224 protein-coding genes, 2 tRNA genes and 2 pseudogenes (2 of these 228 cut by a window edge) are annotated in these 225,543 nt (G+C 67.8%); 115 read left to right on the top strand and 113 right to left on the bottom strand.

Features of this window, described 5'->3' with window-relative positions; all coding sequences use genetic code 11:
* A protein-coding gene (locus ABZV58_RS19435) for a hypothetical protein (RefSeq protein WP_355001716.1) crosses the window boundary here: on the top strand, positions 1-520 show its 3' portion. The gene continues 17 nt to the left of window position 1, outside the view; only the last 520 of its 537 coding nucleotides appear in the window; its start codon lies off the left edge, out of view; the stop codon is at positions 518-520.
* Here the strand turns inward: ABZV58_RS19435 and ABZV58_RS19430 are convergent.
* Together ABZV58_RS19430 and ABZV58_RS19425 are read right to left on the bottom strand one after the other, a co-directional pair.
* Positions 510-794, bottom strand: coding sequence for an SHOCT domain-containing protein (locus ABZV58_RS19430; RefSeq protein WP_355001517.1), 285 nt, complete (start codon positions 792-794; stop codon positions 510-512). The two genes, ABZV58_RS19435 and ABZV58_RS19430, sit on opposite strands and share 11 nt — an antisense overlap.
* Positions 795-804: 10 nt before the next feature.
* Positions 805-1,257, bottom strand: coding sequence for a DUF6325 family protein (locus ABZV58_RS19425; RefSeq protein WP_355001516.1), 453 nt, complete (start codon positions 1,255-1,257; stop codon positions 805-807).
* Positions 1,258-1,592: 335 nt separating this feature from the next.
* Here ABZV58_RS19425 and ABZV58_RS19420 point away from each other — a divergent pair, with 335 nt between their 5' ends.
* The gene (locus ABZV58_RS19420; RefSeq protein WP_355001515.1) at positions 1,593-2,948 is read left to right on the top strand and encodes a hypothetical protein; all 1,356 of its coding nucleotides are present in this window, start codon (positions 1,593-1,595) and stop codon (positions 2,946-2,948) included.
* A gap of 1,099 nt (positions 2,949-4,047) precedes the next feature.
* Positions 4,048-4,788 carry a class I SAM-dependent methyltransferase gene (locus tag ABZV58_RS19415; RefSeq protein WP_355001514.1) on the top strand — a complete coding sequence of 247 codons (741 nt, stop codon included), beginning with the start codon at positions 4,048-4,050 and terminating at the stop codon, positions 4,786-4,788.
* 46 nt (positions 4,789-4,834) lie between these two features.
* On the opposite strand, the gene ABZV58_RS19410 is transcribed toward ABZV58_RS19415, so the two are convergent.
* The 4 genes from ABZV58_RS19410 to ABZV58_RS19395 all read right to left on the bottom strand — a co-directional run bounded on the left by ABZV58_RS19410 (position 4,835) and on the right by ABZV58_RS19395 (position 8,096).
* A complete protein-coding gene (locus ABZV58_RS19410; RefSeq protein WP_355001513.1) occupies positions 4,835-5,842 on the bottom strand; it encodes a hypothetical protein in 1,008 nt (335 codons plus the stop codon).
* On the bottom strand, positions 5,839-7,173 hold the full coding sequence (locus ABZV58_RS19405) for a peroxidase (protein WP_355001512.1): 1,335 nt from the start codon (positions 7,171-7,173) through the stop codon (positions 5,839-5,841). The genes ABZV58_RS19410 and ABZV58_RS19405 overlap by 4 nt, the downstream gene beginning before the upstream one ends.
* 17 nt (positions 7,174-7,190) lie before the next feature.
* Positions 7,191-7,751, bottom strand: a complete 561-nt coding sequence (locus tag ABZV58_RS19400) for a hypothetical protein (protein WP_355001511.1) — start codon at positions 7,749-7,751, stop codon at positions 7,191-7,193.
* Positions 7,752-7,862: 111 nt separating this feature from the next.
* Positions 7,863-8,096, bottom strand: a complete 234-nt coding sequence (locus tag ABZV58_RS19395) for a hypothetical protein (protein ID WP_355001510.1) — start codon at positions 8,094-8,096, stop codon at positions 7,863-7,865.
* Between the two features lie 17 nt (positions 8,097-8,113).
* Between ABZV58_RS19395 and ABZV58_RS19390 the strand changes: the two genes are divergently transcribed.
* Positions 8,114-8,527, top strand: coding sequence for an SHOCT domain-containing protein (locus ABZV58_RS19390; RefSeq protein WP_355001509.1), 414 nt, complete (start codon positions 8,114-8,116; stop codon positions 8,525-8,527).
* 101 nt (positions 8,528-8,628) lie between these two features.
* On the opposite strand, the gene ABZV58_RS19385 is transcribed toward ABZV58_RS19390, so the two are convergent.
* The 3 genes from ABZV58_RS19385 to ABZV58_RS19375 form a co-directional block, all read right to left on the bottom strand.
* Entirely contained in the window at positions 8,629-8,868 is a 240-nt protein-coding gene (locus tag ABZV58_RS19385; protein ID WP_355001508.1) for a hypothetical protein, read from the bottom strand.
* 804 nt (positions 8,869-9,672) lie between these two features.
* Positions 9,673-9,757 (bottom strand) — tRNA-Leu (locus ABZV58_RS19380).
* 87 nt (positions 9,758-9,844) lie between these two features.
* Complete coding sequence (locus tag ABZV58_RS19375; protein ID WP_355001507.1) at positions 9,845-10,201, bottom strand: helix-turn-helix domain-containing protein; 357 nt, start codon at positions 10,199-10,201, stop codon at positions 9,845-9,847.
* Between the two features lie 141 nt (positions 10,202-10,342).
* Between ABZV58_RS19375 and ABZV58_RS19370 the strand changes: the two genes are divergently transcribed.
* The 3 genes from ABZV58_RS19370 to ABZV58_RS19360 all read left to right on the top strand — a co-directional run bounded on the left by ABZV58_RS19370 (position 10,343) and on the right by ABZV58_RS19360 (position 11,939).
* Positions 10,343-11,212 (top strand): NAD(P)-binding domain-containing protein, encoded by an 870-nt coding sequence (locus tag ABZV58_RS19370; RefSeq protein ID WP_355001506.1) that lies wholly within the window; start codon positions 10,343-10,345, stop codon positions 11,210-11,212.
* 98 nt (positions 11,213-11,310) lie between these two features.
* Positions 11,311-11,395: transfer RNA gene (locus ABZV58_RS19365), tRNA-Leu, on the top strand.
* A 58-nt stretch (positions 11,396-11,453) separates the two neighbouring features.
* Positions 11,454-11,939: a hypothetical protein gene (locus ABZV58_RS19360; protein ID WP_355001505.1), complete on the top strand. Its 486-nt coding sequence runs from the start codon at positions 11,454-11,456 to the stop codon at positions 11,937-11,939.
* Positions 11,940-12,058: 119 nt separating this feature from the next.
* On the opposite strand, the gene ABZV58_RS19355 is transcribed toward ABZV58_RS19360, so the two are convergent.
* Both ABZV58_RS19355 and ABZV58_RS19350 read right to left on the bottom strand, forming a co-directional pair.
* Positions 12,059-13,750, bottom strand: coding sequence for a hypothetical protein (locus tag ABZV58_RS19355; protein WP_355001504.1), 1,692 nt, complete (start codon positions 13,748-13,750; stop codon positions 12,059-12,061).
* Positions 13,751-14,427: 677 nt separating this feature from the next.
* Positions 14,428-15,207 carry an alpha/beta hydrolase gene (locus tag ABZV58_RS19350; protein WP_355001503.1) on the bottom strand — a complete coding sequence of 260 codons (780 nt, stop codon included), beginning with the start codon at positions 15,205-15,207 and terminating at the stop codon, positions 14,428-14,430.
* 59 nt (positions 15,208-15,266) lie between these two features.
* On the opposite strand from ABZV58_RS19350, the gene ABZV58_RS19345 reads away from it, so the two are divergent.
* Complete coding sequence (locus ABZV58_RS19345) at positions 15,267-17,033, top strand: GNAT family N-acetyltransferase (protein WP_355001502.1); 1,767 nt, start codon at positions 15,267-15,269, stop codon at positions 17,031-17,033.
* A gap of 3 nt (positions 17,034-17,036) precedes the next feature.
* Here ABZV58_RS19345 and ABZV58_RS19340 read toward each other — a convergent pair.
* From ABZV58_RS19340 to ABZV58_RS19330, 3 genes and pseudogenes are all read right to left on the bottom strand, one after another.
* Positions 17,037-17,321: pseudogene (locus tag ABZV58_RS19340) on the bottom strand (integrase core domain-containing protein); the annotation flags it as partial.
* 455 nt (positions 17,322-17,776) lie between these two features.
* Positions 17,777-17,920, bottom strand: a pseudogene (locus tag ABZV58_RS19335) (phosphotriesterase-related protein); the annotation flags it as partial.
* Positions 17,921-17,934: 14 nt separating this feature from the next.
* Positions 17,935-19,446 carry an AMP-binding protein gene (locus tag ABZV58_RS19330; RefSeq protein WP_355001501.1) on the bottom strand — a complete coding sequence of 504 codons (1,512 nt, stop codon included), beginning with the start codon at positions 19,444-19,446 and terminating at the stop codon, positions 17,935-17,937.
* Between the two features lie 380 nt (positions 19,447-19,826).
* On the opposite strand from ABZV58_RS19330, the gene ABZV58_RS19325 reads away from it, so the two are divergent.
* From ABZV58_RS19325 to ABZV58_RS19280, 10 genes are all read left to right on the top strand, one after another.
* Positions 19,827-20,549: an MspA family porin gene (locus ABZV58_RS19325; RefSeq protein WP_355001500.1), complete on the top strand. Its 723-nt coding sequence runs from the start codon at positions 19,827-19,829 to the stop codon at positions 20,547-20,549.
* 58 nt (positions 20,550-20,607) lie between these two features.
* Positions 20,608-21,273, top strand: coding sequence for an MspA family porin (locus tag ABZV58_RS19320; RefSeq protein ID WP_355001499.1), 666 nt, complete (start codon positions 20,608-20,610; stop codon positions 21,271-21,273).
* Positions 21,274-21,355: 82 nt separating this feature from the next.
* Positions 21,356-22,315: an ABC transporter ATP-binding protein gene (locus tag ABZV58_RS19315; RefSeq protein ID WP_355001498.1), complete on the top strand. Its 960-nt coding sequence runs from the start codon at positions 21,356-21,358 to the stop codon at positions 22,313-22,315.
* Positions 22,315-23,304, top strand: a complete 990-nt coding sequence (locus ABZV58_RS19310; protein WP_355001715.1) for an ABC transporter ATP-binding protein — start codon at positions 22,315-22,317, stop codon at positions 23,302-23,304. Before ABZV58_RS19315 ends, ABZV58_RS19310 begins: the two co-directional genes overlap by 1 nt.
* On the top strand, positions 23,301-24,833 hold the full coding sequence (locus tag ABZV58_RS19305; RefSeq protein WP_355001497.1) for an ABC transporter substrate-binding protein: 1,533 nt from the start codon (positions 23,301-23,303) through the stop codon (positions 24,831-24,833). Before ABZV58_RS19310 ends, ABZV58_RS19305 begins: the two co-directional genes overlap by 4 nt.
* Positions 24,830-25,807 carry an ABC transporter permease gene (locus tag ABZV58_RS19300; RefSeq protein WP_355001496.1) on the top strand — a complete coding sequence of 326 codons (978 nt, stop codon included), beginning with the start codon at positions 24,830-24,832 and terminating at the stop codon, positions 25,805-25,807. Before ABZV58_RS19305 ends, ABZV58_RS19300 begins: the two co-directional genes overlap by 4 nt.
* Complete coding sequence (locus ABZV58_RS19295) at positions 25,804-26,697, top strand: ABC transporter permease (protein WP_355001495.1); 894 nt, start codon at positions 25,804-25,806, stop codon at positions 26,695-26,697. Before ABZV58_RS19300 ends, ABZV58_RS19295 begins: the two co-directional genes overlap by 4 nt.
* A 114-nt stretch (positions 26,698-26,811) precedes the next feature.
* Positions 26,812-27,450, top strand: a complete 639-nt coding sequence (locus ABZV58_RS19290; protein WP_355001494.1) for a TetR/AcrR family transcriptional regulator — start codon at positions 26,812-26,814, stop codon at positions 27,448-27,450.
* A 181-nt stretch (positions 27,451-27,631) separates the two neighbouring features.
* Positions 27,632-28,450, top strand: coding sequence for an SDR family oxidoreductase (locus ABZV58_RS19285; protein ID WP_355001493.1), 819 nt, complete (start codon positions 27,632-27,634; stop codon positions 28,448-28,450).
* Positions 28,450-29,130 (top strand): TetR/AcrR family transcriptional regulator, encoded by a 681-nt coding sequence (locus ABZV58_RS19280; protein WP_355001492.1) that lies wholly within the window; start codon positions 28,450-28,452, stop codon positions 29,128-29,130. The genes ABZV58_RS19285 and ABZV58_RS19280 overlap by 1 nt, the downstream gene beginning before the upstream one ends.
* Before the next feature lie 7 nt (positions 29,131-29,137).
* On the opposite strand, the gene ABZV58_RS19275 is transcribed toward ABZV58_RS19280, so the two are convergent.
* The gene (locus tag ABZV58_RS19275) at positions 29,138-29,899 is read right to left on the bottom strand and encodes a crotonase/enoyl-CoA hydratase family protein (protein WP_355001491.1); all 762 of its coding nucleotides are present in this window, start codon (positions 29,897-29,899) and stop codon (positions 29,138-29,140) included.
* A 280-nt stretch (positions 29,900-30,179) separates the two neighbouring features.
* On the opposite strand from ABZV58_RS19275, the gene ABZV58_RS19270 reads away from it, so the two are divergent.
* The 12 genes from ABZV58_RS19270 (at position 30,180) to ABZV58_RS19215 (ending at position 40,713) form a co-directional block, all read left to right on the top strand.
* Positions 30,180-31,397, top strand: coding sequence for an acetyl-CoA C-acetyltransferase (locus tag ABZV58_RS19270; protein ID WP_355001490.1), 1,218 nt, complete (start codon positions 30,180-30,182; stop codon positions 31,395-31,397).
* 29 nt (positions 31,398-31,426) lie between these two features.
* Entirely contained in the window at positions 31,427-32,179 is a 753-nt protein-coding gene (locus tag ABZV58_RS19265; protein ID WP_355001489.1) for an SDR family oxidoreductase, read from the top strand.
* A 10-nt stretch (positions 32,180-32,189) separates the two neighbouring features.
* Positions 32,190-33,173, top strand: a complete 984-nt coding sequence (locus ABZV58_RS19260) for an NADPH:quinone oxidoreductase family protein (RefSeq protein ID WP_355001714.1) — start codon at positions 32,190-32,192, stop codon at positions 33,171-33,173.
* Between the two features lie 28 nt (positions 33,174-33,201).
* Positions 33,202-33,963: a 3-oxoacyl-ACP reductase FabG gene (fabG, locus tag ABZV58_RS19255; protein WP_355001488.1), complete on the top strand. Its 762-nt coding sequence runs from the start codon at positions 33,202-33,204 to the stop codon at positions 33,961-33,963.
* A gap of 19 nt (positions 33,964-33,982) precedes the next feature.
* Positions 33,983-34,435 carry a MaoC family dehydratase gene (locus ABZV58_RS19250; RefSeq protein ID WP_355001487.1) on the top strand — a complete coding sequence of 151 codons (453 nt, stop codon included), beginning with the start codon at positions 33,983-33,985 and terminating at the stop codon, positions 34,433-34,435.
* Positions 34,435-35,472 carry a phosphotransferase family protein gene (locus tag ABZV58_RS19245; RefSeq protein ID WP_355001486.1) on the top strand — a complete coding sequence of 346 codons (1,038 nt, stop codon included), beginning with the start codon at positions 34,435-34,437 and terminating at the stop codon, positions 35,470-35,472. Before ABZV58_RS19250 ends, ABZV58_RS19245 begins: the two co-directional genes overlap by 1 nt.
* On the top strand, positions 35,469-36,656 hold the full coding sequence (locus ABZV58_RS19240; RefSeq protein ID WP_355001485.1) for an acyl-CoA dehydrogenase family protein: 1,188 nt from the start codon (positions 35,469-35,471) through the stop codon (positions 36,654-36,656). Before ABZV58_RS19245 ends, ABZV58_RS19240 begins: the two co-directional genes overlap by 4 nt.
* Positions 36,653-37,762, top strand: a complete 1,110-nt coding sequence (locus ABZV58_RS19235) for an acyl-CoA dehydrogenase family protein (protein WP_355001484.1) — start codon at positions 36,653-36,655, stop codon at positions 37,760-37,762. Before ABZV58_RS19240 ends, ABZV58_RS19235 begins: the two co-directional genes overlap by 4 nt.
* A gap of 4 nt (positions 37,763-37,766) precedes the next feature.
* Entirely contained in the window at positions 37,767-38,783 is a 1,017-nt protein-coding gene (locus ABZV58_RS19230; protein ID WP_355001483.1) for an NADP-dependent oxidoreductase, read from the top strand.
* Between the two features lie 157 nt (positions 38,784-38,940).
* Positions 38,941-40,164 carry an acyl-CoA dehydrogenase family protein gene (locus tag ABZV58_RS19225; protein WP_355001482.1) on the top strand — a complete coding sequence of 408 codons (1,224 nt, stop codon included), beginning with the start codon at positions 38,941-38,943 and terminating at the stop codon, positions 40,162-40,164.
* Positions 40,165-40,208: 44 nt separating this feature from the next.
* On the top strand, positions 40,209-40,532 hold the full coding sequence (locus ABZV58_RS19220; RefSeq protein ID WP_068053700.1) for a putative quinol monooxygenase: 324 nt from the start codon (positions 40,209-40,211) through the stop codon (positions 40,530-40,532).
* Between the two features lie 58 nt (positions 40,533-40,590).
* Positions 40,591-40,713: a hypothetical protein gene (locus ABZV58_RS19215; protein WP_355001730.1), complete on the top strand. Its 123-nt coding sequence runs from the start codon at positions 40,591-40,593 to the stop codon at positions 40,711-40,713.
* A gap of 364 nt (positions 40,714-41,077) precedes the next feature.
* Here the strand turns inward: ABZV58_RS19215 and ABZV58_RS19210 are convergent, their stop codons facing one another.
* Positions 41,078-41,731: an HAD family phosphatase gene (locus tag ABZV58_RS19210; protein ID WP_355001481.1), complete on the bottom strand. Its 654-nt coding sequence runs from the start codon at positions 41,729-41,731 to the stop codon at positions 41,078-41,080.
* Between the two features lie 254 nt (positions 41,732-41,985).
* Here ABZV58_RS19210 and ABZV58_RS19205 point away from each other — a divergent pair, with 254 nt between their 5' ends.
* From ABZV58_RS19205 to ABZV58_RS19195, 3 genes are all read left to right on the top strand, one after another.
* Positions 41,986-42,594, top strand: coding sequence for a TetR/AcrR family transcriptional regulator (locus ABZV58_RS19205; RefSeq protein ID WP_355001480.1), 609 nt, complete (start codon positions 41,986-41,988; stop codon positions 42,592-42,594).
* A gap of 109 nt (positions 42,595-42,703) precedes the next feature.
* On the top strand, positions 42,704-43,600 hold the full coding sequence (locus ABZV58_RS19200) for a hypothetical protein (RefSeq protein ID WP_355001479.1): 897 nt from the start codon (positions 42,704-42,706) through the stop codon (positions 43,598-43,600).
* Between the two features lie 11 nt (positions 43,601-43,611).
* Positions 43,612-44,121: a thioesterase family protein gene (locus ABZV58_RS19195; RefSeq protein ID WP_355001478.1), complete on the top strand. Its 510-nt coding sequence runs from the start codon at positions 43,612-43,614 to the stop codon at positions 44,119-44,121.
* Between the two features lie 92 nt (positions 44,122-44,213).
* Here the strand turns inward: ABZV58_RS19195 and ABZV58_RS19190 are convergent, their stop codons facing one another.
* The 4 genes from ABZV58_RS19190 to ABZV58_RS19175 all read right to left on the bottom strand — a co-directional run bounded on the left by ABZV58_RS19190 (position 44,214) and on the right by ABZV58_RS19175 (position 47,851).
* Positions 44,214-45,137: an alpha/beta hydrolase gene (locus tag ABZV58_RS19190; RefSeq protein ID WP_355001713.1), complete on the bottom strand. Its 924-nt coding sequence runs from the start codon at positions 45,135-45,137 to the stop codon at positions 44,214-44,216.
* A gap of 66 nt (positions 45,138-45,203) precedes the next feature.
* Positions 45,204-45,362 (bottom strand): hypothetical protein, encoded by a 159-nt coding sequence (locus ABZV58_RS19185; protein ID WP_355001477.1) that lies wholly within the window; start codon positions 45,360-45,362, stop codon positions 45,204-45,206.
* 116 nt (positions 45,363-45,478) lie between these two features.
* Positions 45,479-46,999: a glycerol kinase GlpK gene (gene glpK / locus ABZV58_RS19180; protein WP_355001476.1), complete on the bottom strand. Its 1,521-nt coding sequence runs from the start codon at positions 46,997-46,999 to the stop codon at positions 45,479-45,481.
* A 36-nt stretch (positions 47,000-47,035) separates the two neighbouring features.
* Positions 47,036-47,851 carry an MIP/aquaporin family protein gene (locus tag ABZV58_RS19175; protein WP_355001475.1) on the bottom strand — a complete coding sequence of 272 codons (816 nt, stop codon included), beginning with the start codon at positions 47,849-47,851 and terminating at the stop codon, positions 47,036-47,038.
* A gap of 259 nt (positions 47,852-48,110) precedes the next feature.
* On the opposite strand from ABZV58_RS19175, the gene ABZV58_RS19170 reads away from it, so the two are divergent.
* Both ABZV58_RS19170 and glpK (ABZV58_RS19165) read left to right on the top strand, forming a co-directional pair.
* Positions 48,111-48,875: an IclR family transcriptional regulator gene (locus ABZV58_RS19170; RefSeq protein ID WP_355001474.1), complete on the top strand. Its 765-nt coding sequence runs from the start codon at positions 48,111-48,113 to the stop codon at positions 48,873-48,875.
* A 48-nt stretch (positions 48,876-48,923) separates the two neighbouring features.
* The gene (glpK, locus tag ABZV58_RS19165) at positions 48,924-50,438 is read left to right on the top strand and encodes a glycerol kinase GlpK (protein ID WP_355001473.1); all 1,515 of its coding nucleotides are present in this window, start codon (positions 48,924-48,926) and stop codon (positions 50,436-50,438) included.
* Between the two features lie 72 nt (positions 50,439-50,510).
* On the opposite strand, the gene ABZV58_RS19160 is transcribed toward glpK (ABZV58_RS19165), so the two are convergent.
* The 6 genes from ABZV58_RS19160 to ABZV58_RS19135 form a co-directional block, all read right to left on the bottom strand.
* Positions 50,511-51,224 carry a cutinase family protein gene (locus ABZV58_RS19160; protein WP_355001472.1) on the bottom strand — a complete coding sequence of 238 codons (714 nt, stop codon included), beginning with the start codon at positions 51,222-51,224 and terminating at the stop codon, positions 50,511-50,513.
* Positions 51,225-51,355: 131 nt separating this feature from the next.
* Positions 51,356-52,279, bottom strand: coding sequence for an aldo/keto reductase (locus tag ABZV58_RS19155; protein WP_355001471.1), 924 nt, complete (start codon positions 52,277-52,279; stop codon positions 51,356-51,358).
* A gap of 609 nt (positions 52,280-52,888) precedes the next feature.
* Entirely contained in the window at positions 52,889-53,188 is a 300-nt protein-coding gene (locus tag ABZV58_RS19150) for a hypothetical protein (RefSeq protein ID WP_355001470.1), read from the bottom strand.
* A gap of 418 nt (positions 53,189-53,606) precedes the next feature.
* Positions 53,607-54,581 carry a hypothetical protein gene (locus tag ABZV58_RS19145; protein WP_355001469.1) on the bottom strand — a complete coding sequence of 325 codons (975 nt, stop codon included), beginning with the start codon at positions 54,579-54,581 and terminating at the stop codon, positions 53,607-53,609.
* A gap of 193 nt (positions 54,582-54,774) precedes the next feature.
* Positions 54,775-55,365: a hypothetical protein gene (locus ABZV58_RS19140; protein WP_355001468.1), complete on the bottom strand. Its 591-nt coding sequence runs from the start codon at positions 55,363-55,365 to the stop codon at positions 54,775-54,777.
* A gap of 421 nt (positions 55,366-55,786) precedes the next feature.
* Positions 55,787-56,404 carry a TetR family transcriptional regulator gene (locus ABZV58_RS19135; RefSeq protein ID WP_355001467.1) on the bottom strand — a complete coding sequence of 206 codons (618 nt, stop codon included), beginning with the start codon at positions 56,402-56,404 and terminating at the stop codon, positions 55,787-55,789.
* Between the two features lie 137 nt (positions 56,405-56,541).
* On the opposite strand from ABZV58_RS19135, the gene ABZV58_RS19130 reads away from it, so the two are divergent.
* The 4 genes from ABZV58_RS19130 (at position 56,542) to ABZV58_RS19115 (ending at position 59,988) form a co-directional block, all read left to right on the top strand.
* On the top strand, positions 56,542-57,462 hold the full coding sequence (locus ABZV58_RS19130) for an SDR family oxidoreductase (protein ID WP_355001712.1): 921 nt from the start codon (positions 56,542-56,544) through the stop codon (positions 57,460-57,462).
* A 450-nt stretch (positions 57,463-57,912) separates the two neighbouring features.
* Positions 57,913-58,035 carry a hypothetical protein gene (locus ABZV58_RS19125; RefSeq protein ID WP_355001466.1) on the top strand — a complete coding sequence of 41 codons (123 nt, stop codon included), beginning with the start codon at positions 57,913-57,915 and terminating at the stop codon, positions 58,033-58,035.
* Between the two features lie 92 nt (positions 58,036-58,127).
* A complete protein-coding gene (locus ABZV58_RS19120) occupies positions 58,128-58,607 on the top strand; it encodes a DoxX family protein (RefSeq protein WP_355001465.1) in 480 nt (159 codons plus the stop codon).
* Between the two features lie 70 nt (positions 58,608-58,677).
* The gene (locus ABZV58_RS19115; protein ID WP_355001464.1) at positions 58,678-59,988 is read left to right on the top strand and encodes an FAD-binding oxidoreductase; all 1,311 of its coding nucleotides are present in this window, start codon (positions 58,678-58,680) and stop codon (positions 59,986-59,988) included.
* A gap of 505 nt (positions 59,989-60,493) precedes the next feature.
* Here the strand turns inward: ABZV58_RS19115 and ABZV58_RS19110 are convergent.
* The 5 genes from ABZV58_RS19110 to ABZV58_RS19090 all read right to left on the bottom strand — a co-directional run bounded on the left by ABZV58_RS19110 (position 60,494) and on the right by ABZV58_RS19090 (position 64,582).
* Positions 60,494-61,168, bottom strand: coding sequence for a hypothetical protein (locus ABZV58_RS19110; RefSeq protein WP_355001463.1), 675 nt, complete (start codon positions 61,166-61,168; stop codon positions 60,494-60,496).
* Between the two features lie 259 nt (positions 61,169-61,427).
* Positions 61,428-61,751, bottom strand: coding sequence for a hypothetical protein (locus ABZV58_RS19105; protein ID WP_355001462.1), 324 nt, complete (start codon positions 61,749-61,751; stop codon positions 61,428-61,430).
* Between the two features lie 18 nt (positions 61,752-61,769).
* Positions 61,770-61,997, bottom strand: a complete 228-nt coding sequence (locus ABZV58_RS19100) for a hypothetical protein (RefSeq protein ID WP_355001461.1) — start codon at positions 61,995-61,997, stop codon at positions 61,770-61,772.
* A gap of 486 nt (positions 61,998-62,483) precedes the next feature.
* Positions 62,484-63,485: an SEFIR domain-containing protein gene (locus tag ABZV58_RS19095; RefSeq protein ID WP_355001460.1), complete on the bottom strand. Its 1,002-nt coding sequence runs from the start codon at positions 63,483-63,485 to the stop codon at positions 62,484-62,486.
* A 275-nt stretch (positions 63,486-63,760) separates the two neighbouring features.
* Positions 63,761-64,582, bottom strand: coding sequence for a Mov34/MPN/PAD-1 family protein (locus tag ABZV58_RS19090; RefSeq protein ID WP_355001711.1), 822 nt, complete (start codon positions 64,580-64,582; stop codon positions 63,761-63,763).
* A 422-nt stretch (positions 64,583-65,004) separates the two neighbouring features.
* Here ABZV58_RS19090 and ABZV58_RS19085 point away from each other — a divergent pair, with 422 nt between their 5' ends.
* The 5 genes from ABZV58_RS19085 to ABZV58_RS19065 all read left to right on the top strand — a co-directional run bounded on the left by ABZV58_RS19085 (position 65,005) and on the right by ABZV58_RS19065 (position 71,119).
* On the top strand, positions 65,005-67,371 hold the full coding sequence (locus tag ABZV58_RS19085; RefSeq protein WP_355001459.1) for an NB-ARC domain-containing protein: 2,367 nt from the start codon (positions 65,005-65,007) through the stop codon (positions 67,369-67,371).
* A 273-nt stretch (positions 67,372-67,644) separates the two neighbouring features.
* Positions 67,645-68,184 carry a hypothetical protein gene (locus tag ABZV58_RS19080; RefSeq protein WP_355001458.1) on the top strand — a complete coding sequence of 180 codons (540 nt, stop codon included), beginning with the start codon at positions 67,645-67,647 and terminating at the stop codon, positions 68,182-68,184.
* Between the two features lie 255 nt (positions 68,185-68,439).
* Entirely contained in the window at positions 68,440-69,180 is a 741-nt protein-coding gene (locus ABZV58_RS19075) for an NPCBM/NEW2 domain-containing protein (RefSeq protein WP_355001457.1), read from the top strand.
* A gap of 247 nt (positions 69,181-69,427) precedes the next feature.
* Complete coding sequence (locus ABZV58_RS19070; RefSeq protein ID WP_355001456.1) at positions 69,428-70,282, top strand: DUF1707 domain-containing protein; 855 nt, start codon at positions 69,428-69,430, stop codon at positions 70,280-70,282.
* 111 nt (positions 70,283-70,393) lie between these two features.
* Positions 70,394-71,119, top strand: a complete 726-nt coding sequence (locus ABZV58_RS19065; RefSeq protein WP_355001710.1) for an alpha/beta hydrolase — start codon at positions 70,394-70,396, stop codon at positions 71,117-71,119.
* Positions 71,120-71,611: 492 nt separating this feature from the next.
* Here the strand turns inward: ABZV58_RS19065 and ABZV58_RS19060 are convergent, their stop codons facing one another.
* From ABZV58_RS19060 to ABZV58_RS19045, 4 genes are read right to left on the bottom strand one after another with little or no spacing between them, the layout of a single operon-like run.
* On the bottom strand, positions 71,612-71,947 hold the full coding sequence (locus ABZV58_RS19060; RefSeq protein ID WP_355001455.1) for a YnfA family protein: 336 nt from the start codon (positions 71,945-71,947) through the stop codon (positions 71,612-71,614).
* Positions 71,948-71,970: 23 nt separating this feature from the next.
* Complete coding sequence (locus tag ABZV58_RS19055) at positions 71,971-72,255, bottom strand: hypothetical protein (RefSeq protein WP_355001454.1); 285 nt, start codon at positions 72,253-72,255, stop codon at positions 71,971-71,973.
* Positions 72,245-72,697, bottom strand: coding sequence for a MerR family transcriptional regulator (locus ABZV58_RS19050; RefSeq protein WP_355001453.1), 453 nt, complete (start codon positions 72,695-72,697; stop codon positions 72,245-72,247). The genes ABZV58_RS19055 and ABZV58_RS19050 overlap by 11 nt, the downstream gene beginning before the upstream one ends.
* A complete protein-coding gene (locus tag ABZV58_RS19045; protein ID WP_355001452.1) occupies positions 72,694-73,038 on the bottom strand; it encodes a hypothetical protein in 345 nt (114 codons plus the stop codon). Before ABZV58_RS19045 ends, ABZV58_RS19050 begins: the two co-directional genes overlap by 4 nt.
* A gap of 93 nt (positions 73,039-73,131) precedes the next feature.
* On the opposite strand from ABZV58_RS19045, the gene ABZV58_RS19040 reads away from it, so the two are divergent.
* On the top strand, positions 73,132-73,467 hold the full coding sequence (locus ABZV58_RS19040; protein WP_355001451.1) for a metalloregulator ArsR/SmtB family transcription factor: 336 nt from the start codon (positions 73,132-73,134) through the stop codon (positions 73,465-73,467).
* Positions 73,467-74,192: a cation transporter gene (locus ABZV58_RS19035; RefSeq protein WP_355001450.1), complete on the top strand. Its 726-nt coding sequence runs from the start codon at positions 73,467-73,469 to the stop codon at positions 74,190-74,192. The genes ABZV58_RS19040 and ABZV58_RS19035 overlap by 1 nt, the downstream gene beginning before the upstream one ends.
* Positions 74,193-74,285: 93 nt before the next feature.
* Here ABZV58_RS19035 and ABZV58_RS19030 read toward each other — a convergent pair whose 3' ends face one another.
* From ABZV58_RS19030 to ABZV58_RS19010, 5 genes are all read right to left on the bottom strand, one after another.
* Positions 74,286-75,659 carry a glucose-6-phosphate dehydrogenase gene (locus tag ABZV58_RS19030; protein WP_355001449.1) on the bottom strand — a complete coding sequence of 458 codons (1,374 nt, stop codon included), beginning with the start codon at positions 75,657-75,659 and terminating at the stop codon, positions 74,286-74,288.
* Complete coding sequence (locus tag ABZV58_RS19025) at positions 75,656-77,482, bottom strand: glycoside hydrolase family 15 protein (RefSeq protein ID WP_355001448.1); 1,827 nt, start codon at positions 77,480-77,482, stop codon at positions 75,656-75,658. Before ABZV58_RS19025 ends, ABZV58_RS19030 begins: the two co-directional genes overlap by 4 nt.
* Positions 77,483-77,526: 44 nt before the next feature.
* The gene (locus ABZV58_RS19020; protein ID WP_355001447.1) at positions 77,527-78,564 is read right to left on the bottom strand and encodes an NAD(P)-dependent alcohol dehydrogenase; all 1,038 of its coding nucleotides are present in this window, start codon (positions 78,562-78,564) and stop codon (positions 77,527-77,529) included.
* A 256-nt stretch (positions 78,565-78,820) separates the two neighbouring features.
* Positions 78,821-80,446: a polyketide antibiotic transporter gene (locus ABZV58_RS19015; protein WP_355001446.1), complete on the bottom strand. Its 1,626-nt coding sequence runs from the start codon at positions 80,444-80,446 to the stop codon at positions 78,821-78,823.
* Positions 80,443-81,363, bottom strand: coding sequence for an ABC transporter ATP-binding protein (locus ABZV58_RS19010; RefSeq protein WP_355001445.1), 921 nt, complete (start codon positions 81,361-81,363; stop codon positions 80,443-80,445). Before ABZV58_RS19010 ends, ABZV58_RS19015 begins: the two co-directional genes overlap by 4 nt.
* Before the next feature lie 424 nt (positions 81,364-81,787).
* Here ABZV58_RS19010 and ABZV58_RS19005 point away from each other — a divergent pair, with 424 nt between their 5' ends.
* From ABZV58_RS19005 to ABZV58_RS18995, 3 genes are all read left to right on the top strand, one after another.
* The gene (locus tag ABZV58_RS19005) at positions 81,788-82,249 is read left to right on the top strand and encodes a hypothetical protein (protein ID WP_355001444.1); all 462 of its coding nucleotides are present in this window, start codon (positions 81,788-81,790) and stop codon (positions 82,247-82,249) included.
* Positions 82,250-82,355: 106 nt separating this feature from the next.
* Positions 82,356-83,000 carry a hypothetical protein gene (locus ABZV58_RS19000; RefSeq protein ID WP_355001443.1) on the top strand — a complete coding sequence of 215 codons (645 nt, stop codon included), beginning with the start codon at positions 82,356-82,358 and terminating at the stop codon, positions 82,998-83,000.
* Positions 83,001-83,068: 68 nt separating this feature from the next.
* Entirely contained in the window at positions 83,069-83,848 is a 780-nt protein-coding gene (locus ABZV58_RS18995) for an enoyl-CoA hydratase-related protein (RefSeq protein ID WP_355001442.1), read from the top strand.
* 24 nt (positions 83,849-83,872) lie between these two features.
* Here ABZV58_RS18995 and ABZV58_RS18990 read toward each other — a convergent pair whose 3' ends face one another.
* A complete protein-coding gene (locus tag ABZV58_RS18990) occupies positions 83,873-84,250 on the bottom strand; it encodes an SgcJ/EcaC family oxidoreductase (RefSeq protein ID WP_355001441.1) in 378 nt (125 codons plus the stop codon).
* Positions 84,251-84,447: 197 nt separating this feature from the next.
* Between ABZV58_RS18990 and ABZV58_RS18985 the strand changes: the two genes are divergently transcribed.
* Positions 84,448-85,569, top strand: a complete 1,122-nt coding sequence (locus tag ABZV58_RS18985) for a helix-turn-helix domain-containing protein (RefSeq protein ID WP_355001709.1) — start codon at positions 84,448-84,450, stop codon at positions 85,567-85,569.
* 22 nt (positions 85,570-85,591) lie between these two features.
* Here the strand turns inward: ABZV58_RS18985 and ABZV58_RS18980 are convergent, their stop codons facing one another.
* Positions 85,592-94,057, bottom strand: a complete 8,466-nt coding sequence (locus ABZV58_RS18980; protein WP_355001440.1) for an amino acid adenylation domain-containing protein — start codon at positions 94,055-94,057, stop codon at positions 85,592-85,594.
* 248 nt (positions 94,058-94,305) lie between these two features.
* Here ABZV58_RS18980 and ABZV58_RS18975 point away from each other — a divergent pair, with 248 nt between their 5' ends.
* Positions 94,306-96,759 carry an FHA domain-containing protein gene (locus ABZV58_RS18975; protein ID WP_355001439.1) on the top strand — a complete coding sequence of 818 codons (2,454 nt, stop codon included), beginning with the start codon at positions 94,306-94,308 and terminating at the stop codon, positions 96,757-96,759.
* Between the two features lie 31 nt (positions 96,760-96,790).
* Here ABZV58_RS18975 and ABZV58_RS18970 read toward each other — a convergent pair whose 3' ends face one another.
* Positions 96,791-97,474, bottom strand: coding sequence for a TetR/AcrR family transcriptional regulator (locus ABZV58_RS18970; RefSeq protein ID WP_355001438.1), 684 nt, complete (start codon positions 97,472-97,474; stop codon positions 96,791-96,793).
* A gap of 145 nt (positions 97,475-97,619) precedes the next feature.
* On the opposite strand from ABZV58_RS18970, the gene ABZV58_RS18965 reads away from it, so the two are divergent.
* Positions 97,620-97,994 (top strand): nitroreductase family deazaflavin-dependent oxidoreductase, encoded by a 375-nt coding sequence (locus ABZV58_RS18965; RefSeq protein ID WP_355001437.1) that lies wholly within the window; start codon positions 97,620-97,622, stop codon positions 97,992-97,994.
* A 7-nt stretch (positions 97,995-98,001) separates the two neighbouring features.
* Here the strand turns inward: ABZV58_RS18965 and ABZV58_RS18960 are convergent, their stop codons facing one another.
* Genes ABZV58_RS18960 through ABZV58_RS18920 form a run of 9 tightly spaced genes read right to left on the bottom strand, consistent with a single transcriptional unit; the run spans position 98,002 to position 107,270 of the window.
* Positions 98,002-99,201 carry a VWA domain-containing protein gene (locus ABZV58_RS18960; RefSeq protein WP_355001436.1) on the bottom strand — a complete coding sequence of 400 codons (1,200 nt, stop codon included), beginning with the start codon at positions 99,199-99,201 and terminating at the stop codon, positions 98,002-98,004.
* Positions 99,198-99,848, bottom strand: a complete 651-nt coding sequence (locus ABZV58_RS18955) for an SRPBCC family protein (protein WP_355001435.1) — start codon at positions 99,846-99,848, stop codon at positions 99,198-99,200. The genes ABZV58_RS18960 and ABZV58_RS18955 overlap by 4 nt, the downstream gene beginning before the upstream one ends.
* A gap of 13 nt (positions 99,849-99,861) precedes the next feature.
* Positions 99,862-100,749: a MoxR family ATPase gene (locus ABZV58_RS18950; protein ID WP_355001434.1), complete on the bottom strand. Its 888-nt coding sequence runs from the start codon at positions 100,747-100,749 to the stop codon at positions 99,862-99,864.
* Positions 100,746-101,339 (bottom strand): NTP transferase domain-containing protein, encoded by a 594-nt coding sequence (locus tag ABZV58_RS18945; protein ID WP_355001433.1) that lies wholly within the window; start codon positions 101,337-101,339, stop codon positions 100,746-100,748. The genes ABZV58_RS18950 and ABZV58_RS18945 overlap by 4 nt, the downstream gene beginning before the upstream one ends.
* Positions 101,336-102,229: an XdhC family protein gene (locus tag ABZV58_RS18940; protein WP_355001708.1), complete on the bottom strand. Its 894-nt coding sequence runs from the start codon at positions 102,227-102,229 to the stop codon at positions 101,336-101,338. The genes ABZV58_RS18945 and ABZV58_RS18940 overlap by 4 nt, the downstream gene beginning before the upstream one ends.
* Before the next feature lie 25 nt (positions 102,230-102,254).
* Positions 102,255-104,645 (bottom strand): aerobic carbon-monoxide dehydrogenase large subunit, encoded by a 2,391-nt coding sequence (locus tag ABZV58_RS18935; protein WP_355001432.1) that lies wholly within the window; start codon positions 104,643-104,645, stop codon positions 102,255-102,257.
* A complete protein-coding gene (locus tag ABZV58_RS18930; RefSeq protein ID WP_355001431.1) occupies positions 104,642-105,160 on the bottom strand; it encodes a (2Fe-2S)-binding protein in 519 nt (172 codons plus the stop codon). The genes ABZV58_RS18935 and ABZV58_RS18930 overlap by 4 nt, the downstream gene beginning before the upstream one ends.
* Positions 105,161-105,162: 2 nt before the next feature.
* Positions 105,163-106,053, bottom strand: coding sequence for a xanthine dehydrogenase family protein subunit M (locus tag ABZV58_RS18925; RefSeq protein ID WP_355001430.1), 891 nt, complete (start codon positions 106,051-106,053; stop codon positions 105,163-105,165).
* Positions 106,054-106,109: 56 nt separating this feature from the next.
* A complete protein-coding gene (locus ABZV58_RS18920; protein ID WP_355001429.1) occupies positions 106,110-107,270 on the bottom strand; it encodes an XdhC/CoxI family protein in 1,161 nt (386 codons plus the stop codon).
* A 64-nt stretch (positions 107,271-107,334) separates the two neighbouring features.
* On the opposite strand from ABZV58_RS18920, the gene ABZV58_RS18915 reads away from it, so the two are divergent.
* A complete protein-coding gene (locus tag ABZV58_RS18915; protein ID WP_355001428.1) occupies positions 107,335-108,291 on the top strand; it encodes a LysR family transcriptional regulator in 957 nt (318 codons plus the stop codon).
* Here ABZV58_RS18915 and ABZV58_RS18910 read toward each other — a convergent pair.
* The 13 genes from ABZV58_RS18910 to ABZV58_RS18850 all read right to left on the bottom strand — a co-directional run bounded on the left by ABZV58_RS18910 (position 108,248) and on the right by ABZV58_RS18850 (position 123,705).
* Positions 108,248-109,486, bottom strand: a complete 1,239-nt coding sequence (locus ABZV58_RS18910; RefSeq protein ID WP_355001427.1) for a glycosyltransferase — start codon at positions 109,484-109,486, stop codon at positions 108,248-108,250. The genes ABZV58_RS18915 and ABZV58_RS18910 overlap by 44 nt on opposite strands.
* A gap of 186 nt (positions 109,487-109,672) precedes the next feature.
* Positions 109,673-111,196, bottom strand: coding sequence for an NAD(P)/FAD-dependent oxidoreductase (locus ABZV58_RS18905; protein WP_355001426.1), 1,524 nt, complete (start codon positions 111,194-111,196; stop codon positions 109,673-109,675).
* Positions 111,197-111,204: 8 nt separating this feature from the next.
* Complete coding sequence (locus tag ABZV58_RS18900) at positions 111,205-112,377, bottom strand: hydroxymethylglutaryl-CoA synthase (protein WP_355001425.1); 1,173 nt, start codon at positions 112,375-112,377, stop codon at positions 111,205-111,207.
* Complete coding sequence (locus tag ABZV58_RS18895; RefSeq protein ID WP_355001424.1) at positions 112,374-113,447, bottom strand: hydroxymethylglutaryl-CoA reductase; 1,074 nt, start codon at positions 113,445-113,447, stop codon at positions 112,374-112,376. The genes ABZV58_RS18900 and ABZV58_RS18895 overlap by 4 nt, the downstream gene beginning before the upstream one ends.
* Complete coding sequence (fni, locus tag ABZV58_RS18890; RefSeq protein ID WP_355001423.1) at positions 113,444-114,529, bottom strand: type 2 isopentenyl-diphosphate Delta-isomerase; 1,086 nt, start codon at positions 114,527-114,529, stop codon at positions 113,444-113,446. Before fni ends, ABZV58_RS18895 begins: the two co-directional genes overlap by 4 nt.
* Positions 114,526-115,608, bottom strand: a complete 1,083-nt coding sequence (locus tag ABZV58_RS18885; protein ID WP_355001422.1) for a phosphomevalonate kinase — start codon at positions 115,606-115,608, stop codon at positions 114,526-114,528. The genes fni and ABZV58_RS18885 overlap by 4 nt, the downstream gene beginning before the upstream one ends.
* A complete protein-coding gene (gene mvaD, locus ABZV58_RS18880) occupies positions 115,605-116,666 on the bottom strand; it encodes a diphosphomevalonate decarboxylase (RefSeq protein ID WP_355001421.1) in 1,062 nt (353 codons plus the stop codon). Before mvaD ends, ABZV58_RS18885 begins: the two co-directional genes overlap by 4 nt.
* A gap of 43 nt (positions 116,667-116,709) precedes the next feature.
* The gene (gene mvk / locus ABZV58_RS18875) at positions 116,710-117,765 is read right to left on the bottom strand and encodes a mevalonate kinase (RefSeq protein ID WP_355001420.1); all 1,056 of its coding nucleotides are present in this window, start codon (positions 117,763-117,765) and stop codon (positions 116,710-116,712) included.
* A 165-nt stretch (positions 117,766-117,930) separates the two neighbouring features.
* A complete protein-coding gene (locus ABZV58_RS18870) occupies positions 117,931-118,767 on the bottom strand; it encodes an isoprenylcysteine carboxylmethyltransferase family protein (protein ID WP_355001419.1) in 837 nt (278 codons plus the stop codon).
* Positions 118,758-119,774, bottom strand: a complete 1,017-nt coding sequence (locus ABZV58_RS18865; protein WP_355001418.1) for a fatty acid desaturase — start codon at positions 119,772-119,774, stop codon at positions 118,758-118,760. Before ABZV58_RS18865 ends, ABZV58_RS18870 begins: the two co-directional genes overlap by 10 nt.
* Before the next feature lie 61 nt (positions 119,775-119,835).
* Positions 119,836-121,104: a hypothetical protein gene (locus tag ABZV58_RS18860; protein WP_355001417.1), complete on the bottom strand. Its 1,269-nt coding sequence runs from the start codon at positions 121,102-121,104 to the stop codon at positions 119,836-119,838.
* Positions 121,101-122,219, bottom strand: coding sequence for a polyprenyl synthetase family protein (locus ABZV58_RS18855; protein WP_355001416.1), 1,119 nt, complete (start codon positions 122,217-122,219; stop codon positions 121,101-121,103). Before ABZV58_RS18855 ends, ABZV58_RS18860 begins: the two co-directional genes overlap by 4 nt.
* Before the next feature lie 1,090 nt (positions 122,220-123,309).
* Positions 123,310-123,705, bottom strand: coding sequence for a hypothetical protein (locus ABZV58_RS18850; RefSeq protein WP_355001415.1), 396 nt, complete (start codon positions 123,703-123,705; stop codon positions 123,310-123,312).
* 301 nt (positions 123,706-124,006) lie between these two features.
* Here ABZV58_RS18850 and ABZV58_RS18845 point away from each other — a divergent pair, with 301 nt between their 5' ends.
* Complete coding sequence (locus tag ABZV58_RS18845) at positions 124,007-124,294, top strand: hypothetical protein (protein ID WP_355001414.1); 288 nt, start codon at positions 124,007-124,009, stop codon at positions 124,292-124,294.
* Positions 124,295-124,415: 121 nt separating this feature from the next.
* Here the strand turns inward: ABZV58_RS18845 and ABZV58_RS18840 are convergent, their stop codons facing one another.
* Positions 124,416-125,594 carry a helix-turn-helix transcriptional regulator gene (locus ABZV58_RS18840; protein ID WP_355001413.1) on the bottom strand — a complete coding sequence of 393 codons (1,179 nt, stop codon included), beginning with the start codon at positions 125,592-125,594 and terminating at the stop codon, positions 124,416-124,418.
* 222 nt (positions 125,595-125,816) lie between these two features.
* On the opposite strand from ABZV58_RS18840, the gene ABZV58_RS18835 reads away from it, so the two are divergent.
* The gene (locus ABZV58_RS18835) at positions 125,817-126,317 is read left to right on the top strand and encodes a DNA-directed RNA polymerase subunit beta (protein ID WP_355001412.1); all 501 of its coding nucleotides are present in this window, start codon (positions 125,817-125,819) and stop codon (positions 126,315-126,317) included.
* Positions 126,314-126,526, top strand: a complete 213-nt coding sequence (locus ABZV58_RS18830; protein ID WP_355001411.1) for a hypothetical protein — start codon at positions 126,314-126,316, stop codon at positions 126,524-126,526. The genes ABZV58_RS18835 and ABZV58_RS18830 overlap by 4 nt, the downstream gene beginning before the upstream one ends.
* A 51-nt stretch (positions 126,527-126,577) precedes the next feature.
* On the opposite strand, the gene ABZV58_RS18825 is transcribed toward ABZV58_RS18830, so the two are convergent.
* Entirely contained in the window at positions 126,578-127,486 is a 909-nt protein-coding gene (locus ABZV58_RS18825; protein ID WP_355001410.1) for a phosphatidylinositol mannoside acyltransferase, read from the bottom strand.
* Between the two features lie 272 nt (positions 127,487-127,758).
* Here ABZV58_RS18825 and ABZV58_RS18820 point away from each other — a divergent pair, with 272 nt between their 5' ends.
* Both ABZV58_RS18820 and ABZV58_RS18815 read left to right on the top strand, forming a co-directional pair.
* The gene (locus ABZV58_RS18820) at positions 127,759-128,232 is read left to right on the top strand and encodes a pentapeptide repeat-containing protein (protein WP_355001409.1); all 474 of its coding nucleotides are present in this window, start codon (positions 127,759-127,761) and stop codon (positions 128,230-128,232) included.
* A gap of 136 nt (positions 128,233-128,368) precedes the next feature.
* Positions 128,369-129,262: an SGNH/GDSL hydrolase family protein gene (locus ABZV58_RS18815; protein WP_355001408.1), complete on the top strand. Its 894-nt coding sequence runs from the start codon at positions 128,369-128,371 to the stop codon at positions 129,260-129,262.
* Between the two features lie 18 nt (positions 129,263-129,280).
* Here ABZV58_RS18815 and ABZV58_RS18810 read toward each other — a convergent pair whose 3' ends face one another.
* Positions 129,281-130,126 carry an alpha/beta fold hydrolase gene (locus tag ABZV58_RS18810; RefSeq protein WP_355001407.1) on the bottom strand — a complete coding sequence of 282 codons (846 nt, stop codon included), beginning with the start codon at positions 130,124-130,126 and terminating at the stop codon, positions 129,281-129,283.
* Between the two features lie 115 nt (positions 130,127-130,241).
* Here ABZV58_RS18810 and ABZV58_RS18805 point away from each other — a divergent pair, with 115 nt between their 5' ends.
* The 3 genes from ABZV58_RS18805 (at position 130,242) to ABZV58_RS18795 (ending at position 132,933) form a co-directional block, all read left to right on the top strand.
* A complete protein-coding gene (locus ABZV58_RS18805) occupies positions 130,242-130,826 on the top strand; it encodes a TetR/AcrR family transcriptional regulator (RefSeq protein ID WP_355001406.1) in 585 nt (194 codons plus the stop codon).
* A 102-nt stretch (positions 130,827-130,928) separates the two neighbouring features.
* The gene (locus ABZV58_RS18800; protein WP_355001405.1) at positions 130,929-132,143 is read left to right on the top strand and encodes an acyl-CoA dehydrogenase family protein; all 1,215 of its coding nucleotides are present in this window, start codon (positions 130,929-130,931) and stop codon (positions 132,141-132,143) included.
* A 37-nt stretch (positions 132,144-132,180) separates the two neighbouring features.
* Positions 132,181-132,933 (top strand): SDR family oxidoreductase, encoded by a 753-nt coding sequence (locus tag ABZV58_RS18795; RefSeq protein WP_355001404.1) that lies wholly within the window; start codon positions 132,181-132,183, stop codon positions 132,931-132,933.
* A gap of 263 nt (positions 132,934-133,196) precedes the next feature.
* On the opposite strand, the gene ABZV58_RS18790 is transcribed toward ABZV58_RS18795, so the two are convergent.
* Positions 133,197-133,649, bottom strand: a complete 453-nt coding sequence (locus ABZV58_RS18790) for a hypothetical protein (protein WP_355001403.1) — start codon at positions 133,647-133,649, stop codon at positions 133,197-133,199.
* A gap of 196 nt (positions 133,650-133,845) precedes the next feature.
* Positions 133,846-134,451 (bottom strand): TetR/AcrR family transcriptional regulator, encoded by a 606-nt coding sequence (locus ABZV58_RS18785; RefSeq protein ID WP_355001402.1) that lies wholly within the window; start codon positions 134,449-134,451, stop codon positions 133,846-133,848.
* A gap of 93 nt (positions 134,452-134,544) precedes the next feature.
* Here ABZV58_RS18785 and ABZV58_RS18780 point away from each other — a divergent pair, with 93 nt between their 5' ends.
* Complete coding sequence (locus ABZV58_RS18780) at positions 134,545-135,036, top strand: hypothetical protein (protein ID WP_355001401.1); 492 nt, start codon at positions 134,545-134,547, stop codon at positions 135,034-135,036.
* Between the two features lie 46 nt (positions 135,037-135,082).
* Here the strand turns inward: ABZV58_RS18780 and ABZV58_RS18775 are convergent, their stop codons facing one another.
* Positions 135,083-135,643, bottom strand: a complete 561-nt coding sequence (locus tag ABZV58_RS18775) for a helix-turn-helix domain-containing protein (RefSeq protein ID WP_355001400.1) — start codon at positions 135,641-135,643, stop codon at positions 135,083-135,085.
* 120 nt (positions 135,644-135,763) lie between these two features.
* On the opposite strand from ABZV58_RS18775, the gene ABZV58_RS18770 reads away from it, so the two are divergent.
* The 5 genes from ABZV58_RS18770 to ABZV58_RS18750 all read left to right on the top strand — a co-directional run bounded on the left by ABZV58_RS18770 (position 135,764) and on the right by ABZV58_RS18750 (position 139,640).
* Positions 135,764-136,276, top strand: a complete 513-nt coding sequence (locus tag ABZV58_RS18770) for an SRPBCC family protein (protein WP_355001399.1) — start codon at positions 135,764-135,766, stop codon at positions 136,274-136,276.
* Positions 136,276-137,325, top strand: a complete 1,050-nt coding sequence (locus ABZV58_RS18765; RefSeq protein ID WP_355001398.1) for an LLM class flavin-dependent oxidoreductase — start codon at positions 136,276-136,278, stop codon at positions 137,323-137,325. The genes ABZV58_RS18770 and ABZV58_RS18765 overlap by 1 nt, the downstream gene beginning before the upstream one ends.
* A 24-nt stretch (positions 137,326-137,349) precedes the next feature.
* A complete protein-coding gene (locus ABZV58_RS18760; protein WP_355001397.1) occupies positions 137,350-138,024 on the top strand; it encodes a phytanoyl-CoA dioxygenase family protein in 675 nt (224 codons plus the stop codon).
* 81 nt (positions 138,025-138,105) lie between these two features.
* Entirely contained in the window at positions 138,106-138,558 is a 453-nt protein-coding gene (locus tag ABZV58_RS18755) for a VOC family protein (RefSeq protein WP_355001396.1), read from the top strand.
* Between the two features lie 128 nt (positions 138,559-138,686).
* Entirely contained in the window at positions 138,687-139,640 is a 954-nt protein-coding gene (locus ABZV58_RS18750) for an alpha/beta hydrolase (RefSeq protein ID WP_355001395.1), read from the top strand.
* Between the two features lie 13 nt (positions 139,641-139,653).
* Here ABZV58_RS18750 and ABZV58_RS18745 read toward each other — a convergent pair whose 3' ends face one another.
* The 10 genes from ABZV58_RS18745 to ABZV58_RS18700 are packed head-to-tail and all read right to left on the bottom strand — an operon-like array spanning position 139,654 to position 144,972.
* Complete coding sequence (locus ABZV58_RS18745; protein ID WP_355001394.1) at positions 139,654-139,947, bottom strand: gas vesicle protein K; 294 nt, start codon at positions 139,945-139,947, stop codon at positions 139,654-139,656.
* Complete coding sequence (locus ABZV58_RS18740; protein WP_355001393.1) at positions 139,940-140,161, bottom strand: gas vesicle protein; 222 nt, start codon at positions 140,159-140,161, stop codon at positions 139,940-139,942. The genes ABZV58_RS18745 and ABZV58_RS18740 overlap by 8 nt, the downstream gene beginning before the upstream one ends.
* Positions 140,158-140,943, bottom strand: coding sequence for a GvpL/GvpF family gas vesicle protein (locus ABZV58_RS18735; RefSeq protein WP_355001392.1), 786 nt, complete (start codon positions 140,941-140,943; stop codon positions 140,158-140,160). The genes ABZV58_RS18740 and ABZV58_RS18735 overlap by 4 nt, the downstream gene beginning before the upstream one ends.
* The gene (gene gvpJ, locus ABZV58_RS18730) at positions 140,936-141,331 is read right to left on the bottom strand and encodes a gas vesicle protein GvpJ (RefSeq protein WP_355001391.1); all 396 of its coding nucleotides are present in this window, start codon (positions 141,329-141,331) and stop codon (positions 140,936-140,938) included. The genes ABZV58_RS18735 and gvpJ (ABZV58_RS18730) overlap by 8 nt, the downstream gene beginning before the upstream one ends.
* Complete coding sequence (gene gvpO / locus ABZV58_RS18725; protein WP_355001390.1) at positions 141,328-141,660, bottom strand: gas vesicle protein GvpO; 333 nt, start codon at positions 141,658-141,660, stop codon at positions 141,328-141,330. The genes gvpJ (ABZV58_RS18730) and gvpO overlap by 4 nt, the downstream gene beginning before the upstream one ends.
* A gap of 18 nt (positions 141,661-141,678) precedes the next feature.
* On the bottom strand, positions 141,679-141,915 hold the full coding sequence (locus ABZV58_RS18720) for a gas vesicle protein GvpG (protein ID WP_355001389.1): 237 nt from the start codon (positions 141,913-141,915) through the stop codon (positions 141,679-141,681).
* A 3-nt stretch (positions 141,916-141,918) separates the two neighbouring features.
* Positions 141,919-142,710 carry a GvpL/GvpF family gas vesicle protein gene (locus tag ABZV58_RS18715; RefSeq protein WP_355001388.1) on the bottom strand — a complete coding sequence of 264 codons (792 nt, stop codon included), beginning with the start codon at positions 142,708-142,710 and terminating at the stop codon, positions 141,919-141,921.
* A complete protein-coding gene (gene gvpJ, locus ABZV58_RS18710) occupies positions 142,710-143,108 on the bottom strand; it encodes a gas vesicle protein GvpJ (RefSeq protein WP_097244002.1) in 399 nt (132 codons plus the stop codon). Before gvpJ (ABZV58_RS18710) ends, ABZV58_RS18715 begins: the two co-directional genes overlap by 1 nt.
* Positions 143,105-144,358, bottom strand: coding sequence for an SRPBCC family protein (locus tag ABZV58_RS18705; RefSeq protein WP_355001387.1), 1,254 nt, complete (start codon positions 144,356-144,358; stop codon positions 143,105-143,107). The genes gvpJ (ABZV58_RS18710) and ABZV58_RS18705 overlap by 4 nt, the downstream gene beginning before the upstream one ends.
* 5 nt (positions 144,359-144,363) lie before the next feature.
* Complete coding sequence (locus ABZV58_RS18700; RefSeq protein WP_355001386.1) at positions 144,364-144,972, bottom strand: hypothetical protein; 609 nt, start codon at positions 144,970-144,972, stop codon at positions 144,364-144,366.
* A 433-nt stretch (positions 144,973-145,405) separates the two neighbouring features.
* Here ABZV58_RS18700 and ABZV58_RS18695 point away from each other — a divergent pair, with 433 nt between their 5' ends.
* The 3 genes from ABZV58_RS18695 (at position 145,406) to ABZV58_RS18685 (ending at position 147,678) form a co-directional block, all read left to right on the top strand.
* Positions 145,406-146,200 carry a DJ-1/PfpI family protein gene (locus tag ABZV58_RS18695; protein WP_355001385.1) on the top strand — a complete coding sequence of 265 codons (795 nt, stop codon included), beginning with the start codon at positions 145,406-145,408 and terminating at the stop codon, positions 146,198-146,200.
* A gap of 625 nt (positions 146,201-146,825) precedes the next feature.
* The gene (locus ABZV58_RS18690) at positions 146,826-147,260 is read left to right on the top strand and encodes a T6SS immunity protein Tdi1 domain-containing protein (RefSeq protein WP_355001384.1); all 435 of its coding nucleotides are present in this window, start codon (positions 146,826-146,828) and stop codon (positions 147,258-147,260) included.
* A 46-nt stretch (positions 147,261-147,306) separates the two neighbouring features.
* The gene (locus ABZV58_RS18685) at positions 147,307-147,678 is read left to right on the top strand and encodes a hypothetical protein (RefSeq protein ID WP_355001383.1); all 372 of its coding nucleotides are present in this window, start codon (positions 147,307-147,309) and stop codon (positions 147,676-147,678) included.
* Positions 147,679-147,825: 147 nt separating this feature from the next.
* On the opposite strand, the gene ABZV58_RS18680 is transcribed toward ABZV58_RS18685, so the two are convergent.
* Genes ABZV58_RS18680 through ABZV58_RS18670 form a run of 3 tightly spaced genes read right to left on the bottom strand, consistent with a single transcriptional unit; the run spans position 147,826 to position 156,312 of the window.
* Complete coding sequence (locus ABZV58_RS18680) at positions 147,826-149,238, bottom strand: aminotransferase class I/II-fold pyridoxal phosphate-dependent enzyme (RefSeq protein WP_355001382.1); 1,413 nt, start codon at positions 149,236-149,238, stop codon at positions 147,826-147,828.
* A complete protein-coding gene (locus ABZV58_RS18675; RefSeq protein ID WP_355001381.1) occupies positions 149,235-155,669 on the bottom strand; it encodes an SDR family NAD(P)-dependent oxidoreductase in 6,435 nt (2,144 codons plus the stop codon). Before ABZV58_RS18675 ends, ABZV58_RS18680 begins: the two co-directional genes overlap by 4 nt.
* Positions 155,670-155,682: 13 nt before the next feature.
* A complete protein-coding gene (locus ABZV58_RS18670; protein ID WP_355001380.1) occupies positions 155,683-156,312 on the bottom strand; it encodes a GNAT family N-acetyltransferase in 630 nt (209 codons plus the stop codon).
* A 264-nt stretch (positions 156,313-156,576) separates the two neighbouring features.
* On the opposite strand from ABZV58_RS18670, the gene ABZV58_RS18665 reads away from it, so the two are divergent.
* Complete coding sequence (locus ABZV58_RS18665; protein ID WP_355001379.1) at positions 156,577-158,103, top strand: cytochrome P450; 1,527 nt, start codon at positions 156,577-156,579, stop codon at positions 158,101-158,103.
* A gap of 2 nt (positions 158,104-158,105) precedes the next feature.
* On the opposite strand, the gene ABZV58_RS18660 is transcribed toward ABZV58_RS18665, so the two are convergent.
* Both ABZV58_RS18660 and ABZV58_RS18655 read right to left on the bottom strand, forming a co-directional pair.
* Positions 158,106-158,528, bottom strand: a complete 423-nt coding sequence (locus tag ABZV58_RS18660) for a DUF2752 domain-containing protein (protein WP_355001378.1) — start codon at positions 158,526-158,528, stop codon at positions 158,106-158,108.
* Entirely contained in the window at positions 158,525-159,031 is a 507-nt protein-coding gene (locus ABZV58_RS18655) for a CD225/dispanin family protein (protein WP_141810689.1), read from the bottom strand. The genes ABZV58_RS18660 and ABZV58_RS18655 overlap by 4 nt, the downstream gene beginning before the upstream one ends.
* A 316-nt stretch (positions 159,032-159,347) precedes the next feature.
* On the opposite strand from ABZV58_RS18655, the gene ABZV58_RS18650 reads away from it, so the two are divergent.
* On the top strand, positions 159,348-160,709 hold the full coding sequence (locus ABZV58_RS18650) for a M20/M25/M40 family metallo-hydrolase (protein ID WP_355001377.1): 1,362 nt from the start codon (positions 159,348-159,350) through the stop codon (positions 160,707-160,709).
* A gap of 30 nt (positions 160,710-160,739) precedes the next feature.
* Positions 160,740-161,264, top strand: coding sequence for a YbhB/YbcL family Raf kinase inhibitor-like protein (locus ABZV58_RS18645; RefSeq protein WP_355001376.1), 525 nt, complete (start codon positions 160,740-160,742; stop codon positions 161,262-161,264).
* Positions 161,265-161,328: 64 nt separating this feature from the next.
* On the opposite strand, the gene ABZV58_RS18640 is transcribed toward ABZV58_RS18645, so the two are convergent.
* From ABZV58_RS18640 to ABZV58_RS18625, 4 genes are all read right to left on the bottom strand, one after another.
* Positions 161,329-163,161 carry a long-chain fatty acid--CoA ligase gene (locus ABZV58_RS18640; RefSeq protein ID WP_355001375.1) on the bottom strand — a complete coding sequence of 611 codons (1,833 nt, stop codon included), beginning with the start codon at positions 163,159-163,161 and terminating at the stop codon, positions 161,329-161,331.
* A gap of 162 nt (positions 163,162-163,323) precedes the next feature.
* Positions 163,324-163,950 carry a GTP cyclohydrolase gene (locus tag ABZV58_RS18635; RefSeq protein WP_355001374.1) on the bottom strand — a complete coding sequence of 209 codons (627 nt, stop codon included), beginning with the start codon at positions 163,948-163,950 and terminating at the stop codon, positions 163,324-163,326.
* 97 nt (positions 163,951-164,047) lie between these two features.
* A complete protein-coding gene (locus ABZV58_RS18630; protein ID WP_355001373.1) occupies positions 164,048-164,668 on the bottom strand; it encodes a GTP cyclohydrolase II in 621 nt (206 codons plus the stop codon).
* Positions 164,669-164,873: 205 nt separating this feature from the next.
* A complete protein-coding gene (locus ABZV58_RS18625) occupies positions 164,874-166,358 on the bottom strand; it encodes a PfkB family carbohydrate kinase (protein WP_355001372.1) in 1,485 nt (494 codons plus the stop codon).
* 389 nt (positions 166,359-166,747) lie between these two features.
* Between ABZV58_RS18625 and ABZV58_RS18620 the strand changes: the two genes are divergently transcribed.
* Positions 166,748-166,870, top strand: coding sequence for a hypothetical protein (locus ABZV58_RS18620; RefSeq protein WP_355001371.1), 123 nt, complete (start codon positions 166,748-166,750; stop codon positions 166,868-166,870).
* Positions 166,871-166,885: 15 nt separating this feature from the next.
* Positions 166,886-167,281, top strand: coding sequence for a hypothetical protein (locus tag ABZV58_RS18615; RefSeq protein WP_355001370.1), 396 nt, complete (start codon positions 166,886-166,888; stop codon positions 167,279-167,281).
* Between the two features lie 26 nt (positions 167,282-167,307).
* Here the strand turns inward: ABZV58_RS18615 and ABZV58_RS18610 are convergent, their stop codons facing one another.
* From ABZV58_RS18610 to ABZV58_RS18600, 3 genes are read right to left on the bottom strand one after another with little or no spacing between them, the layout of a single operon-like run.
* Positions 167,308-168,384: a quinone-dependent dihydroorotate dehydrogenase gene (locus tag ABZV58_RS18610; RefSeq protein WP_355001369.1), complete on the bottom strand. Its 1,077-nt coding sequence runs from the start codon at positions 168,382-168,384 to the stop codon at positions 167,308-167,310.
* A 5-nt stretch (positions 168,385-168,389) separates the two neighbouring features.
* Positions 168,390-168,638 (bottom strand): DUF5703 family protein, encoded by a 249-nt coding sequence (locus ABZV58_RS18605; RefSeq protein WP_067783446.1) that lies wholly within the window; start codon positions 168,636-168,638, stop codon positions 168,390-168,392.
* Positions 168,638-169,666, bottom strand: coding sequence for a hypothetical protein (locus ABZV58_RS18600; protein ID WP_355001368.1), 1,029 nt, complete (start codon positions 169,664-169,666; stop codon positions 168,638-168,640). The genes ABZV58_RS18605 and ABZV58_RS18600 overlap by 1 nt, the downstream gene beginning before the upstream one ends.
* 148 nt (positions 169,667-169,814) lie before the next feature.
* On the opposite strand from ABZV58_RS18600, the gene ABZV58_RS18595 reads away from it, so the two are divergent.
* Genes ABZV58_RS18595 through ABZV58_RS18580 form a run of 4 tightly spaced genes read left to right on the top strand, consistent with a single transcriptional unit; the run spans position 169,815 to position 173,197 of the window.
* Positions 169,815-170,171: a hypothetical protein gene (locus tag ABZV58_RS18595; protein WP_355001367.1), complete on the top strand. Its 357-nt coding sequence runs from the start codon at positions 169,815-169,817 to the stop codon at positions 170,169-170,171.
* Between the two features lie 6 nt (positions 170,172-170,177).
* Positions 170,178-170,714: a hypothetical protein gene (locus ABZV58_RS18590; protein WP_355001366.1), complete on the top strand. Its 537-nt coding sequence runs from the start codon at positions 170,178-170,180 to the stop codon at positions 170,712-170,714.
* 15 nt (positions 170,715-170,729) lie between these two features.
* Positions 170,730-172,823 carry an MMPL family transporter gene (locus tag ABZV58_RS18585; RefSeq protein ID WP_355001365.1) on the top strand — a complete coding sequence of 698 codons (2,094 nt, stop codon included), beginning with the start codon at positions 170,730-170,732 and terminating at the stop codon, positions 172,821-172,823.
* A 5-nt stretch (positions 172,824-172,828) separates the two neighbouring features.
* On the top strand, positions 172,829-173,197 hold the full coding sequence (locus tag ABZV58_RS18580; RefSeq protein ID WP_355001364.1) for a YrdB family protein: 369 nt from the start codon (positions 172,829-172,831) through the stop codon (positions 173,195-173,197).
* An 81-nt stretch (positions 173,198-173,278) separates the two neighbouring features.
* Here the strand turns inward: ABZV58_RS18580 and ABZV58_RS18575 are convergent, their stop codons facing one another.
* The 4 genes from ABZV58_RS18575 to ABZV58_RS18560 all read right to left on the bottom strand — a co-directional run bounded on the left by ABZV58_RS18575 (position 173,279) and on the right by ABZV58_RS18560 (position 177,668).
* Complete coding sequence (locus tag ABZV58_RS18575; protein ID WP_355001707.1) at positions 173,279-174,133, bottom strand: heme ABC transporter ATP-binding protein; 855 nt, start codon at positions 174,131-174,133, stop codon at positions 173,279-173,281.
* A 283-nt stretch (positions 174,134-174,416) separates the two neighbouring features.
* A complete protein-coding gene (locus ABZV58_RS18570; RefSeq protein ID WP_355001363.1) occupies positions 174,417-175,643 on the bottom strand; it encodes an iron ABC transporter permease in 1,227 nt (408 codons plus the stop codon).
* Positions 175,640-176,680: an ABC transporter substrate-binding protein gene (locus ABZV58_RS18565; protein ID WP_355001362.1), complete on the bottom strand. Its 1,041-nt coding sequence runs from the start codon at positions 176,678-176,680 to the stop codon at positions 175,640-175,642. The genes ABZV58_RS18570 and ABZV58_RS18565 overlap by 4 nt, the downstream gene beginning before the upstream one ends.
* Before the next feature lie 22 nt (positions 176,681-176,702).
* Positions 176,703-177,668 (bottom strand): aldo/keto reductase, encoded by a 966-nt coding sequence (locus ABZV58_RS18560; RefSeq protein WP_355001361.1) that lies wholly within the window; start codon positions 177,666-177,668, stop codon positions 176,703-176,705.
* 231 nt (positions 177,669-177,899) lie between these two features.
* Here ABZV58_RS18560 and ABZV58_RS18555 point away from each other — a divergent pair, with 231 nt between their 5' ends.
* From ABZV58_RS18555 to ABZV58_RS18540, 4 genes are all read left to right on the top strand, one after another.
* Positions 177,900-178,832 (top strand): undecaprenyl-diphosphate phosphatase, encoded by a 933-nt coding sequence (locus ABZV58_RS18555; protein ID WP_355001706.1) that lies wholly within the window; start codon positions 177,900-177,902, stop codon positions 178,830-178,832.
* An 85-nt stretch (positions 178,833-178,917) separates the two neighbouring features.
* The gene (locus tag ABZV58_RS18550; RefSeq protein WP_355001360.1) at positions 178,918-179,658 is read left to right on the top strand and encodes a histidine phosphatase family protein; all 741 of its coding nucleotides are present in this window, start codon (positions 178,918-178,920) and stop codon (positions 179,656-179,658) included.
* An 89-nt stretch (positions 179,659-179,747) separates the two neighbouring features.
* Complete coding sequence (locus tag ABZV58_RS18545) at positions 179,748-180,332, top strand: DUF3090 domain-containing protein (RefSeq protein WP_355001359.1); 585 nt, start codon at positions 179,748-179,750, stop codon at positions 180,330-180,332.
* 1 nt (position 180,333) lies between these two features.
* Complete coding sequence (locus tag ABZV58_RS18540) at positions 180,334-181,143, top strand: SCO1664 family protein (RefSeq protein ID WP_355001358.1); 810 nt, start codon at positions 180,334-180,336, stop codon at positions 181,141-181,143.
* Between the two features lie 24 nt (positions 181,144-181,167).
* Here ABZV58_RS18540 and ABZV58_RS18535 read toward each other — a convergent pair whose 3' ends face one another.
* A complete protein-coding gene (locus ABZV58_RS18535) occupies positions 181,168-182,034 on the bottom strand; it encodes an LLM class flavin-dependent oxidoreductase (RefSeq protein WP_355001357.1) in 867 nt (288 codons plus the stop codon).
* A 100-nt stretch (positions 182,035-182,134) separates the two neighbouring features.
* Here ABZV58_RS18535 and ABZV58_RS18530 point away from each other — a divergent pair, with 100 nt between their 5' ends.
* The 3 genes from ABZV58_RS18530 (at position 182,135) to ABZV58_RS18520 (ending at position 185,931) form a co-directional block, all read left to right on the top strand.
* Positions 182,135-183,124 carry an aldo/keto reductase gene (locus tag ABZV58_RS18530; RefSeq protein ID WP_355001356.1) on the top strand — a complete coding sequence of 330 codons (990 nt, stop codon included), beginning with the start codon at positions 182,135-182,137 and terminating at the stop codon, positions 183,122-183,124.
* 250 nt (positions 183,125-183,374) lie between these two features.
* A complete protein-coding gene (mshC, locus tag ABZV58_RS18525) occupies positions 183,375-184,613 on the top strand; it encodes a cysteine--1-D-myo-inosityl 2-amino-2-deoxy-alpha-D-glucopyranoside ligase (RefSeq protein ID WP_355001355.1) in 1,239 nt (412 codons plus the stop codon).
* A gap of 301 nt (positions 184,614-184,914) precedes the next feature.
* Positions 184,915-185,931 carry an MBL fold metallo-hydrolase gene (locus ABZV58_RS18520; protein WP_355001354.1) on the top strand — a complete coding sequence of 339 codons (1,017 nt, stop codon included), beginning with the start codon at positions 184,915-184,917 and terminating at the stop codon, positions 185,929-185,931.
* Positions 185,932-186,034: 103 nt separating this feature from the next.
* On the opposite strand, the gene ABZV58_RS18515 is transcribed toward ABZV58_RS18520, so the two are convergent.
* The 3 genes from ABZV58_RS18515 to fadD11 form a co-directional block, all read right to left on the bottom strand.
* Positions 186,035-187,276, bottom strand: a complete 1,242-nt coding sequence (locus tag ABZV58_RS18515; RefSeq protein WP_355001353.1) for a ZIP family metal transporter — start codon at positions 187,274-187,276, stop codon at positions 186,035-186,037.
* Positions 187,276-188,322, bottom strand: coding sequence for a multicopper oxidase domain-containing protein (locus tag ABZV58_RS18510; protein WP_355001352.1), 1,047 nt, complete (start codon positions 188,320-188,322; stop codon positions 187,276-187,278). Before ABZV58_RS18510 ends, ABZV58_RS18515 begins: the two co-directional genes overlap by 1 nt.
* Before the next feature lie 118 nt (positions 188,323-188,440).
* Positions 188,441-190,258 (bottom strand): fatty acid--CoA ligase FadD11, encoded by a 1,818-nt coding sequence (gene fadD11 / locus ABZV58_RS18505; protein WP_355001705.1) that lies wholly within the window; start codon positions 190,256-190,258, stop codon positions 188,441-188,443.
* Between the two features lie 157 nt (positions 190,259-190,415).
* Between fadD11 and ABZV58_RS18500 the strand changes: the two genes are divergently transcribed.
* The 6 genes from ABZV58_RS18500 (at position 190,416) to ABZV58_RS18475 (ending at position 193,716) form a co-directional block, all read left to right on the top strand.
* Entirely contained in the window at positions 190,416-191,003 is a 588-nt protein-coding gene (locus ABZV58_RS18500; RefSeq protein WP_355001351.1) for a DUF1992 domain-containing protein, read from the top strand.
* A gap of 299 nt (positions 191,004-191,302) precedes the next feature.
* Entirely contained in the window at positions 191,303-191,668 is a 366-nt protein-coding gene (locus ABZV58_RS18495) for a hypothetical protein (protein WP_355001350.1), read from the top strand.
* Positions 191,665-192,387, top strand: a complete 723-nt coding sequence (gene atpB, locus ABZV58_RS18490; protein ID WP_355001349.1) for a F0F1 ATP synthase subunit A — start codon at positions 191,665-191,667, stop codon at positions 192,385-192,387. The genes ABZV58_RS18495 and atpB overlap by 4 nt, the downstream gene beginning before the upstream one ends.
* Positions 192,388-192,450: 63 nt before the next feature.
* Positions 192,451-192,711 carry an ATP synthase F0 subunit C gene (gene atpE / locus ABZV58_RS18485; protein ID WP_067783390.1) on the top strand — a complete coding sequence of 87 codons (261 nt, stop codon included), beginning with the start codon at positions 192,451-192,453 and terminating at the stop codon, positions 192,709-192,711.
* A gap of 4 nt (positions 192,712-192,715) precedes the next feature.
* Entirely contained in the window at positions 192,716-193,174 is a 459-nt protein-coding gene (locus tag ABZV58_RS18480) for a F0F1 ATP synthase subunit B (protein ID WP_355001348.1), read from the top strand.
* Entirely contained in the window at positions 193,171-193,716 is a 546-nt protein-coding gene (locus ABZV58_RS18475) for a hypothetical protein (RefSeq protein WP_355001347.1), read from the top strand. The genes ABZV58_RS18480 and ABZV58_RS18475 overlap by 4 nt, the downstream gene beginning before the upstream one ends.
* Before the next feature lie 297 nt (positions 193,717-194,013).
* Here the strand turns inward: ABZV58_RS18475 and ligD are convergent, their stop codons facing one another.
* On the bottom strand, positions 194,014-194,976 hold the full coding sequence (gene ligD, locus ABZV58_RS18470) for a non-homologous end-joining DNA ligase (RefSeq protein WP_355001346.1): 963 nt from the start codon (positions 194,974-194,976) through the stop codon (positions 194,014-194,016).
* A gap of 74 nt (positions 194,977-195,050) precedes the next feature.
* Entirely contained in the window at positions 195,051-196,001 is a 951-nt protein-coding gene (locus tag ABZV58_RS18465; RefSeq protein ID WP_355001345.1) for an aminoglycoside phosphotransferase family protein, read from the bottom strand.
* Between the two features lie 230 nt (positions 196,002-196,231).
* On the opposite strand from ABZV58_RS18465, the gene ABZV58_RS18460 reads away from it, so the two are divergent.
* Positions 196,232-196,870: a histidine phosphatase family protein gene (locus ABZV58_RS18460; protein ID WP_355001344.1), complete on the top strand. Its 639-nt coding sequence runs from the start codon at positions 196,232-196,234 to the stop codon at positions 196,868-196,870.
* Between the two features lie 179 nt (positions 196,871-197,049).
* On the top strand, positions 197,050-197,778 hold the full coding sequence (locus tag ABZV58_RS18455) for a dienelactone hydrolase family protein (protein WP_355001343.1): 729 nt from the start codon (positions 197,050-197,052) through the stop codon (positions 197,776-197,778).
* A gap of 26 nt (positions 197,779-197,804) precedes the next feature.
* Here ABZV58_RS18455 and ABZV58_RS18450 read toward each other — a convergent pair whose 3' ends face one another.
* Positions 197,805-198,458, bottom strand: a complete 654-nt coding sequence (locus ABZV58_RS18450; protein WP_355001342.1) for an enoyl-CoA hydratase-related protein — start codon at positions 198,456-198,458, stop codon at positions 197,805-197,807.
* Positions 198,459-198,496: 38 nt separating this feature from the next.
* A complete protein-coding gene (locus ABZV58_RS18445) occupies positions 198,497-199,168 on the bottom strand; it encodes a helix-turn-helix domain-containing protein (protein ID WP_355001341.1) in 672 nt (223 codons plus the stop codon).
* A 192-nt stretch (positions 199,169-199,360) separates the two neighbouring features.
* On the opposite strand from ABZV58_RS18445, the gene ABZV58_RS18440 reads away from it, so the two are divergent.
* Positions 199,361-199,948, top strand: a complete 588-nt coding sequence (locus ABZV58_RS18440) for a TetR/AcrR family transcriptional regulator (RefSeq protein WP_355001340.1) — start codon at positions 199,361-199,363, stop codon at positions 199,946-199,948.
* On the opposite strand, the gene ABZV58_RS18435 is transcribed toward ABZV58_RS18440, so the two are convergent.
* Complete coding sequence (locus ABZV58_RS18435) at positions 199,924-201,777, bottom strand: Na+/H+ antiporter (RefSeq protein WP_355001339.1); 1,854 nt, start codon at positions 201,775-201,777, stop codon at positions 199,924-199,926. The two genes, ABZV58_RS18440 and ABZV58_RS18435, sit on opposite strands and share 25 nt — an antisense overlap.
* Positions 201,778-201,894: 117 nt before the next feature.
* Between ABZV58_RS18435 and ABZV58_RS18430 the strand changes: the two genes are divergently transcribed.
* The 3 genes from ABZV58_RS18430 (at position 201,895) to ABZV58_RS18420 (ending at position 204,367) form a co-directional block, all read left to right on the top strand.
* Positions 201,895-202,785: an alpha/beta hydrolase gene (locus ABZV58_RS18430; protein ID WP_355001338.1), complete on the top strand. Its 891-nt coding sequence runs from the start codon at positions 201,895-201,897 to the stop codon at positions 202,783-202,785.
* Between the two features lie 41 nt (positions 202,786-202,826).
* Positions 202,827-203,435: a TetR/AcrR family transcriptional regulator gene (locus tag ABZV58_RS18425; RefSeq protein ID WP_355001337.1), complete on the top strand. Its 609-nt coding sequence runs from the start codon at positions 202,827-202,829 to the stop codon at positions 203,433-203,435.
* Positions 203,436-203,575: 140 nt separating this feature from the next.
* Positions 203,576-204,367 (top strand): SDR family NAD(P)-dependent oxidoreductase, encoded by a 792-nt coding sequence (locus tag ABZV58_RS18420; RefSeq protein ID WP_355001336.1) that lies wholly within the window; start codon positions 203,576-203,578, stop codon positions 204,365-204,367.
* Positions 204,368-204,537: 170 nt separating this feature from the next.
* On the opposite strand, the gene ABZV58_RS18415 is transcribed toward ABZV58_RS18420, so the two are convergent.
* Together ABZV58_RS18415 and ABZV58_RS18410 are read right to left on the bottom strand one after the other, a co-directional pair.
* Positions 204,538-205,041, bottom strand: a complete 504-nt coding sequence (locus ABZV58_RS18415; protein WP_355001335.1) for a GNAT family N-acetyltransferase — start codon at positions 205,039-205,041, stop codon at positions 204,538-204,540.
* Positions 205,042-205,215: 174 nt separating this feature from the next.
* A complete protein-coding gene (locus ABZV58_RS18410; protein WP_355001334.1) occupies positions 205,216-205,443 on the bottom strand; it encodes a hypothetical protein in 228 nt (75 codons plus the stop codon).
* 453 nt (positions 205,444-205,896) lie between these two features.
* Here ABZV58_RS18410 and ABZV58_RS18405 point away from each other — a divergent pair, with 453 nt between their 5' ends.
* The 3 genes from ABZV58_RS18405 to ABZV58_RS18395 all read left to right on the top strand — a co-directional run bounded on the left by ABZV58_RS18405 (position 205,897) and on the right by ABZV58_RS18395 (position 210,143).
* A complete protein-coding gene (locus ABZV58_RS18405) occupies positions 205,897-206,868 on the top strand; it encodes an enoyl-CoA hydratase/isomerase family protein (RefSeq protein ID WP_355001333.1) in 972 nt (323 codons plus the stop codon).
* On the top strand, positions 206,865-209,102 hold the full coding sequence (locus tag ABZV58_RS18400) for a molybdopterin-dependent oxidoreductase (RefSeq protein WP_355001332.1): 2,238 nt from the start codon (positions 206,865-206,867) through the stop codon (positions 209,100-209,102). The genes ABZV58_RS18405 and ABZV58_RS18400 overlap by 4 nt, the downstream gene beginning before the upstream one ends.
* 306 nt (positions 209,103-209,408) lie before the next feature.
* Positions 209,409-210,143 carry an alpha/beta hydrolase gene (locus tag ABZV58_RS18395; protein ID WP_355001331.1) on the top strand — a complete coding sequence of 245 codons (735 nt, stop codon included), beginning with the start codon at positions 209,409-209,411 and terminating at the stop codon, positions 210,141-210,143.
* 182 nt (positions 210,144-210,325) lie between these two features.
* Here the strand turns inward: ABZV58_RS18395 and ABZV58_RS18390 are convergent, their stop codons facing one another.
* The 5 genes from ABZV58_RS18390 to ABZV58_RS18370 form a co-directional block, all read right to left on the bottom strand.
* On the bottom strand, positions 210,326-210,553 hold the full coding sequence (locus tag ABZV58_RS18390) for a helix-turn-helix transcriptional regulator (RefSeq protein WP_355001330.1): 228 nt from the start codon (positions 210,551-210,553) through the stop codon (positions 210,326-210,328).
* Entirely contained in the window at positions 210,553-210,855 is a 303-nt protein-coding gene (locus ABZV58_RS18385; protein ID WP_355001704.1) for a DUF2975 domain-containing protein, read from the bottom strand. The genes ABZV58_RS18390 and ABZV58_RS18385 overlap by 1 nt, the downstream gene beginning before the upstream one ends.
* 213 nt (positions 210,856-211,068) lie before the next feature.
* Positions 211,069-211,950 carry a molybdopterin dinucleotide binding domain-containing protein gene (locus ABZV58_RS18380; RefSeq protein ID WP_355001329.1) on the bottom strand — a complete coding sequence of 294 codons (882 nt, stop codon included), beginning with the start codon at positions 211,948-211,950 and terminating at the stop codon, positions 211,069-211,071.
* Positions 211,951-212,785: 835 nt separating this feature from the next.
* Entirely contained in the window at positions 212,786-213,646 is an 861-nt protein-coding gene (locus ABZV58_RS18375; RefSeq protein ID WP_355001328.1) for a site-specific integrase, read from the bottom strand.
* 91 nt (positions 213,647-213,737) lie between these two features.
* Positions 213,738-214,304, bottom strand: coding sequence for a hypothetical protein (locus tag ABZV58_RS18370; RefSeq protein WP_355001327.1), 567 nt, complete (start codon positions 214,302-214,304; stop codon positions 213,738-213,740).
* Between the two features lie 573 nt (positions 214,305-214,877).
* Here ABZV58_RS18370 and ABZV58_RS18365 point away from each other — a divergent pair.
* The 14 genes from ABZV58_RS18365 to ABZV58_RS18300 all read left to right on the top strand — a co-directional run.
* Positions 214,878-215,609 (top strand): hypothetical protein, encoded by a 732-nt coding sequence (locus tag ABZV58_RS18365; protein ID WP_355001326.1) that lies wholly within the window; start codon positions 214,878-214,880, stop codon positions 215,607-215,609.
* A gap of 473 nt (positions 215,610-216,082) precedes the next feature.
* Complete coding sequence (locus ABZV58_RS18360; protein WP_355001325.1) at positions 216,083-216,994, top strand: hypothetical protein; 912 nt, start codon at positions 216,083-216,085, stop codon at positions 216,992-216,994.
* Between the two features lie 69 nt (positions 216,995-217,063).
* Positions 217,064-217,324 carry a tyrosine-type recombinase/integrase gene (locus ABZV58_RS18355; protein ID WP_355001324.1) on the top strand — a complete coding sequence of 87 codons (261 nt, stop codon included), beginning with the start codon at positions 217,064-217,066 and terminating at the stop codon, positions 217,322-217,324.
* Between the two features lie 74 nt (positions 217,325-217,398).
* Positions 217,399-217,746: a hypothetical protein gene (locus tag ABZV58_RS18350; RefSeq protein ID WP_355001323.1), complete on the top strand. Its 348-nt coding sequence runs from the start codon at positions 217,399-217,401 to the stop codon at positions 217,744-217,746.
* The gene (locus tag ABZV58_RS18345; RefSeq protein WP_355001322.1) at positions 217,736-218,833 is read left to right on the top strand and encodes a hypothetical protein; all 1,098 of its coding nucleotides are present in this window, start codon (positions 217,736-217,738) and stop codon (positions 218,831-218,833) included. Before ABZV58_RS18350 ends, ABZV58_RS18345 begins: the two co-directional genes overlap by 11 nt.
* Before the next feature lie 73 nt (positions 218,834-218,906).
* Positions 218,907-219,149: a hypothetical protein gene (locus ABZV58_RS18340; RefSeq protein WP_355001321.1), complete on the top strand. Its 243-nt coding sequence runs from the start codon at positions 218,907-218,909 to the stop codon at positions 219,147-219,149.
* A 634-nt stretch (positions 219,150-219,783) separates the two neighbouring features.
* Entirely contained in the window at positions 219,784-220,203 is a 420-nt protein-coding gene (locus ABZV58_RS18335; RefSeq protein ID WP_355001320.1) for a hypothetical protein, read from the top strand.
* Positions 220,204-220,352: 149 nt separating this feature from the next.
* The gene (locus tag ABZV58_RS18330; protein WP_355001319.1) at positions 220,353-220,835 is read left to right on the top strand and encodes a hypothetical protein; all 483 of its coding nucleotides are present in this window, start codon (positions 220,353-220,355) and stop codon (positions 220,833-220,835) included.
* Positions 220,836-221,629: 794 nt separating this feature from the next.
* A complete protein-coding gene (locus ABZV58_RS18325; RefSeq protein ID WP_355001318.1) occupies positions 221,630-222,073 on the top strand; it encodes a hypothetical protein in 444 nt (147 codons plus the stop codon).
* Between the two features lie 274 nt (positions 222,074-222,347).
* Positions 222,348-222,977, top strand: a complete 630-nt coding sequence (locus tag ABZV58_RS18320; RefSeq protein ID WP_355001317.1) for a hypothetical protein — start codon at positions 222,348-222,350, stop codon at positions 222,975-222,977.
* 356 nt (positions 222,978-223,333) lie between these two features.
* Positions 223,334-223,762, top strand: coding sequence for a hypothetical protein (locus ABZV58_RS18315; RefSeq protein ID WP_355001316.1), 429 nt, complete (start codon positions 223,334-223,336; stop codon positions 223,760-223,762).
* 187 nt (positions 223,763-223,949) lie between these two features.
* A complete protein-coding gene (locus tag ABZV58_RS18310; RefSeq protein ID WP_355001315.1) occupies positions 223,950-224,570 on the top strand; it encodes a hypothetical protein in 621 nt (206 codons plus the stop codon).
* A complete protein-coding gene (locus ABZV58_RS18305) occupies positions 224,567-224,821 on the top strand; it encodes a hypothetical protein (protein WP_355001314.1) in 255 nt (84 codons plus the stop codon). The genes ABZV58_RS18310 and ABZV58_RS18305 overlap by 4 nt, the downstream gene beginning before the upstream one ends.
* A 690-nt stretch (positions 224,822-225,511) precedes the next feature.
* Positions 225,512-225,543: the 5' end (the start) of a hypothetical protein gene (locus ABZV58_RS18300; RefSeq protein WP_355001313.1), read on the top strand. The gene runs 712 nt beyond the window's last position; the window shows 32 of its 744 coding nt (coding positions 1-32); its start codon is at positions 225,512-225,514; its stop codon lies beyond the right edge, outside the window.

The following is a 225,543-nucleotide window of genomic DNA, read 5'->3' as shown; positions in this document are numbered from 1 at the left end:
CGCGCTGCTGCACGGCCCGCTGTTCTCGCGCACCAGGCCGCTGGATCGCGACAACGCGGCGAGCCGCATCAGCGCCTACATCTACGGCAATGTCCTGGTTCTTGCAGCGCTGGTTCCGGTAACCACGGGCGAGAAGTACGTCGGAATCCTTGTGGTCCTCGGGACGGCGTTGTCCACGTGCGTCGCGCACGTCTTCGCCGAAGCGGTCGGACACAGCGTGCGTCATCGAAGTCCATCGACGCGAGTCGAGACACTGCGCGAATTGCGCAACTCCGTCCCGATTCTCAGTTCGGCGGTACTGCCGTGCGTCGTTCTGGCGATTGGCTGGATCGGATGGGTCGAGCCGAGAACCGCCCAAGTCGCCGCGGAACTCGCTGTGCTGGTCCGCATCGGCGGCATCGTGTTCGTCATCGGTCGGCTCAAAGGCGAGCGCCCGACTCGGGCATCCGTGCTGGCCGCGGTCTTGCTGACGGTGGTCGCCGCGACCGTCGTGATCGTCAAGATCCTGCTCACCCACTGAGGATTCGCGCCTTCTCCGCTTCGAACTCCGCTTCGGTGAGCACCCCTTGCGCTTTGAGTTGGGCGAGTTCTTTCAGCGCCGTGATTCGGTCCATGTCGGTGCCGCCGCTCGGTGGCGGTGTGGGCGGTGGCGCGTATCGGTCATAGGGGTCGGGCTGCGCCTGCTCCTGCGCCGCCCACCGCTCGCCCTGGCGCCGGGAGACCCGGTTCGATACGGCGGTCGCGGTTCCGGAGATCACTGCGGTGCGGGCTACGCCGCGAAGCAATCCTGGCATGACACCCTCCCTATCGACTTTCCGTCTCGAGCAGTTCGAGCGACGACAGCAGGCTTTGCACCGGAATCCGCCCGGAAGCGACGAGCTGGGCGCCCTTGCGGCGCAGTGCGGACGCGAAGGGCGCTGCCCACCTGTTCTCGTAGACCAAGATCGCCGCCGAGCATCCCGGCTGGAGCACCCCGGCTGCTTCGCTGCGGTCGGCCTCGTCCAGGAGGCCTGATCCCGCCTCGGCGAACAGGGTGATGTCCAGGTCCCCTTCGAGGCCCACGTCGGTGATGTCGATTCCGGCGAGGGAACCGTCGGCATCCTTTCGGACGAACGCCAGATCCAGCACTCGAATGATGCCGCGCTCGACGAGGTCGCGCAGCAGGGGAAGCGCCGAACCGTCCGGAGGTCGATCGGCGGGAAATTCGATCACGAGATAATCGACCGGGCCTAACGCGTCGATATCGTTTTCGGTCACGACAACCTCTTTCCATCACGAGAAAGAGCCGTATCAACCTGGCTCGCTTACGGATTGCTCTCGATGCGGCAGCGGTTTCGGTTGGTTGTGCGAGGTGAAGATCGTTCTCGAACGCACCGTATAGGCGGTGCTACTCTCAGGCATAGCGTACGCCGCTGATCAGCCCAGGTCACTGCACCGCAGCTGCGAACTGGACCGTCCAGGGCGCGCCCTCATTTCCACATGGGTGAAACAGGACAGGCTTTCTGTAGACGAGCCCTCCGGACAATTGTGGCGGTTGCCGACCGCGATGCTGCCGAATTTGCCCGAGTCCGTTCCAGGAGTTGGGGATACCGATGAATGCCGACGCGCCCGACGAACGGCTGAACTCCGATGAACGCGCCGAACTCGACCGGCTGCGCGCGGAGGTGGCCGCGTTGCGAGCGGAGCGTCACCGCGGCGCACGGCCGCGGCGGCACGCATGGCGGTGGACGGCCGTAGCGGTCTTGGTGGTGCTGGTCGCCGTGCTGGCGATCACGACGGTGCTGGCCCGGTACGTGCGGAGTCAGATCCTCGACACGGACCGGTACGTGACCACGATGGCGCCCTTGGCCTCCGACCCGGCCCTGCAGAACGAAGTCGCGAACACCACCACCGACGAGATCTTCGCCCGCGTCGACATCGAAGGCATGACCGCGGACGCGCTGGCCGCCCTGACCGAGGCCGTTCCGGCGGTCGAGAACCGGCCGCGCGTCGATCGCGCGGTCGAAGGGCTCGCGCCGGTGATCGCCCAGCAGACACGCGACTTCGTCCACGAGACGGTGCTGTCGTACGTGCGCAGCGACGAGTTCGAGGATCTGTGGCTACAAGCCAACCGCGCGGCTCACACCAAGCTGGTGGCGGTGGCGACCGGTCATGTCGCCGGCCCCGAGTCGGTGACCGTCGACGAGAACGGCACGGTGAGTATTTCGCTGGGGACGGTGATCGAGAACGTGAAGGCACGGCTGCTCGATCGCGGCTTCACCTTCGCCGAGAAAATCCCCGCGGTCGACAAACAGCTCGTGTTGTTCCGATCCCCGGAGCTGGTCCGGGCACAGCGCGCGGTCGACAATCTCGACAAGGCTTCGGTGGTACTGCCGTGGGTGACGATCGCGGTCGCCGTGGCCGCGATCGCCGCGGCGCCCGCGGGCGGCCGCAGGCGCGCCGTGGTCTTCGTCGGGCTCGCGCTCGCGGTGGGCATGCTGATCCTCGCCATCGCGCTGATCGTCGCCCGCGCACTGTATCTGGAGGACATGCCCGCCGACGTGCTGTCACCGGCCGCGGCCACCGCGATCATCGACACCGTGCTCGTGCCGCTGCGGACCGCGCTGCGCGGAGTCGCCGTGCTCGGCCTGGCGATCGCGCTCGGCGCCTACCTCACCGGAGATTCGGCCACCGCGATGCGCCGTCGGTTCGGGCGCGGCATGGACGCAGTGAGGCGATCGCGGCCGCCGAACGCGTTGGAGCGGTGGGCTTTTCGAGCTCGCACGGCGCTACGCTGGACGGTCATCGGCATCGCTGCCCTCGTGCTGGTGTTCTGGGACTATCCCACCGGGCTCGTGGTCGTGTGGATCGTCCTCGGCGCGCTGCTGGCGTTGCTCGCGCTGGAACTGCTGATCCGTCCCGCTGTCGCCCGGCAGCATGCCGAGGTCGCGGAGCGAGCCGACACCTGACCCGCGCGCCTCGTCCTCGGCGATGGCCGGGACTCGCCGGATGGCGGGGGAAACGGTCGGCTGCGGCTCCTGCCGATCGCCGGTGGCCGGTCCGCGAAGATACCGACCGAGCGGGGACTCGTCGAGGGCGAGCGCCTTGGTGATCGTCGCGGCGCCGACCACCACCGCCGACAGCACGAACAGCCAGCTGATCGACGTGAACACCGGCCCGAGCAGTCCGAACCTCGTGTACGCGGTATCGGTGATCCTCGGCAGCACGAGCCTTCCCGCGGCTCGGACGACCGTCAGGCCGGACGCTGTGAGCGCCCCGGTCATCCACAAGACACGGCCGGACAGCTTTCCCATCGTGAGCAGGTACGGACTGATAGTCCAGACGAGCATCCAGACCGCCAGCTCACCCGCGATGGCGAGCGGCACACCGACGTAGCGCAGCCCGGTCAGTTCCCTGATCGCGCCGAGGAGCACGGCCGAGAAGGCAACGAGGAGAAGGACGACGAGCCATCGCCACGCGTTGCGCACCCGGATCGACGGCACGTTCCAGATCTTCGCGTAGATTCGCGCCAGCGCTTTGGCGAACGAGGTGCCGCTGATGAGGACCATCAGCAATCCGACGACTCCGAACGCCGCGAAGGTGGGATCGGTGACCGTGAAGGTGCCCACACCGGACACGAGAATCTCCGTGTCGAAGCCGAGCTGGTCGTTGATCGCCCGACCCGCCAGATCCCAGTAGGGCAGGAAAGACCCGGCGATCAGCACGGGCAATACCGAAGTGAAGATTTGGGCCGCGAGGGTCATCGATCGGTCGACTATCTCGATCTCGACGAACCCGTCGACGATTCGCCGGAGGGTGCGAGGCCAGCCGCTGGCCGATTCCATCCGCGCGGCGAGATCCTTCGCCAGCTTGCCGAACAACCTCGTCGACCGCATATCTCGACTCAACAGCACCCCCGGTGTGTTGTCATCACTTCACGGCGGTGGATTTGTGTAACGTTTGCAGCCGAGAATCAATTCTCTCCCGTATTCGGCCGGTAGTGATCCGGCGTTCGTGCGCACCACTGTTCGGCAGCCATTTCTAGTTGTTTCTGGATACGGAGGCGTTGTGGACTGGGAGTCGTGGCAGCAAAGCTGGGATACGCAGCAGGAGTTCTATCTGCCCGAACGCGAGGAACGATTCCGGGTGATGCTGGATGTGGTGGCCGCCGCGGCGGGGCCGACTCCGCGAGTGCTGGACCTCGCCTGCGGACCCGGCAGCATCAGCCGACGGTTGTTCGCGCGATTCCCGGAAGCGAGATCCGTCGCCGTCGACATCGATCCGACGATGCTCGCGATAGCCCGGGGATCGTTCGACAGGGATTCACGGATCACCTTCGTGACGGCCGACGTGGCCGAACCCGGTTGGATCGATTCCCTGCCGGACGAGTCGTTCGATGCTGTGCTCACCGCGACGTCCTTGCATTGGATGAAAACCGATCCGCTGACCCGCTTGTACACCGACCTCGCGAAATTGGTTCGACCGGGCGGAGTCTTCCTCAATGCCGATCACATGCCCGACCCCGATACTCCACTGCTCAACGCGCTCGACGAAACCATCCAGAAGTCCCATCAGGAACGCGCCCGCATCACCGGCGCACTCGACTTCGAGCAGTGGTGGGCCCAGGTAGGACGCGACCCGGCTCTGGCCGAGGAATACGAGGGTAGCCGCGCGATCTTCGATCAGCACAGCGGGGGAGACGAACATCCGATCGCGTGGCACTGCGCGCGGTTGAAGGAGGCCGGGTTCCTGGAGGCGGGTGTGGCGTGGCGGTCCATCAACGACGCGTTGGTCGTCGCGATCAGGTAGTGATGCCGAGGGGTCGGTGTGCGCGACGGCCGTTTTCGATGCGGCATCACTTCATGAGTGCGAGGTTGCGCCAGAGGTTCGTGAGGCTTTCGGTTCCGCCGAACAAGGTGGTGAAGTTGGTGGAGTCGATCATGACGATGTCGCCTGCGCGGTGGTCGGTGGGCGGCAACCAGATCAGGGTGTTGAACTCGGTGTTGCCTTCGGCGGTGAAGGGGTGCGGTCGGTCGAGGTCGATGGGTTGGCGCGCGAGCAGTCGCACGGATTCGCTCGCGGGCGCGGTGAGGTGGTAGTGCGGGAGGTGGGGGTGGAAGTTGAAAGTGGTGACGTCGTCGAGCAGGTGCAAGGCGTCGCGGTCACGGAAAGTGACAAGTGGCGCAATGGATTTCGTGTCTTCGACGACGGCGGGGCGAAGTCCGTACATATTGCGCACCGGAACGTCGAGGGCTTCCATGAGCGAGCGGGTGTAGGCGCTGAACCGTTGTTGGCGTGGCACCAGCGGGTCGCCGTGGTGTTCGTATTCGACTTGGCGTTGCCGGAGGTCGTCGGTGCAGCCGACGTCGTGGTGCGGCGCGAGGAGCAGGCAGGCGCCTTCGCGTCGCAACCACTCCTCGATCATCGCGATCTCCTCGGGCTTGGCCGCCGCCTGACCCAGGACGTGGTCGAGGCCGAAGACCATGAGGGTGTCCGTGTCGGCGAGGACGCGTTCATCGATGGGTAGTTCGAACCCGGCTTGATCAATGCGCTGGAAGACCGCGACGGGATGGCCGGTGGCTTCTTCGGCGACCTCCTGGAAGCGGAGCGTGGAGCGGTGGAACAGCTCCAACGTTCCGGCGATGCCTTGCAGGAAGTGGGCGGCGTCGTACTCGGGCGTCTCGTAGGCAGGCCAAGTCGCCTGGCGCACTTCGGTCATGGTGGAGAAGCGGTTGTCCAGCGCGGCGGGGTCGCGCTGGGCTTCCCACGGATAGCTCCAGGTCCAATAGATGCTCAATCGGCGTCTGCCTGGCGTGTAGGGGCGTGGCAGCTGGGATTGGTTGTACGTGCGCGCCGCGGTCATAGTGCTACCTCGCTGTCGGCTCGGGTGCAGAGGTAACGCAGGGCGCGAAGACCGGGCATGAAGAAATACGCGCCACCCCTGAGAGTTGTGAATGCCGGTAATCCCTTGATGGTTCGACGAATAGGGCGTTTGGGGATCTTGTATTCCAGGGTGCCGTCTTGATTGCCGATGATCGGATCGCGCTCGTTGCCGAGCTCGTGGAACGTCTTGTCGTTGACCCACACGTTCTGGGCGAACTCGAATTGGCGCACCAGGCTCGCGCACAGCACGAAGGCCGCGATTCCGCGCTCGGCTCCGTCGTCGGGAACGTTTTCGGGAAGGTGTGGTCCGTAGGTGGCGCCGCGGCGGATCAGGCGCCGACGTTGCATGTTCACCGCGGTGTCGCGGGGATTCAGCCTGCGGATGTGCGAACCCAGTGGCGCGGCATAGCCATAGGGGTCCATGTGTTTGTAGCCGAAGTCGTTGTTGCGCTGCATATCGGCCCCGAGTTCGGGATCGTCCTGCTCGGGGGCGAGCACCAAGGGGGCGCCGCTACGCCAGCGGCCCATCAGTTTCGCGGCCAGCAATTCTTGTTCCTCGGGGGAGTCGGCGTGCTCGGCGAGGAAGTCGCGGAATCGCCCGACGTGTTCCTCCAGGCGCCGGTAGGCCAGGTAGGTGCCGTTGCGCGACAACACCTCCGGTTGTGGCAGTTCCACCGGGGGACCGTCCTCGTCGGGGTATCCCAGGATGAATTCCCCTGCTTTGATCGGGGCGCCCGTGCCCGGCGTCGGCTGTTCGCCGGAGCCCTCGATCACCGGCTGCGACAACCGGTCGCGGTAGCCGAAATGGTCGTGCGCGTAATCCAACGGCGGGACCGCCCCGACGTCCAGCGACGACAGCACCGTCACTCCGGCGCGGTCGGCGACCAGTCGATCGTGCGCATCAACCCAGCGTGCGCGCTCGGCGTCGTCACCGGCGAAGAGGATCGCGATCGCGTGCAGATCGTCATCCGCCAACCCGCCGACCCAGTGGTCGGGGTGCGCGAGTCCGGTGTCACCGAGCATGCTCGCCCGCGCTGCCATGCCCTGCCGGAACTCCTCGGGAAACGTCGCCAGCGATTGCTCGGGCACGCCGAGCGCGCGCAGCCCGGTCCAGGTGAACGCGAGTGTCACCCAGCGACGATCGGTGTGCACGGAGCGCTGTACGTCGGCCGCCGAGGCCACCTGGTCGACCATGCCCGACAGCCACGCCCGTCCACCGTCGCCACTGGCGAACGACAGGAACTCGTAGCGTCCGGCCAGCGCGGGCACCCGGGTGAGCACAAGGTGCTGGATATCGTCGAGTTCGAGCATCAACGAACCTCGTGGTTCTACTGCATCTGGTCGAGCATGCCGGAGAACGCCGCCTTGACGCGCAGTGCCTTCTTGATCTCGTCCGCCGTCACATACGGGTACTCGCCGTACTCCAGGAAGCTCGGGAATTGATGCTCACGGAAGAATCTCACGACCGCCTCGGTATTGGTCCTCCAGTCCTCCGGGAACCCTTCGAGGTTCACGAACACGGTCGTGATGCCCGTCGACAAGAACAGGGCGATGGCGTCCTCGACGTACTTGTCGAAGTCGGTGTCGAAGATCCCCTGGTACTGGAAACACAAGCCGTCGCCGAGGTCGAACAGCACCCACCGCAAGTAGTGCAGCCGCAGCGGCGCCAGAACGGTGGGATCTTCCGCGACCGCGGCCTCGATCTGCTTGCCGTACTCCCGGATCGCCGCCTCACGACCGGGTTTGACCTTCGCGATGATCGAGAAGCCGTAATTGGCTGGTGTGCGGGGAAATACCGGCCCGTACCGCCCCTGCTCGAGCGCGAAATAGCCTTCCTTCGGGATGGCCATCGCCTCGGGCTTGGACCAGTCCCCGTCACCTGTGGTCATATCCGCCTCCGTCTCCAGCGGTGTTGGCGGGAACAAGCAGACCGCTCTCCGATGGAGAGTTGTGAAGAAGTGGTCCGCACAACGGCCGATCAGACCGCCTCTTGGCGGTGTTCACACGGCGATTTTAGCAGTCACGATCATCCATACCATTTGCTCGGCAATTTCGCCGAACCCTAGCGCCGACATCGTCGTGCGCCTATTTTCGAACCACACCTTTGCGCTGTCGCCGAAGCGTGGACGAACCACAAAGAAGACAAGAGTTTGTTTTCGATCGAAAGGCCGACCGGCAGTCCGGTTACTCCGCGGCCGGGATCCACGGCTGGCAACGACGCGGAAAAGATCCATCCGAGGAGGTTCACAGCATGGATTCGTTCTGGGATTACGTGTGGTACACGATCCTCGTGTTCGCCTTCGTGGCGTACCTGATCGTGCTGTTCCAGATTCTCATCGATCTGTTCCGCGACCACACCGTCTCCGGCATCGCCAAGGCCCTGTGGGTGATCGCGCTGGTGGTGCTGCCGTACCTGACGGCGTTCGTGTACCTGATCGTGCGCGGGCGGGGCATGGCCCTGCGCGCCCAACAGGCGCAGGCCGAGGCGAAGCAGGCCACCGATCAGTACATCCGGCAAGTCGCGGGCAAGTCTCCCGCCGAGAGCATCGCCGACGCCAAGGCCCTCCGCGACTCCGGTGTCATCACCGACGCGGAATTCGAACAGCTGAAAGCTCAGGCCCTGGGTGGTCCCGTTTCGACACCCAACGCGCCGACCGGCCAGTGACCGCTCATCGAAGACGCTGCGCCGCGTTCTCCACGTCGGAGGCGAGCACGTCGTCGCGCTCAGCGACGCTCAGCCCGCAACCGGTGTAGAAGTCGCATGGCTCAAAGCAGAGCGTATTCGGACTTCACCCTTGCCGGCGTCTGGTCGATGCTTTCGCACCATTGGTCGTGCAGGGTTCGCCAGACTTCGGTGGCGGTGCGGGTCCACTTCGATTCCAGCTCTGCCGCGGCCAAAGCGGGCTTCTCCCTTTCGACTTCGTTGTCCGCGTGTGCGGCGCGGTCGACCAGCTCGCTCCAGCGCTTGAAATCCTGATGTAGTGCGTCTTCGATCGTATCGGGCATTGCAGCTCCTTCGCGTGTGGTAGTGATCTTGTGAATCGGATTCTCGGAAACAGAAGAACGGGTTCCGGCAACGTGGTCGGGTAGCGCGGACCCGAGAAACATGAGCCGCTGAGGCTCGCCGATGCAGCAGTTCTGAAGTTGTGGAAACGCTCGACTGTTCGGCACGCCACGCAATCGTGGGGACCGTCTCGTTATCGCTCTGCCCGCCGCGGTGTCGCGGGGGTCGATCTTCACTATGAAGACGAGAGGGGAGGACTGGGATCGCGAGTGAGTCGATTGCGGACTTCTGCTCGCCGACCTCATGGCAGCTGCGGGGCGTGCGGTCGTGGAGACCTAGCGTCTGCGCGGCTGCCGAACCTTCCCGGCCGCCTCTTTGATATCAGCTTGGTCACAGTTTACGCACAGTCGGTTAACTGTGCATAGAGGAAATGCGGAAGTTGCCCTAGAAAACCGCAGGTGCCGCGCTGCGCCGCCGCACACCCAGCAGGTTTGCCAGCTGCATGTGATACACGTCATGCCAATTCGGGTTGACATGGATGCGGCTTGCCCGCGGCCGGGCGCGGCAGCGAGCACGATGCCGGTGATCGATTCGCCATCCGCGCAGGCTGGCTCCGGCGATCTGTTCGCCTGGTCCAAAGTCGGCCGTCGGCGTTTCGCGGAGATGCGCCAGCCGGACCGTTGCCATACCGAGCCGACAGCCGGGAACGCGAGAGCTCGAACGGACACGCTTTGGAGGTGTGGCACGTCGCCGCGCAAACCAAAACACGGTTTCGTGGCACATCTGCCGCGAAACCGTGCATCGAGTGTCCGAAGGGGGACTTGAACCCCCACGCCCGATAAAGGGCACTAGCACCTCAAGCTAGCGCGTCTGCCATTCCGCCACCCGGACCGGTGTTTTCTGTGCCCGTGACGACTTGGCGTCGCCAGCGGATCATGATCATAAACGGGTGGCCGGGGTGATCACCAAATCGCCAGGTCAGACGGGGACATGCACCCGGTCGGCGCCGATGCGCTCGATCCGGTCGCGGCCCCACGCGCCCAGTGGTTCGAGGGCGCGATTGAGGGCCGAACCGAGTTCGGTGAGCTCATACTCCACGCGCGGCGGGATTTCCGGGAAGACCTCGCGAGTGACGATGCCGTCCTCCTCGAGCTCGCGCAGCTGCTGGATGAGCATCTTCTCGGAGACGCCGGGCAGGCCGCGGCGCAGCTCACCGAAACGGCGCACACCGTACTCCTCGAGTTCCCACAGAATCAGCGCCTTCCACTTGCCGCCGATCACGTCCATGGCCGCGTCGATGCCGCAGAAATATGGTCCTGATCTCTTCGCGCCCACTGCCGCACCTCGCTAGCTGCTCACACACATGTTGGTAAGTACCCGACCGAATAGTAGGTACTTGTCGACCCAACGTCCCTCGCGCACTGTTGATTCCAGCGCGCTGACCACAACGTTTCCCACCCAAGGAGTTGACCCGCGATGGCGGAGAACCAGCAGAACCCGGTGACGGTCCTCGGACTCGGCGCGATGGGCCAGGCCCTCGCGGCGGCCTTCCTGAAGACCGGACGACCCACCACCGTCTGGAACCGGACCCCTGGCAAGGACGCCGACCTGGTCGCGGCCGGAGCGGTCGGCGTCGCCACCGTGGACGAGGCAGTGCGCGCGGGCGAGGTGATCGTGGTCGTGCTGCTCGACCACGCCTCGGTGCACGCCGCGCTCGACCCGGTCGCCGACCGACTGTCTGGCAAGCAGGTGATCAACCTGACCAGCACCGCGCCCGAGGAAGCCCGCGAACTCGGCCGATGGGCCGAACAGCACGGCATCGACTACCTCGACGGCGGCATCATGGCGGTGCCGCCGATGATCGGGCAGCCCGGCGCGTCCATCCTGTACAGCGGGTCGCGCAAGGTCTTCGACGACAACCGCGAGACGCTCGAATCCGCCGCCGCCGCAGACTATTTCGGCGAAGACGCAGGCCTCGCCGCGACCTGGGACTTCGCCCTGCTCTCGAACATGTACTCGATGTTCGCCGGCTTCCTCCACGGCGCGGCGCTGGTGCGCTCCACCGGGGCCTCCGCAAGCGCGTTCGCCGAACGCGCGACCGCGTGGGTGACGGCGATGGCCCAGCTCATTCCGGAGTACGGCCGGATCATCGACGGCGGCGACTACACCACCGACGTCCAGCACCTGAACTTCCACAAGGCCGCGATGGACGCCATCGTGCGCGCCAGCCGCGACGCCGGCGTCGCGCTCGATGTGATCGGCCCGATCAAGTCCCTCATCGACCGCCAGGTCGCCGACGGCCACGGCGCCCTCGCCTTCGAGCGCACCTTCGAAGAGCTGCGCTGACCCGCCTCCCATCCACCCCCGGACCACCCGGTGACCAGCGACTCGTACCGCGATTTGGCCCCAGCCGCCACATCCGATAACCTTGCTGAGCACCACCGGTCCGGGTGGCGGAATGGCAGACGCGCTAGCTTGAGGTGCTAGTGCCCTTTATCGGGCGTGGGGGTTCAAGTCCCCCTCCGGACACAGACAGTACGCCAACCTGCGGTTGCGGGTTGGCGTACGCCGTGACTTCCTCGGTTTCGTGGTTGTAGTTCAGTTTGAGTCCGAGTTCCCGATATACCTCGAGTTTGTCGCCGGGGTCGGCGGCGCGCAGGATCGCCAACAGTCCGCCCAGGGCGTCGACCAGTTGACGGATTTCATCGCGGCTCATGCGTTGGGGTGGGCGGGTGTTATGTGTGGTTGCGGTGAGTTGAGCGAGCAAGGCCGCTCGTTCACGGTAGATATCGCTGCTCCACGCGGCAACCATCGCGGGGTCTGCCCCGGCTTCCAGGGCGGCGCGGTGTTTGGCGAGTTTGCGGTCGCATTCGGTGATCGATTGTTGCAGCAGGTTCGGCGTCGCCATCGCGTCGGGTTGGGCGGCTTCGAGTTGGGTGAGTGTGTGTTCGACTCGTTCGGGTTCGAATATCTCCGCGTGCCAGGTGTCGACGGGGTCGGTGAGTATGTCTTCCTTCAGGAAGATGTTGAGGGGGTGTTCGAGGTGGTTGTCGAGGGCGTATTCGCGGGATAGCGGCATCGATAGACGGCTGCGCCGTGAAACCAGTCGCCTTGCGTCTTCCGTCCGCACGTGTCGTGGGTGATGGGGCCCTTGTATGCGTAGGGGTGGGTGCGACGTACTGCCGCGTCGTGCTAGTCCTCGTCGGGAAGTTCGGGTACCGCCGATCTCGGTTGTGACAGTACGGTTTCTACCGCAACGGCGACGAAACCGCCGCCGATGGCGACTATTCGGTTGGTCGATCGGCTCCAGTAAAGGGCCGAGTAACTGGATTTGTCGCCGAACATTTCTGGGGGGAGGGGGATGTGGGTACGGTCGTTCGGGAAGTAGAGGGCGCCGACGTTGCCTTCGTCGTTGCTGCCGAATTTGAGGAGGAGGCTGTCGTCCGGTCCCGGGCGGACGTCCATGACGTTGGCCCAGGCTTCGGCGTGCCGGATTGGTGTGCCGCCTCGATGGATCTCGTGCAGGTCGCGGCCGGACTGGTAGAAAAATCCGTCGGTGCCCGCGGGCGCCGAGGTGAAGCCGACGAAGGAGCGTTGTGCGGCCATCTCGAAGGTGCGCACGCAGCCGGTGCCTGCGGGGTCGAGTTCGTAGCCGTTGCCGTCCCAGATCAGGACGGTGCTACCGTCAGCCAGTCGCGCGGCCCCGGTGACCGGGCGGGCGGCGTCGCCGAGTGAACTCTTCACCACGGTGCCCGGTGTGATGCCCGGAATCTGTTCCCAGGCACCGGATTCCGTGAGCCACAGCGGGCCGGGCAGCGGGTCGCCGAGTTGCATGCCGCCGAATCTCAGCAGGTGACTCTTCACCTCGTGCAACACCACGGGGCGCGTGCCGAGGAAGTAGCACTCGTGGGAGTAGAGGTCGGCCCCGTCCGGTCCCTTGGCCGGTAGCACCCGCGGTGCATCCGTGTCACCGTCCACCAGGATCGGCGCGAACACGCGCGGGCGTGCCTTGGTGTCGACGGTGGAGTACGCCAGCCATCCGCCCTCGGAGGCCCGTGCGGCCGCGACCCAGAATTCGTTGCGCTGCAACGCCAATCGCGGCGGCCACGACTCGAGGTCCCACAGTTCCACCTGTGGTGACTTGCCGTCGCTGTGCGACATCAGGAAGCCGTCGACAATGTCGTCGAGCACACTCGCGATGCGCGATGCCGGTGCTGTCTCCACCGCTGCGACAGCCGTGCCGTCGTTGCCGAGGTACTGCGCCCACATCAGTTCCGGATCGCCGGGGAACTCACCCGCCGCGGGCACCGCGAGATCCGTTGCCTCCCAGTATCCGAGCTTGCGATCCACCGCCGCGCGCAGCGTCGCCACGATCCCTCGGTAGTTCCGCTGGGCACCCTTGGGCAACGGCGCGAGCTGCTCCTGCACCCAGGCCAGCACCTCGGCGACATATTCGGCGGGCACATAGAGCCCCGTCGTATAGTTCCCGCCGAACCAGCCCGAGGAGAACCATCCCCGTACCTGCGGATGCGCCGCGACCACATCGGCGAACAGCGCGTCCGGCGCGTACTCGACTTTCGGCTCGAACACCGCGTCCGGAAACACCCGTCCCGCTTCGAATGCCAGGCTCAGCGCCAGCCCCCGCTCGTAGCGGTACGGCAGCATCGAGGCGCTGAACATGACCGCTGCCACCGACACGGCCTCCGCTGCCGCGTGCCCATCCGTCCCGAGCAGCAGCTCGCGTACCTGCCGCCACACGTCCGCCGCTTTCGGATGCACTCGATCCAATGCGGTCGGCTCGGTCGAACTCCCGAGCAAGCGGGGCACGAACTGCTCCCTGATCGCGTCCTCGTCCACCAGGTGCAACGTGCAGTCGTATCCCATACGCCCTCCATCTCGTCCGCCGCGCCCCCACATGCAACCACGCCGGTACCCGAGCACCCAGAATTGGTGGCAGTAGCGGGCTCAAAGCGGACTGTTGACACAGTTCACCATGACCGTCGTGAGGACGACATTGAACGAGAAGATCACCGAGCCTCTGGGCTTCGAGAGGGGCTAGGCCCCGACCGAACGGGAATGGGCAATGCGGGTAACGGCAGCCCTTCGAAGACGGTGTTGACCGAGGCGACCGGGCAGGTGCAGATCGAGGTGCCCCGGGGGCGTTCGCGGACGAGTCGTGCCGGGTCAGCCGTCAATCGAGCGGATCCACAGTTGCCATCAGGCCGCTGACCGCCCAGCTTCTGCTTTGCTGGCCAGCCTGAGTCGGGTGGTCAATCCCGCGAGAAGGGTCTCCGCGTCACCGTGTATCGGGGGCGCAGCCGCGACCACTTCTCCTCCCATTCGTCGAGCTGTGAGGTCGAGAACATTTCATCGAAGTGCGAAGGCATAACGTAGACGCGATTTCGGTGCGCTGGCCGACGCCAGTCGAAGTACCGGAAGCTGAGCCGGCCGCCGCTGAGGACGTGGTGCAGAACCAGTGCGTTGTGGACCTCATCCTTCTTGTGACGACGAATCCCTGGGTCGGGCGGTTGGCCCCAGAACGAATCGCTAGGGCGTCGTGTCTACCCGTGTCGTGCTACGTCCTCGCACAGGATGCTCGGCCAGCGTGCGAGATCGGCCGGTGTGCGCGCCACCTCCAGTGTGGCCGTCGGCAGCAGGTCCACCAGCGCCTCGGCAATCGACACCGGATGGGCGGGGTCGTCGATCCAGGCCAACACCGTGGTCGGCACCTCGATCGCGGCGATTGCCTCGGGGGCGGGCAGGTCGCTCATCGCTGCCCCGCGGAACAGTGAGGGCAGTAGGTGCTCGGCGACATCCGGTACGGTTTCCGGCGTTCCGACGGTGGCCGGCGGGCGAGGCACGGTGAGTTCGGCACCGAGGAAGGCGTCGAGTCCCTGTTCCTCGATCAACCGAGCATTCTTCCGGTAGATCTCGGCCTTCGCGGCGCGGGTGCGCCATGCGGTCGCGGGCACAAGCAGGGTGAGACCGGCGAATCGGGCAGGATCGCGTACAGCGGCATGCAGCAATGTCCCGGTGCCCATCGAAGGACCGACACCGTGCACCTGTTCACCGGGGAACCAGTGGTCGAGCAGTTTCAACAGGTCATCGGCCAGGACCGGCCACCGATAGTCCTCGGGGACGGTACGGCCCGTCGAGTGGCCGTGGCCGCGCGCGTCGTACCGCAGCAAGCGGGTTCCGCTGAGTCCGCGGCCGAGATCGAGGTCCATCAGACGGTCGCGGTGGCGACTGGAGGTGAGGCCGTGGAGTTGGACGACGGGGTGGCCGCCCTCATCGCTCAGTTCCACGGCGAGGTCGGCGCCGGGAACATGGAAGGTCGGCACGGCGGCTCCAGGGTGCTGGTGAGACGGCGATCGCTCGGGAAGGAGCTTAGGATACCGTCATGCGGCTGACCAACGTCGCGCACTTGCGCCTGCCGTTCGGCCGCCTGCTGGGCTTCGACGTCATTGCGGGTCGGGTGGGCCGGTCACTTCCCGTGTCCTTCGACCAGCGGCGCCACGTCGGTGCCGGCGACCGAGCGGGATCCTGGATGGCGTTGTCCTTCAGGCTCTCCGCGCCGGTACCGCCCGACGAACTCGCGACCTGCTGGCTGGCGGTGATCGAGCGGCACGGCACGCTGCGGTCGGTCTTCGTGCCGGGCGAGGACGGCGAGCCTCGGCTGCACGAGGTCGATATCCGCCCCGGCGGCTGGGTCGAGCATGTGATCGCTCCGGGGCAGGCGGTCAACGATGCGCTCCGCGACGTGCTCGACCGTGCTTGTTCACCGTACGGTCGTCCGTCGTACCGGCTCTGCGTGCTCGAGACCGCGGTAGGGCCGACCGTGGTGGTCGCCGCCGACCATGCGCACGTCGACATGTGGTCGATGCTGGTGATCGCGCGCGACCTGCTCACCGCGCTGGCCGCGGTGCAGAAGGGTCGTGCACCGTCGTTGCCGCCAGCACCCGCCTTCGCGGAGCACACCCGCGCACTGCGGGACCTCCCGCCGGCACCCGACGAGGTGCACCGCCGCTGGGCGGAGGTGCTGGCGGGCAGCGGCGATGTGATGCCACGGTTCCCGCTGCCGCTGGGCGAGGCGACGTTGCAGGAGGAGCGCGTGGAGGTGCGCGATGTCCTCGACGTCGACGACAGCGCCGCGTTCTCGGCGCAGGCCCGCGACGACGGCGTCTCGACCTTGGCGCTGGTGGTGGGGGCGATGACCGAGGTGACTCACGAGTTGGCCGGCACCGCACTGCGGGCCGTGTTTCCGGTGCACAGTCGGTACGACACCACCTGGCACGACTCGGTGGGGTGGTTCATCACCAACTCGGTGCTCGAGTCGGCCGACCCCGATCCCCGTGCCAGCGCGGAGGCCGTGAAGGAGGCCGTCCGGATGGGGTCCTGGCCCCTGGAGGAAATCCTGCGTCCGTGGGGCGGGATGCCCGAGGCGCCGGGGATGTTCGCGATTTCGTGGCTGGACCTGCGTCGGCTGCCGGTGCGAATCGACGCGACCGGATTGGAGGCGCAGTACGTCGGCGCGACGATTCGGACCGACGGCGTGATGCTCTGGTTCATCCTCGACGAGGCGGGTCTGCACCTGCGCTGCCGGTATCCGGACACTCCCGAAGCCCGGCGGCACGTCGGCGCCTGGCTGGACACGCTGATCGCCCGACTGCAGTCACGGGCACGGGCTTCGGTCGGTGGTCGGCTCCGACTCGGCGACCGGATCTATCGTGTGCAGCGGGCGGGGCGTGCCGACGTGCCAGCGTTGGTCGCGCTGCTCTCCGACGACGAGATCGGCCGTACCCGCGAAGGTTTCGAAATTGCCCGCTACGAGGAGGCATACGACGCCGTCACCAGGGACCAGTCGCACTATCTGGCCGTGGTCCGGGACGAGGGCGACCGGATCGTCGGCACAATGCAGCTCACCATCATCCCGGGGCTGTCCCGCGGCGGAGCCACCCGCCTCCAGATCGAGGGAGTCCGGGTCGCTGCCTCGGAACGCTCTCACGGCATCGGAACCGCGATGCTCGAGTGGGCACACGACCACGGCAGGCACCGAGGTGCGACGCTCGCGCAGGTCACCACAGACCGTGTCCGCGAGCGGGCTCACGCCTTTTATGCGCGGCTCGGGTACGACAACAGTCACGTCGGGCTGAAGCGGGCGCTCTGACCGATAGTAGGTGGCTTCCATCTCGGCGGGTGGCATGTCGCCGCAGTGCTGGTATAGCCAGCGGTGGTCGAACCAGTCGACCCATTCGGCGGTGGCCAGCTCGACCTGGTCGACAGTGCGCCACGGCGCCCGACGCTTGATCAGTTCGGTCTCGAACAGGCCGTTGATCATCTCGGCGAGGGCGTTGTCGTAGGACGAGCCGACCGCCCCGACCGAGGAGTGGATCCCGGCTTCGGCAAGGCGTTCGGTGAAGGCGATGGACATTCCGCCCGCCGCAGGACCTCGTTCTCTTACTGGCCGCGCCCTCGGCCGTGTCTCCGGCCGCCTCGTCGTCATCGCTATAGAGGCAGCCCAGGAAGAGATCGCGGCCCATCACCTGTCCTCGAAGCACTACCGGCCGGGCCGGTAGCGCTCGCGAACGCCATCGCGGCGCGCGGAAGATCCGTTGGACCACCGGCGCGGTGGCCACGTCCAGGGACAGGATTTTGCAGTCGGGATCCGTCGGAGGCCCGGTTCGGGTTCGGATGTGGCCGGTCTCGAGGCTAGTGGGACACAGACGCTGCGGCGTCAAGGTTCGGGTCGGTCGGTATCGGGTCGATCGTCCTCCGCGTGGCCGGTGCTGCGTGGACAGGGTGGTGGTTCCGCCGCACCGGGTGCGGTGGTTCGCGCGGCCGCGGCGGTACGAAGGCCGACGTATCCGGCTGCGCCGTGGCGCGCCGACCACCCGGAGCAGGCCGCGCCGCTCATTTCTCGAAGTAACGATGCGGATTGCGGACCAGGATCGCGTCGATGTCGTCGTCGGTGAGCCCCTTCGCCAGCAGCGCGGGGATGACGTCCTCGCTGATGTGGCGATAGTTCCACTTGGGCGCCATCTGGGTTTTCGCGTCGTGCGGGACGAGTGTCATCGGGAGGCTTTCTCCGGCGCGGCGGTGAACACGCTGACATCGAGCGCGCGCTTGAGAATCTTGCCGGTGGCGCCCTTGGGCAGCTGGTCGACGAAGGCGAAGCAGTGCGGGACCTTGTAGGCGGACAGGCGTTCCTTCGCCCAGGTTCGCAGCTCCTCCGGATCGAGTCGCGTTCCCGCGGCGGCGGCGACAACAGCACCGACCTCCTCGCCGTAGTGGTCGTCCGGGATGCCGATGACCGCGACTTCCACGATCTCGGGGTGCTCGTAGAGCACCTCCTCGACCTCGCGCGGATAGACGTTGTATCCGCCGCGAATGATCAGATCCTTGGCGCGGTCGACGATATAGACGTAACCGTCGGCGTCGACGCGCCCCAGGTCGCCGGTCTTCAACCACCCACCGGACAGTTCGGCGGCGGTGGCATCGGGGCGGTTCCAATACCCCTTCATGACACTGGGCCCGCGCAGGAAGAGCTCACCGACGGTGTCCGCGGGCAGCACGTTGCCTTCCGGATCGCGCACTTCGATCGAGGTCCCCGGCAGCGCGGTTCCCACCGATCCGACCCGCTGCTCACGATCGAGCGCGTTGTAGGTCGCGGCGCCACTGGATTCGGTGAGTCCGTAGCCCTCCAGAATGGCGCAGCCGAACCGATTCGAGAAGGCGCGGATGACCTCGGCGGGCAGCGACGCCCCACCGGAGGCGGCCAGGCGCAGGCTGGCGAAGTCGTCCCGTCCGTAGTCACCGTCGGTGTGCAGCATGGCGTTCCACATCGTCGGCACGCCGGACACCACGGTGAGTCGGTGGTCTCTGATCATCTCGATCATCGCCTGCGGATGGAAGGGTGACACCATCGAGAACGAGCATCCCGCGTGCAGCGCCGTGATCAGGCACACCGCTTGGCCGTAGACGTGGAACAGAGGCAACCCGGTGCCGAACCGTTCGTCCGGTGTGAGTCGCAGCTGGTCGATGAAGATTCGCGCGGTCTCGATCAGGTTGGAGACGGTGAGCTCGACGCCCTTCGGCTTGCCCGTGGTGCCCGAGGTGTACAGCAGGATCGCGGTGTCGTCGGGGTCGCGCCGGACCGGTTCGGCGACCACCCGCGTCGGCTCGGTGAACGCGCCGGGTTCGAGCACGAGCAAGGGAATGTCGCGCTCGGCCGCCGCCTGCCGTGCCGCGGCCTGCGCTCCGTGCCAGGCGATGGCGAGCCGGGCGCCGGAATCGTCCAGCACATAGCCGATTTCGGGCGCGGTGGCCATGGTGTTCACCGGAATGGCGACGGCCCCGACGAGGTGGGCCCCGAGGTAGGCGACGACGAACTCCGGGACGGTCGGCGCAACGAGCAGCATGCGGTCGCCGGCTGCCACGCCGGAATCGGTGAGAAGGCCACCGAAGGCGGCGCTGCGATGGGCGAGGTCGAGATAGGTGATGCGCTGGTCCCCGATGCGCAGCGCGATGGCGTCGGGGCGCTCGGAGGCGTGCTGCCAGAAACGGTCGGCGACATTGGTCATGGCACATCCAGACAGGTAGAGACCGGCTATGGGAAGGCATGTGACGGGGGTCACGTCCGAAGGAGCCTATCTGAATTTGGTGTCAACTTCAATCATGGGAAGCGAGGGGAGTGCGGGCGATGGCGCCGGAAACATGCGGCGAAACTCATTGAACTTGACGCCAAATTCAATTAGAGTCCGGCCAGCCGATGTGTTGGCCGTCACACACTGCACCCTCCGGCGGGGCAGGTAGGCGACCATCGCTCGTGGTGTACGACGCGGGCGATGCGATGCGAGATTCGCGATGACATCGGTGACGTGGTGTGCGGCGTACGTCGCGCCGCGCGAGGGGCATCTCGATGCCCACCACCGCATTTCGACCGAGATGAGGGTCAATTCTGATGAAGTTCACCTCCTTGCGCGCCGTTCCCGGCGCGCCCGGAATCCCAGCCGACGCATCGGGCCGGTACGGCCGCGTGATCACGCGCGTCGCGGGCGTCGGATTCGCCGCCGCGACGGCGGTGGGACTGTTCTCGACCGGCGCCGCGCACGCGGACGTGTTCGTGCCGCTCCCCGACGGCACCGAGCACGGACCGGGTGTGCGGATCGACCGCACGGCCGAACGGGCCGTCGTGTCGCCATCGATGGCAGCCAACGGCGCGGGCCGCGTGGTGTGGGTATCGGGAACGATCACCGCCGACGTCAGCGTCGCCCCGGTCATCGAGAAGCCTGGCCCGTACAGCACGCCGGAGAACTGGCCGGGCACCAACAATTCCTCGACCCACGGCGCGTCCCAGGTCAACGCGGGATACATCATCGGTTGCCAGGTGAGCATCGGCGACAAAGCCATCTCGGCGGGTCTGTCCGGCAACATCACCACCAACGGCTTCAGCCTCAGCGGATCCGGCGGAATCCAGTTGGGGCCGGGCGAAATCAAACTCGTGCAAGTCGGGTTCAAGGACGTTCTGGCGCCCGGCGTCTACACGCTCGGCTATCGCGACGTCGAGATGGAGATCCAGGGCTGCGGCGGCTACGCGCAGGCCCGGTCGTACGCGGTCGTCGAGATCGTCGGCGATCACTACTCGAAGACCATCTTGTACGGTGCTCCGTTCAGCATCGGCTGACGCGGTCGAAATCCCTGGAAACACTTGTCGCTGAGACGAACTCGAAGAGGAAGTAGCTATGTTCGACCGTAAGAAAGCCGTGCGCGCCGTTGTTCTGTGCGCGGCGGCCTTCACCGCCGCGGGACTGCTGTCCACCGGCCAGGCCGAGGCCGACACTTTCGTTCCCCTGCCCGGCGGCAGCATCACCGAGACGCTGCCCGACGGCACCGCCGTCACCGTCCGCATGGTGGACGAGTCCGCACTCATCAGTCCGCCGATGGCCGCGACTCCGCTGCACCGCAACGCGTGGGTTTCGGCCAGTGCCCAGGTCGAGGTGGCGGGCAACGCTGTCGGCGGGAAGATCCGGCCCGGCTACGTCGTCGGCTGCCAGGTGAACATCGGTGGCGGCGGCGTCAACGGCAACGGCACCTACAGCTCCGACTGGGAAGGCCAGCGGCCCTCCGGCGGGGTCGGGGCGGGCGGGACGCTGAGTCTCGGCCCTGGACAGGCGAAGACGTTCTACCTGCTCGACATCGAGGGGCCGGATCTGTTCGGCGACGAGGTGCACGTGCCCTACATCCAGTTCCGCGGCCCGAGCGGCAGCGTGACCTGGAAGAACTCGACCATCGCACTGAGCGGATGCGCGGGCTACGCGCAGGCTCGCTCGTTCGTCCGGGTGGAGGTCGACACACCGCGCGCCAGGGAGATCGTCGTCTTCTGGGGACAGCCCTTCAGTCTCGGCTGATCCCGCGCCGCGGGCCCGGTGGCGATCGGCAGGTCGATCGCCACCGGAACATCCTGGCCGACAGGAAGATTGAGAGAAGAATATGGCCGCCTTGCTGAGGGTGGAAAAACTGTCGCTGTCGTTGCCCGCGGTGGGCGGCCTGCTCCGCGACGTCGGGTTCGAAGTGGCCCCCGGCGAAGTCGTCGGGCTAGTGGGGGAGAGCGGCAGCGGGAAGACACTGACGGGGCTCGGCGTCCTCGGGCTCCACCCTCCGGGTGCCCTGGTGACGGGCCGCATCGATTTCTGCGGCGAGGATCTCCTGACGGCGACGCCCGACAGGTTGCGTGCCCTTCGCGGACGCGAAGTCGGCATGATATTCCAGGAGCCGCGGTCGTCGCTCAATCCGGTCATGACTGTCGGGCGCCAGATCGCGAATGTGTCTCGGGCGCACGAGAAGATGTCATCCTCCCAGATCGGCGCACGGACCGCGGAGTTGCTCGAAAAGGTCGGTCTGGCCGATTCGGGGCGCCTGATTCGCTCCTATCCCCACGAGCTGTCGGGTGGCATGTGCCAGCGGGTCATGATCGCGATGGCATTGGCGTGCAGGCCCAAACTGCTGATCGCCGATGAACCGACGACCGCGCTCGACGTCACCATCCAGGCACAGATCCTCGAGCTGCTCAGGGGGCTCACCGCTGACGAGGATCTGGCCGTGCTGCTGATCAGCCACGACATCGGTGTGATCACCGAACTTTGCGATCGCGTCGTCACCATGTACTCGGGAGAAGTCGTCGATATCGCCGCCCGCGATGAGTTGCTGCGCCGTCCGGCCCACCCTTACGCGCAGGCGTTGCTCCAGGCGTCGAGTCGCGCGACGACACCGACGGTCGTGCGGTCGGCGCGAGAGTCCCCGGCCGACGGGAACGGGTGCGTTTACCGAACCCGGTGCCAGTACGCCATAGATGCCTGCCGGACGACACATCCGGATCTGATCGGCGACGCTCGCTCGGCGACGCGCTGCCTGCGCGCCGGCGACCTCGAACTGGCCGGGTTGGTGGCCTGATGACCGAGATCCTGATGAACGTCCGCGATCTGGTCGTCGACTACGGCGGCGGCGCCGACCGGTTGCGCGCGGTCGACTCTGTGAGCTTTTCTCTGTACCGCGGCGAAACGTTCGCCGTGATCGGCGAATCCGGATCGGGAAAGACCTCGCTGGCGCACGCTCTCGCCGGAATCGTCAAGCCGGCCGCGGGATCGATCGACCGCGTCCCGGGCGCGAACGGCCGCACCGCGGGGAGATCCCACGTGATCTTTCAAGACCCGCGGTCGGCGCTCGACCCTCGGCTGGCGGTCTGGCAGTGCGTCGCCGAGCCGATGGCGCCGCGCCGGTTGCGGATACCGCGATCGACGCGCCCGGCAGCGGTCGAGCTGCTGCGCCGGGTCGGCCTCGGCGAGGAACTGGCCGACCGCAAGCCCGCGCAGCTGTCCGGCGGTCAACGGCAGCGCGTGACCATCGCCCGGGCGGTGGCGTCGCGCGCGGAGCTGATCCTGTGCGACGAACCGGTTGCCTCGCTTGACGTCTCCCTGCAGTCCGAAGTGCTCGCGCTGCTGGCCGAACTGCGCGACGGGCACGGGCTGACCTACGTTTTCATCTCGCACGACCTGGGTTCGGTGGCGCGCATCGCCGATCGAGTCGGCGTCATGTACATGGGCAGGCTGGTGGAGCTGGGACCGACCGCGTCGGTGCTCGAATCGCCACGGCATCCCTACACCCAGGCCCTGCTCGCGGCCGTGCCCCGGCCGACTCGGGTGCGCCGGGAAAGGCGCGGGCTGCTGCTGCGGGGCGAGATTCCCGATCGACGTAACCCCCCGTCGGGCTGCCGATTCCGCACGCGGTGCCATCTGGCCACCGATCGCTGCGCGACGACCGCCCCCGCACTGACCGACGACACCGAAAGCCATTCGGCAGCATGCCATTTTCGCCAGGAAGCCATCGAGGCGTGGCAATCCGCGCTTGGTCCCGCCGCGGACCGGAAAGAAGAATCGCGATGAACCGAAAACTGATCGCCGCTGGGGCGGCGGCCGCACTCGCTCTCGCGCTCGGCGCTTGCAGCGGCGACCCGTCCACGTCCGCGCCTGATCCGAACGCGAGCATCAAGGTCGCCACGCGGCAGACGCCCAGTTCGCTCGACCCCTGCCGGGGCAATTCGGGTTACGACCTGACCTATCTCAAGTTGCTCTACGCCCCGCTCATCGACACCGACCCGCAAACTCTCGCACCCCAACCGGGAATCGCCACCTCGTGGGAGTTCGCCGGAGCCGACAAACTCACCTTCACGATGAAACTCCGATCTGGCCTGACTTTCCACGACGGCACACCCGTGGACGCGGAGGCGGTGAAGGCCAGCATGCAGCATTGTCTCGGCACCGGTCTGGTGTCCGTTCCGTCGATCAAGAGCATCGACGTCCAGGGCGCGGACACAGTATCGATCAAGTTGAGCAGCCCGACTTCTGGCCTACCCGGCTACCTGAGCACCCGTCTGGGTTTCGTCGTCTCGCCGGCCGCGCTGCGACAGTACGGTGACGAATTCGGTAACCATCCCGTCGGCGCCGGGCCCTACCAGTTCGCGCGCGCGGTGCCCAACAGCGAATACTCCTTCACGAGGTTCGGGGGTTACCAGCCCATGAGCGACCCCGCACCGCGAGCGGCGGGCATCGATATCGCGATCATCACCAGTGACACGGCACTGACGAACGCCTTGACCTCCGGGACAGCGGATTTCGCTTTCGGGATCGGCGAATCCGCAGCGCCCGCGCTCGAGCGCCTGCCGGGCATCACCGTTGACCGGCATCAGCAACTCGGCTTCACCGCGGTGGTGATCAACACCAAGAACCGCCCGGTCGACAACCCGAAGGTACGGTTGGCGATGGAGTACGCGTTGGACCGCAAGGCGATCGCCACGGCCGCGCTGAACAGCGACGCGGGCACCCCCGCCTGGTCGGTCTACCCGCCGGGGGCGACCTTCCACGATTCCGCCACCGACAACGCCTGGCCCTACGATCCGGACAAGGCGCGGCGGTTGCTCGCCGAGGCCGGCTACCCGAACGGCGTGCAGGTGCGAGGCATCTCCGCCGCCGCGCCGCCGTTCTCCACCAACGCACTACTGGTCGCCGAGCAGTGGAAAGCTGTCGGGATCAACGTCGAATTCACCAATGTTCCCGGTCCGCAGGCTATTTCACAGTTCGTAGCGCACAACGGCGCGGACGTTTTCAGTGTCGGATGGCCTTCGCAGGCGTCGGCGCCGCTCAACTACAGCGCCCTGCTCGGTCCGACCTCCTACTACCGGCAGAATGCCGCGCCGAATCCGCAACTCGACGAGCTCATCGCGCAGCTCAACAACACCTACACCGACGGCGAACAGCTCGAGGTCGCGAAGAAGATCAACCGGATCATCGTCGAACAAGCCGAATTCATCCCGCTCTATCACGGTCCCGCAGTGGTCGCCTACACGCAGCGCGTGCAGGGAGTAGTTCCCTCGCTCAGCGGATCGCCCGAACTCGCGTACCTGGCCGTGTCATGAAGTGGATCCGTCACCGACGGCCGGTCGCCCCGGTACTGGGGCGATCGGTGTCGATCCTGATCACCGCGTTTCTGACGACGGTGATGACCTTCGGTCTGATCCATCTCGTGCCGGGCGGGCCCGCCGAGGCGCTGATCGGAGTGAGCAGCACCGATGTCGATCCCGCGGTCATCGAGCAGCGGCTCGGTCTCGACAAACCGCTGTACGAACAGTACTTCCGGTGGTTGAGCGGCGTGGTCCACGGCGACCTCGGGACCTCCTTGGTCAACAACGCGCCCGTCGCCGATCAGGTGCTGCACCGCTTGCCGGTCAGCGCGGAACTGGTCGGGCTAGCGTTGGCGCTGTCGGCCGTGGTCGCGGTGCCGCTCGGTGTCTGGACCGCTTATCGGGCGGGCGGCCGGTCCGACGGGGTCGTGCGCGCGGCGTCCGGAATCGGCCTCGCGGTCCCGGAATTCTTCTTGGCCATCGTCCTGATCGACGTGTTCGCCGTCGGCCTCGGGTTGTTTCCCGCCTTGGGTTATGTGCCTTTCGGCAAGGATCCGGTGGCGAATCTGCGCCACCTTGCCCTCCCCGCGGCGGCATTGGCGGCGGGCGCGAGCGCGATCGTGGTGCGTCAGGTACGTGCCGCGATGATCGACGCGCTGTCGAGCGAATATGTGCGCGCCGCGCGGGCCATGGGATTGCGCGAGCGCACGATCGTGTGGCGTTACGCGCTGCGCAACGTGTCGACGACCGTCGTGACGGTCTACGGGCTGCTCGCGATCGGCTTGCTCGGCGCCACCGTGGTGCTCGAGCAGATCTTCGTGCTGCCAGGCATGAGCGGCGCACTGGTCACCGCCATCGAGACCCGCGATTATCCAATGCTGCAAGGCATCGTGCTGACCTACGTCGTGATCGTGCTCGGGATAAACCTGGTGGTCGACGCGGCCACCGGATTCCTGGATCCCCGGCTCCGGGCGGAGGCGAACGCATGAGCACCGTGACACTGACCGCCGGAACTCGCTCGACCGGTGACACCCGGCGGCGGTCCCGCGCCGGGTTCTGGGTCGCTCTCGCGATTCTCGGCACCCTGATCGTGCTCGCGGCGCTGGCGCCGCTGGTGACGCCGTACAGCCCGACGGACCAGGATCTGACGAACAGGTTCGCCGGGCCGGGCGGTGCGCATCTGCTCGGGACCGACAGCTACGGCCGGGACGTGCTGAGCAGGCTGATCTGGGGCGGACGGTCCTCCTTCGTCGCGGTGACCATCGCGGTCGGCGTCGGGCTCACGGTCGGGCTGCCGTGGGGACTCGGCGCCGGATATGGTCCGGCGTGGTTGCGAATGTTGTTGCTGCGCGCGGCGGATGCGTTCCTGGCGTTCCCGGCGCTGGTACTGGCGGTTGCCATCACCGGTGTGCTCGGACCGGATCTGGTGACGGCCATGTGCGCGGTCGGCATCGTGTTCGCTCCCGTCATCGCACGGCTGACCGCAGGGGGAGTGGCGCAGGTCAGGCGTTCGGAGTACGTGCTCGGTGCACAGCTGGCCGGCTGCCCGACGCACGTCACGCTGCTACGGCACGTTCTGCCCAACGCGGTGGGACCGGTGATAGTGCAGGCCACGCTGTTCTCCGGACTCGCCTTCGTCATCGAAGCCGCGTTGTCGTTCATCGGCCTTGGCATCCAGCCGCCGACGCCGAGCTGGGGTGGCGATTTGAACAACGCCTACCAGCACATACTCAGCGCCCCGAATCAGGTACTCGCACCGGGTGTACTGATCGCGATCGTGGTGATGGCCACTTATCGAATCGGCGACGAAGTTCGAGATCGCTTGTCCGGGCTGGGCTCGGCCCCGGCGGCGGAACGGTCCGGGCGGGAATCCGAATAGCGCTGGTACGGGCCTACTTCGCGCGCATTCCGCAGGTGCGTCCCACGCTGCCGGGGCGGTGCTAACGTGAACACGTCAACCGTCCCTTCGACCGACAGTGAGTGGCCAGCGTTGGTGTCCGAGCCCGTTGCGAGTGAGACCGAGCCTCGGAAAGGCGTACCGCGCACCAAGCGCGGCGAGCGCACGCGCACCGCGTTGATCGCCGCGGCGCGCGAGGTATTCGAGCGCGACGGGTATCTCGACGCCAAGATCTCCGACATCTCCAAGGCCGCCGGGACGGCATCGGGGTCGTTCTACACCTACTTCGACAGCAAGGAAGAGATCTTCGCCGCTGTGGTCGAACAGGTGCAGGAAGAGATGCTGCACCCGCACGTCCGCGAGCGCACGGGCGTCACCGACCCGCGCGACCTCATCGAGGCGGCCAACCGGGAGTATCTCCGCTCGTACAAGCGCAATGCGCGCCTGATGGCGGTGTTCGAGGAAGTCGCCCTGATCAACGAGGACTTCCGCAGGCTGCGCATCGAACGCGGCAAGGCCTTCGCGCAGCGCAACGCGAAGATGATCAGCGAGCTACAGGAATCCGGCCGGGCCAGCGCGGACCTCGACCCGATGATCACCGCGCACGCCTTGTCGGTGATGGTCAGCCGGATGGCCTACATGGCCTTCGTCCAGAATCAGCGCATCCCGTTCGAGAAGCTCGTCACCACTCTCACGCAGCTGTGGGTCAACGCGCTGCGGCTCGACGCGGACTGATCCGCGCTCTGCGAACCCCGCTTTGCCGGGTGATGCCCGGGCCGTGTGCCAGCTCCTTTCTGTCGTCGGCCACCCTTGCCCAAACTTGAATTTGACGTAGGATTCAAGTTTATTGGATGCTCGGCCCGGCGTGGCCGACGGGTGATCGCGCGCGCCAGGGGAATCCCGGAAGGAGATGTTCGTGAAGGTCGCTGGAAGAACGGCAATTGTCACCGGTGGCGGCGGCGGGATCGGCGGCGCGATCGCGCGGCTGTTGGTGCGCGAGGGTGCGCGGGTCGTGGTCGCCGATCTGGACGCCGGCGCGGCCGAGTCCCTCGTTCGGTCCATCACGCAAGACGCCCCCGGCTCCGCGGTGGCGGTCGGGGCGGATGTGTCCGATCCGGCGCAGATCAGCGGGTTGATCGCCCGCGCGGAGGACGAGTTCGGGCCGGTCGACCTGTACTTCGCGAACGCGGGAGTCGTCGGACCGGTCGGACTGGGCGACGACGCGGGCTGGGACACCGCGATCGATGTGAACGTCAACGCGCACGTGCGGGCCGCCCAGCTGCTGGTCCCCGGCTGGCTCGAACGCGGTGAAGGGTATTTCGTGAGCACCGCCTCGGCGGCGGGCCTGCTGACCCAGATCGGCTCGGCCGCGTACGCGGTGACCAAGCACGCGGCCGTCGGGTTCGCCGAGTGGCTATCGGTCACCTACGGCGACAACGGAATTCGGGTCAGCTGCTTGTGCCCGATGGGTGTCGAGACGAAGCTGCTGCGCGCGGGCGCCGAGTCCGGAGACGCGCTCGGTGCGGCGGCGACCAGGGCGGTCACCACCGCGGGTGCGGTGCTGAGCCCGGACGAGGTCGCGACGGTGGTGCTGGAGGCCGTGGACGCCGAGCGCTTCCTGATCCTGCCGCACCCCGAGGTGCTCGAGATGTACCGCGGCAAAGGGGCGGATTACGACAGGTGGCTGGGCGGCATGCGCCGCTACCAGGCCGCCCTCTTGCAGACGGCGGAGTGATGACCAGAACGACCCCGGACGACGTCGCGGCGGAGGGCATCCCCTCGCTCGCCGACACCTCGGTCCTGCGCGACCCGCCGAGCACGGCGCGCGGTGCGCGAACGCGCGCGGCGCTGGTCGCCGCGGCTCGCACGGTGTTCGAACGCGACGGTTATCTCGAGGCCCGGCTGTCCGACATCGCCGCGGAAGCGAAGTGCTCGACCGGGTCCTTCTACACCTATTTCGCGGGCAAGGAGGAGATCCTGCAAGCGGTGCTCGACCTCGCCCAGGACGAGATGCTGCACCCCGGCCTGCCCCGGCTGGAGCCGGACGAAGCCTCACCCGCCGCGGTCATCGAGGCGAGCAACCGGGCCTACTTCGAGACGTACAAACGCAACGCGAAGCTGATGGCCATCCTCGATCAGGTGGCGGCCATCGATCCGAAGTTCCGCGCGGTTCGCCGGCGGCGCAGCCGCGCCTTCTGGGAGCGCAACGCCCGCTCGATCGCGCAGCTGCAGGAGCGCGGGCTGGCCGATCCCGAGCTCGATCCGCACCAAGCGGCGCGAGCGCTGTCGGGCATGGTGGGCCGGATGGCGTACTACGCGTTCGTCCTGGGGGAGGAGGCGAGCATCGACGAGCTGGTACGCACCGCTACCCGGTTGTGGGTGAACGCGGCGCGCATCGGAGCGGCGGCCGGCTGAGCGCGGATCAGGCGCCGCGCCAGACAGGCGGGCGCTTGTCGGCGAACGCGCGCGCTCCTTCGAGCGCGTCCGCCGAGGTGTTGACGGTGCGGACGATATCCAGCTGGGCTCGGAACGCGTCCGCGTCGGTGTATCGAATGGCTTGGGAGAGAACTTGTTTCGTCCCGCGAATGGCGAGCGGTCCGTTCTCGGCGATGCGGGCGGCCAGCGCCTCGGCCGTCCGGATGGCCTGTCCGGGTTCGGTGATCGCGTTGACGAGGCCGAACTGGTGCGCGCGGACCGCGCCGAGGGTGTCACCGGTCAGGGCGATCTCCATCGCCAGCTGATAGGGGAGCGTCTTCGGCAGCCTCAGGACGCCGCCGCCTGCCGCGATCAGGCCTCGTTTCACCTCGGGAAGACCGAACTTGGCGTCGGTGGCCGCGACGATTAGGTCGCACGCGAGCGCGAGCTCGAAGCCGCCCGCCAGTGCCCAGCCCTCCACGGCGGCGATGAGCGGTTTCGCCGGCGGTCGCTCGGTGAGGCCGCCGAATCCGCGTCCCGGCAAGACCGGATGCTCGCCGTCGGCGAAGGCTTTGAGGTCCATCCCGGCGCTGAACGTGCCGCCTGCGCCGGTGAGGATGCCGACCGCGACGTCGGGCCGGGCTTCGAATTCGTCGATCGCGTCTGCCAGTGCCTGGGCGACCGCGCGGTTCACCGCGTTGCGCGCCTCGGGGCGGTTGATCGTGATGGTGGCAATGCCGTCGGCGAATTCGGTCAGTACGACGCTCACCGCTGACTCCTCTCGGGGGTCTTTCGTGGCCGCCGCCGCGCGGCTCGGCCGGGTGAGGCCCACCGCCCGCGTGGTCGGCCATGTCGCGGTGACGGTAGCGAAATCTGAATTCGAGTTCAACATCGGGTCCATTTATGCGATATGACCTGGCCTTTCGCATTTTTCGTGAGGCAAGTCACAGGCGGTTTCCGGGGTGATCGGTATTGACGCGGCGGCAGCCGTCCCGCAAGGTGGCGGTGGAAAGTAAGCGCTTAGTAAGTTCCCCCAGGAAGGTTGGGCCATGCCCGAAGCCGTCATCGTTTCCATCGCCCGGTCGCCGATCGGGCGGGCCGCCAAGGGCTCGCTGAAGGACATCAGGCCCGACGACCTGGCCGCGCAGATCGTGCGGGCGGCGCTGGCGAAGGTCCCCGAGCTGGATCCGTCCGCGATCGACGACCTGATGCTCGGCTGCGGCCAGCCCGCGGGCGAGTCCGGCTTCAACCTGGGCCGGATCGTCGCGGTGCTCGCCGGCCTCGACGGGGTGCCTGGCACCACGGTCAACCGCTACTGCTCGTCGAGCCTGCAGACGACCCGAATGGCGCTGCACGCGATTCGCGCGGGCGAGGGCGACGTGTTCGTCTCGGCCGGTGTCGAGACCGTCAGCCGCTACGGGAAGGGAAGCGCGGACGGCCTGCCCGGCACCCAGAACCCGCTGTTCGACGACGCTGTCGAGCGAACCGCGAAACTCGCTGCGGGAGGCCAGGAGTGGGCCGATCCCCGGCTCGACGGCCTGCTGCCGGACGTCTACATCGCGATGGGACAGACCGCCGAGAACGTGGCGCAGTCCGAGGGCGTCACCCGCGAGGAGCAGGACGCCTTCGGCGTGCGCAGCCAGAACCTGGCCGAGATCGCCCTCGTCAAGGGCTTCTGGCAGCGCGACATCACGCCGATCACCCTGCCGGATGGCACCGTCGTTTCCGCCGACGACGGCCCGCGCGCCGGAGTCACGCTCGACAAGGTCGCCGCGCTGCAACCGGTGTTCCGGCCCGACGGGACGGTCACCGCGGGCAATTGCTGCCCGCTCAACGACGGCGCCGCGGCCATCGTCATCATGTCGGACACGAAGGCCGCCGAACTCGGGCTGACGCCGCTGGCGCGGATCGTCTCGACCGGCGTCAGCGCGCTGTCGCCGGAGATCATGGGACTCGGCCCGGTCGCGGCGTCCGAACAGGCGCTGGCCCGCGCCGGGATGACGATCGGCGACGTCGACCTGGTCGAGATCAACGAAGCCTTTGCGGCACAGGTCATTCCGTCCGCCAGAAGGCTCGGCGTCGACCTCGACAAGCTCAACATCAACGGCGGCGCGATCGCGGTGGGCCATCCCTTCGGGATGACCGGCGCGCGAATCACCAGCACGCTGATCAACTCGCTGCAATTCCACGACAAGCAGATCGGCCTGGAAACGATGTGCGTCGGCGGTGGCCAGGGCATGGCCATGGTGCTCGAACGACTGTCGTGACCGCGGACAACACTGGAAAGGACCGACCCTTGAACAGGTTCGAAGGAAAGACCGCCATCGTCACCGGCGCCAGCCGTGGCATCGGCCTCGGCATCGCCCAGCGTCTGGTCGACGAGGGCGCGAAGGTCGTCATCACCGCCCGCAACGAGAAGGCGCTCGACGAGGCCGTCGAGGCGCTGGGCGGTCCGGAGCGGGCTCTGGCCGTCGCCGGTCGCTCCGACGATGTCGCCCACCAGGCCGAAACCGTCGAGCGGGCGATCGAGGCCTTCGGCAGCGCGGATCTGCTCGTCAACAACACCGGAATCAACCCGGTCTTCGGTCCGATGGTGGAGCTGCCGCTCGAGGCCGCCCGCAAGATCGTCGAGGTCAACTGCTTGGCCGCTCTCTCGTGGGTGCAGCAGGCGTACCAGGCGTGGATGAAGGAGCACGGCGGCGCGATCGTGAACGTCTCCTCGGTCGCCGGATTGAAGCCGGCGCCCGGCATCGGCTTCTACGGCTCCAGCAAGGCGATGCTGACCCACATCACCCAGGAACTCGCCGTCGAACTCGGCCCGAACCTGCGCGTCAACGCGGTCGCGCCGGCCGTCGTGAAGACGAAGTTCGCCACCGCCCTGTACGAGGGCCGCGAGGACGAGGTCGCCGCGGCCTATCCGCTCAAGCGGCTCGGTGTGCCCGAGGACATCGGCAGCGTGGTCGCCTTCCTGCTCTCCGAGGACGCCGCCTGGCTCACCGGTCAGCTGCTCGTCGTCGACGGCGGCATCACCCTCACCGGCGGTGTCTGACGTGACGACGATGCAGGCGTGGCGCGTTCACGAACTCGGCGAGCCGGGCGCGGTGCTGCGGCTCGACACGGTGGAGCGACCCGATCCCGGTCCGAGCCAGGTGCTCGTCCGCGTCACCGGCGCCGCGGCGAACTTCCCCGACGTGCTGATGTGTCGCGGCCTCTACCAGGTTCGTCCGCCGCTGCCGTTCACGCCAGGTGTCGAGGTGTGCGGTGAAGTGGTCGCCGTGGGATCCGACGTCTCGGGGATCGAGGTCGGCGATCGTGTGATCGGCGGAACCGCGCTGCCGCACGGCGGCTTCGCGGAATTCGCTCTGATGGACGCCGCGCAGACCTTCCCCGCGCCGCCCGCGCTGGACGACGCCGAAGCGGCCGCGCTGTACATCGGATACCAGACCGGATGGTTCGGACTGCATCGCCGCGCCGGCCTGAAAGCGGGGGAGACCCTGCTCGTGCACGCGGCGGCCGGTGGCGTCGGCAGCGCCGCCATCCAGCTCGGAAAGGCCGCGGGCGCCAGGGTGATCGGCGTCGTCGGCGGTCCGGAGAAGGCGGCATACGCCGCGAAGCTCGGCGCGGACGTGGTGATCGATCGCCGGACGCAGGATTTCGTCGAGGTCGTCAAAGAGGTGACGAACAACCGGGGCGCCGACGTCGTCTACGACCCGGTCGGCGGCGACGTCTACGCGCGGTCGACGAAGTGTGTCGCCTTCGAAGGCCGGATCCTGGTGGTCGGCTTCGCCGGTGGCGAAATCCAAACGGCCGCACTGAATCACGCGCTGGTCAAGAACTATTCCATCGTCGGCCTGCACTGGGGCCTGTACAACGCCTACGAACCGGCGGCGGTCGCCGAATGCCATCGGACGCTGACCCGGCTCGCCGCGGAGGGCGCGATCAGGCCGCTGGTCAGCGAACGGCTGACGCTGGACGGCATCGCCGAGGGCGTACAGCGCCTCGCCGACGGCGAGACCGTGGGCCGCGTCGTCTACGCGCCCTGATCGAACACGCATGACAGAGGAGAACATCATGAGCAACCAGACTCCGCGGACCGCCGTCGTCACCGGCGCGGCGCGCGGTATCGGCGCGGCCGTCGCGCGACGGCTCGCCGCGGACGGCATGGCCGTCGCGGTCCTCGATCTGGACGAGGCCGCGGCCAAGCCCGTGGCCGACGAGATCGTGGCCGCGGGTGGCCGCGCGCTCGCCGTCGGCGCGGACGTGGCCGACGAAGCCGCGGTGACGGCAGCCGTCGATCGCGTCGTCGCCGAACTCGGCGCCCCGACGGTGCTCGTCAACAACGCGGGCATCCTCCGCGACAACCTGCTGTTCAAGATGACCGTCGACGATTGGGACGCCGTCATGGGCGTGCACCTGCGCGGCGCGTTCCTGTGCAGCCGCGCGGTGCAGCGCCACATGATCGAGCAGGGGTGGGGCCGGATCGTCAGCCTCTCCAGCACGTCGGCGCTCGGCAACCGCGGCCAGGCCAACTACGCCGCTGCCAAGGCCGGTCTCCAGGGCTTCACCAAGACTCTCGCACTCGAACTCGGCAAGTTCGGTGTCACCGCCAACGCTGTTGCGCCAGGATTCATCGAGACGGACATGACCGCGGCCACGGCCGAACGCATGGGCGTGTCCTTCGAGGATTTCAAGAAGGTGGTTATCGCGCAGATCCCGGTCGCTCGCGCTGGAACGCCCGACGACATCGCCCATACCGTGTCGTTCCTGGCCAGCGAGGGCGCGGGATTCGTGTCCGGCCAGGTCGTGTACGTGGCCGGCGGACCTCGGTGCTAGGACGGAAGGACAGCGACCGATGAAGGTATTCCAGGGCTTGGCCGACATGGAGAAGGCCATCGGAACTCACCTCGGATACAGCGACTGGCACACGGTGACCCAGGAGCAGATCGACCGCTTCGCCGATGCGACGGGCGATCACCAGTGGATCCACGTGGACCCGGTGAAAGCGGCGGCGGGACCGTTCGGTACGACCGTCGCCCACGGGTTCCTCACGCTGTCGCTGATTCCGATGCTGGCTCAGCAGATCTACACCGTCGAGGGACTGTCGATGGGCGTCAACTACGGCGCCAACAAGGTCAGATTTCCCGCGCCCGTTCCCGTGGGGTCGCGGCTGCGCGCGGGCGCCGAGCTGATCTCGCTCGTGCCGGGGACACTGGGATACCAGGCCGTCACCCGCGTCACCGTCGAGATCGATGGGGCCGCCAAGCCCGCGTGCGTCGCCGAGACCGTAGCGGTGCTGGTGCCTTGATGACCGACCACAACGGCACGGATCTGCCCGGCCTCGATGTCGATCGCCTGACGGCCTGGCTGGCCGAGGTGGAGCCGGGTCTGCTCACCGGGCCGCTCACGGGTCGCCTGATCGCCGGTGGCAGATCCAATCTGACCTACGAGATCAGTGACGGCAAATCCGCGTGGATCGTGCGGCGGCCGCCGCTCGGTCACGTGCTGGCGACCGCGCACGACATGTCCAGGGAATACCGGGTCATGACCGCGCTGGCCGACACCGACGTTCCCGTTCCCGCCACTTACGCGCTCTGCGAGGATCCCGATGTCCTCGGCGCGCCGTTCTATTTGATGGAGCGGGTGATCGGCACGCCCTACCGCTTGGCGGCCGAGCTCACGACGATCGGCGCGGACCGGACGCGAACCATCTCGACCGGAATGGTCGACGCACTGGCCGATCTGCACACCGTCGATCCGGCCGAAGTCGGGCTCGCGGATTTCGGACGCCCGAGCGGCTTCCTCGCACGGCAGGTACACCGCTGGAAGAAGCAATTGGACGCCTCCTACTCCCGGGACCTGCCCGACGCGGACGAACTGTACGGCAAGCTCGCGGCCGAGCAGCCCCCGCAGTCTCCGGACGGCATCGTCCACGGCGACTACCGGCTCGACAACGTCCTGGTGGACTCCGAGGACCGGGTTGTCGCCGTAATCGATTGGGAGATGGCCACTTTGGGTGATCCGCTCACCGATGTGGCGCTCCTGCTGCTGTACCAGCGCCTCGGCGAGCTCGGTGTCCCCGGCGTCAGCGACGTGGCGTTCGCGCCCGGCTTCCTCACCGAGGCCGAAGTGCTCGACCGGTACGCCGAACGCAGCGGCCGCGACCTCGCGCACTTCGGCTTCTATCTCGGGCTGGCTGCCTTCAAACTGGCGGCGATCCTCGAAGGGATCCACTACCGCCATCTGCACGGGCAAACCGTCGGATCCGGCTTCGAGATCGTCGGATCCGGGGTCGAAACGCTGCTGCGCACCGGAATCGAAGCCCTCGAGGGGAACAACCGATGACCGACATTGTTCTAGACGACCTGCGTCAGCGCGTGCACGCGGTCCTCGCCGACAACGATCCGTCGACCACGGACGCGGTGACCTTCCATCGCGCCCGGTTCGACGCTGGACTGGCCTGGGTGTACTTCCCGGTCGGGCTGGGCGGACTCGGCCTCGACCGGGAAATGCAGCCCTTTGTGGACGGTCTGTTCGAGCAAGCGGGCGCCCCGGGCAACAACGCCGAACTCAACGGCATCGGCCTCGGCATGGCGGCTCCGACGATCCTCGCCTACGGCACACCGGAGCAGCAGCGGCGCTTCCTGCGTCCGCTGTGGGCGGGCGAAGAGATCTGGTGTCAGCTGTTCAGCGAGCCGGGCGCCGGTTCCGATCTGGCGGCGGTCGGTACAAGGGCGGTCCGGGACGGTGCGGACTGGATCGTCAACGGGCAGAAGGTGTGGACGTCGGTCGCGCACAAGGCGCAGCTGGCGATCCTGCTCGCTCGCACCGATCCGAGCCGCCCCAAGCATTCCGGCTTGACCTACTTCATCTGCGACATGACCGATCCGGGGGTCGAGGTGCGGCCGCTGCGTCAGATCACCGGTGAAGCGGAGTTCAACGAGGTTTTCCTCACCGACGTGCGGATCCCCGACACCCAGCGGCTCGGCAAGGAGGGCGAGGGCTGGCGCGTCGCCACCACGACCCTCAACAACGAACGGGTCTCCATCGGCGGGCGCGCCATGCCACGGGAAAGCGGTGTACTCGGCGTCGTCGCGCGCAGCTGGCGGGACAACCCCGGCAAGCACACCCCCGAACTGCACGACCGCCTGCTGCGACTCTGGGTCGAGGCCGAAGCAGCGCGCTTGGCCGCGACGAAGCTGCGCCAGCGAGTCGCCGGAGGACAGCCGGGCCCGGAAAGCTCCGCCCTCAAGCTCTCCTTCGCCCGATCCAACCAACAGCTGTCCGGTTTCGAATTGGAACTGCTCGGCGAGGACGGTCTCCGCTACGACGACTGGACTATGGTGCGGCCGGACCGGGTCGATTTCACCGGGCGCAGCGCCGGTTACCGGTTCCTTCGGGCCAAAGGCAATTCGATCGAAGGCGGAACCTCGGAGATCCTGCGCAACATCGTCGCCGAGCGGGTCTTGGGTCTGCCGGTCGAACCGCGCGCGGACAAGGACATCGCCTGGAAGGACCTCAGCCGATGAGCGACGACATCCTGCTGCTCGACACCGACACCGAGGCTTCGCTGCGGGACGCGGTGCGCGACCTGCTCGCCACTCACTGCGATCCGGCCGCGGTGGCCAGGGCCTACGAAGGCGACCGTGCGTTGACGCCCGGCCTGTGGAAGTCGCTCTCTCGCGATCTCGGACTCGCCGGGCTACTCGTCCCCGAGGGCCGCGGCGGCGTGGGCGGTTCCGCCCGTGACGCGGCCGTCGTTCTCGAAGAGCTCGGCCGGTTCGTCGCGCCCGTCCCGTTCCTCACCAACAGCGTGATCGCCGCGACCATCCTGCTCGCCGGTGATTCCGATCTGATCGGGCAGCTGGCGGAGGGCGAGCGCACGGTGGCGCTGCTCGCGCCGTTCACCGCCGCCTCGGCGACGGATGTGCCCACTTTCGCCAAGGACCCGGACGGACGGTTGACCGGACGCGTCACGAGCGTCGCGGGCGTGCTCGACGCCGATGTGCTGCTGGCCGCGGTGCAGACCGGCGCGGGCACCGAGATTCACGCGATTCCGATGACAGCGGCGGCGGTCGCGCCGGTCGTCTCGCTCGACATGACGCGCCAGCTCGCCGACGTCACCCTCGAGTCCGTACCAGGGCGGGTCGTCGTCGACGCCGAGTCCGGAATCGCCGCGCTGCGGACCGGTCTGGACGCGGGCGCGGCACTGCTGGCGTCGGAACAGGTCGGCGTCGCGTCCTGGTGCCTGGAAACCACGGTGGACTACCTCCAGGTGCGTCGGCAGTTCGGGCGCGTGGTCGGCGGATTCCAGGCGCTCAAGCACCGGCTCGCCGACCTCTACGTCGACATCGAGACCGCAAGCGCCGCGGCACGTTACGCCGCGGGCGCCCTCGCGGCCGGTGACCCCGACGCTGCTGTCGCTACCGCCGTCGCGGCCGCTTACTGCGCGGATATCGCGGTCCTGGCCGCCGAGGAAGCCGTCCAGCTGCACGGCGGTATCGGCATGACGTGGGAGTATCCGGCGCACCTCTACCTCAAGCGGGCGAAAGCCGACCAGATCGGGCTGGGCAGCCCAGGCCGTCACCGGTCGGTGCTCGCCGAACTCATCGATCTACGACTGGGAGAGGACTGAATCCATGAAATCGACCCAGATCCGACTCGCCGCCCGGCCCGAAGGCGAGCCCAAAGACAGCGACTTCGACTTCGTCACCGTCGATCTACCGGAACTCGACACCGGTCAGGTGCTGCTGCGTGTGCTGTACCTGTCGCTGGATCCGTACATGCGGGGCAGGATGAGCTCGGCCAAGTCCTACGCCGCTCCCGTGGAATTGGGCGACGTGATGGTCGGCGCCACCGTCTGCGAGGTGATCGACTCCCGGGCGGATTCGCTCGCGCCGGGGGACGTGGTGCTGTCGTACTCGGGCTGGCAGTCCCATGCCGTCGCCTCCGCCCGCCACGTACGGAGGCTCGATCCGGAGTCCGCGCCGATCTCGACCGCGCTCGGCGTTCTCGGCATGCCCGGGTTCACCGCGTACGGCGGCCTGCTCGAAATCGGTCGCCCGCAGCCCGGCGAGACCGTCGTCGTCGCGGCGGCCACCGGGCCGGTCGGTTCGGCGGTCGGGCAGATCGCCCGGATCAAGGGCGCGCGTGCCGTCGGCATCGCGGGCGGACCCGACAAGTGCCGCGCTCTGCTCGATGAATTCGGATTCGACGCAGCGGTCGATCACCGTGCGCCGGACTTCGCGGAGCGGCTCGCCGAGGCCGTGCCGGATGGTATCGACGTCTATTTCGAGAACGTCGGCGGGAAGGTGGCCGAGGCCGTCACGCCGCTGCTCAATCGCTTCGCGCGGATACCGGTGTGCGGCCTGGTGGCGCAATACAACGCCACCGAATTGCCCGAGGGCCCCGACCGATTGCCCGGATTCATGCGGCAGATCTTGACCCTGAGCCTGACGGTGCGCGGCTTCATCCAGGACGAGTTCATCCCCACTCGGCAGGCGGACTTCCTCCGCGACATGTCGGGCTGGATCCGCGGCGGCTCGGTCCGCTACCGGGAAGACGTCGTGGCCGGGCTGGAGAACGCCCCCGAGGCGTTCCGCGCCATGCTGGCGGGCCGCAATTTCGGCAAGGCGCTCATCCGGGTCGGTGATTGAGCCGCAGCCGGCGAACTATCCATCGAACGGTGCCGTGACATGACATGTCACGGCACCGTTCGTGTCTGTACCCGGAAGCCGCACGACCTAAAGTTGAATCCGATGTCAAATTCAAGTACGGTGCGAAGGAAGCCAACAGTCAGAACGAGGAGTTGCCATGTTCGAGTTCTCGGAGCGAGCGCGCCGATACCAGGAGGACTTGCTCGCCTTCATGGACGAGCACGTCTATCCCGCGGAGTCGATCTACCACGCGCAAATGACGGAATCCGGTGATCCGCATTTCCATCCGCCGATTCTCGAGGAACTCAAGACCGAAGCGCGCAAGCGCGGTCTGTGGAATCTGTTCCACCCGCACCCGGAGTGGGGGCCCGGTCTGACCAACCTGGAATACGCGCCGCTCGCCGAGATCATGGGCCGCAGCGCGCATCTGGCGCCGGAGGCGACCAACTGCAACGCGCCGGACACCGGGAACATGGAAGTGCTGACGCTGTTCGGCACTCCCGAGCACAAGGAGACGTGGCTGCGGCCGCTGCTGGACGGCGAGATCGCCTCGGCGTTCGCGATGACCGAGCCCGCGGTCGCCAGCTCCGATGCCACCAACATCGAGCTGCGCATGCAGGCCGACGGCGACGAGTACGTGCTCAACGGCCGGAAGTGGTGGACCTCCAACGCCTTGCACAAGAACTGCAAGGTCCTCATCGTGATGGGCAAGACGGATCCGGACGGGCCCGTGCACCGCCAGCAGAGCATGATGGTCGTCCCGATCGACACCCCCGGCGTGACCGTCCTGCGCAACCTACCCGTCTTCGGATATCAAGACCGCGAAGGCCACGCGGAAGTGGTGTTCGAGAACGTCCGGGTGCCGCGCACCGCGCTGCTGGCCGGCGAGGGCGACGGGTTCATGATCAGCCAGGCCCGGCTCGGGCCCGGACGCATCCACCACTGCATGCGCGCGATCGGCATGGCCGAACGGGCGCTGGACCTGATGATCGATCGGGCACAATCGCGCACGACGTTCGGTGCGCCGGTGGCCGACCGCGCCAACATCCAGGACTGGATCGCCGAGTCACGCATCGAGATCGAGATGGCGCGACTGCTGACGCTCGAGGCCGCCTATCTGATGGACACCGTCGGCAACCGCAACGCGCGTGTCGAGATCGCCGCGATCAAGGTGGCCGCGCCCGAGGTCGCGCTGAAGGTGGTCGACCGGGCGATCCAGGTCCACGGCGGTGGCGGCGTCTCCGAAGACTTCCCCCTCGCGAGCATGTACGCACACTTGCGGACGCTGCGTCTGGCGGACGGGCCGGACGAGGTGCACAAGCGCACCATCGCCCAGATGGAGCTGCGTCGCCGCGACCCCTCGTGGGGCAAGCGGAAGTAGCCGCACGGAAGTACCGAAACAACCCACTCCAAGAGGAGGAAACGATGGCCGAACCCTGCGTGGTGGTGGCGACCATGTTCGCGAAGCCTGGCCAGGAAGAGCTGGTGGAGAAGACGTTGCGGGCGGCAGCGCCCGCCGTGCACGCCGAGCCTGGCTGTCTGCTGTACGCACTGCACCGACGGATCGGCGAACCAGGTCGATTCGTGATGATCGAGAAGTGGGCGTCGAAGGAAGCGCTGCGCACCCACGGCCAGAGCGCCGCGCTGCGTGAGGTCGGTGCGGCATTGGGTGACGCGCTCACCGGTCCGGCCGAGGTGCTGGTCTTCGACGCGTTGCCTGCGGGCGATCCCGAATTGGGAGCGCTCTGAGATCAGAACTCGCCTGTCGGGCGGGTCGCTCGACAGGCGTTGGAGGTCGTGCCGCGCGGTGACTCGCGGCGTCCAGAAGATCGACGTGGCCGTCGCGCCAGGGCCCACGTGGCTCGGCACGCTCGGAATGCACGGCATGACGGCCTATTTCGGCCTGCTCGAGGTCGGGGAGCTGCGCTAGCACTCTGAATTCGGCGTATCCGGAGCCCCGCGCGACACCGCGCGGGGCCTCGTCCGCACGGTCACCAGAGCTTTCACCTGTCCGGCGGATCGTCCAGTTCAGGTCGTGGCCGGACAATGCGCCGCGAAAGCCGACGGGATCGAATGCTTGTGCTGCGGTGAGCACTCCGGCGGCGGTGTCGCCCGCGGCCAACCGCCGCGTGACTGCCTCGGCGGCGATGACCGCAGTGGTCCCGTAGGTGTCTCGCCCCTGAATCGTGCCGCGGGTATGGCGGCCGTGGCGGTCGACGGCGTCGATCAAGTAGGTGAACCGCTGCCCGGCCCGATCGCAATCGGCGGGACCTTCGGGAAGGCTTTCGATCAGCTCACGGCCGGTCCAGAGCGGCCCAGAGCCGCCGAGCGGTGTCCGCCGCGTCGCGGTGCAGCACGGCGGTGAGCCCTGCGCGCTCGGCCGCGACGACGTTCTGCGGCAGGTCGTCCACCATGACGGCCGCTCCGGGCTGAACATCCAAACGGGCGCAGGCGATGTCGTACGCGCGCCGGGACGGCTTGCGCACGCCGACCTCGCCGGAGATGGTGACGGCGTCGAACATCGCGGCGAGATCGAAACCGGCATAGCAGTCGTCGCCGAGCGAGTTCGACAGCAGCCCCACGCGGAATCCGGCGTCCCTGACTTCGGCCACCAGCTCGATCATGGCGTCGTCGGCGCGCAGGCCGGACTGAATGCGGCGCACGAGCCCGGTTCCGTCCACCTCGATGCCGTGTGCGCGCAGCCGCGCGGCGAAGCCTTGTTCGAACTCGCGCTCACGCATGCGTCCCTCTTCGTGCTCGACCAGCAGCGCTTTCGCCTCCGCGTCGTCGCTGAACAGGCGCAGCGGCAAGCGGGGATCGCAGCCGAGCGACTCGCCGAATGACTGGAACGCGTCGAAGACGCTGGACGTCAGCACACCCCCGAAGTCGAACAGCACGGCGGTCGCCCGGACGTGCTGCTCGGTGGGTGCGGTTGTCGGACTGGTCATGGGGGATTCCCTTTCGCTCCGTGTCGCCGGGCGCGGCCGGACGAGGCGTCACGTGCAGCTGTCGGCGGCACGGCCGAGCGCTGAATGCACGTATCCGGCAGGTCGAGTACTGCTGCTCGCAGCCGAGCGTAGTTGAATTCGAGCTCATATTCAATACTCGTCGCGGCCCGTGAGCGGGCGTTTTGCTCGGCGGTACAGCCCTGCGGACCATACCGGTCCGCCGGTTTCGAGCGGGCGGATGCGAGACTGGGCCGGTGACCGGATCAGAAGACCGCTCGCGCGCCGACGAGACGCGAGCACGGCTGTTGGAGGCCGCTGTCGCCGCGTTTGCCGAGCGTGGCTTCCACGGCTCGACGACCCGCGACATCACATCGATCGCCGGCCTCAGCACCGCGGCGATCTACGTGCACCACCGTTCCAAGGAGGAGCTGCTCTATCAGGTCTCACTGGCGGGCCATCGGGACACCCTGGCCACGATCCAGGCCGCGATCGCCTCGGCGGACGACCCAGTAGACCAGCTGATCGCAGTGATGCGCGACTTCTCGATCCACCATGCCCGCGCGCACACCGTGGCCAGGGTCATCAATTACGAGCTCACCGCGCTCAGCCCGGAACACCAGCAGGAGATCAGAGCGGTCCGGCGCGTCATCGACAGCGAGGTGCGTGGCCTCATCGAGCGCGGCGTCACGGCGGGCGTCTTCGACAACCCGAATCCGCGTATGGCGGCGATCGCGCTGCTCTCGCTCGGCATCGACCTCGCGCGGTGGTACCGGGACGACGGCCGGTGGTCGCCAGAGGAGATCGGCGACTACTACGTCGACCTCGGCCTGCGCATCGTCGGCGCGCGGAAGCGGGACGGCTGACCTTTCGGCGTGGCACTGTTTCCACAGCTCCGCACTCTTGAACTTGACATCGGATTCGGGTAACTATCGAAGGCGAGTTTCCAGCACGATCAGATATCGGAGCAGTCTCTTGACTACGGTCTCCCCGCACAGTGCTCGCCTGACCTTCCGCGCCCTCGAGCCGATCCACGGCATGATCTACTTCACCCCGCACGGCCCCGGCGCGTATCGCGACCTGGGCATCACGGATCTTCGGATGATGTACTTCGCCTCCAGGTCCGCTGCCTTCGGCCCGGTGGCGGCCGATGTCACCGTCGCCGCGTTCTTCAACTTCAATCCGGTCGCGGTGCATGCCGTCCTCCCCGCCGCGTGGGGAATCGCCTCTCCCGCAGCTATTCTGCGCGCCCGGTTTGCTGCCGCCGATCGGTCGCTCCGGCAGGTATGGGGCGATCACGTCACCGGCGCCGAGGTGCGCGAGGCCGCCGATCTCGCCCGGCGCGCCGCCGAACGCGCCTGCGAGCGGCCCCAGGGACGTCCGCTGTTCGCGGCCCACGCGGCGCTGCCTTGGCCCGACGAGCCGCACCTGGTGCTCTGGCACGCGCAGACATTGCTGCGGGAGTACCGAGGTGATGCCCATGTGGCCCTGCTCGCCACGGAGGGGCTCGACGGCATCGAGGCGTTGATCACGCACAGCGCGACCGGGGAGATCGCAGCGGAAGTGCTGCGGGCGAGCCGATCCTGGAGCGAGCAGGACTGGGCTTCCGGCGTGGACCGGCTCCGTGCCAGGGGCTGGGTTACGAAAGAGGATCTGGCGCTGACCGAGCACGGCACCGCGCGGCGCAAGTGGATCGAGGATCGGACCGACGAACTGGCGGTCCATCCGTACGAGGCGATCGGCGAAGACGGGTGCGCACGCCTGCGCGCGCTGGTCTCGCCGCTGGCGATCCGGGTCATCGAAGGCGGCCTGGGATTTCCGCCGGTGCTGTCGGAGCGCTACCGGCAGGCCATCCAGACCGGATTTCGGTGAGGCGGGTGAACATGGCGGCGGTGCGACCGGAGATCGCCCAGGTACTCGCGGTTCCCGCCGCGTTCACCAAGCAGATCCCGCCGGATTTCGAAGACAGCAACGGGCACATGAATGTGGCGCACTACTTCCGGCTGCACGGCGAAGCGATGTGGCAGCAGCACCGTGCGCTCGGCTACGGCGAGTCGGGCAGGTTCGGGATGTTCGCGATGGAGCAGCACGTCGCCTACTACCGGGAAGTGCTGGTGGGTCACGAGGTTTCGGTGCACGTCTGCGATGTGGGACGCACCGACAAGGTGATGCGCGGCATCTCGTACCTGGTCAATCGCACCCTCGGTGAGGTCGCGAGCTCGTTCGAGTTTCTGACGATGAACGTCGATCGGGTGTCTCGGCGCCCGGCGGAGTTCGAGGCCGTCGTCGCCGCGGCCTTGGACGAATCGATTGCGCGCGCTCGGTCGCTGGGATTCGGACCCGAGTACGGCGTGCTGGAATTGCGTCCGAGGACGGCCCGCGTGCGGAACTGAGCGGCTTCCTGGCGGCGGCGTAGCGATTTCGCGACGCCGCCACCCGAGCGGACCGGCCCGCCGAAAGCTGTTGCCGTTCCGGTTGATTCGATTCAGCCGAGGCTGTGGACGAAGTCGATCAGGGCGGCGTTCACTTCGGCCGCCCGTTCCTGTTGGATCCAGTGCCCCGCACCGTCGAGGATGATCGACCCGCGCAGGTCGGACAGCACCGCGGTCATCTTGGCGGTCGGGGTGAATCGGATGACCGGATCCTCCGATCCGGCGATGAACAGGGCGGGCTTGTCGATCTCGGCGTCGGCCAAGTCTGCCGTGAGCTCCCAGTTCCGGTCCAGGTTGCGGTAGTAGTTGAGCCCGCCGGTGAAGCCGGTGGCGGTGAAAGCCTCGATGTAATAGCCCAATTCGGCTTCGCTCGTCCAGTCCGGGACCGCGGGCTCGGCGCCGATGAGATCGCGAGCGCTGATGACGTCGTCCTGGAGCAGCGTGCGCCGGACGTCCGCCGCCAGCGCGGCGTCGGCTACGCCCGGCTCCTGGAACCAGCACATGTAGAAGTCGTCGCCGAGCCGGGACCGCAGGATCGCCATCGGCGGCGCCGAGGAGCGCGGCGTGACCGGAACGCTCAGGCCCGCCACCGCCCGCACCCGGCTCGGATGCCGAAGAGCGAATTGCCATACCACCGACGCGCCCCAGTCATGGCCGACGAAGATCGCGTCATCGAGACCCGACTCGTCGAGGAGGCCGGCCAGATCGGCGCACAGGGCGGTGATGTCGTAGTCCTCGATCCGGTCCGGGCGAGAGCTGCCGCCATACCCGCGCATATCGGGGGTCAGCGTACGGAAACCCGCCTCGGCGAACGCGAAGACCTGGTGGCGCCAAGAGAATCCGAGCTCGGGGAATCCATGGCAGAAGACCACCGCGGGGCCTTCGCCGTGGTCGACGACGCGCAGCTCGATCCCATTCGTCGCAACTCGGCGACTGCCGAGACGCAGCCATCGGTCCAGCAGATCGTGTGTTTCCATCCCGTGGCCCACCTCGTGTTCGGATGCCGTTTCGATCACCGACCGTATTCAATTCTGACGTCGGATTCAACTATTTGCGTCGCCGATCAGGGACATCTGATCCCACAGCGGCTGGACTTGGAACCAGCCCGCGCGGTGGGTGCCGACCTGTTCCCGGGTGATCAGCGCGGTCTCCCGACCGAACAGTTCGGGGCGTCCCACGGCCATCGCCAGGAGCTGAACCACCACACAGCAGCGAAGCCAGCAGGTCGATGACCTGCTGGCTTCGCCAGCGGGTGGAGCTGAGGGGACTCGAACCCCTGACTCCACTCAGGAGTTCTCGGATAAGCCGACGTCGCCCCTCATTCGTCGACGTCGATCCAATCGAGGGTGCGGGAGACGGCCTTCTTCCAGCGCGCGTAGCCGCGCTCGCGCTGCTCTTCCGACCAGGTGGGAGTCCAGCGCTTGGCCTCGTTCCAATTCTGTTCGAGCTCGTCGGTGTCGTTCCAGAAGCCGACGGCGAGCCCCGCCGCGTAAGCGGCGCCCAGCGCGGTGGTCTCGGCGACTACCGGCCGCGACACCGGCACACCGAGGAAGTCGGCCTGCAACTGCATGCACAGCTCGTTGGCGGTGACGCCGCCGTCCACACGCAGCACGTCGAGCTTCACCCCGGAGTCGGCCTGCATGGCCTCGACGACGTCGCGGGACTGGTAGCAGATCGATTCCAGCGTCGCCCGCGCCAGGTGAGCGTTGGTGCTGTAGCGCGACAGGCCGACGATGGCTCCGCGCGCGTCCGAACGCCAGTACGGCGCGAACAGTCCCGAGAACGCTGGGACGAAGTACACCCCGCCGTTGTCCTCGGCCTGTCGGGCCAGCGATTCGCTCTGCGCCGCACCGGAGATGATGCCCAGCTGATCGCGCAGCCACTGCACTGCCGAGCCGGTCACCGCGATCGAACCCTCCAACGCGTACACCGGCTTGTCCGAGCCGAGCTGGTAGGCGACCGTGGTGAGCAGTCCGTGCTGCGACCGCACGATCTCGGTTCCGGTGTTCAGCAGCAGGAAGTTGCCGGTGCCGTAGGTGTTCTTGGCTTCGCCAGGACGGAAGCAGACCTGCCCCACCGTGGCCGCCTGCTGGTCGCCGAGCACACCCGACAGCGGCACCGCACCGCCGAACGGACCGTCGGCGCGGGTGGTCCCGAACAGCTCCGGGTTGGACGAGGGCGCGATGGCGGGCAGCATCGCGCGCGGGATGCCGAAGATCGACAGCAGCTCGTCGTCCCAGTCCAGCGTCTCCAAACTCATCAGCATGGTGCGGCTGGCATTGGTCGGATCGGTGACGTGTACCCCGCCGTCCACGCCGCCGGTGAGCTGCCACAGCAACCAGGTGTCGGTGGTGCCGAAGAGCGCGTCGCCACGCTCGGCGTCCTCGGCCACACCCGGGACGTTGTCCAGGATCCAGCGCAGCTTCCCGCCGGAGAAGTAGGTGGCCGGCGGCAGGCCCGACTTGCGCCGGATGGTGTCACCGTGCCCGGCCTTCTCGAGGTCGGAGGCGATGCGATCGGTGCGGGTGTCCTGCCACACGATGGCGTTGCAGTACGGCCGCCCGGTCTTGCGGTTCCACACCACCGTGGTCTCGCGCTGGTTGGTGACGCCGACCGCGGCCAGATCGCTCGCCACCAGATCGGCCTTGGTGAGGGTGCTCTGGATGACCGCACGGGTGCGCTCCCAGATCTCGGTCGGGTTGTGCTCCACCCACCCCGGGCGCGGCAGGATCTGCTCGTGCTCGAGCTGGTGGCGGGCAACCTCGTTGCCGCTGTGGTCGAACACCATGAAGCGGGTGCTCGTGGTGCCTTGGTCGATGGCGCCGACGAACTTGGTCATCGCGGTCCTTTCGAGAAACTGCTGTCGGAAATGGATTCAGAACAGGAACTGCGCAGCGAGACCGGCGAGCGCGCCGCCGACCAGCGGGCCGAGCACCGGCACCCAGGCATAACCCCAGTCGGAGTTCTTGCGGGTCGGTTCGGCGCTGACGTCGGGCGACTCGACCGACGAGCGGGCGCCGACACCCACCGGAACCCGGGCCGCATCGGCCGGCACGGGCTGGCTGACCGGCAGGAGTGCGTGCGCGATGCGCGGACCGAGGTCGCGAGCCGGGTTGATGGCGTATCCGGTCGGGCCGCCGAGCGATGCGCCGATGCCGACGACGAGGAACGCCGCCGCGACCGGGCCGAGTCCACTGGGGGTGTGTCCCAACGCGAGGATCACCAGGACCAGGGTGAACGTGCCGATCACCTCGGTGGCGAAGTTCCAGCGGAAGGCGCGGATCGCGGGGCCGGTGGCGAACACCGCGAGCTTCTTCTCCTCGTCGGTCTCCTCGTCGAAGTGGCGCTTGTAGGCCAGGTAGGCAACGGTCGCGCCGAGGAACGCGCCGGCCAGCTGACCGCTCAGATAGGCGAGCGTCGTGGCGCCCGAGATGGCGATACCGGAGGCGTACTCGTCGGCACCGCTGAACAAGATGCCGATGGTGACCGCAGGATTGAGGTGGCCGCCGGTCTTGTAGGCGACATAAACGCCGGCCAGCACCGCGAACCCCCATCCAAAGTTGATCAGTAGCCAGCCGCCGTCCTGTCCTTTGGACTTGGCCAGCAATACGTTCGCGACCACACCGACCCCGAGCAGCAGCAGCACTCCCGTACCGAGTGCTTCGCTGAGGAAGATTGAGCCGAAGTTCATCGTTGAGCCTCCGTTTCGCCCCGCAGGTCGCGGCCGCGACCGTGCGTGAACGGAAATTACGGCGGGATTACCGAGTCGGACATAGCTCGTATTCGACAATGCCGAATGGCTCGGCTGGTTGCCAGACCTCGGCGCCACTACCGTCCGACTCGCTAGGAGGATGTATGGCGCAGCTCACACTGGGTTTCAATGATGTGACCCAGGTATTACCGAAGATTCGACATTGTCGAATCGTCACTTGCCGGAGAGGTTTCCCGACATGCCAGGTCCGATCCAATCAATCGAGCGAGCAGCGGCCGTGCTGCGGTTGCTGGCCCGTGGATCCGGTCGTCTCGGCATCGGCGACATCGCGGGTGCGCTCGATCTCGCCAAGCCGACCGCGCACGGCATTCTGCGCACGTTGCAGGGCGTCGGTTTCGTCGAGCAGGACTCGGCAACCGGCAAATACCAGCTCGGCGCCGCGCTGCTGCATCTGGGCACCAGCTATCTCGACGCTAACGAGCTGCGCTCCCGGGCGATCAACTGGGCCGACGCCCTCGCGGCGCGCACCGGAGAGTCGGTGCGGATCGGCGCCCCGATCGGCGGCGCGGTGGTGGTGGTCCACCATGTGTTCCGGCCGGACTACACCGAGCAGGCGCTCGAGCTCGGCGAACTCTTGCCCCCGCACGCCACTGCTCTGGGCAAGGTCCTGCTGGCCTACGACACCGACCTGGCCGCCACGGTACGCGGACGCGAACTGGCTCCGCTCACACACCGCACTCTCGTCGACCGAGCCGCGCTGGCCAGGGCGCTGGCCGTGGTGCGGCAGGCCGGATGGGCAGGCGACACCGAGGAATTCCGGTCGGGCGAGGCGGGTATCGCCGCGCCGATCCGGGCGCCCGGCGGTCTCGTGGTCGGCGCCATCGGCATCACCGGCCGGGTGGATCGACTGTGCGACGCACAGTTGCGGCACCGGCCGGCGCTGGTCGGTTATGTCCTCGACGCCGCACGGGCGGTCTCGAGGGATCTCGGTGCGCCGCACTGAGTTCCGGCAGGCCGGTGACTGGCGGGCTTCGACTGAAGGCGGCCGCCGATGACGCAACGTTACGTGCTGTCCATCGATCAGGGCACCACCTCGACCCGCTGCATCCTGTTCGACCAGCGCGCCCGCTTGGTCGGCGTCGCGCAGCGCCCGCATCAGCAGCACTATCCGCGCCCGGGATGGGCCGAGCAGGACGCGCTGGAGATCTGGCGCAACGTCGAGCGGATCGTGCCGCAGGCGATGCGGGATTCCGGCGTTGCCGCCAACCAGATCGTCGCGCTCGGCATCGCCAATCAGCGTGAGACCACCGTGGTGTGGGACCGCCGCACCGGGATGCCGATCGGGCGCGCCATCGTCTGGCAGGACGTGCGGACCGAGGAGTTGGTCAGCGAGCTGCGCGAACGGCCGGGTGCGGACCGGATCCGCGAGCTGTGCGGCCTGCCGCTGGCCACCTACTTCGCGGCGCCGCGGCTGCGGTGGATGCTGGACGCCGTCCCGGGTCTGCGCGACCGCGCCGAGCGCGGCGAGGTGCTGTTCGGCACCATGGAGACCTGGCTGATCTGGAATCTCACCGGCGGGGTCGACGGCGGGCTGCACCTCACCGATGTCACCAACGCCAGCCGCACCTTGCTGATGAACCTCAGCACCCTCACCTGGGACGACGAACTGCTGGCGTTCTTCGGCATTCCCGCGGCGATGCTGCCGCACATCCAGCGCTCCACCGCGTCCTACGGCGTGACCCGCCGGGTGGTGCCTGGCATACCGATCGCCGCCGCGCTGGGCGACCAGCACGCCGCGCTGTTCGGCCAAACCTGTTTCGCGCGTGGGGAAACCAAGTGCACTTATGGCACCGGTGGGTTCCTCATGATGAACACCGGACGCGATCTGGTGCGGTCCGAGCACGGCCTGCTCACCACGATCGGCTACCAGATCGGCCCCGAGCCGGTATACGCGTTGGAGGGACCGATCGCGGTCACCGGCTCGCTCGTGCAGTGGGTGCGGGACAACATCGGCCTGGTTACCAGCGCGCCGGAGATCGAAACGCTCGCGCGCACCGTCGAAGACAACGGCGGCTGCTATGTGGTGCCCGCGTTCTCCGGGCTGTATGCGCCGCATTGGCGCAGCGACGCCCGCGGCCTGATTGCCGGACTGACCTCCTACATCACCAAGGGGCACATCGCCCGCGCCGTGCTGGAGGCCACCGCGTGGCAGACCCGCGACGTGGTCGAGGCGATGAACGCCGACTCCGGCCTGCAGGCCGCCACCCTGCGCGTGGACGGCGGCATGACGTCGAACAACCTGCTCATGCAGATCGTGGCCGACGTACTCGACGTACCCGTCATGCGTCCGTTGGTCGCCGAGACCGTCTCACTGGGTGCGGCGTATGCCGCCGGCCTCGCTGTCGGTTACTGGCCGGATCTGGAGGGTCTGCGCAACAATTGGCGCCTTGCCGCCCAATGGCTTCCGCGAATGGACCCCGCGCATCGCGAGGACGAGTACGAGAAGTGGAGGCGCGCGGTGGAACTGACCTTCGGCTGGGTGCGATCGAAACCGCGTGCTCGCTAGAAGCGTGTCGACCGATCACCGCGGCGCGGTGATCGGTCGGACGCGTACCAGCCCGGCCGCGGGAGGAAACGACTACGAGCCGAGTTGCTCGCGGACGAATGCCGCAGCCTGGTCCCGGTAGTCGTTGACGAAGTACGCGAAATGCCCAGGACTCAAGGCATTTCCGAACCCGGCGGCCGGATCGCCGCCCTGGCAGACGCGGTCGGCGGCGGCGCAGTAGGAGCGCACGCGGTCGGTGAATTCTCCGAGGGCGCCGACGGGCAGCGCGGCGGTGCCCGACAGGGCGGGATCGTAGTTGCCGCGGTTGAAGGGGTCGGCGCCGTTGAACAGCGGACTGCCGAACAGGGCGATCGCGTCGATCTGCGCGGCGGCTTGGTCGGTCAAGGCGGTCCGCGTGCGAAGGGTGTTGCCGATGACGCGGGTGCCCTGTGAGTAGCCAAGGAGGACGAGCTGCTGATTCGGGCATTCGGCTGCGGCCTTGTTCACGAGTGCCGTCAGGTTCTCGACGCCGCGCACAGCGCTGTCGGGAGCCATCGAGGCGGGATACTCGAGTTCGGTCACTGTGGTGCTGCGGCCGGATTCCTGGGCGATCCGCCGGGCCAGCGGGGTCAGCAGCAGACTGCCGATCTGCGGTTCGAGCGTGCCACGGACGGTGACTACGCGGACCTCCGCGCAGCCGGTGGAACTGGGGGAGGGCTCAGCGGACGCGATCGGGAGGACCGGCAGCGCCAGCGCCGCGGCGACGGTCGTGGTAGCGCACAGCAGGATTCGAGATCGTTCACGCATGCGCCCACTGTATTGCGCCCCGCGGCCGCGGCGCCAGATGCCGCACACCAGTTCAGCGAACGGACGGCCATTGTCGTTGTCTTGCTTGTCCTCCGGCGTGCGAGGCGCGTCAAGGAAGCCGCCGACGACTGCTACATGTCGTGCTCCCAGCTACCGCGCGTGTCGACGCCCGCAGCATCCCCCAGCGCCTCCAGCTCCGCGATCTCCTCGTCGGCGAGCTCGATGCCGCAAGCGCGGACCAACCCGTCGATGTAACCCGCCTTCGTGACCCCGATGATCGGGGTGGTCCCCTTGGCAATGGCCCAGGCGGTGGCGACGTCGGCGGCGGACGCGCCTCGGTCCTCGCCGATCGCTCCCATCCTGGCCGTCAGCACCTGCAGCTGGGGCAGGATGCCGTTGTACACAGCCGCCCGGCTGCTGCCGTCCGGCAACGGATGAGCCGGGCTGTACCTGCCGGTCAGCGCCCCTTGCTCGAGAACCATGTAGGAAAAGAACCGCACGTCGTGCTCGCGGCAGTGATCGAGGATGCCCGCGCGCTCAGAGCTTCGGTACAGGAGACTGTAGTGGTTTTGGACCGCCTCCACACGGAAGCCGGCCTCGCCGAGGATCTGATCGGCAAGAGCGATCTCCTTCATGTTGTGGTTCGAGACGCCAACATGTTTGACCCTGCCGCTCTGCAGCAGCGGTATCAGAAGCGGCGTCCAACGGGCCACGTCGGCAGGGTTGTGGATCCAGTACAGATCCACATAGTCCGTGTCCATTCGGTCGAGGCTCTGCTCCAGCATGTCGGCGACCGGATCGTCGCCGTCACCCGCGACCTGCGGGGTGAACTTCGTCGACAGCTGGTACTCGCTGCGGGCGTAGCCTTTCAGCGCCTGAGCGAGGACCGTCTCCGAGTGGCCCATGCCGTACACCACCGCGGTGTCCCACAAGGTGAACCCGTTCGAAAGCGCCTTCTCGACGACCTCTCGCAGGCCGGACTCGGTCAGCCGACTGCCGAAATAGCCGTCGCCCACCTCGCCGCTGTCTCCCCAGGCCCACGTGCCCAGCGCCACCGCCGACGCGGTCAGCGTCTTGCTCGTCATATCGCCTACCTCCAGTCTCATTTCTCATCACCCATGGGATCGTGTCGGGACGTTCGATCCCCAGGAGACCGCGATGGCCGCCACCGGAGAAGGTCGCGTTTATAGGGGGTGTGATCTCGACCCCCCTCGCGCCGTAACCAGCGCCCAGAGCGGCCTCATCCGCAGCTGGACCTGCGAACCAGCCTCTAAAGATCACAGTGAATGCCGTTGCCCGGGGCCTCATCCGGCCGAACGCCACGGAGACCCGCCGCCTGTTGATAGCGCTCGTACTCACCCCGGCCAAGCTGCCACCCATATCTGGTCGTTGTCGCGCTGACGCCGACGCCGCCATCGAGCCCGCCTCGGCCACTACAAACGGCGAGGACACCCGCTCACATGATCTCCCCGTTCGTCATGCTGTTATGGGCAATGTGGCAGCGGCAACGGGGCGGGCAGCATTCGACCGAAATGAGGAGTGCTCAATGGAAATGTCACCCCGGCGAGTTTCGCCGACTCTGCCTCCTAAGGCCCAGAGCAGCCCGCGCGATCAGCGGCGTGAGGGGACAATCGGCGCCCTGCCCGCGCGTCGTCAGAGTGCGATCAGTATCGAAAGCGGGCCTTGTCCCCGTTGATACGTATCAGAATTCCTGTCAGTGACGCCCCGCCGTCGATAGACATGAGGGCAAGCCCCAGCGCCTGAATCGCCTCATCGGCTTCGGCGGCCGCCTTCGAGTCGCCGCGACGCCAGGCGTCGCGAGAAGCAGCGAACACTGGTTCGAGGTCCGGCCATCCAGGTCCAGGCTCGAACAGGCAGTCTGTCCAGAACATGTCGACGCCGTCCTGGGCCAGGACTCCGATGACTTCACCAGCCCGCACGAGCTGCCAACGGGGATCAGTCATCGCTCTCCTCTCCGCTCGGCTTTCTGCTCCGAGCGCTGATAGACCAGGTGTTACAACAGCTCGGGACCCGGCACCATACTCGATTCGCCATTACAGGATGCTTGCCGACTTGGTGGTAGCGACGTGGTCGAAGACCGATCTGGGGGACATCCGTCCGCGCCTGTTCCGAGTACGCGGACCGGCGGCAGCGGCTCCACCACCTCCTAACCGATCCATCAGGATTCGTGCTCTCGCCGCGCCGAATCACGGGGCTGCTGTCGGGAGAGGTGACATCGTCGTCTCCCTCCCGCAAGCGGCCATTTGATGAGTGTGTAACCGACATGTCACCCAGCCAGTGCCAGACAGACTGTCCGACCGCGCGATAGGCGGATGCGGACACTCAGATCAGCGACGGCTATCGAACACCCCTGCCAGCGCGTTAGCCGCTACGAGATACCGTGCCCTGAATCCGAGACGTGCTCGTTCCGCCGTAATCCGCATATTCGTAGGTCGCCGAAACCACCCGGCTACTGCCAGCCTCGCAATTCGGAGCGCGCAGGTGGGTAAACGCGAACTCGTTGCCTGTACCAGGCTGATACAGCATCACTTGGGTTCCCGGCGGACCCGACTGTAGTGGCAGCTCGTCTCGGAACGAGATCGCGGTCGGCGGGGTAGTTTCGACGCTGCCGGTGCCGTTACGCAGAGAGACCACGACCCCGAACACGTTGTCGGGCACATCCTTCGGCGGATACGACTGTGTCGCGCCGCCCGTATAGACGGTCGTCTGGCCCTCGTCGGTCCAGTCCGACAAGTTCCTGCCGCAATGGGGGTTCGTGACGAGCCGAGCCAAGACACCGGACGGGGTGCCGCTGCCCGCGATCAGCGGCGGAATCGTGACCACCGCACCGACGAGAATGGCAACTACCAGCACTGCTCCGCCTCGAATCGAGGCGGCGCGCGTCCGACCGGATCGGTTGCCATACAAGTGCAAGAAGGCTGCCGCGAACGCTGCGGCAAGGGCGAAGCACGCCGCGACGATGCTCGTGTCGAGGTGTCCGGATAACTCCGGCTTGTAATCGGACAAGTACAGCTCGGTTCCCACCCACTGAGCGAACAAACTGGCAACTATCCCACCCGCGATGGTGCCGCCAGGCGCGAACCGGTATGGCATCAGCCCGAAAATGCCAGTGACGACCAGCACCGGGCTGATCACAAACAGGAACGGCCAATAGACCATGAGGTTGGCCGCGAAGCTGCCGCCCGCTTCGAGCTCGAACCGTGGATCCGATCCCGGCTCCGAGTACAGTCCGAGCCCGATCGCCACCCACGCCACAGCCAGCGCGCCGACGGCAACGACATGCAATATGTACGCGAAAAGGCTCGAGCGATTCCACGATGTATCACGAGCGAACACGCGGTCACTGTATCGACCAGTTGTGTCTGATCCGGTTACCAAGTGTGGAGAAATCGTGTGGGTCCAGTAGGAGACTCCGAAATCGCGGAGCCCCAACCCATTCAGCGGGCGTCGTGGCGGCAGTTTATGGGACCTCGGTCGTCACCCATGCCAACGCCATTGCGACACCGATGCCCTCAGGCATGGATAACGACTATGCGGCGCAGCCGATTTCACGTCCTGCCGCCGCCGGTACGCCGTGCCTGTTCACACAGTCGAGGCCTTCGCCGACATCGATCACGTGCCAGCGCATGTTCCCGTTCCACGCGGAGTACTGGAACAGATACATGACCGGATGCAGGGTGCCCTCCGGATAGCTCATCGCCGAGGCGAAGGTGCCGCTACACCGTGCGCGCTGGAGATCTGCCAGCGGATATTTGGGCGTCCCAGTCATTCTCAACGAGGTGATCAGAAACTCGCGAGTGACCATGGCGCAGGGTTCGTCCGCTGACGGCGTGTCCGAAGGTTGGGGTGCCGCCGAGGTAACGGTGCTCTTGGTGGCAGGCGCCGTGGTTTCCGCGCTGGGCGCGGTGGTCTCAGCGCCGGGCGCGGTGGTTTCAGCGCCGGGCGCGGTGGTTTCAGCGCCGGGCGCGGTCGTCTCGACAGTGGGCACCGTGGTCGAGACGGTCTTGGAAACGGTGCTCGATGCCGAGGATCCGGCATTGGACGCGCCCTCACCGCCACACGCACTGAGGGTCACCGCGGCGGTGGCCGCGACGGCCGCGAGCAACATACGTTGGGCCATGTCGTCTCCTCGGGTAGGGGCCGCCCTCATTGGCGGCCGCTCCCAGATCATCTGGCCGAGTAGAGATTTCGTTTCGTTGGCGAACTATGACAGTTCTCACGACCGGCCCCTGTATCACTACGGCCGACGTGACCGATTGGCGGCCGCGCTCCTCCGATTCGACAAACTCACCTACGCGCGCCACGAGCACCGGACACAACCGAACCAGAGGCCAGCATCCACGCCGAACAGGTGCGAGCGCACCCACTGCCGACCTGCGCATATCCTGCTCATCACGATCGCCGATCCCGATGGTTGCCCGCCCCCTGGCCAACCCGCCGCCACACCGAAATCAGTTACCTCTGGCGCGATTTCGCCGACGTCCCCGAGCCCTCGGGAGCGTCGGAACGGAAATTGCCCGCGGGCCCCTGTTGTCCCGCCTTCATGCCGTTCCCTCCTGGTCTGCGAAGCTCCCATCGTCGGCCGCGGCGATACCTACGGCAGGTGCGGTGAGGCGCCTGGCGGTGTCCAGGGTTTCCCGAATGCGATGGACGAGGGGGTTTCGGTCTGGGTCGTTGACCCAGCGTTCGTAGGCGACCTTGAACGCGGCGATCCCGATTTCGGCCGCGAGTGTTGCGGTGGTGGTCTGTAGACCGCGTTCGCCCAGCGCGTGGGCGAGCGTGGAAGCGAGTGCGGCGAGTTTGGCCAGTTCGCGTTCCTGGAGTTCGGGGTTGGCGGAGATGACGGCGTGGCGTTGCCGTGCCAGGTCCCCGCGTTCTTCGAAGACGGGTGCGGCTTCGGTCAGGGCGTGGGTGATCACCTCGAGCGGCGAGAGCGAGACAGGGGCGGCGGCCGCGGCGCTCGCGAGGATGCCGGCGAGGGGGCTGGCGAGGAAGAGGACTTCCCGTTTGTCGGCGAAGTGCCGGTAGAAGGTTCGTTCGGTGACGCCGGCGCGTGTCGCGATCTCCGCCACGGTAGTGGCGTCGAAGCCCTGGTCGTTGTAGAGCTCCAGCGCCGCCTTCTCCAGGCGGCCTCGTGCGTCAGGTTTCCATCGGCTCATGCTCCGATCGTATACACCGATGACAGAATCTGACATCAAAGTGATGACAGAGTCTGACATGAGCGCTACGGTGATGTCACGAACTGACATCAGGTGGCCTGCCTCGGGTGGGGTTGCCGCAGCAGAAGGGGCGCACCATGCGCGTATTCGTCACCGGAGGCTCCGGACACATCGGCTCCGCCGTCGTCCCCGAACTCCTCGAAGCGGGACACCAGGTCGTCGGCCTGGCCCGCTCGGACAAGTCCGCCGCCGCCTTGACGGCTGCCGGTGCCGAGGTGCACCGAGGCGACCTCGACAATCTCGACGGCCTCGCCACGGTCGCCGCCGCGGTCGACGGCGTCATCCACCTGGCCTTCAAGCACGACGCCATGTTCGCCGGCGACTTCGACAGCGCGGTGGCAGCGGATCTGCGCGCCATCGACACGCTCGGGCACGCGCTCGCCGGCACCGGCAAGCCTCTGGTGACCACGTCGGGAACCATGCTGCTCGCCTTCGCGGGGCTGAGAGAGGCCACCGAAGCGGACGTAATCGCCGCGGGGCCGCGGATCGACGCCGAGAACGCGGTGGTCGCACTAGCGCAGCGCGATATCCGCTCGTCCGTCGTCCGGCTTGCTCCGACCGTGCACAGCACGCTCGACCACAACGGCTTCATCCCGACCTTGATCTCCATCACCCGGTCCAAGGGCGTCGCCACCTACGTCGGCGATGGGGACAACCGCTGGCCCGCCGTGCACACGCTCGACGCGGCCCGCCTGTACCGGCTGGCGCTGGAATCGGCGCCAGCCGGATCACGGCTGCACGCCGTCGATGACCAGGGGATCTCCTTCCGAGAGATCGCCGAGGCCATCGGCCGCGGGCTGAACGTGCCCGTGGTCAGCATCCCCGCGACGCAGGCCGACGCCCACTTCGGCTTCCTCAGCGCCCACGCCACGGCCGACAACCCGTCCTCGAGCACGCTGACCCGGGACCTCCTCGATTGGAAGCCCGTCCAGCCCGGCCTCCTCGATGATCTCGGCCAAGGTCACTACTTCGAGGTTCCGGCCACCATCACCCCCTGACCGCTCCATTCCAGCCCGCTCGTTCCCCGCGCCCGCGGACCCTCGCGTCCTGCAAGGTCTGCGGGACCCAGGCCAGCAGGACACCCATGCCCCGCCAGAACGGCCAGGGCCCCGGCGATCCCGCATCCGGGAACTCCTCGGTGCACTGCGGAGGGCTGGTAGCCCGCGGGGCCTCCTCGGTTGGCTGGATCAGCCGCATGGCGAAGGCGATCCCGCCCATTCGTCACGGCGACCCGGCTGCACCAGGCATCGCCGAATCTCGTAGAACATCAGTGGGTGCTTCCCTGGCGGGCCGGACCTCCGCCCCCAACGCACTCGACGTGCACGTCGGGGTACTTCTCGCGGTAGCCCGCAAGGTTCTCCGAGTCGCCATCACGATCGAAGAGCTCGTCGAGTTTCTTCGTTCAGGGCTTGACCTTGCCCCGAGGGGAAGGTTCGACGATCGTTCGCATGAACTACAACACACTGCGCAACGTCGAAGTCCAGCTCCGCGAGCAGGTTTCCGCCTACTGCGAGTCCAACAATGTCCCCGGGTTCGTCGCCGGCGTCTACCACCGCGGCGAGCAGGCCTGAACCGCGCCCGCTGTCACAGTTTTCAGCCCGGCGTCGTCATAGCGGTACCGGGCGGCCGCCCACCCGAACGCAATCCAAAAGGAACACCGACCATGAACACAACCGTCGCGACTCCGGCACACCGCGTGCGGAGCCTGATCGACTCCGTGACGGGCCGCACCGCGGCATCGCGAACCAAGTTCGCCGTCTTCGCCGCGACCACCGGCCTGGTACTGACCGAGTCGGTGGTGGGCGCGTACTGGGATCTGGCCCGCATCCCGTACGTCGAGGAGACCTTCGCCGGGCTGCGCTACCCGATGTACTTCGCGACGATTCTCGGCGCGGCCAAGGTGGCCGCGGTCGTCGCCGTGGTGACGCCGGGATTCCCGCGACTGAAGGAATGGGCCTACGCCGGATTGTTCTTCGTCTACGCCGGTGCGGCCGCCTCGCATCTCGCGGTCGGTGATCCGACCGCGAAGGTGGTGTCCCCGCTGGTTTTCGCGGGACTGACGCTGGCCTCTTGGGCGCTGCGCGCCCCGGCCCAGCGCGACCCGAAGCCGTTGCCCCTCGCGCTGAAGTTCCGGCGCGCGTAATTCCGGTGGGCGCGGACAAAGGCGATCGCGCCCCACATTTGTGTGTACGACTGAAAGTTAGGAAGCAACAATGTCTTTCGATGCTCTGCGCGACACGGTGCGTGGCCGGGTGCTGCTGCCCGGCGACGAGGGCTTCGACGGCGCCGCACGGCCGTGGAATGTGACGGTCGTTCAGCCGGTAGCCGCGGTGGTGGAGGCCGCCGACGTCGCCGACGTGGCCGCCGTCGTCACTTATGCGGCGCGGGCGGGGGTGCCGGTGGTGGCGCAGCCGACCGGTCACGGTGCGGCGGGCGGGATCTCGGAGGCGATCCTGCTGCGCACCGGGCGGCTCGACGGCGTCGAGATCGATGCCCAACGGCGGATCGCGAAGGTCGGCGCGGGCGCGAACTGGGGTGCCGTGCAGGCCGCGGCCGGTGCGCGCGGGCTCACCGGACTGGCGGGCAGCAATCCGGTGGTCGGAGTGAGCGGCTACACGCTCGGCGGCGGTCTGAGCTGGTTCGGTCGCAAGTACGGCTGGGCCTCGAATGCGGTGCGCGCCTTTGACATCATCGACGCGACCGGCGCCGCGGCGCGGGTGACGGCCGAGAACGATCCGGAGCTGTTCTGGGCGCTGCGCGGCGGTGGCGGTGACTTCGCCATCGTGACCGGGCTGGAGTTCGAGCTGTTCCCGGCGCCGGGACTGTACGGCGGCCGGGTGATGTGGCCGGGTACCCGCACCGCGGAGGTGTTCGCGCTCTTCGAGGAGATCACCGCGTCCGCGCCCGCGGAACTGTCGGTGTGGTTCCACCGTTTCCAGTTCCCGGACGCACCGCCGATGGTCGGGCTGGACGCCGCCTACCTGGGCGACCCGGATGCAGGGCGGGAACTGCTCGCCGCGCTGGACGCGATCGGCGGCGCGGTCACCGACACCCGCGGCGCGCTGGCGGTGGCCGATCTCGGCGCCATCACCGCCGAACCCACCGATCCCAGCCCTTCGCTGTCCCGCGCCGAACTGCTCACCGCCCTCGACGACGCGGTCGTGAAGACGGTGCTGGAAGGACCGGTCGCCCCGCTGGTCGACATCCAGATCCGCCACCTCGGCGGCGCATTGGCCGAAACCGGTCCCGACGGCGGTGCGTGCGGTCCCGTTGCCGAGCCCTACCTGCTGTACCTGCTCGGCCTGGGTCTTCCGCATCTCGCCGACGCGGTCAAGGGCCGCCGTCGCGAGATCGTCGACGCGCTCGGCGGCAGCATCAGCGGCCGCAAGCCCTACACCTTCCTCACCCCGGAGGAGACCGCGGCGAGCGCGTTCGACGCGGGGACGCTGGCCAGGCTGGGCGAGCTCAAGCGGGCGCGAGATCCGCGCGGAGTGATCCGGGCGAACTACCCGGTGCTGGGATAGAAGTCGGCCGCACCGCCGAGCCGGGCGAACGCAGGCCGCGGACTCTCGTTGTCTCGCGGCCTGCGGACGTCCGGCCGCTCGGTTTCACAGCCGATTCCGTTGGCGCACTCCGGGTCTGCGGCGCGGCGTTGGCGTGGGCCCGAGCCGCTGTCGTGCATTCGGTCGTCGTCGACGACCTCGCCATCATCGCGACCCGCCGCCTGCTCTGAAACCGCCACCGCATCGCCGTCGAACACGGCGCGGCCACCGGTCTGGCGGCCGTGCGCGCGGGCAGGTACGCCCGCACCATGGCGAACGCATCGCCTTTTTCCTCTGCGGCGCCAACACCGACCCCACCGACCTCATGTCGGCGGTGTAGCCGCCGTGATCGTCGCCCGCCTCGGGCGGCGGGAACCCCGCGCCGCCGACTGGGCGCTGAAACGCGTTGGCCAACAGCCGTTTCCGGCGAGGGCCCTAGTCGATCTGACAGCAGGGGCGCCATCGAACCGGGGGTCCGTGAGCTCGGTCAGAACCGTTCGAGCTCATAGAGTTTCGACCCGGACGGGTCGAAGACGGAGGCATGGTCGGTGTCGGTGAACTCGACGCGGTAGCTGGCGCGATTGGGGCTCTGCGTCACGACCAGCGTGTATCGGCCCTGCGCGTCGGGTTTGCTCGAGATCGAGCACGTCATCGGGCCGCCGATGTCGAGCGGTTCGCCGTTGCTGTAGAAGAAGCCGTCGCAACTGCCGCCGTCGGAATTGAACGTTTTCGTTCCGGTGCCGTCGGATGCGGTCCAGGTGCCGACTATGGCACGGGAGCCCACCGATTCGTCCCCGCCCGAGAGTGAGCTCGATCCGCCGCTGTTGCCTGCCGCCCCGCCGGGGGAAGACAGCGAATCCGTCGCGCCGCCCATCAGCCGGTCGGCCGAGAAGCCGAGAAGCGCGACCGCGCCGACGACGACGAATGCCGCGAGAACGGGGTGGTTCTTGGCCTGATTGACGATTTTGCTCGTGACATTCACCGGACCGGTGCTGTGGATATCGCCCATCACCCCGGCGAAATTGCCGGAGTTGTTCATCGACACCGTACCGGGCGCGGTCGGCGTCGCTGTCACTCGCGCGAGTTCGGCGGCGAAGCGGCTGTCGTCCGCGATCGCCGCCGCAATCGACCGTTCGGCGGCAATTTGCGTCACCGACGACACCGAACCGTTCGTCGCCCGGGCCTCCTCCAACAGTCGTCGCACGGCTGCGTCGTCGCCGAGCTTGAAGACGACCGCATTTCGTACTCGATTCACCGCGAGGTCCAGTGTCTCGTCGGTGAGTCCGTTGATCTGTGTTCCGACGCGGTTGGCCTTGCCGACCGCCCATGCGATCAACATGGCGACGGCGACTTCCACGGTCATTGCAGGTTCACCTTTCCCGAAGAGAGAATCCGGCCGCAGTGGTCCGCGGCCGGTGAGCTCAGCCCCATGTGTTGGAGTCCCAGTCGACGGCGTTGTCGATCGACTGCGTGCCGTTGCGTCCGGCCTTGCCTCCGGTCTCCTTGCTGAATCCGAATGTCCCGCAGTAGGAGTCCACTTGTTTGCGCACACCGATGGTGTTGGACACGGACAGTGTGTCCAGGCCGTGGTCGGACAGCAGGTCGTCGAGGGTGTCGTTCTGATCCTCGTAACTCATCGCGGCGAAGTCCGAACAGGTCACATCCTTGGGATCCTGCCCGCACGAGACGGGTGCCAGGACCAGCAGGACGCCTGCCGCTACCGGCAGAACGGATCGGAATCTCATGGTGTTGTCCACTCCCTGTCAGTGGTCGAGGCCGGCGAAGAGAATGAGCCCGCCGACGATGGGGAGCGCATAGAACCAATCCGTCATGAAATATGTGCCACGCGAGAACGCGATATAGCCTCCGTACCCGATGGACAACAGTCCCAGAACAACCAGGACGATCGCGCCGAAACCGTAGTAGTTGAATCCGGCTATACAGATCATGATTCCGAAAACCGCTACGAACAACGCGTTGACAACTCGCATCCGACAACCTCTCTCATATCCGAAATCGCTTTCGACACCGCATCGACCTGTGTGAGTCCGCTGTGCGGAGTGGGTGCGCGCGTCGTCGCGCCGGCACTTCGGCTCGTCTCGACGTCTCGGCACCCGGCCGCGGGCGGCATCGGGTCCTGGGATCAGCTGTCCCGGAGCTGATTCCGATGGGTGGCGGGCACCGATTCGGGTACACCCCGCCCGCACCCGAATCGGCCGGACCTTCTCGTGACGGCGCCACGGCGTCGTCGGATCGAGCATGCACGGCCTCGGCTGTGTGCCGGTCCGTAGCCGAGAAGTGCTGGAAAGTATTGAACGTTGCTGGAAGACGCGGCGAGAGCTGCGCCGATCGCCGGTGGCCACGCCGCCTCGCGGATCGCGAGATCGGTCGGGCAAAGCCGCAGAGGGAGTCGCCGCGATGGTCGACTCCCTCTGAAAGGCGGTGTGTTTCGGGACCTACAGGACGGCCGATCGGCCTTAGGTGAACAGGGTCGGGTTGCCCCACGCGAGGGCAGGCAGTTTGCCGGAACGTCCGACAGCCGCCATCGCGCCGGCCAGCATCGGATTGTCGAGCGTGTCCGGTCGATAGGCGACCAGGCGCAATCGCAGGACATCGCTCACGTCGTAGCGGATCTTCGCCGGCTCGCCGTAGGCGACCTCGACCTGCTTCTGTGCTTCGCCGTCGAGGAAGACCTGGAAGTAGCCGGTCTGCCGTGGATCCGCGGCGTCGTCCAGGATTCCGACCACTGTTTCGAACTCGCGAAACGATCGGCGCAGGTTGTACTCGATCGGACTGCGCGCATCGCTGCAGAAGTTCGCGCAGCGGTGCACGATGCTGTTGCCGTAGTGGATGCCGTTCAGATCGGCTCCGGTGATCCGTAGATCCGCGCCGCGCGTGATGGGTTCGAGCGCGTCGGTGAGCAGTCGTGCCTTGCGTTTACGCGGTGTACTGCTCGAATCCGGCGATTCGGTCGGCCGGGCGCCGAACTGCGGGCCGACGTATTTGCCGCGGGGCGGCGCGGCGTGTTCGGAGACTCCGCTGAATGCCGCGAGCAGATCGTTGATGCCTTCTGTCGTGAATTCGCTGATCTCGTAATGGGTTGTGGAATGCGCGGCCAGGAACACCGGAATCTCGTCGACCGAGCGGCCCGGGAGCACGACCGGGAGGATGCGTCGGGTTTCACCGCGCAAGTTTCTGGTGAGACCGTCACGGATGATCGCCGCCTCGAACTGCGCGCCTCGACCCTCGTCTGCCGCGGCGGTGCCGTCCGCGCGGCGTTTGTAGGCGGGGGAGGCGATGACCACGACGAAATCGGCCGCGGAGAGTTGGTCGATCGCCCACAGCGACCAGTCGCGGCGCTCGTAGTCGTCCCAAGCGTCGAGCCGGACATCGACGCCCGCCTCGCTGCGCAGGAACGTACAGAACTGGCGAACGAGTTCTTTGTGCTCGGGGGAGTCGTGAGAATAGGAGACAAACACCCGAGGGGCTTCGTTGTCCGAAGCCGCCCGCGCGGATGCATCCTGCTCCGTGCTCACTGGAGCGTCGTGGGCTGCTCAACAGCCCTTGTCGGTGTCATGGGTTTCCCGCCTCTCATATCGTCCTTTCCGATCGATGCCCCGAATGTGTTTCATCGGGCAGGGGTACGAGTGCACTGTCGCTTCCGCCTCGCCGACCTGTGCGCGGCTCGAATTCGGTGATGGCCCAGTATGGTAGGCGACCACATCGGTCTTCCGGACCGCATTGCGCCACGAAATCACCGCACCGGATTCGGCGCGGCGTGCAGTGCTCGCGCCAACCGGGATTCCGCGGGAACGTTCAGATCCCAGGTGAGGGGCAGCGGAAGGATGCGGTCGTTCCGGTGTTCGACGCCGAAGCGGTGCAGCAATGTCGATGTCCTGCTGTCGAATTCGTCGGTCCGTTCGGCCAGTACGATCGGGGCCTGGATCGGATACAGCAACGGAAACAACAGCTTCAGCTGCAGTCCGACCGTGCGCAAGACAACCGAGACATACCCGACCCCCTCGACATCGACGGTGCTCGGCGTGAAAGCCTGCGCGCCGAGTGCCGTCGCGAGTTTCGCGCAATCGCGACCCACCGGCAGGATCTGTACTCGGGCGGGACGGACGTCGACCGAACCGTGCGGCGTCAGCTCCGAGACGAAGACCGACATGAGGCCGTTGGGCAGTAGCACCTGGTGGTCTTCTGTTCGCCGATTCTGGTTCGTGACAATGGGGTTGACGAAGCGTCCGAGCCACGGAGTCAAGCGGAGACTGTCGGCGAAGGCCGCGGCGTCACCCCGCGAGGGATGGTCCACGCCTTCGGCATGCGAGTGGACGATCCCCTTCAGTTCGAGGTTGGGCTCGGCCTCCTCGATGCGGCTGAGCATCCGCTGAAATAGGGGTGAGGCGCGGAAGGTCGTAGCCGTCGATATCGCGTTCGAGTCCGGAAGGAACGACGCGATCAGCGGAAGTCCCAACGGTCCGAGCAGTCCGCCGCCGCGTTCCGGTGGGTGGGCGGCGACATGCTGGTCGATCGAGGCGAGGACGGAGTCGACGATGGAGATGTGGCGAAACATTCCGCTCACGCGGCCGTGCGAGGTAGCCGAAGTCTGCCTGTCTCGGCGGCGGCGCGGATCGGGACAGGCGCGCGGAACATCTCGGCGGTGACCTGTGAGAACCGGCGGTCGCAAATCTCCTCTGCGGTGTCCGCCAAGAGAATTCGTCCGTCGATATCGATTACCAGGCCGTACGGGCGGCGATGGTTTCGGGTGCCCGCCGGTTCGTGCGGACCGGTCGGATCGGGAGCCTGCCTCGACGTCGTGCCGTCGAAGGGCGAGTGTTCCGTGGATCTCGGCTGATTCATCGCATCGGACATGTTCGTTCCTTCGGTGGACTACGAAGGCCTCACTCCAGCACAATCGACGCGTGTGGCGCCCGGGGCCCTGAAAAGTGCTCGAACACCCTGAAGGTGCTGTGTGGTCCGAGCAGGAGGGTGACAGTGGGCGGCAAACGGAGAGCGCACCCGGAGATGAAGCCGTTCATCGACGAGTTGAGCGCTGCCGCCCTACGCGCTGAGAAGAAGCACGGGCGCGTGAGTCGCGCGCGAATGGCGGAGCAGCTCAATCTATCTCCCGGCAGTGTCTACGCCTACCTGAACGGCACGACACTGCCGCAGACCGAGATATTCGACAGGTTGCTCCAGAAGTTGCATATTTCCGGCAGCGATGCCAAGCGGCTGATCGACCTGCGTGACGAGATCGAGATCGCGCGTCGAGGCGAGCACGTGCGTGCCGAGGCGCCGATGCGGGAAGTGCCGCAGCATCCCGACCTGCCGCGCGACATCGCGGTTCTGCACGGCCGAGAGCGCGAACTCGACCGGGTGATCGCGATATCGGGTGATCGAGACGGCGGTGCGGTCTGTGTACTGTCGGGTCTCGGCGGTGTCGGTAAGACCGCTCTCGCGGTTCGCGCGGCCCGTGTTCTGCTGCCCCGGTTCCCCGACGGCTGCCTGTTCGCGGACCTGCACGGTTACGCCGCCGCGCCGGTCGTGGCGCCCGAGGTAGCCGCGGGCGCGCTCCTGCGGCAGATGGGCGTCGCTCCCGAGTCCGTTCCCGCCCCGCCGGATTCACGGCTGGCACTGTTGCGTGAGAAGCTCTGTGCGGGAGGCTATCTCGTGGTGCTCGACAATGTCCTGGATTCCGCCCATGTCGCGCCGCTGCTGCCCGCCGCGGGTGCGTCCGCGATACTCGTCACGAGTCGCAGCACGCTCAACGGCCTCGACGATGTCGACCGAGTACAGATCGCGCGACTGGCGGATTCGGATTCGGAGGCTCTGCTGGATCGCCTGACGAGCGGGCTTCCGGTCGAGCGTGCACCGAATCCCGAACAGCGCGCGGCGATCGCGAGGCAGTGCCATGGTCTGCCCGTCGCCGTCAGGATCGCCTCGGCGATCCTGCGCAGCGAGATGTGGCCAACGGCTCCGGCCGGAAGCGGCGAGACCAGAGTCGATCTGGAGATGCTGCACGACGGCGATCGTGATGTCGAGACGCTGTTCGAATACTCCGTGGGCCGCCTGCCACCCGATTCCGCGCAGGCATTCACGCTGCTCGGCCTGCACCCGGGACCGAGTTTCGACATCGAGAGCGCGGCGGCACTCGTGGGCATCGAACCCCCGGCCATGTGGCGACACCTGCGCACGCTGGTCGAGGTGAGTCTGCTCGAAGCATCCGCGCCGGGACGGTACCGATTCCACGACCTGTTGCGCGCCTTCGCGCGACGCCGCGCCGCCGCCCGCTGCGACGCGGTGACCTCGACCGAGGCCATCACCCGCCTCGTCGACCACTACACCGTGTTCGCCGATGCCGCGGACCGGGTCCTGACACCGTATCGGCACCGCTTGAAGATGGCGCCTCGCTCGCCTCGCATCCCCGAAACGGCATCGACCTACCCGGAGGCCGTGCGGGCGATGACCACCGAGCGTGACAATCTGGCCGCCGCGGCGCGCGTAGCCTTCGAGCACGGCCTCGACGAACAGTGCTGGCAGATCGCCTTCGCGGTGCGGGGATTCGCGTTCATCATCAACGACATCGAGCTGTGGACCGAGACCCATCACCTGGCCGCGGCGGCCGCGGTGCGGACGGACAACCAGTATGCGGAAGCCGTCACCTGCAACAATCTCGGTCTCGCCCTCATGACCACCGGTGACCACACGGCGGCCGCGGTGCTGTACGAGCGGGCCCGGGCATTGTTCGTGCGTCTCGGTGACCGACACGGCGAACACACCGCGCTCGCCCACCAGGCGTGGGTGCACGTGCACCGGCGGGAGTTCGAAGAGGCGCTGAGACTCAGTATGCGCGCACTCGAATTCGTCGATATGTACGGCGCTCCCCGCAACAAGGCCATCCTGCTGCGCGACACCGCGCTCATCGAGGTGAGTCTCGGCAAGTGCCTCGACGCCCTGCCGAGACTGCTGGAGGCGTTGGAGATGTTCAGGACATTCAATCTCTTCGTCGACGAGGCCATGGCCTTGAACGTGCTCGGCGACGCCTATCTGGTCCTGGACGATCTCGTGGACGCGCGCGAAGCCTTCGACCGCGCCACCGTCCTCGGGCACGCGGCCGGCAGTCTCGTCGAGCAGGCTCGTGGCCACGACGGGCTCGGGAAGGTCGCTGCCGCCCGGGGGGAATGGACAGTCGCACAACAACACTGGCGTACCGCGATCGTCATGTTCACCCAGGTGCGCGACACCGCCCGCGTGACGGAGATCGCGGCCCGAGCAGACGCCGTCGAGTCTCGCGACGATCGCGGATGCGATGCCACGCCGACGGCTACCGCGCATCCGCAAGGCTCGTTCGATCGAGGGTAGGGAATCCGGCGATCTCATCGGCGGCACGCGCTGAAATTGTCTGTAATCGTCTGAACGACAGCGGCATCCGAAAACGGCCACAGCAGAAATATCCTGGATCCGTTCCTTCGCGACGGCGCAACCCGGGTCGAGCTCGTCTCGCTCCACCACATCGGTGTCGGCGCCCGTGGAGCCTCGAGTATTGCTGTACGACAGGGAGAGTCAGCGCATGCCGGTAGTCTCGTTCGTTCGAAGTGACGGGCAGAGCCCAGTTCGCCGAACCCGCGGGGTCGTGTGAGCACGGTTGCCGCGCTCATCACGGCCGTGACGACCGTCGCGGTCGCCGGCCTCGCCTACTTGCTGAACCAGCGCGGCCAGATCGCGCAAGAGCGCAGGCAGGCGCGACTACGCAGGGTGAGCAGGCAGATTCGTGAGCTCTACGGGCCGCTGCACGTGATGGTCGATATCAACGAGCAAATATGGGAGAAATTGCGCGAATCACATCTACCAGCCTCGGCCCGCCGCCGTCCGGATCTCGCCACCGACAGTTGGCGGCGGTGGCGTGACCACGCCTTGATGCCGGTGAACAGGGCGATGCGCGATCTGATCGTCGAACACGCCGATCTCGTACCGGAATACGAAGTGCCCGAACCGCTGCTCAATTTCTGTTCGCACGTCGCGGCCGTCGAGGTGCAACTGGCGGCCGAATCCGACAGCGTGTACGTGCATCCCCTGGTGCCGCACCCCGGCGCGGCATACGTGCAGTATGTGCGCGACACTTTCGGACGGCTCAAAGCCGAACAACAGAAGTTGGGTTGGACGTTGGACCAATAATCGGTCCGCGGTCCAGCGACCGTAGCGCATCCCGCTTGCCGTGGATACTTCGAGCATGCAGTGAAACAAAGCCGACCGCTCGGATTCTCATTGCACGAGCGGCATTCGGACGTGAGGTCCGACGTCCCGGACAATTCGCCTTTCGGTTGCGAATCGACGAATACTCGCGTATCGATTGAGCCCGAAACTGCGACGTCGGCACTACTGCCGCGACTGGGGACCACTACCGCCATTCGATCAGGACTGGAGCCTGCCTTGGATTTCACCAAAGAGAAGCGATCGCGGTGGCTGGCCGCAACAACGGTGCTGGCCTTGGCGGTCGTCGCTCTGTCGAATGCCGACGGCGCGCTGTCGTTCCTGGAACGGCTCGCATCGGATGCCTCGGCGTCACCATCGGCAACTCCCGCGGACAAGGAGGCGCTGCTCCCCGAAACTTCGCCCGCAACCACCACTTCCGTCGCACCTTCGACGAGTGCCACTGCTTCGGCGCCGAAGACATCGGTGCCGAGTTCGGCGGGTATGCCGAGTGCGGGCGCGACGAACTCCGATGGCCCGACGCCCTCGGACGGCTGGTACGAGCTCACCGCGTACCAGTCCGTGGCCTGGAACAACGGATTCGACCCGGTCGATCCGGTTCGTATCGGTTCGGCGAGCTTCCCGAGCAGTATCGTCGGCTACTACCCATCCAGTTCGTCCGACCCCATGAACCGCGCGACCTGGATGGTCGGCGGCAAATGTGATCGCTTCTCGGTGTGGATCGGCAAGGATGCCGAGTCCGCGTCTTCCGCCGGTGTGGGTCGCTTCGTGGTCAAGGCTGACGATCGCGAGGTCTTCGCCGACGAGATGTCCATGACGGATGCCGCCCGGGAGGTCGACATCGATCTCTCCGGTGTGGTGCGGCTGACGTTGTTCGACACGAGAAAATCTCAGGACGCCAAGAATGCGTGGGGACGACCCCGGGTGCACTGCACGGCGCCGCCCGGACGTAGGCGGTGAGGGGGCGGAGAGCCTGCCCGCATCGGCGGCATCATATCAACCGAATCCCGTTCGAGCGCATCAGCTCCGCCTGATCCAGGCGCACCTTCTCCGCATACGAAAAAGGGGATTCAGGTCATGACTTCGTTCGAACAACTAAATGGGCCGAGTCGGGTTCACGGAATTCCTTGTGTCCCAATTGGTTCGAAAGCCGCACTGTTGCAGCAAATTTCCAACACAAGTGTGCGGATGCACTACACTGCCGACAATGGAAGAGAATATGGCTCCACGGATAGGCACGGTCGAAAGGGATCGCGCCCTGGCGCTTCTCAACGAACATCAGGCGGCTGGTCGTATTGATTACCGAGAATTCGATCTGAGGTCGCAGAAGATCGCCAGTGCGGTCACCCAAGCGGATCTGGATATCGTTTTCGCGGATCTACCCGCGCCTGCGAGTGCTCGACGCAACCCCTGGTTGCTTGCGGCTGCCGCGCTGGGGATTGTCTGCGTCGTGCTGATCGGCGCGGTCGTGGTGCTGGTCACGCAGAAGTCGCCTACCCCGGCGGGACGAGCGGCGGCGCCCGCTACCGCGGTCGCACCGAGCCCGAGTGTCGCGACCTCGGCCGCCGGCCTGCCGAGTGCACCCCAATCCGGCACGGCCACTTCGGTTTCGAAGACGGCGACCACTCCCACATCCGGCGCCCTGTCGGATGTGAGCACCGACGCTGTGCAGTATTTGATGGACTTCAAGACATTGTCCGGCGGCAAGTATTCGGATCTGGATACCGGGCCGAGCAAGGTGTCGGGAACTTCCTACAGTCGGTCGGTCATGCTCGATCCCTATTACAAGGAGCTGGCTTTCGTCGAATACGACCTCGGCCGCAAGTTCACTCGGCTCGACGGAGTGATAGGCGTGCGCGACGACTCGACACCCAGTGATATCGCCATGCAGTTCCAGATCTACGCCGACGGGACGCTCCTCACCGACGTCACTGTGAAACTCGGCGCCACGGTTCCGATCCATCTCGAATTCGACAAGCCGTTGCGGCTGCGTCTGCAAGTGACCGATATCAGCGGAGGTGATTGCGTCGGGGTATTCGGCGATCTCCGCGCGACACGGTAGACGAGCCGCGGGACCGGAAGGCTTGTCCTGATCGGAGGCATTTACGGCCGGAGGAGAGGGGCGCCGTGGGCGTGGGCGGCCGAAACTGAATGCGGCACAGCAACATGTCGCATCAGAGAGGACTCGCCTTGCCCACCGACCATCGTTCTCGTCCACGGCGCCTTCGCCGACTCGTCGAGCTGGAACGGCGTCGCCGAAAGACTGCGCGCCGCAGGCACATCGGTGATCGCGGCCGCCAACCCCTTGCGTGGCCTCGACAGCGACGCGGCGTACATCGCCTCCGTCCTCGACTCGATCGAAGGCGACTGTGTTCTGGTAGGCCATTCCTACGGAGGCAGCGTCATCACCGTGGCCGCCGCGGGCAAACCGAACGTCACCGCCCTGGTCTACATCGCGGCCTTCATCCCCGACATCGGCGAGAGCGCCCTGGAACTCACCGACAAGTTCCCCGGCTCCACTCTCGGTCCGACCACCCGCTCGGCTACCTACCCACTGCCCGACGGCTCGACCGGCACCGAGCTCTACATCCGCCAGGATGCCTTCCACACCCAGTTCGCCGCCGATACGCCCGCCGCCACCGGCGAACTGATGGGCATCACCCAGCGCCCCGTCGCGCTCGCCGCTCTGCAGGAAGGCGCGTCGGCCACCGCGTGGCGCGAGCTGCCGAGCTACGCGTTGCTCACGACCGAGGACAAGAACATCCCGATCGAGGCGCAGCGGAACATGGCCGAACGGGCGAACGCGATCACGGTCGAGGTCACCGCCTCACATGCCGTCGCGGTCTCGCGTCCGGCGGACGTGGCCGAACTCGTCCTGCGAGCCACAGCTCGGCACTGACCTCCGTTCGCAGAGCCCGGGCCGCACGCTGAGCGACCGCTTTCGCTGCGTCTGCTGCGCAAGGCAGAAGATCGCCAGCGTGACGGCATCGGCCAACCGAGCCGTGCGCCTGAAGGCCAACCACGGCGCCACCGCGAGGCCGCCGCCGAGTACAACGGCATAAGCGGCGGGATGGGGGAGCGGTGAGCGAGTTTTTCGCTCCGGCGCCCGGGTATCGCAGGGGCATGTCCGAACGATTCGATGAACAATCGATGCCTGCCGACCACGGTCGAGACGACGTCTCACCCTCCGACGCGCCGGCCACGCGGAGGGTGCCTGCACCCCACCTCGCCATCACGATCTTGCTGGTCATCGCGGTAGTGCTCGTGCTCATCTGGTTGACGTAGAGGTGCGACCCCACACCACGATCCGCGCGGCGTCGACACGAGCGGTGGCCGAGGAGGAGGGGCTGGCGTCATCGCGGCAAGAGCTGGGTTTCGGGAAGAAGTGGGGTCAGACGACGCGAGGCGCGTACATGATGACGGCGACTCCGATCAGGCAGATGGCGGCGCCGATCACGTCCCAGCGGTCGGGGCGGAACCCGTCCAGCGCCATGCCCCACAGCAGGGATCCGGCGACGAACACCCCGCCGTACGCGGCGAGGATGCGCCCGAAGTTGGCGTCGGGTTGCAGGGTGGCGACGAAGCCGTAGACGCCCAAGGCGATGACGCCCGCGCCGATCCAGGCCCATCCGCGGTGCTCGCGTACGCCTTGCCAGACCAGCCATGCGCCGCCGATCTCGGCGACGGCGGCCAGGGCGAACAGCAGTATCGAGCGCAGCACGGTCATGGGCAGAGCCTAAATGCCCGAATTCAGGCGGCCGTGGTCGTGGTGCAGCCGCAGCCCGATCTCGCATCGCCTGTTCTGCCGCAGCCGGTGCGGCGACTGCGCAGCCGCGACCAGAGCAATCCGGCGACACCGATACCGATGAGCGCGAAGCCGAGCGGTTGCAGCCACGACAGGCTGACCAACAATGTGCCGCTGCCGACGACACCGGCCGCGATGAGCAGCGGGACCACGCAGCAGCCAAGGCACAGCAGGGCTCCCGCGCCGATCGGTGCCCACCAGCGACGACGCTTCGTTGTCTCAGCAACCACAGCGGCCTCCCGCGCGGGTCGTGCGATGACCGACTTCCGTATCGAAAGGCACCGGGCAGCAAGGTGATTCGCTGCACGCGAGCAGATCGTCGCATCCGGCGGCCAGCGCCGCGCGCAGGGTGTCGCGCACGGCGGTGAGTTCGGCGAGCTTGGCGTCGACCTCGGCCAGCTTCGCCGCGGCCCGGGCCTGTAGCCCGGCATCGGCTCGGCCGCGCCCGAACTGGGTCGCAGCGAGCAGGACCGCGACCTCGTCGAGCGTGAAGCCGAGCCGCTGGGCCGCCTTGATCACGCGCAGCACCGTGACGGACTGCTTCGGATACAGGCGGTGCCCGCCGAGGGTGCGCTCCGGCTCGGCGAGCAGGCCGCGGCGTTCGTAGTAGCGCAGCGTCTCGGTGTTCACCCCGGCCGCGGCGGCGAGTTCGCTGGTGCGCAACGCGGTCACCGCGCTCCGCCGATCGCGGTGACCGCGCGGGCGGCGAAGGCGTCGAGCACGTCGAGGTAGGTGTCGGGAACGCCGACGCCCATCACGAGACCGGCTTCGGTGGTGTCGAAGTCGAAGGTGAAGAACGAGCAGCAACTCGACTCCCGCGCCGCCAGATCACGGGCGGCCGGTTCGGCGGCCGGATCCAGCACTAGTTCGAGCCGGGCCGGGCTCGGTCGGCGGGCGGTGTGCACGGATTCGGCGAAGAAACGGTCGAATTCGGCGATCCGGATCGGCTGTTCCGCGGTGGGAAGGGTGCATGCGTCCGGCACCCAGCCCTCGCTTCCAGGAGAAATCGTCATGTTCCGACGGTAAGCCTGGACCCCGGTACAGGATGCAACCCCAAATCACGATCCAATATTTTCTGAATACAGATTCTGATGTACCGTTGCGCTATGGAGACTCTGCCGGCGCTGCACACCGACGCTCTCGCCCGGTTCGGGCATGCGCTGTCGGATCCGACCCGCACCCAGATCCTGCTGAACCTGCGCCTCGAGCCGGGATATCCGTCGGAGCTGGCCGAGCGGATCGGTGTCACCCGCCAGATCCTGTCCAACCATCTCGCGTGCCTGCGCGGGTGCGGGCTGGTGGTCGCGGTCCCCGAAGGCCGCCGCAGCCGCTACGAACTGGCCGACACCCGCATCGCGGCCGCCCTCGACGACCTGCTCGGCCTGGTGCTGGCCGTCGACCCGGCCTGCTGCCCGGACGCCGTCACCGAAGGTTGCTGCTGATGGCCTTCCTCGGGATGCCCTCGTTCGAGGTCTCGGTCGGTCCGAGCCCGGATCGCAAGGCGGTGCTGGCGCGGCGGATCCGGTGGTTCGTCGCCGCGACCATTTCCTACAACGTCATCGAGGCGGTCATCGCGCTCACCGAGGGCGCGCGGGTGTCCTCGACCGCACTGATCGGGTTCGGCCTCGATTCGGTGATCGAAGTGTCCTCGGCCGCGGCGGTGGCCTGGCAGTTCGCCGGCCGAGACCCGGAGAGACGAGAGAAGCTCGCGCTGCGGATCATCGCGTTCTCCTTCTTCGCCCTCGCCGCCTACGTCACCGTCGAGTCGGTCCGCGGCCTGCTCGGTATCGGCGACGCGCGGCACTCGCCGATCGGGATCACCCTGGCCGCGGTCAGCCTGGTCGTCATGCCGGTGCTGTCGTGGGCGCAGCGCCGGGCCGGGCGCGAACTCGGATCCGCCTCCGCGGTAGCCGATTCCAAGCAAACCCTGCTGTGCACATACCTCTCGGCGGTCCTGCTGATCGGACTGCTGCTCAACAGCCTCTTCGGCTGGTCCTGGGCCGACCCGATCGCCGCGCTCGTCATCGCCGCGATCGCGGTGAAGGAAGGCCGCGACGCCTGGAAGGGCGACACCTGTTGCGCCACACCGACCGCACTGCTCGGCACCGCGGGGACGAGCGAGCACGCCTGCGACTGCTGCGACGACTCCAGCGGAAGGGACCGCTGAGACCCGGCCTCCCCGCCGCCCAGTCGACCCAACGCTGTCATCGCTGGACGAGAGAGTGATTCTCTGACAAGAGCTTTCCGCCTTCTGATGTGGTCATCGGCCATTGCCGACCCCACTCGGGACGATCGAACCCGCGGGGTAGTGGTCGAGTGGCACGAGGTCGCGCGACCAGGCGGAAATGATCGGAGTGACCACCCGCCATGCCTGTTCGGCTTCGTCACCGCGGATGGACAGGACCGGGTTTCCGGTCAGGACGTCCAACAGGAGCCGTCCGTAGGCGGGAAGTTCCGGTGGTTGAATCGGCGCCGTCATGGTGAGCGGGACCAGGGTGCCCACGGTGGCTCCCACGACCGTGAGAGCGAGGGTGAGGCTTTCGGGGTCGAGCGTGAAACGCAGGATGTTCGGCGATGTCGATTCATCGTGACCGAAGGGCACGTGGGGTACGGGACGAAAGTGGACCGCGACTTCCTTGCGGTCCGCGCCGAGAGCTTTGCCGGTGCGCAGTACGAAGGTCGTTCCCGACCATCGCCAATTGTCGAGTGCCAGTTCGATTTCGGCGAAAGTCTCGGTGCCCCGTCGCGGGTCGACGCCGGGCTCGTCGGTGTAGGAGGGGACGCTGCGATCGCCGATCGTGCCTGCGCTGTAGCGGGCTCGCCGCGTGCGGTGCGGTATGTCGTCGTCGGTGAGGGGACGTATCGACCGCAGCACGTCGACCTTGCGGTCGCGCAGATCACGCTCGGACAGCGTGATCGGTGGTTCCATGGCCACCAGGCACAGCAATTGCAGGAGATGGTTCTGCACCATGTCCTCGAGCGCCCCGACGTTGTCGTAGTACCCGGCCCTGCCCTCGACGGTGAGCGTCTCATCCCAGGTGATCTCGACTTTGGCGATATGGGCGCTGTTCCACAGGGATTCGAGCACGCGATTGGCCAGCCTGCTGCCGAGCAGGTTCTGCACGGTCGTCATGGCGAGGAAGTGGTCCACCCGGAACACAGCCTGTTCCGGCACCAGGTCCGACAGCAGCTGGTTCAGTGTCTCGGCACTGGCGAGGTCGACGCCGAACGGCTTCTCGAGCACGATCCGGCTGCCGTCGGGCAGGTTCGTGTCGTGCAACGTCCGAATCGCCGTGGGGAACAGTCCGGGAGCCAGCGCCAGGTAGACAGCCACCGGACCGTCACCGGCGATCGCTTCGGCCACCTCGAGCGGGTTCTGGATGTCGGCTCGCCGGTATCGCGCGGCGGCTGTGACCGCTCGTCTGGCATCGCCTGCCGTCTTCGCGGCGTGCTGGTCGAGTTGGTCGGCAGCCCATGCCCGGAATTGCTTGTCGTCCCAATCTTTCAGATCGACGCAGACGAGTTGGCAACTCGTGTCGAGCTTTCCGGTCTCGTGCAGTGCGGCCAGTCCCGGCAGGAGATAGCGTCCGGTCAGATCGCCTGTGCCGCCGAAGATGACAAGTCGTTGGATCATCGTCGATCCGCCTTCGCGCGTGCGAGATTCACGCCACTGGCGATGACGCCGATGTGGCTGAACGCCTGAGGGAAGTTGCCCATGAACGCACCGGTCGTTGGGTCGATCTGTTCGGAGAACAGACCCAGGGTGCTGGCGCGGTCGCACAGTGAGTCGTAGAGCTGCTCGGCTTCCTCGATACGGCCTTGCATGGTCAGGTTGTCGACCAGCCAGAAGCTGCACAGGACGAAGGCGCCCTCGTCGCCCGGCAGGCCGTCGGGTGATTCGTCGTGCCGGTATCGATACAGCAATCCGTTTCCGGCGCCGAGGCGATCGGCCACGGCCGCGGTTGTCGCCACCATGCGGGGATGATCGGCGGGGACGACATGCCGTAGTGGCAGCGCCAGCAGGCTGGCATCGAGGGCGCCGCCTCCGTCGAGATGTGCGCTGAGCGTTTGCGCGCGATCGTCCCACGAGCGTTTCAGGATGGATTCGCGGATCTGAGCGGCGGTGGCGCGCCACGTGCCGACGGGCCCGGGCAGAAAGAAGCGTTCGCCGATCGAGGCGGCTCGGTCCAGCGCGACCTCGCACAGTGCGGCGCTGTAGGTGAACGCGCGGCCTGGGCTGCGCACTTCCCAGATGCCTTGATCCGGTTCCTCCCATGAACGACCGGCCGCATCCGCCAGTCGCGCCAGGCTGGCCCACAGGACTTGCTGTATCTCCCCGCCGGAGCGCAGCCACTGGTCGGCGCAGTCGAGAATCTCGCCGTAGACGTCGTGCTGGCGTTGGTCGGCTGCGCCGTTGCCCCAGCGGACGGGAGCCGAGCGCCGGTAGCCTTCCAGATCCGCGGCCTCGGTCTCGTCGGGCACGGGGTCGCCGTCGATGTCGTACATGATGCGCGGCCCGTTGCTGCGTTCGAACGCGTCGAGAACCCATCCGAGGAACGCGTCGGCCTCGCCGTCGAAACCGATGCGGCGCAAGGCATACACGGCATAGGACGCGTCGCGAATCCACACATAACGGTAGTCCCAGTTGCGGATGCCACCGATCGGTGCGGGGAGCGAGGAGGTGGGTGCGGCGACGACGGAGCCGTTGACCCAGTGGTCGCACAGTTTGAGGGTGATCGCGGCACGCCGGACCAGAGGTTCGCGCGGGCCGTCGTAGCTGCACCCCGTCAACCAGTATCGCCAGGCGCTTGCGGTGTCGTGCAGCATCGACGAGGCGTCGAGACGGTGGTGGCGGTGGAATCGTCCCCAGGACAACACCAGGTCCAGCCGTTCTCCCTGTTCCAGGTCGTAGCTGCCGTGCAGGCCGGTCAGCGGCAGGTTGCCGCGCAGATGCAGCCGTAGGCCCGGTTGTGACTTCGCGCGGATCTCGAGACCGCTGAACACCGGTCTTACCTCGCCACCGCCGCGGGGTGAGACGTCCACGTTCAAACGGACGTGTCCGTCGATGACCACCGCGGAGCGCACGAGTTCGGCGCGGTTGGCCGGAGCGTCGTCGCGCAGGTCGGCGCCGGAGCGCAGCACCATCGCATCGGTCAACCGGACGACCCCGGTCGCACAGCGCATCTCGGTTTCCAGTACGCCGGTGTCGGGTTGATACCGCTGTCGGCCTTCGAGCAAGTTCGCCGGTGCGACGGTGAACGAGCCGCCACGTGCGTGATCGAGCAGTCCGCAGAACAGCGGTTCGGCGTCGAACCGGGGAATGCACAGCCAGGGGATCGTGCCGTCCACACCGGCGAGGGCGGCGGTCGCGCCGTCTCCGATCAGTCCGTAGTCCTCGAGCGGGAGATAGCCGTCTCGATGACGAATCGGTCTGAATGGTGGATCGGGATCGTGCATCTCGGCTCTTTCCCGGAAGAAGGCAAGCGAAGTGGCGGCGGTCCTCAGCCGAAACGAATCAGCACCTTCACGACATCGTCGAGCTTCTTGTCCGAAACCTCGAACGCCTGCTCCATGTCGTCGAAAGCGAACTCGTGTGTCGTCATCGGCGTCGGATCGACCTGGCGAGACTCCAGGATGCGCAGCAGACGCTCCATACGGAGCCGCCCGCCCGGACACAGTCCGGTCGCGATCGTCTTGTCCGCCATGCCGACTCCCCACTCCACCCGGGGGATTCGGACGAATTCTCCGTCGCCGAAATATCCGACGTTGGATATCGTTCCGCCCGGCTTGGTGATCTTCACCGCGGTCTGAAACGTGGTATCCGCGCCGAGCGCTTCGATCGCGGTGTCGACGCCCTCGCCGCCGGTCAGTTCGAGGACGCGCTCGACAACATCCTCGCTCGTGAAGTCGATGATCTCACCGGCGCCGTATCGGCGTGCCAACGCTTGACGTGCCGGTACCGACTCCACACCGATGACCAGACCGGCACCCCGCAATTTCGCTCCCGCCGTTGCCATCAGGCCCACCGGACCCTGAGCCAAGACTGCCACGGTGCCGCCGATCGGAATGTTGCCCTTCTCGGCGCCCATGAATCCGGTCGACAGCATGTCGGCGCAATACACCGCCCATTCGTCCGGAATACCGTCCGGGATGACGGCGAGGTTCGCATCGGCGTCGTTGACGTGAAAGTACTCGGCGAAAACGCCATCTTTGGAGTTGGCGAACTTGAAACCGCCGAGCGGTCCACCCGATTGCGACGGAAACCCGTTCTGCGCGGCCGCATCACCCCAATCCGGGGTGATCGCACCTGACAGGACGCGGTCGTTGGCGCGGATGCGCCGCACCTCGCTGCCGACTGCGTGCACGACTCCCACGGCCTCGTGACCCAAGGTCAGGTTCTCCCGTGGACCGATACCACCCTGGACGGTATGCGAGTCGGAGGTGCAAATGAGGGCTGTGGTCGTCCGCACGACCGCGTCGAATGGGCCGGGCTCGGGGACGGGTTTCTCGGCGAACCCCACCGACCCGATCTGCTTCATGACGAACGCCTTCATCGTCCTGCCTCTCCCTAACGCTTAGGTTGTAGAAACGGCATGTCGACGGCGAATCTTCGCAAATTTAGCAGCTTTGCACCGGGTCACCAACGATTGTTATCACCACGCGATCTCCGCTACCGCAGTCACCGCCCGTGCACGAAACCCGGATCGAATGACGTCGAGACCGGCACCCGCCGCTCGGGGCGGAAGGCTCCTTTCGCCGCCCGTCACGAATGGCGGCAAACGGTGACAGAGGAGTTCAACCTCTCAGGTCGCGGCGGGTGTAGCCGTACAGTCCGATCGTCACGGCCACGACCGCGATGGCGGCGAGGGTGAGGCTCGCTGTCCAGTCGGGTGCGGTGTCCGGTACGGCGGCGAGGTGCGCGAAGGGGGAGATTTCGCGGACCCAGCCGGGCGCACCGATGCTCTGGGCGACGACGTCGAGGAGGAACCCGCCGACGACGGGCACGGCGCCGATCGGACCGACGGCCTCGGGGAACCAGCCCAGTGCCAGTGCCGCGGCGCCGAGCGCGAGCAAAGCGACCGGGGCGGCGTTGGCGGCGCCTGCGATGGCCTCGGGCAGGCTCAGCGGCGCACCGGTCAGTACCGCACCGACCCACATCGCGACCGCCGCGGTGAGCAACAGTACTGCGAGACCGCCTGCGGTGACGATGATTTCGGTTCCCGCCGACCGGTAGCGGGGCAGCGGAAGGGCGTGTAGGGCGGTCCAGCGGCGCGCCTTCTCGTCGGCAGCCATGGTGGTGATGCGGGTGGCGGCGTAGAGCCCGGCCGGGATGGAGAGCAGGGCGAACATCGCGGCGGCGAACCCGGTGGCCGAATCGAGGCCACCGAACCCGGCCGTCGCGGCGAGTTCGGCGAAACGCGGGTTCTCGGCGAAGAATTCGAGGATCGAGGAGATCAATGCGCCGATGAGCAGGAAATAGGCGGCGATCCCCACGCCCCAACCTGTGGTGGGTGCGAGGGCGCGCCGAACGGCGAAGCTGTGCACCGAGCCGAGCAGTCGGGTGCGGGCGGGCCTGGTGTCGGACAGGGTGACCAGGGCGCCGCCGAGATCGCGCCACCGGGCGGCGACAATCGCCGCCGTAGCGGGCGCGATGGCGAGTACCGCCAGGACATACAGCGGTTCGATTCGGTTGTGGGCGTACGGGGCAACGCGGGCGGCGAGCCCGAAGGGGGTGAGCCAGGCGGTCCACGCGAGCGCGGGGACACCGTCGGCGAGCATCCGCAGCAGCAGGCTCGCCCCGAGGACGGCCGAGGCGAGCCCTGAAGCCGCCGCCCGCGTCGGCAGCAGTTGCGCGGCCAGCAGCCCGACGCCGGCGAAGGTCACCGTCGATCCGAACACGCACAGTGCGTGCAGGAGCGCTCCGGTGGGGTCGGTACCGGTCACGACCAGACCGGCTCCGACTCCCGTCGCGATCACCGCGGCGGCCAGACACAATGTGCTTGCGCAGCGCACGACCAGGTCCATCGGGCGTAGCCTGCCGCCGAGCAGCAGGTCCCAGTGCCCGGCGTCCTCCTCGCCGCGAGTCAGGCGGGTGGCGGCCAACAGTGCCCACATACCGCACAGCACCAGCACCGGGGTACCGGTGCGCCAGACGGTGAACCCGCCGGGATCGTCGAGGGCGAGCGGGGCTCCGAACAAGATTCGCACAGCGGGGTTTTCGGCCAGTGCGCGCAGCGCGCCGGCGTCGATGCTGTCGGCGAAGGTTGTGCGGTACTGAGCCGCGACGAGAGCCGACAGGCCGGTGGCGGTGAGCGCCACGATCGCCGCTGCGCGCCGCGCCTGACGGCGGGTGAGCCGGGCCGCCGCCCGACCGGGCGCGGAAAGCCGCACCGGCTGTGGCCGGACCGTCGTGGCGGTCATCGCCGCGCCTGCCCGTAGTAGTCGAGGAAGATTTCCTCGAGGGTGGGCTCCCGAGAAGACAGCGCCGTCACTTGCGCTGCGGCGAGCGTGCGCAGCGCGGGCGCGGGCGGCCCGGACAGGGTGAACCGCATGCGGCCCTCATCGAGCACCTCGACGGCCTCGACACCGTCCACCCGCTCCAGCGCCGGCGCCGCGCCCTGGTAGGCGACCTCGACAATCGTGCGGTGCAGTCGACGCAGCTCGGCCAGTGTCGCGATCTCCACCAGTCGCCCGGCGCGCAGGATCGCGACCCTGTCGCACAGCGCCTCGACCTCGCCGAGCTGGTGCGAACTCAGGAAAACCGTCTGCCCGCGCTCGCGTGCTTCGGCGACACACCGACGGAACTCGCGCTCCATCAGCGGGTCCAGCCCGCTCGTCGGCTCGTCGAGAACGAGCAGCGAAGCTCGGGAGGCGAAAGCGGCGACCAGAGCGACCTTCTGCCTGTTGCCGGTGGAGTAGGCCTTGCCGGGCTTGTCGACATCGAGGTCGAGGCGGTCGATCAGCTCGGCGCGGTAGGACAGGTCGATGCCAGGGCCGACGCGGGCGAGTAGCTCGAGCGCCTCGGCACCGGTCAGAGACGGCCACAACGCCACATCGGCGGGCACGTAGGCGAGGTGGCGGTGCGCGCGCCGCACATCATCGGCGTCGGCACCGAACACTCGTACGGTGCCCGCGGTGGGTCGGATGAGGCCGAGAATCAGCCGGATAGTGGTCGACTTGCCCGCTCCGTTGGGTCCGAGGAAGCCGAACACCTCACCTGGCCCGACGGTCAGGGTCAGATCATCGACCGCGATGGTGCGGCCGAAGCGCTTGGACAGATGCTCGATCGAAATGGCCGCGCGCGTATCGACGCGTGCGGGCAACGCCGCTGTGGACATGGAAGCCCTTTCGAGGTCGGCGGATACGACACGCCGACCAGACTTCCCGGCTCACCTGAGTAAAAGGTACTCCGCTGCCGCGGTCGTGGCAGGTTTTCGACGATCGGTGCGCGCAGCGATCCGGCGTCCACACCACCGTTGCCGGGGCATCGCCGAGGCGCTGAATCTCCGGAATGCGCCACGAGCCGCTCGATTGCCCGGCACAATTTCGATGGACTGCCCCGTATCAGGTCGAACGGCTCGGCTTCGAATCCACAATCCACATGTCGCGAGCGCGCCCAGTCCCGGGCCGGTAGACGACATCGCAGTCGTGTCCCAGCGAATTCAAGTTGTCAGAGATGGTCAGCGCTTTGCCCGCACAACGATGAACGGTGCTCACCTGGGCTCCGAACGCGAATCGACGACTCGACCAGAAGGAGATGACGTGATCGCCAACCGACGTCGAATTACCCGCTCCGCTCTCGTCGCCGGGACGGTGGCCGCGAGCATCATGCTCACCGGCTGCAATGACAACGGCAACGACACCGCAGACGACACCACGATCATCACCACACTGCCCGTCACCACGACACAGCCGACCACCTCCCCTGCGACATCGCCGACGACGGGTGCCGAAATCAGCTCCGAAGCCAGCCAGCAGTTGTGCGACATGATCCAGCCCGAACTCGACAACTGGCGCGACCAGGGTTCGACTATCGCCAAGACCAGTTTCAACGGAACCGTGCAGAACTGGGCGGCCCGCAACGAGCTGACCGACGACGTCGTTCAGGACAAGACGATCGTCGACACGGTCACCACGCAGACCTGCCCCGACGTCCGGCAGCAAGCACTGGAGGTGCTCGAGGTTCCGGACCTCGCCGACGCGCTGGTGGGATTCGGCGGATAGCCGCCGGTCGCGCAGCGGCTGTGGACCCACCTGCGGTGATCGTGCGTACCGCGGTGGGCAAGGGGTAGGCGCGGTGTAAGCACCTACCCCCACGAATGGAGGCGTCATGAGCGACGTCGATGACACTGTTCCCGCCGGCCGCGGCCGGCGGCTGCGAATTCCGCGTAGCCGGGGAGCCCTCGGCGGGCTCGCGGTGCTACTGCTGGGCGCCTGGGGTGCGCTGATCCCGTTCCTCGGGCCGTCCTTCGACTTCGCGTTCACTCCGGACGAGCCGTGGGTGTGGACCGCGGCGCGTGGGTGGCTCGAAGTACTGCCCGGCGCCGCCGCGGTCATCGGCGGACTGCTCATGTTGGTGAGCCGCAACCGTCTGGTGGCGAGCTTCGGCGCGTGGCTGGGGGTGGCGGCGGGCTTCTGGTTCGTCATCGGGCCGGTGCTGGCGGGCCCGTTGGGAATCGGGGATGTCGGTGACCCGGTCGCCACGTCCGACTGGAAACGTGCCGTGCTGCAACTGACCTACTTCTACGGTCTCGGTGCGCTGATCCTCTTCTTCGCCGCGACCTCGCTGGGCCGATTGTCGGTGCGTAGCGCACGCGACATCGCCTTCGCGCAACGTGAGGTCGATACCAGAGCCGCTGCCGAAGCGGACAGGCAGCGCCGCCCAGCCGACACACCGAGGCCCGGCGAAACCGCACCGTGGTCCACTCCCGCGACGGAGCCCCGACCGCGTGATCCCGGGCCGTACCGGGGCTGAGAGAACGCACAAGACAGTGCTGCCCGGGACTTGTCGTGCGGTTGCCCGTGGCGCTCTACGGTGGAGATATGACCGCCTTGGAGTATCGGCATGTGCTGGTCGCGCGGGACGGCGACACCGTGCGCATCACCATGAACCGGCCGGAACGGCGCAATGCGCTGTCGGGTGAGCATCTGGCCGAACTGCTCGCCTCGTTCCGCGCCGCGGGCGAAACCGACGCCACGGGGATAGTGCTCGGAGCGCACGGTCCGGTCTTCTCCGCGGGACACGATTTCGCCGACGTCGCCGCCCGCGACCTGCTCGGCGTGCGGGAACTGCTCAGGCTGTGCACCGAACTCATGTCGACGATTCAGTCGGTGCCGCAGGTGGTGATCGCCCGGGTACACGGACTGGCCACGGCCGCGGGCTGCCAGCTGGTGGCCTCCTGCGATCTGGCCGTCGCCGCCGAATCCGCCGGTTTCGCGCTCCCCGGCGGCAAGGGCGGCTGGTTCTGTCACACCCCCGCGGTGCCGGTGGCCCGCGCCGTCGGCCGCAAACGACTGATGGAACTGGCCCTCACCGGCGACCCGATCGATGCCCGCACGGCCGAACAGTGGGGCTTGATCAACCGGGCGGTGCCGGACGCCGAGCTGGACGCCGCCGTGGACGAGTTGCTCGCCCGCGCCACCCGGGGCAGTCGGGCCAGCAAGGCACTCGGCAAACGCACCCTCTACAGCCAACTCGACCGCCCCGAAGCAGACGCCTACGCCCTCGCCCTGGAAGTCATGGCCGCCGCCGCGCAAGTTCCCGGCGCCCGCGAAGGGATGGCGGCCTTCCTGGAGAAGCGCCCACCTGTCTGGTGTGACTAGCAACTCGGCGGTGTGAGCGCACTGTCAGCCGAGCGCCGCCTGCATGGCCACCCCGTCGACGTAAGAATGCTTCTCCTTGACGGCGCCGTCCTCGACCAGGACGTAGTCCGCGAGGTCGACGCACACGCGATTGCCGGTCGCCGAGGTCCCGGTCAACTGCCACTGCACCACCCAGAAGTCGTCTCCGACGCGCAACGAGATCAGGTGGAAGGTCAGGTCGGGAACCAAGGCGAAGGTCCCTGCCGCGGCCTGGCGGATGGCCGCGCGGCCTCGGGCGGGTTCCTGGCCCGAGTGCAGGTGGAACACCGAGTCGGGGGTGTGGAGTTCGATGATTCGGTCCGGGTCGCGGTCCGCCCAGCACGCGTGGTAGCGCTCGAACAATTCGTGTGTGGCAGTGCTCATGAGGGCCAACTCCGATCGCTGTAGCAGTAGTTTTCGTCGATATGACCTGAAAGGTGTTCCGCGAGGGCCACTCTGGACGCTGTGACCGATCAGGGACTTCAGTGTCGCGGGGAGCCGTCCGTCGTGGCGACGGGCGCACGCCTCCACTTCGGGCACCTCCGTTGTGCGCGCGCACAACGAGCGCTAGGTTGACGACAGTGACCCAGGACACGCACGCCGAGCACCCGCGCCTCCTTCGCGAGCTGCGCGCGGATCTGGCCGCGATCTCCGAAATGGTCACCGCCAGAATCGAAAACGACGACGGGGACTACGGCGACGCCGCGCTCGATCAGCACGAATTGGCCGCCATCGTGTCCGAAAGCCTCGCGGCGTTGCTGGACGCGCTTGGCGGAGAGCCGTATTCGCTCGAACCCGCCCGAGGCGCTGGACGCCTCAAGGCCGAGCGAGGCATTCCGCTGGACAGTTTGCTGCACGCCTTCCGCCTCGCGGGCCTGGCGTTCTGGGAGATCATCGTCGAACGCGCCGATCACGACGACCGTCCCGCGCTACCTCAGCTGTCCACGCGGATGTGGGCCACCGTCGACGAGTATTCCGTCGCCGCGGCCGACGCCTACCGGCGTGTAGTCGTCTCCGGGGCCGAACAACCCGATCAACGGTTGCTGCGGGCGCTGCTCGATCCCGGCTTCCCGCCGACGCAGCGTGCGGACCTGGGCCGAAGGATGCGCCTGCCCGCCCGAGCCACGTACGTCGTCCTGGTCGGCGACATTCGCCTCGTCGCGACCGGAGTCACCACCGTCCGCACCCGTCTCGCCGAAGACCGAGTCACCCTTGCCGCCGCGGTCTCGCCGGTCACGCTCGACCGCGCGCTGCACGCCGTGCGCGCGCGAGCCGGTGCGAGCAAGCCGTTCACCGACCTCGCGGCCACGCCCACCGCACTCGACCAAGCGCGCCTCGCGTTCCGATGCCTGAGCGAGGCGGACACCGGAATCCACACCTATGCCTCGTCCCCGGCGCGCGCGTTGATCGCGGCGAACCCCGGACTCGCCGCGGACGTCCTCGCGGATGCGCTCGCCGCGTTCGATCGACTCTACCCCGACGACGCCGATGCTCTCCTGCGAACCGCCCTGGCCTGGTACGAACTCGGCGGCTCCACATCGGCGGTGGGGGAGCGCCTGCACCTGCACCGCAACACGGTCCTGCACCGTCTCAAGCGAATCGAGCGACTCACCGGCGCGGCCTTCGCGGCGCCCGCCGACGCGGCGCTGCTCTATCTGGCGCTGCAAACTCGGCTGCTTCGCGCGCCCGGCGACCAGACCTGACCCGATCCGAAAACCGCGATGATCATCTCCGACCTGCCAAATGCTCGTCGAGTACGCGAGCGATGATCGGCAGCACGTGTCGCGCGGTCATCTGCTCATGAGTCGCTTCGATGTCGTGGTTGACGACTTCGCCGGTGACAAAAGGCTTCCAGCCGACCGGACCGAAGATGTCGGACGTAGCGATCCTGGCGCGGAAATACACCATGTCACCGTCGAATACGGGACGCCGGTATCCCGTTCGGATCCGCGCCGCCTCGTTGTAGGTCCGGGCCATCCGCTCGATGACGTCCGCGTCGATCGGCGACGCGCCACCGAGCCGGGCACGGATCAGATCGGCGGCCTCCCGAGCCGACGCATCGGCGGGCACGTCGTGGATACCGAAGATCGGGCCGTAGGTGTGGACGAAAGCGCCAGCGGACAGCTGCTCGATGCCGTCAGCGTCGATGTCGGCGCAATCGGCGTCGAGTAACGCGAGGACGCCGACCGTGGCGCCGGCGTTCTCGAGCTTCGCCGCCATCGCATGCGCGACCAGTCCGCCGAACGACCAGCCGAGCAGGTGGTAGGGCCCCTCGGGTTGGACGGTGCGGATCTCGCGGATGTACCGATCGGCCAACTCCTCGATCGAGCGCGCCGGAGCTTCGGAACCGCCCAGGTCCGGCGCTTGCAGTCCATAGATCGGCCTGCCGGGCGCCAGTGCGTCCGCGAATCCCAGGTAGCTCCAAGACACTCCGGACGACGGGTGGACGCAGAACAGCGCGGGTTCGGCGCCGCCGAGCCGGATCGGCAAGACGACGTCGAGCGCGGGTCCCACGGACAGCTCCTCGGGTAGCTGCGTCGCGGATGCGGTGTCGGCGGCCGCGGCCAGCGCGGCTACGGTGCGGTGCTCGAACACCTGCAGCGGCGTGCAGCGGACACCCCGCTGCCTTGCTCTGGTCACGAGCTGAATGGCGGCGATGCTGTCGCCACCGAGGGCGAAGAAGGACTCGTCGACACCGACCTCGGCGAGACCGAGCAACTCCGCGTAGATGTCGACGAGAGTTCGTTCGGTCGGCGTCGAGGGTGCTCGGTATTCGGCCCGGCAGTCCGCGAAATTCGGCGCGGGCAAGGCCGCCCGGTCGAGCTTGCCGACCGCGGTGAGTGGGAGCGCGTCCAGCACGACGAAAGCCGAAGGGACCATGTACGCGGACAGGGCGGCGGCCGCTACCGCGCGCAGGTGCTCGATCTCGACCTCGACGCCCTCGACGGGCACTACGTACGACACCAGCACGGTCGACCCTGTCGGTCCGACCCGGCCGATCGTCACCGCGTGATCGACAGACTCGTCGCGCGACAGCACGGTGTCTATCTCGCCGAGCTCGATCCGCACGCCGTGAATCTCGACCTGGAAGTCGCTGCGGCCCAAGTACTCCAGCTCGTAGGCATGGTCGCGCCCGACGACCCAGCGCACCATGTCACCGGTGCGGTACATCCGAGCACCCGGCTCGCCCCAGGGGTTGGCGACGAATCGTCCCGCGGTGATCCCGCACCGGTCGAGATAGCCGCGGGCGAGCGCGGGACCGGCCAGATACAGTTCACCGGCGACGCCGACCGGCACCGGGCGCAGCCAGGTGTCGAGCACGACTGTCGCGGCGCCACGGATCGGTCCGCCGATGGTGAGCGGCTCGTCCGGTGCGAGTTCGTCGCGACCAGTCGCCCAGATGCTGAACTCCGTCGGGCCGTACAAGTTCAGCATCCGCCGCCCGGTCGACCACTGCTCGATCAGCTCCGGTGTCGCGGCCTCGCCCGCGACAGCGAGCACCCGCAGGCAATCGAGGCCCGCGGAATCCATGGTGGCCAGCGCCGACGGTGTGATCGCCATGTGCGTGACCCGTTCGGTGCGTACTAGATCGACAAGGTCGGCGCCACCGCCGACATCGGGTGGCGAGATCACGAGCCTGCCGCCCACGCTCAGCGCGGCGAGCAGATCGAACACCGACCCGTCGAAACTCGGTGCGGCTATTTGCAACACGCTGTCGGACGGACCGAGATCCAGGTAATCCCGCAGGCCCGCAACGATATTCGCCATACCGCCGTGGCCGACCAGCACAGCCTTCGGTGTGCCGGTCGATCCCGAGGTGTAGATCAGGTAGGCCACCTGGTCGATGTCGATGCGCCCGCCGCGCTCGGCGTCGGTGATCGGCGCGTCGGCGATCTGCTCGAGCTCGCGGATCGACTCGGGCTCGTCGAGCAGCATCCAGTCGATGGTGCTCGGCAACGTCTCGCGAACCGGGGTCACCGTCAGGCCGATCGGCGCCTTGGAGTCGGCGAGCATGTGCTCTGTCCGCGCGATCGGACTGCGGGGATCCAGCGGCAGGAAGGCCGCGCCGGTCTTGGCCACCGCGCACACCGCCAGCACCGATTCCAGCGATCGCCCGAGGGCCAGCGCGACGCACATCTCCCGCCGGACACCACGGCGCAGCAGTGCCCGGGCGAGGCGGTTGGACCGGGCGTCGAGCTCCCCGTAGGACATCGTGCGCTCGCCCGCGCGCACCGCGATGGCACCGGGATCGATCCGCGCTCCGGCGTGCAGTACCTCGGGCAGAGTTCGCGGCTGCGCCGACTCCGCGCCACGAACCGGCAGCAGCTCGGCTCGTTCCGCGTCGTCGCAGCACTGCAGGCGGGACACCAGAGCATGCGGGTTGTTCGCGAGCTGGGTCAGCAGCCGGACCAAGCGATCCAACAGCGGCCGCGCCGCCTCCGGCGCGATCTGGTCGGCCGCGAATTTCAGGGTGACGCGCAGCGTAGTGTGCCCAGCGCCACCGCGGAGCGGAAGGACCATGAGGTTCAACGGATACGGCGTCGCGTCGGCGCCCTCGATGTCCAGCACACGCATGCCCGCGATGTCGGGTGCTGCCGACAGAGCTTCCCGGTCGATCGGGTAGGACTCGAAAACCGTCAGGGTGTCGAACAATTCGGCCAAGCCCACCGCCTTGTGGATCGCGGCGAGCCCGACGTGCTGGTGGTCCATCAGCCGCGCCTGCTCGCTCTGCAGGCGAGTCAGCAGGTCGTCCACCCGCTCCGCGGGATCGAGCCGCACTCGTACCGGCAGCGTGTTGATGAACAGCCCGACCATGTCCTCGACACCGGTCAGTTCCGGCGGCCTGCCGGACACCGTCGCGCCGAACACCACGTCGGTGCGGCCGGTCAGCGTGGCCAGCAACATCGCCCAGCCCGCCTGCACCACGGTGTTCACCGTGGCGCCGGAATCGCGTGCGACCGTTTCCAGCCGGTCGACCGTGTCCCCGAACAGGTCGATGGAGACCATCCCGGCCTCTATCGCCTTGTCCCCGGCGAGGGTCGGGACGGCCCGTGTCGGCGTATCGATGCCCGCGAGGGATCGCTTCCATGCCGCCGTCGACGCGGCATGGTCCTGCTCGCGCAGCCACAAGAGAAACTCGCGGTACGAGTGCGCGGGCGGCAGCACGGATGCGTCGCCCGCGGTGGCGTACAGCGTCAGAAGCTCGCGCACGAGCAACGCGGTGGACCACCCGTCCAGCACGAGGTGATGATTGGTCAGCACGAACCGGTACCGGTCGGGGGCGCCGCGTACGAGCGTGCAACGCACCAGCGGTGGGCGGGACAGGTCGAATCGGGTACTGGCGTCCAAGGCGATCAGCCGGTCGAGTTCTCGCTGTCGTTCGTCGGCATCGGCGACTCCGCTCAAATCGATTTCCCGCCAACCGATGTCGGCGTCCGCCGAGACGAGTTGGCGGGGCCCCTCGCCGGTCTCCACGAAAGCGACGCGCAGGATGTCGTGCCGGGCCACCACCGCCTGCGCGGCGGTGCGCAGCCGTGCGGCATCGATAGTGCCCGCCAGCGTGAATATCGACTGCACCGTGTAGTCGTCGGCGGTGTCGGGATCGTATGTCGCGTGGAAGAACAGGCCGGACTGCAATGGCGAAAGCGGCCAGATGTCGGTCAGCTTCGGGTAGTCCTGCTCCCAGGCATCGATCTGCGGCTGGGTGACCGTGACGAGGTCGAAGTCGCACGGTGCGCGCCCGCCCGCTCCCGCGGTAGCGGCGTGATCGACCAGGGCCCGCAGTGCTTGCGCCCAGAGGTCGGCGAGTTCTTCGACCTCGGCCGCGTCGAGCAGCCGCGAAGCGTAGTCCCAGGTGACTTCCAAGCCGATGTCGGTCAGCACGGCGTTGACATCGACGACCGCTGCCAACGGCGCTCGGTCGTCGCGCGTCGCCGCGAAGCGTCGCGGCAGCCACGGTTCGGCTTCGCCGCCGGTCGGCGCCCGGCCGAGATAGTTGAAGCTCAGCTGGGGGAGCGGCGCGTCCGCGAGCGCGCTGTCGGCGTTCGGATAGCGAAGCATGCCGAAACCGATTCCCTTGTCTGGCACCGCGCGCAGCTGCTGCTTCGTGGTCTTGATCGCGGCTCCCGCCGCCGGTCCGCCGTCGAACGCGTCATCGAGGTCGATGGCCGTCAGATCGATGGCCACCGGATGGACCGTGGTGAACCAGCCCACCGTCCGCGCGACATCGGCGCCCGGCAGGATCGTCTCCTCGCGACCATGGCCTTCCAGCGTGAGAAGCGATGTCCTGCGGCCACGCCAGCGGCTCACCGCCATCGCGAGCGCTGTCAGAAGCACATCGTCCGCACCACAGTGGAATCGGTCCGGGACCGTGGCGAGCGCTGGATCCGCGACGTCGGAGGCGACGGTGATCCGACAGGTCGCCATGGTGGCCGCGACATCGACCGCCGGATCCAAGGTGCCCGTGCCGATCGGCGGATCGGGCGTGGCGAGGATGCGTTGCCAGACCGGCAGTTCGGCATCGCGATCGGCCGCGTGCTCGAATTGGCCACGCGCCCAACGCCGGAACGAAGTGCCGACCGGAGCCAGAGCGCCGCCCGCGGCGGCGGTCGCCAGATCCGTCAGCAGGATCCGCCACGAGACGGCGTCGGTCACGAGGTGGTGCAGCACGATCCAGCACAGCGGAGCGGCGGCCGCGCGTTCGATCAGCACGAAGCGGGCGACGATCCCCGCCTCCGGATCGAGTTGGTCTGCGGCGCGCTGCAATTCGTCTTCGCAGGTCTTGTCGACATCGGAACCTGCGGGAACCACCTCCACCACGGTGTCTGCCGCGACCGAACCGGACGGGGCGACGTTCCATTCCCCTCCGCGATCGGTCTTTCGCAACGAGCAGCGCAGCAGGTCGTGGTGGTCGAGGATTGTTCGCACAGCCGCGACCAGCCGAGCACCGTCGACGTCGGCGGGCAGACCGATCAAGACGGCCTGGCCGAACCGGCGCCAGGTATCGCCCTGGTCCAGCATCGCGCGCACGATCGGCGTGAGTTCGACAGCGCCGACTCCGCCGCCGGGCAGCTCGTGCACCGCCTTGGCGCACGCCTCGGTAGCCACCGCCGCCAGCCCGGCGACGGTCTTGCGTTCGAACACATCCCGCGCGCTGAAGGCAATCCCGGCGGTTTTCGCCCGGGAGACCAGCTGAATGGACGAGATGCTGTCGCCGCCGAGCGCGAAGAAGCTGTCCTCGACGCCCACCGATTCCAGGCCGAGGACCTCGGCGAACAACGCGGCCAGCGTCTCCTCGCGCGGAGTCGAGGGTCGTCGGTCCAGGAGCGCGTGGGAAGCGAAGTCTGGTTCGGGCAGCGCCGCACGATCGATCTTGCCGAGCGGTGTCAGCGGTACGCTGTCCAGGAGAACGACCGCGGCGGGCACCATGTACGACGGAAGCGATTGGGCGGCAGCTGCTTTCAGCTCCTCCGCAGTCACCTCCGCGCCCGGCTCGGGAAGTAAGTAGGACACCAGGACGGTGGCGCCCGAATCGGTCTCGGCCCCGACGGTGATCGCGAAGTCGATGCCCGGGTGGCGCTGCAGGACGGCGTCGATCTCACCGAGCTCGACGCGGAAACCCCGCACCTTGACTTGGAAGTCGTTGCGGCCCTGATACTCCAGCTCCAACCGCCCGGAGTTCTTGGTCCAGCGCGCCAGGTCGCCGGTGCGGTACATCCGTTCTCCGTCGGCGTACGGGTTCGCGACGAATCGTCCCGCGGTGAGGCCCGTGCGCCGGTGGTAGCCGCGCGCCACACCCGCACCCGCGAGGTACAGCTCACCGATCGCGCCGGGAGCCACCGGCCGCAACCACGGATCGAGCAGGACCGCGGAGACGCCGCGAACAGGGCCACCGATCGTGACCGGCGCGGCCGGGGCCAAGGCGTCGCTCAAGGTCGCCGTGACGGTCGTTTCGGTGGGGCCGTACCCGTTGCGAACAGTATGGCCGGACCACTTGGCCGCCAGTTCCGGAGGGCAGGCGTCGCCACCGACGACGACGGTACGCACGCCGGGCAGTGTCGCCGGGTCGAGGGATCCCACCACCGCCGAGGTGGCATCCAGATGGGAAACACCCTGCGCGCGAAGGTTGTCCGCCATCTCCTCGCCCGCATACGCCGAGGGTGGGACAACGGCGAGTGTCGCTCCGGCGGCGAAGGTCACCAGGATCTCCTCGACCGAAAGGTCGAAGCTCGACGAAACCGCGTGCGCCATCACGGAATCGGCGCCGACATCGAGGTCGTGTGCCAGACTCGTGACCATGTTCGCCAAACCCCGGTGGGTGACCAGCACGCCTTTGGGCGATCCGGTCGATCCGGAGGTGTAGATGATGTAGGCGACCTGATCCAGGCGTACCGCGGCGCGGCGCACGCTGTCATCGATCGCTTCCGCGCTCTGCTCGGCGATACACCGGCGGGTCGCCTCGTCGTCGAGAACCAGCCAATTCACAGTGTCAGGCAACAACGTTCGCGCGGTCGCCACGGTGACACCGAGGACGACTCCGCTGTCGTCGACCATGTGCGCGATCCGGTCGACCGGGTAGGACGGATCGATCGGCACGAAGGCGGCGCCCGTCTCGGCCACCGCGAGCATCCCGAGCACGGAATCGATCGAGCGCGGAATCGCGATCGCCACAGGCGATTCCGGCCCCGCACCGGCAGCGATCAACACACGCGCGAGCCGATTGGCGTATTCGCCCACCCGACGGTAGGTCAGACCGGTGGCGCCACTGCGTACAGCGATCGCGTCGGGGTCGATTTGCGCACCGGCGGACAGTATTTCGGGGAGCGTACGCGGCGCGACGCTCGCCGGTCCACGTGCCGGCGCCAGCTCGGCCAACTCGTCGTCGGAGACGATGGACACCGAGGACAGCTTGGCGTCCGGTCCGGCGAGGAGAAACCGCCGCAGGAATCGCAGGAATCGGCGGTGGTGTGCGCCCAACTCGGTGTCGCTGTACAGGTTGGCGTTGCCCTGGAAATCGATGTGGGTGCTCTCGCCGCCCACGCCGGGATACAGGTTGAGGTACAGGTCTTCGATCAGCCCGGGGGTCAGCACGTGCGCTCGTCCGGTGACCGGGCCGAGCTGGACCTTGGTGTCCAACATCATCAGGTTCACGGAGGGGCCGAATGTCGCGACCTCGTCCATCGGCCAGCCTAGGTCGCGGAAGATGTCCTCCTGGCGGTAGCGCTGCCGCCGCAGCGCACCGGTCAGCTCGTTCTGCGCGGCTCGAATCATCTCGCCGATGGTCATGGTCGGAGTCGGCCGCAGTCGCACCGGAACGACGTTGGCGATCATGCCGCCGGAGCGCCGCATCGCCGCCGTCGTACGCGCGGAGACCGGCAGACTCAACACCACCTCCGGAGCACCGGTCGTCGCGGCGAGATAGGCGCCGAAGGCGGCGACCACCGTGGGCGCCACACCGGACGACGCCGCCTTCGCGACCGTCTCCAGCAGCCGCGCGGTCTCCGGCGCCAACACGCCCTCGACGCGCCTCGGATGCGCGTCGACGTCGGCGCTTCGGCCCGCGAGATTCACCGGATCGGCCATCCCGTCGAGGTGCCGAAGCCAGTACTCCCGGTCGGCCGCGAAGCGCTCGGAGCTGCGATACGCCAGATCGGCGTCGACGATCTTTCTGAGGTCCTCGGCTTGTGCCCGCGGCGGCGGCCTACCCTCGATCGCCGCCGTGTAGAGCTCACCGGTGCGCCGCACCATGGCCGAGACGCCCATGCCGTCGAGCGCGATGTGATGCATACGCCAGTAGCAGAACCAGCGGTCGTCGGCGATCCGCAGCATGACGGCACAGGCCAACCGATCGTTCAGCAGATCGAGCGGCGCCGAGTATTCGTCGCGCATCCAGGCTTGGGCCGCGCCCTCCGGATCACGCTCGTGCCGAAAGTCGAAGACGCGCGCGCTGTCGTCCAAGGTGGTATCGACACACTGGAGTGGATAACCGTCGTTTTCGATCAGGCGCAGATAGCCGGTGCCGAATTCGCGTCCGGCCTGACGCGCTGCCGGCGCCAGCCGATCGAGGTCGATCGGTCCGGCCAGGTCGACATATTGGGCAAGGGAGATCGGAACGTCGCCCGCGATGTGCTGGGCGAACCAGATTCCGCGCTGCGCCGCCGAAAGCGGAAAGGCGCCATTCGCTCCGTGCATGTCGTGTCCCCTCGAGGCCACCATGGCCTCCAGCAGGACTTCAACGATAACCCCGACGCGCTCGTCGGCGCATTCCCATCGATAGGCGAAGCGCTCCGCTGGCTGCATCGGTTTCGTATCGAGATCGAATTGCGTACTCACGCCGAGATTTCCGATGTTCCATTGTGGCCGGTGGCGCAGCGGATTCGAATCTGGCACCGACGACCAACTATTGCGGGGGGTGTGCGGCACGGTCGTATACTCCCGTTATGGCGGATGAACCGTCCTCCACGGAATTTCCCGAGGCGCCGGTTCTAGTGGTGCAGACGAGGGAACGCGTCTATCGGCTACGCGCCGGTGGCGCATATAACGTCGGTCGCGATCCCACAGCCGATATCGTGGTCACCGATCCCCGGGTATCCGCAGTGCACGCCGTTCTGGAGCGGGGATCCGACGGGTGGGAAATCGAGGACGCGGGCAGCCGCAACGGCACGTATTTCGACGGTCGACGCGTCGAACGCATGGTGATCGACCGAGACGAGACGTTCCAGCTCGGCCACGCCAGGGACGGCGAGCAGTTGGCCTGTTCGGTGGAAGCGCCACCCGGTCGCGAGACCGATGGCGATCCCGGCGGAGACACGATGATCGTCCCGGATCCCGGCTACCAGCTCGACGACGAAGTGACTGTCACGAAGTTCCGCACGGGTGACGGCCTGCCGATTGCGCGGTCGCTGGCTCCGTCCGCCGACCCCAGCGCGGTAGTACGGATCACCACGAGCCCGCTTCGGATCGGCCGCGCCGCCGACAACGACATCGTCGTCTCCGACCTCATGGTCTCCCGCCATCACGCCGAACTGCGGGTGGTCGGCGACGGCAAGTACCGGATCGTCGACCTCGGCAGCCACAACGGCACCTATGTCAACGGTTCCCGGGTCGATGCCGCCGACCTCACCGAATCCGACCTGATCGCCATGGGGCATACCACGGCCCGGCTGGTCGGCGACGAACTGCGCGAGTTCGTCGACACCGGTGACGTGTCGGTCTCGGTGCAGAACCTCATCGTGCGAACGGGCGAGGGCAAGGTGCTCCTCGACGGGGTGAGCTTCCCCATCCCGCACCGCTCGCTCGTCGGCGTCATCGGCCCGAGCGGCGCGGGCAAGTCGACGCTGCTCGGCGCGGTCACCGGGTTGCGACCCGCGACCGAGGGCACGGTCCGCTACGACGGACGCGATCTGTACACCAACTACGACGAGCTCCGGCACCGAATCGGCCTGGTCCCGCAGGAGGACATCCTGCACAACCAGCTGCAGACCCGGCGCGCCCTGCTCTATGCGGCCGAACTGCGCTTCCCCGGCGACACCCGCCGCGAGGAGCGCGAGCAGCGGGTCGACGAGGTCTTGGGGGAGCTCGGCTTGGCGAAGCACGCCGAGACCCGCATCGATCGGCTCTCGGGCGGACAGCGCAAACGCGTGAACGTGGCGCTGGAGTTGCTGACCAAGCCGTCGTTGCTGTTCCTCGACGAACCGACTTCCGGCCTCGACCCCGGCTTGGACAAGACGGTGATGGAGATGCTGTCCGAGCTGGCGCACGATGGCCGGACCGTCATCGTGGTGACGCACAGCGTGGCGAATCTCGATGCCTGCGACCGCCTGCTGGTGCTGGTGCCCGGCGGTCGGCTGGCCTACTACGGTCCTCCCGCGGAGGGGTTGCGGCACTTCGGGCAGCGCACCTGGGCCGAGGTGTTCCAGGCGTTCGAACGCGAGGCCGACCGCGACTGGGCGGGCGAGTTCCGGGATTCCCCGTACTTCCAGCAGTATGTGGCGGTCGGACTGACCGACGAGGTCGGCCCAGCCGACGTGCACGCGCCGGAGCCACCGCCCGCGCCGCAGTCCAAGCTCAGTCAGCTCAGCACGTTGTGCCGTCGGTACCTGGCGGTCATCGCCTCGGACCGAAGCTATCTGGCGCTCCTCGGCGTGATGCCCGTGCTGCTCGGCGGCTTGATCGCCGCGGTGCCCCCGGGCCAGGGTTTCGCCGGGACGCCGGGAACCAACGTCGACGCGCCGACCAAGCTCATGATTCTGATGTTCGCCGCCTGCTTCGTCGGCACCGGCAACTCGATTCGCGAGATCGTCAAGGAACAGACGATCTACGGCAGAGAACGCGCGGCGGGCTTGTCGGCGGGCGTCTATCTGATGTCGAAGATGCTGGTGCTGGGGGTGATCACCACCCTCCAGGCGGTGGTGTTGGTGCTGATCGGCACCATCGGCGTGGCTATGCCGCCCAAAGGGCTGTTCACCTCGGCCGAGGTGGAGCTGATTCTGGCGATGGCGCTGCTCGGTATCACCTCGCTGGCATTGGGCTTGCTGGTGTCGGTCTCGGTCAACACCTCCGAGAAGACGCTGCCGCTGCTGATCGTGCTCTCGATGGCGCAACTGGTGCTCACCGGCGGGCTGGTGCGGCTGCCCGGCACCATCTTCCTGGAGCAGTTGTCGTACATATCGCCGTCGCGGTGGGGGTACGCCGCCGGGGCCGCCACCCTCGATCTCGACACTCTGTCGCCGCACGACGGCGCGGCCGACCCGCTGTGGAAGCACAGCATCGGGACGTGGCTGGTCGACATGGGAGTCGTCGCCGCACTCGGAATCGTCTTCCTCGCGCTGGCTTGGTACCGCCTTTACCAGCTGCGCCCGCGGCGCCGCGGCGCCCGCCCCGCGCGGATCTGAGGACGACGGGTGTGCCCGCTCGAGTTTCGGGCTACGCACTCGGAGGTGCCGGTATGTGCACCGTCGGCGTTTCCCGGCGCGTTTCGAGCGCGTCGAGTATCAGCTCCAGCCCGTAGCCGAACTCGCTGGTGTGGTCGTAGCCCGGTCGCAGGGCGTGGTCGACGATCATTTCCGTGAGGTACGGCAACTCCCGCGTCGGTAGGTGCTCGAGCAGGTTGCCCGCGACTGCCTCGATATCGGCCGGAGTCGTCATCGGCAGATTCGCCTCTTGGAGGACATACCCGCTGACATAGCTGTCGATGAGCGAGACGGCGTGCGCGGCCATCGGCAGCGAGAACCCGGCCTCCCGGAGGACACCGAGGACCGCGTTGTGGTGGCGCAACGTCGCCGGTCCCGGATTGCGGCGCGAATCGATGAGTCCGAGAGCCCAGCTGTGTCGTGACAAGACCGCGCGCGCGGAGCGAGCGCGCGCCCGGATCGCATCGCGCCACTCGTCGCCGTCGACGGCGGGCAGCTCGATCGCCGCGAACACCGCATCGACCACGCCGTCGAGGAGCGCTTCCTTGTTCGGTACGTGGTTATAGAGCGACATCGCCTCCACGCCCAGTTCCTGGGCTACTCGCCGCATCGAAATGGCCTCCGCCCCGCCGCGATCCGCGACCCGGATCGCGGCATCGAGCACGCGATCTCTGCTGAGGGGTTGGCGTGGGGGCATGACGTCTCCAGGGTGTGAAGGTGTTGACAAGCTTACAGGTGTAAGTCAGCCTTACGAGTGTAAGTTTCTCGGGTTGGAAGCAGCCGCCGTTTCGGCGAACGACCAATCCGTGATGCCCTTCCGGTGCGAGAGAAGGAGATCACCGATGCCTATGCCGAGGTGGTTGGCCCACGTCAACAAGCGGGTGTTCAATCCTCCCGCGATCGCGGGAGGCAAGCGGCCCGTACTTATTCACGTCGGCCGCGTCTCCGGCGCGACCTACCGCACGCCGCTCGACGCCCATCCCGTCGACGGCGGCTATCTGTTCATTCCGGTGTACGGATCAGGTTCGGACTGGGTGCGCAACATCCTGGCGGCGGGCACCGCGCGGCTCCGGGTCGACGGCAAGGAGCTCGACCTCGCCGCGCCGCGTTTGGTCGGGGCGGAGGAGGCGTTCCGCGCCTTGGCCGATGACGTGGCGCGTCCACCGAAGCTGCTGCGCATCAACGAGTTCCTTCGCATGGACTCGGCCACGTCCTGAGTGCTCGTCAGGTGACAACCGACGAGGCCAGCGTGCGCACCAATGCCTCCACACCCGCCAGCGTATGCGCGGGCATCATCATGTCGCAGAACGGTAGCGCCGCAGCCATCGCACCGGTAGTCGGCTCGAATCGAGGATCGCCCGCGCGGGGATTGAGCCAGATGACGCGCCACGCACGGCGTCGGATCCGGGCCATCGCACGGGCGAGGACATCGGGGGTATCGCTGTCCCAGCCGTCCGATGCGATGACGACGACGGCGCCGCGCACCGCGGCGCCGGACGGAGTCGCGAGCAGCGCGCCGAGGCATCGGCCGATGTGCGTGCCGCCATAGCGGTCGACCACTTTGTCGTTGGCCCGGGCCACCGCGACATCGGGGGAGCGGTGCGCCAGCACCGAGGTCAGCCTGGTCAGCGAAGTGGAGAAGGCGAAGACCTCGGGTCGATCGGTGGAGCGGCGCTGCATCGCGGCCCGCATCAGATGCAGGTAGATCGTCGCGTACGGCTGCATCGAGCGGCTGACGTCGCAGATCAAGACGATTCGGCGCCGTCTACGCCGTGGACGAGTGCGGACCAGCACCGCCGACTCCCAACCGGTGCGGCGGGAGTTGTTCATCGTCGCCCGGAAGTCGATGCGCTTGCCGTGCGGATGACTCTCGTAGCGCCTGCTGCTGCGCTGGGGCCAGAGCGCCGACGCCTGTTCCAACCAGGTCCCGATGGTGCGCAGATCGTCCGGATCGAAACGGGCGAACGGTTCCTGTGCGCGCGCCGCGAAGCGGCTCGGCAGCACGTCCGGCAGCGTCGCGCTCTGGTCGGTCGACTGATCGCAGCCGGTTACCGATCCCAGTGTCGCCCAAGGCACTTCACCACCTTGCCGAGGCTGCCCGCGACCGCCCGTGCCCGGTGCCGACGCCCGTCCCGGCGGCAGTCCGTGCGTTCGGCTCGGCGGGTCCGAGCCCAGCACCGCATTGGCGAACACCGCCGCGAAGACCGCGTCGAAGGCGGAAAGATCCTGCATGCGATCGACGAGCGTGAGGCGCGTGGCCCAGTAGAGCTCGGTGCGCGATCGCGGCGCCATGCGACGCAAGGCCTGCACGTACAGCGCGGGCCCGCTCGGCGCCACCGCGACCCCGCCGCGCCGCAACCGCGCGACGACCGCGACGGCGAACGCGGCCAGATCGACGCCGCGCAGCAGGACCGCTCGGGTCATCGTTGCCCGCGCATTCGCCTGAGTACTACAACGATTCCGATCGAGGCCGCGAGCGCGAACACGATCGCGGGCACGTACTTCTCGAGTATCGCCGACCTGACGAGATTTCCGAGGTCGAGCGGCTCCTGCTCGGGCTGCGCGACCGGTTGTGGCCGCACTGCTCGGCTGTCCACCTCGGCCACCGGCTCGACGGAAGCCGAATCGGCTTCCGCGAGTTTCGCTTCCAGAGAGGCAACGAATTGACCCATCATTTTCTCGGAAACCTGCTGCAGCATTCCGCTGCCGAATTGAGCGAGCTTGCCGACGATTTTGAGATCGGTGTCCACGGTGACACGGGTCTGGTCGCCGTCTGCACGCAATTGTGTGGTGATGAGCGCCGCGGCGTTTCCGGATCCGCGGGAATCCCGGCCACGGCCGTTGATCACCGCTCGATGGTCGTTTTCGTCGCGCTCGACGAAATTCGCCTTACCGCTGAATTCACTGATCACCGGACCGACTTTGACTTTCAGCTTGCCGAGGAAGTCGTCTCCCTCCCAGCCCACCATCTGCGCGCCAGGCATGAGCGGGACCACCTGTTCGAGGTCGGTCAGCACCTCCCACGCCCGCTCGACGGGTGCGTTGACGGTGAACTCGTTGGCGATCTTCATCGAAGTATCCCTCTCATCCGGGAGCCAGGCCCTGGGTGTATGCGGCGAACGCCCCGTGCACGGTGGCGCGGTCGTCGAGTGTCTTCGCCAGTGCGCTGAGCGCGGCGATCGCCTCCGGCGCGGTGAGCTCGGTGACGTCGAGCGTGGCCAACGCGGCGATCCAGTCGATGGCCTCGGCGACGCCGGGCGGCTTGTCGAGATCGAGAGTGCGGGCGTGGGCGACGAATCGGGTGGCGTGCTCTATCAGCGCGTCGGTCGCCCCTGGCACGGTGCGTCGCACGATCGCCACCGCGCGGGCCGGTTCGGGGTAATCGATCCAGTGGTAGAGGCAGCGCCGCCGCAGCGCGTCGTGCAGGTCGTGGCTGCGGTTCGAGGTCAGCACCGCCAGCGGCGGTTGTTCGGCGACGAAGGTCCCGAGTTCGGGAACAGTCACCGCCGCCTCACCGAGGAATTCCAGCAGCAGCGCCTCGAATTCGTCGTCGGCACGGTCGATCTCGTCGACGAGCAGCACCGGCGGCGTCGGCCCGCGATACCGCACACAGCGCAGGATCGGGCGGTCGACCAGGAATGCCTCGGTGAACAGATCGGCTTCGGTGAGGGCCGCGCCGCGTGCCTCGGCGAGCCGGATGCTGAGCAGTTGACGCTGATAGTTCCAGTCGTACAGCGCTTCGCTGACCGTGAGGCCCTCGTAGCACTGCAGGCGGATCAGCGGTGCGCCGAGCACGGTGGCCAAGGTCTTCGCCGCCGTCGTCTTACCCACTCCCGGTTCGCCTTCCAGCAGCAGCGGCCGCCCCAGCGTGGTGGCCAGATAGAACGCCGCGGCGGTCCCGGTGTCGAGCAGGTAGTCGTCGGCGTCGAAACGTCGCACCACGTCCTCGACATCGTCGAACGGCGACATCATGGCGGCGAGGCGGCGCGCAGGCGCTCGTAGTCGTCCCAGGTGTCCACGTCCAAGGGCACCGGTGCGTCGACCTCGAGTCGGGACACCGGCACGCGACCCGACTCGATGATCTTCCACACGGCCTTGTCGCCGTGCAATCGGGCCAGCTCGCCGAACATGCTGCGGCTCAGCCAGAATGGATGCCCGAGGCCGTCGCGGTAGCGGCAGACCGTGATGGCGCCGGTCGTTCCCTCGGCGATCAGCCGGTCGACCGTCGCCGCCGACAGACCCGGTTGATCACCGAGCACGAGCACGATCCCGTCGGCCCGGGGATGCACCGAGCGCAGGGCCGAACGCAACGACGACGAGCATCCCGAACCGAAGTCCTCGGCCATGACCACCTCCAGCCCGGTCAGATCGACCTGCCGCTGGATCGCTGCCGCCGATCCGCCAAGGGTGACGATCATCTGATCGAAAGCGCAGGATCGCACCACGTCGAGCGTGGCGCCGAGAACCGTCGTATTCCGATACGGCAGTAACTGTTTCGCGGTGCCGAGACGCCGCGAGGTTCCCGCGGCGAGGACGACTCCGGTGACGAACCCGCTCGTCATGAGTCCGTCTTCGTCGCTGCGAAGGACTTGCGGCAGCCGGAGCTACAGAACCAGTAGTCGACACCGTCGACAGTGAGACGCGGCGTGTCCGGCCCGACCGCCACGGTCATGCCGCACACCGGATCGAGAGCCTCGGACACGAGGCTCGCCGGGCGCGACGGCACCGTCAAACCACCCTTGCGGATCGCCTGGATCAGTTCCGCGACGATCGAAACGGCTATCTCCTGGGACGTCTTGGCCCCGATCGGCAAACCCACGGGGGTGCGCACCCGTGCACGCTCGGCGTCGGTCAGGCCGAGCTCGTCGAGGATCGACGCCCCGCGAATGCTGCTGGCCACCAGACCGATATAGCCCACGCCCGCGTCGAGCGCGACGCGGATCAACTCGGCTTCCGGTCCACCGTGGCTGGCGATCACCATCGCCGTCGTGTCGGCAGGAGAATCCAGCGGGTCGGGTTCGGCGACGCTTCGCTGCACCCCGAAGCCCACCAGTTCGCACAGTTCGGCCAGCGCGTCCGCGATGGGTGTCGCGCCGCAGATGCGCACGAGCGGCGCCGGGATCTGTGGCTCGAGGAAGATCTCCAGCGCTCCGCCGGACAGGCAGGGATTCACCACCACCGCCGCGCCCGGCGCCTCGGGGAATTGCAGATCGCCGTCGGGTAGCACGCGCAGCAGCACACTCTCGTTCGACTGCAGGGCGCCCAGCGCGGCCTTGCGGACCGAGTTCTGGGCGCACTGGCCGCCGACGAATCCCTCGATCGTCCCGTCCTGCAACAGGATCGCCTCGTCCCCGGCGTGCGCCGAGGTCGGTTGCTGCGCGCGCACGACGGTCGCGTGCACGAACGGAGTCCGGGTGCGGACCAGCTGCTGCGCTCGCTCGCTGATCTTCATCGGTGATCTCATCGCTCGCATCCACTCAGATGGGCGGTCTCGGCCTGCCCTGCATCGCCTCCCACACCCGCGACGGCGTCAGCGGCATGTCGGCGTGCCGAACTCCGAACGGCGCCAACGCGTCCACCACCGCGTTGACCACCGCCGCGGGCGATCCGACCGTGGCCGATTCGCCGATGCCCTTCGCACCGATCGGATGCACCGGGGACGGGGTGACCGTGAACCCGGTCTCCAGATGCGGAACCTCGAGCGCCGTCGGGATGAGGTAGTCCATCAGGGACCCGCCGAGGCAGTTGCCGTCCTCGTCGAAGGCGATGATCTCCATCAGCGCCATGCCGATGCCGTCGACGACACCGCCGTGGATCTGGCCCTCGATGATCATCGGATTGATCCGGGTTCCGCAGTCGTCGACGGCGAGGAAGCGCCGAACCTTCACCACAGCCGTGCCCGGGTCGACGTCGACGACGCAGAAGTACGCACCATAGGGGTAGGTGAGATTCTCCGGGTTGTAGCAGATCTGCGCGTCGAGTCCGCCCTCGATCCCCTCGGGGAGATCACCGGCGCCGTGCGCGCGCATCGCGATCTGCTGAATCGTGACCGCCGCGGACGGATCGCCTTTGACGTGGAACGAGCCTTTCTCCCATTCGAGGTCGGCGATGGAGACCTCGAGCATGCCGGAGGCGATGATCCGCGCCTTGTCGCGCACCTTGCGCGCCACCAGCGCGGCTGCCGCGCCCGAGACCGGTGTCGACCGGCTGCCGTAGGTGCCGAGGCCGAACGGCGTCTGATCGGTGTCGCCGTGCACCACATCGATGTCGTCCGGCGGGATGCCGAGTTCCTCGGCGACGATCTGGGCGAACGTCGTCTCGTGTCCCTGCCCCTGGGTCTGAACCGACAGGCGCACAACGGCTTTGCCGGTCGGATGGACGCGCAGCTCGCACCCGTCGGCCATCCCGAGCCCGAGGATGTCCATATCCTTGCGCGGACCCGCGCCGACGGCCTCAGTGAAGAACGACATTCCGATGCCCATCAGCTCGCCGCGTGCGCGTCGCTCCCGCTGCTCTTCTCGCAACGCGTCGTAGCCGATCATGTCCATCGCGAGGCGCATGGTCTTCTCGTAGTCGCCGGAGTCGTAGACCCAGCCGGTCTTGCTGGTGTACGGGAACTGTTCGGGGCGAAGCAGATTCCGCAACCGTAGTTCGGCCGGATCCATTTTCAGTTCCTGGGCGAGGCAATCGACCAACCGCTCGACGAAGTAGACGGCCTCGGTGATCCGGAACGAGCACGCGTAGGCGACGCCACCCGGGGCCTTGTTGGTGTAGACCGCGGTCATCTTGCAGTACGCGGCCTCGATGTCGTAGCTACCGGTGAAGACGCCGAAGAAGCCCGCCGGATACTTCAACGGCGCGGCCGTGCCGTTGAAGGCGCCGTGATCGGCGAGCACGGTCGACCGGATGGCGAGAATCTTGCCGTCGGTGTCGGCGGCGATCTCGCCGACCATGATGTAGTCGCGGGCGAACCCGGTACTGACCAGATTCTCGCTGCGGTCCTCCATCCACTTCACCGGTTTGCCCAGCAGCAGCGATCCGACGATGGCGCAGACGTATCCCGGGTAGATGGGCACCTTGTTGCCGAACCCGCCGCCGATATCGGGTGCGATCACCCGGATCTTGTGCTCGGGCAGTCCGGCCACCAACGCGTAGAGCGTGCGGTGGGCATGCGGCGCCTGACTCGTCGACCACAGCGTGAGCTTTCCCGTCACGGGATCGAGATCCGCGACGGCGCCGCAGGTCTCCATCGGCGCGGGATGCACCCGCGGATAAACGATCTCCTGCTTCACCACGACATCTGCGCGCGCGAACACCGCCTCGGTCGCGGCGGCGTCACCGGTCTCCCAGTCGAAGCAGTGGTTGTCCCGCTTGCCCTCGAGATCGGTGCGGATCACCGGCGTCTCGGGCGCCAGCGCCCTCCGGACGTCGATCACCGGCTCGAGCATCTCGTACTCGACATTGATCAGCTCCAACGCGTCGCGCGCGGAGTAGCGATCCTCGGCGACGACGAAGGCCACCTCCTGACCCTGGAACCGCACCTTGTCCGTCGCCAGCACCGCCTGCACGTCGTTGGACAGTGTCGGCATCCAGGCCAGGCCCTTGGCCGCGAGATCCGCGCCCGTGACGACCGCCTTGACCTTCGGGTGTGCCTGTGCCGCTGAGACATCGACGCTGACGATCTTCGCGTGCGCGAACGGGGACCGCAGGATCGCCAAATGCAGCATGCCGGGCAGCGCCACGTCGTCGACGAAATTGCCACGTCCGCGAATGAACCGCGGGTCCTCCTTGCGGAGCATCCTGCCGTGACCGCACGGCTTGCGGTCGTTGTCGACGCGGTCTTCGGGGCGGGGCTCGACGGCGGTCATGACGCGCTCCCCGCCGGCGCTGCCGTGGAAGCGGGTTCGGGTTCCGCGGCTTCGCCTCGTTGCTTCGACGCGGCCCACTGGATCGACCGCACGATGGTGGTGTACCCGGTGCAGCGGCAGATCTGGCCCGAGATAGCCTCCCGGATGGTCTGCTCGTCGGGATTCTGGTTGCGGTCGAGCAGTGCGCGGGCGGTGATCATCATTCCCGGCGTGCAGAATCCGCACTGTAGCCCGTGGCACTGCATGAAGCCCTCTTGCACGGGATCGAGCTGGCCGTCCACTTCGAGTCCCTCGACGGTGCGCACCGCATGACCGCCCGCCATGACGGCCAGCATCGTGCACGACTTCACCGGTTCGCCGTCGACCTCCACCACACAGGCGCCGCAGTTGCTGGTGTCGCAGCCCCAGTGGGTGCCGGTGAGCCGCAATTGATCTCGCAGGAAATGCACGAGCAGGGTGCGCGGCTCGACCTCCGCGGTGACCGGCTCGCCGTTGACGGTCATGGTTACCTGCATGGCTAATTCCCTTTCAGCGCAGGATGGTTCATTACGCGCTCGACCGACGTGCGCAGCGCGCGGATCGTCAGTTCGGACGCGAGGTGGCGCTTGTAGTCCGCGCTGCCGCGCGAATCGGAGACAGGCGAGCACGCCGCGCTCGCCCGGCGGCCCGCCGCCGCGAAGACTTCTTCGGTGGGCGGCTCGCCGATGAGCGCGTCCGCCGCGGCGGTCAGCGCCGCCGGATCGGGATCGACCGCCGTCAGACCGATCCGCGCGGCCGCTATCGCGTCGCCGTTCAAGGTCACCGTCGCGCCGGCCGCCGCGATCGCCCAGTCGCCGACCCGGCGCTCCACCTTCATGTAGGCGCTGGATGTCCGGTGCCGCACGGGAATCCGGATCTCGATCAGAAGTTCGTTGTGCGACATGGCGGTTTCGTACGGACCGGTCAAGAAGTCGTCCATCGCGATCTCCCGTTCGCCGGACGGTCCGCGCACCAGACAGGTCGCACCGAGGACCGTGCAGACCGTGGTGAGATCTTCGGCGGGATCGGCCTGGCACAGCGAGCCGCCGATCGTGCCGCGGTTGCGCACGACCGGATCGGCGATCACACGCTCGGCGTCGCGGAAGATCGGGCACACCGCGGCGAGGCGGTCCGATTCGAGCAGATTCCGATGCCGGACCATCGCACCGATGCGCACCAGGGTCGGATCGGTGACGATGTACCCCAGCTCGGCGGCCAGGTCGTTGATGTCGACCAGATATTCCGGATTGGCCAAGCGCAGCTTCATCATCGGCAGCAGGCTGTGCCCGCCCGCGATGATGCGCGCCTCTTCCCCCAGCCGGTCCAGTAGTCCGATGGCGTGATCCACGCCCGTCGCGCGCTCGTATTCGAATGGCCCAGGAACTTGCATGTGATCGACCTCACATCGATGGGGGAAGCTCAGCCTCTGCCCCGCTGATGCCGCCGTCAAGACCGATTTAAGGAATCACTTAATTCGCTGTTCGCGCCGGGTGTGTGGTGAATCCGGCCGCCGGTTTCCGTCAGCGAGCGGCCATGTCCGCCCCAGCGTCGTGCGATGATCTCGGCCGCGATCGAGACCGCCGTCTCTTCGGGCGTCCGGCCGCCCAGATCGAGTCCGATCGGGCTGGCGAGCCGGGCGAGTTGCTCGTCGGTGAGACCGGCCGCGCGCAGCCGGGCCATCCGCTCGTCGTGCGTACGGCGCGACCCCATGGCACCGACATAGCCGATCTCCTGCTGGCGCAGCGCCACCTCGAGCAGCGGAACGTCGAACTTGGGATCGTGAGTCAGCACGCAGACGACGGTCCGTGAATCGATCGCGCCCGCCTCGATCTGCGCGGCCAGATAACGGTGTGGCCAGTCGACGACGACCTCGTCGGCGGTCGGGAAGCGGGCAGAGGTGGCGAAGATCGGTCGCGCGTCGCACACCGTCACCCGGTAACCGAGGAACGATCCCTGCTTGGCGACCGCGGCGGCGAAATCGATCGCGCCGAACACCAGCATCCGCGGTTGTGGCGCGTAACTCGCGACGAAAACCGCCATGCCCTCGCCGCGGCGCTGCCCGTCCGGACCGTAGGTCAGCACCTTGTTGCGGCCCGCCGCGAGCAGCCCGCGGGCGTCATCGGTCACCGCGTCGTCGGCGCGCGCCGAACCCAGCGTGCCGTGTGCGCTGTCCGGCCGGATCACCAGCCGTCGCCCCACCCAGGCGGCGTCGGAGTGCTCGATGACAGTCGCGATCGCGACCGGCCGGTCGGCGGCGATGTCCGCGGCGACCTCGCCGAGTTCCGGAAACGTCTCCCGCGAGATCGACTCGACGAAGATATCGATGATGCCGCCGCAGGTGAGACCGACGGCGAACGCGTCGTCGTCGGAGAAGCCGTATTGCTGCAGCACCGGGCGACCGGTCCGGACGACCTCGGTGGCGAGTTCGTAGACCGCGCCTTCGACGCAACCACCGGAGACCGAACCGCCGACCGTCCCGTCCGAGGCGACGACCATGGCCGCACCCGGCGGTCGCGGCGCCGAACGGAAGGTCCGCACGACCGTCGCGACCCCGGCCGTGCCCCCGGCGTTCCAGGTTGTCATCAGATCCGTGAGCACGTCCTGCATGATGTGTCCTCCGGGCACAATGCGGCGGTAGGCACCGCGTCCATCTCCAAACTAGACTCGGATCGTGACGCCCGCCCAGCTCAGGGCCTATTCGACCGTGGTGCGGCTCGGCTCCGTCCACGCGGCGGCCAGAGAGCTGGGGATGTCCGACGCCGGTGTCTCGATGCACATCGCCCAGCTGCGCAAGGAGCTCGACGATCCGCTGTTCACCCGCGCGGCGGCGGGGCTGATCTTCACACCTGGCGGTCTGCGGCTGGCCAGCCGGGCGATCGAGATCCTCGGACTGCAGCGCCAGACCGCCATCGAGGTGAGCGAGGCGGCGCACGGCCGACGGCTGCTCCACATCGCGGCGTCGAGCGCGTTCGCCGAACATGCCGCACCCGGCCTCATCGATCTGTTCGCGGCGCGGGCGAAGGATCTGTCGGTCGAGCTGAGCGTGCATCCCACCAGCCAGTTCCGCAGGCTGATCGAGACCCGCGCGGTGGACATCGCGCTCGGGCCCGCGCCGGAGGGCCCCGACACGACCGTCACCGCCCGGCCGTTCCTGAAGTATCGGATCATCTCCGTCGCGCGCCCCGACAGCCCGCTGGCGGGCGCCACACCGCATCCGGCGCTGCTGCGTGAGCAGCAGTGGATGCTCGGTCCGAGCGCGGGCAGTGTCGACGGGCATATCGCGACGATGTTGCGCGAGTTGGCGATTCCCGAAGCACAGCAGCGGATCTTCCAGAGCGACGCCGCCGCTCTCGAAGAGGTCCGCCGCGTCGGAGGCATCACCCTGACAATCGGCTTCGCCGTCTCCTCCGACCTCGCCGCCGGTCGCTTGACCCACATCAACGGCCCCGGCCTGCAGATATCCGACGAGTGGTGCGCGACCACCCTGCCCCCCGACGCTCGCCAGCCCGCGGTGTCGGAACTACTCCGGTTCATCACCACCCCGCGCTGCATCCAGGCGATGATCCGCGGCTCCGGCGTGGGCGTCACGCGGTTCCGGCCGAAAGTGCATGTGACACTGTGGAGTTGAGGAGCATCTTCGCGGCGACCGTCGCCCCGTCGGTGCGGATCGTGTCCGCGATGGCCCCTGCTCGCGTGCGCGTTTCGGGGGTCAAGGCGACTTCGAGTGCGGCCGACAGGGATTCGACGGTCGGTACGGGGCCGTCGTGTGCCGCGCCGACGCCGAGCCCGGCCACCCGGTCGGCCCAGTACGGCTGGTCCGCGATCTGGGGCACCACCACCTGGGGCACGCCCGCCCGGGCGGCCGTCGTCGTGGTGCCCGCGCCGCCGTGGTGCACGACCGCGGCCACGCGGCCGAACAGCGCCTGCTGATTGACCTCCCCGACGGCGAAACAGTCCTCGGCGTCGTCGATCAGAGCCAGCTCGGCCCAGCCGCGCGCGAGGACGACGCGGCGGCCCTGCGCGCGGACCGCCTCGATGGCCACCTGGGCGATGTCCTTCGGGACATACGAGGCGATGCTGCCGAAGCCCACGTACACCGGCGGCTCCCCGGCGTCCAGGAACGCTTCCAGTCTTTCCGGAAGCGGGCGATGGTCGGGCAGAATCCACGGCCCGGTCTGCACGAGGTCGAGGTCCGTCATGCCCTTCGACGGACACAGCGTCGGGTCCGCCGCAAGCCACGGCTGGTCGGTGAAGACGTAGTCGCGGACGTTGACCACCGGCGGCAGGCCGATCTCCGCCCGGTGGGTGTTGAGCGCCTCGCGGTACAGCGCGTTCACCCGCTGGGCGTCCTGCTCCCACAGCACCCGGTTGTCCGTCTCGCTCTGCGGGGACTGTTTGCCCGGCCGCGCGCCGGGAGGGAAGTGCCGCGACGGCAGTCCGTAGAGCTGGAAGCACGCGAAGACGTAGCCGATACCCAGCCTCTCGGCCACGTCTCGCGCACCGGCGGGCATCAGGCCGGTCGCCAGCAGCGCGTCACATCCCTCGGCCGCCTCGGTCAGCGTGGCGAACCGCGCCGCGACCAACTCGCGAGCGAACCGGAACGCGTCGTCCGCCGTCGGCGGCTTCGCACCGGCGACCACCGAGCGCACGGGCGGGCCGAGCGGCACCAGCGGCACGTCGACACGCGCCAGCAGTGCCGCGAACTCCTCGTCCGGCGGCGCGCACACCCGCGCCTCCGCGCCGAACTCCCGCAACGCCACCGCGAGCCCGACCACGGGTTCGACATCTCCGCGCGATCCCACCGTCGTCAACAACACACGCACTTTAGATCTCCCCATTTCCGCAGGTCATGGCTTCCGGCCGATAATGATGGGCCATGACCCGGGTCTTGCCGCAAGCCCCCCGGTGCGCTATATCTTGAGAAGGGGAAGGGGAGAATCGTCGAGGTCCGGGCAGGCCGTCGACGCGCGATGGCCTGCCCGGTGGCTACAGTTGGAACAGTCCGATCTTCACGCTACCGACGTAGTCGGATTGCCCTGTGCCGCAACAGGAGTCGTCGCGTAGTTCGTCACATCGAACCTGCGCAACTGCCCGCGGAACCGGAAGCTGAAGTCGGGCCACAGCGTCGGATTGTTCCCGTGCCGGTCCAGGAACCAGCTGGTGCACCCGCCGGTCAACCACACACTGCGCGCCATCTTCTGCTGCACGCCGCGGTTGTACTCGTCCTGCACGTCCTTGCGGACCTCGAACGTCCGCAGACCCTGCTTGTCCATCGTCGCGAGAGCGTCGAGGACATAGGCGATTTGGGATTCGATGATGTAGATCAGCGAGGTGTAGTTCAGGCCGGAGTTGGCGCCGAGCATGGTGAAGAGGTTCGGGAAGCCCGCGACGGTCGTGCCTTTGTAGGCCTGTAGCCCGTGGGTGTCGAATTCCTCGGACAGGGTGAGTCCGTTTCGGCCGGTGAACATGCTGTAGGTCGGCGAATCGGCGACGTGGAAGCCGGTGCACAGCACGATGGCGTCGACCTCGCGTTCGGTGCCGTCCTCCGAGACGATCGAACGTCCGCGAATCTCCTCGATGCCGTCGGTGACGAGCTCGACATTGTCCCGAGTGAGCGCCGGGTAGAACCGGTTCGAGACGAGCAGGCGCTTGCAGCCCGCCCGGAAGTTCGGGGTGAGCCGCTTGCGCAACGCCGGATCGCGCACCTCCAACCACAGCTTCACGCGCGCGATCAGCTCGAGGTACACGGCCGTGGCCGGGTACTTGGCCTGGCTGATCACGAACAGCTCGCGGTTGGCGTAGATCAGACCGCGGATCAAACGCTGAAGCCCCGGAACATGTTTGAAGGCGAACCGCTCCGGCGCCAGGTACCTGCGGGTGAGATGCGGGAACACCCATCCCGCGGTGCGCTGATAGACGTCGAGCTGCGCGACCTGCGGCGCGATGGACGGCACGATCTGCACCGCCGAAGCGCCCGTGCCGATGACCGCGACCCGCTTACCCGCCAGATCGGCGTCGTGATCCCACTGCGCCGAATGGAAGATCTCACCCTCGAAGGAGTGAATTCCCTTGATATCGGGGAGATTCGGCTCGGCGAGCACCCCGGCCGCGGAGACGACGATGTCGGACGTGAACTTCCCGCGCGTGGTCTCGACCTCCCACCGGGCGTCCGCGTCGTTCCACCGGGCGCCCGTCATCGCGCAGTCGAAGATGTGCTTGTCGCGCAGCCCGTACCGGTCGGCGATGCCCTGGATGTACCGGTGGATCTCCGGCTGCCGCGAGAACGACCGCGACCACTCCGGATTCAGCGCAAACGAGTACGAGTACAGCTGCGACGGAACATCGCACCCCGCACCGGGATACGTGTTGACCCGCCAAGTGCCGCCCACATCGTCACCACGCTCGACGACCAGGAAATCGGTGTGCCCCTCCTGGGTCAACCGAACGGCCGTACCGACTCCGGAAAGCCCGCTACCGATGATGAGGACACGTGTGTGCCGCGGTGCCGGATCGTTGGTGTTGCTTTCACTCATACCGCTCCTCAACGAGCTTCGTAGATGCGCTTGTGGCCGGAGATCGCGGCCAGCCGGAACGGGCGGCCGGTCTCTTCGGGGATGGCGTGATACATCCCGTCCGACGGCGATTCGGTTTCGTGCAGGACGCGGTAACGGTCGTAGTCGAGCCCGACGCGGGTCGCGATGGCGTCCCGGTTGGCGTCGGTGCGCAGGTGCTCGCGATAGCCAGGTTGCACTGTGCCGCTGAAGAATTCGGCTACGCTGCCCGATCCGTAGCTGATGAAGGCGAGCGGCTTGCCGGTCAGGTCGTCGGTGTGGTCGAGCAGCGACGCCAGACCGAGGTAGAGCGAGGCGGTGTAGCTGTTGCCGACCGTGCGGTTGTAGATGGTCGTGCTGTGGATCGCGGCGTCGATCTCCGCCGCGTCGGCGGTGTGCCCCTGGCTCTCCAGGAGGTGGCGGTGTGCCTTGAAGGCCATCTTGGTGAACGGCTGGTGGTAGCAGAACGCGGCGAACTCGGTGAGCTCGCGCCCACCGTTGCGGCGGTAGTCGGTCCAGGCTTCCTGGGTGGCCTTCTGGTAGGCGTTGACGGAGGTCTTGCCGTCGACCATGGCGGCGGTGCGATAATTCGGACGCCAGAAGTCCATGATGTCGGCGCTGTAGATACCGGACTGCGGATCCAGCTGCAGGATGGCCGGATTCGCGCTCACGAGCATCGCGACCGCGGCGGCGCCCTGGGTCGGTTCGCCGGGGGTGTCGAGCTCGTACTTGGCGATGTCGGTGGCGATGACCAGCACGCGCTGCGACGGGTCGCGGGCGATGAGCCCGGCGGCGAATTGCAATCCGGCCGTGCCGCCGTAGCAGGCCTGCTTGAGCTCGACGACGCGGGCGGTGTTCGGCAGGCCGATCAGCGGATGCAGATAGAGCCCAGCCGCTTTGGACTGGTCGACACCGCTTTCGGTGGCCAGCAGCACGGTGCGGATGTTGTCGACGCCGTGGCGGTCCAGGATGGGCTTGGCGGCGGCCGCGGCGATGGTGACGATGTCCTCGTCGGCGGCGGCGACGCTCATGTTCTCCTGGCCGATGCCGAGGTAGAACTTGTCGGGATCGACGCCGAGGCGCTCGGCGAGCACCGCGTGGTCGAGCGCGTAGTGGGTGGTGGCGAAGGAAAGGTCGTGAATTCCTACCGGGGTGATGGTCATGGCTGTGCTCCGATACTGGCGGTGGGGACGCTTGCGGTGGGCCGTTCGAATTGGGTATGGGCGCGCATCAATTCGCCGCTGTTGGTCTGCGCCGCCATCAGCGACAGTTCGCCGCACAGCACGGTGGCCGCGGCGATGACGGCGAGCCGACGGGCATTGTCGCCGGGATCGCGATCCGCGCGGCAACCCAGGCGGGTCAGGTTGTCGTCGACGAAACTCAGGTCCTTGCCGTTGCCCACCGTCCCGACTATGAGATTGGGCAACGTGCACGAGAAGTAGAGGTCGCCCTCGCGGTCCTCGGCGTGGGTGATGCCCTGGGACCCTTCCACGATGTTCGCGGCGTCCTGCCCGGTAGCCAGGTAGAACGCGAGCAACATGTTGGCGTAATGCGCGTTGGCGGAACGGATTCCACCGGCCAGCAAGGTGCCGATGAGGTTCTTGCGGATGTTCAGCTCCACCACCTGGCGAGCGGTGGTGTGCAGCCGCTTCTCGACCACTTCGCGGGGGATGAGCAGTTCGGTGACGACGTTCTTGCCGCGGCCGAGGATCCCGTTGACCGCGGTCGCCTTCTTGTCCGTGCAGTAGTTCCCGGAGATCGAGACGTACCGCAGGCCGGGCATCGTGGCCAGGATGTGGTTCATCAGGTGGTCGCAGGCGAGGGTGGCCATGTTGTGACCGGAGGCGTCGCCGGTGGTGAATTCGAAGCGCAGGAACAGCAGGTTGCCGGTGATCTGGTGGTGCAGGTCGATCAGCCGGGCGAACCGGCTGCTGCCCGCGGCCACCTGCTGGAGTTCGGGAAATCGGTCTCGGAGCTGTCCGACGGTAGTGTGCGCGGTGTAGGCGTCGTCGGCCTCGAGCAGGATCGAGCGGGTCATGCGGTCGTCGACGAGAGTGGCCACCACGCCCTTGTCGGTCAGCGTGGAGATCCGCGCACCGCGACCGACCGAAGGCCACAACGGCGATTCGTAGGTGGCCAGGGGGACGTCCACACTGTCGTCGACGGTGTTGCCCGTAATGCGCACCGGCCCGACCCACCGCAGCGGCACCGCCGCAAAAGACTCGTCGTTCACGCGTGGCTCCTTCTTTCCGATTCGTTCCACCGGAGGCTCCGGTGGGCATAGGAGGCCGCGTCGATACCGCGCAGCCGGCAAAACGTGTCCACCTCGCCGGTGATCAGCAGGTCGCTACCGGCCAGGTCGGCGGGCGTCGGTGCGCCGAGCACGGTGAGAATCCGCCGCAGCTGATCGAGCCAGGTGCGAATCATCTCGATCAACGCGTCGGTGCCGTGACTGACGAGCGTCTCGAGGAAGCGGCCCGCGACCCCGGTCGCGTTGGCGCCCAACGCCAATGCGCGGGCGATGTCGAGAGGTGAGCGGATGCCGCCGGAGGCGAAGAGGTCGATGCCGGTGACACCCGCGCAATCCACCAGGCAGTTCGGCGTTGACTGGCCCCAGTCCGCCAGGAAGGCGAAGTCCGCCGTGGTGCGCCGGTCGTTTTCGATGCGCGCGAAATTGGTGCCGCCGCGACCGCCGACATCGGCGACGGCCACGCCCGCGTCACGCAGCCAGGTGACGGTGGGTCTGCTGAGACCGAATCCGACCTCTTTGACGATCACCGGCACCGACGTGTGCTCGGTGATGCGCTCGATCTGCTGGGGCCAGGAACCGAAAGACCGGTCACCCTCGGGCATCACGATCTCCTGGACGGCGTTGAGGTGGATCTGCAGCGCGTCGGCTTCCAGCAGATCGATCGCTCGCGCCACCTCGTCCAGCGTGGCGGTGGCGTTGACGTTCGCCATGACGAAGCCGTGCGGATTCTCCTCGCGCAGCACCCGGAAGGTGTCGGCGACGGAGGGGTCGCGGAAGAAGGCGCTCATCGATCCGGACGCGATGGGAATCCCGGTCTCGCGGGCGGCGATGGCCAACTGCCGGTTGATCTCTCCGGTGTGCTGACTGCCTCCGGTCATGCCGTTGACGAAAAGAGGTGTGTCCCAGCGCTTCCCGGCGACATCGACGGCCAACGACACGTCGTCGCCGTCGATGCCAGCGAGAGCGTGGTGGATGAAGGTGACCGAGTCGAAGTCGTTGGGGCCGCCGTCGCGCTGCTGGCTCACGGCGTGGCGGACGTGGTCGTCTTTGCGGCTCGCGATCATCGCCGATCCCCTTCGAATGGATGTGTTCGCAGCGAGAGCGGCCGGATGCCCGCGCTGACCCAGCGTTCGGTGAGCTCGGTGATCGCCGCGGTGCGGACGCGGTCGACGAGCGCGATGCCGCAGTCGCCGCCGCCCGCGCCGGAGGGTTTGGCCGCGGCGCCGACCGCCTCACCCGCCGCGCACAGCGCACGCAGCGACGGCGTCATGATGCCCAACCGAGCTCTCGTATCGAGATCGACCAGAAGCACTCGGGCGCAGTCGATTTCAGTACGGATCGCTGGTGCGTCGTCGGCTTCCAGCGCGGCGACGAGTCGTTGGACGCAGTGGTCGCTCTCGACCACGAAGTCGGCGGGCGTGCCGAGCTCGCGGAGCCCGGCGACCAATTTCGGTGTCGACGCGGGCGTCTCGGTCCAGCCGACCTGCATGGCGAGTTCCGTCGGCGTGGGTAGCGGGCGCACCGACAGCCCCGGCCATGGCGCACGCAGCGCGGCGTCGACTCCGCCCTCGGCCACCACCTCGGACGCGCGCCGACGGTCGGGGGAGCTGTAGGCGATCCAGCCGCCCCAGGTGCTCGCCGCGACGTCGCCGCCGGAAGCACGCGGGTTGATCGACACGGTGGCCAGCATCGCCAACCGGTACCGGTCCATCAGGCTCAGTCCGAGCCGGTAGAACTGGCCCAGTGCCGCGACGGTGGCCACCGTGACGGCTGCGCTGGAACCGAGTCCGAGCTTTCTCCCGTCCTCGTCGGCGAGGTCGGTGCTGATGCTCAGCCGGTAGGGGCGCGCCACGAGACCGCGCTCGACGAGCAGCCGATCAATGATCGCGGCCGCCGCGAAGACGTAGCTGAAATTCGGCGGCACAACGCCATCGGAGGGAACCAGTCCGTCGCCGATGCGCCCGCAGGTCAGCGTCACACCGCCGTCCAATTCCGAATGCAGTGTCGTGGCTTCGTCACCGGCCGTGCCGACGGTGGCGGTGGCATAGCGGTCGACCGCGGTGAGAACGGCGTGGCGCCCCGGTTCGACGACGGCGTATTCGCCTGCGATGAACAGCTTTCCCGGGGCGCGACAGGTGATCATCGCTCGTCGTCTCGGACGAGTGCCGCACCGGGGCCCAGATGCGCCACCTGGATGTCGGCGACGGCGCCGCCGTCGCGCAGGGCGGCGGTCACCCGCTGCTCGTCGGCGCGGGCGCACAGCACCTTGACGTTCGGTCCGGCGTCCATGGTGGCGTACGCGGCGACGCCGTCCGCCCGCAGCGCCAGCACCCGGTCCAGGATCGCGACCGAGCGTGGTGACAGGTATCGGACCGACGGTCTGGCCAGCAGCATGGTGGCGTGCATGCCCAGGGCGTTGCGCTCGGCGATCTCCCCGACGGCGGGCAGATCGCGGCGCGCGATCGCCTTGCGCATCTCCGCGAGGTCGAGCCGCGAGGCGGTGGCCCACGGCTGGTAGAAGGGCGAGGTGTCGCAGGTCCGCCGCATCGCCTCCCGGCTCGACACCGCCTTGGCCCCGTCGTCGACGACGGCGACGATCAGCGCCGGATCCAGTGCGTCGCCGTCGATCGGTTCCGCGTAGGAACTCGCGTCTCCCGCCTCGCCGTCGCCCTCCCCGGCGTGCCACACCGCGAACCCACCGAAGATGGAACGACAGGCCGATCCGGAGCCACGTCGAGCCAGCCGCGAGAGCGCCCGAGCATCCGCGTCGAGTCCGTAGGCGGCGGCCGCGGCGACGGCCAGCGCGGCGAAGCCGCTCGCCGAGGAGGCCAGACCCGCGCCGGTCGGTCCGGCGTTGGTGGAGACGACCATGGCGTATTCGTCGCGGCCTGCCCGCGCGCGGACCAGATCCAGGAACCGCGCCACCTTGGCGTGCGCGTCGCCGACCGCCGGGTGGTCGTTGAGCACGACGGTGTCGGCCGGTTCCGCGCTCAACCGCACCGCGGTCGTGGTCGGGTAGATGTCGAGGGTCATCGAGAGGCTTCCCGTGACGGGAAGGAAGTACGTCTCGTCGCGCTTGCCCCAGTACTTCACCAAGGCGATGTTCGGGTGCGCGACGGCGACCGCCGCGACGCCGATCGCGTTGTCGCCGAGTCGATCCGCGAGCGGGTCGGCCAGCTCTGCTCCAGCTGTGAATGTCATTGGCGTGTCTCGAGCTCCGGTATCGAGGTGAATCGGGAATCGGTCATTGCTGTGCGCCTAGGACCGGAACGATCCAGGTCCGCACGGCGCCCGCCCGGCGCAGCGCCGCGCGCACGTTCGCGGCGCCGTCGCCGGTCTCGGTGAGGGCCAGGACGCATCCACCGAGGCCCCCGCCGGTGAGTTTCGCGCCGTACGCGCCGGCGTCGGACGCCGCGGTGACGAGGGTGTCTATCTCGGGTGTGCTGACGCCGAGTTCGGTCAGCAGGCCTTGGAATTCGAGCAGTGTCTTGCCGAGCGGCTCGGCGTGACCGGCCGCCAGATCCGCCGCCGCCGACTCGATCAGGTTCGCCGCCCGCTCCAGCAGCCGGTCGGCCGCTCTCCGGTCGGCGTCCAGCTTGCGGCGAACGGCGGCTACCGCGTGCTGCGTGGCGCCCGCCGTCCCCGTGTCGGCGATCACCAGGGCGGCGTCCAAGCCGACGGCCAGCTCGCGCGCCGCCCCGGCCTGGAACCAGATCGGTCCGGCCGCGACCGCGGCGCTGGCGTCCACGCCGCTGGCTCGGCCGTGTGCGAACTGCTCACCGCACTGGACCAACTCGTAGAGCGTGTCGGAGCCGACGGTCCGGCCGTAGAGGTCGGCGATCGCCCGCACCGCGGCCGCCGCGCACGCGGCGCTGGACCCCAGGCCACGCGCGGGCGGGATCTCGCAGTCGAGCACGACCTCGACCACCTCACCCGCCGAACCCCACCGCCGCAACGCCTCCTCGACCGCGACGTGCGCACCGGACGACGCGGTGGATCCATCGCCAGCGGTGAACCGAAACTGCTGTCCTGCACGGGAATCGATTCCTGAAGGAACCTCTGGTCCACCCCGGCGAGCGACCGCGCGCGCCTCGAGCGTCGGCAGGGGAAACGCGAGGGCCGGCGTGCCGTGCACCACCGTGTGCTCGCCGAGCAGGATCGCCTTGCCGTGGGCGCGACCGGCGCCGTGCCCGCTGCACGTGCGGGCGCCGTGCCCACTGCCGGTGCCCGCGGTGGGTCCACTGCCCGTGCCCGCGGCGGGTCCCGCGGTGGGTCCGCTGCCCTCGCGAACGCTGTTCACGTCGTTTCCTCTCCCAACTCGAGCAGGGGTCACCGGTTCGTTCCCGTACTGGGGACGAACCGGTGACGGACAGTGCACAGCCGATGGCCACATCGATGTGCGGCGACCCAGGGCCACGGTCGTGCGGTAGAGCGGAAAACCTTCAGGTAGAACGCAACTCGGCCGTCACAGCGGCTGATCCGAACGGCCGAGAAGAGCTTGGCGCAGACGTGCCCGCGCCGAGGGACCGAGCGGTGACGGGAAGAAGGCCGGAACCTGCTCGGCGTAGGCGCGGTAGGCCGCGCCGAAGCGGGCGACCAGATCGCGCTCTTCCAGGAACGTGCCGAGCAGGATGTAGCCGGTCAACCCGACCGCCCACAGCAGATGCCCGGCCGTCATGTCGCTGGCGCACCAGAACGACAGCAGCAGGCCGGTCATCAACGGATGACGCACCAAACGGTAGGGCCCGTGCACCTGTAGGCGGTCCATGGTCGCGTCCGGCACCTGGATGACGTAGTGGCGGTACGCCTGGCTGATGCCGAGCAGGTGAAAGTGGTTGAGCAACAACGTCGCCGCGTAGACCAGCACGAAGCCGAGCCAGAACCCGGCGTCGAGCACGGTCCCGACGGCGCCGTCCGCCGACCAGATTCGTTGGGGCAGCGGCTGCCATGCCAGGCACATCACCCACACGACCAGGCAGACCATGACGATGTAGACGGTGCGCTCCAAGGCTTCCGGCACCCAGCGGGTGATGAACGCCTTGAACGCGGGTCGCGACATACCCGAGTGCTGCAAGCCGAACAGCGCCAGCAGCAGCACGTCGATGGCGATGGCCGGACCGGTCGACAGGTGCGGTCCCTCGTCGACGGTCTTGGGCAGCCACCAGCCTCCGGCGAACAACAGCAGCAGCGGCACGGTCACTCCGGCGACGCCGTAGACGCCGAAGGCCAGCAGGAACGGGACGAGCCGGCGGCGGTCCGTCAGCGCGCCCCGAACCTGTTGCTGCGTGGTGGTCAGATCCATGCGAACCAGGGCAGGAACCGCAGGCGGACCGTCCCCGTCTCCATCCGCTTGTCCAGCTTGGCCTTCCAGCGCTCGCCGTAGCGCGCGTCGAGGAAGCCACCGGGCCGGACCAGGCGCCACGACGACTGGATCGTCATCCAGTAAGGCACGATGACGGCCGCGTCGACCTGGCGCATGAAGTCGAGCTTGTCGGGGATCTGCGACCAGTGCACGCCCGGGTACCGGTGGTGCACGCTGTGGTAGCCCTGGTTGAAGATGAAGAAGTTCAGCCAGTTGCCCGCGGTGTTCAGCGATTTGCTCGGATCGTCCTCGAACACCCGCGCCGGGGCGTGGGTCAGCCAGGCGAAGTAGCCGGAGTTCACCTGCGTGATGAGGAACGGCAGGGCCCAGAACAGCGCGAACCGCTCGAAGCCCGCGACGTACCAGATGCCCACCGGCAGCGCCAAAGCCAGCGTGAGATCGAGGACGAAGGTGTGGCGACGCTTGCGTCGGCCCTCGGACGGGTTGGCGGCGAAGATCATTCGCATGGTGTGGTTCTTGACGATCGTGCCGTACCTGATCCAGTACCACACGGCGCCGAGCCCGCGCTCCATGCCCTCGGTGGAGGTGACGTCGCCCGGTCCGTCGTTGAACCGATGGTGGTTGAGCACGTGCACTTCGCGCATCTCCGCCGAGGTCAGCGTGGCGGGCAGACAGCACATGATGTCCACGAATCGGTTCAGCCGCCGCGAGACGAACAGCGCCCGGTGCGTGTGCATGTGCATCACGCCGATGGTGAGCGAGAAGTTCAGCAAGGTCAGCAGGAGGATCAGTGGGGCAGCCAGGTACCAGTTCGTGGCGATCGGCACGAACAGGCCGAAGGACAGCAGCACGACCCACGCCACGATGTGCAGTAGCGGGCCGACGTTCGCCGGGTGCTCGAGCTTCAGCACCCGCCGGCTGAACGGCGGTTGGTCGGAGGACGCCGGGGGCGTTCCGTCGCCGGGACGGGTTGGCACGGTGGTCATAGGTGTTCTCCTCGGGTGTTGGTGGCGGGCGTTCCGATGCCGAAGCCGGTCGACGGACTGGTCACGGGCGATCTCCTCCAAGGGTTGTGCTGTCGAGGGCAGCCAGCTGGAATCTTGTTGCGAGGGCGCGCATCTCGTCGGCTCCGCGGGGTGGCAGCCGGTCCAGGGCGCCGAAGGCCAGGTGATCGGCGATCATCATGGTGCGGATGTCGGAGGCGGAGAGTTTGCCCGTCAGCGGTTCGTCCGGTAGCGCCCGCACGAGGGCGAAGGTGGTGTCGACGATCAGCGGCACCATCGCGGGCGGGAGCCTGCTCGGGTCGACCGCGCCGAGCAGCCGGGCCGCGGCGTCGGAACCGGCGCCGAGCTCCGGCGAGGTGTCGAGGACCCGGTGGATCGCCGCGTCGGCGCATCGCTGCACCCGCTCGACCATCTTGGCCCAGCGCGCGGGCGACAGGACGGCCAGCGCGGTCGCACCGATCGGCCGCCGGTAGGGGACCGGCGCCCCGACCGTGGTGCACAGGAAGCCGGTCGTCGTGATGGCCATGTACGCCATCGCCGCCCGGGCGCCCGGGTTCGGTGTGCGCGGGCCGAGCCGGGCCAGCAGGGCGAACCCGCCCAGGGCCGGCGCGAGCAGTCGCAGCATCACCGCTCGGGTCAGTTCCGCGCGGTCGGCGACGCCGTAGAGCGCGAGTTCGCCGTCGCGCAGGTCGTTGGCCGCCTGGGCGATGACGCCGACGCATGCGGTGAGCTCGCGCAAATCCGCTTCGGCACAGGCCTCTTCGGCGGCCATCGTGCACGCGTAATGCGTCACGCGGCCGAGCACTCCCTCGCTGTAGGCGACCCGTGGGAGGGGCGAATCGAGGTTGCGGGCCATCACATCGCCGATATCGAGCAGCAGGCTGCCCACGCGTTCGCGTGCCGCGACGGGCAGCGCCGACACCAGTGCGCGCACGTCCGCGATGCGTTCGGCCAGCACCAGGTCCACGGCTTCGCTGTCGCGGACCGTGACACGCTCCGGCGGTGGCGGCGGGGTGTCGGTATTGCCGGTGAGGTACTCGGCGGCGGTCCGCACGGCGCTGCCCGCCAGCGGACGGTCGATCAGGTCCTCGTAGGCGTCGAGCACGCGACAGGCGAGCAGCGCCGCGGTGGCCTCGGCCCGCAGATCCGCGCCGAGGAAACCGATAGCGATGCCCATGTTGCGCGCCGCCGGGATCAGTGCCAGCCTGGCCAGCTCGTCCGGCGAGCCTGCCGCCCGCAGCGCGGTGAGATCGGGTGCGCGGCGCAGGTCGCGCAGCCCGTTGGCGAGGATGCCGAGTCTTCCTCCGGTCATCGGGACACCACCTGTAGCGCCAGGTTGCGCAGGTCGTCCCGCGCCGGGGTCGGCGGGAACGTCTCCAGCGCCTCGCAGGCCGTCTCGGCGGCGCGGATTGCGGCGTCGTGCGCGGCCTTGGTCGCCCCGCTGCGTACCAGGTCGGCCTGCAATTCGGCACTGGAAGTCGTTGAGGACAGCCACATTTCGCGAGCGTCTGGGCGTATCGCCAGCCATTCGATCACCGGCCAGGTCGGTACCCTGCGGTCCAGGTCGCCGCAGGCCTCCTTGCCGAGCGCGGGGTCGCCCTCGACGTCGCGCACGTCGTCCATGATCTGGAAGGCCAGGGAGAACTGCTCGGCGTAGCGCATCAGGGCGCGCAGCCGGTCGTGGTCGACACCGCCCGCCGTACCGCCGTAGGAGCAGGCCAGCCGGAACAGTGTGCCGGTCTTCGCGCCAGCGACGACCTCGTAGTGCCTGCGCAGCGCGGCGTCATCGACGTCGGGAGTCATGGTCTCCACGAGCTGCCCCGCGGAAAGGTCCGAGATGCTGTCCAGATAGGTGACGCCGGGAGCCTCACCGAGCTGCGCGCAGACCACCGGGTTGTCTTCCAGTACCCGCGCCAAGACCTGTAATGCGGTGCCCGCCATATGGAAACCGACCCGGGCGGCGGTTCGGATGCCGAACAAGGCGGGCACCGAGGGGGAATCGCGCCGCAGCAGGGAGCTGTCGCAGATGTCGTCGTGGATCAGCGACGCTTCGTGGAGCATCTCCATCGCGCAGGCCAGATCGACGGCGTCGGGGACGGACGCCGAGACGGCCGACGGCAGCAGGCGATGGCAGTCCAGTACCAGTCTGGCCCGGACCCGTTTGCCGGGGGCGGTCAGGACGTGACGGTATATGTCGTCGAAATCGCCTCCGGTGACCAGGATTTCGCGCATCCTCTCGGTGACCATCGCCGCTTGGTCGACCGGCGCGACGACCTGCTCTGCGGAGTCGGCACGGGTATGTCCGTTCGCCGCCGGGGTGGCGACGTGCACGCGGCCGTCCGCGACCGCGGTGCTCGACCCTCCGGACATGGCCGCGACCAGGTGCCCGTCCTCCTGAAGTCCTGACGGTGACGTGGGATTGTCCATTGGCGGTGAGCTCCTTCGGTGTCATAGCGAGCGGAGTCGGGCATGCGGTGGCGACCACGGGCCTGAAGAGGGCGTGCGGTTACGGACGAATCGGCCGTTCGGGTAGCAGGCGTCGTTGCCGCCACCGCGACTTCGGTGAGCTGGTCGTCGCTGGTCTCGGTGAGTGCGGAGCGCAGCTAGGCGGCGATTTCGTGGTCGCCCGCGGGAGTCGGCGATGGTATCCGCCGAGCGATGGGTCCGCAGCTGAGTCCGGGGGGAGTGGTCCGTGGGGCGGATGGCAGTGCGACCGTCGCCCGTTCGGGAATCCACAGCTTTCCGGCTACGGAACCATCGCGTAACCGGGTCGACGTCGATGTCGAGTGCCGTGAAATGAGTTGTGCACCATTATGTTCGGAGCGAAGGTCGGCCGTGTTAGTCGGGGTGGCCCGGCGGCGCGACACAGCGGGGACATGCCCGTTGCCGAGACGGTCGAGCCGACAGCTCTCGACCGCACCTGTTGGACGCGAGCATAGGCACTGCGCCCGAAGGGTTTTCACGTTCTTGCACAAAGACCCGGTTTCGTCCACAACCAGCACACCGTCCGGATCTCCGGGGTGCTCGTCCGCGTACGCGCGCAGATGGTCACGCACCCGGTAGTAGTCGTTCCACATGGTCTTGCTCTACGCCCGCCGCAGCCCGTCCATCACCCAGCGCAACCACGAGCGCAACAAGTTCCTCAACCACGAACATAGCGAAAGAGGCTACCGCACAACACATCTAGACGCGCGTTGAAACCGACCGGAATTCTTTGGGCAAACTTCTGTGAGGAATCACATTGCACGACAATGCAACTCAGACAGACGCTGGTTCAGTGCTCGGCCACCGGGCCTGGCGGAGGGTAGTCATGGAACGATCCCCAGTACCGGACCATCGCGAACCCGAATCAGACGGCCATGCTCCGGAAATTGTTCGAGGACAACATCATTCGATCGCTACTTGTTTGCTTCTACGTGCTCGTAGCGTATTCCGCAATGCGTCTGCCGCTGCCCTCTCGAGGCGTGGGAAGTAGGCCGTGACGCCACGACAGCCTTGCCGCGCGCGTTCGCGAACGCTATCGTTCGTTGATCGGCTCGCGATCCGAGCCGGTGACCCACGCGTGTCCGACAGCTTCGCGCTTTCGCTTCAAAGTGCTTGATAATAAACGAATCTCAGTCACCCTGCTGACACCGCGGCCTTCGCGACAGCGTCCGAAGAGGAATCGGATGCGAACCGGCCTACGGACGATCGGCGGCATCGGGGTGCCTGCTCGACCTGTTCCGCACACTTCCATGAATGGCGAAACATGTTCGAGAACAACATTTCTCATTCGCGTGTCAGCGGGTGGAACGGCGCCGACGAATTCAACGGCATCCACCGGGCCGATCGTCTTCACGGTGATGACCGGCGCGCCCCCACCGTGCCGCGTCCCTCGATTGCTGTCCAACACGTCGATCGCACTGCTGATCACTGGGCCTGCGCGAGGTACCGCCGCCGCTGGTCTCGGCTCCCGTTCCGCCCTGGACGCCGGTGTTGCTATATGGGCGTAGTTCGACCCCCCAAGGTGCCAGTCTGATCGCGTTTTCAACTGTCACGGGTAGTCGATTTTTCAACCGCACGAGCACCCCACCTTGGTGGGTTCGAACCACAAGGAGGGTGCGTCGTCCCGCACCCTGGGTGTCCTATCAGCGCAGGCCAGCGTCGAGCAGGCTGGACACCGTCACAACGACAGCGGGACCGCCCCGCCAGAACAACACGAAGGAGCAGCCCTTATGACGACCGACCAGCGCTCGACCCGCCGCACCCACCGCTTCGCACGCGCCCTGGCGATCGCCGCGGCACCCGCCCTGCTAGGTGCCGGCCTGGTGACGGCTGGCGTCGCCCAAGCCGAGCAGGACCCCAGCCTGCCGACCTGTTCCTGGCCCAACCTGGTGTGTGGCGGCCAGCAGGATCTGACCCCCGGCGGCCAGACCGACCTGACCCCGGGTGGCCAGACCAACCTCACGCCCGGCACATCGTCCGAGAACTACGACGCCTACGGTAACTACTACTACTACTGATCACCGCGCCGCCGTCCGGCACGCGCCCAGGACCACCACACCAGCAACCCCGGGAGCTGCCCGCACCAGCGGCGGCACCCCGGGGTCGGAGGTAGCGCTGGATCGCTGGTGCGCTGACGGCTCAGAGACTCGCGCCGAGCCAGGAGGCGAAGCCGACCAGGCTCTCGGTCTGGCGGCGCTGCGCTGCGGCGATGCCGAACAAAGTCTCCCGCACGGACGGATGCAGGCGCGTCTGCTGAGGCGCAGCGGCACGGGCCTTGTTGAGCGCGGCCAGGGCGTGATCGGGTTTGCCGGTCATCAGCCAGGCGCGGGCGTTGTCGTGCCAGTGGTGAGCCGCCCTCGGCGCGGCCATATTGGACGGAAGGGCCAAGGCGGCACCGTCACGCGCCGCTTTGCCAGGATCGCCCGCCTCGAGCTCGACCGCACAAGCGTGCACCTCGACGTTCCCCGGGCCGAAATCCGTCGTATAAAGCGCACTTTCCCCGGCCATCGGGCTCCCGATCCGCCGTGCCGCACCGATATGGGTCCGCGCGTCATCGAGGCGTCGTGCACGTGCGGCGACGATCGCCCCGCGCAGGTGGCTGTACCCGCGAAGGACTTTCTCCGCCTCGCTGTCACCGGGAACCAGAGCCAGGCCACGATCGACGAGTGACATCGCCACGTCGGTCGCTCCGTGTGCCATGAGAAGGCGCGACCGTTTGATCAGACTGCGGACGGCATAGGCGGGATCGTCGGCGTGGGATGCCGCCCAATCCAGCCGGTCCAGCACCAGCGCCGTCAACGACGAGTAGCCCAGTCTGCCGCACGCCCCCTCGGCGGCGATATACGCCGCGCACAGCATCTTGTACGCCTTCGCGCGGTCCCGGTCGTTTCGCGCGGCGTGAATCGCGCCGTACAACTGCCGGATCAGGGTGGGGAGCAGTACCAGGGCACGACGGGTGCGGTCGTTGCGCAGGGCCACCTCCACCGAGGCAAGGCCAGCGGACAGCTCCTCGAAAGAAGGCGGCTCGACCGCTCGGACATACGCGCCTTCGGCCAGCACCGTGCGCAACTCGGCGAGCCCTTCGATCGGACCGTCTTCGGCGAGAGTTTCGACATAGGGATTGCCATGAAGCCGCTCGGGTTCGATACCGAGCGCGCCGCACACCGCCGCGATGAACCCCGGAGAAGCGACCTCACGCCCCTGCTCGACCGCCTTGACCATGCTCAGGCTGTACTTGGCCCGACCGGCCAACTGCTGCTGGCTCAGCCCAGCGATTTTCCGTTCCGCGGCGATCCGCTCCCCAGCGTGCTGGCCCATGCCTCGAGGGTAGATCGATCCTTACCGCACCGCCCCGCACTACTCGAAACCTGTCCCTTCACTGGCCTTTCGAACACACCCCAACCATCAAGCTGATACCTGGCCCCGCCGCCGGGTCGATGCGGTGCCCCCATCAGTTCCCGGCGGCGGGCGCTCCTCATATGTCGAGTGAACAAGGGGGTTCCGAATGGGTGTGTTCGACGCAGTGGTCAGGAGGCGGTTGTGAACGACACCCCGCCGAGCACCGATCCGTTCGCGCGGGTCGGCGCCGATACACCGCGTTCAAGGGTCGCCTATTACCGCACGGTGTGCGATCTGCCCGCGGTCCTCGAACCCCACACGGGGCGGATCAGTTTCACCGCGGGCATGGTGTGGGCGATCGAGATGCCTTCCGAACTCGGACAGTCGGTCGAAATCCACCTCGAAACCACCAAACAGGGCGGCGGGCCGATCGTCACCCACCCCCGATCCCACACGTGGACATTCCTCGTGCGCTCGGACATCCCGGCAACCATGGTCGCGGCCCAAGCGGCGTTGTCTCGCAGTCACCGAATCACGGTGCTGGGCAACGGAGATCGAGTCGCGTTGCCGTCACCGGCCGATCAGGGCTCGGAGTATCGCGGGTGGATCACCGCCGCGCACTCGACGTTCCGCCCTTCCGGCCGTGCGGTGCTCTCCGAAGCGCACAGGTGCGCGACCCCGCCCCGCGAGCATTCGCGATGAGCACCGTCTCACCGCGACCGGAGGAGCCGGATGTGCACCTTTCGGTGTTCCTGCACGGAGTGCGCATGGACTTCGTCGCGTGCCTGACCGCCGCGCTGGTGTTCGTCGCCGAGCACCGCGACCGGCACTACGTCGACGCGGTGACCGTCGATGCCGCCGTGAACGGATTCCGGCGGCTGCCGAACGAACGGCTCTATCTCGAACCCTGACTCAGCGGAAGTCGGTGCCGCGGCGGGCGGAGAATGGACAGCGGCGGACCGTCAATCGCGGCGAGCCTGTATGCGCGCGAGTTCGTCGTCGGTGTAGTCGGCGATCCATACCCGTTGCAGCATGTGCCAGTCTGCCGGGTGTGCGGCGATACCGGCGGCGAATCGGTCGGCGAGGACTTGAGTCGTGTGGCGCACTCCGCCGGTTGTGTCGATCGGCGCGCCGACGTGGAATCCCCAGCCGCCGGGGGTGAACCAGCAGTGCACCGGCAGCAGCGGTGCGCCGGTGTCGATCGCCAGCCGGGCCGGACCGGCGGGCATGCGGGCCGGTTCGCCGAAGAACGCGACCGGCACGCCTCTGCCGGACAGATCGCGCTCACCGAGCAGCCCGACTATCCGCCCCTGCTCGAGTCGCGCGGTGAGGTGCTCGAACGGTGGTGTCGCGGCACCGGTGAGCGGGACGATCTCGAAACCCAAACTCTCACGGAACCGGACGAAGCGCCGGAACAGGGATTCCGGTGCGAGCCGCTCGGCCACGACGGTCGGTGAACCCACCCGCTGCACGATCCAGACCCCCGCCAAGTCCCAATTCCCGCTGTGCGGCAAGGCCAGCACCGCGCCGCGTCCGCGCTCGACCGCCTCGTGGATGTGTTCGAGCCCGGTGGCGGAGGATTCGATGGTTTCGGCCAGCCGCACCGGATCCATCGACGGCAGCCGGAACGCTTCACACCAGTAGCGAGCGTAGGAGCGCAGGCTCGCGTGCACGAGATCGTCCGGCACCTCGTGCGGGGCGGTGCCGAGTACCCGAGCCAGATTGCGCCGCAGTTGGTCTGGTCCGCCGTTACGGGCCGAGCGCTCGGCCGCCATGTCGAACAGCCGGCCAGCCCACCGCTGCGGTATGGAACGTACCAGCCGCCAGCCCGCCGCGTACCCGAGATCCCAGGCTCGGTCCTTCGGGTTCACGAAGTGTCCTCTCGGATACGAAACTCGGATGCGTGAACAGCGGTGACACCGCCGGATCCTCTTTCCCGACGGACATTCGGACGCGACAGCTATTACCCGTCGAACAAGCCATGTCGAGCTTCCTCCATGTCACACTGTAGCGATAAGCTGGCTATCAGCGCTGAACCCCGCCGATTTTGATTGGTCCATCGAACAATTCGAACGACCCGGGCGGCCACACCGTGTGCCGTGCCGGAACTCGCTGGCTAACTTCTCGCATGCAGGGGGCTTGATTGAGTACTGCTGCACCTCGAACGCTGCTCCAGAACGCGACCACCGCGCTGTGGCGCGGCGCGGCATCGCTACGCACCGTGCTGATCGTCTGCGGCGGAGTGGCGATCCGGCCGGGCGCCGATCTGGCTCGCGCGAGACTGCACGGGGTCGAGCTCCCCGGAGCGGATCTCACCGGAGCCGATCTCACCTCCGCCGATCTCCGCCAGGCCTACCTGGTCGAGGCGGTATTGGTCGACGCCAAACTCGCGCACGCCCAGCTCGACCACGCCGATCTGCGCGGCGCGGATCTCACCGGCGCGGACCTGACCCGAGTCGACGCGGCGGGAACGGATTTCTCCGAGGCCGAGATTCCGGGCATCGCGACGGCGAAAGACGTGACGTGGTCGGAAGCGACACGCTGGGGCGAGTATTCCGACCAGGTCCGCTCCCGCTCTCGCTCCCTCGGCGGCGGCCGATACCGGCTCAATCCCTAAGGAGCGCGGGGACGAATTCTCCGTTACCGAAGCCGATCTCCGCGGTTGCGGGCGCATGCCCGCACAACCGTGCTACATTCCGTCTGGACGTTAGTCCAATTCATACACGGGGTCGGGTATTTCGAGCGGAGAAACAGTGCTTGGGACCACGCGTACAGTGCTGGCGTCCGCCGCGGTGGCGATGCTGCCCCTCGCGGCCGCGGGACTGCCCGCCGGACCGGCGGCGGCCGATCCGGGGTATTCCGAGTATGTGGCGCTGGGGGATTCGTGGGCGGCCGATGTCACGGGCAGTCAGATCAGCACACAGTTCGCGCCGGTGAATTGCCTGCAGAGCGCCTTCAACTATCCGAAGCAGGTGGCCGCCGCGCTGTCGATACCGGTCTTTCGCGACGCCACCTGCGGCGGCGCCGAGACCCGGCACATGACGAGCCCGCAGGCCACAGGGCTGGGCAGCAACCCGCCCCAATTCGACAGTCTTACTCCCACCACGGATCTGGTGACCCTTGGCATCGGCGGCAACGACGCCGCCCTGGCGAAGTCCGTGTTCACCTGCCTGACGCTCGATCCCGCCGCGACACCGTGCCTGGACAGAATGATCACCGGTGACACCGACCGCATGACCGAGGCCATCGGCGTCGCCGCCACCCGGGTGACCGCGACGATCGCTGGCATCCGCGAACGCGCCCCGCACGCCCGCATCCTGCTGCTGGACTACTTCGATGCCGTCGGCACCACCGGCGGCTGCTTCCCGGAGATTCCCATTTCCGACGCCGACGCGATCTGGCTGGGCGACAAGCTCATCGAGCTCAACCACATGCTCGCCCGCGTCGCCGCGGCCACCGGTGTGGAGTTCGTCGACACCCACACCGGCAGCACCGGCCACGACGCCTGCCAACCTCCCGGGGTGCGGTGGGTAGAGGGGCTCGTCCCGTTCTCCAGCACACCGGCCGGTCTCGCCGTGCCTTTCCATCCCAACCAGCTCGGGGCGGACTACCAGGCGCGGCGGGTGTTGGAGACGCTGGGCGCGTAGCGGTTTCGGGAACGCGGCTCAGCGCCTGGTGCGGGCCGCGGCGACGTCGTCTGTCGTTTTGACGAATCGTGCGATCAGCTCGGTGATCACCTCGGGCTGCTCGAGCGTGCTCGTGTGGCCGCAGTTGGGGACGATCTCGAGCGTGGCGTCCTTGATGCGGTCGGCGATCTGCTTGGCTTTGTCCGGCGGGGTGTCGATGTCGTCGGCGCCGACGACGACGAGGGTGGGCACATCGATGCGGTCCAGTTCCGGCAGGATCGCGCGGCGGTCGGCGACACCGATGATCGCGCGGTGGATTCCGGCGCGCTCGGATCGACTCAGCCGCCGAGCCCATTCGGCGATGACCGGCTCACCCGCCGAGCTGGCCCGAAACACCGGCCCGAACAGCAGATTCGCGGCGCGGTCGCGCACCAGGCTGGTTCCGGCGAGCCGATAGACCAAGGCGAGCAGCTTGAACTTGGCGGACTGCACGGCGCTCTCGGCCTCGGCGCTGGTGTCGAGCAGGGTCAGCGAGCGCAGCAATTCGCCGCGGCGCGCGGCGATGCGTTGCCCCACGAACCCGCCCATGGACACGCCGACGTAGTGCACCGGCGCGAGATCCAGGTGGTCGATCAGGGCCACCACGTCATCGGCGAGAGTGTCCATGTCGTAGCCCGACGGCGTCGGTGCGCTGTAGCCCTGGCCGCGGAAGTCGATCGCGACGCAGCGGTAACGCGAACGCAGCGACTCGATTTGCGGTTCGAACATCCAGCCGCCGAACAACAGCCCGTGTCCGAACACGATGGTCGGCGCGTGCGGCCGCCGCGGCGGGAGGCCGGTGTCGATGTAGGCGAGTTCGGCGCCATTGATGTGACTGGTCGGCATAGTGACTCCTGCCTGGTCAGCGGTCGACTCATCGTCGCGGGGCTACAGGCTAGCGTCAGGTTGAGCAACGCTCAATAGTGGATGGAGCTTTGCACAACGGTGGTACCTTCGCCAGATGACCGCGTCCGGGAGCGCCCGCATCCGCTTGAGGAGCGAGGATCGTCGCCGACAGCTCATCGGCATCGGGCTGCGCCTGCTCGTCACCCGCCCGATCCACGAGCTCGCCATCGACGAGGTCGCCGCGGAGGCCGGCATCTCGCGCGGCTTGCTGTTCCACTACTTTCCGACCAAGCGCGACTACTACATCGCGGTAGTCCGGGCGGCGGGGGACCGGATGCTCGGTCAGACCGAAGTGCCCGAAGACGGAACGTCGCAAACGCGCGAGCACGCTGTCACCGATGGCTTCGTGAACTTCATCCGGCGTCGTCGCGCCAATTACGTGGCCTTGGTGCGCGCGGCCAGCGGCGGCGACGACCGAGTCATGGAAGTGTTCCAGGACGTTCGCGCGACCTTGACCGACCGCATCCTGCACGCGATGGGTCGTCCGGAGGCCGACGCGATGACGCGCCTCGCCGTCCGCGGCTGGCTCGCGATGGCCGAGGAGATGGCCGTGGAAGCCGACGACGACGTGGCCACCTCGGATCTGGTCGACTACCTCGTCGACGCCCTCGGCCGCCTGTTCGGCTCGCCCGCAGACTGACACCGCTGAATCCTGCATCGAGTCCTTCGAGGCGCGCCTTATTGAGCATTGCTTAGAAATGTTCTAATGTCGCCGTATCGGGGGAATCGACAAGGAGCCATCGTGGACTTCACACATTCAGCCGTCGCTCGTGACTACATCGACCGGGTACGCACGTTCATCGACAATGAGATCACGCCGCGCGAGGCGGACTATTTCGCCACGCTGCACGGTCTTTCGAACCGGTGGGTCGTCTCGCCCGTCGTCGAGGAACTCAAGGCCGCGGCGCGTGAGCAGGGGCTGTGGAACCTCTTCCTGCCCGACGACAAGTACGGGGCGGGCCTGTCGGTCGTGGAGTACGCGCCGCTGGCGGAGTTGATGGGTCGCTCGCTGCTGGCTCCCGAGGTGTTCAACTGCAACGCCCCCGACACCGGCAACGCCGAGGTGCTGGTGCACTACGGCAGCGACGCCCAGCGCGCGGAATGGTTGACACCGCTGCTGGAGGGCCGGATTCGTTCGGCGTTCTGCATGACCGAGCCGGACGCGGCATCCTCGGACGCGACGAACATGAGCGCGACCGCGATCGTGGACGGCGACAGCGTCGTCCTCAACGGCCGCAAGTGGTGGAGCACCGGAATCGGGCATCCGAACTGCCGATTCGTCATCTTCATGGGCCTGACCGATCCCGAAGCGCACCGCCACGCACGGCATTCGATGGTCTTGGTGCCGCTGGACACCGAGGGCGTTCGGGTGGAACGGATGCTGCCGGTGATGGGTTACTACGACGAGCCCTACGGCCACGGCGAAGTGTCGTTCACCAACGTCCGCCTGCCGCTGGACGCGATCATCGCCGGACCGGGCCGCGGCTTCGAGATCGCCCAGGGCCGCCTCGGACCGGGCCGGATCCACCACTGCATGCGCCTGATCGGCATGGCCGAGCGCGCGCTCGAGCTGGCCTGCGAACGGGCCAGCAGTCGCCACGGTTTCGGCAAACCGTTGATCAATCTCGGTGGCAACCGCGAACGCATCGCGCACGCGCGCATCGCGATCAACCAGGCGCGGCTGCAAGTCCTGCACACGGCGTGGCTGCTGGACACCGGGGGAGCCGCGGCGGCGATCAGCGAGCTGTCGCAGGTGAAGGCCTCGGTGCCGAGCATGGCCTACTCGGTGATCGATATGGCGATCCAGCTGCACGGCGCGGCGGGACTGTCCGACGACACCCCGCTGGCGGGGTTCCTCTCGGCGGCGCGGGCGCTGCGGCTGGCCGACGGCCCCGACGAAGTGCACCTCGGCGTCGTCGCCCGTGTCGAACTCGCCCGGTATCGGGACCGCGCGTGACCCGGCCGCACACATTCGAACCTCAGGAGGATCGTCGATGACCACCCGACAGCGCATTCTGATCACCGGCGCCAGCAGCGGCCTCGGCGAGGAGATGGCCCGCGGCTTCGCCGCGAAAGGACGCGACCTCGCGCTGTGCGCGCGCCGCGTCGAGCGGCTGCACCAGCTGCGCGACGAATTGCTCGCCGCGCACCCCGGCATTCGGGTCAGCGTGCGCGAACTCGACGTCAACGACCACGACGCGGTCTTCGAGGTGTTCCATGCCTTCCGCGACGACCTCGACGGCCTGGACCGGGTGATCGTCAACGCCGGGCTCGGCAAAGGCCAGCCGATCGGCACCGGCCGCTTCCACGCGAACCGGCAGACCGCCGAGACGAATTTCGTTGCGGCACTTGCCCAATGCGAGGCCGCAGTGGAGATCTTCCGCCGTCAGCGGTCCGGTCACCTCGTCGTCATCTCCTCGATCAGCGCGATGCGGGGCCTGCCGCGCAATCTCACCACCTATGCCGCGAGCAAGGCCGGTGTCGCGGCGCTGGCCGAGGGGATCCGCGCCGAACTGCTCGACACTCCGATCGCGGTCACCACGCTGTACCCGGGGTACATCGAGTCGGAGATGACCGCCGCCGCGGGCCGCACGCCGCTGATGGTGTCGACCAGAAAAGGCGTGCGGGCCATGGTCAAAGCCATCGAGGCCGAACGCGTCCAGGCCAAAGTCCCCGCCTGGCCGGGCTTGCCGCTGGCGGCCGCCATGCGGGTTCTGCCGCTGCGCGTCGTCGCCAAGGTCAGCTGATGGGCGATGAACACGGTGCGGTCCGCGCCCGTCGCCAGCCAAGCCACCTGCCCGGCATGCTCACCGCTGCCACCACAAGCAGACCCGCAACCCGGCGTTCCGTACGCTATGGCTCTCCGTGAACTACCTGCATCGGCGGTGCCGCAAGATCATTCAGCAGGCGCCTCGATAAGCAAACGCCACCACCGCGCAGTCGAAAGACCGCGCGGTGGTTCGTTTTCAGTGCTTTCCGGGAACTGAGGGTAGGCCTCCGAGGGAACCGCTCACATCCTCGCTCGATCGAGCAAGCGAGTGCCGAGGTCGGAATTCAGCAGGAAGCTGCCTGTCACGCCGCCGAGAAGCGCGGCGGTGTAGCCCTTGATCAAGAACAGTTCGGGCATGTCGATCGAACCCCAGTAGTTCAGGCCGACGTTGTGGTCCAGGCTCCAGCACAGCGTCTGGCACACGCTGTATGCCGCTGCCGCGGACAACGCGGTGACGAGGTAGGCGGCACGGGTGCCGGGGCGGAATCGGTGGCCGATCAGGTAGGTGATGCCGCCGACGGCCGCGCCCATGCCGATTCCGCACAAGCCGAGGGTCCAAACCAAACGCCATACGAGTGGGCCGTTATCGGGAAAGAGGATCAACCCGATGATCAAGAACAACAGTTCCCCTTGGAAACCCAGGGAAATGAAGACCTTGATCGTCCGGAGAGCTCGGCGTTCACCCTCGGACATCGACGGTCCTGCGGTCGTGGCGAAATTCGGCATCGTGGCCATTGAGTACTCCTGAATCTGCACCGGTGCGGGCCGGTGGTGTGACGACGCCGAGTGGGTCGCTGGGATGGCCGGTCGAGCGGTGGTCGACGGCTGGTGCAGAGTATGTCACATACCATAATGCATAGACCAGAGGGAGCGAGCGGAAGATCCTCGGCTAAGACCGCTCGGTCGATGTCGAGCGGCGTGCGCGGGAGAGGAAGCGCTGACTGTCGATCAGGAGTTCCAGCTGGTGCGCGACGTCGTCGAGCGGCTGCGGGCCGCGCCGTGACCGGCACAGCACCACAGCGCCTTCGACCGAGGCGATCGCCATGGTCGCCAGCTGCCCGGCATCGTCCTCGGCCAGACCCTCGCCGAGGAACGCCCGATGCAGTGCGTCCCACCAGCGTTGGAAGATTCCGGCCGTGCTGTCGAACAGTTCGGGCGCCTCGTCGTTGGAGCCGACGGCCACCGCGACCACCGGGCAGCCCGCGGTGAAATCGCTGTCGAGCAGCATCTGCCGCCAGAATCGCACGAACTCGTGCAGGATCGCGGTGGATCCCTCCGCGGCCGCCCCCTCGATGATGGCGCCGATCGCGTCCCCGGCGAATTCCAGGGCCTCGGTGATCAATTGCGCTCGGCCACCGGGGAAGTGGTGATACACCGAGCCACGCGGCGAGCCGCTGCGGGCCAGGATCGCGTCGATCGTCACGCCGCCGACCCCGCGCTCGCGCAGCACTTCCACCGCACTGTGGATCATCGCCGCCCTGGTGTTCTTGGGCACGGCCCCTCCTTCGACGTCACGCGCGGGCCGAGTAGGCCCCGCAGTTTTATACACTATTGCATAATTCATAGAAGCCGTGTTTCACTGAGCCCGATGGAGGAATCGAGTTCCAACACCCTCGGCGTCTGCGTCCGGCTCACGGTCATCGGCGCGTGCTTCGATCTGCTCGCCTGGCACGCGGACCTGCTTGCCATGGCCGAGGATCCGGCCCGCAAGACGCTGATGGCGACCTGGTTCGTCCTCGGATGGGGTTTCGCTCCCGGTGTCCTGACCTGGCTGGTCATCCAGCGGGGGTCGCGACATCTTCCGGCCGGGCCCGCCGCGGGCGTGATCGCGGCCGCCGGTCTGTCCGTCACCGTCGCCGTGTGCTATCCGATGTATCTGTACATCGCCGATCCCGCGTTCATGGCCGCGGCGATGGGCACGAGCCCCGGCGCGGCGGCGCATGCCGGGCACCACAGCGCCGGGCCGGTGGTGAGCTTCGAGGTGTTGCTCGTTCCGACGTTGATCGTCGTCGGCTTCGCGATCGCGAACGCGATCGGTCCCGCAAGCTCCGGGCGCAGCGCGCATGGCTCGCCTCGATAGTCCGCCGAAGCGGACAGGCGTCCCAAGGCGAGACCGGCGGAGCGCGTTATGGAGTCGTGGCGTTCTCGGTTCGCGCGGAGTTGTCGTGCGGCCGGGCGTCGCCGGATTCGTCGAGGTGGAATCTCCGCCGCACATCCGGGCGGGTGAGCAGTTTGGCGGGGTAGCCGGGGCCCGGGCGCGGGACGACGTCGTCGACATCGATCGGTTCTCGGCAGTGTCCGCACACCACCTCGGCCGTACTGTCGTGTCCGCAGGGCTCGTGGTGAAAGACCAGCGGCGGTCCGTCGCTGTCGGCGAGCCACCGATCGCCCCATCGGGTCATCGCGGCGACGATGGTGTAGAAGTCGCGCCCGGATTCGGTCAGCACGTACTCGCATCGGGGCGGCTGCGTTTCGTACAGGACCTTGTCGAGCAATCCGGCCTCGACAAGTCGGCGCAGCCGCTCGGACAGCGTGTTCCTGGCGATGCCGAGTTCCTGCTGGAACTCGTCGAATCGACGGAATCCGTAGAACGCTTCGCGCATGACCATCGGGGTCCACCAGTCGCCGAGCAGGTCGATGGTGCGCGCGAACGAGCAGGGCCAGTGTGCGAACGAGGTACGCCTCATTCGACCATGCTAGCGGATCTATTTATGAGACTCAGCAGCTAGAACAATTCTTTTGCATTTGCGCAGTGGGTCTATCTACGCAACTATGGAGGCAGAGGGGCTAGCGGGAAGGGTTCGGAAATGGAGTGGACCGGACAGGTCTATGCGGACGTGCCGGTGGTCGCCGCGGAGGTCTACATCGAGGCGGACGCGAACGCGGTATGGGAGCTGATCAGCGATATTCACCTGATGCCGCAGCTCAGCGCCGAGGTGCAGGACGTGTCCTGGCTGGACGAGGCCACCGGTCCCGGCGTCGGGCGCCGGTTCGTCGGCCGGAATGCCCATCCATCCCTGGGCGAATGGGAGACGGTCAGCACCGTGGTGGAGTTCGACGGACCACGTCGATTCGCTTGGGCGATAGGCGATCCCGCCCATCCGTCGTCGGTGTGGCGGTTCGCGCTCGAGCCCACCGGTTCGGGGACGACACTGCGCCAGGAAGCGCAGATGGGACCGGCGCCGTCCGGACTCAGCCTCGCGATCGAGGCGATGCCCGACAAGGAACAGAAGATCGTTTTCGTGCGGCTGCGCGAATTCGAGAGCGGTATCCGAACCAACCTCGCCGCCATCAAGCGGCTCGCCGAACAGGAGAAGTGATGCGCACCGCGACGACCGTGGAAGGTACCGGCGGCGATTGGCGCACGATCACCGAGTTCGTCGTCGAAGCCGAGAAGCTCGGGCTCGACATGTGCTGGGTGGCCGAGGCGTGGGGGAGCGACGCGCCGTCGCCGCTGGGTTATCTGGCCGCGCGCACGGAACGAATCCTGTTGGGTTCGGGCGTCATTCAGCTCGGAACCCGATCGCCGGTCACGATCGCCCAGACCGCGATGACCTTGGCGCAGCTGTCCGGTGGCCGGTTCCTGCTCGGCTTGGGCGCCTCGGGTCCACAGGTCATCGAGGGGCTGCACGGCGTACCGTTCGCCCACCCGCTGCGGCGCATGCGCGAGACCGTCGAGATCGTCCGCCAGGTGTTCACCGGCGACAAGATCGCTTATCGCGGAAGGGAATTCGCGATTCCGCTGCCCGATGGACAGGGCAAGCCGATGCGGGTTTCCCTGGAGCCGGTGTCGGTGCCGATCTACCTCGCGACGCTGTCGCCGAAGATGCTGGAACTGACCGGTGAGATCGCCGACGGCTGGCTGGGTACCAGCTTCGTCCCGGAAGGCGCCGACGAGGCGTACTTCTCCCATCTGGACAAAGGCCTGAGCCGCTTCGGTCGCACCCGCGCCGATCTGGACATCTGCCAAGGCGCGGAAGTGAACATCGTCGCCGACGAGGCGGACCTGCCGGAAGTGCTCGCCAGTCGCAAGCTGGAGCTGGCGTTCTCGCTGAGCGCGATGGGCACCAGCACGACCAACTTCTACAACAACGCCTACAGCAGGCAGGGCTGGTCGGATATCGCCGCCGAGGTGAACGAGCGCTGGCACGCGGGCGACCGCGCCGGTGCGGCGGCGCTGATCAGCGACGACATGGTGCTGGCCACCACCCTCATCGGAACGTGCGACATGGTGCGCGACCGGTTGCGGGTCTGGCAGGAAGCCGGTGTCGACACCGTCCGCCTCTATCCCGCGGGGGACACCCTCGCCGCTCGCCTGGACAACCTCGGCCAAGCCCTCGACATCATCCGCGCCTTACCGTCTCGCTGAGCAGCCCCAGCCGCTCGGAATCAATTGGCGGATCTGGCCGAGGAACTGCTGGGCAGCAACGACTTACGCCTCTACACGGCCGAGGCGTGGGCGAAGTACACCGGTGCGGCGGACTACGACCAGCATCTACACCGCGACTACCTCAACCACACCCTGCTGGTGCCGAGCAGCGCCCCGGCCTTCAAGCAGGTCGAGATGTTCGTCTTTCTCGACGACGTCCCCGAGGATCTGGGCCCTCCCCATCTCGTATCGCGAACTCACACAAGGGATATCGCCGCCACACCGAACTGGTTTCCGGATGGGGAGTCCGGACAAGACCCGGCCGCGAGGTTCCGCGGGCCGGGCCGACCGGACCTGTACGAACGTGAGGTCTCCGCCGCCGGTCCCGCCGGCACGGTGGTGGCGTTCGAGTTGGGCACCTTTCACCGCGGTACCGGCATGGCACGGCCGGGCGGCGCGCGTTTCTCGATGCATCTGGGCTACCGCCGCGCCGACAACGAGTGGGGCCAGCGCTACGGATGGGCGCTGCGCAGCCACGAACCCGCCTGGTATCGGTTCGTCGAACGCGCCAGCCCGCGTCAGCTACAGCTCTTCGGATTCCCGCCGCCCGGCCATGCCTTCTGGACCGACGAAACTCTGGCGGGCATGGCGTTGCGCTACCCCGACCTCGACCTGTCACCTTGGCGCTACCGACCGTGACCGGAGTCGGGTTCGGCTTCGATGTGTCGGTGCGGGCCTGGCGCCGCGTTTCTGTCGTACCGGCGGTGTAGTTTCCGGCGCGTGGCATTGAACTGGAAGCTCGTCATCGACAGCAAGAACGCGCCCGCCCTCGCGGACTTCTGGGCCGCGGCCCTGGAGTACGAGGTGGAAGACCCCAGCGCTCTCATCGAGCAGCTGCTCGCCGCGGGCCATCTCGGCGAGGAGGCGATTCTGGAGCACGGAGGCCGCAAGATCTTTCGCGGCTACGCCGGAATCCGGCATCCCGACGATCCGTTCGATCCGCTCAGTGGCGTCGGGCGCGGCAGGCGGCTGCTCTTCCAGGACGTACCCGAGGACAAGTCCGGCAAGAACCGCCTGCACATCGACGTGCACAGCGAGCCGGGCGATCTCGAGGGTCTCGTGGCACGGCTGGAAGGGCTCGGCGCGACTCGCGTCCGCGAGTTCGACAACGGACCCGCCGGGCACTGGTGGGTCATGCGAGACCCCGAAGGCAACGAGTTCTGCGCCGCGTAGATCCGGTTCCACCAAGGTGGTGATCCGTTCACCCCTTGGGGAAGCGACTTCAGCTCTCGGGGCACTGACTACGGCGGACGATCCGGCGGACAGTGGGACACGTAACCACCAGCGAACCGGAGCCTCCGATGTCGATCACCAGCACAGCCGCCACCTCGGCGGGTCGGCGTGCCACGGTCTCGACCCGAGACGGTGTGGAACTCGCCCTTCGTGAATACGGACCGCAAGACGCGGAGCTCACGGTCGTACTCCTGCACGGACACTGCCTGCGCACCGCGTCTTGGGCCTACGTCCGCGACGCGCTGATGCGCAAGTATCCGGGCGGTCGGCTCGTCTGCTACGACCACCGCGGCCACGGCGACTCCGCCGTCGCGTCCCGTCAGACCTACAACCTCGAGCAGCTCGGCCACGACCTGCGCGACGTGCTCGACGTCGTCGCCCCCATCGGGCCGGTCGTGCTGGTCGGCCACTCCATGGGTGGCATGACCGCGCTGACCTATGCCAGCTTGTACCCGCACGAAATCGGCACTCGCGTCGTCGGCGTCGCGCTCATCGCGACCGCCGCGAACGGGCTCGCCGACGCGGGCTTCGGCCGTCTCCTGCGCAACCCGGTCATTTCCTTGTTCCAGGCCGCCGTCCGGCGCGCGCCGAGCATGATGCACCACGCGAAGCTGTTGGCCTGCAAGGTCTTCGCCCCCCTCATCCGCACCGCCGAGTTCGGCGATCGCAAGGTCAGCTCACGGGTGCTGACGCTCGCCAACGCGATGCACAACAAGACTTCGATCGTGACGATGGCGAGCTTCCTGAGCGCCTTCATGGTCTACGACCAGACCGACGCGCTCGCCGTCCTCTCGAAGATCCCGACGCTGGTGCTGTGCGGCTCGGCCGACCTGATGACGCCGCCCTCGCACTCCGTCGCGATGGCCGCCACCATCGAGTACTCGGACCTGGTGATGGTCGAGGGCGCTGGCCACTCCGTGATCCTCGAGCAACCACGCCACGTCGCCGACGCCCTCGCCCGCCTGCTGGAGCGAGCGGGCGGCACCCCTGTGGCCGATGATCCCGACCTCCTCGCCGCATAGTCCGCACGGACTGTCACCTTTCGGGCAGAAGCGTCCCTAGTGGGCCGAGGTCGATGTTCAGGTCCTCGGGTGTGAGACCGAAGTGCTCGCGCAATTCGTCCATGCGCTGCTCGAGCAGCATGAGGGTGGTGCCGATGCGTTCGATCTGCGCCTCGCTGAGGTCGCCGTCGTCCACGCGGCGCAGTGCCTGGCGCTCCATCAGCTGTCGCAGCAGCTCCACCAAGGTGAGTACGAGCGTGACGAGTCCGCGTTCGACGGATTCGGGATCGGCGTCGATACGCGGTGACAGGCCGTCGAATTCAGTCATCCGGGGCCGGTTCCAGTGCGCTGCGCGCCGCCGGCGCGAGCGGGTTGGCGGAGATGGTGCTGACCGAGGAGATCAGGGCGCGCAGCGAGATCTGGACCATGTCGACGTCCGCGATGGAGAGCCTGATGTCGCCGGTGACGACGACGCCGCCCGCGAGCACCCGATCCAGCAGATCGATGAGCGCGACGCGTCGCTCGCTGTCGGTGCGCGTCATCGCGCCTCCCGTTCCGCACCGGCGAACGAGTACGGCGGCCAGGGACCGGTGAGCTCGAGCCGGATGCCGGGGAACTGCTTCCCGAGATCCTCGACCACCGCGGCGAATTCGTCGGCGCGGTCGTCGTCGACGAGGTAGGTGCCGTTGAGCACCATCCAGTCCCGGCGGCCGTTCAGCACGGGATCGGTCAGCGGCTGACGCCGACCCGCCGCGGCCTGCCGGACGAGGCGCTCGTGGATCTGGTCGGCGCGCTCGGCCGCGTCGCGTTCGACGGTCTCCCGCGCGGACAACTGCGCGCGCCGCCGCAGCAGATAAGCCGTGCCCGCGCCGCCTCTTTCGGTCCGGGCCAGATCGGCCTCGGCCACCGCGGCGGTGAGCGCCGCCCGGTCGCCGTAGGCTTTGACGCCCCACTCGGTCCGCCCCTGGATCAGGGCAAGCGCCGATTCGAAGGCCGCGCGGCGTTCGTCGAGCATGCCGCGCACCCGGTCGTCGTCGAGGAAGACGACGGCCAAGCGCAACGGCACGGCCGCGCCTCGTCGCGCCAGTGCGGAGACCACGGCGTCGTGGGCCCGAGCCGTCGCCTCCAGCCACGTCAGATCCTCCAGATTCCGGCGCAGCGGCTCGTCGCCGAAGACCGCGAGCGGCACCGACCCCACGACTGCCGCGAGATCGCCGGAGACCACCGTGCGCACCGCCTCCCCGGCCACGCCGGTCAGGTCGCCCAGGTCTGCCCCGAGGTCCGCGGTCACCGCGTACAGCCAGACTCCGTCGGCGTCAGTCACGGTCTCGCTCTTCCTCCGGTTCGCGTGCGCGCTCGATGGGCTTGCGGCCGAGATCCTTTCGCGACTCCAGTTCGGCGATCCGATCGCGCAGCTTCTGGTTCTCGAGTTCGAGATCGTGATCCTGCCGCTCGAGGGACCGTGCCTTGCTGTTGAGCCACGGATCGGTCTCCCACCAGTCGATGCCCACCGCCTTCGCGGTCTCCAGCGACGCGACCACCAGCCGCAGCTTGATCGTGAGGAGCTCGATGTCGAGCAGATTGACCTGAATGTCGCCCGCGATGACCAAGCCTTTGTCGAGGACCCGCTCGAGGATGTCGCCGAGGTTCGTCGACCGGTGGCCGCCGCCGTACGGCTCCGGCATCGATGATCCGCTGTTCACGACGGTCATGACGAACCTCGGACACCGATGTCGGTACTACCGCGGCTGTAACGCCGGGTTCTGCGGTAGGCCACCAGGTTCCCGTCCAGGTCGAGTTCCACCTCGTAGAGCGCGAGCATGTCCGACGACGAGGGGATGCGACGGTCCTCGAGCACCTCGATCTCGACCAGCCAGCCCTCCTCGATAGGCTCGGCCGAGGTTGCCCCCTCGGCCTGCTTCGAAGTCAGCTCGGCCAGCTCCGCGATCGCCGCCGCGGCCGCCTGTGCGGCGGTCCGGCACTGCGATCGATCCGATCGGCCGCCGTCCTCGGTCTCGTCGTCGGCTCTCCGGGCGCTCACTCGGATCACTCCCTCCGGTCAGGCGGTGCCGCGCGGGCGCATCATCCGGTCGAGGACCGCCTGCTGGGCCTGCGCGTGCTCTTCCTCGGACAGTTGACCGGCCGCCCTGGCCTCGTCGATCGCCTCGAGCTCACGCCGGATGGTCGCCGGATCGTTCAGCTGCCGTTCGACTTCGTCCTGGATGACCTGACCGAGCCAGATCACGCCGCGGACCGGAGCGAGCGGCAACGTGACGATCGCCGAAATCAAACCCACCGATCAGCCCTCCGGTGCGCGCTTCATCACGAAGTCGTAGGCCGCCATCGGACCGAGCAGCGACAAGGTCACGCGGTCCTCCCACTCGTCGGCGAGCCGAGCCAGCGCATCCTCCAAGTCGCCCTGCCTGGCCAGCTCCACAAGGATCGCGACGTGCACCGCGTCCTGCTCGTTGGTCGGGGGCCGCTCGTTGACGAGGGGGTCCAGCTCGTCGAGCGCGTCGAGCACTCGACGGGTGTCCTGGGCTCGTTTCGCTTCGATGCCCTGGTTGATGATCTCGCCGAGTGCCATCCTGGCGTCCCGCGTGGCATCCGCTTCCTTGTCACGGATCGCGTCGCGCAATCGAGCCGCCTCGGCGTTCTCGGCGAGCAGTTCCCGCAGGATCGTCTTCTCGACGTAGCGACCTTTGACCACGAACTGCGCGCGACCTTCCAATTCCTCCAGCGCCGCGCGGAATTCGTCCTGATGGGCCTCGAGCAACTCCTTCTCCACCGCTTCGGCGGTGGACATGACGGCGCCGAACCGCAGCGGCAGCACCGGTGTCACGGCGGCCGAGCCGTCCAGCAGCTCCGCGTGCGCGGTCATGTCGGCCGGAGTACCGAGCGGGCGGTCGGTCGAGATCTCGCTGACCAGCGCGCCGATGTCTCCATGTCGCACCACGGTGACGCCGTGATCGCCGACTCCCGAGGCCTGCTCTTCCGGTTCCACATCCGCGGGCACGATTCCGTAGACGTACACCGCGGTACTCCCAGCGCTTTCCTTCTCTCGCGCTTCGGTCGCTTGTTCGGTGGACATCAATCCTCCCTACGTTTCGTCGACCGGCTTTGCTTCTCGCGCCTCGCCTCGACGTCGTCCATGAAGTTCAGGACTTTCTCGCCGGCGGCCTCGAGCGCGCCCTGGGTCTTGTGCTTGGCACCGCCGCTGGCGACCTCCCCGACCAGATCCGGCAGACCCTTCGGTTCGGTGTCGGAGATTTCCAGTCGATTGACGGCCTCGGCGAATCGCAGATAAGTGTCGACGCTGGCCACCACGACTCTGGCGTCGATGGTCACCAGTTCGATACCGACCAGCGACACGCGCACGAACGCGTCGATGACCAGACCTTTGTCCAGAATCGTGTCGATGACGTCGGCCAAGCCCGAAGAATTCGGGCGGGCAGCGACACCTCCGCCACCCGCGGGTTCGATGGTCATGCTTCTTGCCTCCTGCGCGCGGTCGCTCGGCGTTCCGTGGTGCCGCGCCTGCTCCCTGATGTGGTGCGACGACTCGTCGAGGTGGCGCGCCGGCGCGCCGCGGGCCGACGGGCGGGCCGCTCGTCTTCCTCGGCCTCCTCGCCTTCGTCGGCCTCGTCGCGTTCTTCGTCTTCGTCCTCGTCGGGTTCTTCTTCCTCGGCCTCGTCGCGTTCGCCCTCGTCCTCGTCAGGTTCTTCGTCTTCGTCGGGTTCTTCGTCCTCGTCCGTCTCCTCTTCCTCGGCTTCGTCGTATTCCTCACCGTCGCCGGCCTCGTCGCGTTCCTCGTCCTCGCCTTCTTCCTCCTCACGACGGGCGGTCTCGTCGTCCTTGACCACCTTCTTGTCACGGATCTCGCCGTGCCAGCCCACGATGTCGTCTGGGTGCAGCACGCTCTCGGTCATGACGTGACGCTGGAAGTGCTTGAGTTCCAAACGAACCCGGCGTCCGGCCGCACGCCAGAGGTTGGCGGTCTTCTCGAAGAGCCCGGCGGGGTGGTACTCGAGCACCACGATGATCCGCGTCAGATCGGGGGTGAGTTCGTGGAAGGTCACCGCGCCGTCGATATAGCCTTTGTGGCCCTTCGACCGCCACACGATCCGCTCGAACGGCACCTGTTCGACGATGGTGGAATTCCAGGTCCGCTTGGACCAGAAGACCTTGCCGGACCATTCGAGCTTCTCGTCGGAGACCTGCTCGACTTGCTGGACCTTCTTCATGAACTTCGGGAAGTCCGCGAACTGGGTCCACTGGTCGTAGGCGAGGTCGATCGGGACACCGACATCGATGTGCTCGACGATATTGGTCAGCTTGAGCTTCTTGCCGCCGCTGCCCTTGCCTTTACCACCGGTCAGGGATTCCTTCACGTCTTGGAACTTCTCGGTGGCGGAGCTCTTGAGCTTGTCCATACCCGCGCTCATCGCCGCGGACATCGGTGATTTGCCTTCGGCGAGCTTCTCGACCCCGGTCAACGCCGACAGCAGGTTGCCGCCGCCGCCCTCGGCCACTTGGGTGAGGCGATCAGCTGTCCCGGCTACCCGGCCGGCGACACTCGTGAGCGCACGCTCGGCGATGGTTCCCGTGAGGTTCCGCAGTGAGTCCTGCAGCTGCTGCTGCGGTGTTGCGGAACCGGCCGTCTTCTTGGCCCGGCTCGCGGCTCCGGTCGCGGTCTCACCGAGCTTGCGGGTGACGTCTTCGAGAGATTTCGCAGCCATCGCCGTCACCTCCTGGTGCGTCGCACCGGCGCGCTGTCGGCGGTGTCGGCTCGGGCTCGACGCTGTCGGGAGCCCGTCGGCTTACGCTCCCCGGAGCCGGACGATTTGGCCGGTGTCCGCTTGGAACTGGTCGCCGCGGCCCGACGGCGGGTGGGCGTGCGTGAGCGGGTGGATGAAGACTTCTTGCCTTTCTCGGACTCGGCGTCCTCCTGGTCTTCGTCCTCGCCCTCTCGGTCTTCGTCGGATTCGTAGTCTTCTTCGGCATAGTCGTCCGCGTCTTCGGGCCGCTCCTCCTGGCCGGTGTCTTCGTCTGCCTCGGAGGTCTCGCCGCCGCCCTGGAGGCGGGCGTTCAACGCATCGATACGGTTGCTCGCGGCGCTGACCGCCGCGGCCCGCGCGGCGTCCATCAGCTCACCGCGAATCGTGTCGGTGATCTTGGTCAGTTCCTTCGACGACCCGAGCACCGACGCCCCGCGTTGCAGCAGGGCCTGCGGGCCCCCCGCCTGCCTGCTCAATCCCGCGCCCGCGAGCATCAACGCCAGTCGCATTTTGCGCGTGCGTCCCAGCACGTATCCGATCCCCACCCCCGCCGCCAGCCTCGCTCCACCCTTCATGGTCACTCCTGGTTTGCCATCCGCTCTATATCAGCGCGTGTGCGAAACGGAGCCCGGTTGCAGCCTCACTCGTTCAGAGGTGGGCCGGATCACATCACGCCCCTAGTCTTCGACGCTACGCCGAATATGAGGCGGTTGTAACCGCGTTCTTCCTGCGAAAAGCCGGAGCGGTCCGATATGTGAAACGCACGAGCGCGCACAACGGGTGATCGGACCTCGACGCGGGTGCGAGATCGAACGATCGAAGGCCTGGATGAGCTGTGAGATAGCCAGATGGTCCGTTCGGCTGCGGTACGGCGGGCATGCCGTGGCAAAAGAGTTGCGAACGAGCGGAATTCACCGCCGGTTTCGTGCGAAGTCGCGCGGGTACGCGACGGCTGTGACCGCTTCGAATTCGCCTGCCGCCAGCCGGAGTGCTGGTGCGCTCCGCACCGTGTTGGTCGTGGTGTCCGCCGCCGATCGCATCCCTTTGCGCGAGGGCGGCAGTGAACCGACCGGCACCTATCTCGGTGAACTCGTCGAGCCGACCGATGCCATGCTCGCCGCTGGCTTCCGGCTGTCGTTCGCGACACCGGGCGGCAAGATCCCGACGATCGACGGCACCTCGTGCAGCCTGATGTACTTCGGCATGTCCCGCCGCGCCCGCGACGCGGCGCTGACCAGCTACACCCGCCTGCTCGAGCTCGGCCTCGCCGAGCCCGCCGACCTCGCCGACCTGGCCGCTTCGCCGCGCGACCTCGCCGGTTTCGACGCGGTGTTCGTCCCCGGCGGCCACGCGCCGCTGGTCGACCTGCTGTACCGCGACGCGTTCACCGACGATTCGCGCAACGAGGACTTCAGTGCGCTGCTTCGGTACTTCCACGACCACGACCGGCCGACCGCGCTGATCTGCCACGCACCTGCCGCGCTCGCCGCGGCCCCGAAGGTGGATGGGCGCTGGATCTACGACGGCTACCGGATGACGTGCTTCAAGACCGTCGTGGACACCATGCTCAGCGTCGTCCCGGTGGCGCGCCGGTTCCGCGGTCACCTCGCTGTCGATCCGACCGAGCTGCTGCGCGAGTGCGGCGCGCGCGTCGAGCAGACGCGGCTGCCGATGGGCAGCAAGATCGTCGACGACCGCGAGCTGTTGACCGGGCAGGATCCCTACTCCGCCAAGGCACTCGGCGCCGCCTTCGTCGCGAAGGTTCGGGCAAGCGCACCGCTTGCCGGTGTCACACGGGAATGATGTGGGCTTGCCGGGCACGCTGTCATGATCAATTTCTGCAAGCCCGCACTGGCGAAACCTCTTTCGCGCACTCCCAGCCGCGTGCTCGCGGTACGCGACGAAAACACCGCCCCGAGAAAGGAAACAAAGAATAACGTTTCAATCACGGAGCCTTCGGGTACTACAACGATATGACTTCACGGAACGACCGAGCTCGCCGAATAATCGGCATCGAGCGCGGTACGGCCGTGCTGTGCGCTCTCATCGCCACGGCCCTGGCCTGCGGCGTTGCGATTTTGACCGGTTCACTGACCTGGGCGCTCGCCGCGGGCGCTTCGATCTGCGCGGGAATGGCGGTGAGCCTGCCGACGATAACTCGACAAGCACCGCCACCGCAGACAATTCGCGATTTTTGATCGCAATCGACATATCGCCGTCATCAATTCGCAAAACATCCGCGCGATCGTGTTCGCGCCGAACGACTGTCAGCCGTGCGATCCCCGCCGAAATCGATGCCGCGACCGGGGCGTCGTCCGGCAGGTCGAGCAGCCCGCGACATCGGTGGTCATCGAGCTACGACTCGCCGAGGCGCGACGAACCGCGCGGCGTGGAGACAGCGGGCGGTCTCGGCTGATTGGATCGGTGCGTGACAGTCGAGGGTTTTCAGTTGATCGGGCAGCGGCCGGTGGTCGAGGCGATGCCGGCGTGGGCGCCGCATTTTCCGCAGTTCGATCTCGTTTTCGGGTATTCGGATCTCGGGCACACGTTCCTGGTGAACAGCCAGTCGGGGGAGTGCGCGGTGTTGCATCCCTATCGGGCCGCCGCGAAGGGTTACGGCGCGTTCGCCGATCCCGCCGAGTTCGCGGATCGGGTGCTGCGCGAGCAAGGGTTCGCCGATTACGTGCTGCGCACCGAGCATGTGGCGCGGATTCGCGACCTGCTCGGGCCGCTCGCGCCGGAGCAGGTCTACATCGCGACGCCCTATCCGTTCCTGGGCGGCAGCGAGGCGCCCGAGACCTACGACACCGGCGAGTTGTGGACGTTTCTCGAGCTCGTCGCGCAAGCTCAGCAACTTCAGTAGCGGGGGGCATTCCGACCGGTCCGTAGACATGTCATGATGGGAACATGTGTTCGAATTGCAGCGCGGCCGGGTCGGGTGGTCGACGGTGAGCGAGGACGGCTGGTCGGCGGTCCGGCGACTGCCGCGACCACGTCCCGTGCTGGTCGATCCGAAGCGGATCTGGCTGCTGCCGAACCGGCCGGGACCGCAGCGTCCGTCGCTGGGCGTCGCGTCCAACAGCCTGGACCCGAGGTTCCAAGAACCGTGGGTCCAGGCGACCCAGTACGGCTGGGTCCGGCTGCACCTGGGGCACTACGTCGCCTGGTATGCCGAGGTCGCGGTCGACTACCGCACCCGCAACAAGCTCACCGAGACGACCCTGCGGCACTGGGTGCCCTGGGATGCGGTCCGGTTGCCATCGCCCGACAAGAAGCGGTGATGGCAACCGCGACGAGGCCGGGCTACGTCCCAGCATCCGCCCCGCGGTCCGGTCGGGTGGGTCGGTCCGCGAACACACACCGATCTCGGCTTCACCCCCGACTGGAACGGGAGTGAGGTGGGCTCGAGCAACGAACGCGCGCCGATCTCAGCGTCCGGGGACAGGCAGGGGGCCGAGTTGGTCGGGGGCCTCGAAGGCTCCGATGGTGAGGTCCGGGATGTGGTGGACGATGTCGAGGATTTCGCCGAGCTGGTCGACGGTGTCGAGCAGCTGGCGTTCGGTGTGTTCGCTGGTCAGGAAGAACCGCAGCCGTTCGGCGCCCGCGGGCACGACGGGGGACAGGATGGCGCCCGCGTTGTAGCCGCGCTGTAGCAGCGCCGCCGCGGCGTATCCGGCGCGGATCTCACCGGGCACGATGACCGGCACGATCGGGGTCGATTCGGAGTCGGCGAGATTCATGCCTCGCGCGCGCAGCGCGCCGGTGAACAAGCGCGCGTTCGACCACAGGCGGGTCAGCCGGTCGGGTTCGTCGGCGAGCACGTCGAGCCCGGCCAGGACGGCGGCGACGTTGGCCGGGGACGGTCCCGCGGTGTAGAGCGCCATGCCGGGCGCGGCGTACTTGATCGCCTGAACCAGGTCGGCGTCGCCCGCGATGAACCCGCCGGTGCTGCCGAGCGCCTTCGACAGGCTGCCCGCCCAGATGTCGACCAGGTCGCCGGGCAGATCGAAGTGTTCCCGGCTGCCGAGTCCGGTGGCGCCGAGGACGCCGATGGCGTGCGCCTCGTCGACGAGGACCGCGCAATCGTATGTCCGTGCCACGGCGGCGATCTCGGCGATCCGGCCGAGGTCGCCGTCCATGCTGTAGTGGCCCTCGATGATCACCAGCGCCCGATCGAACTGGTGGCGGCAGGTCCGCAGCAGCGCGGCGAGCGACTCGGGATCGTTGTGCCGGAAGGTGACTCGTCGGCACCCCGCCCACTGGGTGCCCGCGACCAGGCTGGCGTGCGCGAGCGAATCGCACACGGCGACATCGCCTTCGCCGAGCAGGAAGCCGATCACCGCGGCGTTGGTGAGGAACCCGCTCGAGGTCACCAGCGCCGCGCCCGCCCGGTAGATGTCGGCGAGGCGGCGTTCGAGCACGCCGTAGAGCGGGATCTCCCCGGTGACGATGCGGGTGGCCGAGGCGGAGGTGCCGTAGCGTTCGGCGGCCTCGTTGGCGGCGCGGATGACGCGCGGGTGTCCGGCCAACTCCAGGTAGTTGTAGGAGCTGTAGTTCACCAAGGCCTTTCCGCCGGAACGGATCACCGCGCCGTTGTGTCCTTCCGGCGAGAGGAACAGCGGATGCGGCAGCCCGGTGGCGTCGATCAGCCGCTGGATCGCCGCCTGCTTCTCCAGCGCCGCCACCACGGCCGGATGGTCGGCGAACTGGCGTCCCGGTCCGCGCCGCGCGCTGGTGCGCGGAGTGGCCTGCGCGGCTTTGGGCCGATCCGGCGGCGCGGCGGTGTCGCGCTCGCGGGCACCGGCCAGCAGCCGCCGCGCGATGTCCCGCTCGTCGGTCATGCCGGAACCGCCTGGGCGCTTCCGGATCCCACGATGATCTCGGCGATCCTGGCGCCGGCCTGCGCCAGGCTGAACGAACGACCCAGCTGCATACTGTTCATCTCCACACCGAGGGTCTTGCTCACCAGCGCGCCGAACTCGACCGCCATGAGCGAATCCAGGCCGAGTTCGGGCAGCGGAACCGACAGGTCGATGGAATCCGGAGCCACGCCCATCACCTCGGCGAGCTGTTCGGCGAGAACATAACCGACGACGGCCGCGCGCTGCGCCTCGTCCAGCGCGACGATCTCGCCGCGCAGCCGCGCCGCGGCCGAATTGCCCTCCGAGGCCGCGGCGATCAGCTCGGCGACGCGCGCGGTGTAGGCCAGCTGCGGCGCGGCCAGCACCACCTTGCTCCAGTCGACCGGGATGATCGCGGCCTGCCGGACGCCGAGACGCAATGCCTCGCCGAGGTATTCGGTGCCGTCGTCCATGTCGATCGCCTCGAAGCCCGCGATGCGCAGGTAGCGCTGCACGTTCTCGTCGGCGTCGACCATGCCGCCGCCGGACATCGCGCCCCAGCCGATGCACAGCACCCGCTCGCCGCGGCGCGCCAGTTGGTCGGCGAACGATTGGAGCGCGAGATTCGCCGCGGTGTAGGAGTATTGGCCGATCCCGCCCATGATGGCGCTGCCGGAAGAGAACAGCACGATCAGGTCGGGGCGCACCTTCGCGGCGGTCAGTGCGGTGTGCAACGCCAGCGCTCCGTCGAGCTTCGGACGGAAGACGGCGGTCAGGCTGGCCCGGTCCATCGTCGTGATGCGCTGATCGTCGAGAACGCCCGCCGCGTGGAAGACACCGCGCAACGGATGCGCTTCGGTGTGGACGCGCGCCACGACCCCGCGCATCGCATCGGCGTCGGTGACGTCGGCGCGCTCGACGAGCACCTCGACCCCTTCGGCGCGCCAGGTGTCCAGGTGCGCGCGGGCGGTGTCGGTGCCCGCACCGCCGCGGCCGATCAGCACCAGGCGCCGCGCGCCGCGGCGGACCAGCCAGCGGCCGGTGGCCAGGCCGAAAGCGCCGAAGCCGCCGGTGATCAGGTAGCGGCCGTCCGCATCGATGGGCACGTCGGCGGATTGCGGTCGTACCGGCGGTGTTTCGCCGGTGAGGTCGAGGGCGATGCGCCCGAGGCGGGTCGAGCGCAGGGCCTCCTCGAACGCGGCCCCGACCTCGTCGACGCCGAAACTGTGGTACGGCAGCGGACGGTAGGTGCCGTCGGCGAGTCTCTCGTTCACCGCCTGCACCCTGGCTACCACCTCGGCGCGGCGCAATTTCAGCATGCGGTCCAGGTCGAAGGAGAAGTACGCGACGTTCTTGTCGAAGTTGCGCAGGTCCAGCACGCCGCCGGAGTAGATGTCGGCCTTGCCGATCTCCACGATGCGCCCGAATTCGGCGACGGCCTTGAAGTTCTGGTGCACGATCTCGCCCGGCGCGGTGCTGATGACGATGTCGGCGCCGCGGCCGTCGGTGAGGCCGAGGACGTCGTCGACGAAGTTCAGCGACCGCGAGTTCACCACCTCGTCCGCGCCCTCCTCCAGCGCGTAGGCGCGCCGTTCGTCGGTGCTCGCGGTGCCGATCACTCGCGCGCCGTGCCGCTTGGCGACCTGGATCGCGCAAGCCCCGACGCCGCCCGCCGCCCCGTGTACCAGCACCGTCTCCCCGGCGCGCAGCCGCGCCAGATCGAGCAGCGAGTACTCGGCGGTGACGAAGGAGACCGTCGAGGTGCACAGTTCCGGCCGAATGCTCTCCGCCGCGGGTCCCACGACCTCGGTACTGGCGACGTGGAAGCGTTCGATCATGCCCGCCGAGGCCAGCCCGACGCGGTCGCCGACGCGCAACCGGGTCACGTCGGGGCCGACCCGCACCACGGTGCCCGCGCCCTCCATGCCCGGCGCGACACCGAAGTGGGTCTCACCCAAGTCGTCCGCGCCCAGGACGCCGAGAATCTTGAGCGGGTCCTTGAAGCCCAGTCCGATGGCGGCCATCCGCACCTCGACCTCACCGGGACCGGGGGCACGGCGCGCGGCGCGGCGCCAGCCGAGCTGGGACAGCACGCGCGAGCGCGGGATGTCGAGGACGAAATTGGCCTCGGGATCGGTCAGCGGCGCCGGATCGTCGAGAGCGGTGAGCCGGTCGGGCAGCGCGCGCGTCACGACGGTGCACCACCGTAATCCGTTGCGCAGGAACACTTCGTCGGTCCCGTCGGCGCTGAACGCGCCGGGAACGGACAGTTCGGCGAGCAACTCGTCCTCGGAGGTCTCCGGTTCGATGTCGACCAGACGCCAACGCAGCGGTGGCTGCTCGTTGAGCAACACCCGGCGCGCGCCCGCGAGGGCCGCGTGGGCGGGATTGGGCACGGCCGTGTCCTCTGGATGCGTGAAGGCGCGTTCGGTCACCAAAGTCACGTGCACGGAGCCGTCTCCGGTCAACGGCAGCGGCTCGGGATGCATTTCGTCGGCGACTTCTTCCACGATCAGCGCCAGCCTGCTCAACAGCCACAGGTCGGCGACCGGGTCCGCGCTCGTCCCGGCCACCACGCAGACGTGCACGCGGTCGACGCCTTCGGTGGCGTGCGCGGCACTCAGCCGCTCGGCCAGCGCTTGTTCGAAATCGTTTGCCGGGAAGAGTATTTCGGCTCGGCTGGTCGAACGCGCGATCTGTTCGACGCGGGCGGGGGCGGCGCCGGACAGCGGGACGACGAGGGTGTACGCGGTGGCGGCCTGCGGCAGCGCCGCGCGGTCGAGCGGATCGCGCAGGGTCCAGCGTTCCTCGTAGTAGAGGTCTTCGAGCCGGCGCCGCAGCCCGCCGCCGAACGGCACCGCCTGGAACTTCGCGCCGACGATCTGCAACACCAGGTTGTGCTCGGAGTCCAGCACCGCGACCTCGGCGCGCAGCGGTTCGGTCAGCCGGGCGACGACCACCGCGCGCGAGGGCAGCGGCGCGAACATCCGCACGGCGGCCGCGCCGACGGGGATGACCGCACCCGTCAGTTCGGGCCCGCCCGCGTCGCCGAGGGAGACGACCTGCCAGGCCGCGTCCAGCACGCACGGGTGCGCCAGATGCCCGGCGGTCGCGGCGATGCTCGCGTCCAGCGTCGCGACGACGGTGTCGCCGTCCACCCAGGCTTCCCGCACCAATCGGAAGGCCGGGCCGTGGGCGACGCCGGTCGCTGTCAGGTCGTCGTAGAGAGTCTCGGGCACGACGGGCGTCATGGCGGCGGTGTCGGGGACCGCGATCTTGCCCGGTTCGAACGCGCCCTCGACCAGCCGGCCGGTGGCGTGCACGGTCCACGTCGTCCCGACCGCGGTCCGGGAGCGGATGGTGAAGCGGCGGGTCGACTCCTCCACGTGCAACTGCATCACCGGAACGTCGCCGTGTTCGACGAGCAGTGGCGCGATGAACCGCACCTGCTCCACCGCGGCGATGCCGTGATCGACGCTCGCGCCGTACTCGACGGCGGCCGCACTCAACGCCGCGTCCAAATACGCTGCGCCGGGCAGGATTCGGGAGCCGTCGACGACGTGATCGTCGATCCAGGGCAGCACCTCGGCGGCGATCTGGACGGTCCAGTGCCGCTCGTCGTCCAAGCCGGGGTCGCCGAGCATGGTGTACAGGCCGGGAGTGCCGTACCGCTGCTGTGACGATACCGGCAGGTCGGAGCGCAGGCGCTTGCGCTGCCACGGGTAGCGGGGGAGCGGCAGGTGCGCGACGGGTGCCGTGCCGACCAAGGCGGGGATGTCGAGGGCGCCCGCGGTGTAGAGCCCGGCGATCATCTCGCGCACGCTGACCGCGTCGGCCTGCTTGCGCCGCAGCGTCGCGACGGTGGCGCCTTTCTCGCCCGCGTGCAGCAGCAGCTCGCGCAGGTTGGCGGCCAGCACGGGATGCGGGCCCACTTCGAGGAAGACGCGTTCGCCCGCGGTGATCAGGCCGCGAATCGCCGCGGCGAAGCGCACCGGCCGACGGACGTTCGCACACCAGTAGTCGGCGTCCCAGTCCGCCTCGGTCACCCGGTCGCCGGTCACGGTGGAGTAGAGCGGGATCGACGGGGGTCGCGGGGTCAGGTCGGCGAGGGCGGCGCGCAGGGAGTCGAGGATCGGATCCATCAGCGCGCTGTGGTACGGGACCTCGACCTGTAGTCGCTTCGCGAAAATGCCGCGCTCGGTGAGTGTTTCGGCGATCTCGTCGAGCCGGTCGATCGCGCCGGAGAGCGTGACGGCGGTCGGGCTGTTGATCGCGGCGATGTCGACGCCCGCGCCGAGCAGGTCGGCCGCCTCCTCGGCGGGCAGGCCGACCGCGAGCATGCCGCCGGTGCCCGCGGTCGTGGCCTGGAGACGGGCGCGGTGATAGGCCACCGCGACCGCGTCGGTGAGCGAGAGCATGCCGGTGACGTAGGCGGCCGACACCTCGCCGACGCTGTGCCCGACCACCGCCGACGGCCGGACACCCAGCGCCGCAAGCGTTTCGAAGAGCGCGACCTGGACGAGGAAGTTCGCGGGCTGAGCGATCTCGGTCGCGGTCACCCGGGACTCGTGCTCGGGACGGGACAGTTCCGCGCGGATCGACCAACCGGCCAGGGCGGTGAACGCCGTGTCGACACGTTCGGCCGCCGCCACGAAGACCGGGTCGGTGGCGAGCAGATCCCGCGCCATGCCCCACCACTGCGGACCCATACCGGTGAACACGAAAACCGGTCCGACGGAGGGGTTTCCGACGGCACGCACCGGTGCGCGACCCTCGCCCGCAGCGAAGCCGCGCAGGTCGATGATCAACTCGGCGGGATCGACGAACGGCACACCGACCCGAAACGGGTGGTGGTGCCGCCTGGTCCAGGCCGCTGCGGCCACGTGATCGGGATCAGTGCCGGTGGCGAGCAGCTCGGCGTACGCGGCCGCGAGCTCGCGCACGGCCTGTTCGTTGCGCGCCGAAATGGGCAGCACGCCACGGTGGCGCGGGGCGGTTGCCGCAGCCGCGGGAGCGGTATCGAACGCTGCCGGAGTGTGGCCGACCAAGGTGAGCGCTCGATCAACCGACGTGGACGCTCGGTCGACCGGCACGTGCGCCGCGAGGGACGCCGCGGGTGCGGTCCCTCGCCCATGGGCAGGCCGGTACTCGCGCAAGATGGCATGGGCATTGGTACCGCCATAGCCGAACCCGTTGACCGCCACCGTCATCCACTCCTCGGGACCAACCGGCTGCGCCTCGGTCTGAATCGTCAACCGCAGCTCGTCGAGCGCGAGGTCTGGATTGAGTTCGTCGTCGAGCCAGCCCTGCGGCGGCAGCGTGCGCCGGGAGATGGCCAGCGCCGCCTTGATGACGCTCGCGACGCCCGCGGCGGCCTCGGTGTGCCCGAGGGTCGCTTTCACCGATCCCACACCCAACGGCGCGGTGCGCCCCGCGACGGCGCCGTAGGCCCGCCCGATCGCGCGCAGTTCCAGCGGGTCGCCGACCGGCGTTCCGGTGCCGTGCGCCTCGACGTAGGTCACCTCGTGCGGTGCGATGCCCGCCCGCGCGCACACCGATTTCGCCAGCGCCTCTTGGGCCTCGGCGTTGGGCACGGTGATGGCGGTGGTGCGGCCGTCCTGGTTGGAACCGGTCGCCTCGATCACCGCGTAGACGCGGTCGCCGTCGGCTTCGGCATCGGCGAGTGCCTTGAGCACGACCATGCCCGCGCCCTCACCGCGCCCGTATCCGTCGGCGGTGGCTCCGAAGGACTTGCTTCGTCCGTCTTCGGCGAGGAAACCGCCCTTGCACATGGAGATGAACGTGCCCGGTTGCAGCATCAGGTTCACCCCGCCCGCCAGTGCGGTGCGGCAGTCGCCGTCGCGCAGCGCCTGGCAGGCAAGATGCAGCGCGACCAGCGACGAGGAGCACGCGGTGTCGACGGTGACGCTCGGCCCACTCAGGTTGAGCGCGTAGGAGATTCGATTGGACAGCATCGTGTAGGACGCGCCCGCCGAGGAGTGCATGTCGATGTGCGGCACCGCCTCGCCGGTGAAGCCGACCGCGAGCTGGTCGAGGGTGAACGCGCCCAGGTAGACCCCGACCGGCGCCTCGCCGGTGCGGCCCGCGATGCCCGCGTCGTCGAGCGCTTCCCACGCGACCTCGAGCACCAGCCGCTGCTGCGGGTCCATCGCCGTGGCCTCGCGCGGGGAGATGCCGAAGAAGTCGGGGTCGAACGCCCACGGATCGGTGGTCAGGAACGCGGCGCGCTTGGTGTACATCCGGCCGGGCGCGCGGCGGTCGGGGTCGTAGTAGCGGCGGTAGTCCCAGCGGTCGGCCGGGATCTCGGTGACCGCGTCGCGCTTGTCCACCACGAAATCCCAGAACGTGTCCGGCGAGTCGATGCCACCGGCGTAGCGGCAGCCGATGCCGACGATCGCGATGTCGGTCACGAAATGTGCTCCTTCACTCGGCGAGGCTGCTCGGCAGCCACATCATCACGTTGACGAGGGGACCGGTGCGTCCGATCCGCACCCGGCCCACTCGCAGCGCCCCCAGCGCCCGGTAGTAGGCGACATTGCCGTCCTTGCAGACCCCGAACATCGGCGCGCCCACCCGTTCGATCTCCGCGATCGCGTAGGCGAGCACCGCCCGGCCGACCCCGCCGCGCTGGTGCGCGGGATCGACGCCGAGGGTCACGCCGAAGAAGTGCGGTAGGCCCTTGGCCAGGTTGCTGATCGTGGCGTCCATCGCCAAGGCACGCGGGCCGCCGGAACCCATGGCCCACACGAATTCCGGGATCGAGGCGAGGTAGCGCAGCGGCCCGAAGCGGTAGTCCGGGGTCTGCCACAGTCCGCCTCCGACGATGCGTCCCGCACTGGTCGCGACCAGAGCCCCGCCCGCGGGCAGGTATTGGTGGCGGATCATCGCCCTGGTCAGCCGAGGCTGGTTGCGGCGACGCTGCGCGAGGTCGGGAAACATGTACTCGCCGAACGGATCGTCGGCGTCGAAGGCACGATCCAGCACCGAGACCAGCTCGGGCACATCCTGTTTCGTAGCGGTTCGCACCACTACGTCGTCGAACGTCTGAGGCACCAGGAACTTTCGTGACGTGTCGTGTGAAAACCCCTGCCCGAGCAGGAATTTCCATTTACAAACAGCAACGTACACCAATCGGCGGCAGCGCGCGACGGAAAGCTACCCGCCGGTAATCGAGGAAAAAAGTTCCCGCAAGCCGGTACTTTCGACGGGCCGCGAGGACCCGTCGCGCGCCGGACGCGTCGTCTACTCTTCGACCGAGCCCGCACGGGCCGAACCCCCTTCGGCGCATACGCATTCACACACGATGAGGACTGCCGCATGACGACATCGGCAACCGAGAAACCCACCGACGACCGAGGCGACACCACCCTGCACCCGCCGCGCTGGCAGCCCGCGCCCATGCGCTGGCATCGCACCGAGGTGGGCTGGGCGCAGTCCTGGCGCTACGCCGCCGCGCTGATTCCGCGCTGGCGCGACCGGACGCTGGTGCACTACCTGACCGTGGAGCTGCCCGGCGCCGACGACGTGCTCGTCGCGCGCATGCCGATGCTGCGCTACGCCGTGGTGCGCAACCCCGAACTGGCCCGCCGCATCCTGGTCTCGAATCAGGAAAACTATTGCAAGAGCGCGGAATACGACATGATGGCGGTGACCTTCGGCCAGGGCCTCGTCACCGATATGGACGACCGGCGCTACCAGCGCAACCGCCGCCTCGTGCAGCCCATCTTCGCGCGCGGCAACATCGAGCAGTTCGCCGGACCGATCACCGAGGCGGCCGCCGACGCCGCCGACCGCATCCTGCGCGTCTGCGCCGCAGACGGCTCGGTCGACATCGGCGCCGAGATGAACCGGTTGACCCTGGACATCGTGGCGCGCACCATGTTCGGCACCGACCTGTCCGGCCCCATCTCCCAGATCCGGCTGACGAACCTGCTGAAGTTCTTCGGCGTCGGCTTCGCCACCAACATCAGCAGGCCGTTGCGCGCGCTGTCGACGTTCGTCGTCCGATGCACGACACCCGAAGAGCGGCGCGCCGGTTCACGCGTCCCCATCCGCGCCATGCGCTGTCTGACCTGGCTCACCGCCCCGCACATCATGCTCGAGCTGCGCCGCATCGAGCGGGCGGTGGACACCCTCGTCGCCGATCACCGCGACGGCCGCATCGCGCGCAAAGACAATCTGCTCGGCCTGCTGATGGAAGCGCGCGATCCGGAAACCGGCCACGCCTACAGCGACACCGAGATCCACGACGAGCTGATGACCTTCATCGGCGCCGGGATGGAGACCTCGGCGACCGCGCTGACCTGGACCTGGAAGCTGCTCGCCGAGCATCCCGAGGCCCGCGCCAGGATGGACGAGGAGCTGCGCGACGTACTCGGCGAGCGCACCCCCGCCGCCGCCGATGTGGACGAGCTGGTGTGGACCAAAGCCGTTCTGGCCGAATCGATGCGACTGTATCCGCCGATCATCGGGCTGACCCGGGTGGCGAAGGGACCGGACGTGCTGGCCGGCTACCGGATCGAGCCGGGGACGACGGTGGTGATCAGCCTGCACGGTGTGCACCACAACGCGTCGGTCTGGGCCGACCCCGAACGCTTCGACCCCTCGCGGCACCTGCCGGAGAACCTGACCACCGAACGCAGGCACGGATCGCTGGCCTTCAGCGCGGGCAAACGCATCTGCATCGCGCAGAACTTCGCGATGATGGAAATGGTGCTGTCGCTGGCGGTTCTGGCGCAGCGCATGGATATGGACCTGGCGACCGAGGAACCGATTCGGCGGGCGCTGTCGTTCACCGGCGGGCCGGACGGACCGGTCCCGATGACGGCGACACCACGCGCCTGAGTTCAGACGCGCAGAGCGGTGAAGGGCGCGAACGGGATGTTGCGCAGCACCAGCCAGCCGAGTATGAGAGCGAGGGTGACGTGCGGGGCGTTGCGGTACTGATACCAGCGCACCGAGTCGCGGCCACGGACACGGTCGCGCGTCCAGAAGACGAACGTGCCGACCAGCGCGAGCAACGCGAGCAGGCCGAGAGCGTTGTAGTGCAGCGCCGCGGGCAGATCGCCGTGCAGCAGCGAGTACAGCATGCGGGAACTGCCGCAGCCGGGACAGTTGATGCCGAACAGCGCCTTGGACGGGCAGACCGGGATGACACCGCCGGGCGTGGTGGGGTCGGCCCACAGCACGGCGGCGCAGACCAGTGCGCCCGCACCGGCGACCGCGACGGGCGCGGCCAGCCGGTGCGAGACGGAGACGGGCGTGCTCACACCCCGGAGGCTCCGATGAGCGCGATGTTGGCGACGAGGGCGATCACGAACACGATCACGCCGCACACCGCCGAGATCATCGTCCACTTCTTGGCGTCCTCGGCGGCACGGTAGGCCTCGGCGGCCTGCCCCTGCGCCCACAGGCTGTTGACGTTGGCCGCCTTCATGATCGCGACGATGCCGAACGGGAGACAGCAGAACACCGTCGCCAGGATCGCCCACACCATGTTGTTCTCCGGCGGCGTTCCCGGGTTGTAGCCGGGGCCGTAACCGGGAGCGGCCGGGTAGCCCGGGGCGGGCGGGTAGCCACCCGCGGCCGGGTAACCCGGCGCCGCGGGGTAGCCGGGCGCGGCAGGGTAACCCGGCGCCGCGGGATACCCCGGCGCGGCCGGGTACCCGGGCTGCTGCGCGTAGGGGTCGCTCGCCGGTTGCGGCTGCTGCTGCGCGTACGGGTCGGACTGCTTGTACGGGTCGAAGCCGGGCTGGGGCGGGGGGTACGTCATCAATTCCTCACTTGTCGTCGACGCTCGGCGAGCGCGGGTCTGATTTCGGCGGAACTCCGAGCACGCCCCCCGAACGACCTTGACAGTCTGTCGACCAGGTCTCCGGCAGTGTAGTGGGTCGGATCCACCAGTTCCTGTCGGCCGTCCGCCGCGGTGCCGCCCGCCGCGACAGCATGTTTCGGCCGCGGGCACGGGTTTGCCGCACGCTGATCGCTAACGGACGGCGCCGCGATCGCGCACGCCACGGCGCGTCGCGTGCGGACTCGCGGCCCGGTGGCGGAGCGCCGCCCCGGCGACGAGTGGTAGGAAAGGGGACGTGTCCGTTAACGGCGAAGGCTCCGGTCCGAACAGCAGATCTCGCGCGGTGGACGAGGTCGTCGAGCTGGTCAGTCGACTGATCAGGTTCGACACCTCGAACACGGGCGATCTGGCCACCACGAAGGGTGAGCGCGAATGCGCCCAGTGGGTGGCCGATCAATTGCACCAGGTCGGATACACCACCGAATACGTGGAATCCGGTGCGCCCTGCCGCGGCAACGTCTTCGCGCGACTGAAAGGCGCCGATTCCAGCCGGGGCGCGCTGCTGATGCACGGGCACCTGGACGTGGTGCCCGCCGAGGCGTCGGACTGGAGCGTGCACCCGTTCTCCGGCGCGGTGCGCGACGGCTACGTCTGGGGTCGCGGCGCCATCGACATGAAGGACATGGTCGGCATGATGCTGGCGGTGGCGCGCCAGTTCAAGGTCGAAGGCACCGTGCCGCCCCGCGACATCGTCTTCGCGTTCCTGGCCGACGAGGAGAACGGCGGCAAGTGGGGCTCGCAGTGGTTGGTGGACAACCGCCCCGACCTGTTCGACGGTGTCACCGAGGCGGTGGGGGAGGTCGGCGGGTTCTCGCTGACGGTACCGCGCCGCGACGGCGGCGAACGCAGGCTCTACCTGGTGGAGACCGCCGAAAAGGGGCTGGGCTGGATGCGCTTGCGCGCCAAGGCGCGCGCGGGGCACGGCTCGTTCCTGCACGAGGACAACGCGGTCACCATCCTCGCCGACGCGGTGGCCAGGCTCGGCAAACACACCTTCCCGCTGGTGCTTTCGGATTCGGTGGCCGAGTTCCTCGCCGCGGTGTCGGAGGAGACCGGCATCCCCTTCGACCCGGAGAGCCCGGACATCGAGGGCCAGCTCGCCAAGCTGGGCACCATCTCCCGCATCATCGGCGCCACCCTGCGCGACACCGCCAATCCCACCATGCTCCAGGCCGGTTACAAGGCCAACGTCATTCCGCAGACCGCGGAGGCGGTGGTGGACTGCCGGGTGGTGCCGGGCCGCCAGGCCGCCTTCGAACGCGAGGTGGACGAGCTGATCGGCCCCGATGTCGAACGCGAGTGGATCACCAAGCTCGACTCCTACGAGACCACCTTCGACGGGCACCTGGTCGACGCCATGAACGACGCGATCCTGGCCAACGACCCGCAGGGCCGCACGGTGCCCTACATGCTCTCCGGCGGCACCGACGCGAAGGCGTTCGCCCGCCTGGGGATTCGCTGTTTCGGTTTCGCACCGCTGCGGCTGCCGCCGGAACTGGACTTCAGCGCCCTGTTCCACGGCGTGGACGAACGTGTTCCGGTGGACGCTCTCGAGTTCGGCACCCGCGTACTGGAACACTTCCTGTTGCACAGCTGATCCGCACACCACGGCTTCGAAAGAGGAACCATGACCTACAACCCGTACGACGCACTACCTCAGGTCCCCGATTTCACCCTCACCTCCGAAGACGTCACCGACGGCAGCCCGCTCGGCAACGATCAGGTCAGCGGCGTGTTCGGCGCCGGAGGCAAGGACGTCTCCCCGCAGCTGTCCTGGTCCGGATTCCCGGCCGAGACCAAGAGTTTCGCCGTCACCGTCTACGACCCCGACGCCCCGACCGCTTCGGGCTTCTGGCACTGGGCCGTGGCCGACATCCCGGCCTCGGTCACCTCGCTGGCGAGCGGCGCGGGCAGCGAGGGCGGTTCGCTGCCCGCGGGGGCGGTGACCCTGCGCAACGACGGCGGCTTCGCCGGATTCGTCGGCGCCGCACCGCCGCCCGGCCACGGCCCGCACCGCTACTTCGTCGTGGTGCACGCGGTGGACGTGGAGAGCTTGGACATCCCCGCCGACGCGTCGCCCGCCTTCCTCGGCTTCAACCTGTTCTCCCACACCCTGGCCCGCGCCACCCTGATCGGTACCTACGAGCAGTAATCTCGCCCGAAAACGACCGTGGCCCCGAGCTTTTCGCTCGGGGCCACAGTTCTTCCAGCACGACTCAGGAGACGTTGACCACCGTCTCGGGCAGCGGGGTGGCATACAGCGTCGCGATCTCCTCGGCGTACTTCGCCGCGATCGGGTTGCGCTTGAGCTTCATGGTCGGGGTCAGCTCGTCGCCGCCCGGCTCCCACGGCTTGCCGACGATGGTGAAGCGCTTGATCTGCTCGACGCGCGAGAGCTTGCGGTTACCGGCCTCGACCGCGGCGAGCACCTCGTCGACGATCTCCTTGCGGGTGGCCAGCGCCGCGAGATCCTCGGCGGGCGCGCCGATTTCCTTGGCGCGGATGGCGGCCGTGTCGGGGTCGAGCACGATCAGCGCGGAGATGTAGGGCTTGGCCTCGCCGATCGCGACCACCTGACCCACCAGCGAGGACGCTGCCTTCACCGCGTTCTCGATGTTGGTGGGCGAGATGTTCTTGCCCGCCTCGTTGATGATGAGCTCTTTCTTGCGGTCCACGATCCGCACGTAGCCGTCGGCGTCGATGGTCGCCACGTCGCCGGTGGACAGCCAGCCGTCGGAGTCGAGCGCCTCCTTGGTCTTGTCGGGCTGCTTGCGGTAGCCCGGCGTGACGATCGGACCGCGCACCAGCAGCTCGCCGTCCTCGCCGAGGCGCAGCTCGAGCCCGTCCACCGCGCGGCCGACCGAACCGGGGCGCGGCTTGTCCAGCTCGGTGAAGGTGGCGACGCCGGAAGTCTCGGACATTCCCCACACTTCGGTGACCGTGAAACCCAGACCGAGGAAGTACTCAAGGGTCTCCGGCGGGATGGCGGCCGCACCGGACGCGGCGACCTTCAGGTTGTCCAAGCCCAGGGCGTGGCGCAGCTTCGAGAGCACGAGCGCGTCGGCGATCTTGTACTGCAACCCGAGCACCGGACCGCGTCCCTTGCCCGCGAGATCGGCGCGCGCGGCGGCGACGCCGGTGTTGATGGCCCAGGCCGCCAAGGACTTCTTGACCGGGCTCGGTTCGGTGGCCAGCTTGCCGTCGATGCCCGCCTTGATCTTCTGCCACACCCGCGGCACGCCGAAGAAGACGGTCGGGCGTGCGTCGGGCAGCGCCGCGGCGATCTCGCGCGGATCCGGAACGCAGGTGATGAGGATGCCGGTGAGCAGGCTGATGGCGTGCCCGGAGATGCGGTCGGCGACATGCGCGGCGGGCAGGTAGGAGATCGCCCGGTCGTCGAAGCCGACCGGCAGCGCGCCGTTGACCAGCGCGATGATCTGGGCGAGGACGTTGCGGTGGGTGATCTCCACGCCCTTGGACGGGCCGGTGGTGCCCGAGGTGTAGATCAGGGTGGCCAGGTCGCCGGGCTCCACGGCCTGCCAGGCGGCGGCGAAATCGAAGTCGGCGGCCGGGTTGGCCTCGACCTCCGCCAGCGTGGTCGCGCCGGTGGCCGGGCCGTCCACGACGATCGTGTGCGCGAGTTCGACACCCGCGCTGGTGATCACGTCGAGGAACACGCGTTCGGTGACCACCACCTTGTTCTCGGCGTTGGTGAACAGGTGCGCGATCTGCTCGGCGGAGCTGGTGTTGTAGATGGAGAACGGCGTCGCGCCCAGATGCAGTGCGGCGGTGTCGACGAGGTTGAATTCGGGCCGGTTGGTGAGCATGATCCCGACGGTGTCGCCGCGGCTGACGCCCAATGCCGCGAGTCCGGCCGCGATCGCCTCGACCCGTCTGCCGTACTCCCGCCAGCTGATCTCGGTCGTGCCGCCGACGGTGCGCAGCGCGACCTGATCCGGCCGCAGCTTGATGGTCTCCTGGAACGCCTCGGGAACGGTGTAGACCGTCTTGCCTGATTCGTGCGCGTAACCGATTTCTGTAGTGCTCATTTTCCCTGTTCCCGATGATCCTGTCGGTGAACCGACCCGATGCGCTCGGCGCCAAGCGCTGACGCATTGCGCCAGACTCTAGGTCATCTTCTCGCCGGATGCGGGGTCAACGAGTGGCGTGGCTCACTCATGGTAGCCAGACCTGGACAAAAGTGACGGCCTTTACAGCGCGAGAAGTCGACGCCACCAGCAGCTCGGCATGAACCACCGCCGTCGCGACCGCCACACCGCTCGCCCGAGCGTCGACGCGCTCTCGTCCGGGATCGTGTGACCGCGCCTTCGTCGCTTGGCCTCCAGGTACCGGCGGGCGCGCTCGCTGCGCGGCCGAGTCACCAGCGGCACCACCGTGACCGCGATGCCGAGGTGCACCAGCGCGCGGGCCGCGTTCTCGTAGGAGCGGGTGTCGGCGCAGAGCCCCAACCGTTCGTAGCTGTCGAAGGTGTCCAGCCCGAACACCTCGCTGGTGCGCAAACCCCGCGCCTTGTCGACCAATCCGGCGCCGCGGCCCTCCTGTTCGAGATAGACGAGCACCCCGCATCCGGCGTTCTGGATCATGTCCATCGACAGATCGAGTTCGGGCCCGCAATCGCAATCGTCGGAGCGCAGCGCGTCGCCGTAGAGGCAGCGCGAATGGATGCGCACCAGGCAGGCATCGGCGATCGGACCGAAGATCATGGCGTGCCCGCCGTCCTCGGCGCCGGGTATCGCCATGACTCGAACGCGGAGTTCGCGTCCCTTGCGAGTCAGACGATGCCCGGTCTCGCGGAGATGGAATGCCGCTTGGTCCATGCCCCTCCGATGCACGCTGCAGCGGGCCGGCGAACTGCGGAATCCCCAGTCGCGCAATCCATCTATGGTAGCCGCAGGCCGGGCGTCGCAGCAGTGGCTAGACCAGAACGGGCGGCGCGCTTTCGCGTGGGGGCTCGGCGGCCTCCGACCGGGGCAGTATGGTCTGCTCGGCCGACCACGGCGATTCGCCGTTGGGAATCCAGTGCCTGCGCCTGCGGCGTTTGGCGTCGAGGTAGTCGATGGCGCGTTGACTCAACGCCTCGGTCACCAGCGGCACCACCTGCACCGTGAGACCGGCTTCGCGCAGCGCGTGCATCTTGACCGGATTGTTGGTCAGCAGCTGGACGCTGCGCAGGTTCAGCACGTCGACCAGCGCGCGGGCCGCCTGCTCGTAGGAGCGCGCGTCCGGCGGATAGCCCAGCTTCTCGTAGCTGGTGAAGGTGTCCGCGCCGGACTGTTCGCTCTCCAGGTATCCGCGCGCCTTGGCGAGCAGACCGGCGCCGCGGCCTTCCTGCTCGAGATAGACCAAGACCCCGGACCCCGCGTCCTGGATCATGTCGAGGGACTTGTCCAGTTCCGGGCCGCAGTCGCAGTCGTCCGACCGCAGTGCCTCGCCGTAGAGGCATCGCGAATGCACCCGGACCAGACAACCGTCGGTGATGTCCCCGAAGACGAGAATGTGGCCGCCTCCGTCGCCGCGATCGGGTAACTCGATCACGCGAACGCGAGTGTCACGCCCCTTGCGCGTGAACCGATGACCGGCTTCGGCAAGATCCGACGCAACCGTCGTCAACCGCTCCTCCGACTCAACAGGTGCGGCCGCTGCCGCACATCCGAGATGACCTCGAGACTGTACCCCGCGCGAAGCGAACACACATGTTACTACCAGGTCTTTTGCGTTAATTTCGGCCGCGCCGCCCTGGTCACGATCCGCTGCCCTGCCGGACCACATCGTCGATTCGGTCCCGGTCCGGCATCGCGCGCGGCACCGCGCCGAGCTGCTGGGTGGGAATCATCGCCGCCGTGGCCCAGACGAAGTCTTTCGCGGCCAGCTCACCGTCGGTTTCGATCAGACGGCATGCCAACGCGGCCGAGAACGCGGCGGCGGCGCCGGGTGATTTCTTCAACGCCCCTTCGAAGTGTCCGACCTCGAGTTCCAAGGGCTCCGAAAACACCGAGCAGCTGAATTTCTCGATCGCGCAGACCGTGCGAACTCCGAGCCCGCGCAGAATCTGTGCGCTTTTGGCGGTGGAGGCGGTCGTGACGACCGGTAGCATCGCGTTCAATTCCGAAGGCGATCCGACCAGGTAGTCCACGATGTCGAGATACGGGTAAAGGTCCTGCGGCACAGCCGGACTCGGCGACGGACAGACGATCACCTTCGGTCTGGGCCGCATACCGCGCACCATCGCGAGCACCTGTTCGGCGATGCCTTTGGGGTGCTCGAGGGTCAGCAGCACGACCTCCGAACTCGCCATCGCCGCGTGCACGGCTCCGGTGTGCAGATCCGCCACCTCGAGCTTGACCCTGTCGTCCTTGCACCCGATCAGAATCGTCTCGCCGCTGTCGTTCATGATCACGGCCGTGACCGGGGACCGGCCGCCCTCGACGGTCTTCACCAGATCGCAGCGAACGTTCTCCTTGGTCAGGAAGTCCAGGATCTCCGCGCCGTCCTCGTCGTCGCCGACCGCGGAGACCAGCGCGACGTCCAAACCGAGGCGCGCGGCCGCCACCGCGCGATTGAGGCCCTTGCCACCGGGAGGCCGGAAGAAGCTGCCGTTGGCCGTTCGGTCGGCGGTCGGAAACCCGTCGACACGATAGAGATGGTCGATGACGGCGTCGCCGACCACCGTCACCGACTTGGGCCGGCGCACCGAATCAGGGAGCGAGACAAGGATCTTGCCGCTCGGCATCGCCTTGGGAATGGCGTAGCCCGTGTCGGCGGTGAGCAGCTCGGCCAGGGCGGTGAAGGTGTCGCCCTCCGACGAGGTCCGCAGCCGTTTGACCGTCGGCGCTTCGGGAACACGGTCGACGCCGAGCGCTCGGTGCAGGCCCAGCCAGTGCTCGACGAGATAGTCGCGGCGCGGGCCGAGCTTGTCGGCGTAGAGACGGGCCAGATCGATTCCGTCAGGGGGGTTGTCACGAAAAAGTCCGAGAGCCAACGACGAATCGGCGATCAGACGATCGGTGGGCGGCAACCGCCGCGCCGTGTCGCGCACGACCGGCAGCAGGGACTCGCTCGCGGGCCGCCCGGTGCGCTGCGCGTGCTGACGGACGATCGGCAGCTCGAGCAGGCTGGTGACGTCGATCTCGGTGTGGCCCAAGCGTTCCGGGCGCAGCCCGTAGTAGGTGCACAAGCGGGTCAGGATGTCGCGAATCGCGATCGTGCGGGGATTCTGCGGAGCCATCGGCGAGTCCGCCCTCCATCGCGTCGTTGCCAATTCGTTGTGCTTGTGCGGAGATTGCCCCGATATGGGTGTTTAGCGGGCAATGAGACCGGCAATCCCCAAGATACTCCGGCAATTGACCGGACAAAAGGCAAATGCCACACTGATTTTGGGCGATTGGTCGTCCCCACCAGCGGACTCGGGAGGGCCTTGGTGATGAAACTTTTCGGTGACCCCCTTCGACCTCCGGATGTCCGACACGAGGCATTCGCAGCCGCCTACACCACCGATCGGTCGACGACCAGCGATCGCACCAACGAATCGGCGCGACGCGTCGCCGATCATCGGACCACGTCTGGCGGCCGAGGCTGCCCGACCGCCTGCTCATCCGCGAACAGGCACTGGCGGGGATGGATCTCGCCGAGATCGTCAGCACCCAGACCTACCGGCACGATCGGATCGCTCACTCGCGGGCGGTGCACTACGCCGGACAACTCGGAATTTCCCTGGAGCAGATTCTGCTCGGGCTGTAGTCACCGGAGGCAGCCATGACCATTCAAACCACCGAGTGGACCATGATCAGCGACCTGACGCCCGAATCGGCCTACCGCGACGGCGCCGACGCCTGGCGGCTGAGCTGGTTGCCGGGTCGCGTTCTCTCCCGCGAGCAGGCGTTCGCGGGCATGGAGCTGGACGAATTGCTCAGCGACCCGGACATGGTGCACGACCGCATCGCGCACGCCCATGCCGCCGAGCGCGCCGACCGGCTCGGCATCCTGCTCGACCACGCGATCATTCTGCTGCACAAGCGGATCGTGGCCCGGCTGCGAGATCGGCCGGACGAGTCCGCGCCGGGCCCGGTCGGCGCATGCGATCCGCCGAACGGCCCGCGCGCGCGGTGCGTATCGCAGCGCACGAGCGGACCGCCCCGCGTGTACGGATGACCGCGCCGCAGGGACGTCGGCGGGATTCAGGTTCGCGCGACGTTCTCCGCGCCGACAGCCTCGGCGATCGAGGTGTAGCCGTTCTCGCGCAGGCGCGCGGCGAGGCCGCGGTGGATCTTGCGGGTCCAGAACGGGCCGCCGTAGATGAAACCGGTGTAACCCTGCAGCAGGCTGGCGCCGGCGAGGATGCGCTGGAAAGCCTGATCGGGGGTTTCGATGCCGCCGACGGAGATCAGCACCAAACGATCGCCGACCCGCCGATACAGGCGGCGCAGCACTTCGAGCGAGCGTTCGGCGACGGGGGCGCCGGACAGGCCGCCCGCGCCCATGGCCGCGACCTCGGCGGCGTCGGTGCGCAGCCCGTCGCGGCGGATCGTGGTGTTGGTGGCGACGATGCCCGCGAGACCGAGTTCGAGCGCGAGGTCGGCGACGGCGTCGATGTCGTCGTCGGACAGGTCGGGGGCGATTTTCACCAGGACCGGAACGCGCACGGTGTCCAGCACGGCCCGCAGCAGCGGGCGCAGCGATTCGACGGCCTGCAGGTCGCGCAGGCCGGGGGTGTTGGGGGAGCTGACGTTGACGACGACGAAGTCGGCCAGCGGGCCGAGCAGGGCCGCGCTCGTCGCGTAGTCGGCGGCGGCGTCGGCCGGGTCGACGATCTTGGTCTTGCCGATGTTGGCGCCGATCGGGACGGTGGCGGCCTTGGCGCGCAGCTGGTCGGCGGCGCGGGCGGCGCCGTGGTTGTTGAAGCCCATCCGGTTGATCAGTGCGCGATCGGCGGGCAGGCGGAACAGCCGCGGCGCGGGGTTGCCCGGCTGGGCCTGCGCGGTGACGGTGCCGATCTCGGCGAAGCCCCAGCCGAACGGGCCCCAGATGTCGGCGCCCTCGGCGTTCTTGTCGAAACCGGCGGCCAAGCCGAGCGGCGCGCGGAACTGAACGCCGAAGACGGTGTTGCGCAGGATCGGATCCTCGACGACGGCGAGCCGCTTCAGCAGCAGCCTGGTCGGGGCGAACCGGGCGGCGACGCGCATGGCGGCGAAGGCCAGGTGATGGATGCGTTCCGGCGGAACGAAGAACATCAGGCGAAGCAGCAGTGCGTACATCCGGTTCACATCCCCGGCTCGGGCTGGGGTAGTAGCGAGGTCTTGCGACGACGCAGCAGCACCTTGCGGCTGCCGTCGGTGTAGGCGCGCACGCGCGAGAGCTCCCATCCGCCGAATTCGGCCTGAATCGCCAGGCGCATCGAGGCGGTCACCCTGGTCACGTCTTTCGGTAAGCGCAGCGGGACGTATTCGTAGTCGTCGCTGCTGGTCTCCCAGTTCGCCGGTAACGCTGCGCGGGAGCTTTTCGGCGCCATCACTGCCCTCTCTTCAGCTGGTCCGCGCGGATCCGCTGGACACCGTCACCGGTGGCGGATCCGACGAAAAGGTCACCGGTGCGCTCGTCCACGGTCACCGATTCGGGCTGCCGGACGGTCGGATAGCGTCCCACTTCCTTCGGTATACCCGTCGACAGATCGAAGCCGACGACTTCGTTGCTCTGGGTGCACGTCACCCACACGGTGTCGGACCGTCGATCATAGGCGAGCGCGTAAGGCGACGATCCTACCGGGAACCGCTGGCGCAGGACGAGTGGTCCGGTGGTGTAGACGAGCAGTTCCTCGCCCGCGGTGTCGGTGACGATCACCCTGCCGAAGTGGTCGGAGATCATGTTGGTCGCGCCGTCGCCCGCGCGCAGCGCGAGCCCGAGGTGGTCCTCGGCGGGGTCGATCTCGGTGACGGAGGTCTGGCGGCGGTCGAGCACCGCGACGCGATCGGCGGTGAGAGCGACGACGTCGGCCGAGACCAGGCCGGAGACAGTGTCGAGAACTTCGCCGCCGGGGCCGAGGGTGCGCACGGCGCCGTCGGCGGTGCCGACGACGAGCGTGCCGTCTTCGCGCTGCCGGACCGAGCGCGGGTCGCCCTCGACGGGTGTCTCGGTGACCGCGCCGGTGGCGACGTCGACGCGGAAGATCCAGCCGGTCGCGGTGACCAGGACCTCCCCCGGTTTGCCCGCGGACAGGCTGGTTCCGTGCGCGGGCAGGGTGACGGTCCGTCGGCCCGCGGTCGCCGGATCGATCAGGAAGAGCACGGTGGTGTCGTCGCTGCTCTTGTCGAGCGCCGCGAGCTGACCGGTGCCTGGGTCGGCGAGCATGGCCCGAAGCGGGGCGTTCATGCCGATCACGTCACCCGCGGGTGCGGCTTGCGGCGCGGGAGCGACGGCCGCGGTGGCGGGTTCGCGGGTCGGGACGTCGCGTTCGCCCTTGTCGGAGGAGCATCCGGCCAGCAGCGCGAGCACCGCCACGCCCACCAGCGCTGAGGGGACCGAGCCGCGAGGGCGCACCACCGAACTCCTCCTACCGACGAATCAACGCGACGTCACCATCTGACCATGATGGCGCAACACCACCGCCGACCGGGGTGGCGGCAGCACCGAATTACCCGTGATGGGGGTTACGGTGTAATCAAACAGTGTCCGACTCAGGGAGATCCGGTTGAAAGCCGACCATGCATCGGGATTTGCCATCGATGACATAACCGTTGGTCCGTTTGCTCACGGGTTCGGCACCACCGCCGACGGCAGGCCGTACGCGTTCCGCACGGTGCGCTCGATCCTGACGCTCGAGATCTACCGCGCCGATCTGGGCAACGACGTGCCCGGCCCGGAAGATGTGGTCGCGGTCGCCGAAGTACGAGTCACCGACGTCGATCTGGACGACGAACGCAGTGTGGTCGCGCTGGTGCGCGACATGATCCCCGACGCCGCCCCGGTCGAGGCGGCCGCCGATCGGGACGTCACGACCGTGCGCGCTCTGCTGGGACGGATCAGTTCCGTCATCGATGGTATGTAGGTAGTGATGCACTCCACACGAATCTCCCGTATCGCGCTGACCTTGGCCGCCGCTGTCGCTTTCGCCGCGGTCGCCGCGTGCGATTCGGGCCCGGACGAGGCCTCGGTCGAGGCGGCCCGCTCCAAGGCCATCGCCGAACTGTCCTCCTCCGCCGCCGCCACCTCCAGCGCGATCGCCAACCGGCCGATACCGACCGCCGCCGAACTCGACGCCCAGATCAAGCGGGCACTCGACCCTGCGCTGCCCGACACCGAGCGCACCGCGCTGATCGAGGACGGCGACGCCTTCCGCGACGCGATCCCGGACATGTACCGGGCGCTGCAGGACAACCCGCGCGCCATCTACGGCGTCACCGATCCCGTCTTCGACAACCGCGACGGCACCCTGACCGCCACCATGCGCCTGGACAAGGACGGCACCGGCACCGCCGTGCGCACCACGGTGGTGCACTTCGTCTATCTCGACGGGCGCTGGAAGATCTCGCGCACCGACCTGTGCGGCATCCTGCGCTCGGCCGACTACCGCACCCCGGCGTGCGGGTAGCGGCTCGGCCCATCGATGCTGCATTCGGGTTTCCTGGGGTGGGGCCGGTTCGTCCACCGCTACCGCTATCTCGTGCTCGCGGGGTTCGCGCTGGCCGTCCTGCTGTCGGGCTGGTACGGCCGCGACCTGATCGACCGGCTCAGCCAGGAGGGGTGGTTCGACGAGAGCAGCGAATCGGTGGCCGCTTCCGAACTCGCCGACGCGACCTTCGGCCGTGACACCGACAGCGACCTGATCCTGGTCTACACCGTCCCCGAGGGCAGCACCGTCGACTCACCGGAGGTGCGCGCCGCGGTCACCGCCCAGCTGCGCGGCCTGCTCGAACGCTATCCGGACCGGATACTGAAGATCGACAGCTATTGGGACAGCCCGTTCACGGCCAGCGCCAGCGACCCGACGAAGAAACACGCCTTCGCCAGCGTCGGGCTGCGCGGCGAGGGCACCGCCACCGTCGAGAACTATCTCGCGATCAAGGACTCGCTCGGCGCGGGCGACGCGGGCGGCGGACCGGGCGGAACCACGGTGCAACTGGCCGGGTTGCAGCCGATCGTCGAGGGCATCAACACCGGGATGCAGAACGACATCCAGCGCGCGGAGCTGATCGCGCTGCCGATCGTGGCGATCATGCTGTACTTCGTGTTCGGCGGCGTGATCGGCGCGGTGCTGCCGGTGATCATCGGCGGGATGACGATCATGGGCACGCAGGGCATGTTGCGCGTGCTCACCGACCACATCGAGGTCAACGTCTTCGCCAACGCGGTGATGACGCTGGTCAGCCTCGGCCTGGCCATCGACTACGGTCTGTTCACCGTCACCCGCTTCCGTGAGGAACTCGCCGCAGGGCGCAGCGTGGAGGAGGCGACGGCTCGCACCGTGGCCACCGCGGGACGCACGGTGCTGTTCTCGGCGGCGATCATCGCGATCAGCCTCGCCGCGCTGTTCATCTTTCCCAACGGCGTGCTGCGCTCGGTGCCCTACGGCGGCATCAGCTCGGTGCTGCTCGCCGCGCTGCTCTCGGTGACGGCGCTGCCCGCCGCGTTGAGCATCGTCGGTCGGCGCATCGACTTCCTCGGCTGGAAACGCTTCTCCCGCACCAAGACCGAGGCCCAGATCGACGCCGGATTCTTCTCCCGGCTCGCGCTGTTCGCCATGCGGCGGCCGTGGGCGGTGGCGGTGCCGATCGTGCTCGCACTGCTGGCGCTGAGCATCCCGCTGCGCAACATCGAGTTCGGCGGGATCAGCGAACGCTATCTGGCCGAGGACAATCCGGCCCGCGTCGCCCAAGAAGACTTCGACCGGCTGTTTCCCAGCTTCCGCACCGAACCGTTGAAACTCGTGGTGGTCGGGGCGAATTCGCAGCAGCTCGGCGACATTCGCCACGAAGCCAACCAGGTGCCCGGGCTGACCGGGCGCTTCGAACCGGCCGCGCCGACCAAGGACGGCGTCAACGTCCTCAACGCCGGGCTGACCGACAAACGCGAGGCCGACGCCGTGATCGCCGCGCTGCGCGCCATACCCGAACCGCCGGGTGTCGAGGTGATGGTGGCCGGGGTGCCCGCGTTGGAACGCGACAGCATCAACGGATTGCTCGAGGGTTTGCCCACGCTGTTGGCGATCCTGATCTGCACCGCGCTCCTGGTCATCTACCTGGCGTTTCGTTCGATGGTGCTCGCGCTCAAGGCCGTCGCGATGAGCGGGCTGAGCCTTGTCTCGACGCTGGGCATCCTCACCTGGATCTTCGTGGAAGGACACGGGTCGGAGGTCTTCCAGTTCACGCCGGGGCCGTTGATGTTCGCGGTGCTGGCGTTGATCGTGACGGTGGTGTTCGGGTTGTCGACCGACTACGAGGTCTTCTTGCTGTCCAGGGTCGCCGAGGCGCGCGAGGCCGGAGCCGACGCACCGGAGGCCATCCGCTACGGCATCGCCCACACCGGCGGCGTGATCACCTCGGCCGCCGCGATTCTCATCGTGGTGACCGGCGCGTTCGGCTTCTCCGATCTGGTGCTGATGAAATACATCGCCTACGGCATGATCGCGGCGTTGATCATCGACGCGACCGTCATCCGGATGCTGCTCACGCCCGCGGTACTGAAACTGATCTGGAGATGAGGGGCATGCGACGGGGGGTGATCGGGGCGAATCTGTTCCTGATGTTCCTGCTGGAACTGGGCGTGATCACGGGCGCGGCGTTCTGGGGTTTCACGCTGCCCGGCGGGCTGGTGACCCAGTTGACCGCCGGTGTGCTCGCGCCCGCGCTGTTCGTGCTCATGTGGGCGCTGTTCGGCGCGGCGGCCAACGCCCGGTTCCCGCTCACCGGGTGGTGGCGGGTGGCGCTGGAGGTGATCTGGTTCGGCGGGGGAGCTGTGGCCTGGGCCGTCGCGGTGACGCCGGTGCTCGGGATCGGGTTCTTCGTGCTGTGGGGTGTGAACGCGACCGTCAGGATCGTCACGCAGGATGGATTGCAGGTGCGGGTCGGGGAGTAGGGGCGGACGAGACCCCGCACAACTTCGTGACCGCACGCCAGCATCGGCCGTCGTCTGACGGAGGCCGACGAGAGCGAGCGGTCAGCGACGGACCGGCAGGACCAGTTGGGCGCCCGTGACCGGATGGTCCAGGACCTCCACCGGATGCTGGTAGACGCGGCTCAGCAATTCGGTGGTGAGAACCTCGCGCGGCGGGCCGTCCGCGGCGATGCGGCCGGACTCCAACACGGCGACGCGGTCGGCGTAGGCGGCGGCGATGCCGAGGTCGTGCAGGACGACGACGACCGCCGCGCCCGCCGTCGCCCGCTCGGCCGCCAAACGCAGGACCGCTTCCTGGTGGCCGAGATCCAGTGCGGCGGTGGGTTCGTCGAGCAGCAAGGTGGCGGTGTCCTGGGCCAGCACGCGGGCCAGCGCGACGCGCGCGCGTTCGCCACCGGACAGCGTCGGGAACGAGCGCGCGGCCAGATGACCGACGTCGGCCGATGTCATCGCGGCGGCGATGAATTCGTCGTCGCGTTCGCCGCGTGCGGTGCGCACCCATGGCGCGCGCCCCATGGCGACGACCTCGCGCGCGGTGAACGGGAAGCCCACGGTGTGGCTCTGCGGCAGTACCGCGCGTCTGCGCGCCATGTCCAGCGGAGTCCAGTGGTCGAGGGCGCGACCGTCCAGTTCGACGCTGCCCTCGCTCGGTGTGAGTTCACCGGCCAACGCGGCCAGCAGCGTGGACTTTCCGGCACCGTTCGGTCCCACCAGCGCGACGACCTCGCCAGCGGCGACCTCGAAATCGACGGCTTCGAGCACTCTGCGCGCGTGCCCGCTCGCTCCGCCTCGCCGGTCCACGCTCAGCCCGCGCGCCCGCAAGGTCACCGCGCCGCGCTCGGGCCGCACCGGCTCCTCGTGCGTCCGTCCGAGCATCGCGCCAAGCCCTTGCCGCATTCCGCTCACGTGGTCACCGCCCGGCCTTGGTACTGCGAGTTCCTTGTGCGTCCGCGTGCGGCAGCACCCCACTGACCGGCGGCCTCCGTCATCGGGTCGAGCGCGTCACCGGGCGTACGCGCGGTGTGACCGAGCGACACGCGAGATGATTCGGCGTGCCGGGCGACGACCCGTCGCTCCTGGGCAACGACTGCTGGACGCGGTCGACGACCCCACTGGATTGGCGAGGTGTGCGGCATTGCATCGACTGCATGATCGAGACACCGGTGCGTGCGGGCCGCGCTCATCCCCAGCCTCCCGCGCGGGCACGGGTGCGGCGAAGCAGCCAGAAGAAGAACGGCCCGCCGATGAGGGAGGTGAGCATGCCGAGGGGCAGGTCGGCGTTGTCGACGAGGGATCGGGCGGCGACGTCGGCGGCGAGCAGCACCACCGCGCCGACGATGGCGCTGAGCGGAATCAGCACGCGATGGCCGGGGCCGACGATCATGCGTACCAGGTGCGGGACGATCAGGCCGACGAACAAGATGATCCCGGTGAACGCGACGCCCGCGGTGGCGAGCACCGCCACGATGACGATCACATTGCGCCGCAGCCGTTCCACGTCGACGCCGAGGTGGCGAGCCGCGGACTCACCGAGCGCGAGCAGATCCAGGCGCGGCGCCACCACGATCGCCGCGAACACACCGAGCGCGGCGAGCGGCGCGACGACCGCCACCGAGTCCCAGTTCGCGCCGTTGAGACTGCCCAGCTGCCAGAACACGATCTGATCGCGGGCCGCGGGTGAGGCGACGAACAGCAGGAACGCGATCAGACCACCGGCGAAGGCGTTGATGGCGACGCCGGTGAGCACGAGGGTCACCACTTCGGTGCGGCCGTTGGATCGCGCGAGCAGATACACCAGCAGCGTGGTGAACAGCCCGGCGACGAACGCCGCGGCGGCCACCGACCACGCGGCGACGAACGCCCCACCCACCACGATCACGGTGCCCGCGCCGACCGCGGCGCCCGCCGAGACGCCGATGACGCCTGGCTCGGCCAGCGGATTGGCGAACACGCCCTGCAACAACGCACCCGCTGTCGCCAGCGCGGCCCCGACCAGCATGGCCAGCACGACGCGCGGGAATCGCACCTCCCACAGCGTCACGTCACCGGACGGATGGGCGGGCAACGGGCCCCAATCCAGACCGATCCGGTGCAAGACACTGCCCGCGACTTCGGCGGGCGAGGTCGGCACCTGTCCGATGGCGGCCGAGGCGAGTGCCAGCACCACCAGCGCCGCGATCGCGACCGCGAAGGCGACGGTGATCCGGGAGACCGAACGCGTGCCCGGAGGGATCGCTGTGCCATGAGCGTCGGCGGTGTTCGCGGGTGGTTCGACCGGTGCCGAGCTCGCGCCGGTCGTGATCTCCGGCCGCTGTGGACCTCCGTCGAGCCCGCCCGCGCCGTTCTCCTGCGTGGGGCCGACCCCGTTGGCCGAAGTTCCCGAAGATGTGCGAGCCGGGTCGCTCATGCCGGCGCGGAGCCGTAGACGGCCTCGTTGAGCGCCGCGACCACGCGCCCGGTATTCGGTCCGAAGCTGAGCAGCACCGCGCCGGACATGTCGACCACGCGCTTGTTCTTCCCGGCCGGTGTCTGCGCGACGCCGGGCACCTTCAGCAGGCCGTCCACTCCGCCGACTGAGTTCAGCCCGTCGGTCATGACGAGCAGGACGTCGGGCGCGGCGCCGATCATCGCTTCGCTGGTGATGGCGGTGAACGGTTCGGTGAGTTGGGCGACGGTGCCCGCGTCCTCGCCGCCGATGGCGGTGATCAGCGAGTCGGCACCGGAACCCGGCCCGGCCATCATGGTGATGGCGGTGCTGCGCAAGTACAGGAACGCGATGCGCAACGGCTTGTCCTTCGCGGGGACCGCGGCGGAGGCGGCGGCGATCTCATCGCGGGTGCGCTCGGCGAGCTCCCGACCGCGCTCGGGAACGCCGAGTGCGGCGGCGACGGCCTCGATCTGCGGCGCCACACCGTCCATGGTTCGCTGCGGATCGAAGTAGACGACGGTCACCCCGGCCGCGCGCAGCTGCTCGCGCACCGCGGGCGTTGCGCTGGTGGTGTCGGTGAGGAACACGGTGGGGCGCAGCGCCAGAATGGATTCCACGTTCAGCGAGCCGCTGCCGCCGGTCACGTTCGGCAGGTCCAGCACCGCGGGGAACGCCGCCGAGGTGCTGCGCCCGATGAGGTTGGGTCCGAGGCCGAGCGCCCAGACGGTCTGGGCGAGGGTGCCGTAGCGGTCGGCGGCGATGATGCGGTCGGCCGAGGTGACCGTCACCTCCGTGCCGTCGAAGGAGCGCACCGTCACCGGCAGCACCGGTGTGGGGGCGGGACCGATCGGCACCGGATCCAGATTGCCCACCGTGGCGGTGCTCGGCCCGCGCTGTCCGGAACCGGTCGCTTCGCTGTCGCTGCCGCATGCCGCGGTTCCGGCGATCAGTGTCAAAGCGAGGGCGGCGAGGAGGGAGCGAACCACTCCGGGACGAGCACGATCGACGAGCCTCATGAAGGCAAGCCTAATGTCCGCGTCATTCCGTGCGCGCGCTGACGTCGTCCAGTGCGGCCGCGATCGCGCGCGGCAATTCGAGGGTCTCGGCGGCCATCACGCCGGTGAGCTGTCCGATGTCGCGGGCGCCGACGATCATGCTGGCGATGCCCGGCCGGTCCCGGATCCAGGCCAGCGCGACCGCGAGCGGCGAGGTGCCGAGCCCGTCGGCGGCGGTGACCAGCGCGTCGACCACCCGGGTCGCGCGTTCGTCGAGGCGGTGGCGGATCTCGGCGGCGGTCGCTTCGTCCGCGCCGCGCGAGTCCGCGGGAACGCCGTCGCGGTATTTGCCGGTCAGGATGCCGCCTGCCAGCGGCGCGGACGCGATCACGCCGACGCCGTGATGCTGCGCGGCGGGGACGAATTCGTTTTCGGCACGGCGCGCGAGCAGCGAATAGGGCGTGTGCGCGACGGAGATCGGCGCGATGGCGGCCAGACTGGCCAGCTGCCACGGATTGAACCCGCGCACGCCCGCGTAGCGGACCTTGCCGGAGCGCACCGCGTGGTCGAGGGTGGCCGCGATCTCGTCGAGCGGGGTGCCGGGATCCCAGGCGGCGACATGCCAGATGTCGAGGTAATCGGTGCCCAGTTCGAGCAGGGTGCGGTCGAGCTGGCGCAGCAGTCCGCGCCGCGACGCGTCGATCTCGGTGCGCGGCGCCGGACCCGGCACGGTGGTCTGGGCCGGTTCGGTGCGCGGCAGCACGCCCGCGCAGCCGCTCAGCACCAGCTCGTCGCGCGAGACCAGGTCGCCGAGTAGATCGGCCAGGATCCGCTGCGCCGCGCCGCCCGCGTACGCGGGGGAGGTGTCGACCAGGGTGCCGCCCGCCTCGGCGAAGGCCACCAGCTGCCCGGCCGCGTCGTCGGCGTCCGTCTGCAGGCCCCAGGTGTGGGTCGCCAGTCCTATCCGGGACACCCGTAGGCCGCTGCGTCCGACCGTCCGCTGTTCCATCACCGGATCCGCGCTTTCATCACGGCGCCAAGCGTAAATGCTGGGGGCCGCTCGCGGTGGCCGCCGCGCGGCGCCGGGCAGCGGCCGGAATCACCGCTTCACCGGGCGACATGTACTGTCGCTGCGGTATTGCGGCGCCGCTTTTCCGGCGAACGGTGTCGTCGCTGGACCAATTGCCCAGTCGGAACGGCGGTTTCGGGCAACGGAAGAGGAGGTTGCGTGGGCGAGTCGATGACCTGGATACAGGCGCTGGTACTCGGACTGGTGCAGGGTCTGACGGAATTCCTGCCGGTTTCCTCCTCGGCGCACTTGCGCATCGTTTCCTCGGTGTTCTTCGGCGAGGACGCGGGCGCCTCGTTCACCGCGGTCACCCAGCTGGGCACCGAAGCGGCCGTGCTGGTGTATTTCGCCAAGGACATCTGGCGCATCGTCGTCGCCTGGTTCACCACCATGGCCGAGAAGGTCAGCGCCAGGTCCAGGGAGACGGTGCCGATCACCGACCAGGTCACCACGAAGCTCCCGGTCATCACCGGCGACGGCGTTCCCTATGGTCTGGCCGAGGATCGGCAGCGCGAACTCGACTACCGCATCGGCTGGTATGTGATCATCGCCACCATCCCGATCGGCGTCATCGGCTACGTGCTGAAAGACGAGATCCGCACCGGCGCGCGCAACCTCTGGCTGGTGTCGTTCATGCTGATCGCCTTCGCACTGGTGATCGCCGCCGCCGAGTACTACGGCGCCAAGCGGCGACCGATCGAACAGCTCACCACCCGCGACGGACTGGTGATGGGTTTCGCCCAGTGCTTGGCGCTGATCCCCGGTGTGTCTCGCTCCGGCGCCACCTCCTCGGCGGGCCTGTTCCTCGGGCTCGAGCGCGAGGCCGCCGTGCGGTTCTCCTTCCTGCTCGCCATTCCCGCCGTGACCGCGTCCGGCCTGTTCAGCCTGCCCGACGCGTTCGCCCCCGCGGGTGAGGGACTCAACGCCTCGGGCCCGCAGCTGCTGGTCGCCACGCTCTTGTCGTTCGTCGTCGGTTACGCCTCGGTGGCGTGGCTGCTGAAGTTCGTGTCGAAGCACTCGTTCAACTGGTTCGTCGGCTACCGCATCGTGCTCGGCCTGGTGATCATGGGTCTGCTCGCGGGCGGGGTGGTGTCGGCGACATGATCCGCGGGCGTACAGCCGCCTTCGCTGCGGCCACGCGCGGGTTTTCGGGCGGACTCCGTCCGGCTGTGCCCACTAGGCTGGCCGCATGACGGTGATCCTGCTGCGGCACGGCGTGTCGACCTCGAACACCGCCCGCACTCTCGCCGGCCGCAGCGCCGGAGTCGACCTCACCGAACACGGCGCCGATCAGGCCCGCGCGGTCGCCGAACGACTGGGCGGGCTGCCGATCCAGCACATCGTGCACTCACCGCTGCTGCGCTGCCAGCGCACGGTCGGCCCGCTCGCCGACAAGCTCGGGCTGGAACCGGAGTACGACGACCAGCTCATCGAGGTCGACTACGGCGAGTGGACCGGCAGGCCGATCGCCGAGCTGCTCACCGAACCGCTGTGGAAGGTCGTGCAGCGGCATGCCTCCGGCGCGGTGTTCCCAGGCGGCGAAGGACTCGCCCAGGTGCAGCACCGCGCGGTCGCCGCGATCCGCGAGCACGATCGCGTCTTCGCCGAGCGGCACGGCCAGGATGTGCTGTGGGTGGCGTGCACGCACGGTGACGTGATCAAGTCCGTACTCGCCGACGCGCTGGGCATCCACCTGGACGGCTTTCAGCGGATCGTGGTGGAACCGGCGTCGATCAGCGTCGTCCGCTACACCCCGCACGCCCCCTACGTGTGGCGGCTCAACGACACCGGTTCGGACCTGAGCGCGTTGGAGGCGATCAGACCGCGACCGCGAGACAGCGACGCGGACAACGATCGCCCCGATACGTCCGGACCGGTTCCCGGCGGCGAGCTAGGCGGTACTGCTAGTGCGGATAATGGGAATGCGTAGCTTTGAGATTCCTTGTAAACGAGTAGACGGTGTTGCGGGAGTCCGGGCGCCGCGGGTAGTCGATCAGGGTCACGCATCAGGAGGTGCAGATGGCACGAGCAATCCATGTATTTCGCACCCCCGATCGTTTCGTCGCCGGGACCGTCGGTGAGCCGGGCGATCGCGCCTTCTACCTGCAAGCGGTGCAGCAGCCGCGCGTGGTGAGCGTGCTGCTGGAGAAGCAGCAAGTGAAGGTGCTCGCCGACCGTATGGGACTGTTGCTGGACGAGGTGGCGCGCCGTTTCGGCGCCCAGGTGCCGCCGCAGGCCGACGACGTGGCCGACACCGATCCGCTCGTGACGCCGATCGACGCCGAATTCCGGGTCGGCACCATGGGTCTGGGCTGGGACGCCGACGCGGGCGCCGTCGTGGTGGAGTTGCTCGCCATCACCGAGACCGAGGTGGACGAGTCGGTGGTGCTCGACGACACCGAGGAGGGCCCCGACGCCGTCCGGGTGTTCCTGACACCGATCCAGGCCCGCGAGTTCGCGCTGCGTTCGGCGCGGGTGATCGCGGCGGGCCGCCCGCCGTGCCCGCTGTGCGGGGAGCCGCTCTCCTCGCGCGGGCACATGTGTGTGCGAACCAACGGCTACAAGCGCGGGGACATCTTCGGCGCGGCCGAGCTAGAGGAGTGATGTGGCGCGGGTCGACGAAAGGTTCGCCAGCGGTGAGCTGAATGTGATCGGGCGGATACGTACCGCGAGCAACGTGACGCTGGTCTGCGATGTGGTCGACTCGGATGTCGATGGTCATCCGCTGCGCGTGGTGTACAAGCCGGTGCGCGGGGAGCGGCCGCTGTGGGATTTCCCGGATGGCACCCTCGCCGGGCGCGAGGTGGCGTCGTATCTGATCTCCGACGCTCTCGGCTGGGGCGTGATCCCGGAGACGATCCTGCGTGAGGGTCCGTACGGTCCCGGCATGGTGCAGCGCTGGGTGGACGCGGTCGACAACCACACCGAGCGCGGCAATCGCCTCGATCTGGTCGACCTGTGCCCGCCGGGCGCGGTGCCCGCTGGTTTCTGCGAGGTGTTGCGCGCGCTGGACGGGGAGGGCAACGAGGTATCCCTCATTCACGCCGACGACCCGCGTCTGCGGCGCATGGCGGTGCTCGACGTGCTGCTCAACAACGCCGACCGCAAGGGCGGACACGCGTTGGAAGGCGTCGACGGTCAGGTGTACGGCGTCGACCACGGCATCTGCCTGCACAGTGAGCACAAGTTGCGCACGGTGCTGTGGGGTTGGGCCGGTCGGCCGATCGGCGACGACCTGGTCGCCGACATCACCGCCTTCGCGGCCGCCCTGCCCGGCGAACTCGCCGACGCGCTCGCCGCGCACATCACCGACGCGGAGATCGATGCGCTCGCGGGCCGGACGAAGGAGTTGCTGGATCAGCCGGTGATGCCGGTGCCGCGGACGTCGCGGCCGATTCCCTGGCCGGCGTTCTGAGGTCGGCTTCCGGCGCGGCGGCGTTCACTCGACCAGCGGGCGCACCCGTTCGCCCGCGAAACGGATGAAGGCGAGCGGGTCCGGCTCGTCGGGGGTGGGTTCTAGGACGATGGTGTCGGCGCCTGCCGCGGACCATCGGTGAACCGCGTCGGCGATGGCCTGAGCGTCGCCGACGACTCCGACGCTGTCGGGCAGACCGGTGCGTCGACGGGTGGCGGCGAGGCGTTCGGCCGCGTCGGGTCCGGTGGCGGCGAGTAGGTAGACGATCACGCGGTGCGGGTCGGTGCGTCCGGCTTTCGCACGTCCTTCGTCGATGAGTTCGCGGGCGGCGCGGATGCCCTCCGGCGTGGTGGCGCTGGTGAGGACGGTGGCGTCGGCCAGTTCGCCGGACAGCCGCAGCGTTCGCGGTCCGCTCGCGCCCGCGGCGAGGGGCGGGGGCGTGCGCGGCGGCCAGTCCAGCGCGACTCGATCCAGGCGGACGTAGGCGCCCGCGGCGCCGACCGTTTGCCCGTGCAGCAGGGCGCGCAGCGCGGTGAGCTGTTCGCGCAGCAGGGTCAGCGGGGAGTCGACGCGGGCGCCGACCTGCCCCATCCAGTCCTGCACGCCGTGCCCGATGCCGGGGATCAACCGACCGGGGTGCATTCGCAGCAGCGCCGCGATCTCCATCGCGGTGAGCGCCACGTTGCGCAGCGGCACCGGCAGCACCCCGATCCCGACGCGCAGTCGTTCGGTGTGGGCGAGCACGGTGGCCGCGCACGCGCTACCCGCGGCCCAGAAACAGTCCTCCCACAGCCACAATTCGGCCAAGCCGCTTTGTTCGGCGGCCACGGCGATCTCGGGCAGCCGTTCGGGCGGGAGCTGGGGAAGTGCGATAGCGCCGAGTACCGTCACCCCGGCCACGGTAGCGGTCGGCACCGACAGGTTCGGCGGTTCGCGAGGGTGACCCTGCCAGGGCCTCCCTACCGCGCGCCTACCGCGTGAGACTCGTCCCATGCTTCGCTACCGACTGTTCGGCAACACCGGCCTACGAATCTCCGAAATCGTCCTAGGCACAATGCTTTTCGACGAAACAAAACAGGCGCGGGACATCGTCGACGCCTTCGCCGACGCGGGTGGCAACGCACTCGACACGGCCTCCGCCTACGGCGACAGCGAGGAGATCCTCGGCGAGATTCTCGACAAACGACGCGACCGATTCGTGCTCGGCACCAAATACACCCTCAGCCGCGACCCCGACGACGTGAACGGCGCGGGCAACCACCGCAAGAACCTGATGCTCTCGCTGGAGCGCAGCCTGCGGCGGTTGCGCACCGACTACGTCGACATCTTCTGGGTGCACGTGTGGGATCGGCACACCCCGCTGGAGGAGACCGTGCGCGCCCTCGACGACGCGGTGACCGCGGGCAAGGTGCGCTACCTCGGAATCTCGGACGCGCCCGCCTGGGTGGTCGCGCGCGCCAACACTCTGGCGCAGTGGCGGGATCGCACGCCGTTCGCGGGGCTCCAGGTGCCCTACAACCTGCTCCAGCGCGATATCGAGCGCGAACTGCTGCCGATGGCGGAGGCGTTCGGGATGAGCGTCACCGCGTGGCGGCCGCTGGCGGCCGGGATACTGACGGGCTCGACCGGCAGACGGGTCGACCCGGCCGCGTTCACCGACCGCGAGCGTGCCGCCGCCGACGCGGTCGCCGAGGTCGCCGCCGAGCTCGGGGCGCGACCCGCGCAGGTGGCGCTGGCCTGGACCCGGCACAAGTCGCCCGCCGTGTTGCCGCTGGTCGGGGCGAGCAGCGTCGAGCAACTCAGCGAGAATCTGGCCGCCGCCCAGCTGACCCTGCCCGAGGACGCGGTGCGCCGGTTGGAGGCCGCGGCGCCGTTCGAGCGCGGGTTCCCCGGCGACTTCCTCGCCGAGTCCGAACCGCATCCGTTCGTCTTCGGCTCCGCGGCGACGCGAGTGGATGGGCGCGGCAGAGCGTTCGCATAGGTCGCTGCGGCTTCTCGCCACGGGACGCCCAGCTGCGCGAGGCTCTGAGGCGGCGCAGTCGTCTGGAGGTTTGCTGGCGTGAACCGGAGTCCGCACTATTCGTCGGATGTTCTTTTCCGCGAGAGCGAAACCATTGACTTCTGGTAGCGGTCTCGTTTTGGCTGGTCCCGATAGGGTCGTGTGGCGCTCGGGGTGCCCGCGCGGCCGGGGCGAGCGGCGATGAACTCGGCCACACCTTTACCCTCGAATCATGCAGTCCTGGTCCGATACCGCCCTACCGACCGTCCCCGGAGCAGGGCCACCGTTGCGGTTGTACGACACCGCCGACGCGCGGGTGCGGCCGGTCACCCCCGGCGCCACCGCCACCATGTACGTCTGCGGGATCACCCCCTACGACGCCACCCACCTCGGACACGCCGCAACCTACCTGACCTTCGACCTGGTCAACCGGCTGTGGCGCGACGCGGGCCACGACGTGCACTACGTGCAGAACGTCACCGACGTCGACGACCCGCTGTTCGAGCGCGCCGCCCGCGACGGCCTGGACTGGCGCGATCTCGGCACCCGCGAGATCGACCTGTTCCGCTCGGACATGCGGGCGCTGCGCATCGTGCCGCCGCGCGAGTACGTGGGCGCCATCGAGTCGGTGGACGAGGTCGTCGAGTTCGTCCAGAAATTGCTCGCCTCGGGTGCGGCGTACGTCGTGGAGGACGCGGAGTACCCCGACATCTACTTCCGCGCCGATGCCAACGAACAGTTCGGCTACGAGTCCGGCTACGACCGCGCGACCATGGAGCGGCTGTTCGCCGAACGCGGCGGCGATCCGGACCGCCCCGGCAAGCGCGACACCATCGACGCGCTGCTGTGGCGCGCGGCCCGTCCCGACGAGCCGTCCTGGCCCGCCCCGTTCGGTGCGGGCCGGCCTGGCTGGCACATCGAGTGTTCGGCGATCGCGCTCAACCGCCTCGGCCCGGAGTTCGACATCCAGGGCGGCGGCAGTGACCTGATCTACCCGCACCACGAGTACTCCGCCGCGCACGCCGAATCCCTGATCGCGGGCCGCCGTTTCGCCCGCCACTACGTGCACGCCGGGCTGATCGGCCTGGACGGCGAGAAGATGTCGAAGTCCAAGGGCAACCTGGTGCTGGTCTCCAAGCTGCGCAACTCCGGTGTCGACCCGGCCGCCATCCGCCTCGGCCTGCTCGCCGGACACTACCGCCAGGACCGCATGTGGACCGACGAGGTCCTCACCGACGCCCAGGCGCGCCTGGCCCGCTGGCGCAGCGCCACCGCCCTGGCTTCCGGCCCCGTCGCCGAGGACACGGTGGCCCGCCTGCGCCAGCACCTCGCCGACGACCTCGACACCCCCAAAGCCCTTGCCGCCGTGGATAACTGGGTCGCGCAGGCGCTCGAATACGGCGGCCCCGACACCGCGGCGCCCGGCTTGGTCGCCACGGCCGTCGACGCCCTGCTCGGCGTCGAGCTGTAAGGGCTGCGCGCAGCCGGTGCCGCCACGGGTCGTCCGCTACACCGCCCGGTCGTCTGCAAACCACCACGGATTCGGTGGGCGATAACCTTCGCCCCGGGCCGGTCACCCGCCAGTACCCCCGTGTCACAGCCGGTCTCGCCGCTTCGATCATGGACTCACACGACGCCCGCCGCGTTCCCGGACGCGGCGGGACGGACCCCGAGGGTTGCCAGATGCCGGGTTTCCGTGATCTGGTGCACGGATGTGCAATCTGCATCCTGGTTCGCTGATCGCTGGGTTCCGCGGGGCGTGGGGGCGGCCGATGCGGTTGGAACCGGTGGGCGAGGCGGGGGACGCGCGGACGACGACGGCGGCGCGGCGGCGGTTCTTCGGTGCGGCGGCCGATCCCGAGACGGGTGCGGTACCGGCCGATCGCGTGGTGCTGTCATGGGTCGGCTGCACGACTTACGCGCTTGCGCTGGGCGGTTCGGTGTTCCTGCTCGACGCGTGGGTACCCCGGGTGACCAGTTCCGGCTATGTGCCCGCGACGACGCAGGAGTTGGCGGACTTGCGTCCGGCGGCGATCTTCATCGGTCACGGCCATTTCGACCACGCCGGTGACGCGGGCGCGATCGCCGAGGCCAGCGGCGCGACGGTCTACGGCACGGCCGAGCACTGCGCCGCCATCCGCGCCCAGGTGCCCGAGGCCACGTTTCCGTCGGAGGCGCTCGGTGACGCCCACACGCCCATCGGGCAGCGCCACGAGGTCACCGTCGGTGGGGTCGCGGTCACCGCGGTCCGGCACTTGCATTCGGCTCGCACCCCGCAGGATCCGGCCGACGAGGCGCGGCGGTTCTTTCCGCGTCCGGAACTGGGACCGATCCTGCGCCACCATCCGACGCTCACCGATCTGCGCCAGACGTTGCCGCGCTTACTGGATCCGGAGGGCGGTGTGCTGCTCTACCAATTCCGCGTCCCCGGTTTCACGCTCACCTGGCACGATTCCGCGGGTCCGCTCACCGAGAAGGCGCCCGAGGTGTTCGACGTGCTCGCGGGGTTGCCGTCCACGGACGTGCACATCGGCGCGGTGCAGGGCTACAACCAGATCACCAACGGCCTGCGCGATCCCCGCAAGTACGTCGAGGCGCTGGGCCCGTCGCTGTTCGTCCCGTCCCACCACGACAATTGGCTGCCGGGCCTGACGGCCAGCGCCGCCACCTACGACGCCCCGCTGCGCACCGAACTCGCCCGCTTGGCTTCCGGGCGACGCCCGGAGTTACGCACCATGCACGACCCCACCGACTACCTCAGCCCCGACCGCCTCACCTTCACACTCTGAACCGCAGCCGCGTTCCACATACCTTTCGCACGCCGCACACAGACGATGCCTATGTGCGGCGTGCAAAACCTGTGTGCCAGCTGGCTCGGAATCGTTGGGGTGCTCAGGGCAATACGAGTAGACCTGTCGCGTATATCGCCGCTACGCCGACAGCGACACCCAGGATCGCGGTGGAGTCCATCGCTGCCACGGTTCCGGTGTCGTGATCGTCCGCGGTGCGCAGTGCGGGCGCGATCTGCACGACGACCTGCGCGATCGCACCGATGCCCAGACCGAGCAACAGCAGCGACAGTTCGGCATTGTTGACGCCCGCGCCGAGCACCGCGCCGAGGATCGCCGGTGCGCCCGCGATGAGCCCGAGCCCGAGCAGTCGCAGCACCCCCGGCCGGGCCGCCGTCAGTAGCGGGCTGACGATCGCCAATCCTTCGGTGGTGTTGTGCAACGCGAACCCGATGACCAGCGCCGCGCCGAGCGCGAGTTCGCCCAGCGCGTAGGCGGATCCGATGGCCAGGCCCTCGCCGAGGTTGTGCAGTCCGATGCCGATGGCGATCATCAGCGCCAGCCGGGTGCCGCCGCGTCCGTCCGAGGCGTCGGCGCGGCGGGTGAGCCAGCGGTCGACGAAGGTGAGCGCGAGGAAGGCGAGAATCGCGCCGAGCGCGAGCAGGCTGATGCCGCCGAACGCGCCGCCGGAACGCTCGCCGAGCTCGAACCCTTCGAAGACGGCGTCGACGGCGAGGAACAGCAGCAGCCCGACGGTCACCGCGAGCAGGAAACGGATGCCGCCCTTGCCGATTCGCCGCAGCACGGGAAGCAGCAGCATGCCGAGAACGACCGGGATGATGCCCACGTAGGCGCCGAGCAGCGCCATCACCGCGAACAGGTCGCGCCCGCCGGTGGGTGTCTCGACGGCCGCGGCGATCTCGTGTTCGATGACCAGTCCGGTGGAGGTCAGCATGGAGACCAGATACGGCTGACCTTCCTGCCAGGGATAGTCCAGCGTGAGCACGGTGCTGCGGCGGGGTCCGATCGGTTCCTCGCCGCCGCGGACGTCGACGAACGCGTCGTTGACGAACACCTGCGCCACCCGCACCGGATCGGGTCCGGCGTTGCGCACGGTGAGATCGATGCGGCCCGGCGACATCCGAACCTGTTCGACCGCGATCTCTTCCACCGGTGGACCGATCCGCTCGGGCAGCGAACGCCCGCCCACTACGGCCAGCGCCGCCAGCGCCAAGCCGAGCAGCAGAACCACCGCCACGGTCGACAACCATCCGGGAGCCTCGGACTTCTGCGATGCGGGAGTTTCGGCGCGCTCGCTCATGATTCGCTCACTGCGTTCGCTCATCAGGTCACCTCGAAGAATCCCATCCACCCCAGTTCGGCGAACTCGGATTTGTGCGCGTGGAACATGAACTTCCCCGCGTACGGGAACCGCAGTTCGCAGATGCCGCGCTGGCCTTGGCCCTGGACGATCGTGTCGGTGTAGTCGGCGGGTTGCAGCCGGGTGCCGGTGGGGTAGTAGTCGAAGAAGTTGCCGTGGATGTGGAAGCTGTTGACCGGGTCGTACTCGAGCACGTTGACCAGGTAGATGCGCACGAGTTCACCGCGTTGCACGCGCACCGGTTCGTGCATGTAGTGGAACGGGATGCCGTTGACGGCGTAGAGCTGGTTGCCTTCGGCGTCGAAGGTGGTGTTGTAGCCGTGCTGCACCATGACCAGCTCGTCGGCGGCCGGACGCGCCTGCGGCGGGTCGACGATGAACGTCCCATACATGCCGCGGGCGATGTGCTCGGCCAGCGGCCCGACGTGGCAGTGGTAGAGGTGCACGCCGAAGGGGATGGCGTCGAATTCGTAGACGGTGCTCTGCCCGGGCGCGATGAGTCCGGCGCCGAGGCCGGGGGTGCCGTCCATCTCCGCGGGATGGATGCCGTGGAAATGCATGGTGTGCGGGTGTTGCGAGCCGTTGGTGAAGGTGATGCGCAGCAGGTCGCCCTCGGTGCAGCGCAGCGTCGGTCCCGGGATGCGGCCGTTGAACACCCACGCCGGGAACTGCACGCCGGGCGCGACCTCGAGTTCCTTGTCGGTGGAGGCGATCTCCCACTCCCGCACGGTGCGACCGTCGGCGGCTTTGGTGACCGTGCCGTAGTCGAAGTCGCGCAGGATCTCGGTCGGGTCGAATCCGTTGCCGTGGTGGTCGACCACCGAACCGATGCGGAAAGTGGGCCCGCTGACCCCGCCGCCGTGGGCGACCGCCCCGTGCATACCGTGGCCGGTCTGCTCCGAGCGCGGTCGCGCCTCGGACAGACCCGCGCGCGCCGCCACCGCCGCGCCACCCAGGCCCAGCAGCGCGCCGCCGCCGGCCAGAAAGCCGCGGCGCGAAGGCTCCCCCATCAGGTCACGCTGCACCACCGCACGCCTTACCCACAGAGTTTTCGTATTACCTAAATTAGATCTGTGGGATCGCTAATACAACAGTGTGGATAACCGTCCAGACCGGTCGGCTCGGGCCCTAGCGCACCGCGGTGTCCAGCGCCTCGATCGGCTCGTGAACCGAACCATCCGGTCGGTCCGCGTAGAGTTCTTCGATCTCGGCCGCGTACTTCTCGGCGATGGGCTTGCGGCGCAGTTTCATCGTCAGGGTGATCTCGTCGCCGCCCGGCTCCCAGAAGACCGGCAGGATCGTGAACCGCTTGACCTGCTCGACTCGCGACAACGCCGCATTGCCAGCCGCCACCCCGCGCGCGATCGCCGTGATCACTCCGGGATCGGCGGCGAGTGCGGCGGCCGAGGAATCCGGCAGCCCGTGCTGAGCGGCATAGGGCGCCGCGGATTCGGCGTCGAGCACGATGAGCGCGGTGGTGAACGGCCGCCGATCCCCGATCACCGCCAGCGAGCCGACCAGCGGGGTGGCGGCCTTGATGGCGTTCTCGATATTGGCAGGCGACATGTTCTTGCCCGCCGAGTTGATGATCAACTCCTTCTTGCGGTCGACCACCTTCAGGTAACCGTCCTCGTCGACGGTGATGATGTCGCCGGTGTGCAGCCAGCCGTCGTCATCGAGCGCCGCGACGGTCTCGTCGAGTTCCTTGCGATAGCCGCGCATCACCAGCGGTCCACGCACCAGGAACTCACCGTCCTCGGCGACGGAGCCCTCCAGCCCGGGCAGCAGCTTGCCGACGGTGCCCAACCGCGCCTGCTCCGGCGGGCTCACGCTGGCCACGCAGGTCAGCTCCGACATCCCCCACACCTCGGAGATCGGGATACCCAGCCCGAAGAAGAACCCGAGCGTCTCCGGCGGCACCGGCGCGGCGCCCGATATCGCCCACTTCACCTGATCCAGACCGAGTTTCGCGCGCAGCTTCGACAGCACCGCGGCATCGGCGCGCGCCCACTCCTCGGCGAGGGCGGGATCGAGGGGCTCCTCGCGCAGCCGGGCCTCGGCCTTACGGCGGGCGGTGTCGAGAGCCCACTGCAAGGCGGCCTTGGTGGTGGGATCGGGCTCGTTGGCGACGGAGAACTCGATCGCCGCCTTGAACTTCTCCCACACCCGCGGCACCGCGCCCCAGATGGTGGGGCGTACGTCGAGCAGCGCGGCGGGCAGCTGCGCGCGCTCGGGGACGGCGGTGATCTGCGTGCCGAACACCTCCTGCAGGTACAGCGCGGTGAACCGGTCGGCCATGTGCGCGGTCGGCAAGTAGGAGGTTTGACGGTCGCCGAATTGGACCGGCAGTACCGAGGCGAACGCGCGGGCTTCGAACAGCAGATTCTCGTGGGTGATCTCCACGCCCTTGGGATTGCCAGTGGTGCCCGAGGTGTAGCAGAGGGTGACGATGTCGTACGGGCGCACGGCACGCCAGGTCGCCTCGAAATCGAAATCCGCAGCGGCCGAGGCCATGAGCTCGTCGACACCGATTGTTCCCTGGGGCGCGCCGTCGACGCACACGATGGTCTCGATCGGCGCGCCGCAGCCGCGGACCCGCTCGACGTACTGTTCCTCGCAGATCACCACCCGGTTGCCCGCATTGGTGAACACATGGTGCAACTGGTCCGGCGCGAGGGTGTTGTACACCGAGAACGACGTGGCGCCGGTGTGCTGTGCGCCGACTTCGAGCGGATAGAACTCGACGCGATTGCCCATCATCAGGGCCACGGTGTCACCGCGCCCCACGCCGAGCGCGCTCAGCCCGCCCGCGACGGCTCGGACCTGTTCGGAATACGCACGCCACGTCAGGCTCTGCTCGCCGCCGATCGAGCGGACGGCTACCGCGTCCGGATCGATCGCGGCGACGCGCTGGAATGCGGCACAAGAGGTGTTCGGTTCGGTCATTTCGGTCTCACTCACGACGCCCGGCACTGTGCTCCGACGGTAGGTCGGGCGGGGTGTTGCGCGCTGGCCTTTTCCGAAACCTGTTCGCGGACAGGCGCTTACCCGACAGCGCGGTCGGCGTGAACGACGTCGCCGAACCGTCGGTAGGCTGGAGGACATGACCGAGCGCAAACCGCCGGATCAGACCTTCGAATCGTGGATCGACAAGCAGGTCCGCGAGGCCACCGAGCGCGGGGAATTCGACAATCTGCACGGGGCGGGTCAGCCGATTCCCGGGGTCGGCACCCAGGTGGACGAGAACTGGTGGTTGCGGAGTTATCTGCGGCGCGAGGGGATTCGAGCCGACGGTATGTTGCCGGAATCGCTGGTTCTGCGCCGGGATGTGGAGCGCATTCACCAGACGGTCGCCGAACTGGACACCGAGCCTGAGGTGCGCGCCGCGGTCGCCGAACTGAATCAGCGGGTGGTCCGCTATGTGCGGGTACCGACGCCGCCACACGTGCCGGTGGGGCCGATCGACGCCGACACGGTGGTGCGGCGGTGGCGGGAGGAGAAGGCGTCCGCGTCGAGCGGAAGTACGGATTCGGCACGCCGCGCGTCTGCAACCTCGGCTCGACGCGCGACCAGCTCGACGCAACGCGCGCGCGAACCTTCGGAGCAACAGGTGGGGTCATCGGCGCAGGGCGTGGTGGCGGAATCGTCCGCCCGTCCGAAGCGCCGTTGGTGGCAACGTTTCTGGCGCTGACGCCGAATCGCACCCGTGCAAATTGCGCCACCGGGAACGTCGATTTCGGCGCGGCGCCAGTGCGATCCCTCTGCGCGCACAGCACTCGAACCGCAACCGTTGATGGTATGCATGTACCAACTTACGTGATATGTTCATGCCATCAAGAGTTCGCGGCCCGGGTCGCCGGTCTCGTCATCGCACGACCGATATGCCCGATTTGCCCGCTTCTCTTGTACTACGGGGCGTAGTAAGCAAGAATGACCTTGTGACGCGGAAGGCATTGCCTTCCACCGCCATTCATCGCCGAGGGAGGGCACATGACGGTCAACGGTGACCGCGGCCCGATCATCGTCTCAACCGCGGCCGGGATCACGATTCTCGCCGCCGCCGGGATGCAGGATCGGCTGCTGTTGGGTGTATTCATTTGCGCCGGAATAGGTTTGGGATTGGCCAACGCGTATCTCACCCGCCTGGGCGTGGCCGCGCTCGTGAGTGAGAACACCTCCGGCAAAGGGCCTTTGGCGGCCGTCACCGGGATCCGGCTGTTCGCCGTCACGGTGCTCGCGCTGGTCGCCGGTGTCCTGACACGCCCGGACGGACTGGGCATTCTGTACGGCCTGGTGACCTTTCAAATCGGCGCCGCGTTCTGGGCGGCCGCACCGACTCTGCGGAGCGCTCGATGACGAAAGTCGAAGTGGGACACCACGAAACCGCGCACCTGTTCGGAATGGATTTTCACGTCGACACGATCGTCGCGACCGTGGTCGCGGCCGCCGTCGTGCTGGGTCTGGCGTTCTCCCTGCGCGTCAAGCTGACCTCCGGGGTCCCCGGCGGCGTGCAGTTGTTTTTCGAAGCGGTCACCGTGCAGATGCGCGCGCAGGTGGAAAGCGCTGTGGGACTACGGATCGCACCGTTCGTCCTGCCGCTGGCCGTGACGCTGTTCGTCTTCGTGCTGCTGTCGAACTGGTTGTCGGTGCTGCCGGTGCAGTACGGCGCCGGTGAGCTGATCAAACCGCCCGCGGCCGACGTCAATTTCACCTACGCGCTCGCCCTGTTCGTCTTCGTCGCCTACCAGGCCGCCGGCGTGGCACGCCGCGGTCCGATCGGACATGTGAAGCAGCTGCTGAAGGGCCATATGGGTTGGGGTCCGATGGTTGTCATCAATGTCATCGAGGAGATCGCCAAACCGCTGTCGTTGGCGCTGCGGTTGTTCGGCAACATGTTCGCGGGCGGAGTGATGATCTCGGTGATCGCACTGCTGCCCGCCTGGCTCAGCTGGGGTCCGAACGCGGCATGGAAGCTGTTCGACCTGTTCGTAGGACTCATCCAGGCTTTCATCTTCGCCCTGCTGACCGTCCTCTACTTCGGGCAGGCCACCGCCGTCGAACACGAAAAGCATTGAGCCGCAGGCGCACATCCCGCACCCGCACACAACTGTTGGATCATTCGAGGAAAGGAATGACACATGGCCGACATAACGCACGAGACGGTGGTTCAGGCGGCGGCATTGGTCGCCGGTGGACTGATGATGGTCGGTGGCGCGATCGGCGCCGGTTACGGCAACGGCATGGCGGGCTCGGCGCTGATCAACGGCATCTCCCGGCAGCCGGAGGCCGAGGGCAAGCTGCGCGGCAACTACCTGATGGCGGTCAGCCTCGTCGACGCCGTGTACTTCATCAATCTGACGTTCATGGCACTGTTCGCGTTCGCGGCGCCGGGCAAGTAGCGCCATGAACACCGAAATCCGCGCGGCCGAGAACTTCTTGATTCCCAACGGCACGTTCTTCGTCGAGCTGGCGATCTTCCTCATCGTGTTCGCGGTCATCTGGCTGTTCGTGGTACCACCGATCCGGGAGGTTCTCGACCAACGCGAGGCCCGCGTGACCGAAGCCGCCGCCCACCGGCGACAGGCGCGGGAAGCGTTCGCCGCGGCCGAGGACCGCTACCGGTCCGCGCTCGCCCAGGCCCACGCCGACGCGGCGCGGCTACGCGAACAGGCCAGGAACGAAGGCCGAGCGATCCTGGTCGCGCACCGCGATCGCGCTCGAGATCGAACCGAGGAGATGGTGGCCACGGCCACCGCGGAACTGCGAACCCAGGCCGCCGCGGCGGCGGCACGATTGGACACGCATCTCGATCCCATGGCGCACGACCTTGCGGATCGGGTGATCGGAGGTGGACAACGATGAACACCGGCGACGGTGTCTACGACATCACCTGGGACTGGCCCGTATTCGTCAGCCAGCTCTTCGGCTTCGCCGTCATCCTCGGCGCACTGTCGAAATGGGTTGCCCCGCAGGTTCGGACGGTCATGCGCAAAGCGCAGCGCACGATCGAGGAACAGATGACGGAAAGCGCGGACGCCGCGACCGAATTGGCCGCCGCCGAACGCGCTTTCGCCAAGGCGGTCGCGGCCGCCCAGGTCGAGGTCGCACGCATCGGCCGCCAGGCGCGTGATGACGCCGACCGGATCGTCACCGAACTGCGGGACACCGCGGCGGCCGAAGTCGAACGGGTGCGCCGAGAAGGCCTGCGCAACGTCGCTCTGGCACATCGGCAACTGGAGGAAGAACTCACCCACGACCTCACCACAGCGGTCATCGACCGCGCCGAATCCATAGCCCGTGACCTACTCGAATCACCGCTCGCCAGGTCGAGCAGCATCGATCGTTTCCTCGACGAGCTGACAGCGCGAGCCAGGGCCACCGAGGAACTCAGCGGCCTGAGCTGACCTCGGCTCGACCGCCACCCAGCGCCCGGATCCGTCGATCCGGGCGCACTCGGCGTCTAGCACCGACTGGCAGATTCTTCGACGACGCCGGAGCAGTGCCCTGGTGACGGGCACAGTGATGGGAACCATTCCTGTTCTCGTCCAGTCGCGGGCGGCGAGCGTGCTCCAGCGCACCGCGGTGGTGATGTGCATGCCGGTGGTCTGCGCCAGGATCGGCCAGGGAACCTCGCCGGCCAGTTCGAGCAGCGCGCTGTTGCGTTGTGCGCGAACGCGTACCAATCGACATGCGGAACGATCCTATAAGGGCACTTCGATCTCGTCGGGGGATTTGTCGATGCGGATACCCCGCCAGCTGGGATGCCGTAGTCCCTCGGGGGTGGCTTCCCGGTATTCGATATCGGCGACCAACTCGGGCTCGACCCAGTGCGCCAGCACGGCGATCGCGCGCGGCGGCGGTACGTCGAAAGGTGTATCGGGGCGGGCGAGTTCGTCCAGGCGGGTGCGTAGACTGCGCCGTTCCGCGATTTTCCATCCGGTCCCGACATTGCCGATATGTACCAGCCGTCCCGCCGAATCGTGCGCGCCGAGAATCAACGACCCGAATGCGTTGGCGAACGGGCCATTTCCGGGCAACCATCCGGCGATGACGGCTTCGGTGGTTTTCCGGAACGGCATCTTGATCCAGTTGCGCGACCGTTCACCCGGTTGATACGTGGAGTCGAGTCGTTTGGCGACCAGACCCTCGAGCCCGTTCTCCGCCGCGGCCTCCGACAGCGCCTCGGGCTCGATGTCGGTCCAGTAGGGCGACAACTGGATCGGCGGGCGGGCGATGTCGAGCTGGGCGAGCAACTCCCGCCGCTGCCGGTACGGCAGGGCGGTGGTGGCGTGGCCGTCGAGGGCGAGCAGGTCGAAGATCATGTACAGCACCGGAACATCCCTGATCAGCTGCGCCGATGGCGCGCGGACGTGCATGCGGCGCTGGAGCCGGGAGAACGACGGCGCGCCGCTCGCGGCTTCCGGCGCCACGATCTCCCCGTCGATGGTGGCCTGATGCTCGCCGACCGCCGCGGCGACGGCGGCGGCGATTTCAGGGAACGAGCCGGTGACCTGTTTGCGGTTTCGGCTGTAGAGCTGACAGTCGCCTTCGGCCACCGCGGCGACGGCGCGCATGCCGTCCCATTTCATCTCGAAGGCCCAACCGTCCGGATTTCCGGGCGGTCGTCCGGAGAGGGCCAGCATCGGCGACGGCGCGGACACCACCGATACAGCATATCTTCAGCAAATTGACCTGCGCGGAGCCGGCGGTGGCGTCACCGGTTATCAGTCGGTTGATATCAGCCGCTCATGCCAGCGGCGAAGGGCGTCGTCTGCCAGTGGTCGACCGCGGGCTCGAGGTACTCCATCAGTTCGGGAAGCTGCGGGACCAGGGTGAGGGTGGCGATGACCCGCAGCATGCCCAGGGCGTTGACGAAGGCGAGGACCTCCTCGTCGAGTGGCCTCGTCCCGTTGCGTCGTGCGCCGCGGTTGTAGGCGGCTTCGTGCTCGGGGCCGAGAGCGGCCAGGTCCCACTCGACGGGCCCTAGGGTGACCAGTTCGAAGTCGGCGTAGCGGTCGCCGTCCACCGCGTGGAAGATGTTCGCGGGCGGGGAGTCGCCGTGGATGGGTTGGAGGTCGATGCCGGGGAACCGAGCCTCGAAGGCGCTGCGTGAGCGTACGAGGGGTTCGAGGAACTGCCATTCGCGGCGGGCCCGGTCGAGCTCGGCCGCTCCGATCAGGTCGGGATGCTGGTCGAGCCGGGCGAGGCTGTCCGCGATGAACTCCGGGTCGGCCGCGGACAGGAACTCCAGGCGGCCCGGGTAGGCGCGCAGTGCCGCGTGCAGGTCGGCGACGCTCTCGGCGTTCGCGACGTAGTCGGGTTCCTTGTCCCGGGCCTCCTCGACGAACGGCCAGAACGTCATCGAGAACCCGTCGCGCTGCACGGGTTCGCGCGGCACGAGCGGGCTGGGCGCGATCACGGGGATTTTCTGGTCGGCCAGCCACCGTGTGACATCGAGCTCGTCCCGCTGGCGGCGCGCGAGGGCGGCCAGGTCGTCCGGGCGGGGTAGGACGGTGGGAATTCGGGCCACGACCGGCGAGGGGGCCAAGTGGACGACGACCGAAAAGACGTCGTGCAGCACCGTGGGCTCGGTGACGGTCAGCCCCAACTCACACCCGGCCCCGACGGCTGCCGCGACCGCGGCGGCGGTGCGGTCGGCGCGCTGTTGTGGTGTCAGGAAGGTGGTCACGATGGTGGTGGGCAGGGAGGTGTGGGCGTGGTCACCATAACAAGGCGAATCGTCTCGCTCCAATTCTCCGGGTTGAGGCGCTTGTTCATGTCGAGGCGGAAAGCGCCGCCCGCCGAACGTCGTCCGGCGGGCCGACGTTCTTCGAGTTCGCGCCGATACTGTGAAAGTCGGAGGGGATCCCGTCGATTCGCTGTGTGCGCCGCTGCGGTCCCACCCGAGAAGGAGATTCGATGCGCCACATCTATGTCGTCACCCACCCGGAGGCGACCCATCACGTCGACCGACTGGTCGGCGGATGGTACGACTCGCAGCTCACCACGGCAGGCGAGCGCGCCGCGGCGGCCATCGCCGAGTCGCTGCGCGCGCGGATAGCCGAGGACGCCGAGGTGCGGGTGCACTCCTCGGATCTGCTGCGTACCGCGCGGACGGCCGAAGCGATCGGCAAGGCGCTCGACGTGACGCCGATCTTCGACGAGAGACTGCGCGAGAAGTCCTACGGCGAAGCGGGCGGCAGGCCGCAGGAGTGGCTGGACCGGCGATTCGTCCCGCCGCCCGCCGTGGGCGAACGTCTGCGCCACGACGAGGGAATCGCGGGCGCGGAGACGAAATTACAACTCGCCCAACGTATCTACGCGGCAATGGGTGCGATCGTGGACGACCCGTGTGAACAGCAGGTCGTCGTAACACACGGGGGCGCACTGACATTCGTGCTCGCGGCCTGGATCGGGATGCCGATCGACTCGGCGGACTACGTCGCCTTCCGCGCCGCGCCGGGCAGCATCACGGTGCTCACCGAGGACGACTTCTTCCACAACCGTGCGGTCACCAGCCTCGGTGACACCCGGCATCTCGAGGTGGAACCGAACTGACCCGCGGTGGGGGTACGCCAGAAACAGCGATTCGCTCTCGACCAGTTACGCCCCTTCTGTAGTGGGCCACACTCGTCACCGCGGTCCGGCTGAGCTGGACCGCGAACGGACCGCCGCCGTGATCGGGCACTGCGCCGAAGGCGGCTCGAGCACGCCCCGCGCGGCGTACATTTCCGATCATGGACACCGTCGAGCTATCCGCACCGGACGGCCCACTGCCCGCGCTGCTGGCCCGCCCGGCGGGTGCGGGTCCCTGGCCTGGCGTTGTCGTCGTCCACGATGTCCTCGGCCTCGGTACGGACCTCGAGGGACACGTCGCGATGCTCGCCGAGCACGGCTACCTCACGATCGCCCCGGACCTGTTCTCGCGAGGTCGCGCGCGCTGCATGCGGGCGGTGATGCGGGCGCTGTGGTTCACCGGCGGCAAAACCGATGCCGACGTGGTCCCGGTCCGCGACATTCTCGCCGCCCGCGACCGCCTGGTGTCCGATCCGGCGTGCACCGGGCGCACGGCCGTGATCGGTTTCTGTATGGGCGGCGGGTTCGCCTTGCTGACGGCGCCGCGGGGTTTCGATGCCGCGGCTCCGTTCTATCCGGGCCTGTACGGCGATTACCGCAGCTTGCTCGACGGCATCTGCCCGGTGGTGGCCAGCTACGCCCGCCTCGATCCATCGCTGGTCGGCGCACCCGCCAAGCTCGAGCGCGCGCTCACCGATTTCGGCGTCGCCCACGATATCAAGACCTATCCGGGAGTCACGCACGGCTTCGCGAACACCTTCCCCGGCGACCGGCTGCTGCGCGTCACCGGCCTGGGTCACAACGCCGATGCGGCCGCCGACGCCTGGCGACGCATCTTCGCGTTCTTCGAGACCCACTTGGCGGATAGCCAGAACGCCCCGCCGCGCTGATTAGGCCGCCGGTGCATCCGACGGGTCTACGGCGTGGTCAGCGCGGTGACGGCCGGTGCGAACATGGTGTTCTTGATCGCGCCGAGTGTGCCGGAGTCCTTGCCGCCCAAGGGAAGCAGCATTTCCAGCGCCGCGGCGGTGACCTGTCCTTCCGGGGCGGCCGCGTCGACGATGTCGGCTTCGGCCGCGGCCTCGCCGCCGTAGCGTCGGCCGGTGGTCATGGCGGCGACCGCGGTCTTGGGGGTCAGTTTGGCTTGGATGAGGGCGGCCATGCCGGGGGTGAAGGGGATGCGGATGTCGACTTCGGGGAAGCAGAAGTAGCCGCGGTCGGCGCGCATGACGCGGTAGTCGTGGGCGATGGCGAGCATGGCGCCCGCGCCGAAGGCGTGTCCGGGCAGTGCGGCCGCGGTGGGCACGGGCAGAGTGAGCACTCGCGCGAACAACGCCTGCACGCGTCCGACGTACCACTGGGCGCGGTCGGCGTTGGCGCCGAGCCAGTCCAGGTCGAGTCCGTTGGAGTAGAACTTGCCGCTCGCGGTGGTGAGCAGGCCCTGGGCGCCGTCGGCGAGGGCGGTGTCGAGGTGGGCGTTCACTTCGTCGAGGAAGTCGGGGGAGAAGCGGTTCTCGTCGCCGCCGAGGTCGAGGACAGCGATCTTGTCGTGGTATTCCAGTGTGGGCATAGCGGGTTCCTTCGTCGAGAGTGGTCGGGACTTGCGGATCAGGGGGGCGGTCCGACCGCGAGCACGGCGCGGACGGCAGCCCGAAGTTGTTCGCGGGCAAAGGGTTCGGCGATCCGCTCGCGGCGGATCAGGACGGCGGTCGGCAGGTCGACCAGGCAGGTGGTGAGCACCTCGACCGCGCGGCGGTCGCGGCGGCCCCATCGGCGCTGCGCGAGCCCCACCAGCAGGTCGATCAGCGCGCGTTCGGCGGCGCGAACTTCGGCGGCCACGTCCTCGGGCAGGTCTTCACCGAGCAGCTGCTCGCGCGAGACGGTGAGCAGCAGGCGCGAGGAGTCGGGGAATCGCTCGGCGAACACGCTCGGCGCCTCGGCGGCGGCCACGATCGCGTCGTCCCACACGGCCTCGGCCGACGAATCCGATTGACAGGCAGCAGTTTTCGATTCGCCTGCGCCGGTGCTCGAATCGCCTTCCGATCCGGAGGCCGCCTCGATCAACTCGTTCTGCACCGCGAGAAACCGCCGCGCGGCCCGCAACCACGCGCGCCCCAACACTCCGGATCGCGACCCGAACGTGTGGTACAGCGCGCCATTGGACACCCCCGTGGCGGCGGCGACGGCGCGGATGGTGACCGCGGCCGGGCCGCCGCGGACGGCCAGCGATTCCGCGGCGTCGAGCACGGCGCCGGGGTCGTGGGTGCGGGGTCGTGGCATGGCGCCGACTATAACAGAGCAATTGCTCTGTTATCCAGCCCGGATTCGGTTCGCCACGGGCACTGCATATTTCGCGCGGTAACAGCTACCGCGCGTCACCTAGCGGATTCGCTTGTGCCCGCACGCGCGCGCGAAGCGATGCGGTACTGTTCGGGCCCTCCCCCTTGCCCGCACGAGCAGAACGGCATCCGCATGTCACGAGTGGTCACCAAGGAGCAGTACTTCGACACCGCTCTGGAGGTGCTGGCCGAACTCGGGTTCAAGGGTCTCAACATCGGGCTGCTGTGCCGTCGGCTCGGGGTCACCAGCGGCTCGTTCTATCACCACTTCGGCAGCTGGCAGGGTTTCGTCGACGCGCTGCTCGAGCACTGGGAGAACCGGCAGGTGCTGATCCTGCGCACGTTGAAGTTCAATCAGGGCGATCCCGACGACGACGTGCGCGCGATGTCGGATCTGGCGGCGGGTCTGCATCACGCGGCCGAGGCCGCGATCCGGGCGTGGGCCGCCAACGACGAATCGGTGAATCTGGCGGTCAAGCGGGTCGACGAGTCGCGGCGGCGCACCGTGCAGAAGGTGATCAACGGCGTGGTCGGCGACGACGAGACCGCCGCCGTGGTCACCTCGCTCGGCATGGCGATGCTGATCGGCTACCAGCAGATCGCGGCGGGCGGGGAGAATCTGTCACTGCGGCGGCTGCTCACCGAGTACGCCCGCCTGATCTACTCGCACGCGCGCCGTCCGGCGCCGGTGGGTGCTCAGCCCAGCAGTTCGTCGACGTAGCACCAGCGCCAGGCTTCGCCGGGTTCCACGCTGCGCATCACCGGGTGCCCGGTGGCGGCGTGGTGTTCGGTGGCGTGGTTGCCCGGCGAGGAGTCGCAGCAGGCGATGTGCCCGCACGTCAGACACATTCGCAGGTGTACCCAGCTCTGGCCTTCGGCGACGCATTCGGCGCACTGATCGGGTTCGGTGGGTTCGCGCAGCAGCGGCGCGGCCCGCAGATGGTCGCAGTCGGCGGCCGCGGCGGGCGCGGCGAGGGGTTCGCGGCGTTCTTCCTCGGTTTCGTCGAACCGGTCGATCATCGATTCCTCGAGATCGAGCCGTGCCAGCACGTGCTGGAGGATCTCGTAGTCCATGCCGCCCGAATCCCGCACCCGCAGTACGGTTTCGCGTTCGGCGCGCAGCATCTCGAGGCGCAGCCTGCGGTATTCGGCGGTGGGAGTGCGCTGTTCGGACTCGGCGCGGCCCAGCCGTTCCCAGGCGGCGTTGGTGCGCCAGGTCAGCCGATCGCGCAGCGATTGCACGACTTGCCGCGGGGTGTCGGGTCCGGCTGCGGCGTCCAGCGCCGCCATTCCGGCCGCGCCCGCCTGGGTCAGCAGGTTCGCTTTCTGTAGCGCGTCCTCCGAGCGGCTGGGACCGCGCAGATGCAGGCGCCGCACCAGCCACGACAGCGAGGTGCCCTGCAGCAGCAGGGTTCCCGCCACCACGACCAGGGCCAGCAGCTTCAGCACCGGCAGCTGCGGGGTGTCCTGGGGTAACAGCAGGACCGCGGCCAAGGTCACCACGCCACGCATGCCCGCCCACGACACCACCGTCGGATAGCTCAGCGGCACGGTCGAGCGTCCGAGCCGCTGGAACAGCAGCGACCACGGGAAGATCCACAGCGGCCGCGCCACCATCACCGCGAGCAGCACCGCGATCGCCGAGATCACCAGGGTGGTGTGGTCGAGCCCGCTGCTCCACGCGTCCTCCACGATCGCGCGCACCTGCAGACCGATGATGAGGAACACCGAGCTTTCCAGGATGAACTGGATGGTGCGCCAGTTGGTGCGTTCGGCGATGCGCGAGGCCGCCGACTGCCACACCGGCGCACCGTGGCCGAGAATCATCCCGCAGGTCACGACCGCGATCACCCCGGAGGCGTGTATCTGTTCGGCGGGCAGATATGCCGCGAACGGCGCGAGGAACGACAGTGTGGTGTCGAGCACCGGGTCGGTGATGCGCCGCCGCAGCAGTGCGAGCAGGAAGGCGACGGCGATGCCGACCAGCGCGCCGCCGCCGGCGGCGAGCAGGAAATCACCGCCCGCCTGCCACACCGACACCGTGCCCGCCGAGGCCGCGATCGCGGTCCGCAACGCCACCAGCGCGGTCGCGTCGTTGAACAGCGACTCGTCTTCGAGGATGGTGACGATGCGCCGCGGCATCCCGATCCGGCGCGCCACCGCCGTCGCGGCGACCGCGTCGGGCGGGGCGACCACCGCGCCGAGGGCGACCGCCACCGCGAAGGGCACCGGAAGCAGCCACCACACGACCGCGGCCACCGCGAACGTGCTGAACAGCACCAAACCCACCGACAGCGAGGCGATGGTGCCGATATTGGCGCGGAAATCCACCAGTGAGGTCCGGATCGCCGCGGTGTAGAGCAGCGGCGGCAGCAAACCGAGCAGCACCACCTCCGGTTCCAGGTGCACCGCGGGAACGAACGGCAGATACGAGGCCGCCACCCCGGCCAGGGTCAGCACCAACGGTTCTGAGACGCCGAACCGCCGCGCCAGCGCCGCCAACGCGGCCGCCGACGCGACGAGAACCACCAGCCCGATCGCGACATGCACCGTCGCATTCTCCCAAAACGCCACCATCGCCGCGTTCGCGCCGTGGACGACGCGGTCGCGAGGCCGATTCCCCGGAATCGCTGCCGCGCGCCCGCGCACCGGCAATGCTTATCGGGTATGGAGGAGTTTGCGAATTGGCGTGCCAACGGACACCGGTTCACCCATAACGGGCATCAGATCTTCTGGACCGAGGGCGGCGGCGGACCCGAGGGGGTCCTGCTGTGCATTCACGGCTTCCCGACCGCATCCTGGGACTGGCATGCCGTGTGGCCCGGGCTCGGTGAGCGGTTCGCGCGGGTCCTGGCCGCCGACATGATCGGCTTCGGCTGGTCGGCCAAGCCGCGCACCTACGACTACAGCATCGCCGACCAAGCCGACCTGCACGAACAACTGCTGCGCGAACAGAGCGTGCACCGTTTCCACGTGCTGGCCCACGACTACGGCGACACCGTCGCCCAGGAACTCCTGGCCCGCGACGCCGAACGCCGCGCCATCGGCGACGACTCGCTGACCATCGAATCGGTGTGCCTGCTCAACGGGGGACTGTTCCCCGAGACCCACCGCGCCCGCTGGGTGCAGCGGCTGCTGGCCGGACCGCTGGGACCGATGGTCGGGGTTCTCGGCGGTGAGACCGCGTTCAAGCGCAGCCTGGCGGCGGTCTTCGGACCCGACACCCGCCCCAGTGCCGCCGAGCTGCACCAGTTCTGGCTGCTGTGGTCGTCCCGGCACGGTAAACGCAACGGCCACAAGATCATTCGCTACATGGCCGAGCGGCGCAAGCATCGGGAACGCTGGGTCGGCGCGCTGCAGCAAGCCGTGGTGCCGGTGCGGTTGATCGACGGGCTGCGCGACCCGGTCTCGGGTGCGCACATGGTCCAACGCTACCGCGAACTGATCGAGGACCCCGACGTGGTGGAGTTGCCCGACATCGGCCACTACCCGCAGGTCGAGGCGCCGCAACGGACCTTGGAGGCGTTCCTGGAATTCCACCGCAGCCGGGTGCGCTGACCGCCACACCTCCACTATGGGCAACCCCATAGAATGAGGGCGTGGCACGCCGATCCAGCACCGACGGTTCCCCTCGTACCCGCCTGCCCAACGCGCGACAGCGGATGATCGAGGGGGCCATCGACTCGCTGCGCGTGCACGGCGCCAGCGCCACCAGTGTGGACCGGGTGCTGGCCAGCACCGGCGCACCGCGCGGCTCGGTGTATCACCATTTCCCCGGCGGACGTACCCAGCTCGTCAACGACGCCGTCACCACCGCCGGTGAGATCATGTCCGGCTACATCGAGCGCCTCACCCGCGACAGCGACCCGGTCGACGCGCTGGAGAAATTCGCCGAGATGTGGCGCACCACGCTGCGCGAGAGCCAGTTCCGCGCGGGGTGCCCGATCTTCGCGGTCGCCGTCGAAACCAACGACGAGACACCAGAATTCGCGCGCGCCGCGGCCGCCGTCTTCGAGCGCTGGCACGCCGCGCTCACCGACGTGCTGACCCGCCACGACGTCCCCGCCGACCGGGCCCGGCGCCTGGCGGTGCTCACCGTCGCCTCCTTCGAAGGCGCCATCGCGCTGTGCCGGGTCCAGCGCAGCATCGAACCCCTCGACGACGCGGTCGGCGAGCTGCGCGCGCTCTACCCGACCTCCGCGCACTGACCCGGCGACCCCTACCACGGTCGGAGTCGGAGATCCGACCGCGCGCGGATGTGTTCGACCCGCTCGGCTCGCTACCGTGCTCCCAGAAGCGGGACAGACCCGCGTTCTCCGCACCGCGGCGACAGGGGACGGTACAGCCGATGAAGATCGCAGGTTCACGAGTTCTGATCACGGGCGCCACCGGCGGCATCGGGCACGCCATCGCCCACGCGTTCGCCGAACGCGGCGCCGAGCTGGTGCTCACCGGCCGCCGCGTCGACGTGCTGGCCCCGCTGGCCGCCCAGACCGGCGCCCGCGCCGTGCCCGCCGATCTGGCCGACCCCGACGGGGTCGCGGCGCTGCTCGCGGCGGCGGGCCCGCTCGACATCGTCATCGCGAACGCGGCCGTGCCCGCCAGCGGGCTGCTCACCGACTACTCCCTCGAGCAGATCGACCGCGCACTCGATGTGAACCTGCGCGCCCCGATCATCACCGCCCGCCTGCTGGCCGAACCCTTCGTCGCCCAGGGACGCGGGCATCTGGTGTTCATCTCCTCCATCTCGGGCAAGATCGCCTCACCCCGGGTCTCCCTCTACAACGCCACCAAATTCGGGCTGCGCGGCTTCGCCCAAGCGCTGCGCCAGGATCTGGCCCCGCACGGCGTCGGCGTCTCGACGGTGTTCCCCGGCTTCGTCCGCGACGCGGGCATGTTCGCCGACGCGGGCGTTCCCCCGGCCTTCGGCACCGGCACCTCCTCGCCCGATCAGGTGGCGGCCGCGGTGCGTCGCGCCGTGGAACGCAATGTCGGCGAGATCGACGTAGCCCCGGCCCAGGTGCGCATCGGCGCGCTGCTCGCGGGTATCGCGCCCGGCTTGTCCGCGCGGGTGCAGCGGCTCGCGGGCGCGGACAAGATCGCGGCGACATTGGCCGATGCGCAGCGCGCCAAACGGTGAGGACGCCGGAACGACACTCGAGCTGATCCCGGGCAGCACCGGTCGCTGCTACTCGACCGGTGCGCCCGGTTGCTGCTGTTCGAGGACGTCGGCGGCAGCGCTGGAGGGCGATCTGCTCGCGGTGAAACGGAGTTCCGCGCACTTCCAGCGCCGCGAGCAACCGCGGGTCCTCAGCGCAGTGGCAGCACCATGGTGATGCTGGTGGTGCCCGCCCGGTTGACGATGCGCGAGCCGTCGACATCGACGAAGCCCAAGCGCTGATACAACCGTCGCGCCGGATTCTCCTCGCGCACGCTGAGACTCATCGCCGGATAGCGTCCAGCGGCGGCGGTGACGAGCTGTTCGAGCATCGCCGTGCCGAGCCCGGTGCCGCGCGCCCGCGGTGCGACGGCGATCGCGAGTTCAGGAGTGGCGTCGTCGACGTAGCCGTATCCGGCGTCCGTGCCGGTCAGCAAGCGCAACCACGCCGCGCCGCAGGGGGATTCGGCCGGGCCGCCGATGACGCCGAGATCGCCGTCGGCGCCCCAGCCGTCGACGTAACGCGACAGCGCGGGAATGGTTTCCAGGTCGGCCACGGTCAGTCCCTGATCGGCAGCATGCGATGCCTCGTAGAGCATTTCCCAGAGGAAGGGTTCGTCGGCGGTCATGGCTGGGCGTAGCGAAGCGGAGATCACGAATCCGAACATAGGAGAACCGTGCGCGCACGGCCACGCCATTTCCGGAGGCACACCGCACCCTGACGGCCGACACCACCTCCCGCACCGACTTCCGTCGCGCGGGTTCAGCGGCCGCGGACATGCCGCGCGGCCGACGCAGGCCGCAGCGTGCTCTCGCTGTTCGACGTGGTGTTACCGGCTGGCGGACGCGGCGTTGCGGGCGTGCTCCGCGACCCAGACACCGACCCCGATCGCCGTGGCCACCGGCCACGACACCAGTCCGGTGGCGGCCGCCGCACCGAGCCCGCCGTAGTAGAGCATCGACTCCCGATCCGGCACTCGATGCAGCACCGCCGTGGTCACCGACGAGACACCGTTGGCCGCCGTGCGCGATCCGGGCGGAAGCGGGACTCGCGCCATCCGCACTCCGACCGTCGGAATCGGGACACGCACTCCTCCGTTCGCGGCAGGTCCGATATTCGATTCGGTTGCCGAGGGTTCTCCCGCCGATCCAGCCACCGAAGGTGCGGTCTCGGTTGGCTCGGTACCCGATTTGCGGGCCTGTTTGGTCTTGCCGGACATGACTGTTCCTTTCTCGACCTTGGACCTCCGCGCTGAGTATGCGAACAAGTCAACCCCTGCCAGGCCCACGCCGCTATACCCCTAGAGGTTGGATTTCGGTCAACGACGGCTCTCACCTCCGGTCCCGCTGATCACGCAGGCAACGCAGACACATGGCGGCGACATTGGAGGCTTGACACACCCATTATGGTGTACTCCATAGTCGGGTATCGGGACGACGCGACCCCGAAACGTGTTCACTGACGCTTTCTCTCGCGTTCCGACCGCAGCCACGCACCGAAGGAGCCGCCGATGTCCGCCGACGACCTGCAGCTGGACACCATCGAACTAGAGCGAGAAGAGCGGGTCCTCACCGCGCGAATCGTCGCCCCGCCGTGGAACTTCGTGACCCCGGCGGTGGTGCGCGATCTGGACACCTTCACCGCCGCCGTCGATGCCGACGACACCGTCGGTGCGGTCGTACTCACCGGCGGTCTGCCCGGCCGTTTCCTCACCCACGCCGACCCCGCCGCGCTGGCCGGCATGATCGACATGCCGCACCCGTTCGTTCCTGCCCGCGTCGCGGCGCCGTTCCTGCGCGCCAGCGCGGCCGCGCTGCGCCTTCCCGGTGTCGCGGAACTCGTCGAACGCCGCGGCGGGGGGCTCGGCGCGGGGCTGGTTTGGGGTTATCGATGGAAACGCACCACCCTGCGGATGAACCGCTCCGGCGTCGCCTACCTCGCCGCTGTCAACGGCCCCGCGCTCGGCGGCGGCCACGAGATCGCGCTGGCCTGCGACCTTCGCTACGCCGCCGATGCCGACCACGTGCGCCTCGGACAGATCGAAACACTGGCCAACCTCATCCCCGGCGGCGGTGCGACCCAACGCCTGACGCGTCTGCTCGGCGCCGCCAAAGCCATCGAGATCATCCTCGAAGGCACACCGTTCACCGCCGAGGAAGCCCTGCGCCTCGGTGTGGTGCACCGGGTGGTGGCCGCCGACGAACTCCTCGCCGCCACGCAGGCGACCGCGGCCCGGCTAGCCGCCCGCAATCCCGTCGTCGTCGCCGAGCTCAAGCGTGCCGTCTACTTCGGCACCGACAGATCTCTGTCCCGCGGTCTCGACGCCGAACAGGCAGGCTTCGTCTCCGTCGGCACCACCGCCGCGGCCGCCCGCACCACCGAAGCCTTCTTCGAGGACCTCGACCGCCTCGCCGACACACCCTTCCTCGCCGACCCCGGACCATGGGTCGACGGCACCCGCGTAGACCAGGTGAGCAAATGACGAAACCCACCCCTTCGGCCACCGAAGCGTGGCACAAGACCGCCTGCATTCTGTGCGAGAACAACTGCGGTCTGCTCATCCAGCTCGACGGTCGCCGTTTCGCCAAGATCCGCGGCGACAAAGACCACGTCGCCTCCGCCGGCTACACCTGCAACAAGGCGCTGCGCCTGGACCACTATCAGAACGGCGGCGCCCGCCTGACCAGCCCGCTGCGCCGCGAACCCGACGGCACCTTCACCGAAATCGACTGGGACACCGCGATTTCCGAGGTCGCTTCCCGGCTCGAAGAGGTACGTGCCCGGCACGGCGGCGACAAAATCTTCTATTACGGCGGCGGCGGCCAAGGCAACCACCTCGGCGGCGCCTACAGCGGAGCCCTGCGCCGCGCCCTGGGCAGCCGCTACCGCTCCACCGCGCTCGCCCAGGAGAAGACCGGCGAGGGCTGGGTCGACGCCCACCTGACCGGCGGCCACACCACCGGCGACTTCGAACACGCCGAAGTGTCGGTGTTCCTCGGCAAGAACCCCTGGCAATCCCACGGCGTGCCGCGCGCCCGCACCATCCTGCAGCAGATCGCCAAGGATCCCGCGCGCAGCATGATCGTCATCGACCCGGTGCGCACCGAAACCGCCGACCTCGCCGACATCCACCTCCAGGTCCGCCCCGGAACCGACGCGTGGTGTCTGGCGGCGCTGCTGGCCATCCTGGTCCGCGACGATCTGCTCGATCACGGCTTCCTCTCCGCGCACACCAGCCAGGCCGAGGATGTCGTGGCCGCGCTGCGCGATGTCGACATCGCCGACTACGCCGACCGCTGCGGCGTCCCGGTCGAGCTGCTGCGCACCGCAGCCCACCGCATCGGCACCGCCGCCAGCGTCGCCACCTACGAAGACCTCGGCGTGCAGCAAAGCCCCAACAGCACCCTCATCTCGTATCTGAACAAACTGCTGTGGCTGCTCACCGGCAATTTCGCCGCACCGGGCGCGATGCAACCGCACTCGTGGCTGGTCCCGCTGGCCGGCTACAGCCGCGACATCCGCCGCAGCCCCGTCACCGGGGCGCCCGTCCTCGGCGGCATGCTGCCGTGCAACTCCATCGCCGAGGAGATACTCACCGACCATCCCGACCGCTTCCGCGCGATGATCGTCGAGTCCGCCAATCCCGCGCATTCCCTTGCCGATTCGACCTCCTTCCGCGCCGCGCTCGACGCGCTGGATCTGGTGGTCGTCATCGATGTCGCGTTCACCGAGACCGCCCGCCACGCCGATTACGTGCTGCCCGCGGCCAGTCAGTTCGAGAAGTGGGAAGCCACCTTCTTCACTCTCGAATTCCCGCACAACACGTTCCATTTGCGCGCGCCGCTGCTCGACCCGCTACCGGGCACGCTGCCCGAACCCGAGATCTACGCGCGGCTGCTGCGCGAACTCGGCGCGGTCTCGCGCACCCGGCTCGCGCTGTTGCGCACCGCCGCCCGCCTCGGCCGGCGCCCCTACGCACTGGCCTTCGCGGCGCTGGTGGCCATCGACAAGAACACCGCGGGCTTGGCGCCGTATCTGCTCTACGAAACCCTCGGCCCCACCCTGCCCGGCGGCGCGCGCGCCGCCGCGGTGCTGTGGGCGTTGGCCCAGCGCGTCGCCCGCGTCCATCCCGCGGCCATGCGCCGCGCCGGACACCGCGACGCCGACGCCCTCTTCGACGCCATCCTCGCCGGACGCTCCGGTGTCACCTTCACCGTCGACGACTACGCCGACGCCTGGGACTACGTCCCGCACCCCGGCAAACGCATCCCCCTCGCCATCCCCGAACTGCTGCACGCCCTGCGCGCACTGGACACCACTGCCGCCACCCACACCAGCGCCGACTACCCGTTCGTGCTGGCCGCGGGGGAGCGGCGCTCCTTCACCGCCAACACCATCTTCCGCGACGACACGTGGCGTCGGCGCGATCCCGACGGCGCACTGCGGATGAACCCCGAAGACGCCACCCGCCTCGGCCTGGGCGCCAACGACCGCGCTCGCGTCACCACCCGCCGCGGCAGCGCCGTCACCACCGTCGAACTCACCGACCGCATGCAACCCGGCCACGTCTCCCTGCCCAACGGTTTCGGCCTCGACCTGCCCGACGGCACCCGCACCGGCGTCGCACTCAACGAACTCACCGACGTCACCCTGCGCGACGCCATCGCGGGCACACCCTGGCATAAACACGTCCCCGCCCGCATCGAACCAGCCTGAGGCGCACAACGTTTCACCGCACTCGCCCCGCGCGTGCGGCTGCGTCGCAGTGGCACAGGCGCTTCCTCGAAGCGAGGTCGGACCGGCGAACAGCTGACCTGGCCACTCGGGCGCGCTCGCCGGGGCCTCCGCGAAAACCTGTTGGCGGACCATGGCGACCGCTGCTACTTTCCAAAAGCCGTGAGAGACAACGAGGAGGTGGTACCCGTGAACGCAGTATCGACATGGGTGCTCCCCTCTGGGGTCACGGTCGGGCGATAGGTCGTCCGGGAGCGCCGTTCAACAGCACTCCCGAAAGGCACTACCGTGCAATTCATTTCCGAACAGCGCCTCGACGACGACAGCGTCGTGGAGCGCGCGTTCACCCTCGGCGAGATCCCCGGCATTCTGTGGACGTCCGTCTCAGCATCCGAACCGGCGCCGCTGATCCTGCTCGGCCACCCCGGCGGACTGCCCATGATGTACCCCCGGCTGGTGGCCCGCGCACGGCACGCCGCGGCGGAGGGCTTCGCCACGGCCACCATCGAGCTCCCCGGCAGCGGTGACCGGCCCCGTTCGCCCGCCGCCGAGCAGGCCCGCGCCGACCTGCGCCGGGCGGTGACTGCTGGCGAGCCGGTCGATGACGAGATCATCGACCGGCTCGTCCTCCCGCTGGTCGACAAGGCGGTCCCGGAATGGCGGGCCGCCCTGGACGCCCTTCTCGCGCTGCCCGAGATCGGTGGCCCGGTCGGGTATTCGGGAGGGGTGATCTCCATCGGCGTCCGGCTGGCGGTGGTCGAGCCGCGCATCTCGGCCGCCGTTCTGTTCGCGGGGAGTTTCGTGCCCCGCGCCATGTTCGAGGAGGCCCGGCAGGTCACCATTCCGCTGCATGTCCTGCTGCAATGGGACGACGAAGGAAACGACCGGCACATGGCGCTGGACCTGTTCGACGCCTTCGGCTCCGAAGAGAAGACGCTGCACGCCAATATGGGCGGGCATACCGGCGTCCCGCGGTTCGCCGGCGACGAGGCGAACCGGTTCTTCGCCCGGCACCTGAGGTGAGGCCGATCCGTCAGGCCCGCAGCAGACCATAGGAGCTGTCGGCCAGGATTCCGCTCATTCGACGACAGGTTCCGACCCTCCTCGATGAGCGGTGGCCAGCAGATTCACCACCGCCCCGACCCTGGTGGTACCGGCCATCGGCGGTACCACCGCGATCGGGGCGCCCGGCCACCAGCGCCCCCTCAGCTGGGAGGTTCGACGGTGAACAGGTCGGCCGGTTGGCAGCGCAGGACGTCACACAGGGCCGTGAGGGTCGAGAAACGGATCGCCCGCGCCCGTCCGTTCTCGAGTACCGACAGGTTAGCCAGGGTGATCCCGACCCGATCGGCGAGTTCGGTCAGCGTCATTTCCCGCTGTGCGAGTAGCCGGTCCAGGTGCACGGTGACTCGATGGTCCTCCTCGGGCGGCATCAGATGACCGTCGCCAAGTCGTCGCGCATCCGAGTGCCTCGTGCCAGAATCTCGGCGACCACGAAACATCCGAGCCCGGCCAGCGGCCAACCGATCGCCACCTCGAAGCCGCCGGCGGTGCGAGCCGAGTCCACGGTCCGATCGAGCACGAGTTCGGCGGCGCCCTCCAGCAGCGCGCCGATCATGCCCGCGAGCAGGACCGCACCGATGAGCCGCAGACCAGCGACGGTGCGCGGAGTGAACGGGTCGCTGCGCCGAGCCCGATACAGCACGAGGGCCAGTAGCGCGAGAGCGGCGAGCAGAACGCTCGCGGTGGGAAGCCAGGTGAATACGTGCAGGACGCGTTGCCATGCCGTCGGCGAGCCGATCTCGACCCGATCTGTCCGGTGGCGCTCGCGGTGGCGCCGGCGGGCAGCGCGGTAGCAGGATGCGCGGCCGGATCGATCGGAAGGTCCGCGGGCACGGTGGCCTGGGCGAAGTATGGCATAGCGCCTGCTGACGGGTATCCGTCGGGCTCAACTTTCGTGGTGGACGGTCACGGTGTTGTCGCACACGGATTCCGGGGCATCGGAGGGCGCGACCGGTGCGGGTTCCACGCGGACCCAGGTGTTGTTGACCGCCGACGCACCCGAGAACGGGTCGATCGACGAAGGGTCGTGCAGCAGGTTCACGTTCGCGCCGGGCAGCGACGCCGCGACCGTCCAGCCGACGCCGGGCTCGCGGTGTCCCCACCCGTGCGGGATGGCGACCGCGCCGGGCCGGATATCGTCGCTCACCTCGAGTGTGACCACGATCGAGCCCGTCGCGGAGCTCACCGTCACCGGCGCTCCGTCGCGGAGTCCGCGTTCGGCCGCGTCGTGGGGGTGCATCAGCGCCGTGCAGCGGTCCTTGCCCTTCACCATCGACGGCACGTTGTGCAGCCAGGAGTTGTTGCTGCGCAGATGCCGTCGACCGATCAGCTTCAAATCGAAACCGTCCGACGGCGCCGTCAGCGACCGGCCGCGCGCCGCGTCCTCGACCAGTTGGCGCGCGGCCGCCACGAAGTCCGGCGGCGCCAAACGCACCTTCTTGTCCCGGGTACCGATCAGTGTCCGCAGCCGCGGCCGCAGCGGACCCAGATCGATTCCGCCTGCCGCCGCCCGCACCTTCCCGACGGTCAACCCGGCCAGCCCCTGCCGCAGCACACCGTAGGGGCCCGCCGCCATCGCCGCCGACGCCAGCCGCACCGGACTGAACTGCTCGAACACCGCGTTCACCGCGCGCCCGGTCACCCCGCGCACGGGCAGCGGAAGCAACTCGGTGACCAGCCGGGCCATGATCTGCCAATCCTCCAACCCGTCGGCGGGCGGCTCGAACACCCGCGCGTCGTAGCGCACGTTGTTGCGGACGCTGAACACCGGGAACAGGATGTTGAGGTCCTCGCGCTCGAGCGGGGAGATCGGCGGCAGAATGATGTCGGCGTGGCGGGTGGTCTCGGTGTTCTAGAGACCGGTTTGCAGCGAACTCGCAGCGTTTGCGTGTTCATAGCTTTAGAGATTACCGCCATCGGCATCGAAAGCGCATCCGCGACCAGCTGGGCGCTGTGAGTGAGATTCGTTTCGTAGTCTTGCATTCCGGGCGCTTCGGTACGGAACGGTCCGGCAAATGACCGTGGACCGTCGAGTATCACTGTGGCGCAATGGATTTGCGCGTTAGGTGTTGTCTTGGCGATACCTGGGAAGCAATGGATCGTTGAGTCGAGGCCGGGACGGGTTGTCCGGCAGCACACTTGGCTGGCGGCAGGGTCGCGCGGCACCGCTAGGTATGCGCGCGGATCAACGGTAACGGTGCGCATCGCTGCGGTGTGGTTGCCGAACTCTCTGACCCATGAAGCGAATCTAAAGCGAATTCTGATTGGATGTCAACAATATTGGTGGAGCGGAATCGGTGAGTGGTCGGCCATGCGCGATGACGAGTCCGGTGGTGGCCGAATGATCGACCATCATTGCCTGCAACCTATCTGGCCGATCTGCCTCGGCTATGTGCTCACCGAACTTGTAACACCCCGCCGAGTTGGTGTGGAATCTACGGCGACGGTGTCCGGTCAAGGTTCGCCGCCCCAATCTCGTCTCAGCCGGGCTGGTTAGCGCACAGTGGTTACCCGGACCGGTCCTGCCATGGGGCAAGCGGATGGTGTGAAGTCCGTGCCAGTGGGTGTGGCTGCCCGGTCAACGTCGAAAGAGCTTCGGCCACTTAGACGATGCCCGCTTTGGTGTAAGTAGGTGTTGATCCCTGGTATCCAGCGTTGTCGGTGTGTCCGGCGTAGGCGCGTGCGATGGAGATGCCGTATTCGCGCTCGACGTAGGTGAGTGTGGTGTGGCGGATCCAGTGTGAGCTGACTTGTCGTCGTGCTGCCCACGGCAGATGCTGATGGATCCGTGCGGTCAGGTAGGTGTAGCGGCTGGGGCCGATCGGGCGCCCGCTCCGATATCGGAGTACTCGGGTTGTCGCGGATGTGCCGTGGCGTGCGGCAGCATGGGCGATGAGTTTGGTCATCAGGATGGGGGAGATCGGCCGCCAGCGCAGCGTGCCGCCTTTGTCCCGCAAGCGGATCAGGCAGTGGTCGGGCTCGAGGTCGGTCAGTTCCAGGCGTAGGACGCTTCCTTGCCGGCATGCCGCTTCGATATGGAGTCGGATGATGAGTGCGTCGAGTTCGGTGTCGTTGCCAGTGGTGGAAGCGACGTGGCCGATCGCGATGATCTGCTCGCGGGTCAGCGCGTGGCGGGGGCTGGGTAGTTGACGAGGTTTGGTGACTCGGCTGGCCGGATTGCGGGCGGGGGCGATGAGGTCGTCGAGTTCGGCATGGCGGTAGATGCAGCGGATCGCTGAGATCATGTGTGTGACTGCGCCACGGCCTTCGCGAGAGTTGGCTCGAATCTGGGCCTGGCAACGGTGCGTTTCGACCAGTGCCTCGATTTCCAGTGGCGTCGGCCCATCCAGGCACCTATTGCCCCAGGCGTTTTCGACGATGCGCCAGTAGGGATCATAGGTGTGCACGGTTGTCGCCGACACCGATGCGCGCAATGCCGCAATGTATTCGGTGAAGGTCGGCATCCCGGGGTGGCTCCCCGGGCTCCTGCGAGCGCAGGGGAATCCAGGCCTAAGTGTGAGGCGATGAGTTGCAGTGCTGCGTCGAGGTCGCTGCTCATTCGGGCTTCTGCCAGACCTCGGGTCGGTAGGCCCACAAAACGGCGGCAACGACAGCTGACGGGATGACCAGGAGTATGTCGTGTGCCGGTGCTGCCGCGATCATGACCCGATCGGCGGGGCTGATGTTGCAGGGGTGCCGGAACGCAGCGGGGATGAACAGATACCCCGTGCGTCCGATCGACCATCGTGCGTGTAGTTCGGGCTGGGCGATGATGAACTGATGGTCGCCCTGAAACGAAATCTGCTGTCCGACGAGCCAGCCCAGGTGCTTGAGTGCCGACCGATCCGAGAGCCGACCGTGATCGTCGATTGTTCCTGCTGCGCAGTGCAGTTGACCGATCGGTGTGTCGGTGACACTGCCCGGGAAAGCAAACGGAATCCCAGCAAACCGGTGTGGCCCGGTACGTCGCGGTGCTGCGGCGAACAATTCGTCGAACGCCACCGGTGCGGGATCGATCGGCTGCACGCGCGACGCGCGAGTACCCGTCGCGACCGCGGATTCGTTGAGTTGGCATCGCGCCCCTGCTCCCGCGGCGTCGGAATCACCGGGCTGCGGGCCCATCTCAGGCAGTTCGTGTTCGAACCGATGTCGTACATCTGTGCTCAGGTACCCCCATCTTCTTCCCCTCGCTGATAGTCGTTGCCGGTGTGTCGGCTGATCCTGCACGAAGGGTTCGACGATCCGGGTGACCTGTTCGATCGCGCCCTCGGATGCGCGTGTCGCAGAGACCAACCGGCGAATCGCCAGCTGTGAAGCATCCCGTTGGGTGTTCTCAGATGACTCGTTCTCGGCGTGTCCCGGCTGGCGTCAACGGCTTTCGCGCGCATGTTCGTGGACGTACAACTCATGGGGAACGTCCAGGAAGATCGACGCCGAGAACACGAACGTCGGTGACCACCGGCCAGCCGTCGTTCGTCGAGGCGGCACGGTGAACCATCAGCGAAATCCGAAAAGCGGATCGTCACAAGAAGGTCGAAGGTGGCTATCTACGGGCCGCTCCTCATCGGCCAGGGCGTCGACCCCGAGGAGGCAGAGCTTCGGCTTGTACTGGCGGGTTTCAGCCCGCCAGTCATCACAGGCCGGAGAGACCGGCGATGATCATGAAGACGCACACCGATCAGGAACGGAGTCTCGATGACCAATTCGGTATCAGTACCCGCCTGGACTGCAATCGCATTGCCACTGATCAGTGGGCTGATCGGTTTCCTGGGTAGCTACCTGTCAGCGCGATTGCTGAGGAAGACAGGCGTTGAGACGGTCGCTGCGATGAAGGAGAATGCCCAGGTCACCAGGACCGCCGCCAGCGCATCGGAGCGGTCCGCTGGCGCCGCTGAACGTGCCGCCCAGACGGCTGACAGCGCCGAACGGCAGCTCAACAAGTTCAGGCTGCACGACGACACGATGCGAAGCCTGTATTGGGCGGCCGACCACGCAATCGCCCCCGAGAGCAGCAGGGCTCTACTCGGCCTCGAAGTCCTTGGAACGCTTGCGAACCAGGCACGAGACGACACAGATCACCGTGCCCGGCGGATCGTCTCGGCCACAGACGAGGCTGTACGGAAAGTGGCAGTCCCTACCTTCCTCGCGGTTCTCACGACGGCAGCAAATGATGGCGGCTCCGGTTGCGGTCAGATCCGAGCCTCTGCTGTCGAAATCAACGCCGCTCGCCTGCTGCTGATGCACGCTCCGGATTTGAGTCCTGGCCTGCGAGCTGAGATCGAGCTCATCGCCGAGGCCGTGCCCGGGCATGCGCTTGCAGTAGTGCACCTGTACACCGGTCGACATCTCGGACAAGAGCAATCGCTCGGCCAGGAACGCGAACAAGAGCGCACGTTCGAGATGGAAGGCCCAGGCCTGAGCCCGTAGAGCTCCTCGGCTTTCTGAGGCTCAGGGCCTGACCGAGATTGAAGGCAGATCTGTTGTGCGAGTGAGTGGTTCGACTGTTGCAGCTCCATGATCCAGGAATGGTGCGGCACAACGCGTTTTCCAAGCTCTACCTCGCCACGACCTACGTGCAGTCCGACGAATCTGAGCAAGCGGTCGGCGCCCTCATGGACGCGGCCAGCCGGGCACGGCAGAACCGGTCCGTGCAACCGGCGGAGCGGATACAGACTGTCCGGGCTTCCATGACCCGGTGGTAGGGGCTACGGCGATGGTCGAGTTCGATGGTGTCTGCCCGGTCAGCCGTGGACGTGAGGGCCGGAGAGTAGCGTCCATTCGAGTTGATGTCGTCATTGGTCACGCATCCGGATCCCCTCAGCCCGACATCTCCCAGCCGTCGTTGACCTACGGCAGCAAGATTTTATCGAAAACAGTCTCGGCCGTTATATGCTTAAGGCATGGCCCGATACCACATCCAATATAAAGTGAAGACTCTCGTCGAGAATGCAGTGGGGGCTACTAGCGGAGAGCCATCTTTCACTGCCGGAAGCATCACCTTCACGCACTGGGATTTCACGAACGGCCACGGATGGAACGGAGACGCCTGGCTCGCCGAGTGCAAGGTCGAGTCCAATACTGTCGATCAAGCCCTCGCCGAGTTTGAAGAGAACTTGAGTAAGGTCGTCTCGCGTGCGTCGCTAATCGGGCAGGCGTTCATCCAGTATCGATTGCAGCCATTCTTGGTTACACGAGAAGATCGCGACGTTGCCTACTTCTCCTGTCCAGTTGACCTCGGCTCGGTTGGCCTGATGTTCCAGGAGAACGAGAAGAAGGCTCTCGACCTTCTCTTGGGTAGCAGTCGGGTGCGAGAGGAGTTCTTCTTGTATTGGAATGATGCGGTCAACGCGACGGGCTACTCGTCGAAACTGCTGCTCATGTTCGCGGCAGTGGATGCCTTGATAAAGCGTCCCGATGGCACCAGGGATACTATACTTCGGCCGACCATTCTCGGTCAGGATCTGAAAGACAAGATTTACGATCGGACTAACGGCCTTCGCAATCGACTTGTCCATGGTGAGTACTTGTCGCCGACTGATGCCGACAACTACGTCGAGTTGGTCCACAAGAAGATAATCGAGTACTTCAATAACGTGATTTTCCAGGACAAGCTCATTGAGGAAGGTGTGGTGCAACCGCAGCGGCACTTCCTCGACAACTACGGGATTGTTGGCCGCTGGATTAGGCAGAGTGATGACGCCTGGCCGCTCACGCTGAAGAAGGCGATCGAAGACTACGAGGCAGCCGAAGCCGATCATTTCCCGCAGAACTATAAGTCGGTTGATGACGCGGAAGCTCGCACAGATTTCTGATCCTATCGGTAATGCAGCGCGCCGCCCTGGCCCATAACCAGCGCACCCGAGGCGCCGTTGTTCCGGCCGGTGGCCAAGACCGGCCTGCCCGGCGAGGCAGGCCTGTCCGATCGCCAGATCGCGCGCATCATCCAGACCCGCGGCAAAGCCGCCGGATACCCCGACCTGCGCGGGCACAGCCTGCGCGCCGGCGGCGCGACCGAGGCATTCGAGCGCGGCGCCGACCTGACCGACGTCATGGCACTCGGGGGATGGAGCAACCCGGCCTCGGCTCTGCGATACGACCGTGCCCGCGAACGGCGCTCGGTCCGTGTCGATCTGGGCATTTGATGACCGGTTTGTCGCAGGGCACCCCACATCCTGAAATGCTCTCGCAGCATGTCAAACGGTAGGAGGAGCAACTAGTGGCTGTTGAATGGGGCGCGATCGGAAGTGCGAAGTTCGAGACGCTTGTCGATGCGCTGTTGGCGCGCAAGTGGCGCGGACTCGGCGACTATGTCGCACCGGATGGGCGCGGCGGAGACGGCGGGATCGACTTCGAGGTGCGCCAGGGCATCAGGCGCCGGATCTATCAACTGAAGTACTTCCCGGATGGCTTCTCCGGTGACCGGAAGTCCACGCGGCAGACCCAGATCCGGAAGTCTTTCCGGCGCGCCATCAAACTCGACCCCCCCACCGTTCGAGTGGATTCTCGTTATCCCCGCCAAGCTGACTCCGGGGGAGCGATCGTTCGTTCTCGGCTTGGGCGATGAGATCAGCGACGGGACACCGGTGCCGAAAATCGGGATCATCGACCGGGTCGATCTCGATCAGATGATCATGGACTTCCCCGATGTCTACCGCTACCTCGCTCGCGAGGAAATGCGCACCGAGGTCGAACTGTATCGACTCGAGACAGAGACCTTGATGGGTAGCACGACGACGCTCACCGACAGGATCGAAGGTCTGGGTGAGCTGGCGGACTCGACCGATCTGTACTGGGCGACCGATTTCGCTCGCGTCGGTGACGTGGTGACCCAGACGCTGCGTCCGAAGGACCCCCGTGCTCAGGAGAAGAACCCGATCCTGGTGAGTTTCGGTGGAGTGTTCGGCCCAGAACATGCCGCTCTGCGAGAGCAATTCGAGCGTTCGACACGGTTCGGGGCCTCGGGCGAAGTTGTCTTGCCAGCCGAGGTCGTCGGTACCGTGACGATCACCGGGCCGGAACTTGTGGCCGGTGTGTACACCGGGATGGAGGTACGATTCGAGGCGCTGAGCAGTTCTGCGTGTATCGGCACGGCGGCGGAACTGCGGTTCTACGATGAACACGGCACTCAGGTCATCGCGCACGAAGGGCGGATCTCGCACCTGACCAAAGGGTCGGACGGATTCGCGACGCGGATCGACTTTTTCGACCACCTCCAGATCGAGTTGCTCAGCCCGGAAGATCTCTCCCAGCCAGGCCATGCCGAGATCAAATACAACCTGCGACGTATCCGCCCCGCCGACGCACTCGGCGTCGAAGAGATCCTGACCGCAATCAATCAGACCGATCTGCTGTGCCGGGTCTTCATCGAGGACAAGCAACTCGCGTCTCTGGCATTCGCACCTGGCGCGGACAGCACCGTCGACAGGGACCTCGACGCGATGTTCCGCCTTGCCTACGATCTGAGTTGTTCAGGCACACTGTCGAACCTCTTTCAACATCCCCGAAGCGTTGACGCCGCTCGAGCGCATCAACCTACGAGTGGCCCGACTACTGCTGGACGGCTACGCTGTCGCGGCCCCGGAAGCGCCTGTTGGCACAGTTACTTTGACCGGTTCGGACAGTCCTCATCTACGTCAAATTCTTGCAGGTGAAGGCGCCTGGGCTAGCTTTACCGCAGAACGATTCACCTTCACCGTCGGTGCGAAAGAGTTCACCCTCACCGACGTGTTGGTCTTCCACCCCCGCACCAAAGCGCGGAACGCAGCAGAAGCGCTCGCCGCATTGGAGAAAGGCGAAGCGGAGGGTTTTCGGCTCGAGTTGACCCCGTGTGACGAGCCGTTCTTCTACCTGGTGCTGCGCGACCGGCTCGCCGACCCGGTGCCTCCACCCTCGGACTGGAAACTGGCGTTGTGGAGTCTGCCCGGAATCACCCAACCCGGCGTGCCCAGCTACGACACCATCACCTGAAACGGGCACCTGATGACCGCACACGAAGCATGGTTCGACGACGAGGACGACGACGATCCGGCCTTCGCAGAGCTCGAACAGGTCATAGCCCGTGTCGACGGACTCAGTCACGAATACGAGCGGGAATGGATCCAGTTCGCGGTGTGGGCGATCGCGGCCCGCCGCCCAGCCCTGCCCGCCCCGGCCAGCGTGCTGGTCGACTACCTACGCGCACACCCCGGCACGCTGGTCACCCAGCGCGGCCGCGCCACCGCGATCACCGCCGCGCCCGGCGCCGCTTCGACGACCCTGTCCCCATCACTACCGGCATCCCGGGCGCGCGCAGGCTGCCCGCTCCGGCCGAAGCCGAGGTCGTGCGCCGGCTGCTACGCCCGGACCGCGCCGACCGGCTCGCCCGCGAGCGCGCCGCGGTCGAACCTGTCATCGCCGCACTCCCGGTTGCCGGCTGGCCGGCTGCCCTGCATGGGCGCCGCGACGCGCTCGTGCTGCACCTGGCCGTGGCCGGGCTGTCCTGGGACAGGATCCACGCCTGCGCCAGCGCGACATCACCCTGTCCGAGGACCGGGTCATCATCGGTTCCCAGCCGCTAGCGGAACTGCCCGCGACCGGGTTGTCTGCCACCTGCCCAGTCGCGGTGACTCGCCGGTGGGCCACCATGCTGGCCCACGCGCCCCGGCTCACCGGCCACATCACCCTCGAACAGCTACTCACCGGCGCGCCCGAGGACGAGCCGGTCACCGGTCTGCTGTCGCAGTGGGCCGACCAGCCGCTGCTGTGTTTCTTCGACGGCCGCGGATTCGCCGAGGGCCTGGTCGACGAACTCGACCCGCTGACCCGCACCGACGTGATCGCGATCTACCTGCACCGCAAGCAGCTGGCTGTCGCCGCGCCGAGCGTCGAGCTGGCCTCGGACTGGTACGAGCGCGGCGCCGCCGCCCGCCACCGCGCGCACGCCGTAGGCGACGACCTCGACGACCTACTCGACCAGCTCGACGGGATGCTCGACGGCATCGGCGATTTCGACACCTGGACGAGCCCAGGCGAGCCTGTCTGACCGACAACGCTGGAAAAGTAGCTTGTCTCAAATTGATCCGAGATAGCTCGACCGATGCGTAGAGTGCCGTAGTCATGAGCTTGGACCAGTTCATTTGCGCCGAGCACGGGTGGCTTTCCCACGTCGCAGTTCACGAATCAGCTCACGCTGTGATCGCTCATGCGCGCGGGATCGAGTTCGTCGACATCACGATCGCGCATCCGGGCGCGCTCGCCGAATTGCTGGGCGGTGGCCCCGCAGTGGCAGGTGGCCTACGCCTGACTACCGCCGACCACAGGTCCTGGATGCCGCACCGAGCCGCCGACGCGGTCGACATGCTGATGGCTGGGCACGTTGCCGAAAGGCTGACCTACCAGCACTATCTCCCGGACGGGCCCGCCGGTGACCTGAGAATCCTGGCCGAGGGAATGGGTTGGGACCGCGACACCGAACGAGAAACCATCGCCGCCGTATTGGAGAGCTCGCGCGGGCGCCTGGAACCGGAGCTCGTCCAGCGGTACCCGGCGATCAAACGAATCGTGAACGAGATCGGACGCAGGCTCGGAGTTGACCAGTCCGGCAGCTACACCAGCTTCGACACCACCCTGCAACTCCACGCCGACGAAATCATTGCCCTGATCGAGAACCAATAGCAGCGGTTCTCGGCATGCCACCAGGCCACCTGAAACGGCACAGCCGATCAAGCCTCATCCACACCTCAATCACGTTGTCGCCGTGGACCTTCCTCTTCACAGTCTCCGGTGAGTCAGAGAATCCGCAGGAGGTTGCTCATGCGTGCGAGGCGCGCCAAGTCGGCGTCGCTGAATTTCTGGATCGCGCGGCGACGCCGATAGGCGCGTTGTCGGCAGGCGTTGCTGCAGAAGACGCGGCGGCGGCCGCGCCCATCGGTTCCCCGAGTAAGGACGGGGGCGAGCGTGCTCGCACACACGCTGCACGACGCGGCAAGACCGTCGTAGCCGTAGTACCTGGCCTCCCTGGTGATCGGCCGGGCAGGCGACTTCGTCCCTGGAGACTGCAGGGCGAATTCTTCGCGGACCGCTGTCAGGCAGCGCACGACTCAAAAACAGCTCGCGGTACTGAGCGACCCGTGGATCGGTCGCCGCTGCCCGCAGGTTCGCCAGCGCCTGGGTGCATAACAGCACGTCTGGCGTTCCACCGGCCTCACCCCGCACCACAGGACTACCTCGCCGACGCAACCGAACCCGCGCCCTGGCCACCTGCCCAACCGAGACAGAACCCCGCACCACGACCCTGGTCCGCCAGCGAACGCCCCTACTTCACACCCAGACCACGCCGACAACGAAAGTTCCGCAGCCGGTAGATGCGATTCGGACCAGGCGGTCGAATAGTCTGCGACGCAGACGAATCGATCAGATCAATCGCGCACAAGGGTATCGATCGCTCGGCTCGACGCGATGATATGCCCATGGAACTGCTCCTCGGCATATTCGGCATCGTCGGCACTCTCCTCGGAACGAGCATCGGAGCCTTTGCGACGTTGGAGGTCCAGAATCGGTCAAATCGAGCTGCCGAGCAGCGCGAAGCGCTAGCACATGCATCAGCACTGCGGGCAGAGAAGAAGACCGTGATCGAGGAGTTCTACGACATCTACCAACAGATGGAGCGGAGGGTCAGCGACAACGACCCTGCTCGACCGTCCGAACTCTCTCACCGAATGTGGTTCCTGCACAATAAGCTTGCGCTAATCTGCTCCGACCAGTTGCAGGCCCCTCTGAGTGCGATCGCCAGAGAACTGAACAAGGTCTACTGGCATGGCGTCCCAGGCGGGAAGGACGTTTGGGACTATCTGCACCCTTACTGGAGCCGGTTTCGTGAATCGGCGCGCACAGAGATCGACGCCACCAGCTAGTGGACTCGACAACCGCAGTTGCGACGGCAGCCGTGTCACGGAAATCCGAAAACTAGATCCGAACAACCCAGACTCCGTTCGACTTCATCTTCCTTTCGGTTCGCAGGTCAGAACACCTGTCGTCCGAAAGGCTCGCACGGAACGGACATTCCGCACCGGGGAACGTACCGCTCCAGGTGCGCCTCGCCATCAGGCTGGCAGTAGCTGACCAGCAGGTTCGCCATTCGGTGTCAGTAGTTTTCGCCACCAAAATGTCAGTGGCCGCCGTATGCGGATGTCAGAGCTGACCTGCGGATTCCGCTGCCTGCGCTGTCTTCACCTCGCCGTGCACTACGGCCAGGCTGACGCCGACGCTGCGGGCGATCTCGCGCAGCGATTGGCCCTCGGCATGGCGGGCCAGGATCGCGCGGCGTTTGTCGTCGTCGACCACGCGCGGGCGGCCGCCTTTGCGGCCTCGGCGCGCGGCGGCGTCGAGGCCGTCGCGGGGTTGGTCGAGCAAACCTTGTTCACCAACATCGAATGCTGGGAGCGCGATGAGGGCGGCATCTGGGAAGAGCTCAAAGGCGCCCTCGGGGACATGGCCGAGCACTGTGTGGACGCCGCGGTGGACATCATGGAGCACGGCGAGAAGGAAGACGCCTCCCTTGCCGCTCTGATCGGGGTCGTCGCCGCCCTGCTCGCGGCCCTGCTGGAGTGGTTGACCAACGACGACGACCTGGTCGGTGAGCTCAGCCTCGCGTTCAACCGCAACGCGTTGGCCGCGCTGGCCAGCCGACCCGGCCACGAGGGCTACTGGAACTTCGCCAGCAACGGCCACTACCGGCTCTACATCCGAGCCAACGACACCCCTGCGCGCCGCAAGCTGCGCTACCGCGCCCTCTCCAACGGTTCCTGGAGCCCGTAGATCGTGTTTTCCCTCCGGCAGCAGCCACACCCGTCCCGCGCTGGCCGCCTTCGACGGCAAGCTCTTTTGCATGGTGCGTGGAGAAGGCGACCCCACCTTGCGGGTCAGCACCTTCGACGGCACCACCTGGTCGTCGTTCACCGACCTGGGTTTCGGCAGCAGCCACGTCGCGCCCGCGCTGGCGGTCCTGGGAAACCGCCTGCACTGCCTACGCTATGACCCTGACTCAGGATTCAACCTCCAGCTGAAATGGAACAGCTTCGACGACAGCACATGGAGTGAGGCCCAATTCCTGCCAATCATGCCGTTCATGGCGGACGAGCCAGCGTGCCGCCTTCAACGGCACGTTGTATTGCGTGGTCCGCGGCCCGCTCGGACGTCTGTCCTGGTCGCGCCTGGACGGAGACACCTGGACCTTTTTCGCCGGTTTCCCCTCCGGCAGTACCAATGCCGCGCCTGCGCTGGCCGCCTACAACGGCAAGCTGTACTGCGTGGTCCGCGGCAGCAAAGACAATACCCACCTGTTCTGGAGCACCTTCGACGGCAGCACATGGAGTTCGTTCACCGAGTTCCCCTCGGGAACCACCCACATGGCCCCGTCGCTGACCGTGCTCAACGGCAAGCTGTACTGCGCCGTCCACGGCTCCGGCAACGAAAACCTCTACATCGCATCCTTCGACGGCACCCAGTGGAGTTCCTTCAGCCAGATCCCCTCCGCCATCAGCTGGACCGCACCTGCGATCGCCGCCTACAACGACAAGCTCTACTGCGTGCACCGCCGCTGACACCCCGACCACCCAACCCACAACAGCCCCGGACCGCACCCGCGTTCCGGGGCTGTTCCACCTCCCTCAACCGAGTGTCGATAAATCGATTTTCGACGGTTTGTCTTGGGGCGTCATTCGCTGCGGTCATGGTCGCTGTCGGTGCCGGGCGGCACAATCGCTCAAGGCGACCGAGGGGACAGCGGGGATGACGATGGCGGGCGACGATGCAGCGCAGGATCAGGAAGCCACTGGCGGTGAGGACCGGTTTGCGCGGTATCTGTGGCCGCGGCCGCAGCATCCGTTCCTGCGGAGACTGAATCCGCGCCGGACTTGGCGGCGGTGGCAGGTGCGGCGTGCGGTGCGCTATGAGCCCTACGGCCCCCCGATCACCGAGGGGGCCGCGACCGATACCCGCTCGATCACGCTCTGGTGCCGCGATCAGCAGGGGTGGCCTATCGGGAAGGTCAGCTACCTGGTCTGCCATCAGTGCCGCATCGGCTACATCGGCAACCTCGAGGTGCAGAAGAACCTGTGGGGCAACGGCATCGCCACCGGTGTACTTGCCCACCTTCGCCGCCAGCTGCCGGGCTACACATGGCAGACCAGCCGCCACTACCTCACCGCGAAATCGTTCTGGCTGCTGATTGCCGAGCGCACTCGTGAGGGCTACACCGACACTGACGCCGGGTACGTGTGCAGCCACATGGCCCGGTTCTGGTCCAGCGGACCGATCGCGAGCTTGAACGGCTGCGAGCACACGATGCCGACTTGCGTGCTTATGCGGGCAAGGCCTGGGCGATGGCGTCCGAGTACCGCGAGAGGATGAAAGCCGCCTACCGGTCGAGGGACACATGGCGCGCCACGTTCGCTGAGGTCGTTCTCCAACATGAGCCGGGCGAAGACGGCGCGTGCATCACCTGCCTCCGGCCCGCGCCGTGCGAAATCTGGACTTCCCTTGAGGACTCCAACCGAGGTGTCTTCAAGGAGATGGAGAAGCTCAGCGGGCTCGACGGGCGTGAGCTGGAGCTGGCCCTTTACCCCGAACGAGTCACCGACCGCGATTTCGACGGGCTGTAGGACATCGATGCCCTAGCGACCCGGGATGAGCCTCCGAGCGCCCCTGCCCGCTTCGTACGTTGAGCAACACCACGCCCGGCCGCGCGCGGGGCTCAACCGCCAGGGCCGCAGGCCCAGTGGTCCACTCTGCTGGCCCGCGCAGCCGACACCACCACTCTGGCCGCCGAAATCGAGGCTGCCGAACGCGCCACGCGCAGACCCGCTCCCGCCTCGAAGAACAAGCCGCCCAAGCCTCCACCCGCCTCACCTCCGCCGTCGTCGAACGCCAGCGCCGCGACGCGCTCACCCCCGAACAAGCCGCAGCCAAAGACCGCATCCGGGCCGCCCATCCAGCAGCTGTCCCTGGGCCAGGTCCGTCCGCTCAGCAGGTCACGGTCGCCCAACAAGCCGAACGCGACCACCCACGCCACCAGACCGCGACCACGGTCCCGATCTTGTGGGTCTTACCGAGAGAACCACGCATCTCTTGACGATTCTGAGTCCAGAGCGACCGAGGTACACGCTGCGGATGGCACCGCATCGGGGCCGCCACCCGACCCGAGCACCCCGGCAATTCGACGCTCTGACCGGTGACGGGCGATGCCCACTACTCGCGAAACGCCAGCTAACGGCCTGCGGTTCGGGTAGTGCAGCACTCGCGCTCGACCGCATCGATGGCTCAAGGATGGTCCTATCGGGTTGTGATCTCAAATGACCCAATCCGTTGCTACCCGTAGTCTGTT

The organism is Nocardia sp. NPDC004654 (genome assembly GCF_040609595.1).
Taxonomy (GTDB): Bacteria; Actinomycetota; Actinomycetes; order Mycobacteriales; family Mycobacteriaceae; genus Nocardia.
This window is presented reverse-complemented; position numbering and strand designations above follow the sequence as displayed.

Excerpts from the sequence above, each read along its gene's own strand:
- ABZV58_RS19430 (WP_355001517.1), bottom strand. The coding sequence starts at position 794 with ATGCCAGGATTGCTTCGCGGCGTAGCCCGCACCGCAGTGATCTCCGGA.
- ABZV58_RS19420 (WP_355001515.1), top strand. The coding sequence starts at position 1,593 with ATGAATGCCGACGCGCCCGACGAACGGCTGAACTCCGATGAACGCGCC.
- ABZV58_RS19410 (WP_355001513.1), bottom strand. The coding sequence starts at position 5,842 with ATGACCGCGGCGCGCACGTACAACCAATCCCAGCTGCCACGCCCCTAC.
- ABZV58_RS19405 (WP_355001512.1), bottom strand. The coding sequence starts at position 7,173 with ATGCTCGAACTCGACGATATCCAGCACCTTGTGCTCACCCGGGTGCCC.
- ABZV58_RS19400 (WP_355001511.1), bottom strand. The coding sequence starts at position 7,751 with ATGACCACAGGTGACGGGGACTGGTCCAAGCCCGAGGCGATGGCCATC.
- ABZV58_RS19395 (WP_355001510.1), bottom strand. The coding sequence starts at position 8,096 with ATGGATCTTTTCCGCGTCGTTGCCAGCCGTGGATCCCGGCCGCGGAGT.
- ABZV58_RS19390 (WP_355001509.1), top strand. The coding sequence starts at position 8,114 with ATGGATTCGTTCTGGGATTACGTGTGGTACACGATCCTCGTGTTCGCC.
- ABZV58_RS19385 (WP_355001508.1), bottom strand. The coding sequence starts at position 8,868 with ATGCCCGATACGATCGAAGACGCACTACATCAGGATTTCAAGCGCTGG.
- ABZV58_RS19370 (WP_355001506.1), top strand. The coding sequence starts at position 10,343 with ATGGCGGAGAACCAGCAGAACCCGGTGACGGTCCTCGGACTCGGCGCG.
- ABZV58_RS19355 (WP_355001504.1), bottom strand. The coding sequence starts at position 13,750 with ATGGGATACGACTGCACGTTGCACCTGGTGGACGAGGACGCGATCAGG.
- ABZV58_RS19345 (WP_355001502.1), top strand. The coding sequence starts at position 15,267 with ATGCGGCTGACCAACGTCGCGCACTTGCGCCTGCCGTTCGGCCGCCTG.
- ABZV58_RS19330 (WP_355001501.1), bottom strand. The coding sequence starts at position 19,446 with ATGACCAATGTCGCCGACCGTTTCTGGCAGCACGCCTCCGAGCGCCCC.
- ABZV58_RS19325 (WP_355001500.1), top strand. The coding sequence starts at position 19,827 with ATGAAGTTCACCTCCTTGCGCGCCGTTCCCGGCGCGCCCGGAATCCCA.
- ABZV58_RS19320 (WP_355001499.1), top strand. The coding sequence starts at position 20,608 with ATGTTCGACCGTAAGAAAGCCGTGCGCGCCGTTGTTCTGTGCGCGGCG.
- ABZV58_RS19315 (WP_355001498.1), top strand. The coding sequence starts at position 21,356 with ATGGCCGCCTTGCTGAGGGTGGAAAAACTGTCGCTGTCGTTGCCCGCG.
- ABZV58_RS19310 (WP_355001715.1), top strand. The coding sequence starts at position 22,315 with ATGACCGAGATCCTGATGAACGTCCGCGATCTGGTCGTCGACTACGGC.
- ABZV58_RS19305 (WP_355001497.1), top strand. The coding sequence starts at position 23,301 with ATGAACCGAAAACTGATCGCCGCTGGGGCGGCGGCCGCACTCGCTCTC.
- ABZV58_RS19300 (WP_355001496.1), top strand. The coding sequence starts at position 24,830 with ATGAAGTGGATCCGTCACCGACGGCCGGTCGCCCCGGTACTGGGGCGA.
- ABZV58_RS19295 (WP_355001495.1), top strand. The coding sequence starts at position 25,804 with ATGAGCACCGTGACACTGACCGCCGGAACTCGCTCGACCGGTGACACC.
- ABZV58_RS19280 (WP_355001492.1), top strand. The coding sequence starts at position 28,450 with ATGACCAGAACGACCCCGGACGACGTCGCGGCGGAGGGCATCCCCTCG.
- ABZV58_RS19270 (WP_355001490.1), top strand. The coding sequence starts at position 30,180 with ATGCCCGAAGCCGTCATCGTTTCCATCGCCCGGTCGCCGATCGGGCGG.
- ABZV58_RS19260 (WP_355001714.1), top strand. The coding sequence starts at position 32,190 with ATGCAGGCGTGGCGCGTTCACGAACTCGGCGAGCCGGGCGCGGTGCTG.
- fabG (WP_355001488.1), top strand. The coding sequence starts at position 33,202 with ATGAGCAACCAGACTCCGCGGACCGCCGTCGTCACCGGCGCGGCGCGC.
- ABZV58_RS19250 (WP_355001487.1), top strand. The coding sequence starts at position 33,983 with ATGAAGGTATTCCAGGGCTTGGCCGACATGGAGAAGGCCATCGGAACT.
- ABZV58_RS19245 (WP_355001486.1), top strand. The coding sequence starts at position 34,435 with ATGACCGACCACAACGGCACGGATCTGCCCGGCCTCGATGTCGATCGC.
- ABZV58_RS19240 (WP_355001485.1), top strand. The coding sequence starts at position 35,469 with ATGACCGACATTGTTCTAGACGACCTGCGTCAGCGCGTGCACGCGGTC.
- ABZV58_RS19235 (WP_355001484.1), top strand. The coding sequence starts at position 36,653 with ATGAGCGACGACATCCTGCTGCTCGACACCGACACCGAGGCTTCGCTG.
- ABZV58_RS19230 (WP_355001483.1), top strand. The coding sequence starts at position 37,767 with ATGAAATCGACCCAGATCCGACTCGCCGCCCGGCCCGAAGGCGAGCCC.
- ABZV58_RS19225 (WP_355001482.1), top strand. The coding sequence starts at position 38,941 with ATGTTCGAGTTCTCGGAGCGAGCGCGCCGATACCAGGAGGACTTGCTC.
- ABZV58_RS19220 (WP_068053700.1), top strand. The coding sequence starts at position 40,209 with ATGGCCGAACCCTGCGTGGTGGTGGCGACCATGTTCGCGAAGCCTGGC.
- ABZV58_RS19210 (WP_355001481.1), bottom strand. The coding sequence starts at position 41,731 with ATGACCAGTCCGACAACCGCACCCACCGAGCAGCACGTCCGGGCGACC.
- ABZV58_RS19195 (WP_355001478.1), top strand. The coding sequence starts at position 43,612 with ATGGCGGCGGTGCGACCGGAGATCGCCCAGGTACTCGCGGTTCCCGCC.
- ABZV58_RS19190 (WP_355001713.1), bottom strand. The coding sequence starts at position 45,137 with ATGGAAACACACGATCTGCTGGACCGATGGCTGCGTCTCGGCAGTCGC.
- glpK (WP_355001476.1), bottom strand. The coding sequence starts at position 46,999 with ATGACCAAGTTCGTCGGCGCCATCGACCAAGGCACCACGAGCACCCGC.
- ABZV58_RS19175 (WP_355001475.1), bottom strand. The coding sequence starts at position 47,851 with ATGAACTTCGGCTCAATCTTCCTCAGCGAAGCACTCGGTACGGGAGTG.
- ABZV58_RS19170 (WP_355001474.1), top strand. The coding sequence starts at position 48,111 with ATGCCAGGTCCGATCCAATCAATCGAGCGAGCAGCGGCCGTGCTGCGG.
- glpK (WP_355001473.1), top strand. The coding sequence starts at position 48,924 with ATGACGCAACGTTACGTGCTGTCCATCGATCAGGGCACCACCTCGACC.
- ABZV58_RS19160 (WP_355001472.1), bottom strand. The coding sequence starts at position 51,224 with ATGCGTGAACGATCTCGAATCCTGCTGTGCGCTACCACGACCGTCGCC.
- ABZV58_RS19150 (WP_355001470.1), bottom strand. The coding sequence starts at position 53,188 with ATGACTGATCCCCGTTGGCAGCTCGTGCGGGCTGGTGAAGTCATCGGA.
- ABZV58_RS19140 (WP_355001468.1), bottom strand. The coding sequence starts at position 55,365 with ATGGCCCAACGTATGTTGCTCGCGGCCGTCGCGGCCACCGCCGCGGTG.
- ABZV58_RS19135 (WP_355001467.1), bottom strand. The coding sequence starts at position 56,404 with ATGAGCCGATGGAAACCTGACGCACGAGGCCGCCTGGAGAAGGCGGCG.
- ABZV58_RS19130 (WP_355001712.1), top strand. The coding sequence starts at position 56,542 with ATGCGCGTATTCGTCACCGGAGGCTCCGGACACATCGGCTCCGCCGTC.
- ABZV58_RS19125 (WP_355001466.1), top strand. The coding sequence starts at position 57,913 with ATGAACTACAACACACTGCGCAACGTCGAAGTCCAGCTCCGCGAGCAG.
- ABZV58_RS19120 (WP_355001465.1), top strand. The coding sequence starts at position 58,128 with ATGAACACAACCGTCGCGACTCCGGCACACCGCGTGCGGAGCCTGATC.
- ABZV58_RS19115 (WP_355001464.1), top strand. The coding sequence starts at position 58,678 with ATGTCTTTCGATGCTCTGCGCGACACGGTGCGTGGCCGGGTGCTGCTG.
- ABZV58_RS19105 (WP_355001462.1), bottom strand. The coding sequence starts at position 61,751 with ATGAGATTCCGATCCGTTCTGCCGGTAGCGGCAGGCGTCCTGCTGGTC.
- ABZV58_RS19100 (WP_355001461.1), bottom strand. The coding sequence starts at position 61,997 with ATGCGAGTTGTCAACGCGTTGTTCGTAGCGGTTTTCGGAATCATGATC.
- ABZV58_RS19090 (WP_355001711.1), bottom strand. The coding sequence starts at position 64,582 with ATGTTTCGCCACATCTCCATCGTCGACTCCGTCCTCGCCTCGATCGAC.
- ABZV58_RS19070 (WP_355001456.1), top strand. The coding sequence starts at position 69,428 with ATGGAAGAGAATATGGCTCCACGGATAGGCACGGTCGAAAGGGATCGC.
- ABZV58_RS19060 (WP_355001455.1), bottom strand. The coding sequence starts at position 71,947 with ATGACCGTGCTGCGCTCGATACTGCTGTTCGCCCTGGCCGCCGTCGCC.
- ABZV58_RS19045 (WP_355001452.1), bottom strand. The coding sequence starts at position 73,038 with ATGACGATTTCTCCTGGAAGCGAGGGCTGGGTGCCGGACGCATGCACC.
- ABZV58_RS19040 (WP_355001451.1), top strand. The coding sequence starts at position 73,132 with ATGGAGACTCTGCCGGCGCTGCACACCGACGCTCTCGCCCGGTTCGGG.
- ABZV58_RS19035 (WP_355001450.1), top strand. The coding sequence starts at position 73,467 with ATGGCCTTCCTCGGGATGCCCTCGTTCGAGGTCTCGGTCGGTCCGAGC.
- ABZV58_RS19030 (WP_355001449.1), bottom strand. The coding sequence starts at position 75,659 with ATGATCCAACGACTTGTCATCTTCGGCGGCACAGGCGATCTGACCGGA.
- ABZV58_RS19025 (WP_355001448.1), bottom strand. The coding sequence starts at position 77,482 with ATGCACGATCCCGATCCACCATTCAGACCGATTCGTCATCGAGACGGC.
- ABZV58_RS19020 (WP_355001447.1), bottom strand. The coding sequence starts at position 78,564 with ATGAAGCAGATCGGGTCGGTGGGGTTCGCCGAGAAACCCGTCCCCGAG.
- ABZV58_RS19015 (WP_355001446.1), bottom strand. The coding sequence starts at position 80,446 with ATGACCGCCACGACGGTCCGGCCACAGCCGGTGCGGCTTTCCGCGCCC.
- ABZV58_RS19010 (WP_355001445.1), bottom strand. The coding sequence starts at position 81,363 with ATGTCCACAGCGGCGTTGCCCGCACGCGTCGATACGCGCGCGGCCATT.
- ABZV58_RS19000 (WP_355001443.1), top strand. The coding sequence starts at position 82,356 with ATGAGCGACGTCGATGACACTGTTCCCGCCGGCCGCGGCCGGCGGCTG.
- ABZV58_RS18995 (WP_355001442.1), top strand. The coding sequence starts at position 83,069 with ATGACCGCCTTGGAGTATCGGCATGTGCTGGTCGCGCGGGACGGCGAC.
- ABZV58_RS18990 (WP_355001441.1), bottom strand. The coding sequence starts at position 84,250 with ATGAGCACTGCCACACACGAATTGTTCGAGCGCTACCACGCGTGCTGG.
- ABZV58_RS18980 (WP_355001440.1), bottom strand. The coding sequence starts at position 94,057 with ATGCACGGAGCGAATGGCGCCTTTCCGCTTTCGGCGGCGCAGCGCGGA.
- ABZV58_RS18975 (WP_355001439.1), top strand. The coding sequence starts at position 94,306 with ATGGCGGATGAACCGTCCTCCACGGAATTTCCCGAGGCGCCGGTTCTA.
- ABZV58_RS18970 (WP_355001438.1), bottom strand. The coding sequence starts at position 97,474 with ATGCCCCCACGCCAACCCCTCAGCAGAGATCGCGTGCTCGATGCCGCG.
- ABZV58_RS18965 (WP_355001437.1), top strand. The coding sequence starts at position 97,620 with ATGCCTATGCCGAGGTGGTTGGCCCACGTCAACAAGCGGGTGTTCAAT.
- ABZV58_RS18960 (WP_355001436.1), bottom strand. The coding sequence starts at position 99,201 with ATGACCCGAGCGGTCCTGCTGCGCGGCGTCGATCTGGCCGCGTTCGCC.
- ABZV58_RS18955 (WP_355001435.1), bottom strand. The coding sequence starts at position 99,848 with ATGAAGATCGCCAACGAGTTCACCGTCAACGCACCCGTCGAGCGGGCG.
- ABZV58_RS18950 (WP_355001434.1), bottom strand. The coding sequence starts at position 100,749 with ATGATGTCGCCGTTCGACGATGTCGAGGACGTGGTGCGACGTTTCGAC.
- ABZV58_RS18945 (WP_355001433.1), bottom strand. The coding sequence starts at position 101,339 with ATGACGAGCGGGTTCGTCACCGGAGTCGTCCTCGCCGCGGGAACCTCG.
- ABZV58_RS18940 (WP_355001708.1), bottom strand. The coding sequence starts at position 102,229 with ATGAAGATCAGCGAGCGAGCGCAGCAGCTGGTCCGCACCCGGACTCCG.
- ABZV58_RS18935 (WP_355001432.1), bottom strand. The coding sequence starts at position 104,645 with ATGACCGCCGTCGAGCCCCGCCCCGAAGACCGCGTCGACAACGACCGC.
- ABZV58_RS18930 (WP_355001431.1), bottom strand. The coding sequence starts at position 105,160 with ATGCAGGTAACCATGACCGTCAACGGCGAGCCGGTCACCGCGGAGGTC.
- ABZV58_RS18925 (WP_355001430.1), bottom strand. The coding sequence starts at position 106,053 with ATGCAAGTTCCTGGGCCATTCGAATACGAGCGCGCGACGGGCGTGGAT.
- ABZV58_RS18920 (WP_355001429.1), bottom strand. The coding sequence starts at position 107,270 with ATGCAGGACGTGCTCACGGATCTGATGACAACCTGGAACGCCGGGGGC.
- ABZV58_RS18905 (WP_355001426.1), bottom strand. The coding sequence starts at position 111,196 with ATGAGTGAAAGCAACACCAACGATCCGGCACCGCGGCACACACGTGTC.
- ABZV58_RS18900 (WP_355001425.1), bottom strand. The coding sequence starts at position 112,377 with ATGACCATCACCCCGGTAGGAATTCACGACCTTTCCTTCGCCACCACC.
- fni (WP_355001423.1), bottom strand. The coding sequence starts at position 114,529 with ATGATCGCGAGCCGCAAAGACGACCACGTCCGCCACGCCGTGAGCCAG.
- ABZV58_RS18885 (WP_355001422.1), bottom strand. The coding sequence starts at position 115,608 with ATGATCACCTGTCGCGCCCCGGGAAAGCTGTTCATCGCAGGCGAATAC.
- mvaD (WP_355001421.1), bottom strand. The coding sequence starts at position 116,666 with ATGACATTCACAGCTGGAGCAGAGCTGGCCGACCCGCTCGCGGATCGA.
- ABZV58_RS18870 (WP_355001419.1), bottom strand. The coding sequence starts at position 118,767 with ATGGATCTGACCACCACGCAGCAACAGGTTCGGGGCGCGCTGACGGAC.
- ABZV58_RS18865 (WP_355001418.1), bottom strand. The coding sequence starts at position 119,774 with ATGACCACCGTGCCAACCCGTCCCGGCGACGGAACGCCCCCGGCGTCC.
- ABZV58_RS18860 (WP_355001417.1), bottom strand. The coding sequence starts at position 121,104 with ATGACCGGAGGAAGACTCGGCATCCTCGCCAACGGGCTGCGCGACCTG.
- ABZV58_RS18855 (WP_355001416.1), bottom strand. The coding sequence starts at position 122,219 with ATGGACAATCCCACGTCACCGTCAGGACTTCAGGAGGACGGGCACCTG.
- ABZV58_RS18845 (WP_355001414.1), top strand. The coding sequence starts at position 124,007 with ATGACGACCGACCAGCGCTCGACCCGCCGCACCCACCGCTTCGCACGC.
- ABZV58_RS18840 (WP_355001413.1), bottom strand. The coding sequence starts at position 125,594 with ATGGGCCAGCACGCTGGGGAGCGGATCGCCGCGGAACGGAAAATCGCT.
- ABZV58_RS18830 (WP_355001411.1), top strand. The coding sequence starts at position 126,314 with ATGAGCACCGTCTCACCGCGACCGGAGGAGCCGGATGTGCACCTTTCG.
- ABZV58_RS18810 (WP_355001407.1), bottom strand. The coding sequence starts at position 130,126 with ATGCCGACCAGTCACATCAATGGCGCCGAACTCGCCTACATCGACACC.
- ABZV58_RS18805 (WP_355001406.1), top strand. The coding sequence starts at position 130,242 with ATGACCGCGTCCGGGAGCGCCCGCATCCGCTTGAGGAGCGAGGATCGT.
- ABZV58_RS18795 (WP_355001404.1), top strand. The coding sequence starts at position 132,181 with ATGACCACCCGACAGCGCATTCTGATCACCGGCGCCAGCAGCGGCCTC.
- ABZV58_RS18790 (WP_355001403.1), bottom strand. The coding sequence starts at position 133,649 with ATGTCCGAGGGTGAACGCCGAGCTCTCCGGACGATCAAGGTCTTCATT.
- ABZV58_RS18780 (WP_355001401.1), top strand. The coding sequence starts at position 134,545 with ATGGAGGAATCGAGTTCCAACACCCTCGGCGTCTGCGTCCGGCTCACG.
- ABZV58_RS18775 (WP_355001400.1), bottom strand. The coding sequence starts at position 135,643 with ATGAGGCGTACCTCGTTCGCACACTGGCCCTGCTCGTTCGCGCGCACC.
- ABZV58_RS18770 (WP_355001399.1), top strand. The coding sequence starts at position 135,764 with ATGGAGTGGACCGGACAGGTCTATGCGGACGTGCCGGTGGTCGCCGCG.
- ABZV58_RS18765 (WP_355001398.1), top strand. The coding sequence starts at position 136,276 with ATGCGCACCGCGACGACCGTGGAAGGTACCGGCGGCGATTGGCGCACG.
- ABZV58_RS18750 (WP_355001395.1), top strand. The coding sequence starts at position 138,687 with ATGTCGATCACCAGCACAGCCGCCACCTCGGCGGGTCGGCGTGCCACG.
- ABZV58_RS18745 (WP_355001394.1), bottom strand. The coding sequence starts at position 139,947 with ATGACTGAATTCGACGGCCTGTCACCGCGTATCGACGCCGATCCCGAA.
- ABZV58_RS18740 (WP_355001393.1), bottom strand. The coding sequence starts at position 140,161 with ATGACGCGCACCGACAGCGAGCGACGCGTCGCGCTCATCGATCTGCTG.
- gvpJ (WP_355001391.1), bottom strand. The coding sequence starts at position 141,331 with ATGACCGTCGTGAACAGCGGATCATCGATGCCGGAGCCGTACGGCGGC.
- ABZV58_RS18715 (WP_355001388.1), bottom strand. The coding sequence starts at position 142,710 with ATGTCCACCGAACAAGCGACCGAAGCGCGAGAGAAGGAAAGCGCTGGG.
- gvpJ (WP_097244002.1), bottom strand. The coding sequence starts at position 143,108 with ATGACCATCGAACCCGCGGGTGGCGGAGGTGTCGCTGCCCGCCCGAAT.
- ABZV58_RS18705 (WP_355001387.1), bottom strand. The coding sequence starts at position 144,358 with ATGGCTGCGAAATCTCTCGAAGACGTCACCCGCAAGCTCGGTGAGACC.
- ABZV58_RS18700 (WP_355001386.1), bottom strand. The coding sequence starts at position 144,972 with ATGAAGGGTGGAGCGAGGCTGGCGGCGGGGGTGGGGATCGGATACGTG.
- ABZV58_RS18680 (WP_355001382.1), bottom strand. The coding sequence starts at position 149,238 with ATGACCGACGAGCGGGACATCGCGCGGCGGCTGCTGGCCGGTGCCCGC.
- ABZV58_RS18665 (WP_355001379.1), top strand. The coding sequence starts at position 156,577 with ATGACGACATCGGCAACCGAGAAACCCACCGACGACCGAGGCGACACC.
- ABZV58_RS18655 (WP_141810689.1), bottom strand. The coding sequence starts at position 159,031 with ATGACGTACCCCCCGCCCCAGCCCGGCTTCGACCCGTACAAGCAGTCC.
- ABZV58_RS18645 (WP_355001376.1), top strand. The coding sequence starts at position 160,740 with ATGACCTACAACCCGTACGACGCACTACCTCAGGTCCCCGATTTCACC.
- ABZV58_RS18640 (WP_355001375.1), bottom strand. The coding sequence starts at position 163,161 with ATGAGCACTACAGAAATCGGTTACGCGCACGAATCAGGCAAGACGGTC.
- ABZV58_RS18635 (WP_355001374.1), bottom strand. The coding sequence starts at position 163,950 with ATGGACCAAGCGGCATTCCATCTCCGCGAGACCGGGCATCGTCTGACT.
- ABZV58_RS18625 (WP_355001372.1), bottom strand. The coding sequence starts at position 166,358 with ATGGCTCCGCAGAATCCCCGCACGATCGCGATTCGCGACATCCTGACC.
- ABZV58_RS18620 (WP_355001371.1), top strand. The coding sequence starts at position 166,748 with ATGGATCTCGCCGAGATCGTCAGCACCCAGACCTACCGGCACGATCGG.
- ABZV58_RS18615 (WP_355001370.1), top strand. The coding sequence starts at position 166,886 with ATGACCATTCAAACCACCGAGTGGACCATGATCAGCGACCTGACGCCC.
- ABZV58_RS18610 (WP_355001369.1), bottom strand. The coding sequence starts at position 168,384 with ATGTACGCACTGCTGCTTCGCCTGATGTTCTTCGTTCCGCCGGAACGC.
- ABZV58_RS18605 (WP_067783446.1), bottom strand. The coding sequence starts at position 168,638 with ATGGCGCCGAAAAGCTCCCGCGCAGCGTTACCGGCGAACTGGGAGACC.
- ABZV58_RS18590 (WP_355001366.1), top strand. The coding sequence starts at position 170,178 with ATGCACTCCACACGAATCTCCCGTATCGCGCTGACCTTGGCCGCCGCT.
- ABZV58_RS18585 (WP_355001365.1), top strand. The coding sequence starts at position 170,730 with ATGCTGCATTCGGGTTTCCTGGGGTGGGGCCGGTTCGTCCACCGCTAC.
- ABZV58_RS18580 (WP_355001364.1), top strand. The coding sequence starts at position 172,829 with ATGCGACGGGGGGTGATCGGGGCGAATCTGTTCCTGATGTTCCTGCTG.
- ABZV58_RS18575 (WP_355001707.1), bottom strand. The coding sequence starts at position 174,133 with ATGCGGCAAGGGCTTGGCGCGATGCTCGGACGGACGCACGAGGAGCCG.
- ABZV58_RS18570 (WP_355001363.1), bottom strand. The coding sequence starts at position 175,643 with ATGAGCGACCCGGCTCGCACATCTTCGGGAACTTCGGCCAACGGGGTC.
- ABZV58_RS18565 (WP_355001362.1), bottom strand. The coding sequence starts at position 176,680 with ATGAGGCTCGTCGATCGTGCTCGTCCCGGAGTGGTTCGCTCCCTCCTC.
- ABZV58_RS18560 (WP_355001361.1), bottom strand. The coding sequence starts at position 177,668 with ATGGAACAGCGGACGGTCGGACGCAGCGGCCTACGGGTGTCCCGGATA.
- ABZV58_RS18555 (WP_355001706.1), top strand. The coding sequence starts at position 177,900 with ATGACCTGGATACAGGCGCTGGTACTCGGACTGGTGCAGGGTCTGACG.
- ABZV58_RS18550 (WP_355001360.1), top strand. The coding sequence starts at position 178,918 with ATGACGGTGATCCTGCTGCGGCACGGCGTGTCGACCTCGAACACCGCC.
- ABZV58_RS18545 (WP_355001359.1), top strand. The coding sequence starts at position 179,748 with ATGGCACGAGCAATCCATGTATTTCGCACCCCCGATCGTTTCGTCGCC.
- ABZV58_RS18530 (WP_355001356.1), top strand. The coding sequence starts at position 182,135 with ATGCTTCGCTACCGACTGTTCGGCAACACCGGCCTACGAATCTCCGAA.
- mshC (WP_355001355.1), top strand. The coding sequence starts at position 183,375 with ATGCAGTCCTGGTCCGATACCGCCCTACCGACCGTCCCCGGAGCAGGG.
- ABZV58_RS18520 (WP_355001354.1), top strand. The coding sequence starts at position 184,915 with ATGCGGTTGGAACCGGTGGGCGAGGCGGGGGACGCGCGGACGACGACG.
- ABZV58_RS18515 (WP_355001353.1), bottom strand. The coding sequence starts at position 187,276 with ATGAGCGAACGCAGTGAGCGAATCATGAGCGAGCGCGCCGAAACTCCC.
- ABZV58_RS18510 (WP_355001352.1), bottom strand. The coding sequence starts at position 188,322 with ATGGGGGAGCCTTCGCGCCGCGGCTTTCTGGCCGGCGGCGGCGCGCTG.
- fadD11 (WP_355001705.1), bottom strand. The coding sequence starts at position 190,258 with ATGACCGAACCGAACACCTCTTGTGCCGCATTCCAGCGCGTCGCCGCG.
- ABZV58_RS18500 (WP_355001351.1), top strand. The coding sequence starts at position 190,416 with ATGACCGAGCGCAAACCGCCGGATCAGACCTTCGAATCGTGGATCGAC.
- ABZV58_RS18495 (WP_355001350.1), top strand. The coding sequence starts at position 191,303 with ATGACGGTCAACGGTGACCGCGGCCCGATCATCGTCTCAACCGCGGCC.
- atpB (WP_355001349.1), top strand. The coding sequence starts at position 191,665 with ATGACGAAAGTCGAAGTGGGACACCACGAAACCGCGCACCTGTTCGGA.
- atpE (WP_067783390.1), top strand. The coding sequence starts at position 192,451 with ATGGCCGACATAACGCACGAGACGGTGGTTCAGGCGGCGGCATTGGTC.
- ABZV58_RS18480 (WP_355001348.1), top strand. The coding sequence starts at position 192,716 with ATGAACACCGAAATCCGCGCGGCCGAGAACTTCTTGATTCCCAACGGC.
- ABZV58_RS18475 (WP_355001347.1), top strand. The coding sequence starts at position 193,171 with ATGAACACCGGCGACGGTGTCTACGACATCACCTGGGACTGGCCCGTA.
- ABZV58_RS18460 (WP_355001344.1), top strand. The coding sequence starts at position 196,232 with ATGCGCCACATCTATGTCGTCACCCACCCGGAGGCGACCCATCACGTC.
- ABZV58_RS18455 (WP_355001343.1), top strand. The coding sequence starts at position 197,050 with ATGGACACCGTCGAGCTATCCGCACCGGACGGCCCACTGCCCGCGCTG.
- ABZV58_RS18450 (WP_355001342.1), bottom strand. The coding sequence starts at position 198,458 with ATGCCCACACTGGAATACCACGACAAGATCGCTGTCCTCGACCTCGGC.
- ABZV58_RS18445 (WP_355001341.1), bottom strand. The coding sequence starts at position 199,168 with ATGCCACGACCCCGCACCCACGACCCCGGCGCCGTGCTCGACGCCGCG.
- ABZV58_RS18440 (WP_355001340.1), top strand. The coding sequence starts at position 199,361 with ATGTCACGAGTGGTCACCAAGGAGCAGTACTTCGACACCGCTCTGGAG.
- ABZV58_RS18430 (WP_355001338.1), top strand. The coding sequence starts at position 201,895 with ATGGAGGAGTTTGCGAATTGGCGTGCCAACGGACACCGGTTCACCCAT.
- ABZV58_RS18420 (WP_355001336.1), top strand. The coding sequence starts at position 203,576 with ATGAAGATCGCAGGTTCACGAGTTCTGATCACGGGCGCCACCGGCGGC.
- ABZV58_RS18410 (WP_355001334.1), bottom strand. The coding sequence starts at position 205,443 with ATGGCGCGAGTCCCGCTTCCGCCCGGATCGCGCACGGCGGCCAACGGT.
- ABZV58_RS18405 (WP_355001333.1), top strand. The coding sequence starts at position 205,897 with ATGTCCGCCGACGACCTGCAGCTGGACACCATCGAACTAGAGCGAGAA.
- ABZV58_RS18400 (WP_355001332.1), top strand. The coding sequence starts at position 206,865 with ATGACGAAACCCACCCCTTCGGCCACCGAAGCGTGGCACAAGACCGCC.
- ABZV58_RS18390 (WP_355001330.1), bottom strand. The coding sequence starts at position 210,553 with ATGCCGCCCGAGGAGGACCATCGAGTCACCGTGCACCTGGACCGGCTA.
- ABZV58_RS18375 (WP_355001328.1), bottom strand. The coding sequence starts at position 213,646 with ATGCCGACCTTCACCGAATACATTGCGGCATTGCGCGCATCGGTGTCG.
- ABZV58_RS18370 (WP_355001327.1), bottom strand. The coding sequence starts at position 214,304 with ATGGGCCCGCAGCCCGGTGATTCCGACGCCGCGGGAGCAGGGGCGCGA.
- ABZV58_RS18365 (WP_355001326.1), top strand. The coding sequence starts at position 214,878 with ATGACCAATTCGGTATCAGTACCCGCCTGGACTGCAATCGCATTGCCA.
- ABZV58_RS18360 (WP_355001325.1), top strand. The coding sequence starts at position 216,083 with ATGGCCCGATACCACATCCAATATAAAGTGAAGACTCTCGTCGAGAAT.
- ABZV58_RS18325 (WP_355001318.1), top strand. The coding sequence starts at position 221,630 with ATGGAACTGCTCCTCGGCATATTCGGCATCGTCGGCACTCTCCTCGGA.
- ABZV58_RS18320 (WP_355001317.1), top strand. The coding sequence starts at position 222,348 with ATGTCAGAGCTGACCTGCGGATTCCGCTGCCTGCGCTGTCTTCACCTC.
- ABZV58_RS18310 (WP_355001315.1), top strand. The coding sequence starts at position 223,950 with ATGACGATGGCGGGCGACGATGCAGCGCAGGATCAGGAAGCCACTGGC.
- ABZV58_RS18305 (WP_355001314.1), top strand. The coding sequence starts at position 224,567 with ATGAAAGCCGCCTACCGGTCGAGGGACACATGGCGCGCCACGTTCGCT.